At 64.2% G+C, this 230,686-nt stretch carries 196 protein-coding genes, 2 pseudogenes and 2 riboswitches (2 of these 200 running past the window's edge); of the genes and pseudogenes, 84 read left to right on the top strand and 114 right to left on the bottom strand.

Annotation, left to right across the window (positions count from 1 at the left end):
• From vnfK to AC1PQG_RS11290, 11 genes are all read right to left on the bottom strand, one after another.
• Positions 1-843 carry the 5' portion of a V-containing nitrogenase subunit beta gene (gene vnfK / locus AC1PQG_RS11340; RefSeq protein WP_481122671.1) on the bottom strand. Its footprint begins 582 nt before the window's first position, so only the first 843 of its 1,425 coding nucleotides appear in the window; the start codon lies at positions 841-843; its stop codon lies off the left edge, out of view.
• Between the two features lie 51 nt (positions 844-894).
• On the bottom strand, positions 895-1,236 hold the full coding sequence (gene vnfG, locus AC1PQG_RS11335) for a V-containing nitrogenase subunit delta (protein ID WP_481122670.1): 342 nt from the start codon (positions 1,234-1,236) through the stop codon (positions 895-897).
• Entirely contained in the window at positions 1,236-2,660 is a 1,425-nt protein-coding gene (gene vnfD / locus AC1PQG_RS11330; protein ID WP_481122669.1) for a nitrogenase vanadium-iron protein, alpha chain, read from the bottom strand. Before vnfD ends, vnfG begins: the two co-directional genes overlap by 1 nt.
• A gap of 333 nt (positions 2,661-2,993) precedes the next feature.
• Positions 2,994-3,704 (bottom strand): dinitrogenase iron-molybdenum cofactor N-terminal domain-containing protein, encoded by a 711-nt coding sequence (locus AC1PQG_RS11325; protein ID WP_481122668.1) that lies wholly within the window; start codon positions 3,702-3,704, stop codon positions 2,994-2,996.
• A 10-nt stretch (positions 3,705-3,714) separates the two neighbouring features.
• Positions 3,715-3,897, bottom strand: a complete 183-nt coding sequence (locus AC1PQG_RS11320; protein WP_481122667.1) for a 4Fe-4S dicluster domain-containing protein — start codon at positions 3,895-3,897, stop codon at positions 3,715-3,717.
• An 82-nt stretch (positions 3,898-3,979) separates the two neighbouring features.
• Positions 3,980-4,867: a nitrogenase iron protein gene (nifH, locus tag AC1PQG_RS11315; protein ID WP_481122666.1), complete on the bottom strand. Its 888-nt coding sequence runs from the start codon at positions 4,865-4,867 to the stop codon at positions 3,980-3,982.
• 314 nt (positions 4,868-5,181) lie between these two features.
• Complete coding sequence (locus tag AC1PQG_RS11310; protein ID WP_481122665.1) at positions 5,182-5,772, bottom strand: NifB/NifX family molybdenum-iron cluster-binding protein; 591 nt, start codon at positions 5,770-5,772, stop codon at positions 5,182-5,184.
• 10 nt (positions 5,773-5,782) lie between these two features.
• Positions 5,783-7,186 (bottom strand): nitrogenase iron-molybdenum cofactor biosynthesis protein NifN, encoded by a 1,404-nt coding sequence (gene nifN / locus AC1PQG_RS11305; RefSeq protein ID WP_481122664.1) that lies wholly within the window; start codon positions 7,184-7,186, stop codon positions 5,783-5,785.
• 11 nt (positions 7,187-7,197) lie between these two features.
• Positions 7,198-8,595, bottom strand: a complete 1,398-nt coding sequence (nifE, locus tag AC1PQG_RS11300) for a nitrogenase iron-molybdenum cofactor biosynthesis protein NifE (protein ID WP_481122663.1) — start codon at positions 8,593-8,595, stop codon at positions 7,198-7,200.
• A 40-nt stretch (positions 8,596-8,635) separates the two neighbouring features.
• The gene (locus AC1PQG_RS11295; RefSeq protein ID WP_481122662.1) at positions 8,636-9,013 is read right to left on the bottom strand and encodes a hypothetical protein; all 378 of its coding nucleotides are present in this window, start codon (positions 9,011-9,013) and stop codon (positions 8,636-8,638) included.
• Positions 9,014-9,271: 258 nt separating this feature from the next.
• On the bottom strand, positions 9,272-10,480 hold the full coding sequence (locus AC1PQG_RS11290; protein ID WP_481122661.1) for a tyrosine-type recombinase/integrase: 1,209 nt from the start codon (positions 10,478-10,480) through the stop codon (positions 9,272-9,274).
• 195 nt (positions 10,481-10,675) lie between these two features.
• On the opposite strand from AC1PQG_RS11290, the gene AC1PQG_RS11285 reads away from it, so the two are divergent.
• A complete protein-coding gene (locus tag AC1PQG_RS11285) occupies positions 10,676-10,870 on the top strand; it encodes a hypothetical protein (RefSeq protein ID WP_481122660.1) in 195 nt (64 codons plus the stop codon).
• On the opposite strand, the gene AC1PQG_RS11280 is transcribed toward AC1PQG_RS11285, so the two are convergent.
• Genes AC1PQG_RS11280 through mltG form a run of 6 tightly spaced genes read right to left on the bottom strand, consistent with a single transcriptional unit; the run spans position 10,863 to position 15,388 of the window.
• On the bottom strand, positions 10,863-11,549 hold the full coding sequence (locus tag AC1PQG_RS11280; RefSeq protein WP_481122659.1) for an ankyrin repeat domain-containing protein: 687 nt from the start codon (positions 11,547-11,549) through the stop codon (positions 10,863-10,865). The genes AC1PQG_RS11285 and AC1PQG_RS11280 overlap by 8 nt on opposite strands.
• Complete coding sequence (locus AC1PQG_RS11275; RefSeq protein WP_481122658.1) at positions 11,546-12,319, bottom strand: TatD family hydrolase; 774 nt, start codon at positions 12,317-12,319, stop codon at positions 11,546-11,548. The genes AC1PQG_RS11280 and AC1PQG_RS11275 overlap by 4 nt, the downstream gene beginning before the upstream one ends.
• A gap of 30 nt (positions 12,320-12,349) precedes the next feature.
• On the bottom strand, positions 12,350-12,718 hold the full coding sequence (locus AC1PQG_RS11270; RefSeq protein ID WP_481122657.1) for a PilZ domain-containing protein: 369 nt from the start codon (positions 12,716-12,718) through the stop codon (positions 12,350-12,352).
• The gene (holB, locus tag AC1PQG_RS11265; RefSeq protein WP_481122656.1) at positions 12,715-13,776 is read right to left on the bottom strand and encodes a DNA polymerase III subunit delta'; all 1,062 of its coding nucleotides are present in this window, start codon (positions 13,774-13,776) and stop codon (positions 12,715-12,717) included. The genes AC1PQG_RS11270 and holB overlap by 4 nt, the downstream gene beginning before the upstream one ends.
• Positions 13,773-14,390, bottom strand: coding sequence for a dTMP kinase (tmk, locus tag AC1PQG_RS11260; protein WP_481122655.1), 618 nt, complete (start codon positions 14,388-14,390; stop codon positions 13,773-13,775). The genes holB and tmk overlap by 4 nt, the downstream gene beginning before the upstream one ends.
• Positions 14,387-15,388 carry an endolytic transglycosylase MltG gene (mltG, locus tag AC1PQG_RS11255; RefSeq protein ID WP_481122654.1) on the bottom strand — a complete coding sequence of 334 codons (1,002 nt, stop codon included), beginning with the start codon at positions 15,386-15,388 and terminating at the stop codon, positions 14,387-14,389. Before mltG ends, tmk begins: the two co-directional genes overlap by 4 nt.
• 170 nt (positions 15,389-15,558) lie before the next feature.
• Between mltG and ygfZ the strand changes: the two genes are divergently transcribed.
• Genes ygfZ through mfd form a run of 4 tightly spaced genes read left to right on the top strand, consistent with a single transcriptional unit; the run spans position 15,559 to position 21,141 of the window.
• A complete protein-coding gene (ygfZ, locus tag AC1PQG_RS11250) occupies positions 15,559-16,590 on the top strand; it encodes a CAF17-like 4Fe-4S cluster assembly/insertion protein YgfZ (protein WP_481122653.1) in 1,032 nt (343 codons plus the stop codon).
• 9 nt (positions 16,591-16,599) lie between these two features.
• Positions 16,600-16,890, top strand: coding sequence for a DUF4936 family protein (locus AC1PQG_RS11245; RefSeq protein ID WP_481122652.1), 291 nt, complete (start codon positions 16,600-16,602; stop codon positions 16,888-16,890).
• Complete coding sequence (locus AC1PQG_RS11240) at positions 16,881-17,648, top strand: NRDE family protein (RefSeq protein WP_481122651.1); 768 nt, start codon at positions 16,881-16,883, stop codon at positions 17,646-17,648. The genes AC1PQG_RS11245 and AC1PQG_RS11240 overlap by 10 nt, the downstream gene beginning before the upstream one ends.
• A 49-nt stretch (positions 17,649-17,697) precedes the next feature.
• A complete protein-coding gene (gene mfd / locus AC1PQG_RS11235) occupies positions 17,698-21,141 on the top strand; it encodes a transcription-repair coupling factor (protein ID WP_481122650.1) in 3,444 nt (1,147 codons plus the stop codon).
• 12 nt (positions 21,142-21,153) lie between these two features.
• Here the strand turns inward: mfd and AC1PQG_RS11230 are convergent, their stop codons facing one another.
• The 6 genes from AC1PQG_RS11230 to AC1PQG_RS11205 all read right to left on the bottom strand — a co-directional run bounded on the left by AC1PQG_RS11230 (position 21,154) and on the right by AC1PQG_RS11205 (position 27,437).
• Positions 21,154-21,966, bottom strand: coding sequence for a response regulator (locus tag AC1PQG_RS11230; protein ID WP_481122649.1), 813 nt, complete (start codon positions 21,964-21,966; stop codon positions 21,154-21,156).
• A 310-nt stretch (positions 21,967-22,276) separates the two neighbouring features.
• Positions 22,277-22,849 carry a hypothetical protein gene (locus tag AC1PQG_RS11225; protein ID WP_481122648.1) on the bottom strand — a complete coding sequence of 191 codons (573 nt, stop codon included), beginning with the start codon at positions 22,847-22,849 and terminating at the stop codon, positions 22,277-22,279.
• Positions 22,842-23,633 (bottom strand): methyl-accepting chemotaxis protein, encoded by a 792-nt coding sequence (locus tag AC1PQG_RS11220; RefSeq protein WP_481122647.1) that lies wholly within the window; start codon positions 23,631-23,633, stop codon positions 22,842-22,844. The genes AC1PQG_RS11225 and AC1PQG_RS11220 overlap by 8 nt, the downstream gene beginning before the upstream one ends.
• A 25-nt stretch (positions 23,634-23,658) precedes the next feature.
• Positions 23,659-24,024, bottom strand: coding sequence for a response regulator (locus tag AC1PQG_RS11215; protein ID WP_481122646.1), 366 nt, complete (start codon positions 24,022-24,024; stop codon positions 23,659-23,661).
• Between the two features lie 34 nt (positions 24,025-24,058).
• A complete protein-coding gene (locus AC1PQG_RS11210; RefSeq protein ID WP_481122645.1) occupies positions 24,059-25,030 on the bottom strand; it encodes a chemotaxis protein CheX in 972 nt (323 codons plus the stop codon).
• Positions 25,031-25,046: 16 nt separating this feature from the next.
• Positions 25,047-27,437, bottom strand: coding sequence for a HAMP domain-containing protein (locus AC1PQG_RS11205; RefSeq protein ID WP_481122644.1), 2,391 nt, complete (start codon positions 27,435-27,437; stop codon positions 25,047-25,049).
• Between the two features lie 281 nt (positions 27,438-27,718).
• On the opposite strand from AC1PQG_RS11205, the gene AC1PQG_RS11200 reads away from it, so the two are divergent.
• Genes AC1PQG_RS11200 through fdhF form a run of 3 tightly spaced genes read left to right on the top strand, consistent with a single transcriptional unit; the run spans position 27,719 to position 32,632 of the window.
• The gene (locus AC1PQG_RS11200; RefSeq protein ID WP_481122643.1) at positions 27,719-28,222 is read left to right on the top strand and encodes a formate dehydrogenase subunit gamma; all 504 of its coding nucleotides are present in this window, start codon (positions 27,719-27,721) and stop codon (positions 28,220-28,222) included.
• Positions 28,219-29,769 (top strand): formate dehydrogenase beta subunit, encoded by a 1,551-nt coding sequence (locus AC1PQG_RS11195; protein WP_481122642.1) that lies wholly within the window; start codon positions 28,219-28,221, stop codon positions 29,767-29,769. The genes AC1PQG_RS11200 and AC1PQG_RS11195 overlap by 4 nt, the downstream gene beginning before the upstream one ends.
• Before the next feature lie 10 nt (positions 29,770-29,779).
• Complete coding sequence (fdhF, locus tag AC1PQG_RS11190; protein WP_481122641.1) at positions 29,780-32,632, top strand: formate dehydrogenase subunit alpha; 2,853 nt, start codon at positions 29,780-29,782, stop codon at positions 32,630-32,632.
• Positions 32,633-32,779: 147 nt separating this feature from the next.
• On the opposite strand, the gene pal is transcribed toward fdhF, so the two are convergent.
• On the bottom strand, positions 32,780-33,310 hold the full coding sequence (gene pal / locus AC1PQG_RS11185; RefSeq protein ID WP_481122640.1) for a peptidoglycan-associated lipoprotein Pal: 531 nt from the start codon (positions 33,308-33,310) through the stop codon (positions 32,780-32,782).
• A gap of 195 nt (positions 33,311-33,505) precedes the next feature.
• On the opposite strand from pal, the gene AC1PQG_RS11180 reads away from it, so the two are divergent.
• A complete protein-coding gene (locus tag AC1PQG_RS11180) occupies positions 33,506-34,090 on the top strand; it encodes a hypothetical protein (RefSeq protein WP_481122639.1) in 585 nt (194 codons plus the stop codon).
• Here the strand turns inward: AC1PQG_RS11180 and AC1PQG_RS11175 are convergent.
• Positions 34,062-35,369 carry an NAD(P)/FAD-dependent oxidoreductase gene (locus AC1PQG_RS11175; RefSeq protein WP_481122638.1) on the bottom strand — a complete coding sequence of 436 codons (1,308 nt, stop codon included), beginning with the start codon at positions 35,367-35,369 and terminating at the stop codon, positions 34,062-34,064. The two genes, AC1PQG_RS11180 and AC1PQG_RS11175, sit on opposite strands and share 29 nt — an antisense overlap.
• Before the next feature lie 134 nt (positions 35,370-35,503).
• Between AC1PQG_RS11175 and AC1PQG_RS11170 the strand changes: the two genes are divergently transcribed.
• Positions 35,504-35,884 (top strand): rhodanese-like domain-containing protein, encoded by a 381-nt coding sequence (locus AC1PQG_RS11170; RefSeq protein WP_079437020.1) that lies wholly within the window; start codon positions 35,504-35,506, stop codon positions 35,882-35,884.
• Positions 35,885-35,919: 35 nt separating this feature from the next.
• Here AC1PQG_RS11170 and AC1PQG_RS11165 read toward each other — a convergent pair whose 3' ends face one another.
• From AC1PQG_RS11165 to AC1PQG_RS11140, 6 genes are all read right to left on the bottom strand, one after another.
• Positions 35,920-36,831, bottom strand: a complete 912-nt coding sequence (locus AC1PQG_RS11165; protein WP_481122637.1) for a hydroxymethylglutaryl-CoA lyase — start codon at positions 36,829-36,831, stop codon at positions 35,920-35,922.
• Between the two features lie 15 nt (positions 36,832-36,846).
• Positions 36,847-38,535, bottom strand: a complete 1,689-nt coding sequence (locus AC1PQG_RS11160; RefSeq protein WP_481122636.1) for an AMP-binding protein — start codon at positions 38,533-38,535, stop codon at positions 36,847-36,849.
• Between the two features lie 151 nt (positions 38,536-38,686).
• Entirely contained in the window at positions 38,687-40,690 is a 2,004-nt protein-coding gene (locus tag AC1PQG_RS11155) for an acetyl/propionyl/methylcrotonyl-CoA carboxylase subunit alpha (protein WP_481122635.1), read from the bottom strand.
• A 13-nt stretch (positions 40,691-40,703) separates the two neighbouring features.
• The gene (locus AC1PQG_RS11150; RefSeq protein ID WP_481122634.1) at positions 40,704-41,495 is read right to left on the bottom strand and encodes an enoyl-CoA hydratase/isomerase family protein; all 792 of its coding nucleotides are present in this window, start codon (positions 41,493-41,495) and stop codon (positions 40,704-40,706) included.
• Between the two features lie 9 nt (positions 41,496-41,504).
• On the bottom strand, positions 41,505-43,112 hold the full coding sequence (locus tag AC1PQG_RS11145) for a carboxyl transferase domain-containing protein (RefSeq protein WP_481122633.1): 1,608 nt from the start codon (positions 43,110-43,112) through the stop codon (positions 41,505-41,507).
• A 14-nt stretch (positions 43,113-43,126) separates the two neighbouring features.
• Complete coding sequence (locus tag AC1PQG_RS11140; protein ID WP_481122632.1) at positions 43,127-44,299, bottom strand: isovaleryl-CoA dehydrogenase; 1,173 nt, start codon at positions 44,297-44,299, stop codon at positions 43,127-43,129.
• 148 nt (positions 44,300-44,447) lie between these two features.
• Here AC1PQG_RS11140 and AC1PQG_RS11135 point away from each other — a divergent pair, with 148 nt between their 5' ends.
• On the top strand, positions 44,448-45,524 hold the full coding sequence (locus AC1PQG_RS11135) for an AraC family transcriptional regulator (protein WP_481122631.1): 1,077 nt from the start codon (positions 44,448-44,450) through the stop codon (positions 45,522-45,524).
• A gap of 309 nt (positions 45,525-45,833) precedes the next feature.
• Here AC1PQG_RS11135 and AC1PQG_RS11130 read toward each other — a convergent pair.
• Positions 45,834-46,654 (bottom strand): IS5 family transposase gene (locus tag AC1PQG_RS11130; protein ID WP_481122630.1). Its coding sequence is split into 2 segments (ribosomal slippage): positions 45,834-46,306 and positions 46,306-46,654, totalling 822 coding nucleotides; the frame shifts between segments, so codons are not numbered across the junction.
• Positions 46,655-47,205: 551 nt separating this feature from the next.
• Here AC1PQG_RS11130 and AC1PQG_RS11125 point away from each other — a divergent pair.
• Positions 47,206-49,392, top strand: a complete 2,187-nt coding sequence (locus tag AC1PQG_RS11125) for a DUF4214 domain-containing protein (protein ID WP_481122629.1) — start codon at positions 47,206-47,208, stop codon at positions 49,390-49,392.
• Positions 49,393-49,747: 355 nt separating this feature from the next.
• Here the strand turns inward: AC1PQG_RS11125 and AC1PQG_RS11120 are convergent.
• Positions 49,748-49,995: pseudogene (locus tag AC1PQG_RS11120) on the bottom strand (transposase); the annotation flags it as partial.
• Positions 49,996-50,390: 395 nt separating this feature from the next.
• Here AC1PQG_RS11120 and AC1PQG_RS11115 point away from each other — a divergent pair.
• Positions 50,391-53,291: a response regulator gene (locus AC1PQG_RS11115; protein ID WP_481122628.1), complete on the top strand. Its 2,901-nt coding sequence runs from the start codon at positions 50,391-50,393 to the stop codon at positions 53,289-53,291.
• Positions 53,292-53,562: 271 nt separating this feature from the next.
• Entirely contained in the window at positions 53,563-54,360 is a 798-nt protein-coding gene (locus AC1PQG_RS11110) for a hypothetical protein (RefSeq protein ID WP_481122627.1), read from the top strand.
• Here AC1PQG_RS11110 and AC1PQG_RS11105 read toward each other — a convergent pair.
• From AC1PQG_RS11105 to AC1PQG_RS11080, 6 genes are all read right to left on the bottom strand, one after another.
• Positions 54,326-54,817 carry an RES family NAD+ phosphorylase gene (locus tag AC1PQG_RS11105; RefSeq protein WP_481122626.1) on the bottom strand — a complete coding sequence of 164 codons (492 nt, stop codon included), beginning with the start codon at positions 54,815-54,817 and terminating at the stop codon, positions 54,326-54,328. The genes AC1PQG_RS11110 and AC1PQG_RS11105 overlap by 35 nt on opposite strands.
• Entirely contained in the window at positions 54,814-55,245 is a 432-nt protein-coding gene (locus tag AC1PQG_RS11100) for an antitoxin Xre/MbcA/ParS toxin-binding domain-containing protein (RefSeq protein WP_481122625.1), read from the bottom strand. Before AC1PQG_RS11100 ends, AC1PQG_RS11105 begins: the two co-directional genes overlap by 4 nt.
• Before the next feature lie 140 nt (positions 55,246-55,385).
• Entirely contained in the window at positions 55,386-56,222 is an 837-nt protein-coding gene (locus AC1PQG_RS11095) for a MetQ/NlpA family ABC transporter substrate-binding protein (protein WP_481122624.1), read from the bottom strand.
• 41 nt (positions 56,223-56,263) lie between these two features.
• The gene (locus AC1PQG_RS11090) at positions 56,264-56,929 is read right to left on the bottom strand and encodes a methionine ABC transporter permease (RefSeq protein ID WP_079437004.1); all 666 of its coding nucleotides are present in this window, start codon (positions 56,927-56,929) and stop codon (positions 56,264-56,266) included.
• Positions 56,922-57,767 carry a methionine ABC transporter ATP-binding protein gene (locus tag AC1PQG_RS11085; protein WP_481122623.1) on the bottom strand — a complete coding sequence of 282 codons (846 nt, stop codon included), beginning with the start codon at positions 57,765-57,767 and terminating at the stop codon, positions 56,922-56,924. The genes AC1PQG_RS11090 and AC1PQG_RS11085 overlap by 8 nt, the downstream gene beginning before the upstream one ends.
• A gap of 124 nt (positions 57,768-57,891) precedes the next feature.
• Complete coding sequence (locus AC1PQG_RS11080; RefSeq protein WP_481122622.1) at positions 57,892-58,209, bottom strand: DUF2325 domain-containing protein; 318 nt, start codon at positions 58,207-58,209, stop codon at positions 57,892-57,894.
• 377 nt (positions 58,210-58,586) lie between these two features.
• Here AC1PQG_RS11080 and AC1PQG_RS11075 point away from each other — a divergent pair, with 377 nt between their 5' ends.
• Together AC1PQG_RS11075 and groL are read left to right on the top strand one after the other, a co-directional pair.
• Complete coding sequence (locus tag AC1PQG_RS11075) at positions 58,587-58,877, top strand: co-chaperone GroES (RefSeq protein WP_481122621.1); 291 nt, start codon at positions 58,587-58,589, stop codon at positions 58,875-58,877.
• 59 nt (positions 58,878-58,936) lie between these two features.
• The gene (gene groL, locus AC1PQG_RS11070; protein WP_481122620.1) at positions 58,937-60,571 is read left to right on the top strand and encodes a chaperonin GroEL; all 1,635 of its coding nucleotides are present in this window, start codon (positions 58,937-58,939) and stop codon (positions 60,569-60,571) included.
• 87 nt (positions 60,572-60,658) lie between these two features.
• Here groL and AC1PQG_RS11065 read toward each other — a convergent pair whose 3' ends face one another.
• From AC1PQG_RS11065 to AC1PQG_RS11055, 3 genes are all read right to left on the bottom strand, one after another.
• Entirely contained in the window at positions 60,659-61,858 is a 1,200-nt protein-coding gene (locus AC1PQG_RS11065; protein ID WP_481122619.1) for an MFS transporter, read from the bottom strand.
• A gap of 14 nt (positions 61,859-61,872) precedes the next feature.
• The gene (locus AC1PQG_RS11060; protein ID WP_481122618.1) at positions 61,873-63,144 is read right to left on the bottom strand and encodes a hypothetical protein; all 1,272 of its coding nucleotides are present in this window, start codon (positions 63,142-63,144) and stop codon (positions 61,873-61,875) included.
• A 118-nt stretch (positions 63,145-63,262) separates the two neighbouring features.
• Positions 63,263-65,173 carry a glucokinase gene (locus tag AC1PQG_RS11055; RefSeq protein ID WP_481122617.1) on the bottom strand — a complete coding sequence of 637 codons (1,911 nt, stop codon included), beginning with the start codon at positions 65,171-65,173 and terminating at the stop codon, positions 63,263-63,265.
• Between the two features lie 167 nt (positions 65,174-65,340).
• Between AC1PQG_RS11055 and AC1PQG_RS11050 the strand changes: the two genes are divergently transcribed.
• Genes AC1PQG_RS11050 through AC1PQG_RS11040 form a run of 3 tightly spaced genes read left to right on the top strand, consistent with a single transcriptional unit; the run spans position 65,341 to position 67,657 of the window.
• Entirely contained in the window at positions 65,341-66,111 is a 771-nt protein-coding gene (locus AC1PQG_RS11050) for a DeoR/GlpR family DNA-binding transcription regulator (protein ID WP_481122616.1), read from the top strand.
• On the top strand, positions 66,108-67,178 hold the full coding sequence (locus AC1PQG_RS11045; RefSeq protein ID WP_481122615.1) for an oxidoreductase: 1,071 nt from the start codon (positions 66,108-66,110) through the stop codon (positions 67,176-67,178). Before AC1PQG_RS11050 ends, AC1PQG_RS11045 begins: the two co-directional genes overlap by 4 nt.
• Entirely contained in the window at positions 67,169-67,657 is a 489-nt protein-coding gene (locus AC1PQG_RS11040) for a heme-degrading domain-containing protein (protein ID WP_481122614.1), read from the top strand. The genes AC1PQG_RS11045 and AC1PQG_RS11040 overlap by 10 nt, the downstream gene beginning before the upstream one ends.
• Positions 67,658-67,680: 23 nt before the next feature.
• Here AC1PQG_RS11040 and AC1PQG_RS11035 read toward each other — a convergent pair whose 3' ends face one another.
• The 5 genes from AC1PQG_RS11035 to AC1PQG_RS11015 all read right to left on the bottom strand — a co-directional run bounded on the left by AC1PQG_RS11035 (position 67,681) and on the right by AC1PQG_RS11015 (position 73,495).
• Positions 67,681-68,793, bottom strand: coding sequence for an ABC transporter ATP-binding protein (locus AC1PQG_RS11035; RefSeq protein WP_374486430.1), 1,113 nt, complete (start codon positions 68,791-68,793; stop codon positions 67,681-67,683).
• Positions 68,794-68,820: 27 nt separating this feature from the next.
• Positions 68,821-69,702: a carbohydrate ABC transporter permease gene (locus AC1PQG_RS11030; protein WP_481122613.1), complete on the bottom strand. Its 882-nt coding sequence runs from the start codon at positions 69,700-69,702 to the stop codon at positions 68,821-68,823.
• Positions 69,695-70,633 (bottom strand): carbohydrate ABC transporter permease, encoded by a 939-nt coding sequence (locus tag AC1PQG_RS11025; RefSeq protein ID WP_481122612.1) that lies wholly within the window; start codon positions 70,631-70,633, stop codon positions 69,695-69,697. Before AC1PQG_RS11025 ends, AC1PQG_RS11030 begins: the two co-directional genes overlap by 8 nt.
• Before the next feature lie 93 nt (positions 70,634-70,726).
• Entirely contained in the window at positions 70,727-71,983 is a 1,257-nt protein-coding gene (locus tag AC1PQG_RS11020; protein WP_481122611.1) for an ABC transporter substrate-binding protein, read from the bottom strand.
• Between the two features lie 195 nt (positions 71,984-72,178).
• On the bottom strand, positions 72,179-73,495 hold the full coding sequence (locus tag AC1PQG_RS11015; RefSeq protein ID WP_481122610.1) for a carbohydrate porin: 1,317 nt from the start codon (positions 73,493-73,495) through the stop codon (positions 72,179-72,181).
• Between the two features lie 407 nt (positions 73,496-73,902).
• Between AC1PQG_RS11015 and zwf the strand changes: the two genes are divergently transcribed.
• The 7 genes from zwf (at position 73,903) to AC1PQG_RS10980 (ending at position 82,428) form a co-directional block, all read left to right on the top strand.
• Entirely contained in the window at positions 73,903-75,363 is a 1,461-nt protein-coding gene (zwf, locus tag AC1PQG_RS11010; protein WP_481122609.1) for a glucose-6-phosphate dehydrogenase, read from the top strand.
• 18 nt (positions 75,364-75,381) lie between these two features.
• Positions 75,382-76,368 (top strand): glucokinase, encoded by a 987-nt coding sequence (locus AC1PQG_RS11005; RefSeq protein WP_481122608.1) that lies wholly within the window; start codon positions 75,382-75,384, stop codon positions 76,366-76,368.
• A gap of 121 nt (positions 76,369-76,489) precedes the next feature.
• Positions 76,490-77,737, top strand: a complete 1,248-nt coding sequence (locus AC1PQG_RS11000; protein WP_481122607.1) for an ROK family transcriptional regulator — start codon at positions 76,490-76,492, stop codon at positions 77,735-77,737.
• On the top strand, positions 77,727-79,265 hold the full coding sequence (locus tag AC1PQG_RS10995) for a sugar ABC transporter ATP-binding protein (protein WP_481122606.1): 1,539 nt from the start codon (positions 77,727-77,729) through the stop codon (positions 79,263-79,265). The genes AC1PQG_RS11000 and AC1PQG_RS10995 overlap by 11 nt, the downstream gene beginning before the upstream one ends.
• Positions 79,266-79,320: 55 nt before the next feature.
• On the top strand, positions 79,321-80,325 hold the full coding sequence (locus AC1PQG_RS10990) for an ABC transporter permease subunit (RefSeq protein WP_481122605.1): 1,005 nt from the start codon (positions 79,321-79,323) through the stop codon (positions 80,323-80,325).
• A gap of 145 nt (positions 80,326-80,470) precedes the next feature.
• Positions 80,471-81,403, top strand: a complete 933-nt coding sequence (locus AC1PQG_RS10985; protein ID WP_481122604.1) for an ABC transporter substrate-binding protein — start codon at positions 80,471-80,473, stop codon at positions 81,401-81,403.
• Between the two features lie 71 nt (positions 81,404-81,474).
• The gene (locus AC1PQG_RS10980) at positions 81,475-82,428 is read left to right on the top strand and encodes a carbohydrate kinase family protein (RefSeq protein WP_481122603.1); all 954 of its coding nucleotides are present in this window, start codon (positions 81,475-81,477) and stop codon (positions 82,426-82,428) included.
• 59 nt (positions 82,429-82,487) lie between these two features.
• Here the strand turns inward: AC1PQG_RS10980 and AC1PQG_RS10975 are convergent, their stop codons facing one another.
• The 4 genes and pseudogenes from AC1PQG_RS10975 to AC1PQG_RS10960 form a co-directional block, all read right to left on the bottom strand.
• Positions 82,488-83,057, bottom strand: coding sequence for a c-type cytochrome (locus AC1PQG_RS10975; protein ID WP_481122602.1), 570 nt, complete (start codon positions 83,055-83,057; stop codon positions 82,488-82,490).
• Positions 83,058-83,088: 31 nt separating this feature from the next.
• On the bottom strand, positions 83,089-84,057 hold the full coding sequence (locus tag AC1PQG_RS10970) for an alpha-ketoacid dehydrogenase subunit beta (RefSeq protein ID WP_481122601.1): 969 nt from the start codon (positions 84,055-84,057) through the stop codon (positions 83,089-83,091).
• 9 nt (positions 84,058-84,066) lie between these two features.
• Complete coding sequence (locus AC1PQG_RS10965) at positions 84,067-84,477, bottom strand: thiamine pyrophosphate-dependent enzyme (RefSeq protein WP_481122600.1); 411 nt, start codon at positions 84,475-84,477, stop codon at positions 84,067-84,069.
• Positions 84,478-84,499: 22 nt separating this feature from the next.
• Positions 84,500-84,979: pseudogene (locus tag AC1PQG_RS10960) on the bottom strand (thiamine pyrophosphate-dependent dehydrogenase E1 component subunit alpha); the annotation flags it as partial.
• 384 nt (positions 84,980-85,363) lie between these two features.
• On the opposite strand from AC1PQG_RS10960, the gene AC1PQG_RS10955 reads away from it, so the two are divergent.
• The 4 genes from AC1PQG_RS10955 to AC1PQG_RS10940 all read left to right on the top strand — a co-directional run bounded on the left by AC1PQG_RS10955 (position 85,364) and on the right by AC1PQG_RS10940 (position 90,580).
• Complete coding sequence (locus AC1PQG_RS10955; protein WP_481122599.1) at positions 85,364-86,980, top strand: methyl-accepting chemotaxis protein; 1,617 nt, start codon at positions 85,364-85,366, stop codon at positions 86,978-86,980.
• A 108-nt stretch (positions 86,981-87,088) separates the two neighbouring features.
• Positions 87,089-87,356: riboswitch (cobalamin riboswitch) on the top strand.
• Positions 87,357-87,741: 385 nt separating this feature from the next.
• Entirely contained in the window at positions 87,742-88,158 is a 417-nt protein-coding gene (locus AC1PQG_RS10950) for an ExbD/TolR family protein (protein ID WP_481122598.1), read from the top strand.
• 17 nt (positions 88,159-88,175) lie between these two features.
• Entirely contained in the window at positions 88,176-90,275 is a 2,100-nt protein-coding gene (locus AC1PQG_RS10945; protein WP_481122597.1) for a TonB-dependent receptor, read from the top strand.
• 107 nt (positions 90,276-90,382) lie between these two features.
• Entirely contained in the window at positions 90,383-90,580 is a 198-nt protein-coding gene (locus AC1PQG_RS10940) for a LysR family transcriptional regulator (RefSeq protein WP_481122596.1), read from the top strand.
• A 341-nt stretch (positions 90,581-90,921) separates the two neighbouring features.
• On the opposite strand, the gene AC1PQG_RS10935 is transcribed toward AC1PQG_RS10940, so the two are convergent.
• The 5 genes from AC1PQG_RS10935 to AC1PQG_RS10915 are packed head-to-tail and all read right to left on the bottom strand — an operon-like array spanning position 90,922 to position 97,252.
• Positions 90,922-91,782: an isocitrate lyase/PEP mutase family protein gene (locus AC1PQG_RS10935; protein WP_481122595.1), complete on the bottom strand. Its 861-nt coding sequence runs from the start codon at positions 91,780-91,782 to the stop codon at positions 90,922-90,924.
• Positions 91,783-91,796: 14 nt separating this feature from the next.
• On the bottom strand, positions 91,797-92,984 hold the full coding sequence (prpF, locus tag AC1PQG_RS10930) for a 2-methylaconitate cis-trans isomerase PrpF (protein WP_481122594.1): 1,188 nt from the start codon (positions 92,982-92,984) through the stop codon (positions 91,797-91,799).
• Positions 92,981-95,617 (bottom strand): Fe/S-dependent 2-methylisocitrate dehydratase AcnD, encoded by a 2,637-nt coding sequence (gene acnD / locus AC1PQG_RS10925; protein ID WP_481122593.1) that lies wholly within the window; start codon positions 95,615-95,617, stop codon positions 92,981-92,983. The genes prpF and acnD overlap by 4 nt, the downstream gene beginning before the upstream one ends.
• A gap of 13 nt (positions 95,618-95,630) precedes the next feature.
• Positions 95,631-96,785, bottom strand: a complete 1,155-nt coding sequence (prpC, locus tag AC1PQG_RS10920) for a bifunctional 2-methylcitrate synthase/citrate synthase (protein ID WP_481122592.1) — start codon at positions 96,783-96,785, stop codon at positions 95,631-95,633.
• A 23-nt stretch (positions 96,786-96,808) separates the two neighbouring features.
• Entirely contained in the window at positions 96,809-97,252 is a 444-nt protein-coding gene (locus AC1PQG_RS10915) for an acyl-CoA thioesterase (RefSeq protein WP_481122591.1), read from the bottom strand.
• 136 nt (positions 97,253-97,388) lie between these two features.
• Between AC1PQG_RS10915 and AC1PQG_RS10910 the strand changes: the two genes are divergently transcribed.
• Positions 97,389-98,831, top strand: a complete 1,443-nt coding sequence (locus AC1PQG_RS10910; RefSeq protein WP_481122590.1) for a short-chain fatty acyl-CoA regulator family protein — start codon at positions 97,389-97,391, stop codon at positions 98,829-98,831.
• Between the two features lie 3 nt (positions 98,832-98,834).
• On the opposite strand, the gene AC1PQG_RS10905 is transcribed toward AC1PQG_RS10910, so the two are convergent.
• From AC1PQG_RS10905 to pgl, 5 genes are all read right to left on the bottom strand, one after another.
• Positions 98,835-100,172 (bottom strand): GAF domain-containing protein, encoded by a 1,338-nt coding sequence (locus tag AC1PQG_RS10905; protein WP_481122589.1) that lies wholly within the window; start codon positions 100,170-100,172, stop codon positions 98,835-98,837.
• Complete coding sequence (locus AC1PQG_RS10900; protein WP_481122588.1) at positions 100,169-100,651, bottom strand: hypothetical protein; 483 nt, start codon at positions 100,649-100,651, stop codon at positions 100,169-100,171. The genes AC1PQG_RS10905 and AC1PQG_RS10900 overlap by 4 nt, the downstream gene beginning before the upstream one ends.
• A 164-nt stretch (positions 100,652-100,815) precedes the next feature.
• Entirely contained in the window at positions 100,816-102,459 is a 1,644-nt protein-coding gene (pgi, locus tag AC1PQG_RS10895) for a glucose-6-phosphate isomerase (protein WP_481122587.1), read from the bottom strand.
• Between the two features lie 7 nt (positions 102,460-102,466).
• Positions 102,467-103,366 carry a transcriptional regulator HexR gene (hexR, locus tag AC1PQG_RS10890; protein ID WP_481122586.1) on the bottom strand — a complete coding sequence of 300 codons (900 nt, stop codon included), beginning with the start codon at positions 103,364-103,366 and terminating at the stop codon, positions 102,467-102,469.
• Positions 103,367-103,405: 39 nt separating this feature from the next.
• Positions 103,406-104,137 carry a 6-phosphogluconolactonase gene (pgl, locus tag AC1PQG_RS10885; protein WP_481122585.1) on the bottom strand — a complete coding sequence of 244 codons (732 nt, stop codon included), beginning with the start codon at positions 104,135-104,137 and terminating at the stop codon, positions 103,406-103,408.
• Positions 104,138-104,422: 285 nt separating this feature from the next.
• Between pgl and edd the strand changes: the two genes are divergently transcribed.
• From edd to AC1PQG_RS10845, 8 genes are read left to right on the top strand one after another with little or no spacing between them, the layout of a single operon-like run.
• Positions 104,423-106,258: a phosphogluconate dehydratase gene (gene edd / locus AC1PQG_RS10880; protein WP_481122584.1), complete on the top strand. Its 1,836-nt coding sequence runs from the start codon at positions 104,423-104,425 to the stop codon at positions 106,256-106,258.
• A gap of 24 nt (positions 106,259-106,282) precedes the next feature.
• Entirely contained in the window at positions 106,283-106,921 is a 639-nt protein-coding gene (gene eda, locus AC1PQG_RS10875; RefSeq protein WP_481122583.1) for a bifunctional 4-hydroxy-2-oxoglutarate aldolase/2-dehydro-3-deoxy-phosphogluconate aldolase, read from the top strand.
• Between the two features lie 10 nt (positions 106,922-106,931).
• On the top strand, positions 106,932-107,936 hold the full coding sequence (locus AC1PQG_RS10870) for an aldose epimerase family protein (RefSeq protein WP_481122582.1): 1,005 nt from the start codon (positions 106,932-106,934) through the stop codon (positions 107,934-107,936).
• Positions 107,937-107,972: 36 nt separating this feature from the next.
• Positions 107,973-109,424, top strand: coding sequence for a pyruvate kinase (gene pyk, locus AC1PQG_RS10865; protein WP_481122581.1), 1,452 nt, complete (start codon positions 107,973-107,975; stop codon positions 109,422-109,424).
• Between the two features lie 27 nt (positions 109,425-109,451).
• A complete protein-coding gene (locus AC1PQG_RS10860; RefSeq protein ID WP_481122580.1) occupies positions 109,452-111,101 on the top strand; it encodes an NADP-dependent glyceraldehyde-3-phosphate dehydrogenase in 1,650 nt (549 codons plus the stop codon).
• 19 nt (positions 111,102-111,120) lie between these two features.
• Positions 111,121-112,407: a phosphopyruvate hydratase gene (gene eno, locus AC1PQG_RS10855; protein WP_481122579.1), complete on the top strand. Its 1,287-nt coding sequence runs from the start codon at positions 111,121-111,123 to the stop codon at positions 112,405-112,407.
• 12 nt (positions 112,408-112,419) lie between these two features.
• Complete coding sequence (gene ppc / locus AC1PQG_RS10850; protein ID WP_481122578.1) at positions 112,420-115,185, top strand: phosphoenolpyruvate carboxylase; 2,766 nt, start codon at positions 112,420-112,422, stop codon at positions 115,183-115,185.
• Positions 115,186-115,188: 3 nt separating this feature from the next.
• Complete coding sequence (locus tag AC1PQG_RS10845) at positions 115,189-115,473, top strand: SemiSWEET transporter (RefSeq protein WP_481122577.1); 285 nt, start codon at positions 115,189-115,191, stop codon at positions 115,471-115,473.
• 68 nt (positions 115,474-115,541) lie between these two features.
• Here AC1PQG_RS10845 and AC1PQG_RS10840 read toward each other — a convergent pair whose 3' ends face one another.
• Positions 115,542-117,491: a response regulator gene (locus AC1PQG_RS10840; protein ID WP_481122576.1), complete on the bottom strand. Its 1,950-nt coding sequence runs from the start codon at positions 117,489-117,491 to the stop codon at positions 115,542-115,544.
• 145 nt (positions 117,492-117,636) lie between these two features.
• Between AC1PQG_RS10840 and sugE the strand changes: the two genes are divergently transcribed.
• The 6 genes from sugE to AC1PQG_RS10810 all read left to right on the top strand — a co-directional run bounded on the left by sugE (position 117,637) and on the right by AC1PQG_RS10810 (position 122,740).
• Entirely contained in the window at positions 117,637-117,957 is a 321-nt protein-coding gene (gene sugE / locus AC1PQG_RS10835; protein WP_481114280.1) for a quaternary ammonium compound efflux SMR transporter SugE, read from the top strand.
• 160 nt (positions 117,958-118,117) lie between these two features.
• Complete coding sequence (gene pedF, locus AC1PQG_RS10830) at positions 118,118-118,600, top strand: cytochrome c-550 PedF (RefSeq protein ID WP_481122575.1); 483 nt, start codon at positions 118,118-118,120, stop codon at positions 118,598-118,600.
• A 710-nt stretch (positions 118,601-119,310) separates the two neighbouring features.
• A complete protein-coding gene (locus AC1PQG_RS10825; protein WP_481122574.1) occupies positions 119,311-119,634 on the top strand; it encodes a hypothetical protein in 324 nt (107 codons plus the stop codon).
• Positions 119,631-120,620 carry a hypothetical protein gene (locus AC1PQG_RS10820; RefSeq protein ID WP_481122573.1) on the top strand — a complete coding sequence of 330 codons (990 nt, stop codon included), beginning with the start codon at positions 119,631-119,633 and terminating at the stop codon, positions 120,618-120,620. Before AC1PQG_RS10825 ends, AC1PQG_RS10820 begins: the two co-directional genes overlap by 4 nt.
• A gap of 311 nt (positions 120,621-120,931) precedes the next feature.
• Positions 120,932-122,002: a CBS domain-containing protein gene (locus AC1PQG_RS10815; RefSeq protein ID WP_481122572.1), complete on the top strand. Its 1,071-nt coding sequence runs from the start codon at positions 120,932-120,934 to the stop codon at positions 122,000-122,002.
• A gap of 573 nt (positions 122,003-122,575) precedes the next feature.
• Entirely contained in the window at positions 122,576-122,740 is a 165-nt protein-coding gene (locus tag AC1PQG_RS10810) for a hypothetical protein (protein WP_481122571.1), read from the top strand.
• A gap of 207 nt (positions 122,741-122,947) precedes the next feature.
• On the opposite strand, the gene AC1PQG_RS10805 is transcribed toward AC1PQG_RS10810, so the two are convergent.
• Positions 122,948-123,469, bottom strand: a complete 522-nt coding sequence (locus AC1PQG_RS10805) for a hypothetical protein (RefSeq protein WP_481122570.1) — start codon at positions 123,467-123,469, stop codon at positions 122,948-122,950.
• A gap of 118 nt (positions 123,470-123,587) precedes the next feature.
• Entirely contained in the window at positions 123,588-124,148 is a 561-nt protein-coding gene (locus tag AC1PQG_RS10800) for a hypothetical protein (RefSeq protein ID WP_481122569.1), read from the bottom strand.
• Positions 124,149-124,357: 209 nt separating this feature from the next.
• Between AC1PQG_RS10800 and AC1PQG_RS10795 the strand changes: the two genes are divergently transcribed.
• Complete coding sequence (locus AC1PQG_RS10795; protein WP_481122568.1) at positions 124,358-124,570, top strand: hypothetical protein; 213 nt, start codon at positions 124,358-124,360, stop codon at positions 124,568-124,570.
• A gap of 98 nt (positions 124,571-124,668) precedes the next feature.
• On the opposite strand, the gene AC1PQG_RS10790 is transcribed toward AC1PQG_RS10795, so the two are convergent.
• From AC1PQG_RS10790 to AC1PQG_RS10775, 4 genes are read right to left on the bottom strand one after another with little or no spacing between them, the layout of a single operon-like run.
• Positions 124,669-126,258 (bottom strand): MFS transporter, encoded by a 1,590-nt coding sequence (locus AC1PQG_RS10790; protein ID WP_481122567.1) that lies wholly within the window; start codon positions 126,256-126,258, stop codon positions 124,669-124,671.
• Between the two features lie 24 nt (positions 126,259-126,282).
• Complete coding sequence (locus AC1PQG_RS10785; protein ID WP_481122566.1) at positions 126,283-128,172, bottom strand: amidohydrolase; 1,890 nt, start codon at positions 128,170-128,172, stop codon at positions 126,283-126,285.
• Positions 128,169-128,447 (bottom strand): XapX domain-containing protein, encoded by a 279-nt coding sequence (locus AC1PQG_RS10780; protein ID WP_481114300.1) that lies wholly within the window; start codon positions 128,445-128,447, stop codon positions 128,169-128,171. Before AC1PQG_RS10780 ends, AC1PQG_RS10785 begins: the two co-directional genes overlap by 4 nt.
• Before the next feature lie 14 nt (positions 128,448-128,461).
• Positions 128,462-129,115, bottom strand: coding sequence for a hydrolase (locus tag AC1PQG_RS10775; RefSeq protein ID WP_481122565.1), 654 nt, complete (start codon positions 129,113-129,115; stop codon positions 128,462-128,464).
• 183 nt (positions 129,116-129,298) lie between these two features.
• On the opposite strand from AC1PQG_RS10775, the gene AC1PQG_RS10770 reads away from it, so the two are divergent.
• Positions 129,299-130,231, top strand: a complete 933-nt coding sequence (locus AC1PQG_RS10770) for a LysR family transcriptional regulator (protein ID WP_481122564.1) — start codon at positions 129,299-129,301, stop codon at positions 130,229-130,231.
• 122 nt (positions 130,232-130,353) lie between these two features.
• On the opposite strand, the gene glyA is transcribed toward AC1PQG_RS10770, so the two are convergent.
• The 4 genes from glyA to AC1PQG_RS10750 all read right to left on the bottom strand — a co-directional run bounded on the left by glyA (position 130,354) and on the right by AC1PQG_RS10750 (position 134,918).
• Complete coding sequence (glyA, locus tag AC1PQG_RS10765) at positions 130,354-131,625, bottom strand: serine hydroxymethyltransferase (protein ID WP_481122563.1); 1,272 nt, start codon at positions 131,623-131,625, stop codon at positions 130,354-130,356.
• Positions 131,626-131,697: 72 nt separating this feature from the next.
• A complete protein-coding gene (locus tag AC1PQG_RS10760) occupies positions 131,698-132,930 on the bottom strand; it encodes an acetylornithine/succinylornithine family transaminase (RefSeq protein ID WP_481122562.1) in 1,233 nt (410 codons plus the stop codon).
• Positions 132,931-133,734, bottom strand: coding sequence for a YggS family pyridoxal phosphate-dependent enzyme (locus AC1PQG_RS10755; protein ID WP_481122561.1), 804 nt, complete (start codon positions 133,732-133,734; stop codon positions 132,931-132,933).
• Positions 133,734-134,918: a benzoate/H(+) symporter BenE family transporter gene (locus AC1PQG_RS10750; protein ID WP_481122560.1), complete on the bottom strand. Its 1,185-nt coding sequence runs from the start codon at positions 134,916-134,918 to the stop codon at positions 133,734-133,736. The genes AC1PQG_RS10755 and AC1PQG_RS10750 overlap by 1 nt, the downstream gene beginning before the upstream one ends.
• A 163-nt stretch (positions 134,919-135,081) precedes the next feature.
• Here AC1PQG_RS10750 and pdxR (AC1PQG_RS10745) point away from each other — a divergent pair, with 163 nt between their 5' ends.
• Positions 135,082-136,578: a MocR-like pyridoxine biosynthesis transcription factor PdxR gene (gene pdxR / locus AC1PQG_RS10745; RefSeq protein WP_481122559.1), complete on the top strand. Its 1,497-nt coding sequence runs from the start codon at positions 135,082-135,084 to the stop codon at positions 136,576-136,578.
• Here the strand turns inward: pdxR (AC1PQG_RS10745) and AC1PQG_RS10740 are convergent, their stop codons facing one another.
• Both AC1PQG_RS10740 and AC1PQG_RS10735 read right to left on the bottom strand, forming a co-directional pair.
• Positions 136,579-137,265: a M24 family metallopeptidase gene (locus tag AC1PQG_RS10740; protein WP_481122558.1), complete on the bottom strand. Its 687-nt coding sequence runs from the start codon at positions 137,263-137,265 to the stop codon at positions 136,579-136,581.
• Between the two features lie 37 nt (positions 137,266-137,302).
• Positions 137,303-138,361 carry an FAD-binding oxidoreductase gene (locus tag AC1PQG_RS10735; RefSeq protein ID WP_481122557.1) on the bottom strand — a complete coding sequence of 353 codons (1,059 nt, stop codon included), beginning with the start codon at positions 138,359-138,361 and terminating at the stop codon, positions 137,303-137,305.
• 132 nt (positions 138,362-138,493) lie between these two features.
• Here AC1PQG_RS10735 and pdxR (AC1PQG_RS10730) point away from each other — a divergent pair, with 132 nt between their 5' ends.
• Positions 138,494-139,966 carry a MocR-like pyridoxine biosynthesis transcription factor PdxR gene (gene pdxR / locus AC1PQG_RS10730; protein ID WP_481122556.1) on the top strand — a complete coding sequence of 491 codons (1,473 nt, stop codon included), beginning with the start codon at positions 138,494-138,496 and terminating at the stop codon, positions 139,964-139,966.
• Between the two features lie 31 nt (positions 139,967-139,997).
• Here pdxR (AC1PQG_RS10730) and AC1PQG_RS10725 read toward each other — a convergent pair whose 3' ends face one another.
• The 3 genes from AC1PQG_RS10725 to AC1PQG_RS10715 all read right to left on the bottom strand — a co-directional run bounded on the left by AC1PQG_RS10725 (position 139,998) and on the right by AC1PQG_RS10715 (position 141,499).
• A complete protein-coding gene (locus AC1PQG_RS10725) occupies positions 139,998-140,210 on the bottom strand; it encodes a hypothetical protein (RefSeq protein ID WP_481122555.1) in 213 nt (70 codons plus the stop codon).
• A 30-nt stretch (positions 140,211-140,240) separates the two neighbouring features.
• Positions 140,241-140,576: a FlxA-like family protein gene (locus AC1PQG_RS10720; protein ID WP_481122554.1), complete on the bottom strand. Its 336-nt coding sequence runs from the start codon at positions 140,574-140,576 to the stop codon at positions 140,241-140,243.
• 161 nt (positions 140,577-140,737) lie between these two features.
• Complete coding sequence (locus AC1PQG_RS10715) at positions 140,738-141,499, bottom strand: slipin family protein (RefSeq protein WP_481122553.1); 762 nt, start codon at positions 141,497-141,499, stop codon at positions 140,738-140,740.
• 400 nt (positions 141,500-141,899) lie between these two features.
• Between AC1PQG_RS10715 and AC1PQG_RS10710 the strand changes: the two genes are divergently transcribed.
• Positions 141,900-145,244 carry an EAL domain-containing protein gene (locus AC1PQG_RS10710; protein ID WP_481122552.1) on the top strand — a complete coding sequence of 1,115 codons (3,345 nt, stop codon included), beginning with the start codon at positions 141,900-141,902 and terminating at the stop codon, positions 145,242-145,244.
• A gap of 12 nt (positions 145,245-145,256) precedes the next feature.
• Here AC1PQG_RS10710 and AC1PQG_RS10705 read toward each other — a convergent pair whose 3' ends face one another.
• Complete coding sequence (locus AC1PQG_RS10705) at positions 145,257-146,258, bottom strand: helix-turn-helix domain-containing protein (protein WP_481122551.1); 1,002 nt, start codon at positions 146,256-146,258, stop codon at positions 145,257-145,259.
• Between the two features lie 289 nt (positions 146,259-146,547).
• On the opposite strand from AC1PQG_RS10705, the gene AC1PQG_RS10700 reads away from it, so the two are divergent.
• The 6 genes from AC1PQG_RS10700 (at position 146,548) to AC1PQG_RS10675 (ending at position 153,088) form a co-directional block, all read left to right on the top strand.
• A complete protein-coding gene (locus AC1PQG_RS10700; protein ID WP_481122550.1) occupies positions 146,548-147,429 on the top strand; it encodes a TorF family putative porin in 882 nt (293 codons plus the stop codon).
• Between the two features lie 20 nt (positions 147,430-147,449).
• The gene (eat, locus tag AC1PQG_RS10695; RefSeq protein WP_481122549.1) at positions 147,450-148,901 is read left to right on the top strand and encodes an ethanolamine permease; all 1,452 of its coding nucleotides are present in this window, start codon (positions 147,450-147,452) and stop codon (positions 148,899-148,901) included.
• Positions 148,902-148,958: 57 nt separating this feature from the next.
• A complete protein-coding gene (locus AC1PQG_RS10690) occupies positions 148,959-150,350 on the top strand; it encodes an ethanolamine ammonia-lyase subunit EutB (RefSeq protein WP_481122548.1) in 1,392 nt (463 codons plus the stop codon).
• 1 nt (position 150,351) lies between these two features.
• Entirely contained in the window at positions 150,352-151,146 is a 795-nt protein-coding gene (gene eutC, locus AC1PQG_RS10685; RefSeq protein ID WP_481122547.1) for an ethanolamine ammonia-lyase subunit EutC, read from the top strand.
• A gap of 194 nt (positions 151,147-151,340) precedes the next feature.
• A complete protein-coding gene (locus AC1PQG_RS10680; RefSeq protein WP_481122546.1) occupies positions 151,341-151,973 on the top strand; it encodes a TetR/AcrR family transcriptional regulator in 633 nt (210 codons plus the stop codon).
• A complete protein-coding gene (locus tag AC1PQG_RS10675) occupies positions 151,970-153,088 on the top strand; it encodes a methyltransferase (RefSeq protein ID WP_481122545.1) in 1,119 nt (372 codons plus the stop codon). The genes AC1PQG_RS10680 and AC1PQG_RS10675 overlap by 4 nt, the downstream gene beginning before the upstream one ends.
• Here the strand turns inward: AC1PQG_RS10675 and dkgB are convergent, their stop codons facing one another.
• The gene (dkgB, locus tag AC1PQG_RS10670) at positions 153,089-153,895 is read right to left on the bottom strand and encodes a 2,5-didehydrogluconate reductase DkgB (RefSeq protein ID WP_481122544.1); all 807 of its coding nucleotides are present in this window, start codon (positions 153,893-153,895) and stop codon (positions 153,089-153,091) included.
• 39 nt (positions 153,896-153,934) lie between these two features.
• Positions 153,935-155,119, bottom strand: coding sequence for an MFS transporter (locus AC1PQG_RS10665; RefSeq protein WP_481122543.1), 1,185 nt, complete (start codon positions 155,117-155,119; stop codon positions 153,935-153,937).
• Between the two features lie 106 nt (positions 155,120-155,225).
• On the opposite strand from AC1PQG_RS10665, the gene AC1PQG_RS10660 reads away from it, so the two are divergent.
• On the top strand, positions 155,226-156,119 hold the full coding sequence (locus AC1PQG_RS10660) for a LysR substrate-binding domain-containing protein (protein WP_481122542.1): 894 nt from the start codon (positions 155,226-155,228) through the stop codon (positions 156,117-156,119).
• 34 nt (positions 156,120-156,153) lie between these two features.
• Here AC1PQG_RS10660 and AC1PQG_RS10655 read toward each other — a convergent pair whose 3' ends face one another.
• Entirely contained in the window at positions 156,154-157,065 is a 912-nt protein-coding gene (locus AC1PQG_RS10655; protein WP_481122541.1) for a SphA family protein, read from the bottom strand.
• A 98-nt stretch (positions 157,066-157,163) separates the two neighbouring features.
• The gene (locus tag AC1PQG_RS10650) at positions 157,164-158,111 is read right to left on the bottom strand and encodes an alpha/beta hydrolase (RefSeq protein WP_481122540.1); all 948 of its coding nucleotides are present in this window, start codon (positions 158,109-158,111) and stop codon (positions 157,164-157,166) included.
• 226 nt (positions 158,112-158,337) lie between these two features.
• Here AC1PQG_RS10650 and AC1PQG_RS10645 point away from each other — a divergent pair, with 226 nt between their 5' ends.
• Together AC1PQG_RS10645 and AC1PQG_RS10640 are read left to right on the top strand one after the other, a co-directional pair.
• Positions 158,338-160,047: a sigma 54-interacting transcriptional regulator gene (locus AC1PQG_RS10645; protein ID WP_481122539.1), complete on the top strand. Its 1,710-nt coding sequence runs from the start codon at positions 158,338-158,340 to the stop codon at positions 160,045-160,047.
• A 395-nt stretch (positions 160,048-160,442) separates the two neighbouring features.
• Positions 160,443-162,080: a flavin-containing monooxygenase gene (locus tag AC1PQG_RS10640; RefSeq protein ID WP_481122538.1), complete on the top strand. Its 1,638-nt coding sequence runs from the start codon at positions 160,443-160,445 to the stop codon at positions 162,078-162,080.
• Between the two features lie 127 nt (positions 162,081-162,207).
• Here AC1PQG_RS10640 and AC1PQG_RS10635 read toward each other — a convergent pair whose 3' ends face one another.
• The gene (locus tag AC1PQG_RS10635) at positions 162,208-162,789 is read right to left on the bottom strand and encodes an antibiotic biosynthesis monooxygenase (RefSeq protein ID WP_481122537.1); all 582 of its coding nucleotides are present in this window, start codon (positions 162,787-162,789) and stop codon (positions 162,208-162,210) included.
• A 117-nt stretch (positions 162,790-162,906) separates the two neighbouring features.
• On the opposite strand from AC1PQG_RS10635, the gene AC1PQG_RS10630 reads away from it, so the two are divergent.
• Positions 162,907-163,848, top strand: coding sequence for a LysR family transcriptional regulator (locus AC1PQG_RS10630; protein WP_481122536.1), 942 nt, complete (start codon positions 162,907-162,909; stop codon positions 163,846-163,848).
• Between the two features lie 12 nt (positions 163,849-163,860).
• Here the strand turns inward: AC1PQG_RS10630 and AC1PQG_RS10625 are convergent, their stop codons facing one another.
• Positions 163,861-164,772, bottom strand: a complete 912-nt coding sequence (locus tag AC1PQG_RS10625; protein ID WP_481122535.1) for a MerR family transcriptional regulator — start codon at positions 164,770-164,772, stop codon at positions 163,861-163,863.
• A gap of 192 nt (positions 164,773-164,964) precedes the next feature.
• On the opposite strand from AC1PQG_RS10625, the gene AC1PQG_RS10620 reads away from it, so the two are divergent.
• From AC1PQG_RS10620 to AC1PQG_RS10595, 6 genes are read left to right on the top strand one after another with little or no spacing between them, the layout of a single operon-like run.
• A complete protein-coding gene (locus AC1PQG_RS10620) occupies positions 164,965-166,293 on the top strand; it encodes an NAD(P)/FAD-dependent oxidoreductase (RefSeq protein WP_481122534.1) in 1,329 nt (442 codons plus the stop codon).
• A 23-nt stretch (positions 166,294-166,316) separates the two neighbouring features.
• Positions 166,317-167,072 carry a DUF1365 domain-containing protein gene (locus AC1PQG_RS10615; protein ID WP_481122533.1) on the top strand — a complete coding sequence of 252 codons (756 nt, stop codon included), beginning with the start codon at positions 166,317-166,319 and terminating at the stop codon, positions 167,070-167,072.
• A gap of 5 nt (positions 167,073-167,077) precedes the next feature.
• On the top strand, positions 167,078-168,274 hold the full coding sequence (locus tag AC1PQG_RS10610; RefSeq protein WP_481122532.1) for a class I SAM-dependent methyltransferase: 1,197 nt from the start codon (positions 167,078-167,080) through the stop codon (positions 168,272-168,274).
• A gap of 58 nt (positions 168,275-168,332) precedes the next feature.
• Positions 168,333-168,857 carry a DUF3833 domain-containing protein gene (locus AC1PQG_RS10605; RefSeq protein ID WP_481122995.1) on the top strand — a complete coding sequence of 175 codons (525 nt, stop codon included), beginning with the start codon at positions 168,333-168,335 and terminating at the stop codon, positions 168,855-168,857.
• A gap of 22 nt (positions 168,858-168,879) precedes the next feature.
• On the top strand, positions 168,880-169,635 hold the full coding sequence (locus AC1PQG_RS10600; protein WP_481122531.1) for an SDR family NAD(P)-dependent oxidoreductase: 756 nt from the start codon (positions 168,880-168,882) through the stop codon (positions 169,633-169,635).
• A gap of 1 nt (position 169,636) precedes the next feature.
• Complete coding sequence (locus AC1PQG_RS10595) at positions 169,637-170,062, top strand: nuclear transport factor 2 family protein (protein WP_481122530.1); 426 nt, start codon at positions 169,637-169,639, stop codon at positions 170,060-170,062.
• Between the two features lie 45 nt (positions 170,063-170,107).
• Here the strand turns inward: AC1PQG_RS10595 and AC1PQG_RS10590 are convergent, their stop codons facing one another.
• Positions 170,108-170,680, bottom strand: a complete 573-nt coding sequence (locus AC1PQG_RS10590) for an NADPH-dependent FMN reductase (RefSeq protein WP_481122529.1) — start codon at positions 170,678-170,680, stop codon at positions 170,108-170,110.
• Positions 170,681-171,098: 418 nt separating this feature from the next.
• On the opposite strand from AC1PQG_RS10590, the gene acuR reads away from it, so the two are divergent.
• Complete coding sequence (acuR, locus tag AC1PQG_RS10585; protein ID WP_481122528.1) at positions 171,099-171,746, top strand: acrylate utilization transcriptional regulator AcuR; 648 nt, start codon at positions 171,099-171,101, stop codon at positions 171,744-171,746.
• Between the two features lie 50 nt (positions 171,747-171,796).
• Positions 171,797-172,780: an acrylyl-CoA reductase (NADPH) gene (acuI, locus tag AC1PQG_RS10580; protein WP_481122527.1), complete on the top strand. Its 984-nt coding sequence runs from the start codon at positions 171,797-171,799 to the stop codon at positions 172,778-172,780.
• 75 nt (positions 172,781-172,855) lie between these two features.
• On the opposite strand, the gene AC1PQG_RS10575 is transcribed toward acuI, so the two are convergent.
• From AC1PQG_RS10575 to AC1PQG_RS10535, 9 genes are all read right to left on the bottom strand, one after another.
• Complete coding sequence (locus tag AC1PQG_RS10575; protein ID WP_481122526.1) at positions 172,856-174,652, bottom strand: acyl-CoA dehydrogenase; 1,797 nt, start codon at positions 174,650-174,652, stop codon at positions 172,856-172,858.
• A 166-nt stretch (positions 174,653-174,818) separates the two neighbouring features.
• Positions 174,819-175,766, bottom strand: a complete 948-nt coding sequence (locus tag AC1PQG_RS10570; protein WP_481122525.1) for an NAD(P)H-dependent flavin oxidoreductase — start codon at positions 175,764-175,766, stop codon at positions 174,819-174,821.
• Entirely contained in the window at positions 175,767-177,431 is a 1,665-nt protein-coding gene (locus AC1PQG_RS10565; RefSeq protein WP_481122524.1) for a long-chain-fatty-acid--CoA ligase, read from the bottom strand. It abuts the gene before it with no gap.
• A 22-nt stretch (positions 177,432-177,453) separates the two neighbouring features.
• A complete protein-coding gene (locus AC1PQG_RS10560; protein ID WP_481122523.1) occupies positions 177,454-178,029 on the bottom strand; it encodes a chalcone isomerase family protein in 576 nt (191 codons plus the stop codon).
• A complete protein-coding gene (locus AC1PQG_RS10555; RefSeq protein ID WP_481122522.1) occupies positions 178,026-178,538 on the bottom strand; it encodes a DUF4442 domain-containing protein in 513 nt (170 codons plus the stop codon). Before AC1PQG_RS10555 ends, AC1PQG_RS10560 begins: the two co-directional genes overlap by 4 nt.
• A gap of 78 nt (positions 178,539-178,616) precedes the next feature.
• The gene (locus AC1PQG_RS10550) at positions 178,617-179,816 is read right to left on the bottom strand and encodes an acetyl-CoA C-acyltransferase (protein WP_481122521.1); all 1,200 of its coding nucleotides are present in this window, start codon (positions 179,814-179,816) and stop codon (positions 178,617-178,619) included.
• A gap of 21 nt (positions 179,817-179,837) precedes the next feature.
• Positions 179,838-182,237 (bottom strand): 3-hydroxyacyl-CoA dehydrogenase/enoyl-CoA hydratase family protein, encoded by a 2,400-nt coding sequence (locus AC1PQG_RS10545; protein WP_481122520.1) that lies wholly within the window; start codon positions 182,235-182,237, stop codon positions 179,838-179,840.
• Between the two features lie 62 nt (positions 182,238-182,299).
• Positions 182,300-183,595 carry an OmpP1/FadL family transporter gene (locus AC1PQG_RS10540; RefSeq protein WP_481122519.1) on the bottom strand — a complete coding sequence of 432 codons (1,296 nt, stop codon included), beginning with the start codon at positions 183,593-183,595 and terminating at the stop codon, positions 182,300-182,302.
• A gap of 288 nt (positions 183,596-183,883) precedes the next feature.
• Positions 183,884-184,576, bottom strand: coding sequence for a TetR/AcrR family transcriptional regulator (locus AC1PQG_RS10535; protein WP_481122518.1), 693 nt, complete (start codon positions 184,574-184,576; stop codon positions 183,884-183,886).
• Between the two features lie 257 nt (positions 184,577-184,833).
• Positions 184,834-185,033, top strand: a riboswitch (cobalamin riboswitch).
• Between the two features lie 132 nt (positions 185,034-185,165).
• On the opposite strand from AC1PQG_RS10535, the gene AC1PQG_RS10530 reads away from it, so the two are divergent.
• The 3 genes from AC1PQG_RS10530 to AC1PQG_RS10520 all read left to right on the top strand — a co-directional run bounded on the left by AC1PQG_RS10530 (position 185,166) and on the right by AC1PQG_RS10520 (position 190,271).
• Positions 185,166-187,952 (top strand): ribonucleoside-diphosphate reductase subunit alpha, encoded by a 2,787-nt coding sequence (locus AC1PQG_RS10530; protein WP_481122517.1) that lies wholly within the window; start codon positions 185,166-185,168, stop codon positions 187,950-187,952.
• The gene (locus AC1PQG_RS10525) at positions 187,949-189,019 is read left to right on the top strand and encodes a ribonucleotide-diphosphate reductase subunit beta (RefSeq protein WP_481122516.1); all 1,071 of its coding nucleotides are present in this window, start codon (positions 187,949-187,951) and stop codon (positions 189,017-189,019) included. Before AC1PQG_RS10530 ends, AC1PQG_RS10525 begins: the two co-directional genes overlap by 4 nt.
• Before the next feature lie 328 nt (positions 189,020-189,347).
• Positions 189,348-190,271, top strand: coding sequence for an STM4504/CBY_0614 family protein (locus AC1PQG_RS10520; protein WP_481122515.1), 924 nt, complete (start codon positions 189,348-189,350; stop codon positions 190,269-190,271).
• Between the two features lie 438 nt (positions 190,272-190,709).
• On the opposite strand, the gene AC1PQG_RS10515 is transcribed toward AC1PQG_RS10520, so the two are convergent.
• Entirely contained in the window at positions 190,710-192,443 is a 1,734-nt protein-coding gene (locus AC1PQG_RS10515; protein WP_481122514.1) for a hypothetical protein, read from the bottom strand.
• A 51-nt stretch (positions 192,444-192,494) separates the two neighbouring features.
• Positions 192,495-193,577, bottom strand: a complete 1,083-nt coding sequence (locus AC1PQG_RS10510) for a DUF4297 domain-containing protein (protein WP_481122513.1) — start codon at positions 193,575-193,577, stop codon at positions 192,495-192,497.
• Positions 193,578-194,133: 556 nt separating this feature from the next.
• On the opposite strand from AC1PQG_RS10510, the gene AC1PQG_RS10505 reads away from it, so the two are divergent.
• The 6 genes from AC1PQG_RS10505 (at position 194,134) to AC1PQG_RS10480 (ending at position 201,087) form a co-directional block, all read left to right on the top strand.
• Entirely contained in the window at positions 194,134-194,358 is a 225-nt protein-coding gene (locus AC1PQG_RS10505; protein ID WP_481122512.1) for a DNA-binding protein, read from the top strand.
• Positions 194,359-194,595: 237 nt separating this feature from the next.
• The gene (locus tag AC1PQG_RS10500; RefSeq protein ID WP_481122511.1) at positions 194,596-195,324 is read left to right on the top strand and encodes a hypothetical protein; all 729 of its coding nucleotides are present in this window, start codon (positions 194,596-194,598) and stop codon (positions 195,322-195,324) included.
• Complete coding sequence (locus AC1PQG_RS10495) at positions 195,321-197,246, top strand: hypothetical protein (RefSeq protein ID WP_481122510.1); 1,926 nt, start codon at positions 195,321-195,323, stop codon at positions 197,244-197,246. Before AC1PQG_RS10500 ends, AC1PQG_RS10495 begins: the two co-directional genes overlap by 4 nt.
• 2 nt (positions 197,247-197,248) lie before the next feature.
• Entirely contained in the window at positions 197,249-198,199 is a 951-nt protein-coding gene (locus AC1PQG_RS10490) for a TniB family NTP-binding protein (RefSeq protein ID WP_481122509.1), read from the top strand.
• Positions 198,196-200,376, top strand: coding sequence for a TniQ family protein (locus AC1PQG_RS10485; protein WP_481122508.1), 2,181 nt, complete (start codon positions 198,196-198,198; stop codon positions 200,374-200,376). Before AC1PQG_RS10490 ends, AC1PQG_RS10485 begins: the two co-directional genes overlap by 4 nt.
• A 207-nt stretch (positions 200,377-200,583) precedes the next feature.
• On the top strand, positions 200,584-201,087 hold the full coding sequence (locus tag AC1PQG_RS10480) for an HAD domain-containing protein (RefSeq protein WP_481122507.1): 504 nt from the start codon (positions 200,584-200,586) through the stop codon (positions 201,085-201,087).
• 1,430 nt (positions 201,088-202,517) lie between these two features.
• Here the strand turns inward: AC1PQG_RS10480 and AC1PQG_RS10475 are convergent.
• The 18 genes from AC1PQG_RS10475 to AC1PQG_RS10390 all read right to left on the bottom strand — a co-directional run bounded on the left by AC1PQG_RS10475 (position 202,518) and on the right by AC1PQG_RS10390 (position 223,037).
• Positions 202,518-203,909 (bottom strand): LLM class flavin-dependent oxidoreductase, encoded by a 1,392-nt coding sequence (locus AC1PQG_RS10475; RefSeq protein WP_481122506.1) that lies wholly within the window; start codon positions 203,907-203,909, stop codon positions 202,518-202,520.
• 201 nt (positions 203,910-204,110) lie between these two features.
• Positions 204,111-204,875 carry an ABC transporter ATP-binding protein gene (locus AC1PQG_RS10470; protein WP_481122505.1) on the bottom strand — a complete coding sequence of 255 codons (765 nt, stop codon included), beginning with the start codon at positions 204,873-204,875 and terminating at the stop codon, positions 204,111-204,113.
• Positions 204,876-204,928: 53 nt separating this feature from the next.
• Positions 204,929-206,263 (bottom strand): ABC transporter substrate-binding protein, encoded by a 1,335-nt coding sequence (locus tag AC1PQG_RS10465; RefSeq protein WP_481122504.1) that lies wholly within the window; start codon positions 206,261-206,263, stop codon positions 204,929-204,931.
• A 56-nt stretch (positions 206,264-206,319) separates the two neighbouring features.
• Positions 206,320-207,648 carry an ABC transporter substrate-binding protein gene (locus tag AC1PQG_RS10460; protein ID WP_481122503.1) on the bottom strand — a complete coding sequence of 443 codons (1,329 nt, stop codon included), beginning with the start codon at positions 207,646-207,648 and terminating at the stop codon, positions 206,320-206,322.
• A gap of 50 nt (positions 207,649-207,698) precedes the next feature.
• Positions 207,699-208,763, bottom strand: coding sequence for a branched-chain amino acid ABC transporter permease (locus tag AC1PQG_RS10455; protein WP_481122502.1), 1,065 nt, complete (start codon positions 208,761-208,763; stop codon positions 207,699-207,701).
• A gap of 4 nt (positions 208,764-208,767) precedes the next feature.
• Positions 208,768-209,649 (bottom strand): branched-chain amino acid ABC transporter permease, encoded by an 882-nt coding sequence (locus AC1PQG_RS10450; RefSeq protein WP_481122501.1) that lies wholly within the window; start codon positions 209,647-209,649, stop codon positions 208,768-208,770.
• 13 nt (positions 209,650-209,662) lie between these two features.
• Positions 209,663-210,448, bottom strand: a complete 786-nt coding sequence (locus AC1PQG_RS10445) for an ABC transporter ATP-binding protein (RefSeq protein WP_481122500.1) — start codon at positions 210,446-210,448, stop codon at positions 209,663-209,665.
• A complete protein-coding gene (locus AC1PQG_RS10440; protein WP_481122499.1) occupies positions 210,445-211,392 on the bottom strand; it encodes an AMP-binding protein in 948 nt (315 codons plus the stop codon). The genes AC1PQG_RS10445 and AC1PQG_RS10440 overlap by 4 nt, the downstream gene beginning before the upstream one ends.
• A 19-nt stretch (positions 211,393-211,411) precedes the next feature.
• A complete protein-coding gene (locus AC1PQG_RS10435) occupies positions 211,412-212,539 on the bottom strand; it encodes a porin (protein WP_481122498.1) in 1,128 nt (375 codons plus the stop codon).
• A gap of 275 nt (positions 212,540-212,814) precedes the next feature.
• Entirely contained in the window at positions 212,815-213,627 is an 813-nt protein-coding gene (locus AC1PQG_RS10430; protein ID WP_481122497.1) for an ABC transporter ATP-binding protein, read from the bottom strand.
• 60 nt (positions 213,628-213,687) lie between these two features.
• A complete protein-coding gene (locus AC1PQG_RS10425) occupies positions 213,688-215,025 on the bottom strand; it encodes an ABC transporter substrate-binding protein (protein ID WP_481122496.1) in 1,338 nt (445 codons plus the stop codon).
• A gap of 118 nt (positions 215,026-215,143) precedes the next feature.
• Positions 215,144-216,211, bottom strand: coding sequence for a branched-chain amino acid ABC transporter permease (locus AC1PQG_RS10420; RefSeq protein ID WP_481122495.1), 1,068 nt, complete (start codon positions 216,209-216,211; stop codon positions 215,144-215,146).
• Between the two features lie 2 nt (positions 216,212-216,213).
• A complete protein-coding gene (locus tag AC1PQG_RS10415) occupies positions 216,214-217,095 on the bottom strand; it encodes a branched-chain amino acid ABC transporter permease (protein WP_481122494.1) in 882 nt (293 codons plus the stop codon).
• A gap of 18 nt (positions 217,096-217,113) precedes the next feature.
• Positions 217,114-217,917, bottom strand: coding sequence for an ABC transporter ATP-binding protein (locus tag AC1PQG_RS10410; protein ID WP_481122493.1), 804 nt, complete (start codon positions 217,915-217,917; stop codon positions 217,114-217,116).
• The gene (locus AC1PQG_RS10405; protein ID WP_481122492.1) at positions 217,914-219,074 is read right to left on the bottom strand and encodes an AMP-binding protein; all 1,161 of its coding nucleotides are present in this window, start codon (positions 219,072-219,074) and stop codon (positions 217,914-217,916) included. Before AC1PQG_RS10405 ends, AC1PQG_RS10410 begins: the two co-directional genes overlap by 4 nt.
• A 314-nt stretch (positions 219,075-219,388) precedes the next feature.
• Entirely contained in the window at positions 219,389-220,585 is a 1,197-nt protein-coding gene (gene ribA, locus AC1PQG_RS10400) for a GTP cyclohydrolase II (protein ID WP_481122491.1), read from the bottom strand.
• Between the two features lie 95 nt (positions 220,586-220,680).
• Positions 220,681-221,835 carry a sigma-54 interaction domain-containing protein gene (locus AC1PQG_RS10395; protein ID WP_481122490.1) on the bottom strand — a complete coding sequence of 385 codons (1,155 nt, stop codon included), beginning with the start codon at positions 221,833-221,835 and terminating at the stop codon, positions 220,681-220,683.
• Positions 221,832-223,037 (bottom strand): acyl-CoA dehydrogenase family protein, encoded by a 1,206-nt coding sequence (locus tag AC1PQG_RS10390; RefSeq protein ID WP_481122994.1) that lies wholly within the window; start codon positions 223,035-223,037, stop codon positions 221,832-221,834. The genes AC1PQG_RS10395 and AC1PQG_RS10390 overlap by 4 nt, the downstream gene beginning before the upstream one ends.
• 403 nt (positions 223,038-223,440) lie before the next feature.
• Here AC1PQG_RS10390 and AC1PQG_RS10385 point away from each other — a divergent pair, with 403 nt between their 5' ends.
• The 7 genes from AC1PQG_RS10385 to AC1PQG_RS10355 form a co-directional block, all read left to right on the top strand.
• A complete protein-coding gene (locus AC1PQG_RS10385; RefSeq protein WP_481122489.1) occupies positions 223,441-224,649 on the top strand; it encodes an acyl-CoA dehydrogenase family protein in 1,209 nt (402 codons plus the stop codon).
• A 19-nt stretch (positions 224,650-224,668) separates the two neighbouring features.
• Positions 224,669-225,361: a 3,4-dihydroxy-2-butanone-4-phosphate synthase gene (ribB, locus tag AC1PQG_RS10380; RefSeq protein ID WP_481122488.1), complete on the top strand. Its 693-nt coding sequence runs from the start codon at positions 224,669-224,671 to the stop codon at positions 225,359-225,361.
• 435 nt (positions 225,362-225,796) lie between these two features.
• The gene (msuE, locus tag AC1PQG_RS10375) at positions 225,797-226,366 is read left to right on the top strand and encodes an FMN reductase (protein ID WP_481122487.1); all 570 of its coding nucleotides are present in this window, start codon (positions 225,797-225,799) and stop codon (positions 226,364-226,366) included.
• A 41-nt stretch (positions 226,367-226,407) separates the two neighbouring features.
• A complete protein-coding gene (sfnG, locus tag AC1PQG_RS10370; protein ID WP_481122486.1) occupies positions 226,408-227,508 on the top strand; it encodes a dimethylsulfone monooxygenase SfnG in 1,101 nt (366 codons plus the stop codon).
• Between the two features lie 31 nt (positions 227,509-227,539).
• A complete protein-coding gene (locus tag AC1PQG_RS10365; RefSeq protein ID WP_481122485.1) occupies positions 227,540-228,769 on the top strand; it encodes an acyl-CoA dehydrogenase family protein in 1,230 nt (409 codons plus the stop codon).
• Between the two features lie 60 nt (positions 228,770-228,829).
• Complete coding sequence (locus AC1PQG_RS10360; protein ID WP_481122484.1) at positions 228,830-230,089, top strand: SfnB family sulfur acquisition oxidoreductase; 1,260 nt, start codon at positions 228,830-228,832, stop codon at positions 230,087-230,089.
• 64 nt (positions 230,090-230,153) lie between these two features.
• Positions 230,154-230,686, top strand: the 5' end (the start) of a protein-coding gene (locus AC1PQG_RS10355) for a trans-sulfuration enzyme family protein (RefSeq protein WP_481122483.1). 634 nt of this gene lie beyond the right edge of the window; only the first 533 of its 1,167 coding nucleotides appear in the window; it begins with the start codon at positions 230,154-230,156; its stop codon lies off the right edge, out of view.

The following is a 230,686-nucleotide window of genomic DNA, read 5'->3' as shown; positions in this document are numbered from 1 at the left end:
GATGCCGTAGGGCGTGTTCACCAGGTTGTGCGGGACCTCGAAGGCATCCTTCAGGTATTCGCCGGTGGTCGCACCTTCGTAGCGAGCCAGGGACACCGTCGCAACGGCATTGGCGCTTTCCTGGATGTCCTCGACGGTGGTGCGGCCGTGGGTGTCGATGACCTTGTTGGGCATCATCGGCGAATCGAAGTCTTCGGTATCCACCAGCATGTTGGCGTCGACGCCCATCTCCTTCATGTAGTACTTGAGGAGCGTGATGTCGCCCGGATTGACCCAGCCGGGGATCAGATTGAGCTTGCCGTTCGGCGTGCCCTTGGTCTTGGCGATGGTCTTCACCATCGACTTCAGGCACTCCGCGTAGCCGCTCACGTGGCTACCCTTGAAGCTGGGCGTATGCACCGGCGCCAGGTAGATGTGGCGATCCGGGAACTCGGCCTTGAGGGCCCGGTTGCAGTTGTTGATGGTGCCTTCGATGTCGTCGCCGATCACTTCCGTCGAGCAGGTGGTGATGATCGGGATGACGCGCAGGTTCGGGTAGCGTTTGGCCAGCACCATCACGCCCTCCTCCACCCGCTTGGTGCCGCCGAACACTGCCGACTCTTCGTGCAGCGAGGTGGAAGCGATGTCGAAGTTCTCCTTGAAATGCTGGGCGAACAGCAGGCGCACGAACATCGTGCAGCCCTGGCCACCATGGACCAGCGGGATGCAGTCCTTGACGCCGATTCCGGCGAACTGGGCGCCGGCCGGCTGGCAGTCGTACATCGGGTTGATGATGCCGCCCCGGTCCTTCGGGACGAGTTTCACTTCGGCCGGCTTCACGGCGGCCGTATCACATGCACTCATGAGAATTCCCCTTGGCTGCGGGCAGGTGCCGAGGCCCCCGCCCGGTGATGCTCAATAAAGGTGGTGATTGAGTTCGCGGTTGGTGGAACGGGCGATCGTGGTGTCGAGCAGGCGGGCCTTGAGGCTCTCCATCACCTGGGTGATCTCGGCCTCGCCGGCTTCGCGCACCCACGGATAGCGCTCCCGCAGGTCGTCGGCCATGATCCGGCCGTCGGCGTAGTGCAGGCGCTCCATCGGCGTGTCGCGCTTGGGCGGCTTGCCGGTGAGCAAGGCCGTGGCCTGATCGACGACGCCGTGGATGTTTTCGGTGCGGTCCCAGGTACGGGAGAAGAACTGCCACAGGCAGCGCTCTTCCGTGTAGCTGAAGACGTCCTCGAGCTTGTCGTCCAACATCACGCAGCCTCCCGCAGGATCACCGGCGTGCTCTGGGCCTTGTCGCGGATATCGACGCCAGCCAGGTGACGCAGGGGGTTGTAGACCGCGTTGTAGGTGTCGCGGGCCAGATTCACGAAGCCCTCGAAACCCATGTACGGGCCGTTGTGGTAGCCGTGGCCATTCACGTACGGGATGTGCAGTTTCTTGACCAGCTCGCCAACCCGCGGGCCGGTGAAGATCACGTCCGGCTTGACCAAGTCGATGATCTCGAAGAATTCCAGCTCGTTGCCATCGTCGATGTAATAGGTGCCTTCGCGGCCGCGGGCGATGACCTTCTCGAAATCCTCCTCATGGCCGAACTTGGACGACATGGCCACCACCTGGATGCCTAGATCGTCCTCCACCGACTTGGTCCAGTGCCACAGGCGCGGCCCGCCGGTCCAGATCGCCATCTTCTTGCCCTGCAGGCGTTCCTTGTACCAGTCGAGCTTGGGCTTCCACTTGGCTTCCTCCTCGGCGATCAGCGCCTCGCCGCGTTCCTCGATGCCGAAGAAGGCGCAGATCTTGCGGATGCCCTCGGCCATGTAGCTGAAGCCCCAGGAGTCGATGTCGAGGCGCGGAATGCCGTAGCGCTTCTTCAGCTCGTTGGCGATGTAGCCGGACGAGCGGGCGCAGTTCACCACGTTGAGCTTGGCCTGGTGCATGCAGCGCAGGTCGTCGTAGGTGCCGTTGCCGGTGAAGTGGGCGACCACCTGGATGCCGAGCTTGTCCCAGTAGGTCTGCAGCAGCTGGGTGTCGCCCTGGATGTTGAAGTCGCCGATGAAGTTCATCGTGTATTCGCTGGTGATCTCCTTCTCCAGCGTCTCGACCTTCTCGTTGATCCAGCCGATATTGAGCACATGGTGGCCCTTGGACTGGGACACGCCGGAGAAGCCCGGACATTCAACGGTGAAGATGTCCACGTCCGGCCGCTCCTTCATGACCTTCTTGGCCACCGCCTTGATGTCGTCGCCGATCAGCGCCGTCGGGCAGGTGGTGTAGACGATCATCCGCTTGATGTCCGGCATCTCGTCGAAGGCCTCGTTCATGCTCTGCTCGAGGCGCTTTTCGCCGCCGAACACGATGTGGCTTTCCTTCATGTCGGTGGACCACACGTACTTCATGTTGAAGTGGCCGTTGTCTGTCGGGTAGCGCTTGGTGTGCCAGGTGTCGTAGGCGCAGCCGAGCGGGCCGTGGATCATCTGGATGGTGTCCTTCAGCACACCGCCGATCACCAGCTTGGCGCCGCAGAAGGCGCAACCGCGCTCGGACAGGGTGCCGGGAATCGTCGCCGCGTTGGCAATCGGCAGGTATTCACGGGTGTCCTCATCGGGCGCCTTGAGGTAGATGTGTTTCTGGCGCTCGGGAATGTCCTTGTCGCATTCGAGCAGGACCATGGGCATGGCATTTCTCCTTGCAATTGATTCCGGGCTGGCCGGAGTGGAAACGAAAAAGCATTTCGATCGGGAAGGCAATTCCATTTAGCATCGAGCGTGCCATGCACGCCTTAATCAATTTCATGAAATTGGATTTGCAATAAAATCAATGCATTGGGTGGTTATATAGTGAGTCTTCATTTCCAATTCCGCCTTTTGTGACCTCAAATCCGTTCGCCCGCGTACCATGCGCAATTCGATGTTCGCGATTGTGCGTGGGCGCCTCTGGCCCTGAATAAGAAAGACCCGTCGCGCCAATTCCGGCGGGACGGGTCTTCGATATGAGCTATAGGGAAATCGCTATTGCAGGCTCGATCCGCAATGGAGGACCAGCGGTCTTGGCCTTTCAAGCCTTCCGGCTTTGACGAGCCAGGGCGGCGGCGTGCCCTGCAGAACTTCCTGGATCCGATCCAAGGCCCAGCGCGCGGCCATCGGGCTTCCGTAACCCAGTGGATGAACACCGAGGCGCATGAGGCGCGCCACATTGGATGTACCCACGCCGACGGTCAGCAGCAGGTGGCAATCGGCAATGCACTCCGCCCGCCATCGATTGCCGTCGTCGGTTGCCTTCGCGGCCGCTGTGCCGCGCACGTCGATCAGCCGCGTTTCCGTCGCGCTCAGCTGGAAGACAAGAAAGCGCAGACAAGTGTTGAAGAAGCCGTCCAGTTGCAGCCCCGAATCGGACGCAACGGCGATGCGGACGGAGCCCGGCATGTCGCCGTCCTCATAACGCTGGATCGGCGGGATCGTGGTGTCGATGATGTTCACGGACGCCCGGTCCGTCAGGAATGCGAGGGCTTCCCGCAACTGCGGGCGCGGCACCTGCAGCAGTACGCCGCCGGGTGCGGCCCGCAATTGCGCCACCGTCAGCGAGCGGAGCTTGCGGTCGGTCAGCGGAAACCCCAGCAGCGCAATCAGTGCCTGCACCACGTCGGCCACCGCCACGCCGGGTAGCACCCTTGCAGCCAGGCCGATACGCAGCGCGAGGTCCGCCGAGAGTCTGGACGTCATGCTGCGGTCCCTACACCGGAGTGATGGCGCCGGACGCGCATTCGGCAAGACAGGCTGGATCGCCATCGCATTCGGTACAGGTTTCGGGGTTGATGGAATAGATGCCGCTCTTCTTCAGTACCGAGCGGGTCGGGCAGACCGGCTTGCAGTCGCCGCACAGGCTGCACGCATCCGGATCGATCATCATGGCCATGGCGAACTCCAGGCGGAGGTCCGGCAGGTGTCGGGGCCGAGAGGCCGCGCACCTGCCGGACCCGGTGAATGAAACGTCGTCGTCAGGCGACGGCCAGTTCTGCGGCGGTCTTGCCAACGATGGACTCGTCCTCCTGCTCCATGATGCCGAACTCCATCAGCAGCTCTTCGAGGCCGTCCATTTCCAACGGCGTCGGGATCACCAGCTTGGTGTTGTCGATCACCTTGCGGGCCAGCGCGCGATACTCGTCGGCCTGCTTCGCGCTCGGGTCGTACTCGATGACGGTCATGCGGCGGATTTCGGCGTGCTGCACGACGTTGTCGCGCGGCACGAAGTGGATCATCTGGGTGCCCAGGCGCTCGGCCAGGGCCATGATCAGCTCGTCTTCGCGGTCGGTCTTGCGGCTGTTGCAGATCAGGCCGCCCAGGCGAACGCTGCCGGAATTGGCGTATTTCACGATGCCCTTGGCGATGTTGTTGGCGGCGTACATGGCCATCATTTCGCCGGAGCAGACGATGTAGATTTCCTGGGCCTTGTTCTCGCGGATGGGCATGGCAAAGCCGCCACACACCACGTCGCCGAGCACGTCGTAGAACACGAAGTCCAGGTCTTCGTCGTAAGCGCCCTCTTCTTCCAGGAAGTTGATGGCGGTGATGACGCCACGGCCAGCGCAGCCGACGCCAGGTTCCGGGCCACCGGATTCGACGCACTTCACATCACCGAAACCGGTCTGCAGCACGTCGTCGAGCTCCAGGTCCTCCACCGAGCCGGCTTCGGCGGCCAGGTGCATGACCGTTGTCTGGGCCTTGGAGTGCAGAATCAGGCGGGTCGAGTCAGCCTTGGGATCGCAGCCGACGATCAGCACCCGCTTGCCGGCTTCGGCGAGCGCCGCAACCAGATTCTGGGTGGTGGTGGATTTGCCGATGCCACCCTTGCCGTAGATGGCGCATTGACGCAGTTTCTTGCTCATTTCTATTACCCCGTTTGATTGAATGAAGACTGGCGGCAATTGATCAGCAAGGGGCATGCCATTATTCTTTGATGGCGAATTTCCTTTTGTTTTCACGTCATTCGGAATTGGAAAGTCAATTTCCGTAAATAAAGCCGTTCGTTTGAGTACGAAGCCATCCGGCCGCGTTCGCCTCCGTGCGAGCCGCGCGCAACATACCAGACCCTGAAATGCAAAAAGGCCGGATAAATGGACAACCCAAGAGTCCATTTATCCGGCAAGGCTCCGAGCACTCCCCGCTGCGGTGGATGGCACGCCCCCCGCGGGAAGATCGGTCAGGCTAAATCGTCCACCGAGGTAATCAGTTGATGGATCACGGTGGGATTCAGGGCGGTCGATTCCGCGTCCCAATCCTCTTCCGCAAGAGTGTCGAAACGGCCGGGCGATTTCTCCAGCCTCGCCACGGCGCGGTCCACCCAGGCCAGTCCGCCGTAGTGCAGCGCAAAGCTGACCTCATTCAGCAAGTCCATGATCTCGTGGCCGTTATCCACGATGATCGGTTGCACGTCGAGAGCCATCAGGCGGCGGATCGACGATGCGCCGATGGACGCGGCATAGACCGCCGCACAGCCCTTCAGAAAGTCCAGCTTGGCGATCACCTTGTCCTCCGGCGGTTTGTCCGGCGGAGGCAACACGTCTTCTGGTGCGGGGGCGTAGGGCTGCGACGGCAGATGGGCCACGCCCTGCAATTCCCGCGGCAGACCCTTGTCCTTGTTGCTACCCTTCATTTCCACCTTGATGAACTCTCCGATGCCGACGAGGCTGGCCCGCCCGGGCTCCACGTCGAACAGGACCAGGCGATCGGCCGCACCGAAATGCAGGTCGACCTTTTGCTGGTCCGTTGAGGCAAATGCAATGCGTAACATGGGATTTCCTTCAGCCGAGAAGTGTTGATGCGCCGGACACGGCGGGTACGCTCCCGTCCATTTCCGGAGGGCGCTCCTTTCCATAGAAGGAGTGATACGGCGCGATTTCCGGGCGGGCCGTGCTGGCGAGATTGGCCAGATCGAATAGCGCCTGGCGGCTCCCGGCGTAGCCGACCCATTTGCGGGCTGCGCCGCCGAAGATGTCGTACAGCGGAAAGCCGGCTCGCAGCAGCGGAATGCGCAGCCTCTCCGCGATGTCCGCGCCATGGGAGTTGGCGATCAGCACCTGGGCCTTGCCCGCCTGGGCCTGCGCCTCCAGGTCTTCCAGATCACCGACGACGACCGCCTCGATCGGCAGATCGACCAGCCCTTCCGCGCGGCTCGACGCCACCGCGGCGACCACCTGGATGCCGACGCCGGTCAGGAAGTGCGCCAGCATGCCCAGGTGGTCAGGGTCGGCAGCCACACCAAGGCGCAAGGCACCCAGCACGAAATGGGTATCGACCATCGCGTCAAGCAGTTGCTCGCGTAGCCTGTCGATCCCGTCGGGTACGGAGCGCCCGGAAAGCCCGGCCAGCACCTCGGTGAAGGCATCGCATGCCGCCAGCCCCATCAGCCCGTCGAAGCGGTGATCCGGCACACCGGTGCGGGCTTTCAGCCGATCCGCAGCGGTGAAGACGGACGGACCGACGGCCAGCGTGGCGATGGATTTGCCCATCGTCGCCACGTCGATGCGCGACACGCCGCCGCGCGACAGGGTCGAGAAGCCCGCCGGGTCGAAATGCCCATCCAGGCTGCCACCCAGGTCCGGCAGCATCACCGGGCGCAGGCCGAAAGCCTCGATCCAGGCCCGCACGGCTTCGGCGTCGCCCGGCGTCAGCATCGACGACAGCAGCACGTTCACCTGCCGGGGCCGGTAGCCAGCCACCCGGCCCTCCGGCACCAGGTGCTCGATGACGGCTTCCAGCGCGCGCGCATAGCCGCTCTCCAGGCTGCCGAGCGTATCCGGTGTGTTGATCGGAATCACGCTGATGTCCATGAATTCCGGACTGCTGCGCTGGAACTCCTTGACCGTCCGCGCGATGTCGGCACCCTGGGTCTCGGTCAGGCCGGTGGTCATCAGGCCGATGACCTCCGGGTTGTTGAGTTCGGCCACCGTCCGCAGGGCTTCGATCACGCTGTTGTCGGCGCCCATCACCGTCACCACCTGGTCCATCGCGGTGGTCTGCAGCGGCACGGGTTCGCGGAAGTGGCGGGTGAAGAAGACCTTGCTGAAGGCTGTGCAGCCCTGGGCGCCGTGCTGCAGCGGCACCGCCTGGTCCAGCCCCAGCACGGCCAGGGTGGCGCCCATCGGCTGGCTGACCTTGAGCGGATTGACGGTCAGCGGCTTGTTCGAGATATGCACCATTGCCATGTCGGCCTCCGTCAGGCGCAGGCCAGGGCCATGGCGCGCCGCTGGTGCCACGCCGGCTTGAGAACGAGCTGCGCCCAGATCGGGTTGTCGATCACGTCGGCGATGTGCTGCGCCAGTTCGACGAGGCCGTCGTAGCCGGCGTAACCGAAGTCCCGCTCGTGGTTGATGTCGAGGAAGGGGATGCCGGATTTGAGCGCCGGATACAGGTAGCGCCCGCCGGCAAACAGGATGTCGACACCGTAGTCGCGACAGGTCTCCATCAGTGCGCTCTGGTCGTTGTTGCCGATCATGCGGGCTTCGGGGCCCATCAGTGCGCGGATGCGGGCACGGTCCTCCTCGGTGGACTTCTCGGTGCCGGTCGCCACGACGTCCATGCCCAGGTCCTGCAAGGCCGATACGATGGACCAGGATTTGACGCCGCCCGAGAAGATCAGCGCCCGCCGTCCGGCCAGACGCTCGCGGAACGGCGCGAGACGCTGGGCCACCCGGCCCTCCTCCCGGCCGATCACGACCTCGGTACGCACACGGAAGTCCGCGTCGCCGACAAGCCCGGCGAGATCCCGCAGGGCCTGGGAGGTGTCCTCCACACCGTAAAAGCTGCCTTCGAAGAACGGGGTGCCGTAGTCCTCCTGCAGCTTGCGCGCCACGTTGAGCATCGCCTTGGAACAGACCACCATGTTGGCTTTCGCCCGGTGCATGGTCTGCACTTCATGGAAGCGCGCATCGCCGGACAGCGTGCACAGGATGCGCAGGCCCAGTTCGTCGAACAGGGGCGCGACGCGCCAGAACTCGCCGGCGATGTTGTATTCACCGATCAGGTTGATGTCGTGGGTCGGCAGACCATCCGGGCGCGGCCGGGCCGGCTCGGGCTCACGGGTGCCGATCACGTGGCGGTACAGCGTTTCGCCGGCGATCCGGTTTCCGAGGCTTTTGCTGCCATAGAAGCCGGCGCAGTCCACCGGAACCACCGGAATCTGCCAACGCTCGGCCGCAACCTTTGCCACGGCAGCCACGTCGTCGCCGTGCAGCGCCGGCACGCAGGTCGTGTAGACGAAGACCGCCGCGGGACGGTAGCGGGAAGCCGCCTGGCCGATGGCATGGAACAGCTTTTTCTCGCCGCGCCCCATCACCACGTCAATATCCGAGAGGTCGGTGGTCATCCCCAGCCGATAGGTGTCGGGCCCCGACGAGCGCGTTCCCCGCGCATCCCAGGAACTACCGGCACAGCCGATGGGGCCGTGGACAATGTGGGCCGCATCGGCGATCGGCAGCAGCGCGATCTGCGCGCCGTCGAAGGCACAGCCGCCCTGGGTCGCACCTGGTTTCGATTTGGCACAGCCGGTTTTACCCTTGTTGTTGTGGGCGCAGGCGGGCTCGTCGAGCAGGGCCTGGATTTCATCTGCGTTCATGGTCGTATCCCTTCAGCCATTCAGAGCCGGTTGGTCGATATCAGTTGAAATCGGGGTCCGCCGCCCGCTGGGCAAGCTGGCGGGCGTGCTCCTTTTCCTGCTCCGTCAGCAAGGAATCCCGCACCCGATTGAAAAAGGGGTTCAAATAGGCATCCAGCCAATTGAACAGCGCGGAGCGTTCCTTTATGGCGTTCTTCCTGAATCGCAGGCAGCGGTAGCACATCGGGGAGCGTGCCGGATGATCCTCGGCACGGATCGCGTAGGCGTAGGCAAATAGCCGGATGCCGGTGGCCAGTACTTCCCGAAATGCGCGAAACCACCAGGCGCGCCGATAACACAATTGCTCGAGGCGAATTGTGCAAATACGGCACGACACGCTGCTTTGCGCCTGAAATACGGGCAGTGCATCGGATGGCATTTTGAACTCCCGGATGAATCGGCCTATTGCGATGAATGCAATTCAGCAAGCTCCGGGCCACCCGAGGACAATCAGGGGAAATGAATCTGAAATTGAAAAGCAGGACGCCGCAAATCCGCGCCAATAGGCGGATTGCGGCGTAAGGCGGGATGACTCTCGAAGCTGCGCAGCAGAAAGCGCGCTATGAATCCAGGTACATTCCGGAACGCTTCAAAGGGCGGACGCACATCCGCGTTCCGCCCGGAACAACCCCCCGGTCTATTTCTTCCCGGCCCAGGGCAGGCGCTGCTTCTGCGCCTCGTCGTGCCAACGCTCTTCTTCCTCGTGGATATAGCGCTGTGTCGTGCGGGCATCGGTATGGCGGGCATCCTTCTGCACGAAGCGCTCGTTGATGCCACTGTCGAGCTTGGCGGTGATGCCGGTGTGGCGCCCCCAGTGGGCCGACGCGGCGCGCAGCTTTTCCTTCTTGTGCTCGGCGTCGGGTGGCAGCCGTTCCGCCGCGGCACTGAAGATCTGCTTGAGAATCTGGTTCAGGCGGCGGGCGGTGATCGGGCTGCCGTCCTTCACCGATACCAGCAGCGGCGTGGTGTCGTCTCGGCGCGGCACGGCGGTGAGTCCCAGGTGCTTGCGGTAGCGGATCAGCGCCTGCAGCATGTCGTCGGCCACCGGCACCTTGGCTTTCTTGCCGCCCTTTCCCACCACATGCCACCACCACAGCCCACGTTCCTCGCGAAAGCTGTTCATTCGGTGGGATTCCAGTTCGCCGGCACGGGGCGCCAGCATGTACAGAATGGCAGCGATGAAACGGGCCCGCTCGTATTCGTCGCGGCCCCGTTCGGCGTCCCGCGGCATCGCCTCGATGGCCGACGTCACCGCATCCCACATCTGCTGGTCGAGAAAGCGCTCGACCTTCTCCATCTCCTCGGTCTGCGCCACGGCCCGCAGCGGACCGGTGACCTCGCCGGACATCTTGCGGCGACGCTGGCGGATCAGGCCCAGCGGATTGCCCTGCAGGTAGCCGGCATCTACGAGATAGGTCATCAATGAATTGATGGCTGCCATCGCCGTGAGCACGGCGCTCTCGCTGAGCGGGCCGACAAAGGGGCGCCATTTCTCCGAGGTCCGGTTGACCTTGGCGCCGCACCACAGCGCGGACGGTTGTGGATCGGCGAGGAAGTTGAGGTAGCCCTCGAAATCCTGCCGGTTGAGGCTGGACAAAGGCCGGCCGCAGTCCACCAGCGACCACAGCAGCAGCCGCTCGCACTCCCGCTGGTAAATCCGGTAGGTGCCCGGCGAACGGTCGTACTCGGACAGGAAGCAGCGGATCGCATCCGCATCCGTCTCGGCCTGAATCTGCAGGCGTGCCGGGTCGGCGCGGTTGGCGCCATCGCGGCCATCGAGGTCAGCAGGAACGGTGATCTCGTCCAGCGGACGCAGTGGCACCACGGTGGTATGGGTGATGGACATGGACAGTGATGTATCCGGCTGGATGCGAACCAGCTCGACAGGACGGACGAAATCAGACCACTGAACTTGCGTACAGCAGTTTACTGTATATAATTACAGCTATCGAGAACGCGGGGCCATCGAGCAGCTGATCAGCTTCACGTGCATCCGCTCATTCGCCCAGCCGGGCTTCAATATCGTGTTGAGGAGTCGATGATGGAAACCTTGATTTGCCGCATTCTGATGGTCACGGGTGTTCTTGTTGGTGTGCTTCTGGCCGGGGGCTACGGCATGCAGGCCGCCGTTCCTGCGCTGCTGGCGCTGGTTGGGGTCGGTGTGCTGCGCCAGGTGGCACCGTCCCTCCCCTGGCGCCTGGGCCACGGCCGGCGTTACCGTTACCGTGTCAATTGATCTCGAGCTGCAGCTTGCCAGCCCGGGCCTTCCGTTCGGCCTGAATCAGTTCGACGATGTCCGTGTTGCGGTTTTTGCCGGCCCAGCTTTCGGCGTTTTCGTTCTGGTCGTTCTTCCAGTCGATGTTTGCGTCGGCCTTCAACAACGCGCGCACGACGTCCTCGTGTCCGTTGCGGGCGGCAAACATCAGCGGCGTCGATTGATTCGGTGCCAGAACATTGGGGTTGGCACCCTTTTCGAGCAGCAGATTGACGACTGCCAGACGACCTTCGAAGGCGGCATATAGCAAGGGATTCCAGCCCGGATGGTCGAAAGCGGCGCCGGCCTCCAGCAGTTGCTGCGCGATTTCGGTGAAGCCTCGCAGGCTGGCCAGCATCAACGCGCTATCGCCGGCGCTGTTGCGCGCATCCAGCTTGACGCCGCGCTGCTTGAGCAGTTCAGCAACGACCTTGGGTTGTTCTTCACGGGTGGCGAGGATCAGCAGGGTGTTGCCACTGGGATCGCTCGAATTCACGTCCATGCCCTTCTTCACCAGCTGCGCCACTTCGGCTGCATCGCCGAGTTTGGCGGCGTTGAAGAGGTCGTCCAGAGAGGCCGCGGCGGCCGGGGCGCACAGTTGAACGCTGATCAGGCAGGCGCCCAGCAGGCGCAAGGCGCGAAGCTTGAAAACGGATTTCATGACAGTCGTGCGTCCTTGAAGAGCCTGAAGAAATTCCGGGTTGTCAGTTCCGCGATCTGCTCCAGGCTTTCGCCGCGGGCCTTGGCAACAGCTTCAGCAACGTGCCGGACATAGGCTGGCTGGTTGGTCTTGCCGCGGTACGGCATCGGCGCTAGGTAGGGTGAGTCGGTTTCCACCAGCAGCCGGTCGGCCGGCACGTAGCGGGCCACGTCCCGCAGGGCTTCGGCATTCTTGAAGCTGACGATGCCGGAAAAGGAAATATGGAAGCCCAGGTCGAGGGCCTGCTCGGCGACTTCGCGGGTTTCCGTGAAGCAGTGCATCACGCCACCGGCAGCACCTGCATCCTCCTCGCGCATCAGGCGGATCGTATCGGCCGCCGAATCGCGGGTATGGATGATCAGCGGTTTGGCGCTGCGGCGGGCGGCGCGAATGTGGGTACGGAAACGCACCCGCTGCCATTCGGGCGCGTCCTTGTGCCAGTAGTAGTCGAGGCCGGTCTCGCCGATCGCCACCACCTTCGGGTGGGCGGCCAGGGCCAGCAGGCGCTCTTCGTCCGGCTCCTCGCAGTCGGCGTTGTCCGGATGCACGCCAACGGACGCAAACACGTTGGCGTGGCGCTCCGCCAGGGCAAGGATGCCCGGCAGGGTTTCCAGCTTCACGCTGACGCACAGGGCGTGGGTGACACCGTTGTCGGCCATGCGGGCCAGCACCCCGGCTTCGTCTTCGATCAGATCGGGGAAATCGATATGGCAGTGGGAATCAACAAGCATTGCAGCACAATCGGAAATAAGGCGATCGGATCAGATCGTATGGGTGGGACGCGACGAACCCAGGTGCCCGGCCAGGATCTGCTCGATCCGGTTGCGCAGCACCTGTCCGGCCTCATCCTCACTGAACTTGACCCCGATGCCCTGGGTCTTGTTCCCCTGGGCGCCTGCCGGGGTCTGCCAGACCACCGTGCCGGCCACCGGATGCTTGGTCGGGTCGTCCATGATCTGCAGCAGCATGAAGATCTCGTCGCCGAGCTTGTATTCACGGGCCGTGGGCACAAAGATCCCGCCGTTCTTGATGAAAGGCATGTAGGCGGCGTAGAGCGCCGACTTGGAGCTGATGTTAAGGGACAGGACGCTGGGCCGGGCCTGGGCCGGCCGCCTAACGGGTTCATTCATCGGCGCACCGTCGTCGCGGTTGCCTGGATACTCCGGGCGTACCGCAGAAGCATGTCTTCGAGAAAGAGCCGCGCGTTGAGCGGATGCTGGGCCACGCGGCGCGACTGGGTGATGTCATTGTAACAGCCGAGGGCCGTATCCACGGACAGCCTGTCCGCGATGGCCTGCAGCGCGCTCAACCGGGTCGGGAAGAAACGCACCGGACCACCAAGGCGGAGGCTGACCAGATCGGCGATCCAGCGCTGCAGCCAGCTGGTGAGGGTCGCCATGTCGAGTCCGCTGGCCTGGGCATCCTTGCTCTTCAGCCAGCTGTCCCACTCCCCGGCCAGGCGCAGCGGCGCCTTGGCCGGCACTGCGCTCACATCGGAGATGAAACGCCGCAGTGCCGCCGCACCACCGCCCTCTGCCAGCTCCGACGCGGCCAGTGGCATGCCGCCGGCAAAGGCGAGCAAGGCTTCGGCGTCGGCAACCCGACGCTCGGCCAGCCAGCGGGTGGCCGTGTCGGCCGGCGGGCGGGAGAAGGCCCAGGTCTGGCAGCGGCTACGGATGGTCGGCAGCAGGCGCTTGGGCGACGACGAGATGAGCAGGAACTGCACGTTGGTGGTCGGCTCTTCCAGCAGCTTGAGCAGCGCGTTGGCGGTGAAGATATTCATCGCCTCGGCCGGATCGACGATGACGACCCGCTGGCTGCCCCGGTGCCCGCCGGTGGTCAGCGACTGCTGCAGATCGCGGATCTGCTCGATGACGATCTGACGGCTGGCCGCCTTGCCACCCTCAGGCTTCTCGGCGGCGCCTTCGCCGCGCTCTTCCTGGTCGGCCTCCGGCACCACGCGCAGCAGGTCGGGGTGATTGCCGGCCTGACGCCACAGACAGTCCTCGCAGACGCCGCAGGCGTGGCCGTCGGGCCCGGGACTGGCGCACAGCACGCGGGCCGCCAGCGCCTCGGCAAAGACGCGTTTGCCGCCGCCGGCCGGGCCGGCAAACAGCAGCGCATGGGGCATGCGCTCAGCCCGATCCAATGCCCGCTGCCATAGAGGCGCCTGCCATTCGAAAATCATTGGAAGCAGTTCCGCAGGAGGATGTCGGCCACCTCAGTCCGGATGGCTTCCGGATCATTGCCGGCGTCCACCACCTTGACGCGCTGCGGCGCCGCCGCGGCGCGCTTGAGATAGGCATTGCGCACGCGGGCAAAGAAATCGGCCTGTTCCCGCTCGAAACGGTCGGGTGCATTGCCGGTGCCCGCGAGGCGCTGGGCGGCCACTTTCGGGTCGAGGTCGAAGATCAGCGTGAGGTCCGGCTGCAGGTGGGGATGCACCCATTGTTCCAGTGCTGCAAAGCGGCCCTCGTCCAGCCCGCGCCCGCCAACCTGGTAGGCGTAGGTTGCATCGGTGAAACGGTCCGACACCACCCACTTGCCTTCCGCCAGGGCCGGCTCGATGCGCTGTGCCAGGTGTTCCCGGCGCGATGCGAACATCAGCAGGGCTTCCGTCTCCAGATGCATCGGCTCGTGCAGCACGATCTCGCGCAGCTTCTCGCCGAGCGGGGTGCCGCCCGGCTCGCGGGTCTGTACGACCTCGATGCCGCGGGACTCGATCAACGCGACAGCCGCGGCGATCTGGCTGCTCTTGCCGGCACCGTCGATGCCTTCGAAAGTAATGAAGCGGGATTTCACGGGTTGCGTTTCCGGATGTACTGGGCCACGGCCCGGTTGTGTTCGTCGAGGGTGCGCGAGAAGGCGCTCGATCCGTCGCCACGGGCGACAAAATACAGGTATTGGGTGTGTGGCGGGTGGAGCGCGGCCTGCAGCGCAGCCACGCCGGGCATCGCGATCGGCGTCGGCGGCAGCCCGGGCCGCGTGTAGGTGTTGTAGGGGGTGTCGTTCTGCAGGTGTTGCTTGCGCAGGTTGCCGTCAAAGTCCGTCCCGAGGCCGTAGATCACCGTCGGGTCGGTCTGCAGCAGCATGCCGGCCTGCAGGCGATTGAGGAAGACCGAGGCCACCAGCGGACGGTCCTTGGCCTGCCCGGTTTCCTTCTCGACGAGGGAGGCCATGATCAGCGCCTGGTAGGGATTCCTGTAGGGCAGCCCACCGTCCCGCTGCGCCCACTCCCGCAGCAAGACCTTCTGCTGCTGCCGGTAGGCGCGGCGCAGAATGTCCAGGTCGCTGCTGTGCTTGGAGAACAGGTAGGTGTCGGGAAAGAACAGGCCTTCCGGATGTGTCGCGGTGGCGCCGATGCGGCGTAGGATCTCCGCGTCGGCGAGGCCCGCGCTGTCGTGGCGCAGGTCGGGATGGCGATCCAGCGCGGCCCGGAACTGGCGGAAATTCCAGCCTTCGATCAGCGGCAGCTCGGCCTGCGTGACGTCCCCACGGGTCAGCTTGTCGAGCAACCCCAGCGGTGTGACGCCCGTCTCGACCTCGTAGCTTCCGGCCTTGATCCCGTTGGCCTGGCGGGTCATTCTGGAAAGGAGGACAAGGGCGAAGGGCTCCACATCGACGCCCGCATCGACGACCTGGCGGGCCACCTGCTTCATCGGCGAGCCGGGTTCGATGGTGAAATCAAGGGGGCTTTGGTGCAAATGCACCGGCGTGTGTGCGAACCATGCCAATAGTCCGACGGCGCCGGCAGCGCACAGCAGGACCAGGGTCAGCAAGCGAAAAAACAGGCGCTTCATCAGGGAACTTGGCGCGTCGGGAACGAACGAATGCAGTGAAGAAAGGAGGATGTCCTGGCAGATTCACGAGGGCTTGATTATTGCTTCAAAAGCGCTGGCAACCCCCGTGCGGCAGCGCCCATAATAGCGCAAACCGCTTTGAGACTCGTTTTTGCGACAGGACAAGACTGATGAACGCAACTTGGCAAAATTATCTGGGCGCGAAAGGCGCAAGCTTTTCCGACTTCTCCGTCAAGTTCCATGAAGACGAACGGCAGGATGTGATCCTGGCTGCGCAGGGTACCGTGGTGGTGCCGCTACAGCACCTCGGCGCGATCCGCGCCAGTGGTGAAGACGCCAGCGTGCTGCTCCACAACCTCTTCTCCAACGACGTGAAGAAGCTCGGCTCCAACGAGGCCCAATTCACCAGCTTCAACAGTCCGAAGGGCCGCATCCTCGCCAACCTCCTGCTGTGGCGGGAAGGCAGCGACTACCTGCTGACCCTGTCGGCGGACATCCACGCCGCGATCCTGAAGAAGCTGTCCATGTACATCTTGCGTTCCAAGGTGCGCCTGATGGACGACAGCGGCGACAGCGTACTGATCGGCCTGGCCGGCCCGCAGGCGGGTGCAGCGCTCGAGGCCGCCGGGCTGCACATCCCCGGCGCACCACGGGCCACCGCGTCCGGCATCGCGACCGTCGTGCGCCTCGATGGGGCACGCTTCATCGTTTCTGCACCGTTGTCCGAAGCCGCTGGGCTGTGGGAAAAATTCGTCGCCTCCGGCGCCATGCCGGCGGGGTCGGCCGCCTGGCAGTGGATCGACATCTCCGAAGGCCTGCCGGTCGTCACCCAGCCCATCCAGGAAGAGTTCGTCGCCCAGATGCTCAACTACGAGCTGATCGGTGGCGTGAGCTTCAACAAGGGCTGCTACCCGGGCCAGGAAATCGTCGCCCGCACCCATTACCTGGGCAAGCTCAAGAAGCGCATGTTCCGCGTGCATGCGGACATCGAAGCCGCGCCGCTGGCCGGTACGGACGTGTACTCCCCCGAGTTCGGCGAACAGTCCGCCGGCAAGGTGGTCAGCGCAGCGCCGGCACCCGAGGGTGGTTTCGACGTGCTGGTGGTGCTGCAGACGTCCAGTGCCGAATCGACCGAGGTCCATCTGGGTTCGCCGGCTGGCCCGACCGTCCAGTTCCTCCCCCTGCCCTACGCCCTGCCCTGAGTCTGCCCCTTGGCCCCGTCCCATTACTACATCTACTACCCGGTACGGATCGGCGTTGAAGCCGATCTGGCCCGGGTACTCCATCTGTTGCAGGCCGACATCCAGCGGGAAACCGGTGTTGCCGGACGCTTCCTGCGCAAGGCCGACGATCCCTGGACGTGGATGGAGATCTACGAGAACGTCGGCACCCCTTCCGAGTTCGAGCGCAGCCTCGAGCAGGCGGTCGAGCGCCAAGGGCTGGCCCGCTTCATCGCCGACGACGGCCGCCGCCACGTCGAACGCTTTGTCCCATGTGCCTGATCCTGCTGGCCTGGCAGGCACATCCGGACTTTCCATTGGTGGTGGCTGCGAATCGCGACGAATTCTTCACCCGCCCGGCGGCTGCGGCCGCCTGGTGGTCTGAACACCCATCGATCTTTGCTGGGCGCGATCTCGAAGCGGGCGGTACCTGGCTCGGCGTTTCCCGCAGCGGGCGTTTCGCCGGCCTGACGAACTTCCGCGATCCGCAGCGCCAGCGGGATGGCCGACCGTCCCGCGGCCAGCTGGTCACGGACTTTCTCGCCAGCGACGAAAGCACCGCATCCGCCCTCGAACGGCTGCGCCACGAAGGCCCGCGCTACAACGCCTTCAACCTGCTGGTGTCCGACGGTAAATCCCTCGGCATCTACGAGAGCGAGAGCGGCGCGGCGCACATTCTGCCGCCCGGCCTGTACGCACTGTCCAATCATCTGCTCGACACGCCCTGGCCGAAGGCCGTGGCCGGCAAGTCCCGTCTCGCCAAGGCGCTGGGCGCGCTGCCGGACACGGCGCCGCTGGAAGCGCTATTGCGCGACGACCGCCCCGCCGCCGATGCCAGCCTGCCCCGTACCGGCGTCAGCCTGGCCTGGGAGCGCATGCTGTCGAGCGCCTTCATCCGCGCGCCGGGCTACGGCACCCGCTGCTCGACGCTGATCCGCCAGGATCGTCACGATGCCGTACAGGTCGTCGAGATCACCTGGAACGACGTGGGCATCGAGACAGGTCGGCTTGCCGAGACCTTCCGGATCGCACGGGCCTGAGCCCCGCGCCTATAATTCGGCCCTTGTTTCCGCTGCAGCACCATTCCGCATGACTGCCTCACCCTCCTTCCGCGACCTCCTGCCCGCTTTCGATGCCCATGCCAAGGCCAAGCCCGGCCAGCGCCTGGACCTGCCGGCCTGTACCGGCTCTTCCGACGCACTGGCGATCGCCCGTCTGGCGGGCGGTGGGCGGATGCTGGTGGTGGTGACGGCCAATCCGCTGGATGCCCAGCGCCTGTCCGACGAGATCGCCTGGCTGGCGCCTGGCCTGCGTACCCACCTGCTGCCGGACTGGGAAACCCTGCCCTACGACAGCTTCTCGCCGCACCAGGACCTCATCTCCGAACGCCTATCCACGCTCTACGCGATCAGCCGCGGCGAGGCCGACATCGCGCTGGTGCCGGCCTCCACCGCCCTCTACCGGCTGGCACCGCCGGCCTTCCTGGCCGCCTATACCTTCTTCCTGAAGCAGGGCGAGAAGCTCGACGTGGAGCGCCTGCGCATGCAGATGACGGTGGCCGGCTACGCCCACGTCACCCAGGTCATGTCGCCCGGCGAATACAGCGTGCGCGGCGGCCTGGTGGACCTCTACCCGATGGGCGCGGCCCTGCCCTATCGCATCGACCTGTTCGACGAGGAAGTGGAGAGCATCAAAACCTTCGATCCGGACACCCAGCGCACGGTGTTCCCGGTGAAGGAAGTCCGCCTGCTGCCGGCTCGCGAGTTCCCGATGGACGAGACCGGCCGCACGCGCTTCCGCGGCCGCTTCCGCGAAGCCTTCGAGGGCGACCCGTCGCGCAGCCCGATCTACAAGGACGTCTCCCACGGCATCGCGCCGGCGGGCATCGAGTACTACCTGCCGCTGTTCTTCGACGAGACGGCGACGCTCTTCGACTACCTGCCCGACAACGCACCGGTGCTGCTCCACCGCAACGTGCCGGGTGCGATCGAGGCCTTCTGGAAGGACGCCCGCAGCCGCCACCAGCTGCTCGGCGGCGACAAGACCCGGCCGATCCTGCCGCCGGACCAGCTGTTCCTGTCGGAAGAAGCCTTTTTCGTCGCGCTCAAGGAGCGCACCCGCCTGGCCCTGCCGGAATCCGGCGGCGATGGGCCGACCCAGGCGTTGCCGGACGTGTCCGTGGAGCGCAAGGCCACCGATCCGCTGCATCGCCTGAAGGCATTCACCGACGGTTTCCCCGGCCGCGTGCTGATCCTCGCCGAATCGGCCGGCCGCCAGCAGACCATTGCCGAGTTCTTTACCGAGTACGGCCTGAAGCCGGCAGCGACGGCGGATTTCGACGCCTTCCTCGGCGGCGACGCCGGCCTTGCCCTCGGCACCGGGCCGCTGGCGTCCGGCTTCATCCTGCCGGACGCGAAGCTGGCAGTCGTCACCGAATCGGAGCTCTACGCCGCCACCGCCCGCACCCGGACCCGCCGCGACAGCCGCAAGGCGGCCACCGTCGAAGGCTGGCTGCGCGACCTGTCCGAGCTGAAGGAGGGCGACCCGGTCGTCCATTCCAGCCATGGCATCGGTCGTTACATGGGGCTGATACACATGGACCTCGGTGAAGGCCAGACCGAGTTCCTGCACCTGGAATACGCCAACGGCGACAAGCTCTACGTACCGGTGTCCCAGCTGCACGTGATCACCCGCTATGCCGGCGCCGATCCCGAGGCAGTCAGCCTGCACACCCTCGGCTCCGGCCAATGGGAAAAGGCCAAGAAGAAGGCCGCCCAGCAGGTCCGCGACACGGCGGCCGAACTGCTCGCGCTGTACGCCCAGCGGGCGGCGCGCAAGGGCCACAAGTTCGACTTCAAGCAGCACGATCTGGAAGCCTTTTCCGAAGGCTTCGGCTTCGAGGAAACGCCGGACCAGCTGGCCGCCATCGAAGCCGTCATCGCCGACATGAAGTCCGGCAAGCCGATGGATCGCCTCGTGTGCGGCGACGTGGGCTTCGGCAAGACCGAAGTTGCGCTGCGTGCCGCCTTCATCGCGGTGGCCGATGGCAAACAGGTCGTTGTGCTGTGCCCAACAACCCTGCTGGCCGAGCAACACTACCAGACCTTCGCCGACCGCTTCGCCGACTGGCCGATCCGGGTTGCCGAGCTGTCCCGTTTCAAGAGCGCCAAAGAACAGGCCGAAGCCATCAAGCAACTCGGCGAGGGCAAGGTGGACATCCTCATCGGCACCCACCGGCTGCTGCAGAAGGACGTCACCTTCAAGCGCCTGGGCCTCGTCATCATCGACGAGGAACACCGGTTCGGCGTGCGCCAGAAAGAAGGCCTCAAGGCCCTGCGCAGCGAGGTGGACATCCTGACCCTCACCGCCACGCCGATCCCGCGTACGCTGGGCCTGGCGCTGGAAGGACTGCGGGAGTTCTCGGTGATTGCCACCGCGCCGCAGAAGCGCCTCGCCATCAAGACCTTCGTGCAACGCCACAGCAAGGGCATCGTCCGCGAGGCGGTGATCCGCGAGTTCAAGCGCGGCGGGCAGGTGTACTTCCTGCACAACGAGGTCGAGACCATCGAGAACATGCGCGAATCCCTCGAGGAGCTGCTGCCCGAGGCGCGCATCGTGATCGGCCACGGCCAGTTACCTGAGCGCGAACTGGAGCGCGTGATGCGCGACTTCACGACGCAGAAGGCCAACCTGCTGCTGTGTACGACCATCATCGAGACCGGCATCAACATCCCGACCGCCAACACCATCATCATCAACCGGGCCGACCGCTTCGGCCTGGCCCAGCTGCACCAGCTGCGCGGCCGCGTCGGCCGTTCGCACCACCAGGCCTACGCCTACCTGCTCACCGACGCCCATGCCAAGCCGACTGCCCAGGCCCAGAAGCGCCTGGAGGCGATCACGATGATGGAAGAACTGGGTTCCGGCTTCTATCTGGCGATGCAGGATCTGGAGATCCGCGGCGCCGGCGAGGTGCTCGGCGAGAACCAGTCCGGCGAGATGCAGCAGGTCGGTGTCAGCCTGTACACCGAAATGCTCAAGCGCGCGGTGCGCGACCTGCAGCAGGGCAAGGAGCCGGACCTCAGCCAGCCGCTGGAAGTGGTGTCGGAGATCAACCTGCACGCCCCCGCCCTGCTGCCCAACGACTACTGCAGCGACGTGCAGGAGCGCCTGACCCTCTACAAGCGTCTCGCCAACTGCGAGGCGGAAGACGACCTGCAGGCCCTGCAGGAAGAGCTTATCGACCGCTTCGGCGAGATGCCGCCACAGGCCCGTGCGCTGCTCGAAACCCACCGCCTGCGCATGCTGGTCAAGCCTTTCGGCGTGGCCAAGCTCGACGCGTCCGAATCCCAGCTGTCGGTGCAGTTCGACGCCACCGCGCCGATCGACCCGACCAAGGTCATCCTGCTCATGCAGAAGGACCGCAGCGTCCGTATGTCCGGACCCGATAAGCTGCTGCGCAAGCTGTCGATGCCGGACATCAAGGCGCGGGTCAAGGCTGCGCGCGACCTGTTGGAGGCCGTGAAAGCCTGATTCGTCTCCGGATCAGTTTTGATCGCGCTGGAGCATGGTAGTGAGCAGGTCGAGCAGCATGTCCGTCTCCAGCGGCTTGTCGCAGATGCCGGACACGCCGGCCTGCTCCACGGCGGCCAGACGGCTGGCATCCGACTCACTGGTCACCATCAGGATCGGTACCGCCTGCTGCCAGCTGCGGGTCCGCACGTATTCGACGAGTTCCCGCCCATCCATCTCCGGCATGTTGTAGTCGGTGACGATCAGGTCGACCATCGTGTCACCGAGCAGCACCACGGCCTCCCGCCCGTTGTCCGCCTCGATGAAGTGCTGCAGGCCCAGGTTGGACAGGATGCGCCGGACGAATTTGCGCGCATTGGGGCTGTCGTCCACCAGCAGCACGCGCACCTCCTCCAGGTCGACCTCGTTCTCCAGATCGCGTCGAGTGCCGAGCAGATCCATCGTGCGGCTGATCGCCCTGGCCAGCTGGGAGGCATCGAAGGGCTTGGGCAGGATGCCGCACAGGCCGGCTTGCCGTACGGGGTCGAGGGCCTGCGGACGGGTTTCGCTGGAAATCAGGATGAAGGCCACGTCCTCAAGACGCGGATCGGTGCGCATCGCCGCCACCAGCTCGGTGCCGGGCAGATCCGGCAGATAGAGAGCGCTGAGCACCACATCCGGCCGCTCCACGCGCATGGCCTCCAGCGCTTCCGCGGAGCTGCCGACAGTGCGGACGCGAGTCAGACCGATTTCCTCGCATTCCCGCTGGATGATCTTGGCCTGCAGGGCCGACGGCTCGACGAGAAGGAGCCGGGTGTTTTCGAATCGGGAAGCGGTGTTCGTCATTGTTCTTGTGCCTAACCAGTTTGGACGGCACTGTTAGCGAACAAAAATGAAAAAAATTGAGGTCGATCCGCTAAAAAATGGTGAAAACGGCACTCACGGATCGATCGCCCCCCGGAGCGCGGACGGCACGAAGAGCAAGGGCAGAAGGCAAAAAAAAGCCGGCCAGGGGGGTGGCCGGACTAAAGCTGGGAGTCATCTACAGAACGACACCCGGATGGAGATGACTCATCAAGATGTCGTGCGGTGAATTCTAGCCATTCCGCATTTATATGCAAGTAAGATAGTCACTGAAACGGGCAGCGCCAGGCCGCTAGAAGAACTCCAGCTCGCCACTCGACTCCACTTGCTGCTCCTCATGCCGGTCGAGGCGGAAATCCAGCGTCTCGTTGCTCGCCACCTGCACGCACAGGGTCAGCCTGAAGCGGGCGGTGTCGTTGATTGTGGCCGTCAGCGCGATGATCCCGGTCGGCTGCAGGATCGCCACATGATCCACGCAGGCGCTCTCCAGGAAGAAGGGCGTCGACATGCCGGCATGAAAACGCGCGGAGAGCCCGCGATTGACCGCGCCGCACACCATGTTCACAAATTCCGCGTAGGCATCGAACAGTACCGTTTCGTCCAGCGTCCGTTCATCGAGACCCGCGAGTCCGGCCAGGTGGCTCCTCATCCCGCCCTCCCGCTCGAACTCGAACAGTGCGACGATCCGGAACAGGTAGGACGAAATGTTGAGCACCACCAGATCGGCGGTGGAGCCGCTTCCCGCTTCATCCCGGCTCGCTTGCGGATGGATCTCGCACCTGTCCGACGCAGCATTCACGCTGTGCTCGCGGATGGCCTTGTTGAACAGCCATTCGATGGACTCCCGCGCATCCCGGCTAATCATGCGATCCGTCCTGCCCGGCGACGATCTGGGCGATGCGCTCCGTCGTCGCACCGAGCCCGAACAGCGCAGTGCGGATCATGTTGCCGCTGGCCTGCATGTCCTGGAAGGTGGTCGTGGTGATCAGGTCGTTCTTGTCCAGGTTGGTCTTGTAGTCCTGGGCCAGGCGCGTGGACGTCAGGGCCAGATCGCGCACGCCATCGGCAACGACCGAGAAGCCCCGCCCTTGCTCACCGGCCCGCGCTGCCTCGATGGACGCGTTGAGGGCGAGCATCACCACGCTCTTGTTGATGTTCTGGAACTGCTCGTTCTGCTTCTTGAGCTCCTGATTGTTGCGCAGGATGGCCTGCATCTCGCCATGCCAGCGCTCCAGGCTGCGGATCATGCCCTGCAGGGACGCCACGTTCCCCTGCCAGGCACCCTGCTCCGTGGCCAGCGCGCTGCGTTGCTCGGCCAGCTTCTGCCGGTGCGCCGCATCCAGCGCCGCGAGGGAGGCCGCGTTTGCGGCCTCGGCCTCCTCGCGGCCACGGGCAAGCGCCGCCTGGTGGCTGCTCTGCTGGGCCGCAAGGCACTGCTCCAGCGCATCGATGCGCGCCTGCAGCGAGGCCCGCGTCGCCTCCGCCTCGGCCGGCGGGATGCGCGGCCCGAGCTCGTCGATGAGCCGGTCCCGCTCGGCCAGCGCCGAACGATGGCTCTTGCGGACCCGCGTCCATTTCGACCACCACACGGAGGTGGCGAGGCTGCCGCCGAGCAGCGCGACCAGGAAGGCGTTCAATCCCGTTTCCATCGATGTTTCCGCGTGCCCGCGCTCCTCAGCCGACCAGTTTCTTCAGCGAGCCGACCACCGCCGGGCCGTTGAAGGGCTTGACGATCCAGCCCTTCACGCCGGCCGCCTTGCCGCGCTCCTTCATCGCCGGGCTGTTCTCGGTGGTCAGCATGATGATGTTGACGCTGGCGTTGCGCTGCTCGCCGCGGATCTTCTCGGCCATCGTCAGGCCATCCATGTTGGGCATGTTCACGTCGCTGACAACCAGCTTGATGCCCGGGTCCGCCTTCAGCTTGTCCAGCCCGTCGCGGCCATCCACCGCCGCGCTGACCGTCAGGCCGTTGGCCTTCAGAAAATCGCAGACTTCGTTGCGGACCGTGCTGGAATCATCGACGACCAAAACCTGTGCCATGGGAAATACTCCTCAAAAATTGAAAAACGGATGTTCAGAACAGTTCGAGCTCGCCGGATTCGACCAGCGCCTCGACCGACGGATTTTCGTGAAAGGCTTCCGGCGACCAGCTCAGGTTGAACACGAAGCGCTGGTAAACCGGCACCGCCACGTCCTCCCGCCCCTGCGGACGCAGCGTGTACTTGAAGCACAGCTGCGGATCCTCCGAGCCGAAGGAGATGTAGTTGCGGTGATGGTTGATGATGATCGGCACCTGGGTCTGGCCGTGGAGCCCTTTGTCGGTCGTCCCGACATAGCGGTTCTTGAACGAACCCCAGATCAGGTTGGTGGCCTCGCCGAGCACGTTGTTCAGCTCGCGGAAGCCCATCGGCTCGCGCGCTTCGCAGTCCTCGCCCAGCAGGCGCAGCAAGGCGCTCTCCGAGGCCTGCAGCATCATGTAGCCGCGGCACCAGTTGCTCTCGATGGCGATCATCGTGAACACCTCGCCGTGGATGATCCGGTCTTTCACCAGGTAGGGCGTCTCCATGTCCACCTCGCAGCCGCGGAACAGGCTTTCCAGCGAAGTCCGCGTCATCTCCGCGATGCCGCGCACCAACTCGTTGGGATAGACCCTGCTGAAGATCGAGGCGTCGAGGGAGGCGCGCAGGTGCTGCAGGTCCTGCAGCGTGTAGGCGCAGCGGAACATCGCCGCGTCCCGCTCGGCCAGACCGGCCACACTGGCAACCGCGTCGCGGCGCAGGAAGATCGGCAACTCGGGGCGCAGCGCGTGGATCTCCCGGGCGAGGGCCAGCCCTTCGCCGGCCGGACCGCCGTAGTTCTCGTAAAGCATGATGCCGCCCAGGTCCACGTTGGACCGCAGGATGCCCATCACGCTGCCGGCATCGCCCTGCTGAGGACGGATGCCGAGCAGGCCGGCATCACCGCAGAAGGCCTTCAGCCCATCGAAATGCCCGACCGCGTCGTCGAGGATCAGCACCTTGCTGACGACCAGTTTGTTGCTGTTCATGTCCATGCTCGTCCCCTCAAACCGCTGCCTGCCGGGCCTTTTCGGCTACCGGAAGGTCCGCGTCGCGGGCGTCCGGCCCGATGTCCACACGTACCGCAAAGCTGTCGGGCAGGCAGACGACGATCTGGAACTGGCGGAAGTCAGCGCCTTCGGCATCGTCCAGGAACATGATCTCGATGCGCCCGTGCTCGCGCTTCACGAAGTCGAGCACCGCATCCATGCCAACGCCGCGGCCGGACACCTCGGTCACGTGGCTGGCCGTCGAGAAACCTGCCTGGAAGATCAACCTGGCCGTCGTCACGTCGTCGAGCTGCGCATCCTCGCCGATCAGACCCTTGTTGACCGCGATGCGGCGGATGCGCGCCAGCGCCAGGCCGCGCCCGTCATCGCGCAGCGCCAACTGGAACTGCCCGTCACGCACGTTGGCATCCAGGGAGATGAGCCCGGCCAGCGGCTTGCCGGCGGCCATCCGCTCGTCCACCGTTTCCAGACCGTGATCCACCGCGTTGCGGATCAGGTGCATGAAAACGTTCTTCAGCAGGCTGCCGGCCTGGCTGCGCACCACGTAGCCGTTGTCGTCGATGGTGACCATCGGCGCCACCTTGCCCAGCTCCCGGGCCAGCGACGGCAGGGAATCGAAGATGCCGGACAGCACGTGGCTGATGGATTCGGTGCCGAGCAGGCGCAGCACGCGATGTACCTCGTCGCGGGCGGCGACCAGTTCCCGCATGTTGCCGGTGTTCACCGTTTCCAGGCGCTGCAGGGTGTGCTGGATCTGCTCCCGGTCCACCATCAGGTAGCGCTCGACGCCACCGCGGCGGCCGGGCCCCTTGCGGCCCAGGCTGACCTCGTTGATGCGGGCGTAACGCTCCACCTCGGCGCGCACGCCGTTGAGTTCCCCGAGCAGTTGTTCCTGATCCCAGGCGATGTCGGGACGCGGGCGGCGCAGGGCCTCGTAGGTCTGCTCCGCCTCGTGCACCAGGTTGGTCAGGTGCAGCAGACCGTAGGTGCGGGCGTTGCCCTTGATGGTGTGCATGTTGCGGAACAGGCGATCAATGGTCCCGGTCTGCAATTCGTCGCGCTGGCGGATCAGGGCTTCGTTCTCGTCCACGAACTTGAGGGCGCCGGCGATGAACTCATGGAACTTCTCCTGGCTGACCGCCAGGATCTCGCCGATGATCTCCAGCTCGCGCTTCTGCTCGTTGGCCTCGGCGGCCAGCTTGCGCAGCTCGGTCACGTCACGCACGCACAGCAGCAGGCGCACCGTGTTGCCGTCCGCATCGGTGATCGGCGACCAGTTGAGGTCGAGGATCTTCACGCGGCCGTCGGCCAGGGTCTTCTCGATCTCACCGGGCAGAAGGTGGGCGTTGAACTCGAAGTTCATCGCGTCCTCGCCGATGCAGGCGCCACCAACGGCTCCGATCTGCGACAGCAGGTCGGAGCCCAGATTGGTGCCGGAGAACACCAGCTCCATCATGTCGCGCCCGGCGATGGCCTGCGTCTCGAAGATGCTCTCGAGGAACACCGAATACTCCGGATGCACACGGTTGCCGTCGGCGATGGTCAGGATGCCCTGGGGCATGTTCTGCAGCATGGTCTGGATGTCGGCAGTCTTCTGGCGCAGCTGGGCCGAGCTTTCCTCGATCTTGGCGAGCATCGTGTTGAAGGCGACGATGGAGCGGCCGATCTCGTCCTCCCGCTCGACCGGCAGGCGGCGGCTGAAGTCCTGGTTCGACGCGATCTCGGTCATCATCGACTGCATGCGGCCGATGGGACGTACCACCTGGCGGTACAGCATGCCGCCGACTGCCGCGAGGATGGCCAGCGCGGTCAGCGCCGCCGCCGAGATGCCGGTCACGGTCTGTGCCAGGCTGTCGTTGAGGGCGGTGATGGCGCCGTCCTTGCTGCGGTTCTTCTCGATGCGCAGCGTCTCGACGACGGACTGAATCTCGCGCTGGTACTCGCCCACCGCGCCGAACAGGGCGGCCTCGGCCATCTCCTTCTGGCCGGACAGCTTGAAGCGGGTCGCGTCATCGATGGCCGCGAAGTAGTTGTCGAGACTCTCCTTTGCCTGTACCACGAGGCCACGCTGGGTGTCGCTGGTAGCCTGCGACGCCTGCTGTTCGATGGCCGCCTTCAGGGCCGCCTTGTCGGTCTTCAGCTTGTCTTCGGTCTGCAGCGCCAGCTTGGCGTCCGGTGCCGAAACCAGTTCCATCGTCGTCAGCTGGACGTCCTTCAGGTGGGCGACCAGGTCGGCCGATGCCAGCGCGCTGGGCACGATGCCCTCGGTGACGATGCGCACTTCGGAAGCGTTCCAGCGGGACTGCAGGACCGCATAGCCGCCAATGGACAGCATCGCCGTCAGGCTCAGGACGACCAGCAGGATGATGCGATGTCGGATATTCATGCTCGGTATCGATAGGAATGGACAAAGCCGCGTCGCGCCTTCGTTTCCAACCGAAACCAGACCACCGGCACGGCGAAACAGAAAGCAACAATCTGCGGGAGGCCGGAGTATGTATATCTTTAGTTATATTCTTGTGACGGTCGCTGCATTCAGTAGGCAGGGCCCTTCGGAGGCACCGAACAGCCGTTCGACTTTTCTCGATGCCGATTCACGGCAAGCCCGGCTACCATTCCTCGCAAATTGAATACGGCGCCCCGCCGCATCACACCTTGAGGAATGCCATGTCCGTGACACCCGCTTCGGTCGCACCGCCCGAACACCGCCTCGCAGCGATCCATGCCGCGGTGGACACCCATCGTCCCCGGCCCGGCGCCCTGCTGCCGATGCTGCACGCGATACAGGACGCCCTCGGCTGGGTGCCGCCCGAGGCGATTCCCGTCATCGCCGCCGCACTCAACCAGAGCCGCGCCGAGATCCACGGAGTCGTCAGCTTCTATCACCACTTCCGCACGACGCCGCCCGGACGCCATGTAATCCAGGTGTGCCGCGCCGAGTCCTGCCAAGCGAAGGGCGGCGTGGCGCTGGAAGAGCACGCCAAGCGCAGCCTCGGCATCGACTGGCACCAGACCACGCAGGACGGCGCAGTGAGCCTCGAGCCGGTCTATTGCCTCGGCAACTGCGCCTGTTCGCCGGCCATCCGCGTCGGCGACGAGATCCTCGGCCGGGTCAGCTGCGCCCGCTTCGACCGAGTCATCGAGGGGCTGCGCGAGGAGGTCCTGGCATGAGCATCCGCATCTTCGTTCCCATCGATTCCGGTGCCCTGTCGGTCGGCGCCGAGGACGTGGCCCAGGCCATCGCCGCCGAGGCTGCAGCCCGCGGCCTCGACATCGAAGTCGTGCGCAACGGCTCCCGTGGCATGTACTGGCTGGAACCCCTCGTCGAGGTGGATAGCCACGCCGGGCGGCTGGCCTTCGGCCCGGTGGTGCCTGAGGACGTGCCGGCCCTGTTCGATGCCGGTTTTCACGAAGGCGGCATGCATCGCCTGGGCCACGGGCTGACCGAGCACATTCCCTTCCTCGCCGGGCAGGAACGCCTGACTTTCCGCCGCGTCGGCATCACCGATCCGCTGTCCCTTGCCGACTACGAAGCCCACGGCGGCTTCGAGGGCCTGCTGAAGGCGGTCGGCCTGGACGGCGCCACGATCGTCAAGGAAGTCACCGACTCCGGCCTGCGCGGGCGCGGTGGTGCGGCCTTCCCGACCGGCATCAAGTGGAACACCGTGCTGCATGCAGCCGGCCCGGACAAATACGTGGTATGCAACGCCGACGAAGGCGATTCAGGCACCTTCTCCGACCGCATGCTGATGGAAGGCGATCCCTACTGCCTTATCGAGGGCATGACCATCGCCGGCCTGGCGGTGGGCGCCCGCCACGGCTACATCTACCTGCGCTCCGAATACCCGCACGCCTTCCACACCCTGCAGCAGGCCATCGCCAAGGCCCGCGAGGCCGGCTGGCTGGGCAGCGACGTGGCCGGCTCCGGCCGCAGCTTCGAGCTGGAAGTGCGCCTCGGCGCTGGCGCCTACGTATGCGGCGAGGAAACCGCGATGCTCGAGAGCCTGGAGGGCAAGCGCGGCATCGTGCGCTTCAAGCCGCCACTGCCGGCCATCCAGGGCCTGTTCGGCAAGCCGACGGTGATCAACAACGTGATGAGCCTCGCCGCGGTGCCGCTGATCCTCGCCCGTGGCGCCGCCTTCTATCGGGATTACGGCATGGGCCGCTCCCACGGCACGCTGCCCTTCCAGCTGGCCGGCAACCTGCGCCATCCCGGCCTCGTCGAAAAGGCCTTCGGGATCACATTGCGCGAACTGCTGCTCGACTACGGCGGCGGCTCGGCCAGCGGCCGACCCATCCGCGCCGTGCAGGTCGGCGGCCCGCTGGGCGCCTACGTGCCGGAATCCCAGTTCGACGTGCCCCTCGACTACGAGGCTTATGCGGCGATGGGGGCGATGATCGGCCACGGCGGGCTGGTCGCCTTCGACGACACGGCCGACATGGCAAAGCTGGCCCGTTATGCGATGGAGTTCTGCGCCACGGAATCCTGCGGCAAATGCACGCCGTGCCGCATCGGCTCGACGCGCGGCGTGGAGGTCATCGACCGCATCATCGCCGACGAGAACAGGGACGCCAACCTGGCCCTCCTCGACAGCCTGTGCGACACCATGCTCAACGGCTCCCTGTGCGCGCTGGGCGGCATGGCCCCCTACCCCGTCAAATCCGCCCTCACCCATTTCCCGCAGGATTTCGGCATCGCGCCGGTCACTGCCGAGTAAGGAACGCCCCATGTCCCTGCCCCGCGAAACCGACTTCGGCACGCCAGCCCGCGAATCCGACACCCCGGTCAGCCTGCTCATCGACGGCCAGCCGGTCTGCGTGCCCGCCGGCACCAGCATCATGCGCGCCGCCGGCCAGTCCGGCTGCTCCATCCCCAAGCTGTGCGCCACCGACAGCCTGGAACCCTTCGGCTCCTGCCGCCTGTGCCTGGTGGAGGTCGAGGGCCGCAAGGGCTTCCCAGCCTCGTGCACCACCCCCGTCGAAGCGGGCATGGTCGTCCGCACCCAGACGCCCAAGCTTGCCGAGCTGCGCCGCAACGTGATGGAGCTCTACATCTCCGACCACCCTCTGGACTGCCTGACCTGCTCCGCCAACGGCAACTGCGAGCTGCAGGACATGGCCGGCGTCGTCGGCCTGCGCGAGGTGCGCTACGGCTTCAAGGGCGAGAACCACTTCAGCGAGCCCTGCAAGGACGAGTCCAACCCCTACTTCAGCTACGACCCGGCCAAGTGCATCGTCTGCAACCGCTGCGTGCGGGCCTGCGAGGAAACCCAGGGGACCTTCGCGCTGACCATCTCCGGCCGCGGCTTCGACTCCCGCGTGTCGCCGGGCCAGGACCAAGCCTTCATGGACTCCGAATGCGTGTCCTGCGGCGCCTGCGTGAATGCCTGCCCGACCGCCACGCTGATGGAGAAATCGGTGATCGAACTCGGCCAGGCCGAGCGCAGCGTCACCACCACTTGCGCCTATTGCGGCGTCGGCTGCGCCTTCAAGGCTGAGGTCAAGGGCAATCAGGTGGTGCGCATGGTGCCGGCCAAGGACGGCGGTGCCAACCAGGGCCACGCCTGCGTGAAGGGCCGCTTCGCCTGGGGCTACGCGACCCACACCGACCGCATCACCACGCCGATGATCCGGCCCAGCATCGACGCACCGTGGCAGAAGGTCAGCTGGGACGAGGCGCTGACCTACGCCGCCGGCGAGTTCAAGCGCATCCAGGCCAAGTATGGCCGCGGTGCGGTGGGCGGCATCACGTCCAGCCGCTGCACCAACGAAGAGACCTACCTGGTCCAGAAGCTGGTCCGTACCGCCTTCGGCAACAACAACGTGGACACCTGCGCCCGCGTCTGCCATTCGCCGACCGGTTACGGCCTCAAGCAGACCTTGGGCGAATCCGCCGGCACCCAGGACTTCGCGTCGGTGCTGAAGGCCGACGTGGTGATGGTGATCGGCGCCAACCCCACCGACGGCCACCCGGTATTCGGTTCCCTGCTCAAGAAGCGCATCCGCCAGGGCGCCCAGCTGATCGTCGTCGATCCGCGCGCCATCGACCTGGTGCGCACGCCCCACGTGGCCGCCGCCCATCACCTCAAGCTGCGCCCCGGCACCAACGTGGCGATGGTGAACGCGCTGGCCCACACCATCGTCACCGAAGGCCTGGTGGACAACGCCTACGTGGCCGAGCGCTGCGAACAGGAAGCCTTCGAGGCCTGGCGCGAGTTCGTATCCCAGCCGGAGAACTCCCCCGAAGCGGCGGAGCCCGTCACCGGCGTGCCGGCGGCCGACGTCCGCGCCGCCGCCCGCCTGTACGCCCAGGCTGGCAACGGGGCGATCTACTACGGCCTCGGCGTCACCGAACACAGCCAGGGCTCGACGACCGTGATGGGTATCGCCAACCTGGCGATGGCCACCGGCAACGTCGGCCGGCCCGGCGTCGGCGTCAATCCGCTGCGCGGCCAGAACAACGTGCAGGGCAGCTGCGACATGGGCTCTTTCCCACATGAGCTGCCCGGCTACCGCCACGTGTCGGATGCCACCACCCGCGCCCTCTTCGAGGACGCCTGGCAGGTCAGCATCGATCCGGAACCGGGCCTGCGCATTCCCAACATGTTCAACGCGGCGCTGGATGGCAGCTTCAAGGGCATGTACATCCAGGGCGAGGACATCGTGCAGTCCGACCCCAACACCCAGCACGTGGAAGCCGCCATGGCGCAGATGGAGTGCGTGGTGGTGCAGGACCTGTTCCTCAACGAAACCGCCAAGTGGGCCCACGTCTTCCTGCCCGGCTCCAGCTTCCTCGAAAAGGACGGTACCTTCACCAATGCCGAGCGGCGCATCTCCCGCGTGCGCAAGGTGATGCCGCCGCTGGCCGGCAAGGCGGACTGGGAGGCCACGCTGGCGCTCGCCGCGGCACTGGGCTACCCGATGCACTACGCCCACCCGTCCGAGATCATGGACGAGATCGCCCGCCTGACGCCCAGCTTCCACGGCGTCAGCTACGACCTGCTGGAACGCAAGGGCAGCATCCAGTGGCCGTGCAACGAGGCTGCGCCTGACGGCACGCCGACGATGCACGTGGGCGGTTTCATCCGCGGCAAGGGGCGCTTCATGCTGACCGCCTTCGTGCCGACCACCGAGAAGGTCACTCGGCGCTTCCCGCTGATCCTCACCACCGGCCGCATCCTCAGCCAGTACAACGTCGGCGCCCAGACCCGGCGCACCGCCAACGTGGCCTGGCACGACGAGGACCGGCTGGAGATCCATCCGGTGGACGCGGAAGACCGGGGCATCCGGGATGGCGACTGGGTCGGCATCGCCAGCCGGGCCGGCGAGACGGTGCTGCGTGCCACCATTACCGAGCGCATGCAGCCAGGCGTGGTCTACACCACCTTCCACTTCCCAGAGTCCGGCGCCAACGTGATCACCACCGACAACTCGGACTGGGCCACCAACTGCCCGGAGTACAAGGTCACCGCCGTGCAGGTCAGCCTGTGCGCGCAGCCTTCCGAGTGGCAGCAGCGCTTCGCCCGCCGCCGCGACGAGCAGCTCGAACTGCTGCGCCGCGCCACCTCCACGACCGGCTGACGCACGCAGCAACGCATCGCCGGCCTTAAAAACCACGAGGCCCGCAGACGCCCTCCTTTCGGAAGGGTTCTGCGGGCCTCGCCACGCCACCGGCCGGAACGCGAGGTCCGGCCGGTTCAGTTCAGGACTGAAGCGGCAGGACGCGGATTACTTGTCCTTGTGGTTGAAGTCCACGCGACGGTTCTCGGCGTAGCACTTCTCTTCGTGACAGTCGGCGCGGGGCTTCTCGGAACCGAAGCTGACGGCCTCCAGGCGGGCGTCGGAGACACCCATCGTGACCAGCGCCTTGCGCACGGCTTCGGCACGCTTCTGGCCCAGGGCCAGGTTGTACTCGCGGCTGCCGCGTTCGTCGGCGTTGCCTTCGATGCTGATCGCGTCGTTGGCGTGGGCATTGGTGAAGGCGGCCTGGTTCTTCAGCACGTCGGCGTACTTGGCTTCGATGTTGAACTTGTCGAAAGCAAAATAAACGCTCTGCTTGCCCAGCGCAGCGCGCTCTTCAGCAATCTTGCGGGCTTCGAGTTCAGCGGCGGACAGACCTTGCGCGGGGGCCGGAGCCGGAACAGCCTTGGACGCCTCAGCCACCGGTTGCTCGGTGGTAGCGGCGGTCTTCGGCGCGTTCGACGAGCAGGCGGCCAGCACGGCGGCGGCCAGTACGGTCAACAGGGCGGACTTTTTCATGAACTACAGGCTCCTCTGGGGTGGGTGGGTTTCAAGGTCGCTGAATATAGTGAGGCCGCGATGCTTGCGCAAGTTGGGGCGCCCACTTATAGGGATCAGCTGCAGCAAAAGTGATGTTTTTACGCACGATATGGACCATATTCAACAGATGCGGCAACATCGGCGCCCCGTCCATGGTCGCCCGACAATTCCTTCATGAGCCTGACAGTCTCGTCCGTTCTGCGTCTACGGTTGTTGTCCCTTCTCGCTACCGCCAGCCTGATCGGCTGCCAGGCCATTGCTGCAACGCCAGACGATGTCGTACCCGTGCCGCCGGAAAGCACCGACAAGCCTCATCCGCAGTCACGGCATTCCGGTTGGTCGAACATCGTGGCTACGCTCGGAGAGCGTGCGCGCGTCCTGAACATTCCATTCCGTACCAGCGAGAGTCCCGACAGCATCGACTTGTTCCTGGACACCCGGAGCACCTTCCTCGACGATGGACGGGAGCTCTCGCCGGAATTCACGGCCCTGCTGGTGGAGACCGTCAGCCTGCTGCAGACCATACCGGCGGCCCAGATCCGGATCGCCGGCTTCGGCGAATTTCCGGCCGTCCGCTACAACCCCGTCACACTTGGGCTGCGGGTTCGCCGCCTGCGAAGCGTACTGGCCAATGAAGGTTTTCCCGTCCGTCAGATCCGCGCCCTGGTCAAGGACCATCAGACCTTCACCGGCCCGGACTTTCTCGCTGGTCTGACACGGACCGGGCGCATCATCGAACTTCGGATTTCTCCCCGTTGAGCGGTTTGCCTTCCAGCCGCAGGATGCCCAGCGCCTTGAGGATGTACTTCTCGTAGATCGGCTCGGACGTACCGGCCTTCACCTTGTGCAGGAAGTACTTCTCGAAGGCGACCTTGGCCAGATGGACCCACTTGCCCTTGCGGAACCAGTTGACGTTGCGCGGCGGCAGCTGCGGCAAGGCGACGAAGGCCGCACCGCTGTCGCCCATGTCCGCAAGGCAGATCGCGTTCCACGTACCCTTGGCGGTCGCTTCCTTCCCTTCCAGATCGGCGGCGATGTTGTCCACGATCGCCGTGACCATCGTCTCGATCATGTAGCCGGTCTTCGGCGCACCGGTTGCCACTGGGGTCACCTCCACCGGCGGAATGGCCACGCACACGCCCGCCGCGAAGATGTTGCGGTACGCGCGGCTGCGCTGATGCTCGTCGATCAACACGAAGCCCCGCGGATTGCACAGCCCTTCCACGCCGGCCACCGCATCCACGCCCTTGAAGGCCGGCAACATCATCGCGTAGCGGAACGGCAGCTCATGATCCCGCAGCGGGTTGCCCAGACCGTCGAGCTCCGTCGTATGCAACAGGCCCGGCTCCACGCGGCTCGTCTTCGCGTTCGTCACCCACTTGATGTCATGGTTACGGAACTCGCTTTCCAGCATGGACTTGGAATCGCCGACGCCGCCCAGGCCCAGGTGACCGATGTAGGGCTCGCTGGTCACGAAGGTGATCGGCACCTTGTGGCGCAGCTTGCGGCGGCGCAGGTCGGCGTCGAGGATGAAGGCGAACTCGTAGGCCGGCCCGAAGCAGCTGGCGCCAGGCATCGCACCGACGATCACCGGGCCGGGGTTGTGCAGGAAGTCCTGGTAGGCCACGTGGGCCCGCTCGGCGTGGTCGGTCGTACAGATCGAGTGGGTGTGTCCGTCGACCGGCCCGGCACCAGGCACCTCCTCGAAGGCCAGCCTGGGGCCGGTCGTCAGCACGAGGTAGTCGTATTCGAGCGTGCTGCCATCGACGAGTTGCAGTGTATTTTGCGCGGGCAACACGGTGGCGGCGGCTTGCGCCACGAAAGCAACCCCCTTCTTCTCGAGATGGGGACGCAGCGGCACGGTGATCGCGTCCCGCGTGCGTGTGCCCACCGCGACCCACGGGTTGGAGGGAACGAACTGGAAGTAGTCGCTCGCATTGACGAGCGTGACTTCATGCCCCTTGCCCAGCCGGGCTTTCAGTTCATAAGCCGCGGGTACTCCACCGATGCCCGCACCGACGACAACGATCCTGGCCATGTGTCTCCTCCTCGTGGGATGGGTTACAATTAAAATATTAGTATTTTCTAATATTAAACCCAAACCAAAAGCGAAAACCACGTTCACGCACTTCAGGCGCGAACGTCAGTCACGCAAGCCTTTGCGAGGAAACCATGAAATCAGCCCACGACCTGGTTGCTGCCGCCAAGCAGCGGATCACGGAAATCGAGATGAGCAAGGCCGACGCGGCCATCCGCGACGCCAACATCCTGCTGGATGTGCGCGAGCCCGACGAATACGCCGGCGGGCACATTCCCGGCGCCATCAACATCCCGCGCGGCATGCTGGAATTCCGCATGAGCGCAGCGCCGGAGCTCACCGCCCGCGACCTGCAGATCATGCTGTACTGCAAGACCGGCGGACGCGCCGCGTTGGCCGCCGCCACGCTGCTCGACATGGGCTACCTGAAGGTCGAATCGCTCGCCGGGGGCTTCGATTCCTGGGCCGCCGCCGGCCACCCGGTGGCGCGGCCCCAATTGCCGGATTTCGAATAGGCGACGCAGTGGCCCGGCTGTCCGGGCCACTTCCATCAGGCAGCCGCCGCGCAGCCGCGCCGGGCCAATGACACCTTTGAGCCGCAGGCCCGGCCGATTTCGCTGCAGATCCACCAGGCGGTGTCCACCAGCGCATCGAGCTGGATGCCGGTCTCGATACCGAGGCCGTCGAGCATGTACACCACGTCCTCGGTCGCCACGTTGCCGGACGCGCCCACTGCGTACGGACAGCCGCCGAGGCCGGCAATCGAGGTGTCGAAGGTCGCCACGCCCGCTTCCAGCGACGCGTAGATGTTGGCCAGCGCCTGCCCGTAGGTGTCGTGGTAGTGGCCGGCGAGCTTGTCCATCGGCACCCGGCGGGCCACCGCGTCAAGCATGCGGCGCGTCTTGCCCGGCGTACCGGTGCCGATGGTGTCGCCGAGGCTGACCTCGTAGCAGCCCATTTCATAGAGCCGCACCGCCACGTCGGCCACCGCCTCCGGCGCCACCTCGCCCTCGTAGGGGCAGCCCAGCACGCAGGACACGTAGCCGCGCACCCGAACCTCGGCGGCGCGGGCTTCTTCCAGCACCGGCACGAAGCGCTCCAGCGACTCGTCCACCGAGCAGTTGATGTTCTTGCGGCTGAAGGACTCCGACGCCGCGGCGAACACCGCGACCTCCTTCACCCCCGCCACCAGCGCCGCCTCGAAACCCTTCAGGTTGGGCGTCAGCACCGGGTAATCGACGCCAGGCAGGCGCACGATGCGCGCCATCACCTCGGCGTTGTCGCCCATCTGCGGCACCCACTTGGGCGACACGAAGGCCGTCGCCTCGATGGCCTTCAGTCCGGCGGCGCCAAGGCGAGCGATCAGCTCGACCTTGGTGTCGGTACTGACGAGCTTCTTCTCGTTCTGCAGGCCGTCGCGGGGGCCGACTTCGACGATGCGTACGCGCTGGGGCAGGTTCATGGCTTCCTTTCTTCTTCAGGCTGTCGCGGCCTCATCGAGGCCGAGGGTCTGCTTCATTTTCTCGCGGATCTGGAATTTCTGGATCTTTCCGGTCACCGTCATCGGAAAACTGTCCACGAAGCAGATATAGCGCGGGATCTTGTAATGAGCGATCTGCCCCTGACAGAAGGCGCGCACGTCCTCTTCCGTCAGGCGCTCCCCTTCCCGCACGATGATCCACGCGCACAGCTCCTCGCCGTACTTCTTGTCCGGCACGCCGACCACCTGCACATCCAGCACCTTCGGGTGGCGGTACAGAAACTCCTCGATCTCCCGCGGGTAGATGTTCTCGCCGCCGCGGATCACCATGTCCTTGCTGCGGCCGACGATGTTGCAGAAGCCCTCGTCGTCCAGCGTCGCGATGTCGCCGGTGTGCATCCAGCCGGCCGTGTCGATGGCTTCGGCGGTCTTCGCGTCGTCGCCCCAGTAACCGAGCATCACCGAATAGCCGCGGGTGCACAGCTCGCCCGGCGTGCCGCTGGGCACGATGCGGCCGTCGCTGTCGACGATCTTCACCTCGCAATGAGGCTGTACGCGGCCCACCGTAGAAACGCGCCGCTCGATGCTGTCGTCGGTGGCGCTCTGGAAGCTGACCGGCGAGGTCTCGGTCATGCCGTAGGCGATAGTCACCTGGCTCATGTTCATGCGCTCGATGACCCGCTTCATCACCTCGATCGGGCACGGGCTGCCGGCCATGATGCCGGTGCGCAGGCTGGACAGGTCGAAGCGCGCGAACTCCGGGTGGTCGAGCTGGGCGATGAACATCGTCGGCACGCCGTAGCTGGCGGTGCATTTCTCTTCCGCCACCGCCTGCAGCACCGCCAGCGGCTCGAAAGCCTCGGCCGGATAGACCATCGTCGCGCCGTGGGTCAGGCAGCCCAGGTTGCCCATCACCATGCCGAAGCAGTGGTACAGCGGCACCGGGATACACACCCGGTCGCCCGGCACCAGGCGGATCGCCTCGCCGACGAAATAGCCGTTGTTGAGGATGTTGTGATGGGACAGCGTGGCGCCCTTGGGATTGCCGGTCGTCCCCGACGTGAACTGGATGTTGATCGGATCGTCGAACTGCAGGCGCTCGCCCAGTTCTTCCAGTTCCGCCAGTTCGTCGCGGCTCGGCGTCGCGCACAGGCTGTCGAAGTTGAGCATGCCCGGCGTGTGCTCGGCGCCCAGGCGGACGACGATCTCCAGGCTCGGCAGCTTGTGGGCGCGCAGCAGGCCAGGTTCGCAATGGCCCAGCTCCGGCGCCAGATCGGCCAGCATTTCCAGGTAGCTGCTGCTCTTGAAGGACGGCGACAGGATCAGCGCCCGGCAGCCGACCTTGTTCAGCGCGTACTCCAACTCGCTGCGCCGGTAGGCCGGGTTGATGTTCACCAGCACCAGGCCGGCCTTGGCAGTGGCGAACTGGGTCAGCGTCCATTCCAGCCGGTTCTGGGACCAGATACCGATCCGCTCCCCAGGTTGCAGGCCCAGGCGATGCAGGCCGCAGGCCAGCGCATCGACCTTCAGGCGCAGCTCCGCATAACTGAGGCGTACGTTCTGGTGGCGTACCACCAGTGCCTCCCGCTCCGCGTGCAGGGCGCAGGCCAGGTCGAAATGGTGGCCAATCGTCTGGCCGATCAGGGCTTTGTTCGATGCTCCGTGGACGTAGCTCAGCGCGTTCATGGGTCTCCTCACATCTTGGTTGTGGATTGCTGCGTTCCGCTCCCGTCTGCGCGGGCTGGCGGATTGGATCTGTCGGGGGCGCAGGAACGCGCCCCGGGGGAATGATGCCCAGCGGGCGGGGGCGATCTATGTCGCCCCTCGCCGTGTTGCCTTACTCCGTAGCCGCCTCAAACTCCACCAGCTCGGCGCCGTCACCCACCTGGTCGCCGACGGCGAAGCGGAAGGCCTTGACGAGGCCGGCGGACGGCGCGGTGATGGTGTGCTCCATCTTCATCGCCTCGAGGATCAGCAGCGGTGCGCCCTTGGCCACCGTGGTGCCGGCCTCGGCCAGTAGCGCGATGACCTTGCCGGGCATCGGCGCCAGCAGGCCGCCTTCGGCACCGCCGCCTTCGCCGCTGTGATGCAGCGGGTCCACCGCGGCAAACTGCCAGGTGTGGCCGTGCCCGAAGACGTGGCGACGCTCGCCAGCCACCACCACCGTCGCGGTGGTGCGCAGGCCGTCGAATTCGGCCCGCAGCAGGCCGCGCGGGTTGAGGCTGCCGCTCACCGTGCTCGTCACGCCGTCCTGCGTAATGTCGAAGCGCTCGCCATGGGCCGCCACGCGCAGGGTCTTCTGCACGTCGCCGAAGCGGAACATCAGGTTGCGGGCCGCCGGGGCGTTCATGCGCCAGCCGTCGCGCTGGTGCCACGGCGAGGCCGGCTCGGGATGCCGCGCCGCCATCGCCGCAGCACGCTGGCGTTCGCGCAGCAACTCGGCCAGCGCCACGGCCAGCCAGGCTTCGCGGGTCGGCTGCTGCTGGGCCGGGAAGAGATAGTCCTTCTCGCGCTCGATCAGGCCGGTGTCCAGGTCCGCGTTGGCGAAGGCCGGGCAGGCCGTCAGGCGGGACAGGAACTCGATGTTGTTGGCCACGCCGACGACGCGATACTCGGCCAGCGCCTGCAGCATGCGCGCCAGCGCCCGGTCGCGGTTCACGTCCCAGACGATCAGCTTGGCGATCATCGGATCGTAGAAGGGCGAGATCTCGTCGCCCTCCTCCACGCCGGTATCCACGCGCACATGCATGCCCTCTTCCGGCGGCGCCAGATGCAGCAGCTTGCCGGTGGAGGGCAGGAAGCCCTTGGCCGGATCTTCCGCGTAGATGCGCGCCTCCAGCGCATGGCCGTTGATCGCCAGCTGCTCCTGGGCCAGCGGCAAGGGCTCGCCGGACGCCACGCGGAGCTGCCACTCGATCAGGTCCAGGCCGGTGATCATCTCGGTCACCGGATGCTCCACCTGCAGGCGGGTGTTCATCTCCATGAAGTAGAAGGTGCCGTCCTGGTTGGCGATGAATTCCACCGTGCCGGCGCCCACGTAGCCCACCGCCCGCGCCGCATCGACGGCAGCCTTGCCCATCGCCGCGCGGCGCTCCGCCGGCATGCCCGGCGCCGGCGCTTCTTCGAGCACCTTCTGGTGGCGGCGCTGCACGGAGCAGTCGCGCTCGAACAGATAGACGTAGTTGCCCAGCGTGTCCCCGAAAACCTGGATCTCGATGTGGCGCGGCCGGGTCAGGTATTTCTCGACCAGCACATGGTCGCTGCCGAAGCTGGACGCCGCCTCGCGCTTGCAGGACGCCAGCGCGTCGAGGAAGTCCTCGCTGCGCTCCACCAGCCGCATGCCCTTGCCGCCGCCGCCGGCTGCCGCCTTGATCAGCACCGGGTAGCCGATGGCGTCCGCCTGCACATTGAGGAAACCCGGCTCCTGGTTGTCGCCGTGGTAGCCGGGGGTCAGCGGCACCTGGGCCTTTTCCATCAGCTTCTTGGCTTCCGACTTGGAGCCCATCGCGCGGATCGCCGACACCGGTGGCCCGATGAAGACGATGCCGGCCTGCTCGCAGGCATGGCAGAAGTCCTCGTTCTCCGACAGGAAACCATAGCCCGGATGGATCGCCTGGGCGCCGGTCTGCTTGGCGGCGTCGATGATCCGCTCGATCACCAGATAGCTCTCCCGCGCAGCCGCCGGCCCGATCAGCACCGCCTCGTCGGCCAGGCGCACATGGCGCGCGCCGGCATCCGCCTCGGAATACACCGCCACCGTCTTGATACCGAGCCGCCGCGCCGTCTTGATGACGCGACAGGCGATTTCCCCGCGGTTGGCGATGAGGATCTTGTTGAACATGCTGTCTCCCTTCTTATTGTTTATCCGCGATCCACGCCGCCGGGCGCTTGTCGAGGAAGGCGGCGAGGCCTTCGTGGGCTTCCGGCGTGGCGCGCAGGCTGGCGATGCGGCGGGCGGTGTCTTCGACCAAGGCGTCATCGACGGGCTGGTCGGCCACCGCACGGATCAGATCCTTGGCGGCGCCCTGGGACAGCGGCCCGCCCTGCAGCAGCGCGGTGACGATCTCACCGACTTTGGCGTCCAGCCCATCGGCCGGCACTGCCTCGTGGGCGAGGCCCAGTTCATAAGCCCGTGTCGCGGAGATCCGCTCGGCGCTCTGGAAATAGCGGTAAGCCTGGCGCGCACCGATGGCGCGCAGCACATAGGGGCTGATGGCCGACGGGATGATCCCGAACTTCACTTCAGACGTGGCGAACACCGCCCCCTCGCCAGCCACGCAGATGTCGCAGGCGGCAGCCAGCCCCATGCCGCCGCCGAGGGCCGCGCCATGCACGCGGGCCAGCGTGGGTTTGCGCAGCTCGGCAAGCACCCGCAGCATGCCGGCCAGGCGCCGCGCGTCGGCGAGGTTCTCGTCGACCGTGGCCGCGCCGGCGCGCTTCATCCAGTTGAGGTCGGCGCCCGCCGAGAAGCTCTTGCCACGCCCGGCGAGCATCACCACGCGCACGCTGGCGTCCGCGTCGAGGGCCTGGCAGGCGGCGGTGAGTTCAGCAATGAGCTGCTCGTTGAAGGCGTTATGCACCTCCGGGCGGTTCATCCAGATCGTCGCGACGGGGCCGTCACGGAGGATTTCCAGCGTCTCGTACATGGCGGCCCCTTACATCCGGAACACGCCGAAGCGGGTCGGCTGGATCGGCGCGTTGAGGCTGGCCGACAGGGACAGGCCGAGCACGCGGCGGGTCTGGGCCGGATCGACGACGCCGTCGTCCCACAGGCGGGCGGTGGCGTAGTACGGATGGCCCTGGTCCTCATACTGCTGGCGGATCGGCGACTTGAAGGCTTCCTCCTCGTCGCGGCTCCAGCTGCCGCCCTTGGCCTCGATGCCCTCGCGGCGCACGGTGGACAGCACGCTGGCGGCCTGCTCGCCGCCCATCACCGAGATGCGGCTGTTCGGCCACATCCACAGGAAGCGCGGGCTGTAGGCGCGGCCGCACATGCCGTAGTTGCCGGCGCCGAAGCTGCCGCCGATCAGCACCGTCAGCTTGGGCACCTGCGCCGTGGCGACCGCGGTGACCATCTTGGCGCCGTCCTTGGCGATGCCGCCGTTTTCGTATTTGCGGCCGACCATGAAGCCGGTGATGTTCTGCAGGAAGACCAGCGGCACGCCGCGCTGGGCGCACAGCTCGATGAAGTGGGCGCCCTTCTGGGCCGACTCGCCGAACAGGATGCCGTTGTTGGCGACAATACCCACCGGCATGCCGTAGAGGTGCGCGAAGCCGGTGACCAGCGTGGTGCCGTAGCGCGCCTTGAACTCGTCGAAGCGCGAGCCATCGACGATGCGGGCGATCACCTCGCGCACGTCGTAGGGCTTGCGGGTGTCGGTGGGGATGATTCCGTAGATCTCGGCCGGGTCGTACAGCGGCTCTTCCGCGTCGGCGAGCTTGAGGTCGGTCGGCTTGGTGCGGTTCAGCGTGCCGACGATGCGCCGCGCGATGTGCAGCGCATGGGTGTCGTTCTCGGCCAGGTGGTCGGCCACGCCGGAGATGCGCGTATGCACGTCGCCGCCACCCAGATCCTCGGCCGTCACCACCTCGCCGGTGGCCGCCTTCACCAGCGGCGGACCGCCGAGGAAGATGGTGCCCTGGTTCTTGACGATGATGGTCTCGTCGCTCATCGCCGGCACATAGGCGCCGCCGGCGGTGCATGAGCCCATCACCACCGCGATCTGCGGAATGCCCTCGGCGGACATGTTGGCCTGGTTGAAGAAGATCCGCCCGAAGTGGTCCCGGTCCGGAAACACCTCGTCCTGCTTGGGCAGGAAGGCGCCGCCGGAATCCACCAGGTAGAGGCACGGCAGCTTGTTCTGCTGGGCGATCTCCTGGGCCCGCAGGTGCTTCTTCACCGTCATCGGGTAATAGGTGCCACCCTTCACGGTGGCGTCGTTGGCGACGATCATGCACTCCACGCCGCTGACCCGGCCGATGCCGGCAATCACCCCGGCCGACGGCGCGTCGCCGCCGTACATGCCGTAGGCGGCCAGCTGGCCGATTTCGAGGAAGGCCGTGCCCGGATCGAGGAGGTGGTCCACCCGGTCGCGGGGCAGCAGCTTGCCGCGGGCCACATGCTTGGCGCGGGCCGCTTCGCCGCCGCCGAGGGACACCTGGCCGGCCTTGTCGCGCAAGTCGGCGACGATGCGCCCCATGGCTTCCGCGTTGGCCTGGAATTCCGGCGAGCGGGGATTGATGCTGGATTTGATGACGGTCATCGCTGCGGCTCCGCTCAGGCCGTTTCGGAGAACAGTTCGCGACCGATCAGCATGCGGCGGATCTCGCTGGTACCGGCGCCGATCTCGTACAGCTTGGCGTCGCGCCACAGGCGGCCGGTGGCGTAGTCGTTGGTGTAGCCGACACCGCCGAGGGTCTGGATCGCCTCGCCGGCCATCCAGGTGGCCTTCTCTGCCGAGTACAGGATCGCCCCGGCCGCGTCCTTGCGCAGCGTGCGCGCGTGGTCGGCCTTGTCGCAGGCCTGGCCCACCGCATACACGTAGGCGCGGGTCGCCATCCAGGTGGAGTACATGTCGGCCAGCTTGCCCTGCATCAGCTGGAACTCGCCGATGCTCTGGCCGAACTGCTTGCGCTCGTGCAGATAGGGCACCACTTCGTCCATACAAGCCGCCATGATCCCCAGCGGGCCGCCGCACAGCACCGCGCGCTCGTAGTCGAGGCCGCTCATCAGCACCTTGGTGCCGTTGCCCACGCCGCCGAGCACGTTTTCTGCCGGCACTTCCACGTCGTCGAAGAACAGCGGGAAGGTGTTGGAGCCGCGCATGCCCAGCTTGTCCAGGTGGGTGCCGTGGCTGAAGCCCTGCATGCCCTTCTCGATGATGAAGGCAGTCATGCCCCTGGCGCCGGCCTCGATGTCGGTCTTGGCATACACCACCAGCGTGTCGGCGTCGCCGCCGTTGGTGATCCACATCTTGGAACCGTTGAGGACGTAGCGGTCGCCCTTCTTGTCGGCGCGCAGCTTCATGCTCACCACGTCGGAGCCGGCGTTCGGCTCGCTCATCGCCAGTGCGCCCACGTGGTCGCCGGAGATCAGCTTGGGCAGGTATTTCTGCTTCTGTGCTTCGCTGCCGTTGCGGCGGATCTGGTTGATGCACAGGTTGGAATGCGCGCCGTAGGACAGACCCACCGAGGCCGACGCGCGGGACACCTCTTCCAGCGCGATGATGTGGGCCAGGTAGCCCATGTTGGTGCCACCGTATTCCTCCGGCGCGGTCATGCCGTGCAGGCCCAGGTCGCCGAGCTTCTTCCACAGGTCGGCCGGAAAGAGGTTGTCCCGGTCCACGTCCGCGGCGCGCGGGGCGATCTCCTTGGCCGCAAAGGCCTGCACGGTGTCGCGCAGGGCTTCGATGGTTTCGCCGAGATGGAAGTTGAGGCTGGGGATGTTCATGGGCGGGTCTCCTCCACTGATCGTTGTCTGGCAGCACGGCGCGCGCTTGCAGCGCCGATGCCGAATGCTCGCCAGCGTACGCCGGAACGCGGTGCCGCAGGCGCCATCGAGGTTGCAAATCGTGCCACCGGCGTCGAGAATCCGCGCCATGCCCGCCAAGATCGCCCTGCCCGCTTCCCTCAGCGGTGGCCGCGCCGCCACGCCGATTGCCTTCATCCGCGCCATCGTGCTCGCCTACCACCGTTATGGACGAGATCCGGCCAATGCGCTGGCCCGCGCCGAGATCGACCCACGCCTCCTCGACGACCCAACGGCGCGCGTCACCGCCGCCCAGATGGAGGTCATTTCCGGCCACGCGATGCAGGAACTCGACGATGAAGCCCTGGGCTGGTTTTTGCGCCGCCTGCCGTGGGGCAGCTACGGCATGCTGTGCCGCGCGTCGATCACCTCGCCGGACCTGGGCGTCGCCCTCAAGCGCTGGTGCCGCCACCACCGCCTGCTCACCGACGACATCGCGCTGGAACTGGAAATAACACCCACCTCGGCCCGCCTGAGCATCACGCCCCAGCGCGACCTCGGCCCCATGCACGAGTTCTGCCTCGTCACCCTGCTGCGCTACGTGCTCGGCTACGCCTGCTGGGCCATCGACTCGCGCATCCCGCTGCAGGAAAGCAGCTTCCCCTTCCCCGCCCCGCCCCACGCCGACGCCTACGAACTCCTCTTCCCCGGCCCGGTACGCTTCGACGCCCCGCAAGCCGCCATCCGCTTCGAACCCCGCTACCTGGATCTGCCCATCCGCCGCGACGAACACGCCCTGCGCGCCATGCTCCAGCGCGCCCTGCCGCTGACCGTGCTGCAATACCGCCGCGACCGCCTCCTCGTCCAGGGCGTCCGCCAGTTCCTGCAAAGCGCCGGCAACCGCAGCGCCACCGCCGAACAAGTCGCCGGGCACCTGCACATCTCCGTGCGCACCCTGCACCGCCAACTGCAAGACGAAGGCGCCTCCCTGCAACAACTCAAAGACGAAACCCGCCGCGACCAAGCCATCGAGCTCCTCGACCGCAGCTCCCGCTCCATCAAGCAGATCTCGGCATTGGTGGGGTTCAGCAACGAGAAGAGCTTTTCCCGCGCATTCAGGGGGTGGACGGGGCTTTCACCGCAGGCGTTTCGCGGGCGGGGGGAGCGGGGTCAAGGTTCAGCTGAGCCGGGTGGGCTTTCGGCTTGATGAGCTTCCCTCCGAGGGGAGCTGGCTTAACTCGGAGGTGAACTTTTGATGCTCTGAGGGAGGTGGGTTCAAGTTTTAGTTGAACTGGCTCAGCGTGGACTTGAACTGGCTTCCCTCTGAGGGGAACTTCCGATGCTCGGAGGGAAGTGGGCTCAAGTTTTAGTTGAACTTGTTCAGCTTGGATTTGAACTGGCTTCGCTCCGGGGGAAGCTGGCTTAAGTCGCGGCTTCGATGGTTCAAGTCTGAGCGAAGTGAGTTCAAGTCGGCGGAGAAAAAGTTCAGGTCCGAGGGACGAGCGGTTAAGAAGCTCTAACAAAATGAGTTTTCCGCGCAGTTCAGCTTTCGCCAGCAAATGAGGCTGCAGGCGATCTTGATAAAGGCTTCGTGAATGACGGCCAATCGCTCGAATCGAACCCGCAGGCGTCGGTAATTGTGGAGCCAGCCAATGGTTCGCTCGACCACCCAGCGGGTTTTGCCCAAGCCGCTGCCGTGCGGCGTGTTGCGCCGGGCGATCTCGGTTTTGATGCCTTGAGCGTGAAGGGGCCGGCGGTACTTGTCGTGATCGTAGCCACGGTCGGCCTGGATGATGCGGGGCTTGGAGAGTGGGCGCCCCCGCTTGCCACGAATAGGTGGAATGGCTTCGACCAAGGGCAAAAGTTGGGTTACGTCGTTGCGATTGGCGCCGGTCAGGATGACTGCCAACGGAATGCCCTGCGCTTCGGTGATCAGGTGGTGCTTGGAGCCGGGGCGTGCGCGATCGGTGGGATTGGGTCCTGTTTTTGACCCGCACCCACAGCACGAATGGAGGAAGAATCGACGATGCAACGGGACCAATCGATCCTGTCGGCCGTGCGTAAGCGAGCCAGCAGCACCTCATGCAGCCGGTCCCAGACACCGGCCTCTTGCCAGGCACGCAGGCGCCGCCAGCAACTCATGCCCGAGCCGCAGCCCATTTCCTGGGGCAGCATCTCCCAAGGGATGCCGCTTTGCAGGACGAACAGGATGCCGGTCAGAACCGCTCGATCATCGAGCGGCTTGCGCCCTGGATACTTGCTCCGACGGGGCTTGGCGGGAGGGAGCAACGGTTCGATCAAGGCCCACAGATCGTCGTCGAGAAGTGCTTTGGCCATGTCCTCTATTCAAAGAAACAAGGCTGAGGTTAACGAAATTCGACCATCGTGAACAGGGGGAAATGGGTCTTTTTGTTAGGGCTTCTAAGTCGGAGGTGAACGAGTTCAAGTTTGGGCGGTGAATGTTCAAGTCGGAGGGGCGTGGGCTGGGTCTAGCACGCGGAAAGATGACGAAAACGCCGAACTCTGATCTTGTCTGCAAAATCTGAGAAATGTGAACTGTTCCGTATCGGCCCCACTGGTTGCTGTGCGATATCTCTGTCCATCGCCATGCCATAACCAGATGCAATGAAGAACCAGCTGTTCGTGCTTGCTCTACCGCCTCTAGCCGCACCGCGTTCGAATGTACTGCCACTGCAGGCCCATAGCCAAACCTCTGAACGGTTGGTAGCTCAGGATCGTTGGGCGCAGTTGCTTGACGATGGTTTGACAAGGGGGAGCAGGATGTCCGTCAAGTGGCGTTGGTCACAACCCATCAATCACACGAGTGCAGATGCACTTTCTTGTTTTTCAGTAGAAGTATTTTAAGTTCTAATTTCACAGGAGGAGTTATGGCCAACAATACAATAATAACCACCGATACTGTCTGGCATGCAGGTCAAACAATAGATTTGACAGCGAATGTTCAAATTGCGCATGGCGTGACGTTGACAATTGAGTCCGGCGCGGTGGTAAATGGAAATGGCTATCAGATACAGACTTTCGGAGCTTTAAAGGCTATTGGTACGACAAGCCAGACCATCAACTTTAATAACACTAGTTTTACTTTTAGCTCTGATAACTCTCAGCCTGGCAACATTGACATCGAGCATGCCCACATCAACGGTGGGGCTTTTTTGCCTGCCACAGGGAATGCTAGTTATGGCAGCTTTGATGTAACCGACTCTTTGTTTACGTCGGTAACGGGTTTCTATATTTGGTATCCGGTTTCCGAAAGCCACTTTGAGCGCAACGTCTTCTTGCGCTCAAGCGGCTTGAGCATTGGCACCAGTGGAGTCAAGGTTTACGTTACCAATAACGTATTTTCCGGACAAACTGTTAACGTTGATTATAGCCTAGGAAATCCGGCGATCGAGAATTGGGCCAGTTATGGCGGCGTTAATTTGATTGTTCAATATAACAGCTTTCTGAGCACCGACAAGTTGGCGCTGATGTTGCCGGACGGCTATAGCAGTGCCGCCATGTTTGCCGAAAACAATTATTTCGGAACGACAAACACGGCCAATATTGCCGACCGGATTTATGATAAATCCGATTCATTGTCCTCCGCCTCAATCATAGATTACCAACCCTTCCTGACCCAGCCGGATAAGAACACCCCGATACTGCCCAACTCACCGCCCAGTGGCACAATTGAAATTCTTGGCGCAGCCCAAACGGGGGGAACATTGATAGCGTTCAGCACGCTGTCAGATGTCAACGGAATGGGTCCCCTCTCGTATCAATGGCTGGCCGATGGCAAAGCCATCAGTGATGCCACAAGTAATAACCTGCTCCTTACCAAGGCACTTATCGGAAAGATCATCACCGTCAAGGCCAGCTACACCGACGGTTTTGGTACGGTGGAGAGCGTGGTCAGCGCGGCTACCACCGCCGTGTCAAATGTCAACAGCGCTCCAACAGGCAGCGTCAGCATCGCAGGCACAGCCCAGCAGGACCAAGTGCTGAGTGCCAGCAACACCTTGGCCGACGCCGACGGCCTGGGCGCCATCGCTTACCAGTGGCTGGCTGATGGTAAGGCCATTACTGGTGCGACCGGCAGCAGCCTGCCCCTCAGCCATGCCCTGGTCGGCAAGGCCATCAGCGTAGTGGCCAGCTACATCGATGGCGGCGGTGCCGCCGAGAGCGTAAGCAGCGCGGCCACAGCCACCGTGCTCGACCATGTCCAGACCCTCACCGGGAGTGGCGGCAACGATCACCTGACCGTCAATCCGGGCAGTGCCATGGTAGACGCCGGCGCGGGTAACGACAGCGTCTACCTGCCGCTGTTCCCAAATACCTATCAACTGAGCAGCACAGCCGAGGGTGCGGCCGGCAGCTATGGCGGCGGCTACAGCCTGGAGTTGTATGGCGTGGAGTCGGTCGAGTTCGGCAGCCAGTTTAAGACCAGCATTGCGCTGGTCGATCTGGTGTCGGGCAAGGCGCAGGATCAACTCAGCAAGTTGACCGACCTGTATCTGGCCTTCTTCGGCCGGGCGCCGGACGTGGGCGGGCTGGAATACTGGCAGCAGCAGAGCTTGCAAGGCGGCCAGGATTTCACCGTCATCGCCCAACAATTCGCCAAGAGCACCGAGGCGCAAGCGCTGTTCCCTGCAGGCAGTTCCAACCGCGATTTTGTGAAGCTGATCTACGAGAACTGTTTCAACCGCGAGCCCGATGCCGCCGGCTGGGACTACTGGACTCAAGATCTGGACAGCCGCGGTTCGACCGATCTGAGCGGGCGCGGCGTGTTCATCGCTAATGTGATTCTGGGCGCCTACTCCAGCGGCAGCGGCCCGGAAGACCGCGGCCTGCTCGGCAACAAGCACGATGTGGCGATGTATTACGCCAATCAACTGTCGCAGCAACCCTCGGAAGGCTTCGATGCCGCAGTCAACGATCTATTGGGCAAGGTGAATGGTGACGCCACCACCGCCAAGAAGGCCGAGGCGGTCATCGATTACGCCTTCCTGCACCCGGTAACGCTGTCCGGCGTGATGGGTGACGCGGCACTGCTGGATTCGATCTGGAACGGCTGATGACGCCTTCCCCCTGCGGGTCGTGGGAAGGCTGAAACGCAATTCACTCAATTAAGCCCCCCGCCTGAAGGCGGGAGAGGGGTGGGGGTGCAGATTCTGGCGGATATGATCACTCGTTCTACTGACTCGTGATCACCTCGCTACTGATTCATGAGCAGTCTACTGATTACCTGATCAGCAAAATTAGTCTGCTGTTCGGCCTTGGACCAAACCGCGCACGGGCAAGGAAGGCGCCCGCAACCTGCTCTTGCCGGAGGGCTATTGCGTGGATCTCAATGGGATGGCCTCAACGAGGTCGGGGCGGTCCTGGCTCAGGGTTCATCAGGCGTCTGAGGAAGCTTTTCTCCACAGCACAAAGTTGAGTTGCGTCGTTGCGATTGGCGCCCGTCAGGATAACGGCCAGCGGAATGCCCTGCGCTTCGGTGATAAGGTGGTGCTTGGAGCCGGGGCGTGCGCAATCTGTTGGATTGGGTCCTGTTTTTGACCTGCACCCACTGCGCGAATGGAGGAAGAATCGGCGCTGTAACGGGACCAATCGAGCTTGTCAACCGTGCGCAAGCGAGCCAATAGCACCTCATGCAGCCTGTCCCAGAAATCCGCCTCCTACTAGGCGACGCACGTCAAGATAGCTGTCGCCTGAGTCATGCAACCATGTGCTGTTTATTCCCGATGGCAACGACAGCCTCTCGTTCGGGATTGAGGGTCACGGTAGTGACGGGTGACCAGTCCCGAGTATTTCCTCTCCAGCGGGCCGGATGGCGCTCTCGGGCGTTGGCATAGATTGCATGGCGAGCAGCCAAAATCTCCCCGTCCCGGATGATCGATGGGGACAGGACTCAATTTTTCACATAAATGCCGGCCTTCCGTGGAGATTGCATCACGCCTGCCCAAGCTTGTCGTGGTAGAACGTCCGCTACAAAGAGAATCCTTACACCTACCAATGAGCTTGGTTTCCGCAAGCCAAGAGCACAGGCTGCCATCGAAGCATTTTGGATGTCATGAATCGACTCGTGAAGATGCTGGCAGTTGTTCTTGCCCAGTGTGGAACATCACTACTGGCGATAGCCGCTGACGTTAGCACGCCGGCTAAAACCATATCCGTCGTCAGTGACGACAACTATCCGCCCTATATTTTTCTTGACGCTGACGGTCACCCCGAAGGTTACCTCGTCGACTTCTGGAAGCTGTGGGAGAAAAAGACGGGCATACACGTCAGATTTGTCGCGACCAACTGGAGCGACGCCCAGCGGTTGATGCGTGCTGGCGAGTTCGACGTCATCGATGCGATTTTCAAAATACCCGAACGCGAGGCTATTTACAGTTTCTCCAAACCGTACGCAACGCTGCCTGTTGCAATTTATGCGCATCGGTCCATCAGCGGAATTCACAACCCGAATTCGCTGCGCGGCTTTCAGATTGGCGTCGAGACAGGAGACGCCTGCGTCGACGAGTTACAGAGAAGGGGCATCACCTCGCTGGTAACTCGACGGAGCTACATGGCCCTGATTGAAGAAGCGAGCAAAAGCGACATCAAGCTCTTCTGTATGGATGAAGGTCCTGCGAATTATTACCTGTACCGGGCAGGCATCCACAATGAGTTCGTCAAGGCGTTCGAACTCTATAAGGGCCAGTTTCACCGTGCCGTCAGAAAGGGCGATGAAGCCATCCTGGAGCAGATTGAACGGGGTACTGCAGCGATCGGCGAGGACGAACTCCAGGCACTAAACAAGAAATGGATGGGCACCCCCATTCGTTGGGAGCCATACTCGAAAATAGTCGGCATTGCCTTTGCCTCCCTGCTTCTATTGGGCGCAGCCATGGCATTCTGGGTCCGCCTGCTCAAAGTTGCCGTTGCCCGAAAGACACGGGAGCTGGAGGCCAAGACCGTCCATCTGGAAGAAAGCGAAGAGCGTTTCCGTGCCCTTTTTGAAAATACCGTTCAGCCGATAGCGCTGACCGATGAGGCACGCTTCATCGCAGCCAATGAGGCAACCTTGACCATGCTTCGCATGGAGAGGCCTGAAGAGTTGATCGGACGCGTCCCATGGGAAATTTCACCGCCAACCCAGCCAGACGGTCGGCCCTCTGTCGAAAAAGCAACGGAGCTGATTGAAGAGACGTTCGCCAAGGGCTCGAACTGCTTTGAATGGACGCATCAACGCGCTGACGGAACGACTTTCGAAGCACGGATTTTGCTGACCACCATTTATCGTGACAATCGGCGGCTCCTGCACGTCATCTGGAACGACATCTCAAAGCAGAAAAGCGATGAGCGGGAACTGGCCGCTTACCGCTCAGAGCTCGAAGCGCGCGTTGCCGAGCGCACCGCAGCGCTTGCGGCAACCGCGGAATCGCTACGCGTTGCGAATGTCGAGCAGCAAGCCATCTTCGAGGCGACAACCGTCGGCATCGTATTCGTTCAGGACCGGAAAATCCTGCGCTGCAATCGCGCCGTGGAAGAACTTTTCGGCTATGGGCGTGGCGAACTGGAACACCAATCCACGCGCCTTCTCTACAGCACTGAGTCGGATTTCGACTCCATGGGAGCACACGTCGATGCTCACGTCGATGACGACGAGACGTTCAGCGTGGATATCGAAATGATGCGCAAGAATGGGAGCCGTTTCTGGGCGCATCTATCGATAAAGGCCATCGAGCCCGGCAATCCGAAGGGGGGGCTTGTCAGCATCATCGAGGACATCACGCCGGAGCGGGAAGCGTTCAATGCCCTCGCACACGCAAAAGCGCTGGCGGAGGAAGCGGCACAGACCAAAGCGGACTTCGTGGCAAACATGAGCCATGAAATACGTACACCCATGACCGCCATACTGGGCTTTACCCATCGTCTTCAACAAAGTGAGCTCAATCTTCGGCAGCGCGATTACCTCCGGAAGGTGCGGGTTGCCGCCGAGCATCTGCTGACCATCATCAACGACGTCCTGGACTTTTCCAAGATTGAAGCGGGGAAAATGCGCCTCGAACATGTGCGCTTCGAACTGCCCACGGTATTGAGTAATGTGTCGTCCATGGTGCAGGAGCGCTGTGCGGAAAAAGGCCTGGGCCTCCTCGTCGACATTGCTCCCGATGTGCCCACTCACCTGATCGGCGATCCCGCTCGTCTCACCCAAGTGCTCGCCAACTATGTCAGCAATGCGGTGAAGTTTTCGGAGTGCGGCAACATCGTCATCCGTGTCGAGAAATTGGGCCACGAAGACCCGGAGGCACTGCTCCGCTTTTCGGTTAGTGACTCCGGGATTGGCTTGAGCGAAGACCAAAAGCAGCGACTCTTCGAGAGTTTCCAGCAGGCTGATGGGTCCATCTCGCGCAAATACGGCGGTACGGGGCTGGGGCTGGTCATCTCCAAACGCATTGCAACGCTGCTGGGGGGAGAGGTCGGCGTGGAGAGTACCCCGGGACAGGGCTCGACGTTCTGGTTTACGGCGCGACTCAGGGTTCTGGATACCGAGGCATTGCCACTTGCCTCGATATCAACAGCACCGGCAGACCTTTCAAGCATCGCAGGGGTTCGTGTCCTTTTAGCTGAAGACAATGAAGTCAATCAGGAGGTCACCAAAGAGTTCCTTCATGATGTCGGCGTAAGCGTGACGATTGTGGAGAATGGCGCTCAAGCCCTTGATATCGTCAGGAGCGCGCCCTTTGACCTGGTGTTGATGGACATGCAGATGCCCGTCATGGACGGCCTGACCGCAACGCGCGAAATCCGGAAGCTGCCAGGGCTCACTGACCTTCCCATCATTGCGATAACGGCCAATGCGATGGTTGAAGATCAGATACGTTGTCTCGAAGCGGGGATGAATGACCACCTCGGCAAACCTTATCAGCCAGAGGATCTCTACGCGATACTCCGGAAATGGCGGCCTCATCCGAAAACGGAGTAAGCGCCGCTTCCGATCAGACCGCTCAGCAGATCTTCAGCAGCGCATCCAATCAGGGCACTGATCGCCCCATCGACTGATTGCACTCGAAGTTGCCATCCGGGGTCGATATACAGGCGGGCTTCGAGCATACCGAGTTCCCCTAGCTGTAGCGTGATGTTTCTCGGAATGCAGGTACGCTTTCTGCATGAATGTCGCTGTATTCCTCCTGCACTTCAGGAAGCCGGCAGGCGATTCCGCCAACCGGCAATTCTTACCGATACCGAGGCAGAAAATGGACATTCGGGCCGTAGGTCAGCCAATCACCGCGTCTCAGCGCCACAGCTACGCCGAGACGCCCGACAGCAGTTTCTACCAGACCTTCCAGTCGGCCTTTGCGGCGGCCAAGGTTGGTGCCGACGGGGGCACGACCGGGCCGCAGGCGGCTGGCCAGGCGGGCCCCACGTCGTCCGAGGCCCTGGAGGCTATTCTCGGGCGGACCCACGCGGAGCTGTCCGCGCTGCGGGGCGTGGGCGCCGATAGCCAGGCCGTGTATGCGGGGGTGCTGAACAAGGCTTACGGCAGCGGCGCGATGGGCAACGCCCGCCAGTTCCTGGGAAGCCTGTCGGCCGAGGAGCTGGAGGCCGTCCGCAGGAACCACTGCCTGGCCGAGCCGATCAACGTGGCGGCGATCAGCGAGGAAGGCGCCCGCAACCTGCTGTTGCCGGAGGGCTTCAGCGTGGATCTCAATGGCGATGGCTTCGAGGAGGTCGGGGCGGCCCTCACCGCCCATTTCCCGCCCGACGACGCGCCTGCTTCGGTTCGGGAGGCGTGGTTCCAAGCCACCGCAGCCATGCCCGATGGCGATGCGATGACCTATGGCCTGATGATGCACGACGCCGTGTATGGCCTGCGCATCGACGGCCAGAACACGCCTTCGCCCTACAAGGCCGACGACATGGACAGCTACCGCCAGATCGTCAGCAACTTCCTGGCGGCGCTGGAGAACCAGCGAGGGCTGATCTCCAGCGAGCAGTACGCGCGGGACAAGGATTTCTTCACTCGGCTGGGGGCGCTGCTGGCGCAGGCTTAGCCAGCAGCCGCTCGTCAAAAGGATAACGGGCGGCCGAGACAATCCGGCAGCCCGCTATCTCTGGATGGAGGGGGTTGAGCAGGAGATTGTGGGTACGTCCGACCACGGCCGAAGGAACACGCAGCAGCAGGGATGCACCCTTGGCCAGCCAGGCGTCTCCGCAGCGACGCGTTGTGATGAGATCCGCCTGCCAGCCTTCGGCAAGCGGAGCACCGTCCGGCAGGGCCACGTTGGTGATCGACACGCCGTCCGGGACGGCGATTTCAAGCAGCTGGTACTGGGCCGGGAGTTCGCCGGGATGGGCGGCTTCCACGTGGACCAGCACTTCCAGCAGCGCCGCTGCCGCACTTTCAGCAAGATAGATGACCGGTCGCCCCCGGTTGTGCCAGCGGCCGTGATGGGCGAGCCCTCCGGCGCCGGAGAGGTCGGCGTAATTGCTGATCCGCCACAGGATCAAGCGAAATACCCCTGGTCGATCTCGTGAAGCCAGTTCTCGACGGCTTCGAAGCCCAGGACGTCGCTTGCAAAATCCATCGGCGCCATGCCGTCGAGGCGTTTCTTGGGGGTATGAAGCCAGTCGTGAGCACGTTGGGCATCCCCAAAAACCAGCTCGGCCAGCAATTGCAGGCGGAGCATCCGGTACAGGCCATCGAACTCGCTATTGGTGAGCAAGCCTTCGGTTTTGCGCCGGATCCAGGTTCGGCGCGGGACGATCCGATAAACGTCGGTCGGCGCCAGGAGGTGTTCGCCCACCAGCGTGCGCAACAACATTCCGCCGAGCTGCTTGCGATCCGTCCGGGCGAGGCTCATCTCATCGATGGCCGTGGGCATGCCGAGGGCGCCTCCCAAGCGGCTCGCCAGACGGTCCTGCAAGGATGAACTCATGTCACTTTCCGGTGAGCCACAATGAGAGTGATGGTGCGCCAAGTGGCGCAAAGATTCAACGATTGCGGCCGAGGGCGGCACTGGAGGGGCCGGGCATCGCACCCGACGCCCTCAGCGCCCTGCTTCTGTGTGTCCCCGCGTTACTGCAGGAATGCCGGCCGCGCATACCCCTGGAAGTGCTTGTCCAGCGCCGCCCGGTATTCCGGCGTGCGGAAGGCTGCGGCCAGGTCCTTGGCCCACGGCTTGTCCTTGTCTTCGGTCTTCACCGCGACCACGTTGAGGTAGTGGTCCGGGGTCTTTTCAAGCACCACCGCTTCGGTGAGCTTGAGGCCGGAGGAGATGGCGAAGTTGCCGTTGATCACCACGAAGTCGGCGTCGTCCAGCGTGCGCGGCAGCTGGGCGGCTTCGATGGGGGTCAGCACGAGTTTGTGGGGGTTCTCGGCGACGTCCTTCTCGGTGGCTTTCAGCGGGTCGACGCCCTGCTTCACCTTGATGAGCTTGTTCTGCTCCAGGAAAACCAGCGCGCGGGCTAGGTTGCTGGGGTCGTTGGGCAGCGTGATGCGGTCGCCGCTCTTCAGCTCGGCCAGGCTCTTGCGCTTCTTGGAGTACAGCCCGAGGGGCGCGATGGGGGCCTTGGTGATGTCCGTCAGGTTGAGGCCTTTGTCCGCCGAGAATTTCTTGAGGTAGATGATGTGCTGGAACAGGTTGGCGTCGAGGGAGCCCTGGGCCAGTGCGAGGTTGGGCTGCACGTAGTCGTTGAATTCGACGAGCTTGACGGTGTAGCCCTTCTTTTCGAGCACGGGCTTGATGCCGAGTTTGAGCTGGTCGAAGTTGGAGCCGGCGGTGGCGCCGAGGGTCAGGGTCTTCTTTTCCTGGGCGTAAGCCGCGCTGTGGCCGAGGCCCAGGCTGGCGGCCACGCCGAGGACGGCGGCAATGTGCAGCGCCCGCAGGCCGAACTGACGTCGAGAGGTATTCATGCTGTGTTCTCCTGTTTTGTCTGGATCGAATTCTTGAGGGGTCAGCGCTTGTCCACGCGCCGGGCCAGCCACTGGCCGAGAAACTGGATGCTCTGCACGAGGACCACGAGCAGGACGATGGTGATCAGCATCACGTCGGTCTGGAAGCGGTAGTAGCCGTAGCGGATGGCCAGGTCGCCGATACCGCCGCCGCCCACCACGCCGGCCACCGCCGAGTAGGACAGGAAGCTCACCGCGAGCACGGTGACGGCCAGCACCAGGCCGGAACGGGCTTCCACCAGCAGCACGTGGCGCACGATCTGCAGCGGCGAGGCGCCCATCGCTTCGGCCGCTTCGATGACGCCCCGCGGCACATCACGCAGGGTCTGCTCGATGAGGCGCGCGAAATAGAAGATCGCGGCTATGGACAGCGGCACGCTGGCGGCCAGCGGCCCGATGGAGGTGCCCGCGACGACCCGCGTGAAGGGCGAGATCGCCACCAGCAGGATGATGAAGGGGAAGGAACGCACGACGTTGATGACGCCGTTGGCCAGCAGGTTGAAGGCCCGATAGCGCTCCAGCGCCTGGCCCCGGCTGGTGAGGAAGACCAGCAGCCCGAGGGCGCCGCCCAGCACGAGGGCCGCCGACAGGCAGATGCCCATCATCAGCAGGGTTTCGCCGGTGGCCTTGAGGATCTCCGGCAGCAGTTCTTCGAGGGTCTCAAGCATGGGCGCTCTCCTGGGCGAGGTGATGGGGCGCGGGCTCAATCGGCGCGGACGAAGCACCACCCGCCGCACCGCCGAACTCCGCCAGCCAGCCGCCCAGGCGCGAGCCTTCCGGGATGCGTCCGTCGGCGATGTCGAGCTGTTCGACGATCTGGCCGCCTTCCATCACCGAAACCCGGTGACACAGGCGGCGGATGACTTCCATCTCGTGGCTGACCAGCAGGATCGTCACGCCGAAGCGCCGATTGGCGTCGGCCAGCACGCCGAGCAAGTCCAGCGTGGTGCGTGGGTCGAGGGCGGAGGTCGGCTCATCGGCGAGCAGCACGTGGGGCTCGGGCGCCAGCGCGCGGGCGATTGCGACGCGCTGTTTCTGTCCCCCCGAGAGGCGGCCTGGATGCACGTCGGCCTTGGCGGCGAGGCCGACGAAGTCGAGGCAGGCCGCCACGCGTTCGCGGATGCGCGCCGCCGGCTCGCCGGACAGGCGCATCGGCAGTGCGACGTTCTCGGCCACCGTGAGGTTATGCAGCAGGTTGAAGTGCTGGAAGATCATGCCGATGCGGTGGCGCGCTTGGCGCAACGCCGGCGCGGACAGGCGGGTGAGGTCCTGGCCGTGCACGATCACCTCGCCGGCATCGGGCCGTTCGAGCAGATTGACCAGGCGCAGCAGCGTGGACTTGCCGGCGCCCGAGAAGCCGATGATGCCGTGGATCTCGCCGGCGGGCACCGCCAGACTGGTCGGCTGGACGCCGACGCTCTGCCCGCCCGGATCGGTGAAGCGGCGGGAGACGCCGCGCAATTCGATGGCCGGTGAGGCTGGCAAAGGCTCGCTGGTTCGGGACATGGCTGTATGCAAAATGAAGCGATGGGGCGACTCTAGCGCCGCCCCGCCCGCCCCCGAACCAAGTAATCCTGCTGAGCTTTACAGCGCCACTGTGGATAGCTTTCCACGCCCGGCGGGCATTTGCTTACTGTTTGCGATGCGTGCAACGAGCACAGCTCAGGTCGTCGAGCCTTTCGCGCACTTCGGTGGCCGAGTGCCGGCAGAACACCATGGGAATGCCCAGGTCTTCAGCCTGCTTGCGCACATTGCGCATCAGCATGTGATTGGCGCGGTCGCACATGAAAACCACCAGCCCGGTACGGCGCGACAGCTGGCGCCGGTTCTCGGAAGCCTTGCGGCCGGTCCAATGGTCGATCTGCTTGATGCCGAACTGGTCGGCCACCCGCAGGATTTCACTGCGGATACCTTCGATGCGGTCCGCTCCCACGATCACTGCCTGCATATCGGCGACTCCTTCAAAGCGTGCCGCAGCACGAATGACGTGAGTGTGTCGTGGCCCCGCAGCGCACCAAACCAAATTCTTTCGATATGCATTGCAGCCGGACAGGGCATAAGCGCTATTCCAGCCGCACAGCTAAGCTATTGAATATTTTGAATTCATGCTTGTTCATGAAGGCGCAAAAGTGCTGCCATCGGGGCACTCTGGGAGCATTGTTGCTGGAATTTCAACAGCCCTGAATGTAGCCTCCGGGAGATTTTTGTTAGCAATCAAAGGCGTCGAGTGCTGGCATTGCCCTTGCGATAGGCAATCCAAGGCCGCAGCCCTGCCATCGCAGGCCGGCCGGATTGTTCAAATCACGCAACGGAGAACTCAGAAAAATGGCCATTCGTCCGCTCTACGACCGCGTCATCGTCAAGCGCCTCGATCCGGAGCGCACCACCGCCAGCGGCATCGTCATCCCCGATAGCGCCGGTGAAAAGCCCGATCAGGGTGAAGTGCTGGCTGTCGGCAACGGCAAGCTGCTTAACAGCGGCGAGCTGCGTCCGCTGGCCGTCAAGGTCGGCGACCGCGTGCTGTTCGGCAAATATGCCGGCCAGGCCGTCAAGATCGACGGCAGCGACGCCCTCGTGCTGCGCGAGGAAGACGTCATCGCGATCATCGAAGGCTGATTCTTCAGCCTCGCACCCGACAACACCACAAGACATCAAGAATCAGGAGCTCTCCACTCATGGCATCCAAGAAAGTCCTCTTCGGCGACGACGCCCGTGCCCGCATCGTCGTCGGCGTCAACATCCTGGCCGATGCGGTCAAGGTCACCCTCGGCCCCAAGGGCCGCAATGTGGTCCTGGAGCGCGCCTTCGGTGCCCCGACCGTGACCAAGGACGGCGTGTCCGTCGCCAAGGAAATCGAGCTGAAGGACAAGTACGAGAACATCGGCGCCCAGCTGGTGAAGGAAGTCGCGTCCAAGACCTCCGACAACGCCGGCGACGGCACCACCACCGCCACCGTGCTGGCCCAGGCCATCGTACGTGAAGGCTTCAAATACGTGGCCGCCGGCTACAACCCCACCGACCTCAAGCGCGGCATCGACAAGGCCGTCGTCGCCATCGTCGAAGAGATCAAGAACATCGCCCGCCCGACCACCACCAGCAAGGAAATCGCCCAGGTCGGCGCCATCTCCGCCAACTCCGACGCCGACATCGGCCAGATCATCGCCGACGCCATCGACCGCGTCGGCAAGTCCGGCGTGATCACCGTGGAAGACGGCAAGTCCCTGGCCAACGAGCTGGACGTGGTGGAAGGCCTGCAGTTCGACCGCGGCTACCTGTCGCCCTACTTCATCAACAATCCGGACAAGCAGATCGCCGCGCTGGACGAGCCGTTCATCCTGCTGTTCGACAAGAAGATCTCCAACATCCGCGACCTGCTGCCGGTGCTGGAGCAAGTAGCCAAGGCCGGCCGGCCGCTGCTGATCATCGCCGAGGACGTGGAAGGCGAAGCCCTGGCAACGCTGGTGGTCAACACCATCCGCGGCATCCTGAAGGTTGTCGCCGTCAAGGCGCCGGGCTTCGGCGACCGCCGCAAGGCCATCCTCGAAGACATCGCCATCCTGACCGGCGGCCGCGTGATCGCCGAGGAAGTCGGCCTGACGCTGGACAAGGCCACGCTGGACGACCTCGGCCAGGCCAAGCGCATCGAAGTGGGCAAGGAAAACACCACCGTGGTGGACGGCCTCGGCAGCGCCGACGCCATCAAGGCCCGCGTGGGCATCATCGACGCGCAGATCGCCGAAGCCACCTCCGACTACGACAAGGAGAAGCTGCAAGAGCGCAAGGCCAAGCTGGCCGGCGGCGTGGCGGTGATCAAGGTCGGCGCGGCCACTGAAGTCGAGCTGAAGGAAAAGAAGGCCCGCGTGGAAGACGCGCTGCACGCCACCCGTGCGGCAGTGGAAGAAGGCGTGGTGCCCGGCGGCGGCGTTGCGCTTCTGCGCGCCCGCAAGGCCATCTCCGAACTCAAGGGCGACAACCACGACCAGGATGCGGGCATCAAGATCGTGCTGCGCGCCGTCGAGGAACCCCTGCGCCAGATCGTTGCCAACGCCGGCGACGAAGCTTCGGTGGTGGTCAACAAGGTCATCGAGGGCGACGGCAACTTCGGCTACAACGCCGGCAACGGCACCTACGGCGACCTGGTCGAGCAAGGCGTGCTCGATCCGGCCAAGGTGACCCGCTCTGCGCTGCAGAACGCCGCGTCCGTGGCGGCGCTGATCCTCACCACCGACGCCATCGTCGCCGAACTGCCGGACGACAAGGCGGCCGTACCTCCCGGCCACCATCCGGAAGGCTTCGGCGGCGGCTTCTGATCCACTGATCACCTCACGGCAGCCCCCCTGCTCGTGACGGCCGGCCCTTCGGGGCCGGCTTTTTTGTGGCCATCAGCCGCGGGGCAATCAAGCCGTGCGCCGGTGGTGCCGCCGGAGCAGCACGGCGAAGACGGCCCCCAGCGGCACCATCACGCTGGCCGCCAGGCCAAAGACCATTAGCGCACCGCGGGTTTCGTAGAGCAGCCCGCCTGCTGAGACGCCGAGCGCCTGGCCGAGGAAGAAGCAGGATGCGAACAGGGACACCGCGGTGCCCCGCACCTGCGGCGCCATCTGGGTTGCGTGGGTCTGCAGGGTGTTGTGGAACATGTAGTAACCCAACCCCAGCAGCGCGCAGGCCGGCACGGCCCAGCCCCACGCCGGACCGCTGGCGATCAGCAGCCAGGCCAGCGCGATCAGGGCCGCACCGCCAATGGCCAGGCCCAATTCCCCCAGCCACTTCACCAGGCGCCGGGCAAACAGGATGTAGGACAGCCCGCCCAACCCGAACATGCCCATAAGCAAGCCCGCCTGCGACATGCTCAGCGCAAAGCGGTCATGCAGGTAGAGCGGCACGAAGGCCAGGCCGCCGAACACGAGCATGCCCTCGACGAAGACCACCGCCAGAATCACCCGTGCCCACGGCACGCCGAACAAACTCCCCATCTGGGCCACCAACCCGCCCTGCCCGCCCGTGGCGCCAGGCTGCGGGTAGGTCAGCGGATTGCGCCGCGACTCCGTCAGGACGCGCAGGCCAATCACCAGATAGAGCAGACAGACGAAGCCGAAGGCCCAGCGCCAGCCCACCGTATCGGTGAGCACCCCGCCGATCAGCTGGCCGGCAATCACTCCGGCGATCTGTCCGCCGATGAAGCGGGCCAGGGTGTGCTGGCGCTCCGCATAGGAGACCTTGTCGCCAATCCAGGCCATCGAGAGCGGAATGATGCCCGCCGCAGCCACCCCGGTGAATACGCGCGCCAGGATCAGCAGGTCGAGGGACGCGGCCAGCGCTGCGCCGAGGGTACCGAGGGTGCACAGCAGGGTGGTCAGCGCGATCAAACGGTACTTGCCGAGGCGGTCGCCCAGGGGCCCGAAGAAAGCCTGCACCAGCCCGTAGGCCACCGCGAAGCCCGACACCACGTGGGCCACCTCGGCCGGCGAGGCGGCGAACTGCCGCGCCAGATCGGGCAACATCGGGTCGCACAGGCGCGCGGAAACAGCGCTGGCGAAAGCCGCCGCAGAGAGCAGCAAGATGGGCCGGCGGAGCTCACGGTCGGGGGGAGCGGTCATGATGGGGGTCTTTCTTATCTGGAAGCGAGCGCCAGCCACACGACGGCGAGACAGTAGGCTTGCAGGCAATAGCGCATGTTGCCGCGCGCCAAGGTGCCGGCCGGGACGCCGAAGCGCCCCTGGATGGCGATGTGGATGCCGGACATCGACCCTGCGGCAAGTCCAATGGCCCACGACTCGACGAAGACCAGGGCAAGCAGGTCGGGTTCCGGGTGAAGCGGCGCCAGCCAGGACGCCATGATGGTGATCGAGATCACCACGTGGATACCGAGAATGGACAGCAGGATCATCAAGGCGAGGATGATCGCCGCCTCGAAGGTGCCGAATGCACTGAAAGGCATCCACACGCCGCCGAGGCTGATCAGCGACTGCAAGCCGCTGGCAAAGACCCCGGCCGCCAGAAACAGGATGAGCTCGCCGGACATGCCGGGCAGGCGATCCCTGGCATGGCGGTAGATCGACCGTGCGGCGGCCCTGGGGCCCCGCTCAACGGAGGTCACCGCGCAGACGATCGCCAGCGCAGACAGGCTGACGATGGACAGCGCCGCCCACTGCGGAAGCAGCCAATGCCCGGCCGCAACCAGCACGGAGAGCAAGGCCGGCACACGCAGCGCCCGCAGATGCATGGGGTAGCCGACAAAGGTCGCGCTGCTGTTGCCCAGCGCTCTTTTTTCGATATCGCGCACTGCCAGCACCAGCAGCACGGCAGCGAGCGCCGCGCCGATGCCGGCCAGCCGGATTGGATTGGCGCCCGGCGCATTGGTCAGCGCAACCGCGGTGGCCGCAAAGAAGGGCGACCACAGGGCCGCCGCCAAAAAGGCCCGCCCGAGAATCATCGCCTGCTCGGGACGGAGCTTGCCCGTCGCCCTGATCCGCTCGGCCATGATGAAGACCGCGGACAGGTTGATGACCGCCCCCAGCAGATGCACGCCAAGGGCCGTGCGCCACAAGGCCTTTCGCCCCTGCGGCAGCGTCTCGCGGGCGTCTTCCGCCGTATTGAGCAACTGCAGGAAGCTGACCGCCCCGAGCATGCCCAGCAGCGCCGTATTCTGCGTCAGCACACTGAGCCACGCCGGACGCTGGCCATTGAACAGGCTCACCCCGAAGGCCAGCAGCCCGCAACCCGCCAGCAACACGGCCTGGCGTTTCTGCGCAGCCGGCAGGCGCGGCCACAGGAGCGCTGCGGCCAGCCAGGCGCTGGCGCCGGCCCACCCGCTTGGCGGCCCGTGTCCAGTCCCTGTCAATGCAGCCAGCACGATCATCACGGCCAGCAAGGCCGAGGCCAAGGGCTGGCGCCTGAGCAACGTGTGCCGTGTATCCGATTCACGCATCGTCTTGAATTAATACCGACAAGCCTTCCACCCGCGGGAGCCAGGCTGCCGCGGGTGGACCACTCTGCATGCCTTAACTGGCGTGGGAGATCAAATTGCCGAGTCCGCCCGGAGCGGGTGTGCCGACCGAGCCGATCAGGCCCTTGCCCAGCTCCCGGTCGGCGGCGGCCGGATCGAGCAGGCGCACGGCCACACCGACGGCCAGGATGTCGATCATCAGCAGGTGCAGGATGCGCGACACCATCGAGATGTAGCTGGTGCCGTCTTCCGCGTGGTCCACCGCCAGCGCCACGGTGGCCTTGGCGGCCAGCGGCGAATTGCTGGTGGTGATGGCGATGACGCTGGCGCCGGCGGCCAGCGCCAGGTCCACCGCCTGCAGGATGTCGGCCATCGCGCCGGAGCGGGACACCGCCACCACCACGTCGTCCTTGCCGAGCAGCTCCGCCGCCATCATCTGCAGGCGCGAGTCGGAATAGGCCACCGTCGGGATGCGGAAGCGGAAGAACTTGTGCTGGCCATCGATGGCCACCACCGCCGAGTTGCCCATGCCGTAGAACTCGATGCGCCGCGCCTTCTGCAGCAGCGCGATGGCCTTCTCGACGGCTTCCGGGTCGAGGCTGTCGCGGAAGCGCAGGATCGCCGACACCGTGTTGTCGAGGACCTTCACCGACAGATCCGGCGCCGAATCGCCGAGCCGCACCTGGCTGTGGCGCACCGGCACCGTGCCGCTGATTCCCGACGCCAGCTTGCGCTTGAACTCGGCCAAGCCCTGGAAGCCCAGCGAACGGCAGAAGCGGATCACCGTCGGCTGGCTGACCTCCGAATGGCGGGCGATCTCGACGATCGGCTCGTTGAGGAACATGCGCGGCTGATTGAGCAGGAACTGGGCGACGCGCTGCTCCGCCGGGCTCAGGCTGGCCTTGGCGCGGCGGATGTTGCCGAGCATCGGACTCTCCGACTCGCCGCGCTGCAGGTGGGCACCGAGGATCGCCGCCACGCCGAGGAAGGCCGGGTTGGCAGCGGTGATCACATAGGTCGGGATCTGCGCCAGGTAGTCGGCAAAACGGCCCTTGCTCTCGAAGCGCTGGCGGAAGGCCGAACGGTCGAATACCTCGCCGAGGCGCGGCACGATGCCCGCACCGATATAGATGCCGCCCACCGCGCCGAGCGTCACCGCCACGTCGGCGGCCACCGTGCCGAGCATCGCGCAGAAGCACTCCACGGTCTCGGCGCACAGGCCGGTGTCGCCGGACAGCACCGCCTGCACGATGTCCGGCGCGCTGCGGCTGCGGGCCTCGACTCCATTGCGGGCTGCCAGCGCCCGGTAGATCAGTTCCAGGCCCGGGCCGGACACCAGGCGCTCGGCGGACACGTGGGGCAGCTCTTTCCACGCGTACTGCAGGATGAACACCTCCCGCTCGTCGGCCGGCGCAAAGCTGACGTGACCACCTTCGGAGCCCAGCGTGATCCAGCGATCCTCGGCGGGAATCAGGCCGGAGACGCCCAGGCCAGTGCCGGGGCCGATCAGGCCGATCACCGCGTTCTGGCGCGCCTCGCCACCGCCGACCTGGCGCCGCTGCGGGTTGCCCAGATACGGCAGGGACATGGCCAGCGCGGTGAAATCGTTGACGACCAGCAAAGTGTCCAGCTCCAGGCCGCGGCGCGCCTCCTCGATGGAGAACTGCCAGTCCCGGTTGGTCATCTTCACAAAGTCGCCGTCGATGGGGTTGGCGATGGCCACCGCCGCATGGCGCGGCCGCGGCCCGCGCAGGCCGGCAAAGTAAGCCTGCACCACCGCAACGAAGCCGGGATAGTCCGCACAGGTCAGCACCGCCAGCTGCTCCAGCCGGCCCGGTGCGGTCTCCAGCGCGAAGCGCGCATTGGTTGCCCCCACGTCGGCCAGCAGGCGCGGGCCGCTGTCATACAGCACCCCACCCGCGTCGTTGCCCTGCATGTCCCAGCCGGCGGCCATTGCTCCTCCCACGTGCTTCTCCTGTTCGCTGATGCTTTTCAGATCTGGCCCCAAGCATAACGCAAGCGGGCGCCAATACCGTCCGGGCGGGCCATTGCGGTGAGTTTTTCACAAAACCGTATACATATGCACAAAACCGCAAATAAAATTGCTGAAATTCCAGCCTTTCTTCGGACTCCATGCTGCCTGCCGCCCGTCACCGCGCCCTCCTCCAGCACCTGGCCAACAGCGGCCAGGCCGGCATCCTCGAACTCGCCGCCGCTCTCGGCGTGTCCGACGACACTGTCCGCCGCGACCTGAAACACCTGGAAGCCCAGGGCCTGCTGACCCGCAGCCACGGCGGCGCGGTGCTGGCCGACATGCACGCGCTGCCCCGCACGGCCCGCGACGCAGTGCTGCCGGAAGTGAAGGACGCCCTCGGCCGCGCCGTCGCCGACGCGATTCCGCCCGGCGCATCCCTGATGCTCGACGCCGGCTCCACGCTGCTGGCCGTCGCGCGGGCGCTGCGTGGGCCGCACCGGGTCGTCACCCACTCGCTGGATGTCGCGCAGGCGCTGAGCGCCCGGCCCGAGATCACGCTGGTGCTGGCCGGCGGCGAGTGGGACGCGCGCCAGCGCCTGTTCCGCGGCCCCGCTACGGTGGACACCGTGCGCCGCTACCGCGTCGACCTGGCCATTCTCGGCGCCTGCGCGCTGCACCCGCGCCACGGGCTGACCGCCACCGAAGCCGGCGACGCCGAGGTCAAGCGCGCCATGCTGGCCTGCAGCGACGTCCACTGGCTGGCGACCGACCACCTCAAGTTCGACACCCTCGCCCCCCACGCGGTCGCCCCGCTGGACGACTTCACACGGCTGTTCTGCGACCAGCCCTTCAAAGCCGACTCATCTGCCAACTTGCCTGCCAGCCTCACGCAAACCGCCCTCGACAGCACCGGAGAGCCGACCCAATGACGACACCCGCCCAAGCCATCCCGGTCGCGCTGATCGGCTACGGCAATGCCGGCAAGACCTTCCACGCCCCGCTGATCGCCACCACGCCCGGCCTGCGCCTCGCCTGCATCGCCTCCAGCCAGGGCCAGGCCGTCGCCGCCAACTGGCCGGACACCTGCGTCGTGGCCGATCCACTGGCCGCCATCCACGCGCCGGACATCGAGCTGGTGGTCATCGCCAGCCCCAACGACACCCACGCACCGCTTGCGGCCGCGGCACTGGCCGCCGGCAAGCACGTGGTCGTGGACAAGCCCTTCACCGTCGAGCTGGCCGAAGCCCGCGAGCTGATCCGCCTCGCCGAACAGCATGGTCGCCTGTTGTCGGTATTCCATAACCGCCGCTGGGATGCGGATTTCCTGGCCCTGCGCGGGCTGCTCGCCGATGGCCGTCTCGGCCGGCCGACGCAGCTGGAATCCCGCTTCGAGCGCTTCCGCCCGGAAGTCCGCGCCCGCTGGCGCGAGCAGGCGGTGGCCGGTGGCGGCGTGTGGTACGACCTCGGGCCGCACCTGGTGGATCAGGGGTTGCAGCTCTTCGGCCTGCCCGACAGCGTGTCGGCGCGCTTTGCCATCCAGCGGGACGGCGCCGAGACGGACGACTGGGCCCAGGTGGACCTGGACTACGGGCGCCTGCAGGTCACGCTGCGCGCGTCGATGCTGGTGGCCGGCGGCATGCCGCGCTTTGCGGCCCACGGCACAGCGGGCAGCTGGGTCAAATACGGGCTGGACTGCCAGGAGGATCAGCTCAAGGCCGGCCTGCGCCCCGGCGCGCCCGACTGGGGGCTCGACCCACAAGCGCCCACGCTGTACGCCGCCGACGGTTCGACCACCACACCGCCGTTGCCGCGCGGCGACTACGCGGCCTACTACACCGCCATCCATGCGGCACTACGGGAAGGCGCGCCCAACCCGGTGCCGGCCCACGAAGCCCTGGCCGTGATGGCCGTCATCGACGCCGCCCGGCGCAGCGCCTCCAGCGGCCAGTGCACCGGCCTGGAACTGACCGAACAGGAGCGCGCCGCATGGAACTGAACGAAGAGCTTGCCCGCGTCGCTGCCCAGGAAGCCGCCCTGCGCCTGACCCGCTTCGACGAGGACATTGCGTGGCGTCTCGGCACCCGCCTGCGCAGCATGGCCGTGGAGCGCGGGCTGGCCATCGCCATCGAGATCCGCCGCTGCGGCCAGCTGCTGTTTTACGCCGCACAGCCCGGCACGACGCCGGACAACGCCGACTGGATCCGCCGCAAGGGCAACGTGGTGACACGCTTCCTGCGCAGCTCCTACGCCGTCGGCCTGAGCCTGCAGCAGAAAGGCGGTGACCTGACGAGCCGTTACGGCCTGCCGGCCGCCGACTATGCAAGCCACGGCGGCGCCTTTCCACTCTGCGTGGAAGGCGCCGGCATCATTGGTTTCGTGGCGGTATCAGGCCTGGCCCAGCGCCTCGACCACGAACTGGTGGTCGAGGCGCTGAGTGCCGAGCTGGGTTTGAGTTATTCACCGCCGCCTGCCTGAGTCCAAGCAAGGCCGGCGGGAGCTCAGGCGATGCGCTGCTCGCTGGCCGGGTCGAAGAACACCGACTTGGACAGATCGAACATCAGCTCCATCGACTCGCCCGGCTGGCCAGCGTGGGCCGGATGCACGCGGCACACCACGTCCTTGCCGTTGATCGGCACCAGCACCATGGTGTCCGGGCCGGTCGGCTCGGTCAGGCGGATCGGCATCTCGGCGGTCTGGAACTGGGGCAGGCCGAGGCGGGATTCGCTCTTGTGGGTGATCTGCTCCGGGCGGATGCCGAACAGCACTTCCCTGCCCTCCCAGGCCTTCAGCTTGCCGTCGCCACCCGGCACCGGGAAAACGTGGGTGCGCTGGCCACTTTCCAGCTTCACGCCGTAACCACCGCCCACCGCCTCCACCTTGGCCGGAATAAAGTTCATCGACGGCGAACCCATGAAGCCGGCCACGAAAAGATTGGCCGGGTTGTCGTAGATCTCCTGCGGCGTGCCGAACTGCTGCACCTCGCCGGCCTTCATCACGGCGATCTTGTCGCCGAGGGTCATCGCCTCGATCTGGTCGTGGGTCACGTAAACGATGCTGGTGCCCATGCGCTGGTGCAGCAGCTTGATCTCGGTACGCATCTCGACGCGCAGCTTGGCGTCCAGGTTCGACAGCGGCTCGTCGAACAGGAACAGGGACGGCTCGCGGGAGATCGCCCGGCCCATCGCCACCCGCTGGCGCTGGCCGCCGGACAGCTGGGACGGCTTGCGGTCGAGCAGATGGCCGATCTGCAGCGTGTTGGCGACGCGCTCGACGATGCGCGCCTGCTCGGCGGCCGGCACCTTGCGGATCTGCAGGCCGAAGGAGATGTTCTCGCGCACCGTCATGTTGGGATATAGCGCGTAGGACTGGAAGACCATCGCGATGTCCCGGTCCTTCGGGCTGAGGTCGTTGACGACCCGGTCGCCGATGCGGATCTCGCCGGAGGTCACGCTGTCCAGGCCGGCGATCATCGACAGCAGCGTCGACTTGCCGCAGCCGGACGGGCCGACCAGGATCAGGAACTCGCCCTTGTCGATCTCGAGGTCGATGCCCTTCAGGATCTCGTTGCCGTGATAGGACTTGCGCACGTTGCGGATGGATAAAGCGCCCATTTTCGTCTCACTCCTGTATTTGTCTTGTCAGCCCTTGACCGCACCGGCGGTCAGGCCACGTACGAAGTACTTGCCGGCAACGATGTACACCAGCAGGGTCGGCAGCGCCGCGATGATGGCGGCAGCCATGTCCACGTTGTATTCCTTGACCCCGGTGGAGGTATTCACCAGGTTGTTCAGCGCCACGGTGATCGGCTGGCGGTCGCCGGACGAGAACACCACGCCGAACAGGAAGTCGTTCCACACCTGGGTGAATTGCCAGATCACGCTGACCACGATGATCGGCACCGACAGCGGCAGGATGATGCTGAAGAAGATGCGCAGGAAACCGGCGCCGTCGATTTTGGCCGCCTTCACCAGTTCGTCCGGAATCGTCACGTAGTAGTTGCGGAAGAACAGCGTCGTGAAGGCCGCGCCATACACCACATGCACGAAGACCAGGCCGAGGGTCGAGTTGGCGATGCCCAGCGCGCCGAGGGTCTGGGCCATCGGCAGCAGCACCACCTGGAAGGGGATGAAGCAGCCGATCATCAGCATGCCGAACACCAGGTCGCTGCCACGGAAGCGATACATCGTCAGCGCGTAGCCGTTGAAGGCGCCGATCATCGTCGAGATCACCACCGCCGGCACCACGAAGGACACCGAGTTCCAGAAAAAGCCCTTGAGGCCCTCGCACTGCACGCCGGTACAGGCCGAATCCCAGGCCTTCACCCAGGCGTCGGTGCGCAACTCACCGGGCAGCGACAGCAGGTTGCCGGCACGGATCTCGTCGAGGCTCTTCAGCGAGGTGGACACCATCACGAACAGCGGCATCAGGTAGTACAGGCACACCAGCGCCAGCAGCCCGTAGATGATGAAGCGGCCAAGCTTCGAGGCGCCCGCGGTGTGAGCAACAGACATGTCAGCCATGGCGGGACCTCCGCATTTCCGAGTACATGAAGGGGACGATGACGGCCACGACGATCATCAGCATCATCATCGCGCTGGCGGCGCCGAGGCCGATCTGGTTGCGCGTGAAGGCGAAGGAGTACATGAAAGTCGCCGGCAGGTCGCTGGAGAAGCCCGGGCCGCCGTTGGTCAGGGCCATCACCAGGTCGAAGCTCTTGACCGCGATGTGGGCCAGGATCATGAAGCTGGAGAAGAACACCGGGCGCAGGCTCGGGATGATGATGCGGCGGTAGATCGTCGGCATCGAGGCGCCATCCACCTGGGCCGCCTTGATGATCGAGTCGTCGATGCCGCGCAGGCCGGCCAGGAACAGCGCCATCACGAAGCCCGACGACTGCCACACGGCGGCGACGATCACGGTGTAGATGGACCATTCCGGATCGATCAGCCAGTCGAAGGTGAAGTTCGTGAAGCCCCAGTCGTGCACCAGCTTCTCGATGCCGAACTCCGGGTTGAGGATCCACTTCCAGGCCGTGCCGGTGACGATGAAGGACAGCGCCATCGGGTACAGGTAGATCGAGCGGATGAAGCCCTCGGCGCGGATCTTCTGGTCCAGCAGCACGGCCAGCAGCAGGCCGACGGCCAGGCAGATGACGATGAAGCCGCCGCCGAAGACGGCCAGGTTGGACAGGGCCTGCCACCAGCGCTCGTTGTCGAACAGGGCCTCGTACTGGGCCAGGCCGGCGAACTCGTAGTTCGGCAGCAGGCGCGAGGGGGTCAGGGAGAGCACCGCGGTCCACAGGATGTAGCCATATACGAAGACCAGGGAGCACACGAAGGTAGGCGCCACCACCAGCTTCGGCAGCCACGCATCCAGGGTGTCGCACCATCGGCAGCGCCGGACAGGCCGGGCCGCCGGAGCGGTGGTTGAAGAAAGCACCGTCGCGTTCATTTGTCGTCCTCCACCCCGTCCGCGGCGCTGCCGCGGCGGGATCTGTTATCACGGGCCCGGCTCGTTCGTGGCCGGGCCGTTCTTGCTGCGCTGTTACCGGACCTTCGCGGCCAGGGCCAGCTTGTCGGCGGCGGCCTTGGGCGTCATCGTGTGGCTGTTGAAGAACTGGGTTACCACGTCCTGGATCGCCCCGGCGGTCGCTGCCGGCACCGCCATCTGGTGGGCGATGCTGGGCACCAGCCCGCCGCTCTTGGCGCTGGCGGTGAAGTCGGCGGCGGACTGCTTGGCACAATCGTCGAACTTGGCGAGGTCCATGCCCTGGCGGGCCGGGATCGAACCCTTGTTGAGGTTGAAGACTTCCTGGAACTCGGGGCTCATCACCGCGGTGGCGAGGTCCTGCTGACCCTTCTTCGCGTCGGCCGACTTCTGCGTGAACATCACCAGGCTGTCGATGTTGAAGGTGAAGGCGTTGGCGGTGCCCGGCGCCGGCAGGCACACGTAGTCCTTGCCGGGCTTCTTACCGGCGGCGCTGAATTCGCCCTTGGCCCAGTCACCCATGAACTGCATCGCCGCCTTGCCGTTGATGACCATCGCGGTGGCCAGGTTCCAGTCCCGGTTGGCGGCGTCCTTGTCGATGTACTTGCGCACCATCTGCAGGGTTTCCAGCGCCTTGATCATCGTCGGGCCCTTCAGCGAGGCCTGGTCCAGGTCCACCAGCGCCTTCTTGTAGAAGGCCGGGCCGCCGACGCCCATCACCACCGATTCGAACACCGTGAAGTCCTGCCAGGGCTGGCCGCCGTGGGCCACCGGGATGAAGCCGGCCTTCTGCAGCTTTTCGGCGGCAGCGGGGAATTCGTCCCAGGTCTTGGGAATCGCCACGCCGGCCTTCTTGAAGACTTCCGGGTTGGCCCACATCCAGTTCACCCGGTGCACATTCACCGGCACCGCCACGTAGTTGCCCTTGTACTTCATCACATTGGCCACGACGGGCGGCAGCAGGCCGTCCCAGTTGCCGGCCTTGGCCACGTCGTTCATGTTGGCCAGCACGCCTTCGGCGCCCCACTCCTGGATGCTCGGCCCCTTGATCTGCGCGGCGGTCGGCGGATTGCCGGACACCACGCGGGACTTCAGCACGGTCATGGCGTTCTCGCCGCCGCCGCCGGCCACCGCGAAGTCCTTCCACTTGTGGCCCTTGGCCTCGAGCATCTTCTTCAGCTCGGCCACCGAGCGGGCCTCGCCGCCGGCGGTCCACCAGTGCAGCACTTCCACGTCGGCGGCCTGGGCGCCGGCCGCGGCCAGCAGGGAGGTGGACAACAGCGCGGCGTGCAGGGTCTTGGTCAGGGTCTTCATCGCTCTTCCTCCTGAGGAAGCAGATTCATTCTTGAGTATGGCCCGGCGGGCAGTGGCGACAAGCTGCGCCACACCGGCCGGGATTTTCGCGATCACATCACAAAACGGTGTCCGGATCTGCCGGGGATAACACGGAGGGCGCACTAGGGAGAGGGGAAGACACCCTCCGCGCCATCCCCGGCGAGCCGGACCCGATCACCACCAGGCTTCGGCCTGGATGCCGAAGGTGCTGCCGTTGGTGGAAGAACCGAACACACCCGTCGCCGACAGCGTATCCCCGGCCGGCGCAGCGGCCTGGGCGGCGTCGTTCCACTTGGCGTAGGTGTAAAAAGCCCGCAACGCAGGGCGGGAGAAAAACTGGCGCCCCGCCGAGATCTGCGGTGCGATGGTGATCTTGTTCAGCGTACGGCGGTCGCCGCCGTCCGGTTTCACTTCGTCGTGGCCGAAATCCACCGCCAGGCTCCACTTGTCGTTGAAGTGATACTGGGGACGGGCGCCGTAGGAAATCCACTTCTGCTTGCCGATCTGGTCTTCGTAGACAAAGGTGCCCATGCCGGTCCAGTTGGTGCCTTCCGGCTGCACCATCAGCTGCTCGACGACGCGCCAGGCCTTGTCGCTGCTGCTCGCGCCGAAGGCCGGCGCGCCCGGCGACAGGTTGGCCACCACGCCACGGCCGTACTGCAGTGCGATCCGGTTGAAGCCGCCGAGCACGTTGTTCTGGGTGTGCATCAGGTTGTACAGCTGGCCGTTGCTGTTACTGATGCCGGCGGCCTTGGCGGCGTCGGAGTTGTCGGCGAAGCGGAAGTCGACGCCGATGGTCAGCTCGCCGCCCGGATTGACCTGAATGCCGCCAAGCCGGAAATCGTGGCCGCTGATCGCCGAGGTGCTGTTCACATCCACCAGACGGGTCTTGGTGAGGCCGTCGTTCGGGTCCAGGTAGAACTCGGTCTTCGAACCGGTCTTCACGGCGCCGCTGTTGCGGCGGTAGGCGTAGCTCAGCTTGCCGACGCCCACATCGACGTTCTCGATGCCGCCGCCGTTGCCGCTGTTGTTCCAGAAATAGAAGTCGGTGATGTGTACATCGTTACGCTGGTAGAAGCGCTTGCCGGCCCACAGGCGGGCGTTGGCGAAGGCGCCGCTGCCGATCTTGTCGGCCTCGGCCCAGGCTTCCGCCCAGCTGGTGGTCGTGCTGCCCGAGTCCAGGTCCTGCGGCGCATTGATCGCCAGGCGGGTATGCACGCGGAAGGTGGTGTCGCTGTCCGGCATCTTGTAGAGCTGGGCACCCAGTGCCAGCTCGCCGTAGGTCTCGCATTCGTTGCCGAGACGGTATTTGGATGCGGCGCCGGCCAGCTTGAAGCAGGTCTGCTGCCCGCCCTTCGACGTTCCACCCGTGCCGGCGCGGAAGTAGCCGTTGAAATCAATCGGTACCGAACCGTCTGCCAGCGCGCTGCCGCTGAGGGCCGCCAGCACGCTGGCTGCCAGCAGGGACGGGTTGATCATTTTCTGCTTCATGTCTCCTCCAGTTTTCTCACTTGGTTTTCAAGGCCATCAATTACATCCACCGCGGGCCGCCCCGACTTCAGGCCACCGGCCGGAACCCCTCTTTTCCGACCACCCGTGAAACGAATGTAGTTTTGTTTAACTGGATTCGAGTGTAGTTAAGCTACAAATAAAACACAAGCGTGATTCCGGAAAATCTTTTCACAGCACAGGCCAGTCTTATTTAAATCCCGCCAAACAAAGGGACAAAGGCCCATTCCATATAGGCCACAGCACTCGTTCGCTTGTATCCAGATCTGCAGATTCACAGCTACAAATTTATCTACAAATAAAATTATCTTGCCTTTTAGTACTTTTACTACATACTAGATAAAACAACGCGACGCTCTCATGCATCGCACGCACATGAAGGAACGGAGATGCGGGATATCAAGGAACTCGACCTGGTGCTGTTTGGCGGCACCGGCGACCTGGTGATGCGCAAGCTGCTGCCGGCGCTCTATCACCTGCAGAAAGACGGCCTGCTGCCCGCCGGCGCACGGCTCATCGCGGTGGCGCGGGAAACGCTCGACACGCCGGCCTACCTGGAGATCGCCACGCGCAACTGTGAGCAGTATCTGGGCACGGATTTCGACACGACGGAATGGACCCGCTTCTGCGAGCGGATCGACTACCTGGCCATCGACGCCCTCGAGCCGGCCAGCTACGCCGCCCTTGCCGAGCGCCTCGGCGAAGCGGCGTCCCGCGAGCGGGTGTACTACCTGTCCACCGCGCCGAGCTTGTTTTCCGCCACCTGCCGCAACCTGGCCGGCGCCGGGCTGATCCACGGGCGCAGCCGCGTGGTGCTCGAAAAGCCCCTCGGCCACGACCTCGCCTCGTCCCGCCAGATCAACGACGAGGTGGGCCGCTATTTCGGCGAAGACCAGATCTACCGCATCGACCACTACCTGGGTAAGGAGCCGGTGCAGAATCTGCTGGCCCTGCGTTTCGGCAACGCGCTGTTCGAGCCCCTGTGGCGGCGCGAGTGGGTGCGCGACGTGCAGATCACCGTCGCCGAGCAGCTTGGCGTGGAATCCCGCGGCGATTTTTACGACAAGGCCGGCGCGATGCGCGACATGGTGCAGAACCACCTGCTGCAGCTGTTGTGCATCGTCGCCATGGAACCGCCCGCCTCCATCGCCGCCGACGCGGTGCGCGACGAGAAGCTGAAAATCCTGCGCGCGCTGCGCCCGATCAGCGGCCCGGCGGTGTCCACCCGCACCGTGCGCGGCCAGTACCGCGCCGGCGCCAGCGGCGGCCAGCCGGTGCCCGGCTACCTGCAGGAAGCTGGCATTCCATCCGACAGCCGTACCGAAACCTTCGTCGCCATCAAGGCCGAGGTGGACACCTGGCGCTGGGCCGGCGTGCCCTTCTACCTGCGCACCGGCAAGCGCATGCAGGAGAAGGTCGCCGAGATCGTCATCAACTTCCGCGCGGTGCCCCACTCGATCTTCGGCGCACCGGCCGACACCGCCCACACCAACCGGATGGTGATCCAGATGCAGCCCGAGGAGACCGTGCAGTTGCACCTCTTCGCCAAGCAGCCCGGCGACGTGATCCAGCTGCGTCCGGTGCACCTCAACCTGGATTTCGCCGAAACCTTCCGCACGCGCCGGCTGGAGGCCTACGAGCGCCTGCTGATGGACGTGATGCGCGGCAACCTGACCCTGTTCGTGCGCCGCGACGAGCAGGAAGCCGCCTGGTCGTGGGTAGAGCCGATCATGGACGCCTGGCGCGACGGCGGCGAAGCGCCCAAGCCTTATACCGCCGGCACCTGGGGCCCGGCGGCGGCGAGCGCCCTGCTCGGCCGCGACGGCTTCAACTGGCACGAAGAACTGTAAGCCCCGGAGCCCGACACCATGACGACTCCCGCTCCCGACCTGATCGGCGACATCGGCGGCACCAACGCCCGCTTCGCGCTGGTGCGCACGCCCGGCGCCCCGTTCAGCGACGTGCTGACCCTGCCCTGCGCCGATCACGACACGCCCGCCGCGGCGATCCGCCACTACATGGCGCAGGTCGGCGTGGCCCGCCTGCGGCGCGCCGCCATCGGCATCGCCAACCCGGTGACCGGTGACGAAGTGAGCATGACCAACCATCACTGGTCCTTCTCCATCGAAGCCCTGCGCGCCGCGCTCGACCTGCAGCAGCTGCGCGTGCTCAACGACTTCACGGTACTGGCCCTGGCCCTGCCGACGCTGGCGGCGGACGAGCTGGAGCAGATCGGCGAAGGTACACCGGACCTCCATGCCCCGCGCGCCTTGATCGGTGCCGGCACCGGCCTGGGCATCTCAGGCCTGGTGCCCTGTGGCGACGACTTCATCCCGCTCAACGGCGAGGGTGGCCACGTCACGCTGGCCGCCAGCGACAGCCGCGAGGCCGAGATCGTGGCCCTGCTTGGGCAGCGTTTCCCGCATGTGTCGGCCGAGCGCGTGCTGTCCGGCCCCGGTCTGGAGGCGCTGTACGAGGCGGTGACGCGCCGCCACGGCGCAGCAACCGAGGCGCTCACGGCAGCAGAGATCAGCACCCGCGGCCTCGACGGCAGCTGCGCCTACTGCGCCGAGAGCCTGGAAATCTTCTGCGCGATGCTCGGCACCGTCGCCGCCAACCTGGCCCTGGTGCTCGGCGCCCGCGGCGGGGTGTACATCGGCGGCGGCATCGTGCCCAAGCTCGGCAGCTACTTCGCCCATTCGCCCTTCCGCGCCCGCTTCGAGCAGAAGGGACGCTTCAGCGACTACCTGGCGCGGATTCCCACCTATGTGATCCGCGCACCCTACCCCGGCCTCGCCGGCGCCGCCCGTGCGCTGGAGCGCGACGCACCGGGCTTCGTCGCCACGGCGCCCTGATCCAGCCGCCGCGCAGCCCGACGGGGGCTGCGCGGCCTTGAAGCCCACGGGGCCCTACGCCACCTCCGGCCGATTAATTAAACCAGCCTGATTTAACAAACAGCGGGACGAGGAGACCACCATGCACAACCCCCGCGCCGGCCGCGGCCGCAACTCGATCCGCCTGCGGCGCTATAACGAACGCCTGCTGCTGCAGGCCCTGCGCCGCGGCGGCCAGGCCTCCAAGGCCGACCTGGCCCGTGCCACCGGCCTCACCAGCACGGCCGTCGGCACCATCATCCAGGCCCTCGAGGAAGCCGGCCTGATCGAATTCACCGGGCGCCGGGCGGAAGGCCAGCGCGGCCAGCCGGCTTCGCTGATCCGCCTCAACCCGAAGGGCGCCTTCGCCATCGGCGTGCGCCTCGATCGGGACAGCATCGAGACCGCCCTGCTCGACTTCGGCGGCCACATCCTGGCCCGCCGCGTCCATCACCGGGTGCTGCCGCCGCCGCAGGAAGCGCTGGCCATCGTCGCCGCCGACGTGGACGCCGTGCTCGCCACCCTCGGTGACAGCGAACGGCGCCGCCTCACCGGCATCGGTGTCGCCCAGCCCTACAACCTGGGTGCCTGGCTGCGCGAGCTGGACATGGCAGAAGCGCACTTCCATGACTGGGACGACTACGACTTCGCCTACGAACTCGGCGAAACCAGCGGCCTGCCGGTCTTCAGCGAGAACGACGGCAACGCCGCCGCCATCGCCGAGCTGTTCCACGGCTGCGGCCAGGATCACGACGACTTCCTGTACGTCTTCCTCGGCCCGGTCATCGGCTGCGGCATCGCGCTGGACGGCGACTGTCTGCGTGGCACCCAGGGCAACGCCGGCGACATCGCGGTGATGCCCGTGCCCCCCGGCCGCCTGGCCTCCAGCCCGCGCCCGGCCGGCGCCTGGGACCTGCTGCTGTCCCGCGCCTCGCTGCATGCGCTGGCCCGCCACCTGCGCCACTGGGGCGCCGCCGCCGAATCCCTCGACGATCTGGCCGAATGCGTGCGCCAGCGGCACCCGGCCGTCGAGGAATGGCTGGACGACTGTGTCGATGCACTGGCGCCGGTGCTGCGCGCCAGCCTGTGCCTGCTCGACCTGCCTGCCGTGGTGGTGGATGCCGACATCGACGCCGGCCTGGTGGACGCGCTGATCCAGCGCCTGCACCGCGCCCTCGCCGCCAACGCGCCGGAAGCCCGCGGCGTGCCCGAGCTGGTGCGCGGCAGCTTCGGCTCCGACGCCGGCGCCATCGGCGCCGCCAGCCTGCCCCTGTTCTTCAACTTCTCCCCGCGCACCGAAATCCTGCGCCGGGACGCCCACCGTTCGGAGGAGATGCACCATGAGCAATGACCCCTGCCCCATCCTCGAGATGCGGCATATCTCGAAGACCTTCCCCGGGGTCAAGGCCCTCAAGGACGTGCAGTTGTCGATCCGCGCCGGCGAAATCCACTCGCTGATGGGCGAGAACGGCGCCGGCAAGTCCACGCTGATGAAGATTCTGTCCGGCGCCTACGTGCCCGACGCGGGCGCCGAGATCCGGGTCGACGGCAAGGCCGTAACCATCGAAGGCCCGCTCTCCGCCAAGGCTCTCGGCATCGCGGTGATCTACCAGGAACTGAGCCTGTGCCCCAACCTCAGCGTTGCCGAGAACATCTACCTGGGCCGTGAGCTGCGCCGCCACGGGCTGGTGGACCGCAAGGCGATGCAGGCCGCCTGCGCCGGCATCCTGCGTCGCCTCGGCGCCAGCTTCGGGCCCGCCACCGAAGTGGCCAGCCTGTCCATCGCCGAGCGCCAGCTGGTGGAGATCGCCCGCGCGCTGCACGCCGAGGCACGCATCCTGGTCATGGACGAGCCGACCACGCCGCTGTCCTCGCGGGAGACCGACCGCCTGTTCGCGCTGATCCGCCAGCTTCGCGCCGACGGCCTGGCGATCATCTACATCAGCCACCGCATGTCGGAAATCTACGACCTGTCCGACCGGGTCTCGGTGCTGCGCGACGGCACCTACGTCGGCACGCTGGAACGCGCGGCCCTCTCCGCCGAGAGCCTGGTGCAGATGATGGTCGGCCGCGACCTGTCCGGCTTCTACACCAAGGAGCACGCCGCCTACGACCCGGGCCGCGTGGTGCTGGCCGCCCGCCACATCGGCGACGGCAAGCGCGTGCGCGACTGCAGCTTCGACGTGCACGCCGGCGAGGTGCTCGGCATCGCCGGGCTGGTGGGCGCCGGCCGCACCGAGCTGGCCCGCATGGTGTTCGGCGCCGATCCGCGTAGCAGCGGCGAGATCCACATCGACGGCCTGCCGGTGGACGTCCGCACGCCCCTCGACGCGATCCGCGCCGGGCTGGTGTACCTCACCGAGGACCGCAAGGCCCAGGGGCTGTTCCTCGACATGAGCGTGCGCGACAACATCAACGTGTGCGCCTGCAGCCTCGACGCCCACCCCGGCGGCCTGCTCGACCGGGCCCGCGGCAAGGCCCGCGCCACAGCGGCCATCGCTTCGCTGGGCATCCGCGTCGGCGATGCGCGGCGCAATGTGGGCGCCCTGTCCGGCGGCAACCAGCAGAAGGTGCTGCTGTCGCGCCTGCTGGAGATCAAGCCCCGCGTGCTGATCCTCGACGAGCCGACCCGCGGCGTGGACATCGGCGCCAAGTCGGAGATCTACCGGATCATCAACGAGCTTGCCCGGAGCGGCGTGGCCATCGTCGTCATCTCCAGCGAACTGCCCGAGATCGTCGGCACCGCCGACCGGGTGCTGGTGATGCGCGAAGGCGAGCTGGTCGCCGAACTGGGCGGCCACTCCGGCGAACCCATCGAGCAGGCCACCATCATCGAATACGCCACCGGCGCCCGCCAGACCCTGCTGGCCGCCGCCTGAGCCCAAAAAAACACCACAACACCACAACAGATCCACCTCGACCGAGGAGACATCCATGAGCACCCAAGTCAGCGGCGTTGTCGCCAACCTCCCGCAAACCCCGGCCCCGTCCGCCACGGAACGCCTGCGCCAGCTGATGCGCAGCGTCGGCATGCTGCCTGTGCTGATCCTGCTGTGCATCGGCTTCGGCACCCTGGCCGACGGCTTCTTCAGCCTGCAGAACGCCTCCATCGTGGCCCAGCAGGCGTCCATCAATGTGGTCCTCGCCGCCGGCATGACCTTCGTGATCCTCACTGGCGGCATCGACCTGTCGGTCGGCTCCATCCTCGCCGCCGCCGCGGTGGTCACCATGCTGGCCTCCAACATCCCCGGCGCCGGTATGCTCGGCGTGGCGGCGGGCCTGCTGGCCGGCCTCGCCTGCGGTCTGGTGAATGGCAGCCTGATCGCCTTCGTGCGGCTGCCGCCCTTCATCGTCACCCTCGGCGCGCTGACTGCCATGCGCGGCGTGGCCCGTCTGCTCGGCGACGACAAGACCATCTTCAACCCCGACCTGCCCTTCGCCTTCATCGGCAACGGCGCGGTGCTCGGTGTGCCCTGGCTGGTCATCATCGCCGCCGCGGTGGTGGTGCTGTCCTGGTTCATCCTGCGCCGCACCGTGCTGGGCGTGCAGATCTACTCGGTCGGCGGCAATCCGGAAGCGGCGCGCCTGTCCGGCATCAAGGTGTGGAAGGTGCTGCTCTTCGTGTATGCGATGTCCGGCCTGCTCTCCGGCCTCGGCGCGGTGATGACCTCGGCCCGCCTGTTCGCCGCCAACGGCCTGCAGCTCGGCCAGTCCTACGAGCTCGACGCCATCGCCGCGGTGATCCTCGGCGGCACCAGCTTCGTCGGCGGCGTCGGCTCCATCGTCGGCACGCTGATCGGCGCGCTGATCATCGCGGTCCTCTCCAACGGCCTGGTGCTGCTCGGCGTGTCCGACATCTGGCAGTACATCGTGAAGGGCCTGGTGATCATCGGCGCCGTCGCCCTCGATCGCTACCGCCAGTCCGGCGCCCGCACTTGATCATCGGGCTGCAGGCCTACTGCGCGTCCCGATCTCGCGACGGCCTTCACCCAAACGATCCCTCCAATACACATCACGTTTCGCCCCGCCGGGATGCCGGCACCGCGCGGGGATTTTCGACAAAGCCGGCACGGAGACACGCATCATGTTCAAGTCCAAGACCCTCGCTACCGCGCTGATCCTCGCCCTCGCCGCCGGCAGCGCCGCCGCCAAGGAGATCAAGTCGGTGGGGATCACCCTCGGCTCCCTCGGCAACCCCTTCTTCGTGACCATCGCGAAGGGCGCCGAAGCCCGCGCCAAGCAGCTCAACCCCAACGCCAAGGTCACCACCCTGTCGGCCGACTACGACCTCAACAAGCAATTCACGCAGATCGACAACTTCATCGCCGCCGGTGTGGACATGATCCTGCTCAACGCCGCCGATCCGAAGGCCATCGAGCCGGCGGTGAAGAAGGCCCAGAAGGCCGGCATCGTGGTGGTGGCGGTGGATGTGGCCGCAGTCGGCGCCGACGCGACGGTGCAGACCGACAACGTACAGGCCGGCCGCATCGCCTGCGAGTACATCGTCCAGAAGCTCGGCGGCAAGGGCAACGTGATCATCCAGAACGGCCCGCAGGTGTCCGCGGTGGTGGACCGGGTGAACGGCTGCAAGGGCGTGCTGACCAAGACGGCCGGCATCAAGCTGCTGTCCGACGACCAGGACGGCAAGGGTTCCCGCGAGGGCGGCATGAACGTGATGCAGGGCCACCTGACCCGCTTCCCGAAGATCGACGCGGTGTTCACCATCAACGATCCGCAGGCCATCGGCACCGACCTGGCGGCCCGCCAGTTCAAGCGCAACAACCTGGTGATCACCTCGGTGGACGGCGCGCCCGACATTGAAGGCGCCCTCAAGGGCAACACCCAGGTGGAAGCCTCCGCCAGCCAGGACCCGTGGGCCATGGCCCAGAAGGCGGTGGACATCGCCCAGGACATCGTCAACGGCAAGCGTCCGGCCAGCCCGATGGTGCTGATGCCGTCCACGCTGGTGACCCGCGCCAACATCGCCGCCTACAAGGGCTGGTCGTCCCCGCGCTGAGCCCCGTCCGTCCCGTCCAACGCCGGCGCGGTGCCCTTTTGGAGCCGCGCCGCCCAGTCCGGAGTGCCACCATGTTCCTCGTCTGCGGCGAAGCCCTCTTCGACGTCTTCATCAACGGCAATGCTGCCGCCGGCTCCGATGTGCTCAAGCTGGAAGCCCACCCCGGCGGCTCGCCCTTCAACGTGGCCATCGGTCTGGCCCGCCTCGGCCAGCCGGTGTCCTTCCTGGCCGGCATCTCCCGCGACATGCTCGGCGAGCGCCTCGTCGCCAAGCTGCGCTCGGAAGGCGTCGACACCGCCACCGTGCAGCGTCTGGCGGCGCCCACCACCCTCGGTCTGGTCGGCCTCGACGACCAGGGCGTGCCGGCCTACGCCTTCTACGGCGATGGCGCGGCCGATCGGCGCCTCGACATCGCCGCCTTGCCCAGCCTTGATCCGGCGATCCGCGCGATCCACCTGGGCTCCTATGCGACGGTCGTCGAGCCCACCGCCGGCGCGCTGGAAACCCTGGTCCAGCGCGAATGCGGCCAGCGCCTGATCGCCTACGACCCCAACGTGCGCCTCAACGTGGAGCCGTCCCTGGCCCGCTGGCACGCCCGTGTGGACACCCTGTCCACCCTCGCTCACCTGATCAAGATCAGCGACGAGGACGTGCGCCTGCTCTACGACGATCTGCCGCCCGAGGATTTCGCCCGCCGCATGCTGGCCCGCGGTGCCCGGCTGGTGGTGGTGACCCGCGGTGCCGACGGCGCCGTGGCGTGGACCGCCCGCGCCGACGCCCAGGTGCCCGGCGTGCCGGTGGACCTGCAGGACACCGTCGGCGCCGGCGACACCTTCCAGGCCGCGATGCTGACCTGGCTGGCCGACGGCGGACGCCTGTCGCCGGATGCGCTGGAAACGCTCCGCACCGACGAGCTCGCGGCGATGCTCGGCTACGCGGCGCGGGCCGCGGCGCTGACCTGCTCGCGCCGGGGGGCCGACCTGCCCCGCAAAGCGGAAGTCGGCCCGGCCTGCGTCGCCGCCTGAAAGCGTGAAAGGCCGCCCGGATCCAGGCGGCCTTTCACGTCGAAGCGAGACTGTACGGCTCAGTCGGCCTTGGTCAGCGTCCCCGTCGGCGGCTGGTAGTCCGGCACCTTGTTGCGGATGGCCGGCTGGGCCTTCAGGTACGCGAACACCGCGCGCAGGTCCTGGTCGGAAAGCTTGGCCAGCGCCGGCCACGGCATCGGCGGCATGATCGGCCGCGCCCCGCTAACGTGCTTGCCGCTGCGCATGTTCTGGATGAACTGCTTTTCGGTCCAGACGCCGATGCCGGTCTCCTTGTCCGGCGTCAGATTGGCCGAATAGCTGGTGCCCCATGGGCCGACAAAGGCCGTCATGGTCGCTGCACCAGCCCAGTTCCAGGCGGCGGCCAGTTGCGGCGGCGGCGGCAGGAGCACCTCCTCAGGATGGCCCGACAAGCCGCGGGAAAGATCCTTCTCTGGGCCCTTGGGGCCCATCTTGAAGGGCGTGTGGCAGTCCATGCAGCCGCCAATGCTGACGAGGGCGGCACCGCGTTTGACCTGGCTGCTGTCTCCCGCGAAGCTCGGGGACGCCAGCATGCCGCAGGCAATGGCGAGAATGGCAAGGGTGGCTTTGTTCTTGGTATCGGGGCACATGATGGAAACTCCTGTCCTGGGTTGAAAGTGATCAGACGCGCTGTCGGCCACACAGGCGGACCGCAGCCGCGGCAATGGCATCCGCCTGGGGCACAAAGGCCTGTTCGAGCGGATAGCTGGACGCCACCGGGGCGTCGGGGCCGCCGAGGCGCACGATGGGCGCCTTCAACGCGGTAAAGGCTTGCTCGGCAACCAGCGCGGCAATCTCCGCTCCGACGCCGCACCGCTTGTTGGCTTCATGCACCACGACGAGCCGGCCGGTCTTGCGGACCGACGCCAGGATCGCGTCCTCGTCCAGCGGCTTGAGGCTGCGCAGGTCGACGACCTCCGCCGAGATGCCCTGCCCCGCCAGCGTCTCGGCGGCCTGCAGGCAGTGATGCACCGTCTTGCCGTAGGACACCAGGCTCACGTCCGCGCCCGCGCGGGCCACCGCGGCCTTGCCAAGCGGAACGAGTACGTCACCCGCCGGCACCTCGCCAGGCACGTAGAGCAGGCCGATATCCATGAAGAACATCACCGGGTTGTCGTCGCGGATGGCCGCTTTCAAGAGGCCCTTGGCGTCGGCCGGATTGCTCGGCATCACCACCTTGAGGCCGGGGCTGTGCACGAACCACGCCTCCACGTTGTGGTTGTGCTGGGCGCCCACGCCCCAGCCGGCGCCGGTCTGCGCCAGCGTGACAAGGGGAAAAGAGAACTGCCCGCCGGACATGAAGCGCAGCTTGCCGGCGCTGTTCACGATCTCGTCCATCGCGTAGCACATGAAGGGCGCGAACAGCAGGTCGATGACCGGGCGCAGGCCAGTGCCGGCGGCACCCACGGCCGTGCCGGCGATGATGCCCTCGGCCAGCGGCGTGTTGCGCACCCGCAGGGCACCGAACTCCTGCACCAGATCGTGGCGCTTGGTGGCGATGCCTTCGCCGAAGGCAATGACGGTCTGGTCGCGGCGCATTTCCTCGGTGAGGGCTGCGCCGACGGCGTCAAGCAAAGTCAGGGTGGTCATGGAAATTCCTCAGGCGTAGACGAAGCGGGTCAGCGCGTCGGTGGAAGGGAAAGGCGACGCATCGGCGAAAGCCTGGGCGGCGGCGATGCGGGTCGCCACCTTGTCGATGAGCCCGTCGGCCTGGGCGGCGCTGAGCTGGCCGTCGGCGATCAGCCGTTCACGGCACAGCTTGATCGGGTCGCGGGCCACCCACGCTTTCCGCTCGGCCGGGTCCACGTAGGCCTGGTCGTCCGGCTCGAAGTGGCCGCGGGTGCGGTAGGTATAGGTTTCCAGCAGGTAGGGCCGGCCGCTCTCGCGCACCTGGGCCGCCGCCTCCTGGGCCGCAGCCAGCACCGCCGCCACGTCGTTGCCGTCTGACTGTGCGGGACGGAATGCCGTAGGACGCGCCCCACTCCGACACGTGGTCCTTGCACATTGCATCGCGGCGGTGCACGAAGGCCTGCCAGTGGTTGTTCTCGCAGACGTAGAGCACCGGCAGGTTCCACAAGGCCGCCAGGTTGATGGATTCGTGGAAGCTACCTTCGCATGCGGCACCATCGCCGAAGAAACAGGTCACGATGCCGGGCCGGCCGAGCATCTTCTGGGACAGGGCCACGCCCGGCGCCAGGGACAGCTCCGCGCCGACGATGGTGGAGGTGAGCACCACGCCCAGCTCCTTCACCGAGATGTGCAGCGAGCCGCTGTGGCCACCGCAATAGCCGCCGCTGCGCCCCATCACCTCGGCCAGCATGCGGCCGGGGTCGGCGCCACGGGCCAGCAGATGGCCCGCGCTGCGGTGGTTGGTGAGGATCAGATCGTCCGGCGCCAGCGCATTGACGACGCCCACTGCGGCGGCCTCCTGGCCGACCGAGGTGCAGGTGCCCGGCACCTTGCCGGCCTGGCTGCCGGCGATGATTGCTTCTTCATAGGCGCGCACCAGCATCATCTGCTCGAGCAGCCGGCGCGCATCGGGGGTTTGGGTTGCCATGACGTCTCCCGTCGTTGATCGATGGAGTCAGTCTAGGTCGCCCGAAACCCCCTGCAAATCGGGTAAAAGCCGCTTACGGATCTTTTAAGAAACGCTGAGTGAATATTTAAGGAAACCCGTTCAAGGCGAGTCTGAGTCTGTTGCGGGCAGTGACCGCGTACCGCTCAATGCTCTTCCCGATGCCCGAGAGGCGGCTCCGTACCAAGCAAGCAGCTCCGGGGGCGAAAAAATCGTTTATGTAAAATTTATTAAATACGACAAATTTCACATAAACGATTTTTCTTTGTGAATAATATCTTTATATTGAACGCCCATCCCGGTCGTCCATCTGGAGTGATCATGAAGCTGACGCAACGCCTCATCCTGACCTTGGGCACAGCCCTGTTCGCGCTGGTTCTCGTTGGCATCCTGGGCATTTGGCAATTACAACAGGCCAACGCTCGCTTCAACTACGTGCAAATCAATACCTTTCCTAGCCTGCAAGTACTCCTCGAAGCACGCAACAGCCTCACAGCCAGCCGCTTTGGCACCTACCAGCTGGCTCTCGCAGTCGATGCCGCGCATCGCAACGAAATTGCCAAAGAAGTCCAGGCCGCCGACCAGCAGCTCGACGCCCAGTTGCAGAAGTACGGCCGCGAGCTGATATCCGACGAAACCGACAAGCAATTGCTGGACAAGGCCATTCAAGCCATCGCCGATTACCGGACGACCCGGGAGGAGTATTACCGCAAGCTCGACGCCAACGATGCGGGCGCGGTACGGGATTTTCTGCGTGGCACCTTGCGTCAGAAGGCCCGCGCCGCCGGAGATGCGCTCCAGAAAGACGTCGAACACAACTACGAACTCGCCAACAAGCTGAACAAAGAAAACGCCGCAGATGCAGCGACCGCGCGCTGGTTGACCTCCGGAGCCCTGATTGTTGCCTGCCTGATCGTCGGCGTCCTGGCCTATCTGTTGATCGGCTCGCTCCGCACGAGTCTCAACGGCATGCGCGACACCATCGTGCACGTCAACGACAGCCAGGATTTCACGATCCGTGCGCCTGTCCTGCGCAAGGATGAGATCGGGGAAACCGCAACGGCCTTCAATCAGATGTTGTCCAAACTTCAGGACAATTTCCGCAGCCTCGCGGAAGGTGCAAGGTCGGTCGCCGATGCAAGCCGTGAAATGGCCGTCGCATCCGATCAGGTCGCAAATGCGGCGGGCACCCAGAGCGAAGCCTCCTCCGCCATCGCCGCAACCGTCGAGGAAATGACGGTCAGCGTTAATCACGTAGGCGACCGCGCCAACGAGGCCCACTCCCTGGCCGATCAATCCGGCACCATGGCCAAGACCGGCTCAACGACCATCGATCGAACCATCGGTGATATCCGCAGCATTTCCGCCTCGGTCAGTGCCGCAGCCACGTCCCTTCGCGAACTGGGCTCACAAGGAGAACGGGTTGGCTCGGTCGTGCAGGTCATCAAGGACGTCGCCGACCAGACCAACCTGCTGGCCTTGAATGCAGCAATCGAAGCAGCCCGGGCAGGCGAACAGGGGCGCGGCTTCGCGGTGGTGGCTGACGAAGTGCGCAAACTGGCCGAACGTACGTCCAGTTCGACTCAGGAGATTTCCTCCACCATCGAGGCCATGCGCCGATACTCTGAACAGGCCGCACGAGAAATGGAAGCCGCGGAAACGCTCGTCGTGCAGAGCGTTTCCCGCGCCGACGACGCGGACAAGGCGATCAAGGAAATCGGTACGGCGGCCAACGGCACCGCCCACGTCGTATCCGAGATTTCGGATGCAATCCGCGAGCAAGGTGCGGCCAGCAACAACATCGCCGTGCAGATCGAGCGCATCGCACAGATGGCCGAAGAGGCCGCCGCCGCAGCGGAGCAATCGTCCGTCACCGCCCGCGGCCTCGACGAACAGGCCCAGCGTCAGATCGCCACACTGCAGTTGTACAAGGTCTGAAATCCCGGCAGCCCGGACGCCTTGGCCCAAACCATACGAATCTCATATCGACAGAGTTTTTCAACAAGGCATAGAATGCGCGGCGTTCGTTGAATTCACTTCGAAATTCAGCGACCCCATGCAGCAGGTGCCCGAAATGCCATGGCATTCCGGGTTAAACGGGAACAAGGTGCGTAGTTTTTCTGCAAAGCCTTGGCTGCCCCCGCAACGGTAAGCAAGTTCAGGTGTATCCCGGTCGTCCTCGCCGACGGCCAGCCACTGATCTCCTACGTGACGTCGAACGCGGCGTGCGCGAAGAGTTTGGGAAGGCGATGCACTCGACATCGGTCCGATGTCACTTGCGAGCCCGGAGACCGGCCTGTTGCTCGATGTCCCTGGATCAGACCAGGGGCGCTTGCAACAGACCGTCTGCGGGGTGCAGAGGGCGGCAAAAGCACACTGCCTCTGGCACTGCCTGTCGTCTTCGCTGTGCGGACGGTCCATCAGGACGTTCGACACCATGCCAGACGCGCAACGCAAGTTCCGCCCTCCCCCGCTTCGCCCCCTCTCCTGTAGCGCCGCCAACCCGCATTGCCGATACCGGGCTGCGACATGAGCCACGCCCGTACCGGCTTTCCCGTCTCCCGACGCGGCAGCCTGTTGGGCATCGTGCTCGGCGCGCATGCGTTCTTCACGCTCGGCAAGCGCATTGCATCGCCCGGGACCCAGGCCAACTCGACACTCTCCCGCGTCAAGCCCAACACCGCAAAGGCTGCGCAATCATGGCGATGGGAAGCTTCAACACGCAGGGCAGCCAGATGCCAACGGCGGAAATCAACATGACACCGCTGGTCGATGTCATGTTGGTCCTGCTGATAATCTTCATCATCACCACGCCGCTGATGACGCACGCGGTCAAGGTCGATCTGCCACGGGCGGCCAGCACCCCCACACCGCAGAAACCCATGACCTTGCAGGTCTCGATCACGGCCGAGAACCAGGTCTTTGTCGGCGCCAAGGTCGTTGACCGTGGCCAGCTCGAACAGAGTTTCCACGAAGCCGTTGCCCAGCACGCCAATGTGGAGATGCACCTCTCGGCAGACCGGGCCACCCGCTACGAAGTGGTTGCCGAAACCATGAGCGCAGCCCGGCGCGCCGGCCTGACCAAGATCGGCTTCGTCACTCAACCCAATCAATAATCCGAAGAACAAGACTCATGATGAACTTGCGCATGCGGCCCATTATGCTGGCCGTCCTCTCCACGTGCTCGGTCCCTGCTTTCTCAGCCGGTATTCCTACGCTGCAGGAAGTCACCGTTAGCAGCAGTAGCAGGGATTTGATCGGAGTCGCCGATTCCGCGAGCGAAGGAACCGTCACGGCGAAGCAGCTGGCCAACCGGCCGCTGCTTCGCCCTGCCGAAGTGATGGAAGTCGTGCCCGGGATGATCGTCACCCAGCACTCCGGCGACGGGAAGGCCAACCAGTATTTCCTGCGCGGCTTCAACCTCGACCACGGCAGTGACTTTTCCACCCACGTCATGGGCATGCCCATCAACATGGTCAGCCATGCCCACGGCCAGGGCTACATGGATCTGAATTTCCTGATCCCCGAGCTGGTCGGCACCGTGAAGTACAAGAAGGGCGTGTACGGTGCGGAGGACGGTGATTTCGCGACCAGCGGCAGCGCCCGCATCGACTATCAACGGAAACTGGCCGCTCCCTTCATCGATTTGACCGTCGGCGAACACAACTACCGCCGCTTGCTGACTGCCGGCAGCACTGAAATCAACGGTTTCAACCTGCTGGCTGGCATCGAGTTGGCCGGCAACGATGGCCCCTGGGTTCAACCGGAAAACCTGGAGAAGCAGAACGCCGTCTTCCGGCTGTCGTCAGGAACCGCCGCCAACGGCTTTGCCCTGACGGCCATGCTCTACAAGGCCGACTGGACCGCCTCCGAGCATGTACCCGCGAGGGCCATCAGCAGCGGAGAAATCGGCCGCTACGGCACTCTGGTTCCGAACGACGGCGGGCACACACATCGCTACAGCCTGTCCGGCGAGTGGGCGCTGACCGGCGAGAACAGTGTCACCCGTGCCAACGCCTATGTGATCGATTACGGGCTGAATCTGTTTTCCGCACCCTCCGGCTACATCGGCGGCCTCGCCGGCGACCAGCACGAGCAGGCGGACGCGCGCGTGGTATGGGGTGGCGATGTCCACCGCACCTGGCTCCTCGGCCCCGAACTGCGGGATACCGAGCTCACCGCCGGTGTACAACTGCGTCAGGATCGCATCAGCAAAGTCGGTCTCTACAACACGGTCAACCGCCAGCGGATCAATACCGTTCGCGAGGACAGGATCACAGAAACCGCGTCAGGACTCTTCATTGACGCCAGGACGCAATGGCTGCCCTGGTTCCGCACCAACGTCGGTGCGCGCTATGACGCCATCCGGGCCGAATCGACAGCACTGGGCGGCGCCAACAACATGACGAACGGCGGCAACGCCTCCGCCAGTCAGGCCAGCCCGAAACTGGGCGCCGTCTTCGGCCCCTTCAATCTGGTGGGCCCTACCGAGTTCTACGCCAACTGGGGCCACGGGTTCCACAGCAACGATGCGCGCGGAGCCAGCGCGAGGGTGAATCCGCAAGACGGCAGCGCTGTCGACGCGATCCCCCTGATCGTCAAGGCCAAAGGCAGCGAACTCGGGGTGCGCATGGTTCCGCTGCCCGGCTGGAACAGCAGCCTGTCGGTGTGGCAGATGGACCTGGCCTCCGAGCTCGTCTTCATCGGCGACGAAGGGGTCACCGAGCCCAAGGGCGCATCGAAGCGCAGCGGTATCGAATGGTCCAACTACTTCACCCCGTTCGCCGGCGTCATCGTCGATGCCGACCTGGCGCTTTCCAAAGCCCGGTTCCGGAATGAAATCAATGGCGGACGGCGTGTCCCGAACGCAATCCCCCTGGCCGCCTCGCTCGGCATCACCTACGACGACGGCGGCCCCTGGTTCGGCGGGGTCCGCATGCGCTACCTGGGCTCCTACGATCTGGAAGAAACCGGATCCGAGAAATCCGAGGCCTTCTGGATGACCAACCTCAAGCTCGGCTATCGCTTCAACAAGCAATGGCAGGCGACGTTCGATGTGCTGAACCTCTTTAACAAGAAGGCCAACGACATCGAATACTGGGGGGGCGCATGCACGCGCAGTGAAGCGCTCGCCGGCACCGGCGACTGCGGTACGGGGTCGGCCATCGACGGGCGCCTGGTGCACCCGCTGGAGCCGCGTACGGTTCGACTTGGCGTGCGCATCAGCTTCTGATTGGTGACACCAGAAGGGCCCAAGGCAAGTCGCTGGGCCCTTCCGTTCTGAAATGGAAGCCTGATCGCGCACGAAGGGCTAGTTGAGATTAGTTTTGTTCACGCTCAATGCTGGAGCGAATTCACCTGCCCATCGTGGCGGAAGTCGAGAGGCGCGGCTCGCTGACTGCAGCCGCCGAAGTGCTGTGCGTTACCCAGTCGGTCCTCAGCCACAGCATGAAGAAACTCGAACAGCAGCTCGGCACCGACATCTGGCTGCGGGAAGGCCGCAGCCAGCGCCTCACGCAGGCCGGCCAGAAGAGATAGCGCAGGAAATCCTCATCACCTATCCAGTCGCTCCAGAGCGGCTGGATATCTACACCCAGTTCCTGCAACCCGCGGGCGTGGCCCCCAAGCGCCATAAGACCATCGACATCATGTTGCAGATGGTCGCCAGCCAGCGCGGCGTGGCCGCGCAGCCCCGCTGGCCGGTGCAGGAATATGCCGCCAAGGTCAACGTCGTCCCGGTGCGCCTGGGACCGGACGGAATCGCCAATAAAAAAGCCGACCGGGCCCCAGTCCTGGAGAGACCGGCTAGGGAGAGAAGAGATGGCCCGGTGGCGAAAAAAGACTCAAATCATTGCGGCACAGCCTCCTGTGCCAAACCGTCAGGCGTAGCGCTTTTCGAGCGCATCCCACTCCGGCTTGCCGACCAGGCGCTGGCGCTCGGCGAAGGGCGTCACCAGCCCGCTGGACTCCTTCACCTCCTTCTCGTCGCGCAGCGCGGTCAGCGCCTTCTGCATACCCATCACCGCGCCCTGCAACGCCGCGTTGGCGTAGAGCACGATGCCGAAGCCCAACTGGCCCAGCTCGTCGGCATTGAAGATTGGCGTCTTGCCGCCGATGACCATGTTCATCAACTGCGGCGTGGCCAGGCGCTGCGGCAAGGCGCGGATTTCCTCGGCGGTGGTCACGGCCTCGACGAACAGGATGTCGGCGCCGGCCTCGGCGAACTTCTGCGCCCGCTCGACGGCCGCCTCGAAGCCCTGCACGGCAGCGGCGTCAGTGCGGGCCATGATCAGGAAGTCCGGATCACGACGTGCATCCACCGCGGCCTTGATCTTGCTCACAGCCTCTTCGGTGGAGATGACGTCCTTGCCAGCAAAATGGCCGCAGCGCTTGGGTGCCACCTGGTCTTCGAGCTGGATGCAGTCGGCGCCGGCACGTTCGAGCGTGCGTACCGTGTGATAAACGTTGAGGGCGTTGCCGAAGCCGGTGTCGGCATCGACCAGCAGTGGCACCTCGACGGCGTCACGGATGCGCGCGGTGTGCTCGGCGATCTCGGAGAGCCCCATGAAGCCCTGGTCAGGCATGCCGAACCACATGTTGGTGACACCGGCGCCGGTGACGTAGATGGCCTCGAAGCCGAGGTCGGCGATGACCCTGGCGGACAGCGCATTGAAGGCGCCAGGAACGATGACGCCGCGCTTGGCGGCCACCAGTTCCTTCAGTTTCTTGCGGGTAGACATGTCGGATTCCTTGCTCAGAATGCATCGCCGGGCACGCGGACCCAGCCTTCCATCAAAATGCGGGCGCTGCGGCTCATGAGGGCCTTGGTGACCGTCCATTGGCCATCGACCCGCCGGGCTTCGGCGCCGACGCGCAGCGTGCCGGACGGGTGCCCGAAGCGGACGGCACTGCGCTCTCCTCCGCCCGCAGCCAGATTGACCAGCGTGCCGGGCACCGCCGCCGCGGTACCGATGGCCACCGCCGCGGTGCCCATCATCGCGTGGTGCAGCTTGCCCATCGACAGCGCGCGCACCAGCAGGTCCACTTCGGAGGCGCCAATCGCCTTGCCGCTGGAAGAAATGTAGTCCTTGGGCGGCGCGACGAAGGCGATCTTCGGGGTGTGCTGGCGCGTGGCGGCTTCTTCGGGGCGCGCGATGAGGCCCATCCGCAAGGCACCAGCGATGCGGATGGCTTCGAAGCGGGCCAATGCCGCAGGGTCGGAATTGATCGCTTCGCGCAGTTCGGAGCCGGTGTAGCCGATGTCTGCGGCATTGACGAAGATGGTCGGGATGCCAGCCGAAATCATCGTCGCCTTGAGGATGCCGATGCCCGGTACGTCCAGATCGTCCACCAGATTGCCGGTGGGGAACATCGAGCTGCCCGCCTCGCCGTCGTCCGACGGATCGAGGAATTCCAGCACGATCTCGGCGGCCGGGAAGGTGACCCCGTCAAGCTCGAAATCGCCGGTCTCCTGCACCTGGCCGTTGCTGACCGGCACGTGAGCAATGATGGTCTTCTGGATGTTGGCCTGCCAGATGCGCACGGTGCAGATACCGCTCTGCGGCAGGCGCGAAGCATCCACGTAGCCCGCGTGGATCGCGAAGGCGCCGGCGGCGGTCGTCAGGTTGCCGCAGTTGCCGCTCCAGTCCACGAAGTCCTTGTCGATGGCGACCTGACCGTAGAGATAGTCCACGTCGTGGCCCGGCTGCGTGCTCCGGGAGAGGATCACGCACTTGCTGGTGCTGGAGGTGGCGCCCCCCATGCCGTCGATATGGGCGGCGTAAGGATCCGGGCTACCGATGACGCGCTGGAACAGCATGTTGCGCGCCGCGCCCGGCACCTGGCACGAGGCCGGCAGGTCTTCCAGACGGAAGAACACGCCCTTGCTGGTACCGCCACGCATGTAGGTGGCAGGGATACGGACTTGCGGGGCCGAGTTCATCGGCAGTTCTCCTTTTCCGAGGCCAGGAAGTCCTGGGCAAAACGTTGCAATACGCCGCCCGCTTCGTAGATCGACACATCCTCGGCGGTATCCAGGCGGCAGGTGACCGGCACTTCGAGGGTTTCGCCGTTCCGGCGATGGATCGCCAGCGTCAGCGTGCAACGGGGCGCACGGTCGCCGACCACGTCGTAAGTCTCGGTCCCGTCGAGGCCCAGCGTGAGGCGCGTAGTGCCCGGCTGGAACTCCAGCGGCAGCACGCCCATGCCGACCAGGTTGGTACGGTGGATGCGTTCGAAGCCTTCGGCGACGATGGCTTCCACACCGGCCAGGCGCACGCCCTTGGCGGCCCAGTCGCGGGACGAGCCCTGACCGTAGTCGGCGCCGGCGATGATGATCAGTGGCTGCAGGCGCAGCATATAGGTCTCGATGGCTTCCCACATGCGCATCACCTGCCCTTCCGGCTCGACGCGCGCCAGCGAACCCGGCCGCACGCTGCCGTCGGCATTGCGCACCATCTCGTTGCGCAGCGTCGGATTGGCGAAGGTGGCGCGCTGGGCCGTCACGTGATCCCCCCGATGAGTCGCGTAGGAGTTGAAGTCCTCCTCCGGCAAGCCCATCTTCGCGAGGTATTCCCCCGCCGCCGAGTCCGGCAGGATGGCATTCGACGGCGACAGGTGGTCGGTCGTGATGTTGTCCGGCAGCAAGGCCAGCGGACGCATGCCCTTCAGCGTGCGCTCATCGGCCAGCACCCCCTCCCAGTACGGCGGACGGCGGATGTAGGTGGACTTCGGGCGCCACTTGTAGAGCGAGCTGATTGCCTCCCCGTCGTCGCGCTGGATGGCGAACATCGGTTCGTAGATCTGGCGGAACTGCTCCGGCTTGACGCTGGCCGAGACGATGGCGTCGATCTCCTCGTCGGACGGCCACAGGTCCTTCAGACGGATCTCCCTGCCATCGACGACGGCCAGCACATCCTGCTCGATATCGAAGCGCACGGTACCTGCCAGCGCGTAGGCGACAACGAGTGGCGGCGAAGCCAGGAAGGCCTGCCTGGCGTAGGGATGGATGCGCCCATCGAAGTTGCGGTTGCCGGACAGCACGGCGGTGGCATACAGATCGCGGTCGATGATCTCCTGCTGGATCTGCGGATCGAGGGCGCCGGACATGCCATTGCAGGTGGTGCAGGCGTAGGCGACGATGCCGAAGCCGAGCTTTTCCAGTTCCGGCAGCAGGCCGGCCTCTTCCAGGTACAGCTTCGCAACTTTGGAGCCAGGCGCGAAGGAGGTCTTGACCCACGGCTTGCGGACCAGTCCCAGCGCGTTGGCCTTCCGGGCCAACAGGCCGGCGGCGACCACGTTGCGCGGATTGGAGGTGTTGGTGCAGCTGGTGATGGCGGCGATGATCACCGCGCCGTCGGGCAGCAGGCCTTGCGCCTCCTCGGCCTTCGCGGCTGCCAGCTTGTCCGCGTCGGCGATGCCGCGCTCGTGCAGCGCCGATGTCGGCAGGCGCTTGTGCGGGTTGGACGGGCCGGCCATGTTGCGCACGACGGCGGACAGATCGAACTCGAGGACCCGCTCGTACTCGGCGGTCGCCAGCGCCTCGGCCCACAGCCCAGTCGTCCGGGCGTAGTGCTCCACCAGCGCCACCTGTTCCGGCGTGCGGCCGGTGAGCTTCAGGTAATCGATGGTCTGCGGGTCAATATGGAACATCGCCGCCGTCGCACCGTATTCCGGGCACATGTTGGAGATGGTCGCCCGGTCGCCGATGGACAGGCTGTCCGCGCCTTCGCCGAAGAACTCCACCCAGGCGCCGACGACTCGCTCCTTACGCAGGAACTCGGTCAGCGCCAGCACGATGTCGGTGGCGGTGATGCCGGGCTGACGCTTGCCGGTGAGCCGGACGCCGACGATGTCGGGCAGGCGCATCATCGACGCGCGGCCGAGCATCACGGTCTCGGCCTCCAGGCCGCCGACGCCGATGGCGATGACGCCCAGCGCATCCACGTGCGGCGTGTGGCTGTCGGTGCCCACGCAGGTGTCGGGGAAGGCGACCCCGCGGCCGTTTTCGTCATTTCTGACCTGGATAACCGGTGACATCTTCTCCAGGTTGATCTGATGCATGATGCCGTTGCCGGCCGGGATCACATCCACATTCTCGAAGGCGCGTTTGGTCCATTCGATGAAGTGGAAGCGGTCCTCATTGCGCCGATCTTCAATAGCGCGATTCTTGGCGAAGGCGTCGGGGTCGAAGCCGCCGAATTCGACGGCCAGCGAATGGTCGACGATCAGCTGCGTCGGCACCACCGGGTTCACCTTGGCCGGGTCGCCGCCCTGATCGGCAATCGCGTCGCGCAGACCGGCCAGATCCACCAGCGCGGTCTGGCCGAGGATGTCGTGGCAGACCACGCGGGCCGGATACCACGGGAAGTCCAGGTCGCGCCTGCGCTCGACGATCTGCGTCAGCGCATCGCTCAGCAGCGCCGGATCGCAGCGGCGCACCAGTTGCTCGGCCAGCACGCGGGACACATAGGGCAGGCCGGCATAGGCGCCCGGCCGGATGGCATCGACCGCGGCCCGGGTGTCGAAGTAATCGACCTGCGTGCCGGGCAGCCGCTTGCGGAATTGGCTGTTCATGTTCATCAGCCCTTTACTGGCGCTGGTCGATGGGCAGGAACGTGCGGTCGTCCGGCCCGATGTAGTTGGCGCTCGGGCGGATGATCTTGTTGTCGATGCGCTGCTCGATGATGTGCGCGGCCCAACCGGAAGTACGGGCGATCACGAAGAGCGGCGTGAACATCGCGGTCGGCACGCCCATCATGTGGTAGCTGACAGCGCTGAACCAGTCCAGGTTGGGGAACATCTGCTTCACGTCCCACATCACGGCCTCCAGGCGGGCAGCGATGTCGAACATCTTGGTGGAGCCGGCATCGACGGAAAGCTGATGGGCCACGCCCTTGATCACCTGGTTGCGCGGGTCGGACACGGTATAGACCGGGTGGCCGAAGCCGATGACGACCTCCTTGGCCTCGACGCGGCGGCGGATGTCCGCCTCGGCCTCGTCCGGGTTGTCGTAGCGCTTCTGGATCTCGAAGGCCACTTCATTGGCGCCGCCGTGCTTGGGCCCGCGCAGCGCGCCGATGGCGCCGGTGATGGCCGAGTACATGTCCGAGCCCGTCCCGGCGATGACCCGGCCGGTGAAGGTCGAGGCGTTGAATTCATGCTCGGCGTAGAGGATCAGCGAAGTGTGCATCGCACGCTCCCACAGGGCCGACGGCTTGCGACCGTGCAGCAGATGCAGGAAGTGGGCGCCGATGGAGTCGTCGTCGGTGTCCACATCGATGCGCTTGCCGTTGGTGGACCAGTGGTACCAGTAGAGCAGCATCGAGCCGAGGGAAGCCATCAGGCGGTCGGCGATATCGCGGGCGCCGGGTATGTTGTGATCGTCCTTCTCCGGCAGCGCACAGCCGAGCGCCGACACGCCGGTCCGCATGACGTCCATCGGATGCGCCGAAGCCGGCAAGCATTCCAGCGCTTCCTTGACGTTGGTCGGCAGGCCGCGCATGGACTTCAGCCGGGCCTTGTAAGCCTTCAGCTCGGCGGTGGTCGGCAGTTTGCCGTGTACCAGCAGGTGGGCGACCTCTTCGAATTCGCAGCGTTCGGCGATATCGAGGATGTCGTAACCGCGGTAGTGCAGATCATTGCCGCTTTTGCCGACGGTACACAGGGCCGTATTGCCGGCCGTCACACCCGAAAGGGCAACCGACTTCTTGGGCTTGAAAGTGGATTCTTGCGTGGTGTTCATCCGAGTCTCCATTGCATTTGTGATCACTGAATTCCAGAAAGCGCGTCTGGCGCCTCCCTCTCCACCTGAATGGCTTGAGGACGCCCCATGTCGTCCACCGCCACCATTTCGAAGCGCCCGCGCAAAGCTGGAACCCGCTCGCCACCCGGCAGGGTTTCGGCCACGCCCTCCACCTCTACGCTCATGGAGCTTCTCCCCACACGCACAACCCGCCCAGTCAGTTCGAGCATCTGCCCCAGGCGAACCGGGGTATGAAACTCGACCCGTTCGGATGCAGCCATCACCACTGACCGCCGGGCAAAGCGCGTTGCAGTGACGAAGGCCACCTTGCCAAGAATCCCCAACGCATTGCCACCGTAGAGGGTGCCGTAGTGGTTGGCTTGGTCAGGAAAGACCATTTCCACGAAGGTGGTGACCCGACACCTGCCTTCAGGAATTTCACTGGATTTTTCGTTCAGGGGGTTCATTCTGGCTTGCGTTCGACATAAGGTATTCGCAATATACGCATCTCAGAAAACCTGTGAATCACTGAAAAAGCGAAGGAATGCGAATGAAAATTTGCACGTTTGTAAATCTTGCGAATTTTCGCCAAAGGCATCCAAGATGAAAAAGACCTTCATGGGCATCCGCCTGCGGCGCTTCCGGGAGGAGCGCGGCCTGACCCAGGTGGCGCTGGCGCGGGCGCTGGAGCTGTCCCCGAGTTACCTGAACCAGCTGGAGCAGAACCAGCGCCCCCTCAGCGTGCCGGTGCTGCTCAAGTTGAATGCGGTGTTCGGCGTCGATGTGCAGCAGTTCTCCGAGGACGACGAAGCCCGCCTCACCGCCGATCTGCGCGAGGTGTTCCTGTCCGCTCAGGGGGAGACGCCGGTGTCGACCGCCGAGATCCGCGAACTCGCTGCCAACATGCCGGCGGTGGCACGCACGTTGATCGCCCTGGACCGCAGCCTGCGCGACCAGCGGGAGCGTGCGGAGGTGCTGGCCGCCCGCCTGGGGGACGACCGTAGCGGCGTGGCAAGCCCGGCACCGATGCCCTACGAGGAAGTGCGGGACTTCTTCTACGCCCGCCACAACCACATCGACGAACTCGACCAACTGGCGGAGACGATCTTCGAATCCTGCGGCGACGGCATGGATCTGGCCGCCTCGCTCACCCGGCGCCTGGAGGACATCCACGGCGTTCGGGTCACGCTCGACCGGGAGGATACCGGCGTACAGCGCAGCTACGAACCAGCCGCGCGGCTGCTGCGTCTGTCCTCGCGCCTGGAGCGGGGTCAGCAGGCCTTCCAGCTCGCCACCCAGCTCGCCTTTCTGGAGGCCGGCGACATCATCGACGGGATGGCGGCCTCGGGGCGCTTTGCGCTGGACGAATCGCGGGCCCTCACGCGCATCGGGCTGGCCAGCTACTTCGCCGGCGCGCTGGTGCTGCCCTACGGCCGCTTCCTGGAGACGGCCGAAGCCCTGCGTTACGACATCGGCCTGCTCGAGCAGCGCTTCGGTGTCGGCTTCGAAACGGTCTGCCACCGGCTGTCCACGCTGCAGCGGCCGGCCGCCCGCGGCGTGCCTTTCTTCTTCATCCGCGTCGACCGGGCCGGCAACATCTCCAAACGGCAGTCGGCCACCGACTTCCATTTCTCGCGCATCGGTGGCACCTGTCCGTTGTGGAACGTCTATGAAGCCTTCACGGTGCCCGGCCGCATCCTGACCCAGCTGGCCGCCATGCCCGACGGGCGCCGCTATCTGTGGATCGCCCGCAGCGTGGCACGGGATTCCGGCGCCTACGGCGCACCGGGCAAGACCTTTTCCATCGGCCTCGGCTGCGACCTGCGCCACGCCGACCGCCTGGTCTATTCCCGCGGCCTGGACCTCGGCGACCCCGACGTGGCGACACCCATCGGCGCCGGCTGCAAGGTCTGTGATCGGCAGGACTGCCCGCAACGGGCCTTCCCACCGATCGGACGCAACCTTGCCATCGATGCCGACCGACGCTACTTCGAGCCCTACCGGCATGGTTCGCGGGAGCCTGCCGGTGCGGGCATGCCGGATTAGATATCAGTCCGTCGCCAGCTCCAGCGGCCGATCCACCGTCAGCGCATAGCGGCCGCGGCCGCTCTTGGCCAGGTGGATGCCGGCGCTTCTTTCTTCAAGGCGCCGCTGCAGCAGCACCAGGCGCGCCTCCAGGTTGTCGCTGACGCCGGGCAGGCGGATGCGCGGGTCCACCCGCAGCCCCTTGTTGGTGAACTCCGTGCGGCCACGCTCGGCGAAATCCTGCAGCAAGGCCCACAGGATGGCACCCGCCACACCCTTGATGAGGTAGTCATCGCCCAGAAACACGCTGTCGTTGGCCCCGTAGTGGCGGACCCGCAGCGGCGGGCCAGCCGGGACCGGCGGCGCGGTGTCGGACGACTGCGCCTCCTCTTCCACCTCGTCCACCTGCTGGTGATGCAGGATCGCCTGCCCCAACTGGGCGGCGAAGGCCACCAGCGCGTCCTCGTCGTCGTAGCCGAAGTGCAGGTCGGCCACGCTCTCCACGTACAGCACGCCGAGCACCCGCTCGCAGGCCAGGATGGGCACCGCCATCTGGCTGCACGCCTCGGGCAGGCCCGGCAGCGGGATCGCCGTCTCCAGCGTGTCCGCATAGCCTTCCGCGGCGATGCTGTCGCGCACCGTACACCCGTAGGTGTACTCACTGGTCATGAACCCGATGCGGATCGGCGAGCGTTCCCGCGCGCTGATGCCGATCAGCCCGACGCCCATCGGAATCTCGGAGCCCACGCCGGACTCGGGATAGCCGCGGCTGGCCAGCGTGTACAGCCGCCCGCGCCCCTCGTCGTGCATCAGCAACATCACGTGGCCGATGCCGAACTCCGACTGCAGGCTGTCGAGGGCGGTCTCCAGCAGGCATTCCAGGTTGGCGCAGCCGGCCAGCTTCTGGGCGGCCCGGCGCAGCGCGGTGAGGTAATTGACCGGCGGCGGTGGCGGCGCCACCGTCGGGCCGACAACCTGCTCGATGGACAGCACCCGGTAGATGTCCGAACCGAGCAGCTTGAACACTCCGCTCATGCCCGTGTGGGCGGCGATGCCGGCCAGCTTGGCCTTCATCTGCTCGAACAGCGGGCCGGCGGTCTCGGTGCGCAGGAACTGCAACTCCAACCGGTACTGGGCGCCGGTGAGATGGCTGGTGAGCAGCAGGCGCACCGGGGAGCCGGCCAGCACGTTCTGCCGCGTGCGGTTGAAGAACTGGTAGGACAGCGCGACATGCTCGTTGTCGATGAACTCCACCTGGGACAGGTAGGCCAGGTTCGGCATGCCCTCCGCGTCGCAGGTGCCGATGTGGCCGGGGATGATGCCCTCCAGGCACTCGCGGATGGTTTCGAGGCGCACATTCATGATGCCGATGCCCCGCTAACCGGCTCACCGGCCTTCGGGCCGGGCGTCTGGGAGAACACCGCGGACGGCGAATAGACCACCGTCACCAGGTCATCCGCCGTGCAGGCAAACACCGCGCGCACCACCTGCTCCGCCATGCCAAGGGGTACGACCTCCTGCACGAACTCGTCGATATGGTGATTCACGACCGCCATGTCCGCCGGATCGAAGGGCTGCACGACGGCATCCGCGCCCTTCAGCTGGAAAGTACGGTTGCTGCTCGGCAGGCTGAACACGCAGGCCACCTTGCCGGTGGCGGCAACGTTGTCGAGCAGCTCCAGCGACTGGGAGCGCTTGAGGAAGATCGCCATCCGTCGGCCGCCATCGAGCACCTTGCAGCCCATGCCGCGACTCATGCAGGCCAGCCGCGCTGCATTGCAGGCGGCCAGGCTGATGCTGACGCCGGTCTGCAGGAACGCCTGGGTATCACTGTCGAGCATCGGTCATCGTGGAGGAATAAATGTCACCGCCACTATAGGCAGGCATTACCCAAAATGACATGAAGGAATACCAGCACGGGTGAGGAGCGTGTCGCAGAAGCGCCCGCGAGTGATGTGCGGCGCACAAGACGCGGATCGCCGCCACGGCTCCGCCCCTCAGGCGTTCAATCCTTCAGCGACGCCCTCACCCGCCCGATCAGCTCCCGCGTGGATGCATCGTGGGTGCCGAGGCCGTCGCCGCGCAGCTCGGCGACGATGTCCACCGCCAGCCGCTTGCCCAGCTCCACGCCCCACTGGTCGAAGGAATTGATGTTCCAGATGATGCCCTGCACGAAGACCTTGTGCTCGTAGAGGGCGATCAGCGCGCCGAGGGAGTGCGGCGACAGGTCGGGCAGCAGCAGCGTGTTGCTCGGCCGGTTGCCGGGGAAGACCTTGTGGGGCACCAGTTCCTCCAGCTCGTCGCCGGCCATGCCGGCCGCGGTGAGTTCGGCGCGTACCTCGTCGGCGCTCTTGCCGCGCATCAACGCCTCGCTCTGGGCCAGGCAATTGGCGAGCAGCAGCAGCTGGTGGTCGTCGAGGGCTTGGTCGGCCTTCAACGGCGCGATGAAGTCCACCGGCACCACGTCCGTTCCCTGGTGCAGCAGCTGGAAGAAGGCGTGCTGGCCGTTGGTGCCCACCTCACCCCAGATCACCGGGCCGGTGGCGCCGGACACCGGCCGGCCGTCGCGGGTCACCGACTTGCCGTTACTCTCCATGTCCAGCTGCTGCAGGTAGGCCGGAAAGCGGTTGAGGCGGTGCGCATACGGTGCGATGCAATGGCTGCCGGCATTGAAGAACTGCCGGTACCACACCCCCAGCATGCCGAGGATCACCGGCATGCTGCGCTCCAGCGGCGCCGACGCGAAGTGCTCGTCCATCTCCCGTGCACCGTCGAGCAGCGCGGCAAAAGCCGGCATGCCGATGTACAGCGCGATCGACAGGCCCACCGCCGACCACAGGGAATAGCGCCCGCCGACCCAGTCCCAGAAGCCGAACATGTGCTCGGGGTCGATGCCGAACTCGGCCACCCGGCGGGCGTCGGTGGACACCGCCACGAAGTGCCGCGCGATGTCCTCCTGCTCGCCGCCGTTCTCCAGGAACCAACTCCGCGCGCTGGTCGCGTTGCGCAGGGTCTCCTGGGTCGTGAAGGTCTTGGACACCACGACGAACAGCGTCGTCTCCGGATTGACGCGGTTCAGCACGTCGGCCAGCGGCGCACCATCCACGTTGGACACGAAGTGCATCGACAGGCGTTGGTGGCCGATCGGCCGCAGGGCTTCGCAGACCATCTGCGGGCCGAGGTCGGAGCCGCCGATGCCGATGTTCACGATGTCGGTGATCGGCTGGCCGCGGTAGCCCTTCCAGCTGCCGCCGCGCACCCGGTCGGTGAAGCGGCGCATCTGGTCGAGCACGTTGCGCACGCCCGGCACCACGTTCTCGCCGCCAACCAGGATGGTCTCGTCGCTGCGCGCACGCAGCGCCCGGTGCAGCACCGCCCGGTGCTCGGTGATGTTCACCGGCGCGCCGGAGAACATCTCGTCGCGCGCCTCCTCCAGCCCGCGGGCGCGGGCCAGGGCCATCAGCGCGTCCATCGTGGCGGCGGTGACGCGGTTCTTCGAGTAGTCGAGGAACACCCCGGCGGCCTCGATGGAGAAGCGCGCGGCGCGCGCCGGATCATCGGCGAACAGGCGGCGCAGGTGGGCGGTCTGGAGTTCTTCCCGGTGGGCCTGCAGGGCAAGCCATTCCTGACTGGTGGTCAGCGTGTTCATGTCGGCCTCAATATCCTCGGATGCGTTTGTCGCGAAGGGTCTGCTTGGTTCTTTCCAGGCGCTTCACCAGCTCCGGCCCGGCCACCAGGGCCACGCCGACGGCGAGCACGTCGATGATCGCCAGGTGGGCGATGCGCGAAGTCATCGGTGAATAGACGTCCGGGTCTTCCGGCACGTCGGCGGCCAGCGTCACGCTGGCGGCGCGGGCCAGCGGCGACCCACTGGCGGTGATCGCCACCACCTCGGCGCCGGCATCGCGGGCCAGCTCCACGCTGCGGATCAGGTCCGTCGTGCGCCCGCTGGCGGAGATCGCCACCACTGCATCGCCGGCCCGCAGCAGCGTGGCCGCCATGCCCTGGATGTGCGGATCGCCGTAGGCCACGCTGGGCGTGCCGTAGCGGAAGAACTTGTGCTGCGCATCCTGGGCCACGATGCCCGAGTTGCCGATGCCGTAGAACTCGAGGCGCCGCGCTTCGGCCAGGATATCCACGGCCCGCGCCACACGCGCCGGGTCCAGGTGGTTACGCACGTTGAGCAAAGCGCCGATGCTGCGGTCGAAGACCTTGAGCACCGCCTGGTTGAGGCTGTCCTCGGGCCCCACGTCGCGATGCACGAAGGGCGTGCCGCTGGCCATGCTCTGGGCCAGGCGCAGCTTGAACTCCTTGAAGCCGGAGAAGCCCAGCGCGTTGGCGAAGCGCGCCACGGTCGGCTGGCTGACGCCGACCCGGTAGGCCAGCTCGGCGATGGAAATGTTGAGCACCTCGCTGGGTTGCTCCAGCACGAAGTCGGCCACCGCGCTCTCGGACTTGCGCAGCTCGCCCTTCATGGCGCCGATGCGCGTCAGCAGCGAGGCGCCACCCGCCGGCTCAGCAAGGGCTTCGCTGCGGTCGTTTTCGGGGGAATCCATGGTCGCCATGGTTGTTGTCACCTTGTCTTCACTCTTGGTTCAGGCGCAGAAGAACAGCTCCGGCACCACCTTGCGCTGCTGCAGCACCGCAGCGATGGGAAGCAGCAGCGGATCGCCCTGTATCGCCGCACGCTCCAGCACTTCACGCTTCTTAGCACCGCCAGCCTGCACGAACAGGCGCTGCGTCGCCAGCAGGCCCGACAGCGTCAGCGTGATGCGCGCATGGGGCGCCCGCGGCGGATGGATGCAGGCCAGTTCGGCGTCACCCTCCATATCGAGCGCGGCGGCCAGGCCGGCCGCGTCCGGGAACAGGCTGGCGGTGTGGCCGTCCTCGCCCATCCCCAGCACCACCGCATCGAAGGGCTGCGGCAATTCCGCGCGCAGGGCCAGCGCTGCGGCGACACCGGCCTCCGGCGATTCGGCCGGCGTTTTCAGCGGCACAAAGCGCGCCGCCGCCGCACGGCCCTGCAACAGATGGCGGCGCACCAGCGCCTCGTTGCTGTCGGCGCTGTCCGGCGCCACCCAGCGCTCGTCCACCAGCGTCACGGTCACCCGCGCCCAGTCCAGCGTCTCCGCCGAAAGCGCTTCGAGAAACGGAATCGGGCTGCGCCCGCCGGACACCGCCAGCGACGCGCATCCGCGCCCGGCCAGCCCGCTGCGCAGCGCATCAGCCACGGCGGCGGCCAGCGCGCAGGCCATCGCCACGTCGGCATCGAACAGGCGCTGGCGGACAAAGCCCGGCAGGGCCAGCGGGGAAATCGTCTCGTTCATTGCACGAATACTCCGGAGGAAGCGAATCACGTCTATAAATGTACTTTTGTTACACAACATTAAAGCGGTAGCTTTGTAGAAAGTCAACATGAAAAACTACACGCCGAAAAATTGCCGCTGCTTTAAATATTACTGTTTTTATTGTGTTTTATAGGCAATCACAACAGCGCATCCGATGTAAACAAACAAAAATTTCAAAACCTTTCTTGTATTTCTTTTTGGAGTAATGCTACATTTATTTCAACAAACTACACAGAACAGGCCTCAACAGGCCAAGGAGACATGATGAACATCCATCCCGTCCTCGCCCGCGTCACCGAGCGCATCCGCCAGCGCAGCGCCGCCACCCGCCAGGCTTACCTGGAACGCATCCGCAATGCCCGCCAGTCCGGCACGGTGCGCGGCCACGCCTCGTGTACCAACCTCGCCCACGCCTTTGCCGCCGCGCCCGGCAACGACAAGCTGGTGCTGCGCGAGATCCGCCAGCCCAACCTGGCGATCGTCTCCGCCTATAACGACATGCTGTCCGCCCACCAGCCGCTGGAGCGCTTTCCGGCGCTGATCAAGGAAGCGGCCCGCGCCGCCGGCGCGGTGGCCCAGTTCGCCGGCGGCGTGCCGGCCATGTGCGACGGCGTCACCCAGGGCCAGCCGGGCATGGAGCTGTCCCTGTTCTCCCGCGACGTGATCGCCATGGCCACGGCGGTGGCCCTGTCCCACAACGTCTTCGACGGCGGCCTGTACCTGGGCGTGTGCGACAAGATCGTGCCGGGCCTGGTCATCGGCGCGCTGCAGTTCGGCCACCTGCCTGCCGTCTTCGTGCCCGCCGGGCCGATGACCAGCGGCCTGTCCAACGACGAGAAGGCCAAGATCCGCCAGCTCCACGCCCAGGGCAAACTCGACCGCGAAGCGCTGCTGGAAGCGGAGATGAAGGCCTACCACGGCCCCGGCACCTGCACCTTCTACGGCACCGCCAACAGCAACCAGATGCTGATGGAAGTGCTCGGCCTGCACCTGCCCGGCGCCGCCTTCGTCACCCCCAACACGCCGCTGCGCGACGCGCTGACCCGCGCCGCCGCCGAGCGCGCCGCCTGCATCACCGCCGCCGGCCCCGAATACACGCCGATGGCCGAGGTCGTCGACGAGAAGGCCATCGCCAACGCCATCGTCGGCCTGCTCGCCACCGGCGGCTCCACCAACCACACCATCCACCTGGTGGCCATGGCCTGGGCGGCCGGCATCCTCATCGACTGGGACGACTTCAACGCCCTGTCCGACGTGGTGCCGCTGCTGGCGCGCATCTACCCGAACGGCAGCGCCGACGTGAACCACTTCCACGCCGCCGGCGGCATGGGCTTCCTGATCCGCGAGCTGCTCGGCCTCGGCCTGCTCCATGAAGACGTGAAGACCGTCGCCGGCCAGGGCCTGTCCCACTACACCCGCGAGCCCTTCCTCGACGGCGACACCCTCGTGTGGCGCGACGCCCCGGCAAACAGCCTCGACACCGACGTGCTGCGCAGCGGCGGCGAACCTTTCAGCGCCGACGGCGGCCTCAAGCTCCTCACCGGCAACCTGGGCCGCGCGGTCATCAAGGTGTCGGCCGTCAAGCCCGCCAACCGCGTGGTCGAGGCCCCGGCCATCATCTTCGACAGCCAGGACGACATGCTCGCCGCCTTCTCGCGCGGCGAACTGCACCGGGACTTCGTCGCCGTGGTGCGCTTCCAGGGCCCCAAGGCCAACGGCATGCCCGAGCTGCACAAGCTCACACCGGCCCTCGGCGTGCTGCAGGACGAAGGCTTCAAGGTCGCGCTGGTCACCGACGGCCGCATGTCCGGCGCGTCCGGCAAGGTGCCGGCGGCCATCCACGTCACGCCCGAATGCATTGCCGGCGGCCCCCTCGGCCGCGTGCGCGATGGCGATGTGCTCCGTCTCGACGCCGAAACCGGCGTGCTGGAAGCCCTGGTCAGCCCCGTCGAATGGGATGCCCGCGTGGGCGCCGTCGCCGACCTGTCCGCCCACCAGCATGGCATCGGCCGTGACCTGTTCGTGAATGCCCGTGCCCATGCCGCCGGCGCCGAACAGGGCGGCATCACCTTCGCCCCCTACCCCACCCCCGCCGCCTGAGCCGGCACCGCAGAGAGAGCCAACATGCAGACCCGAGAAATCCTCGCCGCCAGCCCCGTCATGCCGGTCATCGTCATCGACGAACTGGCCTCCGCCGTGCCCCTCGCCCGCGCCCTTGTCGCGGGCGGTATCCGGGTGCTGGAAGTCACCCTACGCACCGCCGCCGCGCTGGACAGCATCCGCGCCATCGTCGCCGAAGTGCCGGAAGCCCTGGTCGGCGTCGGCACCATCGTCAGCCCCGCCGATCTCGAAGCCGCCCGCGCCGCCGGTGCCCGCTTCGGCGTCAGCCCCGGCGCCAATGCCGAGCTGCTGGCCGCCGCGCGGGACAGCGGCCTGCCCTTCCTGCCCGGTGTGATGACACCCTCCGACGTCATCAACGCGCTCGCCGCCGGCTTCGACACCCTCAAGCTGTTCCCCGCCAAGCAGGCCGGCGGCGTCGGCATGCTCAAGGCCCTCGGCGGCCCCTTCCCGCAGCTGCGCTTCTGCCCCACCGGCGGCATCGACCTGGCCAGCGCGCCGGAATTCCTGGCCCTGCCCAACGTGGCCTGCGTCGGCGGCTCCTGGCTGACGCCCGCCGACAAGGTGCAGGCCGGCGACTGGGCCGCGATCACCCGCCTCGCCGCCGACGCCGCCGCGCTGCGCCGCCCGGCCCACGCCGCCTGAGCCCACGCCCATGCCGCGCTACCGCATCGTCCACGAGCACTTCGACGGCCTGCCCACGGTGGCCCTGGAGGACAGCCACGCCCGCGCCCGCGCCGTGCTGTGCACCACCGGCGCCACGCTGCTGAGCTGGCAGCAGGCCACCGCGGACGGCACGCTCGACCTGATCGACGGCTACGCCAGCGCCGCCGAGCTGCACAGCCAGGCCGGCGTACGCAGCGGCATCATGGCCCCCTTCAGCAACCGCGTGGCGGATGCCCGCTACCGCTTCGACGGCGCCCTCCACGACCTGCAACCGGGCGTGCCGGACGCCGAGCGGCTGATCTACCACGGCTTCCTGCGCAGCCTCGAACTGCCCATCGCCGAGGCCTGGGCCGACGACGAAGCGGCCAGCGTGGAGTTCGCCTGCACGGCCATCCGGCCCGGCGCGTTTGCCGGCTACCCCTTCGCCCTCGACCTGCGCATCCTGTTCTCCCTGTCCGACCAGGGCATCGCGCTGGAACTAGAAGCCCACAACGTCGGCGACGTGGCGGCCCCCTACAGCTGCGGCTGGCATCCCTACTTCCGCCTCGGCGACGAGGGCATCGAACACCTCAAGCTGCACCTGCCGGCTCGCCACGGCATCGCCACCGACGCCGAACTGATCCCGCTCGTCGACGGCGCCGCCTACCAGCCGCTGCACGCGCTGCCGGCCCTCGACTTCCGCCTGCCCTGGGCGATCGGCCACACGGTCATCGACGGCTGCGTCGCCGACCCGATCGCCGACGCCCACGGCATCGTGCTGACGCGCCTGCGCGACCCGCTCAACCGGCGCGCGCTGGAGGTCTGGCAGCACGGCGGGCTGGTGCATCTGTTCACCGGCGACACGCTGGCCCGCGACGGCCGCCGTGCGATGGCCATCGAGCCGGTCTCGGCGATGACCGACGCCTTCAACCGCCCCGACTGCGCCGCCGCGATCCGCCTGCCGCCGGGCGGCAGCCACCGCTTCCGCTGCGGCGCCCGCTTCGCGCAGGGCTGAGACGCAACCCACACCTATAAATACCAGGAGACAAGCGTGCCCCATCGCAACACCAAGATCATCGCCACCCTAGGGCCGGCCAGCGCCGACGAGGCGAGCATCCGCACCCTCGCCGAAGCCGGCGCCGACGTGTTCCGCCTCAACTTCAGCCACGGCAGCCACGACAACCACCGCGCCGTGCACGCCGCCATCCGTCGCGTCGAGGCCGCCCTCGGCCGCCCGCTCGGCATCCTCATGGATCTGCAGGGGCCCAAGCTGCGCCTCGGCACCTTCGCCAGCGGCAAGCCGCGCCTGGCCCGTGGCGACCTCATCCGCTTCGACCTGGACATCACGCCGGGCGACGCCCATCGCGTGTGCATTCCCCACCCGGAGATCATCGCCGCCGTGCGCCCCGGCGACACGCTGCTGATCGACGACGGCAAGATGCGCTTCCGCGTCGTCGACAAAACCGGCGACGTCGTCACCGCCGAAGCCCTCACCGACGGCCTGCTGTCCGACCGCAAGGGCGTCAACGTGCCGTCCGTGGCGCTGCCCCTGTCGGCGATGACCGCCAAGGACCAGGCCGACCTGGCCTTCGGCCTCGAACTGGGCGTCGACTGGGTGGCCCTGTCCTTCGTGCAGCGCCCCGAGGATCTCCATGAAGCCCGCGCCATCATCGGCAAGAGTGCCTGGCTGATGGCCAAGATCGAGAAACCCGCCGCGCTGGCCCATCTCGACGCCATCATCGCCGCCGCCGACGGGGTGATGGTGGCCCGCGGCGACCTCGGCGTCGAACTGCCGCCCGAGGAAGTGCCGGGCCTGCAGAAGCGCATCGTGCGGCGCTGCCGGGAAGCCGGCAAACCGGTGGTGGTAGCGACGCAGATGCTCGAATCGATGATCGAGGCCCCCGCGCCGACCCGCGCCGAAGCCTCCGACGTGGCCACCGCCGTGTATGACGGGGTGGACTGCGTGATGCTGTCCGCCGAATCGGCCTCCGGCAAATACCCGCGGGAAGCCGTCGAGATGATGACCCGCATCATCGCCTGCACCGAGTCCGACCCGCTGCAGCGCCAGCTGATGGACGCCGTGCATGGCCGACTGGAGCACAGCAGCACCGACGCCATCGGCGCTGCGATGCGCACCGTGGCCGGCGTGCTGCCGCTGGGCGCGACGGTGGCCTACACCTCCTCCGGCGCCACCACCCTGCGCCTCGCCAACCAACGCCCGCGCGCACCGATCCTTTCGCTGACGCCCGACGAGCGCGTCGCGCGCCGCCTGGCCCTGGTGTGGGGCGTGCGCTCGCGCCTGTCGCGCCGCGTCGCGCCGACCACCACCGACCACGACGCCGCCATGCTCGCCGAGGCGGCCGAAGCCTGCCGCGACGAAGGCCTCACCCAGCCCAGCGACGCCTTCGTGCTGGCCGCCGGCGTGCCCTTCGGTACCCCCGGCAGCACCAACTTGCTGCGCGTGGTGCTGCCCGGCAGCGCCACGCAAACCCAATCCCTATAAGACGACAGCCCACCAAAGGACACGACCATGACCCACACCGACGCCCGCGGCAATCTCAAGGAAAGCCTGCTCGCCCTCTTCCCCGAGGAACACCAGATCGCCGAGGACTGCCGCATCCTCTCCCCGCTGCACCAGCGCAGCATCCTGCTCGACGGCGAAATGCACGTGTGGAAGGGCGAGACCCGCCCGGTGCATTCCCCCATGTGCGTGCGCGGCGCCGATGGCAGCCTGGCCCACGTGGAGCTCGGCAGCTACCCGATGACCGGCACCGCCGAGGCCGACGCCGCACTGGCCGCCGCCGAGCGCGCCTATGACCACGGCCGCGGCCAGTGGCCGACCATGTCGGTGGCCGAGCGTATCGCCTGCGTACAGAACTTCACCAACCAGATCATCGCCCGCCGCCGCGAGATCGTTAACCTGATCATGTGGGAGATCGGCAAGAGCCTGGCCGATTCCGAGAAGGAGTTCGACCGCACCATCGACTACATCAAGGCCACCATCGCCGAGCTCAAGCAGCTCGACAACGGCAACTCGCGCTTCCAGATCGTGGACGGCACCATCGCCCAGATCCGCCGCTCGCCGCTGGGCATCGTGCTGTGCATGGGCCCCTACAACTACCCGATGAACGAGACCTTCACGACCCTGATCCCGGCGCTGATCATGGGCAACGTGGTGGTCTTCAAGCCGCCGCGCTTCGGCGTGCTGCTCTACTACCCGATGCTGGAAGCCTTCCGCAGCGCCTTCCCGCGCGGCGTCATCAACATTGTGTACGGCCAGGGCAACGTGGTGGTGCCGCACGTGATGGCCTCCGGCAAGGTCAACGTGCTGGCCCTGATCGGTACCAGCAAGGTCGCCGACCAGCTCAAGAAGGCCCACCCCAAGTCCAACCGCCTGCGCGCCGTGCTGGGCCTGGAGGCCAAGAACGCGGCCATCATCCTGCCCGACGCCGACGTGGAGCTGACCGTCAAGGAGTGCATCGCCGGCACCCTGTCCTTCAACGGCCAGCGCTGCACCGCGATCAAGATGATCCTGGTGCACCAGGCCATCGCCGAACGCTTCCTGCGCCGCTTCTGCGAGGAGATCGGCAAGCTCAAGATCGGCATGCCGTGGGAAAAGGGCGTCACCCTCACCCCGCTGCCCGAGATGAACAAGGTCGCCTACATGAACGACTGCATCGCCGACGCCGTCGGCCAGGGCGCCCGCGTGCTCAACGAAGGCGGCGGCACGTCGGTGGAGACCCTGTTCTACCCGGCCGTGGTGTACCCGGTGAAGGAAGGCATGAAGCTCTACCGCGAAGAGCAGTTCGGCCCGCTGATCCCGGTGGCACCCTTCGAGGACATCGAGACCGCGCTGGAATACGTGATCAGCTCCGACCACGGCCAGCAGGTGTCCATCTTCGGCACCGACCCGGACCAGATCGCCAGCCTCGTCGACCCGCTGGTGAACCAGGTGTGCCGCGTCAACATCAACTGCCAGTGCCAGCGCAGCCCGGACATCTTCCCCTTCACCGGCCGCAAGGACTCCGCCGAGGGCACCCTGTCGGTGCACGACGCGCTGCGCGCCTTCTCGATCCGCACCATGGTCGCCGCCAAGCAGACCGACGCCACCAAGACGCTGCTGGACGCCATCGTGCTCGGCCACAAGTCCAACTTCCTCAACACCCACTTCATCCTCTGAGCCGCAGGAGCCCATCACCGTGAGCAAGATCATCGACCTCATCGGCCGCGAAATCATCGACTCCCGCGGCAACCCCACCGTCGAATGCGACGTGATCCTCGACTGCGGCGCGGTCGGCCGCGCGGCGGTGCCCTCCGGCGCCTCCACCGGCAGCCGCGAGGCCATCGAGCTGCGCGACAAGGACCCGGCCCGCTACGGCGGCAAGGGCACCCGCCAGGCCGTCGCCCACCTGGACGGCGAGATCCGCCGCGCGCTGGTGGGCCTGCCGGCCAGCGAACAGGTACGCATCGACCAGACCCTGATCGCCCTCGACGGCACCGACAACAAGTCGCGCCTGGGTGCCAACGCGCTGCTCGCCGCGTCGATGGCCACCGCCCACGCAGCGGCGGCCGCCACCGGCCTGCCGCTGTACCGCTACCTGGGTGGGGCCGGCCCCATGCTGCTGCCGGTGCCGATGATCAACGTCATCAACGGCGGCGCCCACGCCAACAACAGCCTGGACCTGCAGGAGTTCATGATCGTCCCCACCGGCGCACCGACGTTCTCGGAAGCGGTGCGCTACGGCGCCGAGGTCTTCCACAGCCTCAAGCGGGTGATCGGCGAGCGCGGCATGAGCACCGCCGTCGGCGACGAAGGGGGCTTCGCCCCGTCGGTGGCCAGCAACGAGGCGGCGCTGGAGCTGATCCTCGAAGCCATCGACAAGGCCGGCTTCGTCGCCGGCAAGGACATCCACCTGGGCCTCGACTGCGCCGCTTCCGAGTTCCACCGGGACGGCCGCTACCAGCTGGCCGGCGAAGGCCGCAGCCTGAGCTCGGACGAGCTGGTGGACATGCTCGCCGGCTGGTGCGCCAAGTATCCGATCATCACCATCGAGGACGGCATGGCCGAGGACGACTGGGACGGCTGGGCCAGCCTCACCCGCGCCCTCGGCGACAAGGTGCAGCTGGTGGGCGACGACCTCTTCGTCACCAACACCAACATCCTGCGCGAAGGCATCCGCAAGGGCATCGCCAACTCGATCCTGATCAAGGTGAACCAGATCGGCACCCTCACCGAGACCATCGCCGCCATCGACCTGGCCCGCCGCCACGGCTACACCTCCATCGCCTCCCACCGCTCCGGCGAGACCGGCGACACCACCATCGCCGACCTGGCCGTGGGCCTGTCCACCGGGCAGATCAAGACCGGCTCCATGAGCCGCTCCGACCGCGTGGAGAAGTACAACCAACTGCTGCGCATCGAACAGCAGCTCGGCGCCGCCGCCCGCTACCCCGGCCGCGACGCCTTCCCCCTCGCCGACCACTGAGACGGGCCCGCCATGAACGCCATCGATCCCCTCAAGGCGGCGGAGGGTCGCCTGCGCCGCGACATCCGCCAGCTCGGCCAGCTCCTCGGCGACACCGTGCGCGCCCAGCACGGCGAGGCCGCCTTCGAACTCATCGAACGCATCCGCCGCCTGTCCACGGGTTTTCACCGGCTGGACGACGAGGCCCTGCGCCAGGAGCTGGCGGCCACGCTGGACGGCCTCAGCCCCGAGCAGACCACCCAGGTGGTGCGCGCCTTCAGCTACTTCTCGCAACTGGTGAACATCGCCGAGGACCAGGACCAGCTGCGCCGCCGCCGGGCCGCCCAGCTGGCCGGCGAGGCGCCCGCGCCGGGCAGCCTGGACGTCGCACTCCAGCGCGCCTTCGACTCGGGCCTCGGCACCGAGGCGCTGCGTGAGGTGTTCCACAGCGCCGAGATCTCGCCGGTGCTCACCGCCCACCCGACCGAAGTGCAGCGCAAGAGCATCCTCAACTGCCAGCAGGCCATCGCCCGCCTGCTCGACGAGCGGGACCGCATGCAGCTCACGCCGGACGAGCAGGAGGCCAACGCAGACGCCCTGCGCCGCGCCGTGCTGACCCTGTGGCAGACGCGCATGCTGCGCTTCAGCAAGCTGTCGGTGATGGACGAGGTCAGCAACGGCCTGTCCTACTTCGACGCCACCTTCCTGACGGAACTGCCGCGCGTCTACGCCCGCCTGGAAGACCGCCTGGCCCGCGCGGAAGGCAAGGACGATGACGCGGACACGCCCGAGCTGCCCAGCTTCCTGAAAGTGGGCAGCTGGATCGGCGGCGACCGGGACGGCAACCCCTTCGTCACCGCCGAGGTGCTCGAAGAAGCCCTCGCCACCCAGGCCCACCGCCTGTTCGCCTGGTATCGGGAGGAAGTCTCCACCCTCGCCTCGCAGCTGTCCGTCGCCGAGCTGCTGGCTGGCGCGTCCGACGCACTGCTGGCCCTCGCCGCCGCGTCACCGGACCGCTCGCCCCACCGCATGGACGAGCCCTACCGGCGCGCGCTGTCCGGCATCCTGGCGCGCCTCGCCGCCACCGAAGCGCATCTGCGCGACCAGCCGGTCGATGGAGAAGCCACGCCCTACGCCAGCCCCGCCGCGCTGGCCGCCGACCTGCGCACCGTCCGCGACTCCCTCTGCGCCCACGGCTGCGCACCGCTGGCCCGGGGCCGCCTGCGGCGCTTGCGCCGGGCGGTGGATGTGTTCGGCTTCCACCTCGCGCCCATCGACCTGCGCCAGAACTCGGACGTGCACGAACGCGTCGTCGCCGAGCTGCTGGAAGCCGCCCATCCGGGCACAGGCTACCTGCGCCTGCGCGAAGGCGCCCGCATCGAGCTGCTGCTCGCCGAGATCGCCTCGCCGCGCCCGCTGGCCTCGCCCTACCGGACCTTCTCCGCCGAAACGGAAGGCGAGCTGGCGATCTTCCGCGCCGCCCGCCACGCCCACCTGCGCTACGGCCCGGCGGCGGTGCCCAACTGCATCATCTCCAAGACCGACGGCGTGTCGGACCTGCTGGAAGTGGCCCTGCTGCTGAAGGAATGTGGCCTGCTGCACCCGGAGGACGGGCGGCTCGACGTGAACATCATCCCGCTGTTCGAGACCATCGCCGACCTGCAGCACAGCGGCCCGGTGATGGACCGCCTGCTGTCCCTGCATCCCTACCGGCGCCTGCTGGCGTCGCGCAACGACACCCAGGAGGTGATGCTCGGCTACTCCGACAGCAACAAGGACGGCGGCTTCCTCACCTCCGGCTGGGAGCTTTTCAAGGCCGAGACCGAGCTGGTTTCCATGTTCGCCCGCCGCAACGTGCGTCTGCGCCTGTTCCACGGCCGCGGCGGCTCCGTCGGGCGTGGCGGCGGCCCCAGCTACCAGGCCATCCTGGCGCAGCCCAAGGGCGCCGTGCAGGGGCAGATCCGCCTCACCGAACAGGGCGAGGTGATCGCCGCCAAGTACGGCCGCCCGGAAGCCGGCCTCGCCAACCTGGAGGTGCTGGTCGCCGCCACCTTGGAAGCGAGCCTGCCCGGCGGCGGTGGCGACGCCCCGCGCGCCGACTTCGTCGAAGCGATGGACGAACTCTCCACCGCCGCCTTCGCCGCCTACCGGGCGCTGGTGTACGAGACCGACGGCTTCGAGCGCTACTTCCGCGAATCCACCGTGCTGGCCGAGATCGCCGACCTCAACATCGGCAGCCGCCCGGCGTCGCGCAAACCCTCCACCGCCATCGAAGACCTGCGCGCCATCCCGTGGGTGTTCAGCTGGGCCCAGTGCCGCCTGATGCTGCCCGGCTGGTTCGGCTTCGGCAGCGCGGTGAGCGCCTACCTCGCTGCCCACGGCGACGCCGGCCTCACGCGCCTGCAAGCCATGCAGCGGGACTGGCCCTTCTTCGCCAGCCTGCTCGGCAACATGGAGATGGTCCTCGCCAAGAGCGACATCGCCATCGCCGGCCGCTACGCCGGGCTGGTGGAAGATGCGGCCCTCGCCGCCGCGATCTTCCCGCGCATCCAGGCCGAACACGCGGCCACCGTGGACGCCGTGCTGCGTATCACTGGCCAGGCCGAGCTTCTCGACGCCAGCCCGCAGCTCAAGGACGCGCTGCGCAACCGCTTCCCCTACCTGGACCCGCTCAACCACGTGCAGGTGGAACTCCTGCGGCGCTACCGCCAGGGCGAGGGAAATGGCGACGAACGCATCCGCCGCGCCATCCGGCTGTCCATCAACGGCATCGCCGCCGGCCTGCGCAACTCGGGGTGAGTCATGAACTTATATGACTACAAGGATTTCATCGGCTACATCGCCGCCGTCCTCACCACCGTCGCCTTCGTGCCCCAGGTGCTGCACACCTGGCGTACCCGCTCGGTGGATGACGTCTCCTTCGGCATGTACCTCGCCTTCACCACCGGCATCGGCCTGTGGCTGATCTACGGCATCCTAGAGAACTCCTGGCCGCTGATCCTCGCCAACACGCCGACCTTCGCGCTGGCGCTGAGCATCCTGGCGATGAAGGTCCGCTACGGCAACCAGCGCACGGACCCGAACTGACGCCGTAGTCCCTTTTTCCCTCCCTCGTTACCCCGGTCCGCGTCAGTGGATCGGGGATTTTTTTGGACTCAGGCGTTAGCCTGCGGGCGGGACAGCCAGCGCAGGATCGTCTCATAGAGGGCTTCGGGGACCACGGGCTTGGCGACGAAGTCGTTCATGCCCACATCGAAACAGCTTTGCCGGTCCTCCTCAAAGGCATTCGCCGTCATGGCCAGAATGGGTGTGTCGACGTTGAGCGAGTCGGCCCGAATCGCCAGGGTGGCATCGAGGCCGTTGAGGTTGGGCATCTGCATGTCCATCATGATCAGCGCGTAACGCTGCTGCCTGGCCATGGCCACCGCCACGTGGCCATCCTCCGCCAGATCGACGTCCAGTCCGGCGTCTTCGAGGAGGCTCCGCGACACCTCCTGATTGACTGGCTCGTCTTCCACAACCAACACCTTTGCACCGCCATGCACATCGAGCACCCGTTGCTCGGCAGGGGGCAGCGCGGCGAGGGCCGGCACCCCCAGTGCGTCAGTGCCGCTTTTCTTCAAGCTCACCGTAAACCAGAAATCGCAGCCCCTGCCCACCTCACTCTCGACGCCAATCTCCCCACCCATCATGTGCACGAGCCGCTTGCTGATCGCCAGCCCAAGGCCCGTCCCCCCGTACCGGCGGGTGATCGACGTGTCCGCCTGTTCAAAAGCGGTAAACAGCTTCTCCTGGTTCTCCGCCGCGATGCCGATCCCGGTGTCGATGACATCCCAGCGCAGGAGAAGGCTGTCGGGATCGTCCGCGACGACCTGACAGCGCAGGGTGACGGAGCCCTCGGCGGTAAACTTGACCGCATTACCGGCCAGGTTGAGGAGGATCTGCTCCAGGCGCATCGGATCGCCGATCACAGCGAGATTCGGCAGGCCGGCAGCGAAGTCGATGTTGAGCTGGAGCCCCTTCTCCGCCGCCTTCTGGCCGATCAGGCTCGCCACGTTCTCGACGGCCTCCCCCAGGCGGAAGCCGGCGTTTTCAAGCGTGAGGCAGCCGGCCTCGATCTTGGAGATGTCCAGGATGTCGTTGATGACGCTCAACAGGTGGCGGGAGGCCACATCCACCTTCCCGAGCTGCTCCTTCAGCGTCGGATCGGCGGTATTGCGCTGGGCCAGTCGGGTCATGCCCATGATGGCGCTCATCGGCGTGCGCAGCTCATGGGACATGTTCGCCAGGAAACTGCTCTTGGCCCGGCTGGCCTCCTCCGCCCGCTGCTTGGCCAACAGCAAGGTCGCCTCGGATCGCTTGCGCACCAGCAGGTTCTGAATCCGCGCCTTCAGTTCCAGCGGAAGAATCGGCTTGGCCACGTAATCATCGATACCGAGATGGAACAGTTCGATCCGCCGGGCTGCATTGTCGAATGCCGTTGTCGCCAGGATCAGGATGTTTCCCAGCGGTGCCGGTTGCCGCCTGATGCGGTTGATGAAGCGCGATCCCGTCATGTGCCCGCCGAGCACGATGTCGCAGATCAGGATGTCGTAGTTCTCCTGGCGGATGGCGTTCCAAGCGTCGTCGGCGGAATCGAAGGCGTCGATCTCCATCCCCCATTCCCGCATCTGGGCGCACAGATGCAGTTGCTGGTCGTGCGCATCCTCGACATAAAGCGCACGACACGGCATCTGGCCATGCACTTTCAGGAAACGACGCAGGAAGGTGACCAACTCCTCCACGTCCTGTTTTCTGAACAGCTCGGTGGCACCAGCTTGACTCGCAGCTTCGGCCAGCCCCGATGACGGGCTGGCGGTGAGGATCACGATGGGCTCGTAAGGCGCCACATGCGGATCGCGCAGCTTGCGCGACAGCTCGGTGCCTTCCCCGTCGGCCAGCTGCCACGCCACCACGTAGCAGTGGAAATACTCTTTCGCGGCCGCGTCCATGGCCTCGGCAATGCTCCTGACCAGCACGATCCGAACACTCTCGTCGGCCAGGGCGTTCTCGAGGATATCCCGGTACAAATGTCCACTGTCGGCCAACAGGATGTTGATTGCCATATATGCCGTGCGTAAGCGCAGTGCCCTAAATGGGTATCAAGGATATACTCTATTCCCCATCGCCGTGCAGGCGGTGGGCGGAAGCAGGGACGACCTTGCTTCTCGCACTTCATCGGGGACGGCCCCATTCCCTGGGGAAACTCTGATGAACTGGATCGCACTCTTCGTTGCCGGCCTGCTTGAAGTGATATGGGCCATCGGCCTCAAGTACACCGAAGGCTTCACCCGCCTGTGGCCGTCGGTCGGCACTGCGCTGGCCTTTCTCATGAGCCTCGGTCTGCTCGGCTGGGCGATGCGGGATCTCCCCGTCGGCACCGCCTACGCGGTATGGGTCGGCATCGGCGCCGTCGGCACCGCCATTGTCGGCATGGCCTTGCTGGGCGAACCGGCTTCCCTCCCGCGCATCCTGAGCCTCGGCCTCGTCGTTGCCGGCATCGTCGGCCTCAAGCTGTCGTCCCCGGCCTGACATCGGGCGCTGCCTGGGAGCACAAAGCCACCACTGAACTCTCTGGCAAAATAGTGATCAGTGTCCCGCAGGAAACACGTGGGTTGAGACCTCCCCTCAAGCCGACAGCTGTTTCCGCACGCTGCAGCTTGAAAACTGATCATAAATAGAGGAGTCCTGCATGTTGAAGTTGAAAGGCGCGTTCGGCCTGCTGGCCGCGAGCGTTCTCGTCTCGATGAGCCCGCTCGCCATGGCCCACGGCGACGTCACGCCCCACCCCATCGATACCTCGTCGCTCAAGCAGCTCGGCACCACCTGGGCCGACGCCAACCCGTACCGGGGTGACAAGCAGGCGGTGGCCGTTGGCGCCGAAGGCTATATGCACAACTGCGCCGGCTGCCACGGCCTCAATGTCATCACCGGCGGCGTCGCCCCCGACCTGCTCAAGCTCGACGCGGACTGTCTGGACATGGACTCCAAGGAACAACAGGAAGCCTGCCTGAAGGACACCGACGCCTACTTCAAGGAAGTCACCCTGTCCGGCAAGAAGAACAGCGAAGGCCGCTACACCATGCCCGGCTACAGCGCCGTCTTCACCCAGGAAGCCGTCTGGGCCCTCAAGGCCTACGTGGACGCCCGCACCCACGAGGAACTGCACAAGTAAACCCTCGGCAACACCGCTCGCCCCGGCACGGACACCCCGGCCGCGGCGAACCCTTGCGACGGACGGTGCACGAAGACCTCCCCACCCCGCAAGTGCTTCATGCAATCCCCAAGGCCTTGATCAGGCCAGCCTGATCAAGGCCTTTTCACATCCAAAGAAGACCTTGCACGCGTGCGAGATCAACGTGCACGCGTGCACGTTGAGATAACAGCCGTGCACGAAGACCTTGCAGCCGTGCACGTTGAACATTGGCGCGTGCACGTTGAGCGTGCACGGCTGTGAGGTCTTCGTGCACGCCGCGAAGTTGATGTATCGGCCGCTGAAGTTCTTCGTGCACGCGCTGAAGGTCTTCGTGCACCGGTGTGAGAAGAACTTTGGGGGGGTGGAGGTCTTCGTTGCGCCGATAGGGATGGGAGTGTCAGAAATTTTGTGTTTGAGGGATGCTGGCCTAGTGACGTAATTCATAGAATCTACCCATGTTGGGTGGGACTCTTCAAGAAATGCTATGGCGTTTAGGCAAGCCTGACTGACCGTTCTCGGCTATAGATTCAACCGGTCGATGCAACACACTATGGAAGCGCTGATTAAATCGACTTCTGCCGAATCGACTGCTTGTAACTTGTTGAGTTTCCGTGGCGCGCCCGAGCGGAGATGGATGGATACCTGCCTACTTTAGGGCGGGGTGATTTTTCTAGCAATGGAGTAATGACATGCCTTCGTACAACGATGTAAAGATAGCGACCATTAATCTATTGAGCACATACAGCTACGATCACGATATCAAAGCTGGATATGGAATCCCCGCTAGCAAACCAAAATACTCAGCGAGTACGACACTAGCATCTGTAGGCATCAATGCCTACGTTCGCAGGGCCATGATGAAACCGACAAACTCTTTTATGCGGGAAAAATTTGGCACTGCATGGCAGGCAGTCGGTGCAAACGACCTAAACGAGTCGGCGAGCATTGGTGACTTCATCAAGTTGATGTGTGCTTGCACAAGCATTGCCGTTCCAAATGGAGAGCCAACATGAATCGAAATAGATTGTTTAATTTGACTGTTATGGCCTATTGTTTCCCGACTTTGACGATAGCCCAAACGATAACGGATGCGGAAGAGTGCTTGAATCTAGATAAATCAGATACTCGTTTAGCGTGCTACGATAGGAGTCACAATTATCAGCCTAAACAACCTCCTAAGCCAGAAGAGCGCCCCCTAGTTAAGGTAAAGATTCGTGATTCTGGCACGATCAGCCCCGTAGGTGCCGCAGATGCAGGATCAAAACCCGCTCTATTTCAACTTGGGCGTACCGATGGGAAAGATTCCTCGACGGCAAAAATTGCGGTTATCGGGGTCGTTCGCGCCATTAACCAACCTGATGGTTTTTTTGATGGATGGGAACCATTCATAGGCGTATCTTGGGATAGAGACACCGCTGCAAAAACACCGAAAGATCTTCGACAGATATTGATCGGCATTACAGGTCAGATTGGCACACCAAGCCCAAATGGTATATCAGCGCTGCCAACATTGCGCTTAGGTTATAAAGATGAAATTAAGGGGAGCACACAAGGTGCTTTCGCAAACCTACACTTTGATGTGATCTATCTGCCTTGGGTAAATACTCCGGACGTTTCTGGTTCGAATTCATGGACATTGGTGCCTTACATCGGCCTCTATTCCACAGCCTCGCATGCTCAACCCTCAACGCCTCATGATGGGACCTATACGGGGCAATACGCTGGCGCAAAGCTAGAGCTAAAGCTTGGGGCTATCGCTGACCGGTTATCTTTAACTGGCCAGTACCAGTACTACGGCGATGCAAGTGTGCCAAGTGGTGCTGACAAGCGGACATTGCATTTTGAGAGTGCTGGATTTAAGTACGACTTAGTTGATCCAAAGGCCAAGAAAGGTTGGGTTCCGTCACTTAGCTTATCATGGCAGCACGGCTCTGAACCGGTGACAGGTGAAGGGCCGAGCCAGAAAACAGTCCTAGGGTTCGGGGTCAAATTTGACTAAAAGAACTCTCCAGAGAGACGATGCTGATCGGGTTGACACTCACACTTCATATGGCGCGGGTGGTGCACAGAGAACATTAAGCGTGATGACGACAACCTCATCAGAAAAGCAGGGCACAAGTGACATATCACATATCCATTTTTGGTGAAAAACTTCAAAGTGCATTACAGCTATGGCCTCACATCCCATTTGACGCTATAGCTAGAACGAAAGACTTATTCGACTTCGATAACTAAAAAGTCAAATCCAGGTCGCCGATGGTAACCGCTCACCTAGAATTTTAGGCATCACCAAATCATTTCATCTGCCACATGAATACACTCGAAGCAAAACACAGACTGAGCTCAATAGCAAAGCGTCTAAGCGCCGGCGAATCCGTTGAAACAGTTACTGTAAGAGAGTTTCTCTCATGGTTCGGAGTGAAACGACGAGGCATGTGGGTCGTTGAGGAGATTCGGTCCGTCTTAAAGGAGGAGAGACTGACCAGCGAACCGGATTTTGAGTCCACCTATATCGATGGGCCTATTCAAATTAAGGTGGATACGCCGCCACCTGCAGCGGAAGAAATCATCGAAGGAGAGTTGTCAGGTTCCGCGACCTCTAATGCTAACGCAACAGGCATTCTGACTCTTGCGACAGAACGTATCGACCCCACGCACCGCATAAGCAAACTAGCAGCAGCGAACAATGTTCCTGTCTACGTAAGTCCCGACTCGCCTATCCGTGAGGCACTGACAATCATGCTTGCACGCGGATTCTCCCAGTTACCCGTTATGACTTCCCCGCGAGAGGTAAAGGGAGTTGTAAGTTGGCAATCCATCGGCGCAAGACTCGGCATGGGACAGCCTGCTGAACGAGCGCGCGATATGATGGAGCTCCATCACGAAGTTAGATATGACTCATCGATTTTTCAAGTCATTCCCCTCATAGTCGCGAATGACTATGTCTTGGTTCGAGGCTCAACCAATACGATTACCGGCATAGTCACAGCGAGTGACCTGAGCCTTCAGTTTCTTCAACTGTCGGAACCTTTTCTGCTCCTCAGCGAGATCGAGAATCAGATCCGTGAGTTCATTGCAAACAGCTTCACACTTGACGATCTAGCTGCCACCAAAGACCCGCAGGATACTACGCGAAGTATTGAGCACGTGTCGGACCTGACTTTTGGTGAGTACATTAGATTGCTCGAGAACCCCGAAAACTGGACTAAAGCCGGTCTTCCTCTCGATCGGACAGTCTTTTGCACTCAACTTGGTAAGGTTCGGGACATTAGAAACGACGTGATGCACTTTGATCCAGACGGAATATCTCCTGCCGACCTGGAGACACTACGTGAGTTTGCTCGATTCCTTCAGAAACTATCATCCTTGGGCGTCGCTTAACTCGATAAACCGCGGACTCAAACACCCCAAATCCCCAGAGCTATTCGCGCACGTCACCTCTGTGCGCCGCGTGCTTCCCCCTTGACCCCACCAACCTCCCCCGCCCATACTCCCACCGTCGCCTAAACAGTGGCGACCGGGTTTGGAAGCCCGACCAATCCAGGCGGATATCCGGCCGCATTGCGGCCGTTTTTATTCGTCACGCCCTTGGTACGCCCTGATTTCACGATCAATGGCGGGCCGGGCGGGGAGGCTTCGGCCTGCCGGTTCCCTGGATTCCGGTCTTCCAACCCTGCTTTGGCCCGCCCCCCGTTTGGAAGCGGAGGGTGGAACAGTCCATCCAATCCAGGAGCATCCATCATGGCCGTTCAAGCCTTGGCGTGCGCGTTTCCGCGCGCGTCTGCTTCACTCCCTTGCCCTTCACCCACGTCGCGCTGCGCTTGCCACTCCGCATGGAGGGCTGCGCGATGAACACGCCGATGCAGTTTCCCTCGCCGTCCGACACGCTTTACGAGTTGACCGACAGCGCGAGCGCGATGGTCCTTACCGATCCGCCTTGCGCAGTTGCATGCGATGTTGTCGGCCACCCACGGCAACGCCGGCGACGCGTTCCGCCACCTCTGCCATGAGCATCAGGAGCACTACATGTGGGCCTGCTACATGCTGACCGGCGAGACGCGGGAGTTGATGACGGCGCGGGTGGAGAGGCAGCGGGTTGCGGCACTTCCGCTCCGCTAGCCCCTTCAGGAGTGAGCCGGATGTTCAGGCTGCCAAGCCTGCTACATCCGGTTTGCGGACGGAACGGTTATGGATACATTGCGCCGGCAGGCTGCGGCTCAGTTGATGGCCAGAAAACGCCGCACCACCGGCGCCTGCTCTCCCCGATGGAAGCGCAGCACGGAAAAAGGCGGGAAATTGATCCATCACTTCAGTGGCACAGTCAGATTAACGGCCCTCCCCGTTAACAAACAAGCTCAGCAAAGTTCCGTCCTCGCTGAATTCGACGATTACTTCCTGACGCAGCAGCGCATCCTCATGCATATACCTGATTCGGCTATTCCCCCGGGGATGGGTCGGGGTCTTAAATATCTTGCCGCTTGGTGGTGGAAAGTAGGGATGGTTCTCCCATCCGTCTCCAAGGGCGTCCACGACGTTGTCGAAAGATAGTTGCTCGTACGACTGCTGACAATTTAGGTCGGCCATGAATTGGCCGCGCCCGGTTGGATTGATGCGAATAAAGATGCTTACCTCGGCTACAGCTTGTTCCGCAACGTCAAAGAAATCTAAAACATCAATGGTCCTCCACGGTATCGAAGGGTCTGGAGGATACCGTGAGATCTTGCTGCCACCGAACCATGCTTTCAGCTGCTCGTCTGAAGCCGTATGCATTTCCAGAAGGGCGTCTTGGTCGACGGCAGCCTTGATGTTTCGTACTAGATCAAGCAGGGTTGTCGGCGCTTGAATCACAGTTATCTCCTTGCTGTGACCGGCTGAGGATCGACTTCGCCGTGCATCGGTGCTGTACCTGGGGTCCGAGGGATACGGCTGGGAAAGGGGGTGGCCGGATCGTTCTCTGGGTTCTGCATTAACCGTGATAACGGCCCTCTCCACGAACAGACAACAAGTACAAACTTCCGTCCTCGCTGAACTCTAGGATTATTTCCTGCCGCAGCAGCACATCCTCGTGCGTATACCTGATTCGGCTATTCCCCTGGAGATGGGTCGGGGTCTTAAATATCCTGCCGCTCGGTGGCGGAAAATAGGGATGGCTCTCCCACCGTTCTCCAAGGGCGGCCACGACGTTGTCGAAAGATAGTTGCTCGTAAGACTGCCGACACACTAGGTCGGCCATAAATTGGCCACGCCCGATTGGGTTAATACGAATATAAAAACTTGCATCAGCTACGGCTTTTTCCGTAGCGTCAAAGAAATCTAAAACATAAATGGTCTTCCACGGTATCGAAGGATCGGGAGGATCCCGTGATATCTTGCTGCCACCGAACCACTCCTTCAGCTGCTCGTCTGAAGCCGTATTCATTTCCGGAAGGGCGTCTTGGTCGACGGCCGCCTTGATGTTTCGTACTAGATCAAGCAGGGTTGTCGGCGCCTGAATCACAGTTATCTCCTTGCTGTGGCTGACTTTCATTTTGTCACTGCCGGGATGAAACGCTCGTTGTATAGAACATACACCCAGACACATTGCACATTATGCCGATTAGTTCATAGCAAATACCCATATCAGGTTAAATATTCCAAATAAGACACTTCGAAACTCGAACGGGTGGCCCGACAAACCCAGCAGTCTGTTTTTGTCGAGCGCCTGCACCGTGCTGCCGCAGAGGGGACATCCAAGGGATGCAGCGCCTGGTCGAATGCGACTATTCGTTAGAGTTCTTCGATGACCTTGGTCGAGCCCCACTCCACTACGCTGGCGACGCGTTCCGCCACCTCTGCCATGAGCATCAGGAGCACTACATGTGGGCCTGCTACATGCTGGCCGGCGAGACGCGGGAGTTGATGACGGCGCTGGCGGAGAGGCAGCGGGTTGCGGCACTTCCGCTTCGCTAGCCCCTTTAGGAGTGAGCCGGATGTTCAGGCTGCCAAGCCTGTTACATCCGGCTTGCGGACGGAACGGTTATGGAGACATTGCGCCGGCAGTCGGCGGCTCAGTTGACTGACAGAAAGTGCCGCACCACCGGCGCCTGCTCTCCCCGGTGGAAGCGCAGCACTCCTTCCTGCAGGTCTGCCGCGGCCTTGGATACCCGGCGGTGTTGCCGCAGGTGTTCCGCCCAGGATTCGACCATGAACCATTCGAGGATCAGGCTGGGATCGGCGGCGTCTTCGGTGATGCCCCAGTCGTAGGCGCCGTCGCGGCGGCGGTCGGCGGACAGGCCAATGAGTGCATCCAGGAAGGCCTGACGGTCGGTTGCGTCGATCCTGTATTCGATGAGGATCAGCACGGGGCCGCGGTCGTACTCCACGGGTGCGGCGGTGAGCGGTTCGGGCCAGTGGTTCGAGGGCACCAGATCCGCCTCGCCATTGGGGAGTTTGAGTCGGTGGAACGCGACGCCGACAATCGCCAGGCCGCCTGCGCCGGCGATCAGGGTCATGGGTACGCCGATCAGCGTGGCGATGCCGCCCCAGGCGAGGCTGCCGGCGGTCATTGCGCCGTTGAAGACGGTGAGATAGACAGCCAGCGAGCGGCCCCGCACCCAGTTGGGCAGGATGGCCTGGGCGATGCTGCTGAGGGTGGTGAGTGCGGCGATCCACGCGGCGCCGAGGGCGAGCAGCGCAAGCAGCGCTGCCCACTGCGCGGGCGCAAACGACAGGAAGACCATCACCGCGGCGGTGACGATGGCTGACATCAGCACGATGCCGTCCGTGCTGAGGCGTGCGCGCAGTTTCGGCATGAGCATGGCGCCGCCGATGGCGCCTAGGCCGACAGAGCCGAGCAGGACGCCATAGAAGCCGGCGCCACCGCCGAGCAGCTTCTTCGCCACCAGGGGCAGGAGCGCCCACACCGAACTCGCGAGCAGGAAGAAGACGAAGGCGCGGATCAGCACCACATGCAGCTCCCGATGGGCGCGGGCGTAGCGCAGACCGGCGCGAAATGCCCCCGGGAAGCGCTCGGACAGGACATCGTCGGCTTTTTCCGGGCGCCGCCACCACAGCAGTGCAGCAATCACGAAGACGTAGCTGATGACATCGGCCCCGTAGGTGACCGCGGCGCCCAGGTTGGCGAGGATCAAGCCGCCCAGCGCGGGGCCGACGGCCCGCGCGATGTTGATGCCGAGGGAGTTGAGGGCAACGGCGCTCTTGAGGTCTTTCTTGTCGACCAGCTCGGGGACGATGGCTTGCCAGGTGGGGCCCATCAACGCCGCGCCGATGCCGCCCAGAAAGGTGAGCCCGATCAGCGAAGCCACGGTTTGCTGGCCGAAGGCGGACAGCAGCATCAGGCAGATGCTGACCGTGGCGAGCAGCCCCTGGATGCCGATGAGGAATTTGCGCCGGTCGAGAATGTCCGACAGCACGCCGGCGGGGATGGCGAGCAGGAAGACGGGCAAGGTTGCCGCGGCCTGGACCATGGCCACGGCGGCCGGCGACACCGACAGGTCGGTCATCAGCCACGCGCTGGCAACATCACGGATGAAGCTGCCGGTGTTGCCGATCACCGTGGCCACCCACAGCACGGCGAAGAGTTGTTGCCGGAGCGGCGCAAAGCTGCCGGCCGGGGCTGTGGTGGTCTGTGCTGTCATGGAGCCTGTCTTTCCCTCATAGATTTACACCGCCCAGCAGGAACAGCCCAGGGCGCCGAAGAAGCCTTTCAGGTCGGCCACTGGCACCTTCGATCCCCAGGCCTTGGCGTGCGCGTGGCCATGCAGGCCGCAGGCGCTGCTGCATCCGCAGGCGGCGATGGCCTGGCGATGCAGCGAATGCCGCCCTGCCCCATCCGGCTCGCCCCAGGCTGCGTAGCCCTTGAAGCTACGCACCGGCGACCACTCGGGCATGGCCGGAGGCACCGGGTTGTCGTCCTCCGGGGCGAAGTCGCCCGCGCCATAGACGACGCGGCCGCCCACCATGGTGAGCTCGGAGGTGAGGAAGGAGATTTCATCCTCGGCGCAGCTGAAGAAATCCTTGTCCGGCACGATCAGGTCGGCAAACTGGCCTACCGCGATGCGGCCGCGCCGGCCCTCCTCGTTGGAGAACCAGGCGACCTTCTCGGTCCACATGCGCAGGGCCGTCTCGCGGTCCAGGCAGTTGCGGCGCGGATAGATCTGCAGGCCGCCGACGGTCTTGCCGGTGATCATCCAGGCCAGGGACACCCACGGGTTGTAGGAAGCGACGCGGGTGGCGTCGGTGCCGGCCGAGACGTTCACGCCCTTGGCCAGCATGCGGGCGATGGGGGGCGTGGCTTCGGCCGCGGCGGGGCCGTAGCGTTCGACGAAATACTCGCCCTGGTAGGCCATACGGTGCTGCACGGCGATGCCTCCGCCCAGCGCGGCGATACGGTCGATGGATTCGTCTGAGATGGTTTCGGCGTGGTCGAAGAACCAGTTGAGGCCCTTGAGGGGAATGTCCCGATCCACTTTCTCGAACACGTCGAGGGCGCGGGAGATCGTTTCGTCGTAGGTGGCGTGCAAGCGCCAGGGCCAGCGGTTGTGGGCGAGGATGCGCACCACCTCCTCCAGCTCCCCTTCCATTTCCTGCGGCATGTCCGGCCGGGGCTGGCGGAAGTCTTCGAAATCCGCTGCTGAAAACACCAGCATTTCGCCGGCGCCGTTGTGGCGGAAGTAGTCGTTGCCCTGCTTGTACTTGACGCTGGCCGTCCAGTTGAGGAAATCCTCCTTCTCCTGCTTGGGCTTCTGGGTGAACAGGTTGTAGGCCAGCCGAACCGTCATCTGCCCGTCGTCGGCCAGCTTCTGGATCACCGCATAGTCGTCCGGGTAGTTCTGGAAGCCGCCGCCGGCATCGATGACCCCGGTGACGCCCAGGCGGTTGAGCTCGCGCATGAAATGCCGCGTCGAGTTGAGCTGGTAGTCGAAGGGGAGCTTGGGGCCCTTGGCCAGGGTGGCGTAAAGAATCGCGGCGTTGGGCTTGGCGAGGAGCAGGCCCGTCGGGTTGCCGCTGGCGTCGCGGGTGATCTCGCCGCCAGGGGGCTCCGGCGTGTCCCTGGTGTAGCCGACGGCACGCAGCGCCGCCCCGTTGAGCAGCGCACGATCGTAGAGGTGCAGCAGGAAGACCGGCGTATCGGGCGCGATGGCGTTGATCTCGTCGATGCTGGGCAGCCGTTTCTCGATGAACTGGTGCTCGGTAAAGCCGCCCACCACCCGCACCCACTGCGGCGCGGGCGTGATCGCCACCTGCCGCCGCAGCATGTCCATGGCGTCGGCCAGCGAGCGCACGCCATCCCAGCGCAGCTCCATGTTGTAGTTGAGGCCACCGCGGACGACGTGGGTATGGTTGTCGACCAAGCCGGGCAGCACGCTGCGCCCCTTGAGGTCGATGACGCGCGTCCCCGACTCCGCAAAGGGCAGGATTTCCGCGTCGTCGCCCACCGCCAGGAACTTGCCGTCCTTGATGGCTACGGCACTGGCGGTGGGCTTGCTGGTGTCCAGCGTGGTGAACCGGCCGTTGCGCAGGATGACGTCGGCCGTCGTGGGTGCTGTCATGATCGCTTCTCCTCGGGCGCCTTGGTCTGCTGCATGGCCTGGCGGCCTGGTAACTGGCCGAACACATGGTCCGTGGCTTGCGATCTGTCGCAAGCGGCCGTGAAGGCCGAACCGCTCAACAGCTGTTTGCCGACCGGCACGAGTTGCTCTCCGATGAGCATCCCGAGCAGCCCGACGATGGCGACGACCGGCGGCGCTGGTGAGCGCACGTTCAACAGGCTGTAGATCACGCCCACCAGCACACCGACCGCCAATGAAATCAGATAGGGTTTCATTGGCGTAAGCTCTTTCAGCCCTCGTGGGCGCCGAACATCGTCTTGGCGTAGGTGATCCCCAGGCCATAGCCGCCACCGAGCTTTTTGGCGATGCCGGTGGTCAGCTCGTAGGTGTCCGTGCGGGCCCAGTCGCGCTGGAGTTCGAGCAGGTATTGCAACGCAGTCATCGGGCGGGCACCGGCTTGCACCATGCGTTGTACCGCACGTTCGTGCGCTTCGGTGGAGACGTCTCCGCAGACGTCGGTGATCACATAGACCTCGAAGCCTTGCGAGAGTGCCGACAAGGTCGGGCCGACGATACAGACGCTGGTCCACAAGCCGCCGAAGACGATGCGCCCCTTGCCGATCTTGTTGACCTGGGCGATCACGGCGGCGTCTTCCCAGGTGTTCATCGAGGTGCGATCCAGCAGGGCCTGGCCCGGGAACGGCGCGGTCACCTCCTCGAACATCGGCCCGGAAAAGCTCTTCTCGGCGACGGTCGTCAGGATGGTCGACACGCCAAAGCCGGCCGCCGCACTGGCTACCAGACCGGCGTTGTTGCGCAGCGAGGGGATGTCGATGGAGTGCGTGGCAAAGGCCATCTGCGACTGGTAGTCGATGAGGATCAGCGTATGGTCGGTCGGGGTCAGCAGCAGCGGGCTGGGCGTGGGGGTGGCGACGATGGTCATCTTGGGGCTCCTCTGATTTCGTACAACGAACGGGGTTGGGAAACTGGGGCAGACGAAGCGCTGCCTTGATGCAGGCACTATAGACAAGGCCTAACCCATTTAGAATGAGATGAACGGCATGGCATCCATTCCATTTTTGATGTCATGCAACGCCTCGTACGCCCAACGGAGGAGTAAGGTCGCATGAAAAAATTACCGGATCTCGAGGCTTGGGCGCTCTTCGCCAAGGTCGCGGAAACGGGGTCCTTCGCCCGCACCGCCGCCGAGTTCGATCTTTCCCAGGCCACGGTATCCAAAGCCATACTCCGCCTGGAAAAGCGCATGGGAACGGTCCTCTTCCATCGGAACTCCCGGCGCCTGTCCCTGACGGAAAGCGGCGATGCCGCGCTGGAACGGGCAACACGCATCCTGTCGGAGGGACAGGCGATCGAAGCCGAAGTCACGGAGCAATCGGTCAATCTGCGCGGGCCGATCCGCATCACGGTGCCGATGTCCTTCGGGATCTCCTACCTGGCGCCCCTCCTTCCGGATTTCATGGCGCGGCTTCCCGACGTCAGTCTGGATTTCCACTTCACCGACGAGATCGTCGATCTGGTCGCCAACCGCTTCGACCTCGGGCTGCGCATATCGACGCTGGCAGATTCGAGCCTGCTGGCCCGCCGCCTCTACGCGGTAAAGATCCTTCTGGTCGGTGCCCCCGCCTATTTCAAGCGCTACGGCAAACCGGATCACCCGCGCGATCTCGCGCAGCACCGCGGGCTGATGTACTCGAACTCACGCACTGGCGGATGCTGGCGCTTTCGCCACGACGAACAAGGCGAATTCACCCAGGCCATGCAGGCCCCCTTATGCGCCAACAACGCCGAAGCCATGATGCCCGCCCTCAAGGCGGGCCTCGGGCTGGCACTTCAGCCTGAATTCCTGGTGTGGAATGAATTGCAGTCGGGGCAACTGGAAACGGTCATGTGCGACTGGAAAGTCGATTCGATCGCGCTGCACATCGTCACCCCACCGGGCCGCAGCCGCCCTGCCCGGGTTCAGGCCTTCATCGATTTCCTGTCGGAGCGGCTGGCGGCAGCGCCCTGGCTACGGGAAATCGAGTGTAATGATGGTTAGCTTCAGTCCGTCGTGAAAGACATACGCAGGCTGGGCTGCAGCGCTTGTCGCGGCGGCCATGGTTGCCCACGGGCACGGGCGGCCCCTAACTAATTCGCGCTCCTTGACTATTCCTATGAGCACTATGGGTACACAGGATGGCGGCGACACAGCGCCAGCACCTGCTCCCTCACTGAGTGAAGCACCTTGGGCAATGCGCCGTCGCCATGTTCCAGCGCGTCCAGCACATCGCACAGCCAGCCCGCCACGTGTTGGCATTCGGCCACACCGAACCCGCGTGTGGTTACGGCGGGCGTGCCGATACGCAGCCCCGAGGTGACGAAGGGCGAGCGCCGGTCGTTGGGCACTGAGTTCTTGTTGGTCGTGATCCAGGCTTCGGCCAGCGCGGCGTCTGCGTCCTTGCCGGAATACGGTCTGGCGGAGAGGTCTATCAGCATCAAGTGGTTGTCGGTGCCGCCGGAAACGATCTTGTAGCCGCGCTGCTGGAGCACGACGGCCATCGCGCGGGCGTTGGTCACGACCTGGCGCTGGTAGGTTTTGAACTCGGGGCGCAGCGCTTCCTTGAAGGCCACGGCTTTGGCGGCGATCACGTGCATCAGAGGGCCGCCCTGGATACCAGGAAACACCGCTGAATCGAGCTTCTTGTAAAACGCATCATCCTGCCCTTTGGCAAGGATGATGCCGCCGCGCGGGCCGCGCAGGGTCTTGTGGGTGGTGCTCGTCACCACGTGGGCGTGGGGCAGCGGATCGGGGTATTCGCCCGCCGCGACCAGACCTGCAACGTGGGCCATGTCCACCCAGAACACGGCGCCCACCTTGTCGGCGATGGTGCGCATCCGCGCCCAGTCCTTGTGCCGCGAATAGGCGGAGAAGCCGCCGATCAGCATCTTCGGACGGGTCTCCAGCGCGATGCGCTCCATCTCGTCGTAGTCGATGAGCCCTGTCTCGGCATCGAGCCCATAAGGAACGATGTGGTAGTGGCGCCCGGAGAAATTGGATGGATTGCCGTGGGTCAGGTGACCGCCCTGGGCCAGGTTCATGCCCATCACGGTGTCGCCGGGGCGAGTCAGCGCCAGGAACACGGCGGCGTTGGCCTGCGCGCCGGCATGGGGCTGGACGTTGGCGTAGTTGCAGTCGAACAGCGTCTTGAGACGTTCGATGGCCAGGCGCTCGGCCACATCCACATTCTCACAGCCGCTGTAGTAGCGCTTGCCCGGGTAGCCCTCGGCATATTTGTTGGCGAAGACGGAGTTCTGGATGGCCATCACCTGCGGGCTGGCGTAGTTCTCGGAGGCGATGAGCTCGATGTGGTCTTCCTGGCGACATTCTTCGCGTCGGATGGCTTGGGCCAGTTCGGGATCGAAGTCGGTCAGGGTCATTGATGCGTCGTACATGGGTGTGTGTCCTTTGTGTCTGGAATTCAGGGTCTTGAGGGCGTGTTCGTTGATCGCGGGCCGGCGTGGGCGTCATGCCGCCGGTTCGGCCAGCGCGGCGGACTTCAATATGCCCGGGCCATTCCCCTCAGTCGTGGCCAGCAGGCGCGTAAGGCGACCGACGATGGCGTCGATCTGGGCTTCGTCACAGACCAGCGGCGGCAGCAATCTGATGACGTTGTCGCGGGTCACGGTGATGAGCAAACGCTGCTCGGCGAGCGCACGCCCAACCAGTTCCTTGCATGGCCTGTCCAGTTCGACACCCACCATCAAGCCCTGCCCGCGGATCGACACGACGTGCGGATGCGTGGCGAGCGCTTTCTGCAGCCCATCCCGCAAGCGCTCGCCCAGCACCGCAGCGCGCTCCGGCAGCCTGTCACGCGCCATGATGTCGAGGACGGTGCACGCCACCCGGCAGGCCAGTGGATTGCCGCCGAAAGTGGAGCCGTGCTGGCCGGGCGAGAACAGGTCGGCCGCCGCACCACGCGCCAGACAGGCACCGATGGGAAAACCGTTTCCCAGCGCCTTCGCCAGCGTCATCACATCGGGAGCGATGTCCGCGTGCTGGTGCCCGAACCAGGCTCCGGTGCGTCCCAGGCCCGTCTGGATCTCGTCGAGCATCAGCAACCAGCCGCGCTGGTCGCACAAGGCGCGCAGCGCACGCAGATAGTCGGCGCTGGCGACATGTATGCCGCCTTCGCCCTGCACCACCTCGACCAGCACCGCCACGATGTCGGGCGAATGCCCGGCCATTCGGTGCACCGCGTCCATGTCGTTATAAGGCACCCGCAAGAAGCCGGGCAGCAGCGGCTCGAAGCCTTGCTGCTTGGCCCGATTGCCCGAGGCAGAAAGCGTAGCGATGCTGCGGCCGTGAAAACCATTCTCCATGACGAGGATCTTGGGTTCCGCGATCTGTCTGCGCTGGCCATGCAGTCTTGCCAGCTTGAGCGCCGCTTCGTTGGCCTCGGCGCCCGAATTACAGAAGAAGGTTTTCTGCATCCCCGTCAGCGTGCACAAGCGCTCGCCCAGCCGTTCCTGCCAGTCGATGCGGAAGACGTTGGAGGTGTGCAACAGCAGCGCCGCCTGATCGGCAATCACGGCCGCGATCTCCGGGTGGGCGTGGCCCAGGCTGGTGACCGCGACACCGGCAATGGCATCGAGGTACTCAACGCCGCGCTCGTCCCAGAGCTGCACGCCGCGCCCGCGCACGAAGGAAACGGGTTGGCGGGCATAGGCTCGCATCAGGTGGGAGGGGGTAGCTTGCATCTAAGACTCCTCAAGTTTGGGTTCATTCGGCCAGTAATGGCTGTCCGGCATGGCGCGCGCGCCGAAGATGGCTTGTCCGACACGCACCACGGTGGCGCCTTCCTCGATGGCGATCTCGAAGTCGCCGGACATGCCCATCGACAGTTCATCCAGCTCAATTCCGGCAGGTGCGCATTGACGCAAGCGGTCGCGCAGGCCACGTAGTTGTACGAAGCACTGGCGCACCCGCTCGGCTTCGCTGGAGAACAGCGCCAGCGTCATCAGCCCACGCACGCGCAGCGCGCTGAATGCAGGCAGCGCCTGGAGAAAGGCCGGAACATCCGCGGGAACCAGGCCGTATTTGCTCGCCTCGCCAGAGGTGTTGACCTGCACGAACACGTCCAGCCCGCGCCCTTCAACCTGCAAGCGGCGATCCAGCGCTTCGGCGACACGCAGGCTGTCCAGTGCCTGGAACTCGGTGGCGAAACGCGCCACCAGCCTGGCCTTGTTGGTCTGCAGGTGACCGATGACCGACCAGCGCAGGTCGGTCAGATCTTGCATGGCTTCCCATTTGCGGCAGGCCTCCTGGGGCTTGTTTTCTCCCAACATCCTGCAACCCGCCGCGTAAGCGAGGCGCAGGCTGGGCTCGGGCTTGGTCTTGCTTACCGGCAGCAGACGCACGGATGCGGGATCGCGGCCGGCGCGGAGGCATGCGGCCTCGATCCGCATGCGCACGGCGGCCAGATTGCGTTGAAAGTCCTCGACCGAGCGGGCCTCGGGATAGCGACCATGCTGGTCGTGACGGGTTTGCGTTGTGGATGGCATCAGTTGGGCCCCGTGCCGGACGCGCCGAACGCAACGGCAGGTTTCGGAGCCCTCTGCGGCAGGCGACCGTTGAGCGTCGCGTAGGCCACGAGCCCGATCACCAATCCCCAGAAGGCGCCACCGATGCCCAGCAGGCTGATGTTGGCGGCGGCGGCCAGAAAGGTGATCAGCGAGGCTTCACGGGTCCGGGCCTCACTCAACGCGCTGGCGAGGCTGCCGCCGATGGTGCCCAGCAGCGCCAGACCGGCCAGCGTGGTGATGAAGGTGGTCGGGAACGCCATGAAGACTGCGGCCAGCGTGACTCCGAACACACCGACAAGGATGTAGAGCACGCCGGCAGCGATGCCGGCAATCCAGCGCTTGGACGGATCTTCGTGCGCTTCGCGGCCCGTGCAGATCGCCGCGGTGATGGCAGCGATATTGAAGGCATGCGAACCGAACGGTGCCATCAACAATGAGCCCAGCCCGGTGATGGTGACGATGGGGTTGGCACTGGTTCGGAATCCGTCGTTGCGTAGCACCAGCATGCCGGGCATGTATTGGCCGGTCAGCGTGATCAGGAACAAGGGCAGCGCCACACTCAGCAAGGCATTGAGTGAAAACACCGGCATGGTGAACAGCGGCGTGGCCAGTGTCAGGGTCAGTCTCGACAGATCGACGCGATCTTGCAGCAGCAGGAAGGCCAGCCCCAGCACCAGGATGCCCACCACCGCATAGCGCGCGCAGAGTCGTTTGAGCACCACATAGGTGGCGACCAACAACCCGGCCAGCAAAGGATCGACGCTCATGCCACCAAAAGCCTTGATGCCGAACTGAAGCAGGATGCCCGCCAGCAGCCCGGCCGCCACGCCCGGCGGAATCAGGCGGATGACCCGCTCGAACCAGCCCGACAGCCCCAGCACTACGAAGGCGGCAGCCGACATGAGATAGGCCCCGACCGCTTCTGCGTAGGGTGTGGTCGCCAGTGCCGTGACCAGAAACGCCGCGGCCGGCGTGGACCACGCGGTGATGACGGGCTCGCGGGTGGTCCAGCTCAGAATGATCCCGGTCACGCCCACGCCGATGGAAATCGACCACACCCACGAGGCCGTCAGTTCCGGGCCAAGCCCCGCGGCCTTGGCGGCGTGAAAGACCAGAATGAAGGTGCCGCCATAATTGACGATGACCGAGATCAGACCCGCCACGACGGGGTGAGCGAGATCGTTCCAACGAACGGATGAAGGCAATAGGACGGATGACATGGCCTGACGGACCCCCGATCAAAGGGTTAAGTGAGTTGTGAAACGTGTTTATAGATTTAAAATGGATGGATATTCCCCTCCAATTTCTTGAAGAGACACCGGCCAATTGTTCAGACACGCGCAACTCGAATCCGTCAAGGCCTGGATCGGCAATCCAGCCCACGGCACCCTGCCCTTGCATGTGCGCATTCAGCGCGCCATTCGTCAGCTCATCCTGGATGGCGCCCTCGATGTCGGCAAACCATTGCCCGCGTCGCGTACCTTGGCGAAGTCCCTGGGCGTTTCGCGCGATACGGTCGAGTTGTCCTACGGCCAGTTGCATGCGGAAGGCTTCATTGAGCGGCGCGTGGGAAGCGGTAGCTTCGTGTCGGAGCGGGCCCAGCGTTTGCCGGAACGCGGCACCCTTCTGCCGAAGGGTGAGGAGCGCAAGGCGGCACTGCGTCTCAGCTCGCGTGGCAAGGCCATGTTTCAGGGCGGCGGCGTGCGCGACTTTCTGGCGCCGCGACCGTTCGTACCCGGAGTGCCAGAGACGCGCAGCTTTCCGCTTCAGACCTGGGAGCGCCTGCAGCGGCAAGTACTGAAGGAATACGGCGCGCTGGCATTGCTGCACAGCCCTCCACAGGGTGTGGAACCCCTGCGGAGGGCCATCGCCGATTACATCAATCTTGAACGGGGAGCTCAGGCCACGGCCGAGCGCGTGCTGGTGCTGACCAGTTCGCAGCAAGCCCTGACCTTGTGCGCGAACGTGCTGCTTGATACGGGCGACCGGATCTTTATCGAAGACCCTGTTTATCACGGCGCCCGCAAGGCATTCGATGCCGCTGGATTGGAATGCGTGCCTATCCCACTGGATGCCGATGGCCTGCAGGTGGAACACCTGCATGACGCTTCGCAGGGATCTGACGAAATGGCAAGGGCGGTATTCCTCACCCCGTCGCACCAGTTTCCCACCGGAGCTGCGCTGGCTTTGAACCGGCGCTTGGCGATCATCGAATGGGCCAGGCAACACCAGAGCTGGATCATCGAAGACGACTATGACAGCGAGTTCCACTACGAAGGCAAACCCACCGCCTGTGTGCAGGGGCTAGATCCGTATGAGCGGACGATTTATATCGGCACCTTCACCAAATCGCTTTTTCCGGGCTTGCGCATCGGCTACATGGTGCTGCCGCCACCGTTGGTGGCGCCCATGACCGTGGCCCGTACGCTGCTGGACGGACACAGCGCACCGATTCCGCAACTGACGCTGGCGCGTTTCATCGAAGGCGGCCACTTCGGGGCCCATGTACGCACCATGCGCGCCGTCTATGCGGAACGCCGCAATGTACTGGCGCGGCTGGTTCGCCAGCATCTGGCTGACTTCGTGGAACCTCGGGTTCCTGCCGGCGGCATGCAAATGCCTTGCGTGTTCATCCGCGACATCCCTGAGCACGAAGCGGTGGAATCTGCACGCCGGGCAGGTATCGACCTGTTAGGACTGACGGCACTGCATGCTTCGAATCGGCACGATGCGGGCTTTCTGATGGGCTTCGCGGCGCATGCCCCTTACGAACTGGAAAGTGCCGTCGAGAAGCTGGCCGATGTGCTGCGGGCGCTATGTTAGTCAGCCGAAGCAGGCATCTTCGAGCAGCAGGTCTTCGAAGAAGGCGCCGTATCCTTCCGTCGGGTGACGGATATGAATTTCCAGTACCCACAGCAGTCGGGAGGGGGTGAAGTCCACCTCGGCCAGCGGGCCTTCGTGGATGGCCGCGTGAGGAAAGTCGGCCAGGCGGTGTCCCGACAGATCCATGTTCAGTACCCACCCACGGGCTTCCGCGCACGCCATGGCGTAAGCGTAGAGGGCCCGGCCGGTGGCGCCTTCGTCCCGCCACCTGCGACGTACTTCGTGGAAGATCGCGCGGGCGTCGTCAGCGCAGCGCTGTTTGTCGGGATCGATTCCCGTAACGAAGCTATCGCCGCCGTCGCCCTCCCAGTCTTTCCAGACCGGGCCGATGTCGATGAAGAAGATATCGTCCTCACCCAGCACAACGCCCGGATCGGAGGCCGCCCCGAAGGTCTTGGTGGTGTTGCTGCCAAAGCGGACGTAAACATCGTGCCAGCCGCGCACCATTCCCTCTGCCGCCAGAATGTCACGCGCCATCTCAACGGCGTCCTCTTCCACCATCCCGGGTTTGACAGCCGCCGCGATGGTCCGGATGGCCGCCCTGGTCTTGTCGCGGACTGCCAGCAGGCGTTCCGGGTCGTAGGCCGATCCAACGGCTTCCAGGCGGGATTGATCTTGGGTGCTCATGGAATTCCTTTCGTCAGAAAAGGTAGGAAAAAATGGATTAGTTACAGTCGAGCTGAATACCGTTGAGATCTGTGTTCATGGCGATCTGGCAGGCAAGGCGGTGCTCAGGCAGGCTATCCAGGGCACGGAGAAGGCGGGCCTCCTGGCGCCCCGGTGGCGCAAGTCGTTCAAGCCATGGAGGACGGACCCGTACGCGGCATGTGCCGCACGCGCCCTGCCCTCCACAGACACCGGCCAGCAAACCAGCTTGTGCCAACGCCGGCATCAGAGGGCTTCCTGCAGTGACCGCCAGCGGGCGCGCCTTTCCGTTGAGGTGTGCTCGGATCGTCAGCGCCAGAGGCTCGCAGGTAGGTGCAGCCGTCACGACCGCGGGTATGAAGGCATCAGCCAGGAAGCGGGATGGCGCCAACCCTAGTTCATCGACCAGTCGTGCGCGGGCACCGGCCACCATCAGCGGGGATCCGCAGGCGTACACCATGGCCTGGGCCAGGGATGGGCGCTCGGCGACAATGGCATCCTGAACAAACCCGCGCTGGCCCTGCCATGTCTCCGTGGGCTCAGCGAGCACGGGAACAAAACGGAAGTGAGCGTGCTGCCGAGCCAGGGCGTCGAAATGCGCGCGGAGGTACAGGTCGTCCAGCGTTCGACCACCCCAGTAAAGGGTGATCGGCTGCAGCCAGTCCGCCGACAGCGCTTTTTCCAGCAACGCCTTGAGGGGGGCGATACCCGTTCCGGTACCCAACATGAAAACAGGGGCCTGGGTCGGGATGGACGTCTGCCAGACGCACTCTCCATAAGGTCCGCTGAGCGTCACCAGGCTACCGGTACGATCGGCGCCACTGAGCCAGGCCGAGAAGTGTCCGCCACGGAGGAGACGGATATGCAATTCGATGCGCCCCTCGGCGCCACACGCATTGGCTGGGGAATAGCTACGCTGCACGCCGTCGGGCAGACGGACGCTGACGAACTGCCCTTCCCGATAGAAGAACGCAGCACCGTCAGCTGTATTCAGTACCACACGCCGTACGTCGGTCGAGAGCGAAGTGATTTCGGTCAGGCGGAAGACCCGTTCGCCAGGAGAAGGGACGACAGTCATTGCAGAGGCTCCAGATCAAATGATGTGGCGCATGCTAGGCTTACCCTGGACCCTTAAAAACATCCAGCTTTATAAACTTTACTGGTCCAGGTCACTCCTTTTCTCAGTTACGGCGAGACTCGTCCGACCATCATGCTGCGCCCCTGGAAACTCAATCTGTCCATCAGTCGCCAAGAGGGGCTGCCCGTACATGTGCAGATTGCCCAGTACTTCGTCGATGAGATCAGCCGGGGCCGCCTCACCCCTGGAACGCCCTTACCCGGCAGCCGAGCCTTGGCCGAGGAGCTCGGCATCAACCGCAAGACGGCGCTGCTGGCTTATGAGGAGCTGATTGCGCAAGGTTGGCTGCGCACCGAAGGACGCCAGGCCACTTTCGTGGCATCCGAGTTGCCGCACACTCCGGCCATGGACACATCGCGTCAGTCTGACGAGACGCCGGAACCCAACTATTCGCTGTACGGAGCGCCCTATGAAGACGCGCCACCGGCAAGCGGCTACGTGTCATTCTCCGATGGCGTACCGGATACTCGGCTGATTCCTTTCGAGGTCCTCGGCCGCGCTTACCGGAGAGCCTTGATTACAACCGCACGTGCCAATCGCCTGGCCTATGGGGATCCCCGCGGCGAGCCGGTATTGCGCCAGGAATTGGCGGCGATGCTGAGTGCCGAACGGGGATTGAGGGTTGGCCTGGATAACATTTGCGTCGTGCGCGGCAGCCAGATGGGAATCTACCTGGCGGCACGCCTGCTCGCCCGCAGCGGCGACCACGTGGCGGTGGATGACTTGAGCTACCCACCGGCTCGTGAGGCCTTTCGTGCGGCGGGCGCCCAGGTGCATGGGGTGGAGATGGATGCCTCCGGGATGCGACCCGAGGCCCTCGAACGCCTGTGCCGGCAGCACCGCATCCGGGCCATCTACATCACGCCCCATCACCAGTTTCCAACCACGGTGCTGATGCCGGCCGAGCGGCGCATGCATATCATGGCCCTGGCCGAACAGTTCGGCTTTGCGATCATCGAGGACGATTACGATCACGAGTTCCATTTCGCCCGACGTCCCATGTTTCCGATGGCCAGCGGCGATCGCACGGGGCGGATCATCTATGTCGGCTCCTTGTCCAAGGTGCTGGCGCCTGGTCTGCGGATAGGCTATGTCGTTGGCTCACGGGAGGTGGTGGACCGCTGCGCCAACGAAATTCAGTGGATCGACCGTCAAGGTAATGCGGTGACCGAGCTCGCCGTTGCAGATCTGATGCAGACCGGAGAACTACGCAGGCATATTCGCCGTGCACTCAAGATCTATCAGCAGCGCCGACTGGCGTTCGCTGCATACGTTTCCGGACTCAAGCCCTGGGCGGATTTCAGCCTGCCGGACGGAGGCCTGGCGCTCTGGCTGCAGCTGGATCCGCTCCTCAACGGAGACCAGCTCGTGAGCAAAGCCCATGAGGAAGGCGTCATGATTGCATCCAGCCGCTCTTTCGCCATCGACGGGCGAGCCGTGCCAGGGCTGCGTCTGGGCTTTGGCAACCTGACGCCCGAAGCAATGGAAACTGGCGTGCGCGGTCTTAAGCGCGCGTTGGCCGCCACGGCAAGTAATCGGCGCTAAAGCGCAAAGGGAGCCTCAGCCCTCTTCTGCTTCATTCAATCCGGATGTGTAAGCCTAGCTGGATACCCCTCCCACCCTGGCCCGCGCCGCATGCATCTTCTTGTAGCCGTCGATCAGGCGCTGGTGCCTGTCCCGGCATATTGGCGATGGTTTGTTCCAGCGGCAGATCCTGGCCCGCAATATAGGTGCTGGCTTGCGAATCCGGATTCAGGGTCAGCAAGGCATCGGCATCCAGGTTCTTCACTTCCTCGGCGACGAATCAAGCCCCCGTCGCCTAGACGAACTCGTTCACGTTGGTACCGAGTGTGCCGCTTGTCGCCTTCGCGGAAGACGGGGTAGCCGTCGCCTTGCTCGTGTCTTCCGACTCCTGCTTCTTCTGGGCCTGAAGCTGGGCGATACGCGCTTCGAGCTCGACAACTTGTTGTTGCAGCAGCTTGATCTTCTCCGCGCTCTTTCCCGAAGTATCCTTCTGTGCGTTCTCCAGCTTTTTCTGTACGGTCTGAAGTTGCTTTTGCAGTGCCGCGATCTGCGCGTCACCGCTCCCACTCGTGGCGGTGGAGCCGGATGCGGTCGATGTGCTGGGGATGGAGACGTTGGTAACGGATGCCATTTCAGGGCCTCATTCTTTATGATTTTCCTGTTTTGCTATCGGCATCAAGCCGGACAAGTTTAATAGGCGTAACGGGTAAAAGGATGTAAAGACCTGTATCGCGCGGCGGAAAGATCGCCGGCGACGCGGATCACGATAGTTCCAGTGACCCGGTTCGTGGCTCATCTCTTGATGAACGGAGCGATGACATCCATCGGGAGCGGGAAGACGATGGTGGTGTTCTTGTCGGCGCCGATCACGGTGAGCGTTTCGAGGTAGCGCAGCTGGATGGCCTGCGGTTCCTGGGCCAGGATCTTGGCTGCCTGGAAGAGCTTTTCGGAGGCCTGCAGTTCGCCTTCGGCGTGGATCACCTTTGCACGCCGCTCGCGTTCCGCCTCGGCCTGCCGGGCAATCGCACGGATCATGGATTCGGTGAGGTCCACCTGCTTGATCTCGACATTGGAGACCTTGATGCCCCAGGCGTCGGTTTGCGTGTCGAGTGCTTGCTGGATGTCCAGGTTAAGCCTTTCGCGCTCTGACAGCATGTCGTCGAGAAGATGCTTGCCCAGCACGGAGCGCAGCATGGTCTGCGCCAGCTGGCTGGTGGCGTTCATGAAATCGACGACCTGGATGATCGCCTTCTGCGGGTCCACCACACGGAAATAGACGACGGCGCTGACCTTGACCGATACGTTGTCCTTCGAGATCACGTCCTGCGTAGGCACTTCCAGCACGACGGTACGCAGATCGACCCGCACGACTTGTTGAATACCGGGGATGATGATCACCAGCCCCGGCCCTTTGACATTCTGGAATCGGCCGAGGATGAAGACGACACCCCGCTCGTACTCGCGGAAGATGCGGATGGCCGAGCCGAGGAAGAGAATGGCGGCCAGAATAAGAAGCGGCGTGAAAAGTCCGACGCCGAGTGCATCCCAGAGCATTTGGTGCCTCCTGTTCTTGAGGACGGTAAGCGTCGGATGCAGCTGCATCACATGACGTTACGTCAATTAACCGGACACTGATAAAAATGAAATCCCTTCTGCTCATTCAGACTAGGCCAGTCCGCACGTCAGCGATACGATCGTGAGGAAGGTCACGAATGGTCCATTCCAGAAGCTGCCAAATATTCAACGTTTCCCTTAGCTTGGATCAATGTACTGCTATTTGGTGCGTTATATTTTTTTGAATGGCAGAAATCCAAATGGAAAAAAGCGAAACGCTTGGACTCCATTCTTGGCCTCGAAAGCGAGCCCTCCGGAAGTCGGTGGACTTCAGCCGTGAAGTTGCCGCGTACTGAAAGAAAAGGGGACCAAAACGTTTCGGTCTAGTTTCGAATCCAAAGTGGCGCTCGCATTTGTTGCGGCAATCCTGGTCGTGATCGGATTGGCTACTGCTACGTGGAAGATCGCCGACGATGCCGAAAAAACGGCGGAAATGGTGGCACGCAGCCAGGCTGTCCTTCACGATCTGGCCCGTGTCAGAGGTTATTCGCTACAGATTGAGCTGACGACGCAGAGCTTCCGCTTGAGCGGGGATTCGGCAATTCTCACCGAACGGGACGATGCCATAGCGGCCCGGGAGGCGAGCCTCGCAAGCATCCGGCAATTGACGATCGATAACGTGGCGCAACAGCAGCGCTGGCTGGAGCTCCGGAAGATACTCGATCAACGGCTCGCCATCGCGCGGCAGGTGGAGTGGCTGCGCAAGGAGCACGGGCCGGAAGCGGCCAACGTCTTTGTGACCAACGCCCCGCTTCGCGCTACACGTGCCCTCACCTATCAGTTGTTGTCGGAGATGGATGCGAACGCGCGCCTTCACCTGACTCAGCGCGAAGCCGCCCATGCCCGGGCACGCGAGACATTGGTGGCAGCAGGGGCGCTGGTCTCGACGATGCTGGCGAGCCTCCTCGCCGCGACCTACCTGTTGATCCGTCGCCAGTTGCGCACCACTGAAGCCGGCCAGCAGGCCTTGGCCGACAGCGAGGAGAGCCTTCGCACGACCCTGCATTCGATCGGCGACGCCGTGCTGGCAACCGATGCCGATGGACGGATCACGCGCATGAACCCAGTGGCTGAACGACTTACCGGCTGGTCGCTGGAGGAAGCCAAGGGGCGCATGGTGGATGCGGTCTTCCGCATCATCAACGAGGAAACCCGTGAGCCGGCACCGATCCCGGTGGCGACGGTGCTTGCCACGGGCGAAATCGAGGGACTGGCCAACCACACCGCATTGATCGCTCTCGACGGCTCCGAATGCCCCATTGCCGACAGCGCAGCCCCGATCCGCGACACACACGGTCGGCTGTGCGGCGTCGTGTTGGTGTTTCGGGATGTCAGTGCGGAGCGCGAGGCGGAACGGATCATCCGCGAGCAAAATGCCCTGCTGGCCGCCGATGTGCGTCAACGCACCGAGCAATGGCGCGAGAGCGAGAGCCATCTACGCAGCGTGATCAGCGCAGTGCCCGCCCTCATCGCCTATGTGAGCACCGAACGGCGGTATGTCTATGTCAATGACCAGTATCGCCAGCGCTTCGCGCCGGATCGCGAGGACATCAGGGATTGCACGGTGCAGGAGATTCTCGGCGCAGATCGCTACGCCGTGGCCTGCCCCTTGATCGACAAGGTCCTGGCCGGGGAGCCCCAGTCCTACGACTGGCAACCTTTTGCAGGCGTGTGGCAAACCATCCAGTACGTCCCGCGGTTTCATGCCGACGGCAGCGTCGCCGGCTACTATGTGCTTGGAACAGACATCACCGAGCGCAAACGCTTTGAAGAGCGGATCCAGTCCCTCAACATCGAGCTCGAACTGCGCGTGCGGGAGCTGGAGCACGTCAGCCGCGCCCTGCGCACCTTGAGCGCCGGCAACCGCGCGATGTTGCGGGCCTCCGAAGAACAAGGGCTGCTCGACAGCATGTGCCGGGCCATCGTCACCGAGGGTGGCTACGGAATCGCCGTGGTCTGGTTCAAGGGAGAAGGCCCCGACCAGGCCCTACGCCCCATGGCGGAGTGCGGCTATCCGGGCGGGATGGCCGCACTCAATGCGCTCGGCCTCAATCTCTCGGATGCGGCGCAAGGACAGGGGGTTACGTCAACGGCCATCCGCAACGGCCTGGTGGGGCGCGTTCGCAACATGCAGACCGACCCGAACCATGCCGTCTGGCGGGACCGGCTTTTCGGTGCGACATCCGGGCTGGCCTGCCCCTTGCGGGTGGACGGCGAGATCATCGGTGCCCTCTCCATCTACGATCCGGAGCCCGATACCTTCGGCGAGGACGAGATCAAGCTGCTCACCGAGTCCGCCGACGATCTGGCCTTCGGTATTTCCACGCTGCGCGTGCGGACCGAACAGGAGGGTGTGCGGGCGGCGATGCATCATCTGATGCGCCACGACGCCCTCACCGGGCTCCCGAATGCCATCGAGTTCACGGAAGCCCTCGCGGCGGCGATCGACAGCGCCGCTTCGGCTGAACCCTTTGCCGTCCTCCAGCTCAATGTCGAGCGGCTCGGGGAAATCAATGACGTACTCGGCTCCAGTCGCGGGGATGAAATCCTGCAGGCCTTCGGACAGAGGCTGCGCGAAAGCGTGCCGCCTGCTGCGCTGGTGGCTCGCCTGCGTGGCGACGAGTTCGCCATTCTGACGCCCGCCAGGGACGGCACGGCCGCGATGACTCTGGCCGATGCGCTGGAGGCGAGCCTGTCCAGGCCCTTCCCCATCGCCGACATCGAACTGGACGTGTCGGCCAAGATCGGCATCGCCCTGTACCCGGAGCACGGAACGACGGCCCAGGATCTGCTGCGCCGAATGGGCAAGGCCCTTTATCAGGCGAAGGCCAGAGGGCTGGATCGGTGCATCTTCGAGGCGGCTCAACAGCAGGATCAAACGGGGCGGCTGCACATGGCCGGCGAACTTCGTCGAGCCATCGGCTGCGGGGAGTTGCGCCTGTTCCTGCAGCCCAAGGTGGTCTTCTCTTCCGGGCGCGTCTGTGGGGCCGAAGCGCTGGTGCGTTGGCAGCATCCCCGCCTTGGCTTGGTCCCGCCTGGCGTGTTCATCGGCCTGGCCGAGCAGACCGGGCTGATCAAGCCCCTGACGGAATGGGTGATCCTTGCGGCGCTCGACCTGCTGCGCGACTGGCAGGCGCAGGGATGTGCATTGCCGATTGCCATCAATCTTTCTGCACGTAACTTCCGCGACGACCAGTTGTTCAGCAAATGCCGCGGCTGGCTGGCGGAACGTGGCGTCGCACGCGGGTTGCTCGAAGCTGAGATCACCGAAAGCACCGTGATGGAAGATGCCGAGTATGCATTGCGTGTCTTGCACGACCTGCGTAACGAAGGCATCCCGCTTTATGTGGATGATTTCGGCACGGGCTACTCGTCGCTGAGCTACATGCAGAAGCTCCCGGTCGACTACATCAAGATCGACCAGTCCTTCGTGGCAAGCATGCCGGGCAATCGGGATTCCGCGGCAATCGTGCGCTCCACCATTGATCTGGTCCATGACCTCGGCTGCGAGACCGTTGCCGAAGGCGTGGAAACCCGGGAGCACTGGGACATGCTGGCAGCACTCGGCTGCGATATCGCCCAGGGCTATTTCATCGCCAAGCCCATGCCCGCGGAGGAGTTTCCCAAGTGGGTTGCGGAATATCGGGCACCGCCACCCGTTGTGCCAAATCGATCTGCCGAGTGAGCTGACGCGCCGTCAACGCAATTTCTGCAGCTGGCCGTGTTCGAGTGAAGGCAGCGTACCGAACAAGGCGCGGTAATCCCGCGCGAAGTTGCCGAAGTGCCAGAAGCCCCAGTGGGATGCGGCTTCCGAGACAGTGGCGCAATGGCGGAGCATGGCGCGGACGCCGTTGAGGCGGACGATCTTGATGAAATCCAGCGGTGTGCAGTTGAGGCCGACCTGAAAGCAGTTCTGCAGCGTGCGGCGGCTCACGTTCAGCGCGTCGCAGAGCTCCTGGATGCTCGGCGGCGTGTCGGGTGTGCCGACAACGATGTCGCGCACGTTCTTGATCAGCTTGAGGCGCTGGGCGTTGCTCATGCGCACCGTCTCGGTGTCGATGCGCGTCAGCATCGTGTCGATGAAGGCGTTGGCGACGGACTGTCCGAGGGAGTGCAGCAGATATTCACTCTCCAGCGTCTGGGGCGCGCGCTCGGCCATCAGCGAAATGCCGGTGATGAAGCTGCGCAGGGAGGCGATGCTCTTTTCGTCCACCTTGACCAGCTGCGGTCTTTCGAGCACCTGGGCGACTTTTTCTGCTTCGGTGCGGCTGAGTTGATCGAGCAGGTCGGAAGCCCGGATGACGATGCCCGACATGACCAGGCCTTCCGGCGACAAATATTCGAATCCGCCCTGCCCCGCAAAACAATGCAATGCCGCGGTGGACATGGATTCACCGCAGAAATGGCCGTCACCGTCATACGCCAATGGCAAGCCGATGGCGACGATATCCGGCGGCATTGCACCGGTCTGGAAAAGCGTGCTGCTGGTCGTCTCGAAAAACAATTGGAGACCGGGGAATTCAAGCTCCTTGAATTCCCCTTTGAAGGCCCCTGCGGAAAGCTGCGAGTAATGCTGCTGCCAGCCCTTCAACTGGGCGGCCTGCTCTTCCAGATCCGACGTGCGGACGGAGCGGATGTGGTTCTCACTTTCCGCCGATTTCTCTGAAAGGGGTAGCCGCGTAAGGGACGAATCGTTCATCTCGAATTCCTGGAAGCGGGAATACAGTATCACGATAAATAGCCGCTGCAAGAGGTGTCACCGTCGATCGCGCACTTGCCGATTTTGGACAGCACGCACTGCCTTGCGCTTGACGACGAACCGGAAGATGTACGCCCAACAACAAAGATACCCATTCAAATCAGCATCTTGAGTCTCACCTTCAGGTCTGCCGATTTGCGATAGCGGCGCTTTGGGCGCTGACTTAACGTTACGGAAGGGACGCAGAAAGCGGTACGCAGTCCCCTATATCCATAACGAGGAGACAATGGTGATCAAGTTTCAAGGCTGCGGCCTGCGCGTTGCGCGCTTTGCCGCATTAGGGGTGGCGTCCGGCTTCCTTCTGAGTGCTCCGTGTCAGGCTGCCGAGCAATCCATCAGTACATCGGAAGCGCCGCCCTATTCGATGACAGGTAATGTTTCCTTCAGCAACGATTACGTCTGGCGCGGCCTGAGCCAGACCTTCGGCGGGCCGGCACTGCAATTTGGCGTCGATCTCAAGCATGCCTCGGGCGTATATGCCGGCTTCTGGGCTTCCAATGTTTCGGAGAAATGGGTTCCGGGAGCCAATCTCGAAACGGACTATTACGTCGGCTACAAGACCGGGCTGGGCTCGCTGTTCACCGTCGACCTCAATATGCTCTACGTCTATTACCCGGGCGGCGATTATCGCAAGGCGCTGGACGGAAAGACCTTCACGCATTCGAAGCCGAATACGCTGGAGCCGTCGATTGGAATCAGCTACGACTGGCTGTCGGTGAAATACGGCCGCACGCTGACGCGCTTCTACGGCTGGAACGTCAACAATTCGGCGCCGGGCGTATTCTCGGCGGAAGACCCCCGCGCAGGCGTGACGGGTTCCACCCGCGGCTCCCAATACACCGAACTGGGCGCGTCCTACGATGTGATGGAGTCGGTCAATGTGTCGCTGCAACTCGGGCGGGAATGGATCGCCCACAGCACCGGCCTCAACTGGTCCTACGCGCGGATCGGCGTGAACAAGACGCTGGCCGACAACTGGAGCCTGGGGCTGTCCGTCTGGGCGACGACCCGGCCGGATGCGTTCAAGAATTACGCGGCGCTGACCGGCAGCGGTGACACCGACAGCGTCGCCCAGACCCGCGCGGTCGTCTCGATCGCCCGTGCGTTCTGACCCGAGGAGGAATGGCATCCATGGAACTTGAAAAGCACGGCAAGCACGTCGGCAGCGTGACGCACCATGAGCTCAGCAAGACCCTCGGCACCTGGCAGTTGTGGGGCATCGCGGTCGGGCTGGTGATCTCCGGCGAGTATTTCGGGTGGAGCTACGGCTGGGCTGCGGCCGGCACGCTGGGCTTCTTCGTGACGGCGATCTTCATCGCCGCCATGTACACTACCTTCATCTTCAGCTTTACCGAGCTGACCACCTCCATCCCCCACGCGGGCGGACCCTTTGCGTATGCGCGCCATGCCTTCGGGCCCTTCGGCGGCTACCTGGCCGGGACGGCGACCCTGGTCGAGTTCCTGTTCGCGCCGCCGGCCATCGCACTGGCGATCGGTGCCTACATGAACGTGCAGTTCCCAGGGCTCGATCCCAAGCATGTGGCGGTTGGCGCCTACCTGGTCTTCATGGGGCTCAACATCGTCGGCGTGCAGATCGCCGCCACCTTCGAGCTGGTCGTGACGCTGATGGCGATCTTCGAGCTGCTGGTGTTCATGGGCGTCGTCGCGCCGGGCTTCTCGATCAGCAACCTGATGAAGGGCGGCTGGGCCGGCCACGACAGCTTCAGCATGGACGCCGTTCCGGGCATCTTCGCGGCGGTGCCGTTCGCGATCTGGTTTTTCCTGGCCATCGAGGGCGTCGCCATGGCGGCGGAAGAGGCGAAGGACCCGAAGCGTTCGATCCCCATCGCCTACACCACCGGGATCCTCACCCTCCTCGTGCTGGCCATCGGTGTGATGATCTTTGCGGGCGCCGCCGGCGACTGGACCCAGCTGTCGAACATCAACGATCCGCTGCCGAAGGCCATGAAGTACATCGTCGGCGAGAACAGCGGCTGGACCCACATGCTGGTGTGGCTGGGCATGTTCGGCCTGATCGCGTCCTTCCACGGCATCATCCTCGGCTATTCGCGGCAGATCTTCGCGCTGGCCCGCGCCAGTTACCTGCCGCAATGGTTCGCCGAGGTGCATCCGCGCTTCAAGACGCCGCACCGGGCGATCCTGTCCGGCGGCGTGGTGGGCATCGCGGCGATCTACAGCGACGAGCTGATCCAGTTCGGCGGCCAGACGCTGACCGCCAACATCGTGACCATGTCGGTGTTCGGCGCGATCGTGATGTACATCGTCAGCATGCTGTCCCTGTTCAAGCTGCGCAAATCCGAGCCGGGCATGGAGCGGCCTTTCAAGGCGCCCTTCTACCCCTACTTCCCGCTGTTCGCGCTGCTCGGCGCAGTGGTCTGCCTCGCCACGATGATCTACTACAACGGCGCGGTGGCGGCGGTCTTCTTCGGCCTGCTGGTGGTCGGCTACGTCGTCTTCATCGCCGTCAAGGGACGGCGGGAGACCGCGCCGCTGGACGACATCCTCGAATCCGCAGAAGAGATGCAACTGGAGCAGCAGCTCACTTCGAAGGCCAAGGCCTAACCGTGCGGGGGCCGGGCATCGCCCCGGCCCCCGCGGCAGAGAAGCAAGGAACACCCCATGCCGATGTACTCCCATACTGTCGACCACAAGGTCTACCGGTTCCAGGACCTGCGGGATCTGCTGGCCAAGGCATCGCCGGCCCGCTCCGGCGACTACCTAGCCGGCGTCGCGGCGGCCGACTACGAGGAGCGGGTCGCCGCCCAGATGGCGCTCGCCGAAGTCCCTCTGGCGCAGTTTCTGTCGGAAACCGTCATTCCCTACGAGCAGGACGAGGTCACCCGCCTCATCATCGACCGCCATGACGCGGAGGCCTTCCAGCCGGTGGCCCACCTGACGGTCGGCGATTTCCGCAACTGGCTGCTGTCCGACCTGGCGACGGAAGCGACGCTGGCCCGCCTCGCGCCGGGCCTGACGCCCGAGATGGCAGCGGCGGTGTCGAAGATCATGCGCATCCAGGACCTGATCCTTGTAGCCAAGAAATGCCGCGTCGTCACCGCCTTCCGCACCACGGTCGGCCTGCCCGGCCGCCTGTCCACGCGCCTGCAGCCCAATCATCCCACGGATGACCCGGCGGGCGTGTCGGCGAGCGTCGTCGACGGGCTGATGTACGGCAACGGCGACGCGGTGATCGGCATCAACCCGGCCACCGACAACGTGAATGCGGTCATCACGCTGATCCAGATGCTCGACGCGGTGATCCGCCGCTACGAGATCCCGACCCAGTCCTGCGTGCTGACCCACGTGACGACCAGCATCGAGGCGATCAACCGCGGCGCGCCACTCGACCTGGTATTCCAGTCGATCGCCGGCACCGAGGCGGCGAACAGGAGCTTCGGCATCAACCTGGGGATTCTCCGCGAGGGCTACGAGGCGGCCCGTGCCCTCGGGCGCGGCACCGTCGGCCAGAACGTGATGTATTTCGAGACCGGCCAAGGCAGCGCGCTGTCAGCCAACGCCCACCACGGCGTCAACCAGCAGACCTGCGAAGCGCGCGCCTACGCGGTGGCGCGGGAATTCTCGCCCTTCCTCGTGAATACCGTGGTCGGCTTCATCGGGCCGGAGTATCTGTACGACGGCAAGCAGATCATCCGCGCAGGCCTCGAGGACCATTTCTGCGGCAAGCTGCTCGGCGTACCGATGGGCTGCGACGTGTGCTACACAAACCACGCCGAGGCCGACCAGAACGACATGGACATGCTGCTGACGCTGCTCGCCGTGGCGGGGATCAACTTCGTGATGGGCATCCCCGGCTCGGACGACGTGATGCTGAACTACCAGACCACGTCCTTCCACGACGCGCTCTACGTGCGGAAGGTGCTCGGCTCTCGGCCGGCGCCCGAGTTCGAGGCCTGGCTGCAGCGGGTCGGCATCTTCTCCGGCGACGCGAAGATCCTCGCCGACAAGACGCCAGGGATCTTCCTCGACAGCATCCGCAAGCTGGGAGTCTGACATGAGCGACATCCTCACCCCGAACCTCTGGCATGTGCTGACGCGCTTTACCCAGGCCCGCATCGGGCTCGGGCGGGCCGGCACCAGCCTGCCGACTCGCCCCCATCTCGAATTCCAGTTCGCCCACGCGCGGGCCCGCAATGCAGTACATCACCCGCTCGACGAGCAGGCGCTGCGCATGGCGCTGGACACGCGCGGTTGGCGCAGCTTCATGATGCACAGCGCGGCCCAGGACCGGGCGACCTATCTGCAGCGGCCGGACCTCGGGCGGATTCCGTCCGATGCGTCGAAGGCGCAACTGCAAGCCTTCTCCGATGCGCGAGCCGAATGCGACATCTCCATCGTGATCGTGGACGGACTGTCCGCCTTCGCCATCGAGCAGAACGCCCTGCCCTTCCTGGACCTGCTGATGCCCGAGCTCACGAAGCAGGCCTTCACGGTGGCGCCGATCAGCATCGTGCGTCAGGGCCGGGTCGCCATCGGAGACCCGATCGCCAAGGCACTCGGCGCCAGGCTGGCGGTCGTGCTGATCGGCGAACGGCCAGGGCTGAGCTCGCCCGACAGCATGGGCATCTACATCACCTGGGCCCCGCAGCCGGGAACGAACGACGCCCAGCGCAACTGCATCTCCAACGTGCGCAAGGACGGCCTGGAGTATGGCGAGGCGATCCACAAGCTGATGTACCTGATCACCGAAGCCTTCCGGCGGGAGCTCTCCGGCGTGATGCTGAAGGACGAAACCGCGGCCGCGCCCCAGCGCCTTGGCCGGGTTGGGCAGAACTTTCTTCTGGAGTAGTCCCTTTGTAGTTGATGTCACCTGTTTGGGTTGAGGACCTCCCCCTCAACCCATTTTTTGCGTCTACGGCATTGGCTGTCTTTGCATGGCCTGGCGCAATTCAATCATCCCCGCCAAATTGATTGACGAAAGTTGGCAGGGGCAGTTCATGACGGGTGATAGCCTTGCCGGCATCGAAATCCCCCGAGCCGATCATGGAAAATCCACAGGTTGTCGAATCCGTCCGGGACCGCTTGATCAAGGCGGCGCTGGCGTGCTTTCTCGCCGACGACTACCACCGCGTCAGCACCCGGCGCATTGCCGAGCAAGCGGGCGCCAACGTGTCGATGATCCGTTACTACTTCGGCAGCAAGGAGGGCCTCTACGAGGAGATGATCCGCGAGACCCTCAGCCCGCTGCTGGACGTGCTCGACGGGCCGATGCTCGCCTCGACCGATGGCTTCCGGGACTTCCTGAACCTGTATTACCAGACCATCTCGGCGCACCCCGAATTCCCGAAGCTGATCCTCAAGGTGCTGGCCCTTCACCAGGGGCCGGGCCGCCGCTTCATCCAGCAATTGCTCGAACGCGGACGCACCCGCGGCGCGCGCAAGGTGGAAGATCTCAAGAGCCACGGCCAGATCGCGCCGGGCATCGACCCGGACATCCTGCGCCTGTCCTTCGTCAGCCTGGCCATGACGCCGATGCTGCTCAAGGACATCTTCGAGGAGCAGATGGAGCGCCCCATGGACGCGGCCTTCCTGAGCCACCTCGCCGACTTCAACGGCCGCCTGTTCGCCGCCGGCCTGGCCCCGGCCGGGGCCGGCAGCACAGGAGAACAAGCATGAGCTTCCAGATGAACGCCGGCGCGGTGCGCCGCTTTGCCAAGGCCATGAAGTTCGGTGCCTGGCTCCAGGCCATCCCCAACAAGCTGACACCCGCCCCTTTCCGGCTGGTGCAGATGGGCAGCGCCTTCTGGCAATCTCGGGCCTTATACGTTGCAGCACAGCTGGATGTGGCCACCGTGCTGGGCACACAGGCCTTGAGCGCCGGCGGGATTGCCGACCAGGTCGGCGCCGACGGTGACGCCCTCGGGCGCCTGATGCGCCTGCTGGCGGCCATGGGCGTGTTCGAGGAGACCGCGCCCATGGTCTTCCGCAACAACGCGCTGTCCGACTGCCTGCGCCGTGACAGCGCCCGCAGCGTGCGCGCGATGATCCTGATGCACAACTCGGAGACCATGAGCCGCCCCTGGTTCGAGCAACTGGAAGCCGGCATTCGCAGCGGCACACCGCCGTTCCGGTTGAGCCACGGTGAGGATCTGTTCGACTACCTGGATCACCACGCGGACTTCGACCGCGGCTTCGCGGCCGCCATGGACAGCGTCGAAGCCCTGGCCGGCGATGGCTTCGCCACCGACATGGACTGGGACCGCTTCGAGCGCATCATCGATATCGGCGGTGCCCGCGGCAGCAAGGCCCTCGCGATCCTGAAACGCCATCCCAAGCTGTCGGCACTGGTCGTGGATCGCCGCCAGGTCGTTGAGGAAGCCCAGCGCTACTGGACGCAACATCGCACCGACGGCGTCGAACGCCTGCACTTCCAGGCCGGCGATCTCTTCGGCGCCCTGCCCACCGCCAACGGCCCGCAAGACATCTACCTGCTGTCCGCCGTCCTCCACGGTTTCGGCGATGAGGAGTGTATCCGGGCGCTGGGCCGCCTCCGCGAAGCCATCGGCAGCAGCGGCGCCCGTGTCGCCGTGCTGGAAATGATCGTGCCGGACAGCAAGGCCGACCTGGCCAGCGCAGCCTTCGACATGCAGATGTTCGTCGGCTCGCGCGGGCGGGAGCGCACTCTGGCGGAATGGAAAACCGTTGTTCGAGGTGCAGGAATGGCGCTCGAAGAGGTCGTCAGCCTTCGCTCACTCGGCAGCATCCTGCTCCTGAATTCCAGCGAACGCTGACTACGCATCCCAGACCGGTGCCAGGCCCTCCGGGTCGACCAGGCGGCCTCCCCGTTCAAGGGCGTCGATGGCCGCGAGCGCATCCTCCGGCAAGTGCAGCTGGATGGCCCGCAGGTTGCCGGCCAGATTCTCCCGCTTCGTCGATGAAGGGATGACGGAATAGCCCTTGGCCAGCGCCCAGGCCAGCACCACCTGGGCCGCCGTACTGCCGAGGCGTTCGGCAATCCCCTGCACCACCGGATCCTCCAGCACCTTGCCGTAGCCAAGGGTCATGTAGGAGGTGACGTGGATACCGGCCTCGGCGAGATATGCGGTCAGCCTGCGGTTCTGCAGATGCGGACTCAGCTCGATCTGGTTGGTGGCGATCTCGCCGGGGCCAAGGATCTCGATGGCTCGCCGGGTCAGCGCAATATTGAAATTGGAGACGCCGATCTGTCGGGTCAGCCCAAGCGCTTTCGCCTCGGCCAGCGCCGCCAGGTATTCCTCTGGCGGCACCGGATTGCCCGGCGCCGGCCAGTGGATCAGCGTCAGGTTGACGGCGTCGGTGCCCAGCTTGTCGAGGCTCTCGCGCAGGCTCGGCAGCAGCCTGTCGCGGGTGTAGTTCTCGGTCCAGATCTTGGTGGTCAGGAACAACGCATCGCGGGGCACGCCCGACTGCGCGATGGCCTGGCCGACCTCGGCTTCATTGGCGTAGATCTGCGCAGTGTCGATCGCACGGTAGCCGAGTTCGAGTGCCTGTGTGACGGAGTCGATGACGGTCTGGCCCTGCAGGCGGAAAGTGCCGAGGCCGAAGGCGGGAATGCGCATGGAAGTTCCTTTCATGGTGCGAACTGAGATTGGATTCGGTCAGACGGCGGCTTGCGGTGACACGCTGTCGAGCCGGTCGAGGGAGCCTGACCAGGTGGTCAGGCCGAGGGCAACGAGCACGATCAGCGCGCCGATCCACGGGGTCGCCATGAGCCCGAGCTGGGCGACGATGTGGCCGCCGGCCCAGGCGCCGAACGCGATGCCGACATTGAACGCGGCGATGTTCAACCCGGACGCCACATCGACTGCATGGGGCGTTGCGCGCTCCGCCTGCTGCACCACGTAGAGCTGCAGCCCGGCGACGTTGCCGAAGGCGACCGCGCCCCACAGCAGCACGGTGAGCACGACCAGCCACTTCGATGCGGCAGTGACGGCGAGCAGCAGCAGGACGGCGGCCAGCCCGGCGAAGATGATCTGCAGCGCGCGCACCGGGCCCTTGCGGTCGGCCAGCTTGCCGCCCCAGACGTTGCCGACCGCCACCGACAGGCCGTAGATGAGCATCAGCACGCCGGTCGCCGAGGCCTGGAAACCGCTGATCTGTTCGAGCATCGGCGCCAGGTAGGTGAAGGCGGTGAACGAGCCGCCGTAGCCGAGCGCGGTCATCGCATAGACGAGCAGCAGGCGCGGCTTGCCGAGTACGGCAAACTGGCTGAGCAGCGATGCGGGCGTCGAGCGCGCGATATCCGCCGGCACCAGCAGCAGGCTGCCGACGAAGGCGATCACCCCGAGTCCGGAGACGGCGAGGAAGGTCGCCTGCCAACCAAAGGTCTGGCCGATGAAGGTGCCGAGCGGCACGCCGGTAACGAGGGCGACAGTGAGGCCGGAGAACATCTGCGCAATCGCCGTGGCCGCCTTTTCCTTGGGGACCAGACCGGTGGCGATGGTCGAACCGATGGAGAAGAAGACGCCGTGCGCCAGCCCGGTCAGGACGCGGGCAATGATCAGCGCCTCGTAACCGGGCGCCCGCCAGGCCACCAGGTTGCCGATGGTGAACAGGGCCATCAGGCCGAGCAGCAGCATCTTGCGCGGCACGCGGCCGGTCAGAGCGGTCAGCACCGGTGCGCCGACGGCGACACCGAGCGCATACAGACTGACCAGCAGGCCGGCGGAGGGGAGCGATACGTCGAGGCTCGCGGCGATGGTCGGAATCAGGCCGACGATGACGAATTCGGTGGTGCCGATGGCGAAAGCGCTCAGCGTGAGCGCCCAGAGGGCAAGAGGCATGGCGGACTCCTGAAGCAGTTTCGGATTGGGGAGCCCGCATTGTCTTTGCTTGCAAAGCCGGGAAAAATGCGTCAAAAAAGCAATATCTTTTGACTTTAAATCAACAATGCTCACCACTGAAACCTTGCAAGCCTTCGTTGCCGTCATCGACGAAGGCTCCTTCTCCGCCGCCGCCGAGCGCCTGCAGCTGACGCCCTCCGGCATCAGCCGCAGCATCGGCAAGCTGGAAAAGCAGCTCGGCGTGCGCCTGATCACCCGCACAACGCGGCGTCTCGATCTCACCGACGAGGGCCGCTGGTTCCTCGACAACGCGCGTGACATCCTCGGCCGCCTGGAAGCCACGGTGCTGACGCTGCAATCGGCCGCCGAGCATCCTTCCGGGCTGTTGCGCGTCAATGCCGCCACGCCGGTGTTCAACCATGTGCTGGCGCCGTTGTTGCCCGAGTTCTGCCGCCGCTATCCGCGCATCCAGCTCGAGCTGACGTCCGGCGAAACCATCGTCGATCTGATCGAGCAGCGCGCCGATGTAGCGCTGCGCGTCGGCCAGTTGCAGGATTCGACACTCAACGCCCGCCTGCTGCTGGAGAGCCGCCTGCGCCTCGTGGCGGCGCCCGATTACCTGGCACGCCGCGGGCGACCGCAGAACGCAGACGAACTCGCGACACACACGCTGCTCGGCTTCACCCAGCCCTCGTCCCTGAACCTGTGGCCGCTGCAGCACGCCGGCGCCGACGGCTACCCGATCGAACCGACCATCGCCGCCTCCAACGGCGAGACGCTGGCCTTTCTGGCACGCACCGGCAACGGCATCGCCTGCCTGTCGGATTTCCTGGTCCGCGACGATCTCAGCGCGGGCAGCCTCGTCGAAGTCCTGCCCGACGTCGTGCTGCCCTGGAAGCAGCCCATGTGGGCGGTGTTCTACCGCCAGGGCTTCCTGGCGGCACGTGTCGCGCATTTCGTGGACTATCTGGCTACGCAGTTGCGCGGAGAAACCCGCTAGCCTGATACACGGGTTCCTCCGTTACCTGAGAGCCTCAGATCGGCGTGGAGAATTGCACCCAGAACGAATTGCCCTTGGGCCCGTTCTCCACGTCCACCTCATGCAAGGCCTTGAAGACGATGCCGCTCGCCTTGTCGAAGGCGTAGAAGACCTGCGGACCAAGCCCGAGCTTCTTCAAACGGTTGCCGCCGGCAACGGCACCGGCCTCGGCGCGGTCGTCGGAGAACTGGTAGGTGTGGTAGCCGGCCAGGGACAGCTGCAGTTGAGGCATGGATGCAGGCCGGTAGCCGACGCTGAAATCGGTGTTCAGCACATTGCCAGAGCGATAGCCGGTCGCCTTGTTGCGCTCGTTGAAGGACAACGTCGGCGACAGGGAAAGCTCCCACGCTGGCGTAATGAACCACGTGAGGCCGAACTCCTGCACATAGGATCGGTAATTGCTGGTGGTATTGGCCAGGCCATTGCGGTCGAAATTGCCGAGCGGGACAAATCCGCTGAAACCGGTGAGCAGATGCAGCGACGGCGACGGGGAATAGGTCAGGTACAGGGGCGTGAGATAAACCTGATTGAATCCGGTGGCGTCGTCCTGCATGCCGCCGATCCGCAATTTGGTGTAATCCGCCGAGGGAATCATGCCGCTGCTGAAACGCACGCCGCTTTCGGTCTGGTAATCCCAAGTATGGACGAAGCGGAAGGCTTGTGCGTATTGTGTCAGCTTGAAGCCGGGAATGATCGACTTTCCGCCGGCATCCACGAAACGGTTCGCGCTGTAACGCACCGTATAGCTGTAGAACTGCGTATTGCCGGGCGGCGGCAATAACGCGGGGAGAATGGTATTGACGCCGAGGGGCCAGTTCGTTGCGCCGTTTTCGGTGGCGGCCGCGTCGCGCGAACCGCTGCTCAATCCCAGCGCAAGTGCGGCGCTGCAAAGCACGAGCTTCTTCATTCTGTTGTCTCCGGTATTCTTTTGGGTCGTACGGGGCCACGGCAAACGCCCGAAGCTGGCGCGTGCCGCCCTGCCCTTCTCGATTGATGGGGCTACTCTTATGTGTGCGCCAGGGTGGTCGCGAGGACGCGGTCGATTTCGTCGGCGATCAGGCGGATGGCCTCGGCACTGGCCGGCAGCACGTTGATCATGGTGGCGAAGATGTGCATCTGGCCTTCAAAACGACAGTGGACCACCGGCACACCGGCCGCTTCCAGCTTGGCCGCATAGGCATCGGCATCGCTGTTCAGCACGTCCATTTCCGCACCGACGATCAGCGTGGGCGGCAGCCTGGAGACGTCCGCCTCGTGGAGCGGCGAGGCATCCGGCAGGTCGCGCCGGAGCGCGTCGGGCAAGTAATGGCTCCAGAACCAGGCCATGTCTTCCCGCGACAGCAGCAATTGAAAATCGGGATTGAGATAGCTGTCGGTATCGAACCGGGCCTGGGTTACCGGATACAGCAGAACCTGCATCGCGAGCTCGGGGCCCTGCCCCCGCGCAGCACGATTGGCGAGCACCGCGGCGAGATTGCCACCGGCACTGTCGCCGGACACGATGAGCGGCAGGGATGCCTGGCCAAACAGTCGGCCGCGGGAATCGGCAAGCCAGTTCAATGCGACCTGGCAATCATCCAGCGCGGCGGGAAATGGATGCTCCGGGGCAAGACGGTATTCGACGAGCACGACGGCACAACGCGAGTGGGCTGCCAGCGTTCGCCCGAAGGCATCGTAATCGTCGATGGACAACGTGACCCAGCCGCCGCCGTGGCAATGGAGAATCACACCGCAGATATCGTCCGACGGAATCAGCGCGCGCACGGCGCAATGGCCGCCCGGTATCGGCAGCATTTCCTCCACGACCCGGTTCATTGACGGCCCGCTGCCATAGGCGGGCCGGAATGCGGCCAGGAAGTGCCTGGCTTCGTCCGGGCTCATCTGGTGAAACGGCTTGGCGCCCATTTCTGTCAGTTGTTGCAGCATCTGTGTCGATGCCTGATCGAGTGGCATTGTTCTTGTCTCCTTTGGTGATGTGCAAAGCACCCACGCACATCAGCAACGGCCATGCCACTGGACCCAAATGAAAGCAAAAAGCTATATTGATCATGTAATAACGAAGTTTGATGCGGCGCATCGAGAAGGGCTTTCCCTTGCGCAGGCACGGTGGGGGTTTTGAGAATTTGATGAAGTCGATTCATGAATTGATGAAACGGGCCTCGGCAGAAAGGCGTGATCAGTGAGCAAGAGTTGTAGCCCCCAGTACCCGTCGGATGCTGACCTGTTGTCCCAGGTCCGCTTCGACCCGGCCCACGGCAAAGTGTGGCTCAACGAACAGCGCATGCTCCTGTTTCATGCCTCAGGCATGAGCCTGCTGCGCAAGGAGCTGATCGAAACGCTGGGCCTGGAGCGGGCCAGCGGGCTGTTGATGCGTTTCGGCTTTCATGCCGGCTTCAAGGATGCGGCGCTCGCCCGCAAGCTGCGGCCGGAGATCACGACGGCAGATGCCTTCCTGGTCGGCCCCCAGCTGGCCTGCATCAAGGGGCTGGTGCAGGTGGAGCCGCTGGAGCTGTCTTTCGACCTGTCCACCGGCGCCTTCATCGGCCGCTTCGAATGGACGGACTCCTACGAGGCCGAGGCCCATCAGCAGCAGTTCGGCCTGGCGGCAGAGCCGGTGTGCTGGACCTTGATCGGCTATTCCAGCGGCTTCACCAGCTATTACATGGGCCGCAAGATCCTGTTCAAGGAGGAGACCTGCGCGGGCTGTGGCGCCGCCCATTGCCGCATCATCGGCAAACCTGCGGAGGAATGGGACGACCGCGCGGAGCTGGAGAAATTCTACGAGCCCGATTCGGTGGCGGAGGAGTTGCTCGCCCTGCGCACCCAGGTCTCCGAGCTGCAGGAAACGGTCCGCGCGGCGCGCTCCTCGCCGACGGACTCGGTCAGCTTCATCGGGCGTTCAGCCGGCTTCCTGAAAGCAAAGAATCTCATCGAGCGGGGTGCGAAAAGCCGCGCGTCGGTCCTGTTGCTTGGCGAAACCGGCGTTGGCAAGGAAGTCTTTGCCCGCAGCCTGCACGCGCTGTCGGATCGGTCCGCCCAGCCCTTCGTGGCGGTGAACTGTGCGTCGATTCCGTCGGACCTGATCGCCTCGGAACTCTTCGGTGTGGAACGGGGGGCGTTCACCGGCGCCAACGTCAGCCGTGAGGGCAAGTTCGAACGCGCCGATGGCGGCACGATCTTCCTCGACGAAGTGGTCGAGCTGACGCCCGGCGCCCAGGCCGCCTTGTTGCGTGTGTTGCAGGAGGGGGAACTGGAACGAGTTGGCGGCACCTTCGTGCGCAAGATCGACGTGCGGGTCGTCGCAGCCACCAACGAAGACCTTCAGGAAGCAGTGAAGAAGGGGAAATTCCGCGCCGATCTGTTCTACCGGCTCAATGTCTATCCGGTGTCGATCCCGCCACTGCGGGAGCGCGCGGAGGATATCCCGCTCCTGGCCCGGCATTTCCTCGGCAAGTTCCATGCGTTGTACAAGAAGACCACGCTGGGCATTTCGGACCGGGCCCTGCGCGCGCTGAAGAACTACGGCTGGCCCGGCAACATCCGGGAACTCGAGAACATGATCGAGCGCGGCGTGATCCTGACCGATCATAACCGCAGCATCGACATCGACTCGCTGTTCGCCTCCCCGCCCGATGAAGACGCGGGCCATACCCTCGTTTCGCAGACCGGTGCCCTCAAACTGGACAGCGAACGCCCCCCTGCCCGCTCGCCCTACGACGAGCTGAGCGTCAGATTGCTGAACGAGGGCTTTTCCATCTCTGATTTCGAGTCCGCGATCACCCGCAACGCAATGGCCCTGGCCAACGACAATGTGACGCAAGCGGCCCGCCTGATCGGCATGACCCGGGCCCAGCTCGCCTATCGGCTGGAAAAAATCAAAGGGGAATAGGACGCGCCAGGGGCTCGCCCGTCCCACACACCAATCCGCCAACCATCGCGCCCCCGGAAACGCAGCATTTGCCCTGCGCGTCCGGGGGCGCGTCGCGTCCAGCTCCCACGATAAATTCCTCCCTGATTGGCGACTTCAGAATTTCATGAAATCGCTTGATGATTTTATGAATCGATACGCGGCCAGCCTGTTGATCCTTATTCGGCCATTTTGACTCAAGCCCCTGTTTTGTCTTGTCTATTTTTCTTTGGCACAGGCTTTGCTGATTAGCCCGTACGGGCGCCTGATGCCCCGAATGCAGGCAGCGGATCGAAACTCGGGCATTCCGCTCCATTTCGATCCGGCAATTCCGAGTGCCTGCATAAATACATATCGACAAGACAGGAGACAAAACCATGACGCAAGCCCTCCCTGAAAACCGGGCCCCTTCCTTTACCGACGCGGTTGTCGTGGGCGCCGGCTTCGCCGGGCTTTACATGCTGCATCTGCTCAGGGACACCCTGAAGCTGAAGGCGCGGGTATTCGAAAGTGCAGATGGTGTTGGAGGGACCTGGTATTGGAATCGTTATCCGGGCGCGCGTTGCGACATACCCAGCCACCACTATTCCTTCTCGTTCTCTCCGGAGCTCGAGCAGGAATGGACGTGGTCCGAGAAATACGCCGCACAGCCGGAAATTCTCGAGTATCTGGAATTCGTGGCACGGAAATTCGACCTCAATAAAGACATCACTTTCAACACCCGTGTCAAATCCGCTCATTTCGACGATGAAAAGCAGCGCTGGATCGTCACGACGGATAGCGGCGAAACCGTGATTGCACGCTTCTTCATCCCCGCCGTCGGGACTTTGTCGGACGCGAACATTCCCCAATTCAAGGGTCACGGCAGCTTCGAGGGACAGGTGCTGTTCACCGGCAAATGGCCCAGGGAGGGTGTCAATTTCGCAGGCAAGCGCGTCGGCATCATCGGGACCGGTGCCACCGCCATGCAAGCCATTCCGGTGATCGCCGAACAAGCCGCGCATCTGACCGTCTTTCAGCGGACGCCCAACTACGGCACGCCGCTGCGTAACGAGCCGATGAATCCTGCGGTGGACCGTGAAGTCAAACAGCGCTATCGCACACTCCGGCAGCAAGCGTGGGATTCCTTCGCCGGCGTACCCTTCGAGCGCCTGAAGCCCTCTGCCCTCGCCGACAGCCCCGAGGCGCGCCGACAGCAGTACGAGGCGTGCTGGGAAGACGGCGGCTTCAGCCTGTGGATCGGCTGCTACGGAGACACCCTGTTCGACCCGACGGCCAACAAATATGCGGCCGACTTCGTGCGTGAAAAGATCCGCTCTCGGGTCAAGGACCCGGCGGTGGCCGAGCTGCTCTGCCCGCCCGAAAGCCAGGCCTACGGCACCAAGCGCCAGCCTTGCGAAACCAATTACTTCGAGACCTACAACCGGGACAATGTGCAACTGGTCGACATCCGGAAGAACGCCATCGAGGAGATCCTCCCCACCGGGCTGCGGACCACTGGCGCCGAATACCAGTTCGACATCCTGATCTACGCCACCGGCTTCGATGCCTTCACCGGCGCGATGTTCAAGATGGATATCCGCGGCGAAGGCGGCAAGCCCCTGAAGGATTACTGGTCGGCCGGCCCGCGCACCTTGTATGGCCTGGGCGCCCACGGCTTCCCCAACATGTTCTTCATCACCGGGCCGCAAAGCCCATCAGTGCTGTTCAACATGCCGCTGGGCATCGAGATGCACTGCGAATGGATCGCCAACTGCATCACCTACATGGACAGGAACGGCTACGGCACCATCAGCGCCGACACGGCGGAGGAAGATCGCTGGATCCAGCACACCAAGGAGTTGGCGGACGCGACCCTGCTGCCCGAGGCCACCTCCTGGTACCTGGGCGCCAACATTCCCGGCAAACCGCGGGTCTTCATGGTGTATCTGGGTGGCGGCAAGCACTACAAAGAGGTCATCGGCCGCAGCGCGACCGAAGGCTATGCGGGCTTCACACTGACGCGCACCCGCTGATCGGCATCACCATCGAAGGCGCAGATGTCTTCCTCAACGTCGCGGGGTGATCTCCCGCGGTAACACGCGGCCCGCGACCATTTCGCCGTGGCACCTTGGGTGTCACGGCGTCCTTTTCACCGACACCTCAGCGTGAGCCCGGATTCAGGAAGCCACGCATCGCCCTGGTCAGCCGCGGCATCACCACCCAGGTCATCGTCACGACGATGAGCCCGGTGAGCAAGGCGACCTTGGGCAGGAAAGGTAGATAGGGTCGCAGCAGCGGTTCGATCAGCCACAGGACCAGCGACACTGTGGGGAAGATGCCCATCCACGTCACCAGCGCCATGCGCGCCCGTGGCGGATGCATCGTGGCGGGCACGACGGCCGGCGTGAACCAGGCCTCAAGCCCCGAGAGGCGCCGATACTCCGGGTCGGTGTCGGCCAGCTTGCGCATCCGCGCCAGCAGATCGGAGCGTGCCGCGCTGGCATCCCAACTGGCGAGCGCTTCTTCCGATGCAAAGCGGATGATGACCTGGTGCTCACCGTCCGGCTCGGCGGCCGGGATCAATTCCGCACCAAGGAAGCCCTGGCAGGCCTGCATCTGCTGGAACATCTCACCGACGAGGGCTTCATACGCGGCCTCATTTCCCGCGCGGATGTGGCGGCGGGCGACGCGGATAACGGGGTTCGCGGTACCTGGCGGGGTCTTGATGGCGCTGTTTTCCATGATCTTCCTCACAATGTTTGATGGCTTTGCGCTGCTTGATTGGAGTATGGCGATCATCGATATATAGTTGAAATCGATTGTTGATATTCGACCAATCCAGTAAACGGATACCCCATCGTGGATCTACGCCAGATCGACCTGAACCTACTCGTTTCCCTCGATGCACTTCTGGCCGAATGCAACGTAACCCGCGCCGCGCGGCGCCTGCATATCAGCCAGCCGGCGCTGTCAGCCCAACTGGCCCGCCTGCGCCATATCTTCGACGACCCGCTTTTGCTGCCTGCCGAGGCCGGCCGCGGCATGACGCCGACTGCCCGCGCCCTGGCACTGGGGCCAGTCCTGCATTCCGTGCTGAAGGACCTGGAAGCGGTCGTGCAATATCGGCCAAGCTTCGACCCGCTCACGGACGAACGCACCTTCCAGATCGCCGCCAACGATACCGCGATGGTCGTGCTGGGGTTGCCGCTGATCGAGAAGCTCGCGTCCTGCGCCGGGCCCGGCGTGCGTATTGCATTCCGAAATCCGGACGCCGGCCTGATCGCGGCGCAGATGGAAGGCGGGGAGGTTGACCTGCTCATCGCGTCCGAGCGGCTCTTGCCCGTATCGATGAAGGTCAGGCCGCTGCTTCACGGCTCCTTCGTGATGGCCCAGCGCAAGGGCCATCCGCGCGGCACGGCGCCTCTCGACATGGACGCTTACTGTGCTTTGCAACACGTACTGGTGACGGAGTTCGGCGGGCACTTCAGCGGCTACATCGACGAGACGCTGGCCGAAAGCGGACGCCACCGCCGAGTGGTGGTGTCCGTCGAGAAATTCATGCTGGTGCCGGAGATCCTGCGCAACTCGGATTACGTGTGCACACTGCCATCGATGCTGAGGAGCCGCTTCGCCAGCGTGCTCGACATGTTCGACCTTCCCTTCGACGACCGGGGCTTCGGCCTTCGATTGGCCTGGCACCCGCGCAATCACGCCGACCCTGCGGTGAGTTGGTTGCGCGACACTCTCGTCGGGCTGCTGGACAGCAGCGCCGCTCCAGAGCCGGACGTCACAGAGGAATAAAAGCGGCCTGTGCTATCCCGCGTGTTCGCTCCGCCATGCAGCCAGCGCCTCAACGCCCTGCTCCAGGGTCGAGAAACAGCGGATTCCAGCAGAAGGCGTAAAACGCAGGACACCGCTGCCGCCCACCCACAGCTCCACGTCGGTGGGGAGCGCGCGGCGCAATTGCTCAAGTATCTTCGGGAGTTGCCGCGACGGAAATGCGACGGAGAACGAAAGCGCCACGATATCCGCGCGATGGGCTGTTGCCGCCCGACTGATTTCCAGCAGCGGCATTTGCGTGCCGAGAGGAATGCACTCCGCGCCTTCCAGCGCCAGCAAGGCTTCGACCATCAACAGGCCGAGCATGTGTTGCTCATCCGGTACGCTGGTCAGCAGCACGCGCGGTGACCCGCTGCCTTGCGGCAGCGTGGCAATGGCCTGACGCAACACCCGCTTGGTCAGCTCGGTAAACAGGTGTTCTTCAAACACCTCAAGGCGCCCGTCCTCCCAGGCATCGCCAACCTGCCGTGTCAGCGGTGCGACGATGTCCTGAACAAAATGCTGCAAGCCCTGACGGGCCAGCGCCTGCTGGAGAGCGTGCACGAAGCCGTTCGCATCGTGCTGCCTGAGCAAGTCGAGCAATTCGGTGTATCCGGAATTGTCCGCTTCATTCCCCATCTCGGGAGCAAGCCGCCCACGACGCGGCGTCAGCAGGCTCAGATCCTCAACCGGTGTGGCAATCAGCTTTCCAGGCCTATACCCCTGATCCATCAGGCGTTTTATAACGCGCAAGCGCTCTACTTGCGCGACCGGGTAAACGCGCTCGCCGTGAGCATCCCGCTCTGGCACTGGGAAACCATAACGTCGCTCCCACATGCGGAGGACATCTTTGGAGAGCCCGGTGTCGCGTTCGACAGCCGCAATGGTGAAGCCCAGGGTATTCATAATTTGTCCTGAACAAATATTAGACAAACCGTTGACATAAGTTCGTTGGGTCACTACCTTACGAACAAAATGCATCTTTGTCTAGGACAAACAAAGTCCAGATGCCGACACCCGTGAGAAGCCGCCCTGCTGTCTTCCTTTGGGGAAGACACAGTCCAGACAACGACCAGCGCGGATCATCAGGAGAAAAGGATGAATGCCAGAATCAACCCGCGGCAGCGTATAGCGGTGGTCGGTGCCGGAGTTTCCGGTCTGGCTGCAGCCTGGTTGCTGTCGCGCAAATATGATGTGACCGTGTTCGAGGCCGGCGCCTATCTCGGCGGCCACACCAATACGGTCGATGTGACACTCGAGGGCAAGACCTATCCGGTCGACACGGGCTTTCTGGTCTTCAACGAAAAAACCTATCCCAACCTCATCGCATTGTTCGAGTTACTTGGCGTCGATAGCGTCGAGACCGAGATGTCCTTCTCGGTCAGCCTGGAGACACCCGATCTGGAATGGGCGGGCAGCAGCCTGGCGACCCTTTTCGCGCAGAAACGGAACCTGGTGCGGCGCCGGTTCTGGTCGATGCTTTACGACATACTCAGGTTCAACCACGAGAGCAGAGCCTGGCTGGCGAACCATCCGGACACCACGCAAAGCCTGCGCGGTTTCCTGCGCGACGGCCGGTATTCGGATGCCTTCTCCAATTGGTACCTGTTGCCCATGGCTGCGGCGATCTGGTCCTGCCCGACCGGGCAGATGCTCGACATGCCGCTCGCCACCTTCATCCGTTTCTGCCAGAACCACGGCCTGCTGCAGACTTTCGACCGACCGCTGTGGCGCACCGTGAAGGGCGGCGGGCGCGAGTACGTCAGGAAGATCGCCACCCAGTTGCACGACGTGCGCATCGCTTGCCCCGTCCACGCCGTTACGCGCACGACAGACGGTCTGCGCGTGGTGCATGCAGGGGGCAGCGAAGGGTTCGATCAGGTGGTGCTGGCCTGCCACAGCGACCAGGCGCTTTCCATCCTCGGCATGATGGCCAGCGATGGGCAGCGTGACGTGCTGTCCGCTATCGGCTACCAGCCGAACCGAGCAGTCCTGCACACCGACCCAGCCCTGCTGCCCCGCGACCATAGGCTGTGGTCGGCATGGAACTACTTCGGCGGCAAGACGGCGCCGGGCGCAGACGCACAGCCGGTGGGCGTGTCCTACTTGATCAACAAGCTGCAGCCACTCCCTTTCTCCACACCGGTGGTGGTGACACTGAACCCGGCACGCGAGCCTGACCCGACCAAGGTGATTGCCGAATTCGACTATGCCCACCCGATCTTCGATGGGCCTGCCATTGCAGCCCAGCGACGGCTGAGCAGGATTCAGGGCGAAGGCGGCATCTGGCTGGCCGGCGCCTGGGGCGGTTACGGCTTCCACGAAGACGGCCTGAGATCCGCACTGCGGGTCGCCAATGGCCTGGGCGTCAGGGCTCCCTGGCAGGACGCTTCGATATGCCCGCCGCGCGAGGCGGAAACCGCCTAGCAGAAGCCGTCGGAATCAATTCTATGAACGCACGCCCGCACATCTGTCTCGGTCACGTGATGCATCGCCGCCTGCGACCGGCGCGCAATGCCTTCGTATATCCGGTGTTCTACGTACAGTTGCCGGTACGTGACCTGGCTGCGGCAAAGTGCGGCATCTTCTCTGTGGACAGGCCCAACCTGCTGAGCTTCCACAGCAAGGACCACGGGCCCCGCGACGGCAGCCCCCTGCTGCCATGGATCGAAAGCGTGCTGGCTGAACATGGCTTGCCTAGCGATGGCGAGATCACGCTACAGACCTTCCCACGGGTGCTGGGCTATGTGTTCAACCCGGTCAGCTTCTGGTTTTGCCACGATCGCGGCGGCCTGCTGATCGCCGTCCTGGCCGAGGTCAATAACACCTTCGGCGGCACGCACAGCTATCTGCTGCATCGGGACGGCGCAGCACTGCGCGACGGCGAAGAATTGCACGCAATCAAGAGCTTCCATGTGTCGCCCTTCAATGGGATCGAGGGTGGCTATCGCTTCCGCTTCCTGCGACAACCCGCGATTCAAGTGGCGCGCATCGACTACGACGACACGGAGGGCGAACTGCTGCTCACCGCCCTTTCCGGCAAACCCGCCCCCTGGTCGGCCTGCGCACTCCTCAAGACCCTGCTGTGCATGCCTTTCCTGACCCTCGGCGTCATCGCGCGCATCCATTGGCAGGCGCTCAGGCTGTGGCTCAAGGGGGTGCCATTCCGCGGTGCGAATCCCGCTCCCCGATCCGTACAGGAATAATCCAAATGACCCAGACCCTCGACTACGCCCTCCCGCTGCGCGGCACCCGCCCCCTGGCCCGCGATACCCGCACTGTCTTCAAGCTGCTGGAAAAGCTGGCAGGCGGCTTCCTCGAAGTCCGCCTGCCGGACGGCTCCAGGGCCCTGTTCGGCGAGGGTGACAGCAGCCTGAGCCTGCAGGTGCACGACGAAGCGATGTTCGGGCGGGTTATCGCCCGTGGTGACATCGGGCTCGCGGAAGCCTACCTGGACGGACAGTGGGACTCGCCGGACGTCACTGCTCTGCTCACGCTGCTGGCGCGCAACCGGGGGGCACTCGCCAAGGCCATCTACGGATCCTGGCGGCAACTCCTGGCCGCACGCATGCGCCACTGGTTCAACCGCAATAGCCGCACCGGCAGCAAGCGCAACATCATGGCCCACTACGACCTGGGCAACGACTTCTACCGCCTGTGGCTCGATCCGAGCATGAGCTACTCCTCCGCCCTCTACCGGCCGGAAGACGATGGCTCCCTGCTGGCCGCCCAGCAGGCCAAGTACCGCCGCATTCTCGACCGCCTGCGGGCCAGGCCGGACGACAGCGTGCTGGAAATCGGCTGCGGCTGGGGTGGCTTCGCGGAGATGGCCATGGGTGGCGGTCTGCACGTCACCGGCCTGACCCTATCGCCGGCCCAGCTCGACTGGGCAAAAAAGCGCGTTCCCCGCGCCGATCTGCGTCTGCAGGACTATCGCGACACCCGGGAGCGTTTCGATCACATCGTCTCCATCGAGATGTTCGAAGCCGTCGGCGAACAATGGTGGCCGAGCTACTTCGCCACGGTCGCCCGCGCGCTCAAACCGGGTGGCCGCGCCATGATCCAGAGCATCACGATTCGCGACGACCTGTTCGCCACCTACAGGCGCGGCACCGACTTCATCCAGCAGTACATATTTCCCGGCGGCATGCTGCCCTCGCGCAGCGTCTTCCGGAAGTCCGCCGAAGGGCAGGGACTTCAGGTCACCGACGAGTTCGCCTTCGGCCTCGATTACGCCCGTACGCTGGCCGCCTGGCGTGCTGCCTTCGAAACAAACTGGACGCAGATCGCCACCCTCGGTTTCGACGAGGACTTCCGCCGGCTGTGGCGCTTCTACCTTCACTACTGCGAGGCCGGCTTCCTGGCGGGAAACATCGATGTCGTCCAGTTTGAACTCGCCCACCGTTGATCGCGACACGCAACGCCATCGGCTGCAGCTCACGCTGGCGCGATTCACTGGAGATTCGATGATGAAACTGCTGACTGGCGCCCTGCTCTCCGTCGGCCTGACCGCGTGCGCATCAAACGGTGTCGAGCAATATAAGGCAGAACAACCGGCGCTCGATTTGCAGCACTACCTGAACGGCACGCTGGACGCCTGGGGCATCTTCCAGGGACGCTCCGGTGAAGTGCAAAGACACTTCCACGCCGTCATCGAAGCCAGCTGGGAAGGCGAAACCGGCATTCTGGACGAACATTTCCAATGGTCCGACGGCACCACATCACGGCGGGTGTGGACGCTCAAGCGCCAGCCCGATGGCAGCTATCGCGGCACCGCCGACGACGTGATCGGCGAGGCGGTCGGCGAAGTGGCCGGCAACGCACTGCGCTGGCGCTACGTGCTGGCGCTGCCAGTAGACGGCAGGACCTACCACGTCGATTTCGACGACTGGATGTTCCTGATGGACGACAAGGTGATGCTCAACCGCTCCTACATGTCGAAGTGGGGCTTCAGGCTCGGCGAGGTTACGTTGAGCTTTGCCAAACGTTAAAGCCGAAGGAACGAGGATCACGATGAACCCGGCAATCTCGGACTGGCGGGGTCGGCGCGTGTGGCTGGTCGGAGCCTCGAGCGGCATCGGCGCTGCGATGGCCAGGGAACTCGCCCGTAGGGGCGCACGGCTGGCATTGTCGGCACGTTCGGCAGACGGACTACGGGCAGTCGGGATCGACGCGGCCCTGCTGCTGCCCTGCGACGCTACCGATACGACCAGTCTGGCCGCCACACATAGGACGCTGATGGCTGCCTGGGGAGGTATCGACCTGGTGGTCTATCTGGCTGGCGACTATGTACCGATGCGCGCAGACGATTTCGATCTGGCACTCGCCGAGCAAGTCGTCGCCGTCAATTTCAATGGGGCGATGCGCCTCGCCGCCTGCGTGCTTCCCACCCTGCAAGCCGGCCGCGGCATCGCCTTCGTGGCCAGCGTCGCGGGCTACCGCGGCCTGCCCAAGGCCTTGTGCTACGGTCCGGGCAAAGCGGCGCTGATCCACTTTGCCGAGTGCCTGCATCTCGACCTGACGCCGCGAGGTATTGGCGTCTGGCTCATCAATCCAGGCTTCGTGCAAACCCGCCTGACTGCGCGCAACGATTTCGCCATGCCGGCGCTCCTGACGCCAGAGCAAGCAGCTACTGCGGCAGTGGATGGTTTCAGCTCCGGAAACTTCGAAATCCATTTCCCCAAGCGCTTCACCCGCATGCTGAAGCTCCTGTCTTTGCTGCCGTATCGCTGGTACTTCCCGTTGATCCGCCGTCTCACCGGGGCCTGACATGGATCTCGAGCGCCTTATCGCCTTCTACCACGCGCTGACACCGGACAGTGTCGAGCGCTTTCCCGAGTTCTACAGCACCGATGCCTATTTCAAGGATCCGTTCAACGAAGTGCGTGGTACCAGGGCCATCCAGCGCATATTCACCCACATGTTCCAACAAGTGGATAAGCCACGCTTCGTCGTCACCGAACAGATACACGGCCCTCACGGCGCCACGCTGCTCTGGGAATTCTCCTACCGTACTCGCCTCTGGGGCCGAGGCGAAGTGCAGGTCATTCGCGGCGTCTCACATCTCAAGTTCGGCGGCGACGGCAAGATCAACTACCACCGGGACTACTGGGATGCGGCCGAGGAGTTGTACATGAAGCTGCCGCTCATCGGCCGCTTCATGAGGTGGCTTAAAAGTGCGCTGTCGGCCGGGTGAGCTTGGATCTAAGACACCCCGCGCCGCCCGACAACGCCACATGGATCAACTGCTTCGTGGCAGCACCGTCAGCACCCGCACGATGAAGGCGTGGAATTCCTTCATGTAGTTGCTCAGGAACTGCTCCGTAGACGGGTCCGTCACCTGCCCGTCTTCGGTGATGAGGCCAGGCTTGAACTGGATGTAGGCTTCGACGGTATTCATCAGCGGCGCATTGCAGAAGCACAGCACGCCGCGCAGGCTCTGCTGCGCCACCGCAGTGCCGATGGCGCCGGGCGAGGTGCCAATCACTGCAGCCGGCTTATGGGCGAAGGAGTTGTTGCCCCACGGACGGCTCGCCCAGTCGATGGCGTTCTTGAGACCGCCGGGAATGGAGCGGTTGAATTCCGGCGTCACGAAGAGGATGGCGTCGGAATCAGTGATGGCCTTTTTGAAACCGCAGGCCACCGGCGGAAAATCCGCGTCGTAGTCCTGGCTGTAAAGCGGTAGGTCGCGGATCGGGATTTCGGTCAACTCCAGTTCCGGCGGAGCCAGCCGCACCAGCGCCTTGGCCAGCAATCGATTGATCGAAGTGCTCGACAGACTGCCGACGAAATAGCCGACCTTGTACGTGCTCATGGGGATCTCCTTGCAGCGTAGAACAGGTTCATGTTCTGCCTGCAGCCGATGAGGCTGGGCGCGGGCGGGAGCGTCGGCAACGATACATGCTGTCCGACAAGATCACCATAGGTGCCACAGTCCGCGTTGGCAACGCTCAGCCCGGCAGGAGAAGAGGGCAAAAAAAACCCAGGCTCATTGGGGCCTGGGCTTAATTCCACACCAAAGGAGGAGGGGTGGAGGAGACGGGTTCAGAATACTGCGACTACGTTGCCGGGTGTTTTGATTGTTCTTATGTATCTATAAAATTTTATTCTTGCATGATGTTTTCATGCGACAAAACCCGCACTGGAAAATGGGGCGCCTCTGAGGTGGGCCGTCTTCCACTTATTTAAAAGCGGGGATTGATTTTTTGAGACGATCGGTCTAATTTATCTCCATGGACCTTCAGCCCACTGCCCCTGCCATCTCCCCGCGCCGCCGCGGCCGCCCGCCAAAGAGCGCCAACGGCTTCAGCGAAACCCGCGAGGCGCTGCTGCGCGCTGGCGTAGAGGTGCTCACCGAAAAAGGCTTTTCCGCCACCGGCATCGACCAGATCCTGTCCCGCGTGGGCGTGCCCAAAGGGTCCTTCTACCATTTCTTTCCCAGCAAGGAAGCCTTCGGCAGTGCGCTGATCGAGCGCTACGCTGGCTACTTCGCCCGCAAGCTCGACCGCTTCCTGCTCGACGAAAGCCAGCCGCCGCTGCAGCGCCTGCGCAATTTCGTCGCCGATGCCGCCGACGGCATGGCGCGCTTCGAATTCCGCCGTGGCTGTCTTGTCGGCAATCTGGGCCAGGAAACCGCCAGCCTGCCGAACGCCCTGCGTGTGCAACTCTCGGCGGTCTTCGCCGACTGGGAAGACCGTGTGGCCAGATGCCTGGAAGCGGCGCGGGCCAATGGCGCAATCTCCGCCGACGCCGATTGCCAACGCCTGGGGAACTGCTTCTGGATTGGTTGGGAGGGCGCAGTGCTACGCGCCAAGCTGGAAGCATCGAGCCGGCCGCTGGAAGTCTTCGCCGATTTTTTCTTCGCCGGGCTGCCCCGGTGAGTTTTTTTGTCTATTAATAGACGATCAGTCTAATTAAACGGAGGGGGAACATGTTCAAGGGAATCCTGATCGAGAAGGACGACACCGGTTACCGCGCCACGCTGCGCGACATCGACGAAGCCGGTCTGCCCGACGGCGACGTGACGGTGCGGGTCCAGTACTCCACGCTCAACTACAAGGACGCGCTGGCGATCACCGGCAAGAGCCCGGTGGTGCGGCGTTTTCCGATGGTGCCGGGCATCGACCTGGTCGGCACCGTCGAGGAAAGCCGCCATCCGGGTTACCGCACCGGTGACCTCGTGGTGCTGAATGGCTGGGGCGTCGGTGAAGTGCATTGGGGCGGCCTCGCCGAGAAGGCCCGCCTCAACGGCGACTGGCTGGTACCGCTGCCAGCCGCCTTCACACCCAGCCAGGCGATGGCCATCGGCACGGCCGGCTACACCGCGATGCTCTGCGTGATGGCCCTGGAGCGCCATGGCGTGACGCCGGACCAGGGCGACATCCTGGTCACCGGTGCGGGTGGCGGCGTCGGAAGCGTCGCGGTCGCCCTGCTGTCCAAACTGGGCTACCGGGTCGTCGCCGTCACCGGCCGCATGGAGGAAGAGCCTTACCTACGCCAGCTCGGCGCCAGCGAAGTGCTGTCCCGCGACGAATTCAGCGCCCCAGGCAAACCTCTCGCCAAGGAACGCTGGGCCGGTGCGGTGGATGTGGTCGGCTCCCATGTGCTGGCCAATGTCTGCGCCGGCATGAGATACGGCGGCACCGTCGCCGCCTGCGGCCTGGCCGGCGGCATGGATCTGCCGGCCAGCGTCGCGCCCTTCATCCTGCGCGGCGTGACCCTGGCCGGCGTGGACAGCGTGATGTGCCCTCGTCCGCGCCGCCTCGAAGCCTGGCAGCGCCTCGGCCGCGACCTGGACATCGACAAACTGGGCCTGATCGCCCACGAGATCGGCCTGAGCGAAGCCATCGAACAGGCTCCGGCGATCCTTGCCGGCAAGCTGCGCGGCCGCGTCATCGTCGATATCAGCCGCTGATTCCGCTCCGCAGCGCGCACCGCTCCGCTGAAGCAGGCTGTCTGCCATGGCGGACAGCCTGCCAAACCAGCCGGCCTACGCGAACAGCTCATCCCCCACGTCCGCAAGCGCAGCGTCGCCGTTCATCACGATCTCGGCGTAAGCAGCAGCCTGGGGCAGTAGTTGATTGGCGTAGAAGCGGGCCGTGGCGATCTTGTTGCGGTAGAAGACCAGATCGCCGTCGCCGCGGAACAGATGGCCGGCAGCGGCAAGCGCGGCCTTGCCCATCATCCACCCACCGCTGACAGTGACGGCCAGATGCAGGTAAGGCACGGCGGCGGTGAGCACGCCACCGAGGTTGTGTTTCGCACTACCGGCCAGCCATTCGCTGGCAACCGTCCATGCCTTCAACGCATTGCCGAGCTTGTGGCCGATGGCCTGCAGTTCCGGCTGGCCACTTGCGCCCAGTGCCTTGGCGGTGGCGTGGATCTCGCCGAACACAAGCCTGACCGTAGCGCCCTGATCGCGCATCAGCTTGCGGAACAGCAGGTCGTTGGCCTGAATGCCGGTGGTGCCCTCGTAGATCGTGGTGATGCGCGAGTCGCGCCAGTGCTGAGCAGCGCCTGTTTCCTCGATGAAGCCCATGCCACCATGGATCTGCACGCCGAGGGAGGTCACCTCGATACCCATTTCGGTGCCGCCGCCCTTGACGATGGGAATCATCAGCTCGGCCAGATAAAGCTTCTGCTTGCGCACCTCGGCGTCCGGGTGCTTGTGGGCCAGATCGAGCAGCCCGGCGGTGTAGTAGGTCAGGGCACGGCTGGCTTCGACGCGGGACTTCATCAGCATCAGCATGCGGCGGACGTCCGGGTGCCTGTCGATGCTCACCAGCGCCTCGCCGGTCAGCGCATCGCGGCCCTGCTTGCGGTCGCGGGCATAGGCCAGCGCCTGCTGGTAGGCGCGCTCGCCAAGGGCGATGCCCTGCAGGCCTACACCGAGCCGGGCCTGGTTCATCATGATGAACATGTACTCGAGGCCCCGATTGGCTTCGCCGAGCAGGTGGCCGACAGCACCCTCCTTGTCGCCGAAGGCCATCACGCAGGTCGGGCTGGCGTGGATACCGAGCTTGTGCTCGATCGACACGCAATGGGCGTCGTTGCGTGGGCCCAGCGACCCGTCGGCATTCACCAGGAACTTCGGCACCAGGAACATCGAGATCCCCTTCACGCCAGCCGGCGCATCCGGCAGGCGGGCGAGAACGAGATGCACGATGTTGTCGGTCATGTCGTGGTCGCCGTAGGTGATGAAGATCTTCTGGCCGAAGACCCGGTACGTGCCGTCTGCCTGCGGCTCGGCCCGCGAGCGGATCAGGGCCAGATCGGAACCGGCCTGGGGCTCGGTGAGATTCATCGTGCCGGTCCATTCGCCGGACACCATCTTCTCCAGATAGGTCGTCTTCAGTTCGTCGCTGGCACAGGTCAGCAGGGCTTCGACGGCGCCGGTGGTCAGCAGCGGGCCGAGGGAGAAGGCCATGTTCGCCGAGCAGATCATCTCCTTGACGGCGATGCCGAGCAGGTCGGGCAATCCCTGGCCGCCGAACTCGGTAGGCAGCGTAATGCCGTTCCAGCCGGCATCGCGATACTGCTGATAGGCCGCCTTCCAGCCTGTCGGCGTCGTCACACCGTTGGCGCCGAGGATGCAGCCCTGCCTATCGCCGACGCGGTTGAGCGGTGCCAGCACCTCGCCGGCAAACTTGGCGGCTTCGTCGAGAATGGCGTCGGCCAGATCCGGCGTCGCCTCTTCGCAACCGGGCAGGCAAGCTATCTCGTTGGAAGCGGCCAGTTCGTCCATGACGAAGCGCATGTCCTTGATCGGGGCGCGGTAATCACTCATTTCGTTCTCCTTGGTCAATCGTTCGTTTTAATTTGAAGGCGTAATCGGTTCAGCCCTGCGCCGCCATACGGCGGTCAGGAACAAGACATGAAGTGCGTGGGGCTTGCTGAATCCCGACCGCCACGCCGACCCGCTCCGGGGCCGGCTCAGCAAATCGGGCGATGGGTCAGAAGGATTTGGCCAACAGGTCAGCCTTGGCAGCCAGGTACTCGCGCTTCATCCGGGCAATGACGTCGGCGGCCGGCAGTACGTCGTCGATGGTGCCAACACCCTGCCCTGCGCCCCAGATGTCGCGCCAGGCCTTGGCGTCGTTGTCTTTGCCGAAGCTCATGGCGCTCTTGTCGCGAACCGGCAGATCTTCCGGGTTGAGCCCGGCGGCGAGGATGCTCTTCTTGAGATAGTTGCCATGCACGCCGGTGAAGTAAGGCGTGTAGACCACGTCCTGGGCCGTGGACTCGAGCAGCGCCTGTTTGTAGGCCTCGGCGGCGTTGGCCTCCTCCGTCGCGATGAAGCGCGAGCCGATATAGGCGAAGTCGGCCCCCAAGGCCTGTGCGGCCAGGATGCTGGGGCCGTTGGTGATAGCGCCGGACAGGGCGATCGGGCCGTCGTAGAACTTGCGGATCTCACCGACCAGTGCGAAGGGGCTGAGGGTGCCGGCGTGACCTCCCGCGCCGGCGCAGACCAGGATCAAGCCGTCCACACCAGCTTCCAGCGCCTTCTCCGCATGGCGGACGCTGATCACGTCATGAAAGACCAGGCCGCCGTAGGCATGCACCTGCGGCACGATGCGGGTCGGCGCCGACAGGCTGGTGATGACCAGCGGCACCTCGTGCTTCACGCACAAGGCCATGTCGTGCTCCAACCGCGTGTTCGAAGGATGGATGATCTGGTTCACCGCGAAGGGCGCAGCCGCCGGGCTCTCCGCCAGCGTGGCGCGGATGCGTGTCAGCCAGTCGTCGAGCAGTTCCTGCGGACGCGCGTTCAACGCCGGAAAGGAACCGATGACGCCGCTGCGGCACTGGGCGATGACCAGGTCAGGGTTGGAAACGATGAACATCGGCGCGCAGATCACCGGCAGCGCGAGGTTCTTGTTCAACGAAGCGGGAATCGACATTCAGGCAGCCTCCTTCAATGCGCGACGCAGGATCTTGCCGACGTTGGTGCGCGGCAGGTCATCGCGAAACTCTACGTGTTTGGGTACTTTGTAGCCGGTCAGCACGGTACGGCAGTGCTCAATCAGCGCTTTCTCGGTCAATGCCGGGTCCTTTCGGACAACGAAGATCTTCACCGCCTCGCCGGAATGCTCGTCGGTGATTCCAATTGCCGCCACGTCGCCAACGCCCGGATGCATCGCCACCGCCTCTTCGACCTCGTTGGGATACACGTTGAAGCCAGACACCAGGATCATGTCCTTCTTGCGGTCCACCAGGAAGACGAAACCCTGCTTGTCCACGTAGCCCATGTCGCCGGTGCGCAGGAAGCCGTCCGGATGAAAGGCGTTGGCGGTTTCCTCGGGGCGCTGCCAGTAGCCCTTCATCACCTGCGGGCCGCGAATGCAGATCTCGCCGACCTGGGTGATCGGCACCTCGGTCCCGATGTCGTCGCGGATCGAGATCTCGGTGGACGAAATCGGCAGGCCGATCGCCCCGTTGAAAGCATCCATGTCGAGGGGGTTGATGGTCGCCGCCGGCGAGGTCTCGGTCAGCCCGTAGGCCTGCAGCAGCGGCGTGCCGGCGACCTGGCTCCAGCGCTCCGCCACCGGGGCCTGGACGGCCATGCCGCCGCCAAGGGTGACGCGCATCGTCGAGAAATCCAGCTTGGCAAAATCCGGGTTGTTGAGCAGCGCGTTGAACAGCGTATTGACGCCGGTGAACACGCTCACCGGATATTTCGACCACTCCTTCACGAAACCCGGGATGTCGCGGGGATTGGCGATCAGCAGGTTCGTCGCGCCGATCATCAGGAAGGTCAGGCAGTTCGCCGTCAGCGCGAAGACGTGATACAGCGGCAAGGCAGTGACGATGATCTCCCGCCCTTCGCGCACCGCCGGGCGGATCCAGTTGTAGGCCTGGGTAACGTTCGACGCGATATTCGCGTGGGTCAGCATCGCGCCCTTGGAGACCCCGGTCGTACCGCCGGTGTATTGCAGGAAGGCCAGATCCTGCTGGCCGAGCGGCACCGGCTTGAAGCGCTGGCGCTGGCCCACGGCGAGGGCGGTGCCGAAGCTGATCGCCGTCGGAATGTTCCAAGCCGGCACCATCTTCTTCACGCGCCGGACGACCAGATTGACCAGCGCCCCTTTCACCGCGCCCAGCATCTCGCCCATCGGCGTGACGATGACGTGGCGCAGCGCAGTCGTTCTGGGCAGCACCTGCTCCAGCGTATGGGCGAAGTTCTCGACGATGACGATGGCCGCCGCGCCCGAGTCCTTGAGCTGATGCTCCAGTTCCCGCGGGGTGTACAGCGGGTTGCAATTGACCACCACGCAGCCGGCCCGCAAGGTGCCGAACAGAGCTACCGGGTATTGCAGCAGGTTCGGCATCATCAGCGCGACGCGGTCGCCCTTCTGCAGCCCCCGCGACTGCAGCCAGCCAGCAAAGGCAAGGGACGCCTCGTCGAGCTGGCGGTAAGTCATCTCCCTGCCCATGCTGATGTAGGCGACCTTGTCCGCGTAGGTCTTGCAGGCGTTCTCGAGCAGCGCGACCAGCGACGGGATGTGTTCGATGTCGATGTCCGCCGGGATACCCGCCGGATAGCTTTGCAGCCAGATTCTGTCCATGTCTGTCTCCTCGGCTGGCCGGTCAGTTGCCGAGCAGCGCTTTCTTGAGCCCGGCATCCGCCGGCTTGTCGCCGAGCCAGACCTTCAACAAGGCCTTGGCGAAGGCTCCGCCGGCAACCTTGCCGCGGGCTTCGCCGTTGACGCTCAGCGCCACGCCATCGCCGCTGAAATCGAGGGCCACGCTATCGCCCTCGTGCACCTTGCCGAGGCCGCGCATCAGGCTGCCGAACTGTTCGGACTGGGGCTTCACGGCTTCCAGCTCGGCAGGTGTGTTGTTGTGGGCCAGCCCCTCCTCCAGCGCCGAATGCAGCGTGTCGGCGCTGATGTCGCGCAGCAGGCGCAGACTCATCCGCCGCGGCGCGGCGGCGTCGATCAGTGCAGCGGCCGTGCCGCTCTTCTGCGGCACATACAGCGCACCGACATAGAGCTTGATGAACAGTTTGCTGCGCAGGCCAGCGCCGTTCAGCACCAGCTCGCTGTTGCCGACGCGGGCCCGCTCGTCGATCTTGACGCCGGCGACTTCCGCGGCGTGTAGCCCGGGCGAAGCCAGCAGGGCCGCCAGCAAGGCGGCCCCGGCGAAACGATGAAATTGACTCATTGCTCTCCTCCAGCGGATTTCTTCCGGTAGAAATTCTTCTCGGCGATATAAACGGTGCGCTCCACCACCGTATGCACAACGCCCTGCGCGTCCTTCAGCTCGACCTGGAAGGTCCGCTCCAGCTCCGGCTGCTGCGCCAGCGCGGCGCGGATGTCGGCCAGCTCTTCGGGGCTCAGCACGAAGTCGGCGTACAGCGTCGTGTAGCCCGGCTTGCGGTAGCGGATGCTCGCCGCCTTGTCCCACACGATGTAACCGTCGCCTAATGCCGCCATCAGCATCATCGGGTGCGCCCCGTCGGTGATCGCGAACAGCGAACCGCCGTACAGCGAACCGACGATGTTGCGGGTCTTCCACGACAGGGGCAGCGCTATACGGATGTGGCGCAGGTCACGCCCCACATGCACGACCCGCCCGCCCGTACCGCGGAAAGCCGGGTGCAGGTTGAAGCCCAGGCGCACCATGCGGGCACGCCACGCGGGCGGAAGTTTGGCGAGCCAGGCGGGCTTCATGGTCTGTTCTTCTTTTATGGTCGTGAATGGAGGTGGTAAAGCCCCGCGCCCCCAGATGCAGGCGCACGGGACGCATCGTCACACGCGCTCGAAGATGCCGGCGGCGCCCATGCCTGTGCCGATGCACATCGTCACCATGCCATAGCGGCCGCCGGTACGCTGCAGGCCGTGCACCACGGTGGCGGTGCGGATCGCACCAGTCGCGCCGAGAGGATGGCCGAGGGCGATGGCGCCACCGAGCGGATTGACCTTGTCCGGATCGAGGCCGAGTTCCTGCATCACCGCCAGCGACTGGGCGGCGAAAGCTTCGTTCAGTTCGATCCAGTCCAGCGCGTCCTGGCGGATGCCGGCCTGGGCCAGCGCCTTCGGAATCGCCGCCACCGGACCGATGCCCATGATGTCCGGCGCCACACCGGCCACCGCATAGCCGGCGAAGCGGGCCAGCGGCGTCAGATTGTGTTCCCGCAGGATCTTTTCCGACACCAGCATCACCGCCCCAGCGCCGTCCGACATCTGCGACGAGTTGCCAGCGGTAACCGAGCCGCGCACGTTGAACACCGGCTTCAATTTGCCGAGTTTCTCCAGAGAGGCATCCTGGCGCGGCCCTTCGTCCACCTCGACGGTGCGCTGACGGGCGCGGACCTGGCCGCTCGCCAGGTCGGGGATGTGCTCGGTGAAGCCGTAAGGCGTCGTCTCGGCGTTGAAATGGCCGGCCAGGATCGCCGCGCAGGCCTTCTGGTTGGAAGCCAGCGCGAACTGGTCCTGGGCCTCGCGGCCGATCTTCCATTGCTGGGCGACCTTTTCGGCGGTGAGGCCCATGCCGTAGGCGATGCCCAGATTCTCCTCGTGGGCGAAGATCGCCGGGTTCATCGACATCTTGTTGCCCATCATCTGCGGCATCACCGTCATCGACTCGGTGCCGGCGGCGAGCATCACATCGGCCAGGCCAAGGCGGATCTGGTTGGCCGCGTCGGCCACTGCCTGCACGCCGGACGAGCAGAAGCGGTTGATCGTCAGCCCTGGCACGCTGGTCGGTAGCCCAGCCAGCAGCAGGCCGATGCGGGCCACGTTCATGCCCTGCTCCGCCTCCGGCATCGCGCAGCCGACAATGACGTCGCCGATCAGGGCCGGGTCGACGCCCGGCACCTGGGCCACGACGGATCTGAGAACCGCCGCCAACATGTCGTCCGGGCGGACATTGCGGAATGCGCCGTTGCGCTTGGCCACCGGCAGACGGGTCGCGGCGACGATGTAGGCGTCTTGAATCTGTTTGCTCATGTTTTTGTCTCCTTGGCCCGATCAGTTGCGCAGCGGCTTGCCGGTTTCCAGCATGTGCTGGATGCGGGCCTGCGTGAGGGGATCTTTCAGCAGTTCGACGAACAGGCGGCGCTCGACGGTGAGCAGCCATTCCTCGTCCACCAGGCTGCCGGTTTCCACCTCGCCGCCGCACAGGGCGGTGGCAGCCGCCTTGGCCACCTTGTAATCGTGGGCGGAGATCATCCCGCCTTCCTTCATGTTCACCAGCATCATCTCGAAGGTGGCGATGCCGTTCTTGCCGGCGACCGGAATGCCTCGGGCCAGCTGCGGCGGGGTGTGGCCGGCATCGGCCATGGCGCGTGCTTCGCGGATGGCAACCCACAGCAGTTCGTGGGCATTGAAGAGGATGGTGTCTGACGGCCGGGCGAAGCCGTAGTCGATGGCCTCCTGCGCGCTTTTGGCGACCTTCGCCATCGCAATCGTCTGGAACACCGGCTGCAGGAAGTTGAACACCTCGGTCGGCGTTGCGGACTGGGCGGCCAGTTCAGCCGCACGCACCGCGAATTCCTTGCAGCCGCCACCCGCCGGGATCAGGCCGACACCGGCTTCCACCAGGCCCACGTAGCTCTCCAGCGCCAGCACGCGCTTGCCCGCATGCATGACGAACTCGCAACCGCCGCCGAGCGCCATGCCCTGCACCGCGGCAACGACCGGAACCTGCGCATACTTCAACGCCTGCGAGGCGCGCTGGAACTTCTCGACGGTCGCCTCCAGCACGTCGAAGCGGCCGGCGCTGATGGCTTCCGCCACCTGCTGCAGATTGGCCCCGACAGCGAACGGCGCCTCGTGCCAGACAACGAGACCGTCGAGCGTGCGCTCCACCTGGCGCACCGCGGCGATGACACCGTCGAGCACCTCGTTGCCGATGGTATGCATCTTCGACTTGATCGACACGATGCCGATGCCGGCATCGACCGCAGGCAGACGCCACAAGCGGACGCCGTCGTTCTCGTACAGGGTCTCGCCGGACTGTTCCGGTGACGCCACGTTCTCGCCGAGCACCCGCTCAGGGAAGAGCTGGCGGCGGTAAACCGGCAAGTCGGAACGCGGCACGTAGGTATTGCGGCGGGCCGACCAGGAGCCCTCTGGCGTATGCACGCCAGTGCGGCCGGCTTCCAGCGCCCAAGCCGGCAGCGGCACATCGCTCATGGCTTTACCGGCCGCAATGTCGGCGGCCACCGCATCGGCAATGGCGGACCAACCGGCAGCCTGCCAGGTTTCGAACGGCCCTTGCGCCCAGCCGAAGCCCCAGCGCATGGCCAGGTCGAGGTCGCGGGCGTTATCGGCCACGTTCTCGAGCTGCACCGCAGCGTAGTGGAAGATATCGCGGAAGATCGCCCACAGGAATTGCGCGTGGGGATGTTGCGAGGCCCGCAGTGCGGCGAATTTCTCTGCCGGGTTCCGGATCTTGAGGATTGCAGCGACCTCGTCGGCGATTTCAGCGGAGGATGGCCGATAACCCTGCTCGGCCAGGTCGAGCACCTGGATCTCCTTACCCTGCTTGCGGAAGATGCCGCAGCGGGTCTTTTGCCCGAGAGCGCCCTGCTCGATCAGCAACTTCAGCCAGGCTGGCGTCGTGAAGTGCGCATGCCAAGGGTCGTCGGGCAGGGTGTCCTGCATCGTCTTGATGACGTGAGCCAGCGTATCCAGGCCGACCACATCGGCGGTGCGGTAGGTGGCGCTCTTCGGCCGGCCGATCTTCGGGCCGGTCAGCGCATCGACCTCATCGAAACCGAGGCCGAAGGCCTGGGTATGGTGCATCACCGCCAGGATGGAGAAGACGCCGATGCGGTTAGCGACGAAGTTCGGTGTGTCCAGCGCGCGGATCACGCCTTTGCCGAGGCGGGACGTAAGCCAGGTTTCCAATGCGTCGAGCAGCGTGGCATCGGTGCGCTGCGTGGCAATGAGCTCCACCAGATGCATGTAGCGTGGCGGGTTGAAGAAGTGCACACCGCAGAAACGCGGGCGCAACACCTCCGGCAGGCCCTGCTCCAGCGCGTTCATCGACAGGCCGGAGGTGTTCGACGCGATCACCGCGTCCGGTGCCAGGAAGGGGCTGATCTTCGCGTAGAGATCGTGTTTCCAGTCCATGCGCTCGGCAATCGCCTCGATGATCAGGTCGCAGTCGGCGAGCAGCGGTAGGTGTACCTCATAGTTGGCGGCGTCGATGAAGCGCAGCGTGTCCTTGCTCGCCAGCGGCGCCGGGTCGAGCTTCTTGAGGCCGTCGAGGGCTTTCCTTACAACCGCGTTCTTGTCGCCGTCCTTGGAAGGCAGGTCGAACAGCACGACGGGCACGTCGGCATTGGCCAGGTGGGCGGCGATCTGCGCACCCATCACGCCGGCGCCGAGGACCGCGGCCTTTCTTACGATCAATTTGTTCAAGGGCTGTCTCCTTCAGCAATCAGGATTATGCATTAAGGGTATAGAAAAATCGTGGCGACGCATCAGAAGGCGTAGTTCAGCTGGACGGATAGCAGATCGACGCTGTTCTCGAACTTGCCTCGTACGGTCTGCAGGGTCACCGTCTCGGCGGTGTTCGTGACCGCCCGCGCTGTGTGGGTGTCCTTGAGGAACAGGTGGGCGTAGCCGAAATCCAGGCTGGTATTGGGCGCGACGGCCCACTTGGCGCCGAAGGCCAACCAGATGCGGTCCGCGTCGGGCACGGTCATCGTGCGACTGGCATCGTCGGGAATCGGGTTCTTGTCGAAGGCGGTACCGGCGCGCAGTTTCCAGTCCTGGTTGTACTGCCAGGTTGCGCCGACGCCCACGCGCCAGGTGTCCTTGAAGTTGTAGCGCAGCGGTGCCGTGGCAGCCGCACCGTTGGCAGCTACTTTGGGCGCCAACGTCTGTAGGCTGCTCCAGCCGGTCCAGGAGTAGTCGCCGAGCAGCGTCCAGCGCTCGTTGAGCTTGTGCTGGAGCGCGACGGACAAGGTGTCGGGCGTCTCGATGGAGGCGGTGATCGACCGATCGACCAGGCCCGGCACGGTCTGCGTGCCGTCGAGATCGACCTTCACCTTGGAGCGGTAGCTCACGCCCAGCCGGGTGGCCTCGTCCAGCTGATACATCAGGCCGGCGTTGTAGCCCCAGGCCCGACCATCGCCCTTGAGCCGCCCGACCGGTGCGCCGACGTAGGGCGTGGCCTGTGTGAATTCGATCTTGCTGACGACGTAGTCGACGCCGACGCCAAGCGACAGCCGCTCATTGACACGGTAGGCGACGGACGGATTGACGTTGATATGGCGGATGCGGGTTTTCTGGCCAGAGAAGCGTCCGACGAAGGTGCTGTCGTATTCCGTCTCGTCGGCGAAGGTCGGCCCTATTCCCAGGCCCAGCCGCCAGTCTGGCGCCAAGGCGTAGGCGTAGTAGATCGCCGGTACCGCATGCACGCCACCCCCATTGCCTCCCGAGTCACCGAGCGGATGGAATGCCCCGGTGGGCGCGCCGGTCAGCGGATTGATGACCGGCATGGGCGTGGTTCCTTGATCGGTGAAGCGGCTACTCCGACTGATCAGCGTGCCTACTGCGCTGATGTTGTGAGTACCGGACAGCAGCGTCATTCCGGCCGGATTGAAATAGATCGTGCTCGCGTCCTCGGCAACGGCAGCCTGGCCGGCATAGGCCGTTCCAAGCCCTGAACCGTTCTGCTCCATGAGCTGGAAGCCGGCGGCGCCTGCCGAGCCGGAAAATGCCAGCGCCGATATGAGCAACGGGATAACGCGGGGCTGCAGCATGTTTCGCATCAAGTCGTCTCCTTTTGTACTTTTGTAATAAGCAAGAACATCGAAACTGGAATGCACAAACGTTCGTTTTAACCGAGAGGCAAAAAAACAGCCCTGCTACTCCAAGGCCTCCTGGAATCACTATATTCAAACGTTCGTTTGATAATAAGGAGCTTGCAACGAGCCGGCAAGTCTTTTTTTGCGTGCCGGCGATGCGAATCGTCAGATACAGGTGGTGGAACGCACGTCCCGGCGCTCCAGATGCGGCCCCTGCTGCCCGAAGCCTCGGGCAGCCAGCCGGGCGGCGCGTCAGTCCGCGGCGCCCTCGAACTGCGGCAGCGGTGCCCGCAGGCCGCCGAGCAGGAAGGACATCAGCCGCGGCAGCAGGCGATCGAAGCGGTCCATCTCCGTTTCATCCTCGATCTGCCAGTCGGTCACCACACGCAGCGCGTCGATGCCGGCGATCGCGAACGAGGTGGCGCCGAGCATGAAGTGGAAGCGCCAGACGATCTCGGACTTGGGCACATCCGGCAGCGCCTTGAACAGTGCGTCCTTGTAGCGCTCGACGACGGCGCGGTATTCCCGGGCGAGAAAGGTGTGGATGAACTCTGTGGGCTCGGTGAGGGTCCGCCCGAGCAGGCGCAGAAAGGTCATGCCGCCGCGGGCCTCGTTGTCGGCCAGGCGCAGCAGCGTCCCGAAAAAGCCGTCCACGATCTGCGACGGCTTCAGCGGCTTGCCCGCCGACTCACGCTCCAGCGCGTCGAGGATGCGCATGCGCTCATCGTTCAGCCAGTCGAGCCGTCGGCGGAAGACCTCCTGCATCAGGGATTCCTTGGAGCCGAAGTGGTAGTTCACCGCCGCCAGGTTGACGCCTGCTCCGCTGGTGATCTGGCGCATAGACGTCCCGTCGTAGCCGTTGGCCATGAAGAGGCGCTCGGCCGCATCAAGAATTCGTTCGCGGGTATCCGCATTGGGGGTCTCGCCAGCTTTCGGTGCAGCCACTTCTGATACTCCGTCCTCGTACAGTCGTTTGAACATAAATTGATCCGTACGTGGATGCAAGCGCCGAGCCCAAGGCGGCAAACAGCCGCCGGGTATCCCCCACGCATCCATGGGCCATTGCACGCCCATCCCCGCGGCAGGCCGAATGCGCACGCATAACGATATGCTCCGCCCTCAGCCTACTATTGGTTGATCAATTGACAGCCTCAATCACTAAATAGCCGATCAACGCGTTGACAGCCCGCCCGGCCGCCGCCTAAACTCCGCCCCGTCATTGGTTCCCCGCCAGGGGATGAAAAGGGAAGCCGGTGCGAGACCAAGGTCTCAATGCCGGCACTGCCCCCGCAACTGTAATCGGCGAGTTTCGTGCCCCCACAGCCACTGGATGCGCTCCGGGAAGGCCGGCACGACACGCGGACCCGAGAGTCAGGAGACCTGCCATGGCCCAATCCTTTTGCGCTTTTGGGGCGGGGTGTCCCTGAAACGAGGAGTCTTGCCGCCGTCGTGCGGCGGGCCGCCCTGCCGGGTTCCCGCTGCCGCGCTCCAATCGCTCCCTCGGCTCTCCGCCCCCCGGACACGGAGAACCCGCTTGCAGACCGCCATCCTGAAATCCTCGCCGAGCCACGCCGGCAGCCATGAAACCGCCGTTGCCGCGTTGCAGGTCATCCGCCGCAACGGAGCCGTCGTCGCCTTCAACGCCGACAAGATCGCCGTGGCCATGACCAAGGCCTTCCTCGCCGTCGAGGGCAACGCCAGCGCCGCCTCGTCCCGCGTCCGCGAGATCGTCGGCCGCCTCACCGACACCGTGCTGCGCGCCCTCACCCGCCGCCTGCCCGACGGCGGCACGGTGTCCATCGAGGACATCCAGGACCAGGTCGAACTGGCCCTGATGCGCTCCGGCGAACACGACGTGGCCCGCGCCTACGTGCTGTACCGGGAACGCCGCTCGGCGGAACGGGCCGCCGTGCCGGTCGACGCCGCCACCGCGCCTATCCTCCACGTCCAGGACGGCGAGCGCCGGATCCCCCTCGACACCGTCCGCCTGCTCGCCAACTGCCGGACCGCCTGCGCCGGCCTGGGCGACGGCGTCAGCCCCCAGGCCATCCTCGACCACGCCCTCCGCAACCTCTACGACGGCGTTCCCCTCGCCGACGTGGACCAGGCGCTGATCCTCGCCGCCCGCGGGCTGATCGAGCGCGAACCCGGCTACAACCAGGCCAGCGCACGCCTGCTGCTGGTCAGCCTGGCGCGGGAAGTGCTGGGCCACGGCGTGCAGCTCGATGCGCTGGCCGGGCAGTACGCCGAGCAGCTGCCGGAATTCGTCGGCCGCGGGATTGCCGCCGGACTGCTCGACCCGCGCCTGGCCGACTTCGACCTGGCCCGCCTCGCCGCCGCCCTGCGCCCCGAACGCGACCTGCAGTTCGGCTACCTCGGCCTGCAAACCCTTTACGACCGCTACTTCCTGCACGTGGACGGGCGCCGCATCGAGCTGCCGCAGATCTTCTTCATGCGCGTCGCGATGGGCCTCGCCCTCAACGAGATCGACCGGGAAGCCCGCGCCATCGAGTTCTACGCGCTGATCTCGAGCTTCGACTTCATGTGCTCGACACCGACCCTGTTCAACAGCGGCACGCGCCACTCCCAGCTGTCCTCGTGCTACCTCACCACCGTCTCGGACGACCTGGAGGGTATCTACCAGGCCGTCAAGGAGAACGCGCTGCTGCAGAAATACGCCGGCGGCCTCGGCAACGACTGGACCCCGGTGCGCGCCCTCGGCAGCCGCATCAATGGCACCAACGGCCAGAGCCAGGGCGTGATCCCCTTCCTCAAGGTGGTCAACGACACCGCCGTCGCCGTGAACCAGGGCGGCAAGCGCAAGGGCGCGGTGTGCGCCTACCTGGAGACCTGGCACCTGGACATCGAGGAATTCCTCGACCTGCGCAAGAACACCGGCGACGAGCGGCGGCGCACCCACGACATGAACACCGCCAACTGGATTCCCGACCTGTTCATGAAGCGGGTGCATGAGAACGCCGAATGGACCCTGTTCTCCCCGTCGGACGTGCCCGACCTGCACGAGCGCTACGGCGCCGACTTCGAAGCCGCCTACGTGGCCTACGAGGCCCGCGCCGACGCCGGCGGGCTGCGCCTCTTCAAGCGCCTGCCGGCCGTCCAGCTGTGGCGCAAGATGCTCACCATGCTGTTCGAGACCGGCCACCCGTGGATCACCTTCAAGGACGCCTGCAACCTGCGCTCGCCGCAGCAGCACGTGGGCGTCGTGCACAGCTCCAACCTGTGCACCGAGATCACCCTCAACACTTCCGGCAGCGAAACCGCGGTGTGCAACCTGGGTTCGGTCAACCTGCCCGCCCACCTCAAGGACGGCCAGCTCGACACCGACAAGCTGGCCCGGACCATCCGCACCGCGCTGCGCATGCTCGACAACGTGGTGGACATCAACTTCTACGCCACCCCCAAGGCCCGCCGCGCCAACCTGCAGCACCGTCCGGTGGGGCTCGGCATCATGGGTTTTGCCGACTGCCTGTACGCCCTCGGCCTGCCCTACGCCTCCGCCGAAGCGGTGGAGTTTGCCGACCGCAGCATGGAGGCCGTGTGCTACCAGGCCTACTGGGCCTCCACCGAACTGGCCCGCGAGCGCGGCCGCTACGCCAGCTTCGACGGCAGCCTGTGGGACAAGGGCATCCTGCCGCTGGACAGCCTGGACCTGCTCGCCGCAGCGCGCGCCGGCCACCTGGACGTGAACCGGGACAGCCGCCTGGACTGGGCCGCGCTGCGCGAGCGCATCGCCCGCCACGGCATGCGTAACTCCAACTGCGTCGCCATCGCCCCGACCGCCACCATCTCCAACATCGTCGGCGTGTCGGCCAGCATCGAGCCGGCCTACCAGAACCTCTACGTCAAATCCAACCTGTCCGGCGAATTCACGGTGGTCAACGAAGCGCTGGTCCACGACCTGAAGGCGCTGGACCTGTGGGACGAAGTGATGGTCGCCGACCTCAAGTACTTCGACGGTTCGCTGGCCCGCATCGACCGGGTGCCGGACGAGCTCAAGGCCCGCTACGCCACCGCCTTCGAGATCGACCCCGCGTGGCTGATCGAAGCGGCGGCCCGCCGCCAGAAGTGGATCGACCAGGCCCAGTCCCTCAACCTCTACCTCGCCACGCCGTCCGGCCGCAAGCTGGACGAAACCTACAAGCTGGCCTGGCTGCGCGGCCTCAAGACCACCTATTACCTGCGCACGCTGGGCGCCAGCCAGATGGAAAAGGCCGGCGAACGGGAGCACACCGCCCCCGCCAGCGACGACGCCCCGCGCTTCTGCTCCATCGACAACCCGGAATGCGAGGCCTGCCAATGAACGCCCCGTTCAACGACTGGGACGCCCCCATGCGCCCGGCCGGCGCGCCGCAGTCCGCCGCGCTGGCCCCGGTGAATGCCGCCGACAAGCGCATCGTCGGCGGCCACACCGACATCAACCAGCTCGCGCCCTTCAAGTATCCGTGGGCCTGGGAGTTCTTCCTCAAGGCCAACCGCAACCACTGGACGCCGCTGGAAATCTCCATGGCCCAGGACGTGCACGACTACCACCACAAGCTTACGTCCGCCGAGCGCCACGTCTTCGAGAACGTGCTGGCCTACCTCACCACCTCCGACATCCTGGCCATGCGCAACATCGGCCTGGCGGTGATGGAGAAGATGAGCGCGCCCGAGCTGCAGATCTATCAGGCCCGCCAGGTGTACGAGGAAGCCCTGCACACCTGGACCTACCAGCACTGCATCGAATCCATCGGCCTCGACCAGCAGGAAATCTACAACCGCTACCGGGTCGTGCCAGCCATCCACGGCAAGATCGCCCTCGCCAACCGGCGCCTGGAGCGGGTGATGCGCCCGGACTTCGACCTGCGCGAGCGGGACAACCTGCACGAGTTCGCGCTGTCCTACTTCTTCTTCGCGGCGATCTTCGAGGGCTGCTGGTTCTACAACGGCTTCTCGCCGATCTTCGCGCTGCAGCGCCGCGGCCTCATGAAGGGCGCCGCCGAACAGCTCCAGTACATCATGCGCGACGAAGTCCTGCACTGCGCCTTCGGCATCCGCGTGGTGCGCGAACTGCTCAAGGAAGAACAACTCACCCTCGACCCCGCCGCCCTGCGCACCCTCTGGGACGAAGCCGAGGCCGCCGAGCGCGCCTACGCCGACTACATCCTGCGCGACCCGATCCTCGGCTACAACGCGGAGCTGCATACCACCCAGTTCCGCTTCATGGCCAACCGCCGCGCCCGCCAGGTCGGCCTCGCGGAGCCGTTCCCCGGCGCCGAGAGCGTGCTGCCGTGGCTCGACGAGCAAGCCAACCTGCGCAAGGAGAAGAACTTCTTCGAGACCCGTGTCACGGAGTACCAGACGGGCGGTGCGCTGAGCTGGGATTGAGCGCCTGCGTCGGGCGACAGATAATTTTTCATTTACGACACATAATTTTTCATTCTGCGACACATAATTTTTCATCGACCAGCGAACAGGGCCAGATTAACGCTTCCTTGCTCTGTCATCGACCTGGCAAGCTGGGCAAGCTTTTCTGGGCTTCCACCTGCATTCAGAACGCGGCCTTCAAAGAGGCTCCAAAGAAATGTGAAATAGGCAATCCCTTCGTGCTCTTCTCACGATAGCTTGGCGTGTGCTTGGTCAACCAGTCGTTGGCTTCTATGCATCACCTCTGGAATATAATCATCGGACTAACAAAAAAAGGGGGCGTTGGTCTATGGGTGTGCTCGATCTGTTTTCCAAGCGTCAGAAACGTGCACGCGGAGAAATACCTGATGTGTACCGCTACGACGATCTACCGAACACTCTTCGGGTGCAGATCATTCACATCGTTAGGGATGCTTTTGGGATTGACAACCACGGCTCTGACCACGCGCAGAAGGCGTATGAGGTTGTAAATGAAATCCTCTGCAGAGAACTTGGGGTGTTTGAACTGGTTAAGTACCCCAAGTCTGATCAAGAATCCGTCTTCAATTTCTTCCTGCAGGAAGAATCTGTCGAGCTGGCACTAGACGTTGTGGAACTGTGCTTCCAATTCATCCAGGGGCACATCGGACAAAACCAATCTTACCGATACTACACCAACAGGAAGATTGAGCCGGACGATGCCGTTGCTGAGTTGAACGAGCGCTTTAAGGAGCATGGTGTCGGCTACCAGTTCGAGTCCGGTGAAATCATCCGCGTCGATTCTGAGTTCCTTCATGTGGAGGCAGTTAAGCCAACGCTAGCGGTGCTGCGAGACAAGAGCTTCAAGGGTGCGAACGAAGAGTTCCTGAAAGCCCACGAGCACTATCGGCGCGGGCGCTACAAAGAAAGCCTTGTTGACGCGCTGAAGGCATTCGAGAGCACCATGAAGACCATTTGCAATCTGCGGGGTTGGCGGACGCAACCAACGGATACGGCAAAGAATCTTATCTCCACCTGCATGAGCAATGGTTTGTTTCCTGCGTACTTCGACTCGCAGTTCTCGTCCATTCGCTCGCTGCTCGAAAGCGGCGTCCCGACTGTACGAAACAAGAATGGTGGCCACGGGCAAGGTACCGACCCTTTTGCTGTGCCCGAATACTTGGCACGGTACACGTTGAACCTCACGGCGACGACCATCCTATTCATGGTAGAAGCGCATCAGGCGACCAAGTAAGCTGGCTGCGATGATAGTCGCTACAGCTTTCGCGCCACCTTAGTAAGTGTATTGCCTCGCTGGAGCTGCAGCTATCATGTTCATACCTGTTCCTTCTTATTCAAGGGACTGGCCACTCGCCCGGGAGTGCTCACAGCACTCCCGGGCGCAACTGTTTTTACGGGTCCAGAAGCTGTGGACGCGGTAGTGTAAGCTATGGCAACCATAGGCGGGCAACAGCAAATGTAGTTACATTTCCGTTCAAACCATTGATTTGTATAAATATAAATACTTGCACATAGGCAAGCAGAGAGGGGTAGATAGCCATTGCGACTAATTCATAATACGTCGCTGCCGAGTTCGACTCTCAGAGGGCCTACCAAAATTGAAAAAGCCGACCTTTCGGGGTTGGCTTTTTCGTTAGTGTCGCCAAGCTCATTGGCCGCGCTCGGCGCCCTCTTAAAACGACCCAATACGACTATTGGCGAGACGTTGGTCAAGGCCAGCGTCAACAGCAACAACTATGTCTCGCAACTCGTCGCAGGCTAGGTCGTATTGTTCGGCGTCGAGTACCCCGAAAGGAGTTTTCAGCTCAATTAGCTCTCCATCAAACGAGAATCCGCTGGGCATATCCTCAACGGCCAATATCAGCTGTTGATCCGACGGAGTTCTCTTTACTATAAAGCAGAGCATCTGACGGAGGTGATCAGCATCCTGGCCTTGCTGATTTGGGGAGTCTATAACGACGGGAAAGCGCTTTGCGTCGCCCTTCTCCCTTGCGGTGTGAAGTACAGCAAACTGGTAAGCGAGCAGTGACCTTGGCAACGCACTCCCGCTGGCTGATATGCCAGCGTCAGGACGCTTCTTTACATCCTCCCGCAAATCACGGACTCCGAGCTCACTTGCAAACAGCTCCATTCGCTCGGAGTAGAAATCGTTAATGGCTTTTGTTCTTTCGGGAAGATCAAATTGACCAACTTTGAATTTTGCCTCAGCGGCAGTTTTTTCCTGGTTGGTCAACTGGCGCTTTAAGGAGTCAATATCCTTGAAAAAAGCGGTTCGGATTACTTCAGAGCTTTGACTATCCACGACGTCTTGAAGGCGGAGCATTCCTTTTTTGGTTTGCAATGTCTTCTCGATATCCAGTGTCTTTCGCTTAATCCGATTGATCTTCCCATGAATATCTGCCAACTGTTCTTCGCTTTTACGATGCTCTACCCCAAGCTCAGATATAACCTTCCGTAGTGTGACTGCGTCATCAATCAGCTCCAAGCGAACGGGGAAGCCGCTTTCATGATTCGTCCCACAGGTTGGACAAGTGATTGCCAGTTCAGTCATGGATTCTGTGAGGTACTTCAGATCTCCTTCAAGCTCACGCAGAGCGTCACGCGCCATCGAAATTTGGCTGGATAAGGACTCCCTCTGAGCTGCGCAGTCAAAGGCCTTCTTTCGCAGCGATTCCTGCTCAGTTTTAAGAAGCGTGGAAGTGCGTAGCAGATCGTTAATTTCTTGCTTGAACGCTGCTGCATCGAGTCGGATCGCAGGACGTGGCAGGGTTTTGCGAACTCTTGAAAGTGCTGACTGAACAACCCCCAATTCCTGATTGAGTTGTGTCAGCGACGCCTTGGCCTTCGATTCCTCGAATTTTGCGAGGTAGTAACCGTTAGGGCGTTGCCCTGTAACGTAAGCAGCAAGCGGCTTTTTCCAACTCGCAAACTGTGTCAGCTTATCGAACGAATTCCATTGATGAAGCCAGCTCCCATCCTGATCCAGATAGTAAGGCAGGAAAAGATAGGGCGGAGTTGCTTGTGCCAGAGTCTCCTGATGGGTAGGAAGCATGAGCCGGAAATCAAATAGTCCTGCCATGATTTCGGTCCATTCGGGGTAACTTGTCGTCACGCGAACACGCAAACTCTCATCGTCGCGTAAAGCGTAAACGTTGGCTTTCCGGTATGCCGTGTATGGCTTACCGTCTAGCTCAAATTCCAAAACAGAAATTGCGAGACTATCCCATCGATCGCTAGTTCCCCTTGTCTGGCACCCCAAGGTTCGGAAGAGATGCTTGACCACAGTGGATTTGCCCGTGTGGTTCCTGCCTACTAACAGCGTCCTGTTCTGATGGAACTCGATGTTCCGTGCTGCTCGCGCTGTTTCGGATACGAGCCAGAGTTTTTTGAATCGCAAACGAGTCATGTTTGCCCTTCCTTAAATTTCTTACCAGTTGGATCGTCTTTGCCAGAGGTTTCATTGGTTCATCCAGTAGAGCGTCGCGGCAATCATGTAATCACGATCTAGGATTGAAAAATCAGTACCTGCTGCCTGAGCGCGCACTTGTTCAACAATCCAATTGGCAACCTCCCAAGAGGTAACCAAATCACTTGGAATTTCCCGAAGTAATTTCTCAACCTGGTTTTGCAGCAGGTGCAGCAGACTACTGCCTCTGCCTGCTTTTTCCACGATAAACTGGCGCGCTGCTCGTTTTATTGCCTCGCGCTGAACGTAGGGGACACGTTCCTGAGCTAGGCCTATCAAAAATCCATCGATTACATCGCTGTCGGACTTACGTGATAACGTGAGCGCAACCATCGCGGAAAACTGTTGCTTCGATATTCCTCGGATTCTTTTCAGTTCCCCAAAACTGGCAGCTTCTTCTGTTGAGGTAGCCTTTACCTTGATTTCGCTATAGATGGCTTTGCAGAGCACGTCAGCACGAGATGAGTGGTCAGGAAACTTGGTTGCAAGAAAGGTTGAAACCCTACCTGTTGAATGACTTTCTAAATCATCCATTGCTAGCGAGCTCCGGATGAACTTTAAGTTATCAAAGTCAATTTCGCTGACATCGCAGCCCAGTTCTTTTGCTACCAAAGATTTGAGATCAGTGAGTAACCCCGTATCAATCTGACTTGCTGAAAACTCAGATAGCCCTGTTGGATTGTCCCCACTACCCAGCTTTAGCTCCACAGGTGCGTTGCTTACAAAAGCAATGGCTACTGTTTCTTCTTTTGCGATTGATTTTGAGTCATGGAGTTTTGCAAGTATCGACTTCCCTTCCTTGGGAGGTTTGGCTAGGGTGGCCTTCGTCCATTTGCTAGAACTCCCTTCCTTCTTTTTTAACTGAAAGAGTTCCATTTGGTCGGGAGCGATTTCGCTGTTCATCACAGCGACGTCTTCGATAAATTCCAGAAGAAGTAGATAGTCGTCCTTTTCAAGATCAACTTGTAAGAGGTGGCAAAGCGCCCAGTAGCGCTGAAATTCGTGGCCCTTGCCGCCATGCCTTCCACCTCGCTCCTTGGTGAGTGAGTCGTTCAGTATGTCTAGAAAGGCCATAGATTTACCGCCGCGAAGTGTTACGGATATGGTGAGGCATTACGCAGCCCCCTCCTCAGTTGAGAACAGTTGAGAACCAATGACATAGCGGTACTTACCCCGCACGAGAACATCCCTGAGGCAGTCATCCGCGATTGACCAGATGAGGCTAACGATCTTGTTCTGTGCTGAGCGATCCATTTTTACTTCAGTTCTTTTCTGGGCAACCCCTGTCCTCACACGCTGTTCAGAATGAAAACCTCTATCACGGACGCGATAGAACAGCGCTCCCGTTGGCCACCGTTTGCTGACGATACGGAGGTACAGGTCAGCAGGTTTCGTCCATCGAACGGGAAATTATCAAGTTGTCATTTATTCTTACGGCAAATACACGGAGTTTTATCAAATTCATCGAATGATGGAAATCGATGATCACCGAATTTTCACAACTCATAACCTTTTTTGACTAACAGTCAGAAGTGCATGACAACAAAAAACTAACAACATCAACAACTTGAGATTGTTCTTACGTTCAGGTAGGTTTGTGTATGAATTTCGTAAATTGGAGGTCACGCACATGACTCGGACCGCAGTGGACGTGCTTCAAGAGTTCCATCTGCGCGGCATTTCGGTCGCGCAATGGGCGAAACACAACGGCTTCAATCCCACCTTGGTGTACCAGGTTCTACGGTCACGGCATGTCCCCACACGGGGGCAGAGCCACCGCATTGCCGTTGCCTTGGGAATGAAGAAGGGGTTTTTAGAACAGGACCTGAGCCTGATGAACCAGGTTGCTCAGTAGGGGGAAGCGACAAGACACAGATCAAACACTGAACTGAGCCCACAAACACAAACGGACCCTTTCGGGTCCGTCTGCGGTTGCGGTATCTGAAGACACCATCAACGGTTAGCACCTGAAGTGTCTTCCGAACGCAGCCCGTCGTCAAGTCACGCCCGTACTTTGGGCGGGGCGCGCCGATGCACGCACGCCAGAGGCCTTGTCTGGCCGTGCGTTGGTGCGCTTTCTTCGGGAGACACCATGCTTTTTCAGCGCGGTGCTGGCGCATATTGCCAGCAGCTACCTCACGCCTCGGATGAGGCGGCCCGGCCGATTCTGGCCCAAATTGATGCCGCATTCCGGCTTCCCCCTACCGTCGCCCATACCCTGCACGGGGTGCGGCGTATCCATCAAGGCGCGCGAGGGCGAAGCACCTCGCTGTTCCCCAGCCGCAAGTCCGGCGGTGCGATTCCGTTGGAGAGCAAGCTGGAGCTGGCCTACGCGGTCTTGCTGGAACGGTCTCCAGCTGTACTGCGGTATCGCACCCAGGCAGTTCGCATCCCATTGCCGGCAGGCCAATCGGCGTTTCCCGATTTTCTGGTTGAGTTGGTGGATCGGGGCTTCGAGCTGCACGAGGTGAAGCCGTCGATAGCCCACCTTTCCCGAGAGTATCTGGCCCGCTGCGAACTGATCAGCAACTTGCTGCACCCCATCCGGGTTCCTTTTCGCTTGGTAGATGCAAAGCAACTACCGAATCGGAGGCACCTCGACTGGCTGCAGCAGCGCTATGTACGCGGGCACGTGCAGGCATGGACGAGGGCCCAAGTTCAATTGGGCGCTGAAGTGCTGGCGGAATCTAAACCGACTTCGCTCGCGCAGGCTCATCTCCATCTGATCGAGGCCGGCTTCCCGGCACACTTGGCCGACTACTTGGCCTTCCACCGCCACTGGAATGCGCCTGAGGAAGTCGAGCTGGGGGAAGTTCTATGACCGAAACCGTCATTGCTCCTCAGGTCGGCATGCGATTCGCGCTACACGGTGTGGAGTTTGAAGTTGCGTTCGTGGCCCGAGGCGTGGTGCGTTACGCTGCCACGGCGGGTGGCCGCCAGCACAAGATGGCCTTGACTGACTTCGACGAGCTTATGCGCAGTAACAAGATGGAGGTGAAGAGCGATTCGGTGCGCCGTACCGTCCATTCGGGGAATGTCTCGGCGCTGACTCGCAAGCACAGCTATGTGGAAGCAGTAATACGCGAGCTACCTCACCCAACTGCGCGAAGAGCACTCAATGCTGTCATTCAGAAGGTTGCTGCAGCACTAAGCGACCCATCCCCACCGACCGACCGAGCAGTCATTTACTGGCTGTACTCCTATGAATTGAAGGGCGAGCAAGGCCTAGTCAGGAAAGACGGCTCGGGCAATAGAGCATTGCGGTTCGACCCGGAGGTTGAGCAACTTATCAATCAAGCCATACAGGAGATCTACCTCAAACCCGAACGCTCCTCCGCGGTGGACATTCGCAGCTATGTGGTCGGCAAACTGGCTGAGTCGGGTTTGTGTTCGGCATTTCACACCGACATTCACTTACCGACGTTGCGCACGATTCAACGCCGCCTCAAACGGCTCGACCCCTATCTCGTTGTTCGCGCCCAGCGTGGCGAGCTTTCCGCCAGCCGGGTTGCCCGTGCCGCAGGCCGAACAAGACGCGCCGACGCACTACTCTCAATGGTCGAGATGGATACGCACTATCTGGATATCCAGGTGGTTGACCCCGATACGGGAGAGGTTTTGGGGCGGCCATACCTGACGTGCCTGTTTGATGTCTGCACCCGCGCAGTGGTGGGAATGTACATTAGCTTGTATCCACCCAGCGCCGCCACTGCACTTGCAGCGCTGAGGGATATGCTAACTCGGCCGAATCGAGGGCTACCCGGCGGCGTCGCAGTAGTAATCGTCCCCGATAACGGTGTGGAGTTCAAAAACTCTGCTTTCAACCGAGTGTGTGAGGCGCTCACCACCGTCATTTCGCCTGCACAGGTCCGGGACCCAAACGGCAAAGCCCATATCGAGCGCTTCTTCTACACCCTGACGCGAGGGCTGGTTCAGAAACTGTCCGGTACGACGCTTTCCAACCCGCTAGCACGAGGTGACTACGACTCAGCCAAGCACGCCAGCCTTACTGTGAGTCAGCTGACTGGCCTGATCGAGCAATGGGTCAACGAGGTCTATCACCAGACCGTCCATAGCCGCACCGGCCGCGCGCCGATTCTGGCCTGGGAAGAGCAGGCCAAGGTGGTCGCGCCGCTGTCGCTTTCGGCTGAAGATGTCGATGCGCTAGCCCGTCAACCGGTGATGCGGACCATTCAGCATGGGCGGGTGCAGGTCGATGGCATCGAGTACTTTTCACATTCACTTGCGGCGTTGCAAGCTCAAGGTACGGACCGGGTGACGGTGCTAGTCAACGATCTGAACCTGCACTCGGTGTTGATTCAGCACCCCGCCGAAAAAGACACTTTCATCCTGGCTGAATCGACCGATCCCGAATACACGGTCGGGCTCGACTGCTACATGCACGCTGAGTCAATGCGAATCAAAAAGACATGGTCGCAGGCTGATCAGAGAAAGCTCGGGCAGAACGCAAATGCACTGGCCCGGGCCCAACTGCTGGACGACATCCGCAGCGCCAGCCAAATCGGCAAAAAACGCTTACGCAAGCTCACCAATGGTCAGGGACGTGAGACCCATGCGCTGCAACAGCAGGCCCGAATGGCGGAAGCAAAACCGCGCCATACAGCTGTGGCGGCACCCAGTCCAACCATGCTGATGCCCGAACAGCCCAGTCCCGAAGCCGCCCATGTCGGGGCAGCGGCGGCAACCAATGGGCCGTACACCGCGTTCGAGCTGGAGTGGTGAACATGCAAACGATCACCACACTGCAACGTGTTGCGCTGCTCGATAAAGTGGTCATCCCGCATCCTGCGTGGGCGCAGGCCATGCAGGGCATTCAGGACTGTGTCGCAAAATCTGAGGTCTATCGTGAGCCGGTCGGCAGCCTACTGCTGGCGGACGGCGGCATGGGCAAAACCACGGTCTGCAGGGCCCTTCTGGCACGGATGCCGCACACTACGAAAGTTGAGCAGCATGTCGAAAAAACCCTTATCCCGGCCTTTTACGCGGAGGTGCCATCCCCCGCGACGGTCAAGACCGTCGCAGCTAGTTTATTGGCCAAACTGAATGATCCGAGTCCATTGGCGGGGAATACGGCACAGATGACCCAGCGGCTCTGCAAGCTGCTGGCCGTGTGTGAAACCAAGTTGGTGCTCCTGGATGAATTTCACCATCTGTTCGATATCCGTAAAACTAGCACGCGGGTGAACAACAACGTCTGCAACTGGATTAAATCGCTGAGCAACGAGACCAAGGTCACTTTCTGCTTGGTCGGCCTTCCCCAGTTCGCGCCCATCCTCGCCGTCGACACCCAGCTTGCTCGACGTTTTCCGCTGGAATTTGCGTTGCCTCCCTTGCGGGTAGGGACTGCCACTGAGCCTGGGACACTGCTGCTATTCCTCGCCCAGATCAAGCAGACGCTGCTGCGCAAACTGCAATTCCGGGCCGTACCGCATCTGGATCGGTTCGATATTGCCCTACAAATCTATGCCGCAACCGGTGGTTCTCCGGCGTTCGTCATGGCGTTGATCAAGGAGGCAGCGCGCTTTGCGCTGGATGCCCAGTCCAACCAACTGACGCTGGAAGATTTTGCCCTGGCTTGGAATGTCGGCATTACAGCGAAGGCCAGCCTGAGCAGGGATAACCCGTTTAAGAGTTCGCCAGCTGCGCTTGCCGCCGTGCTGCGGGAGGGCCGATGAAAACCCATCCCCTTCCCGTCCGGCCCATTCCCTATGAAGATGAGTCCCCGGCCAGCCTGCTGATCCGCGCGGCCGAAGCCAACGGCCATGCTTCGGTCTTTCAACTGCTCTCGAAGGTACGTGCCATCAGCAGCGAGGAGTCGCTGATTGCGCATTGGACCCGTCCCGAACGATATCGGGAACTGACGCTGGCACTGGGGCTTGGCGAGGGCGCCGCCAATCTGGCGTGGTCCCGTGCTGGACCGACGTCACACAGCCCGCGCCTTTATGGGGGATTACCCGTGCCGGAGTCGCTGTTTACACCGGATGGCACACGATTCTGCCCACGGTGTTTGAGAGAAGAGCCGTATTGGCGGCGGCATTGGTCAATCTTGCCATTCGCCGGTTGTGTTGAGCATGACTGCCTGCTACTGGACCGCTGTAGCGCATGTGGCAGGATATTGACTCCCGGTCGTGGCTGTCTGGTGAGATGCAACCACTGCTATGCCGCTTTGACCACGATGAAGTCTCCCCAGATTAAGTCTGCCCCACTGTTCGTACTAGAGTCGCTCTTTGAACAGAAAAATGGCGTAGCAGTATCGGAAATGTTGAGCTTTTGGGAGGCCTTGGCCCGATTTGACGGCCTGGGCAACGCACCACAGGCGGCCTTCGACCGGCTCGCCCTTGCGACTTATTGGTTTGCGGGTAGTCCATTTGCCGTGGACCAGGTCGCAAATCAACTGGCACGACAAGAAATGACCTACCCACGAGTCTCACTGCTGCCATTTCTCACTGCGGAGCAACCTCTTGTTGATTTCGCCGAGCAGGTATTGGAAAAGGTTCCACCGTTGCCGGTCGGGAGATACGGCTATGGCAAATCGACGCCTGTTGCGCTGACCAAGCGCGAGACCTGCGTGGTACTGGGAATTTCTTCGGCTGAATTGTCGACGCTGATTCGAACTAAGCAACTGATCTGGCCAGACGGAGGTGGACGTCAGCCCAAGATCCCGTTCAGCCAGATCGAATCCTACTTGGCACGTCAGTCGTTGGAGTGTGATTCGCCGAGGTTCAATAGCGATGAGAATAAACAGGCCTCTAATGATAGCTGGCTAGATGTGAAGACAATCGCACTGCGTTTGCAGGTACATCCAGAGGTGGTCCGCTCTCTCATTGCAGCCGAGTGGCTGCCTGGGCGTAATCGCGCCGTGAATCAGTGCCGCAAGATGATGGTCTCACAGGATGAGATCCGCGCATTCGAGGGGCAGTTTGCGTTGATAGGCACGTTAGCGCGCGAATGGGGCGTCAATTCGACCAACTTGGGTGAGAAACTGAAAAGCCTGGGCATAAAAGCCATTGGTGGCCCTGGCATTGACCGCGTACTGACCTCTGTGTTCAAACGCGTGGATGTTGCATCCGTCGACACCGAGGTTCTACAGGCCATTGAGCACTACCCCACCCGCACAGGTCGGAAACGTAAAGGAGAACCTCAGAACACAGCCAATCGCGAGGGGATCGCAACATCGGAAGTCGCTGAGCTACTTGGGATCAGCACTCAGCAGGTTGCAGTGCTGCTGCGTCGGGGAGTGTTACAGCGTACCGCACAGCTGTATCGTCCTACGCGGGTTGATCGCCAATCCTACTGGGCGCTCTCGCGCACACTGCTGCGTGACGACTTGCTGTCCATTGAGGCTGCGGCCGAGCAGCTCGGAGTAAAAGTGCCGTTGTTTCGTTCGAACTGGGTCATCACGGGTATCGTCAAGGTGATCGACTTGGGAATATGGCGATTCGTCACCCGCGACGATATAGAGACAGTGAAGCAGCTGCGCGGCCAGTATTGCACGGCAACGGAGGCCGGGCGGATGCTGGGCATGCATCGCACGCACATGCCAAACTTAGAGAAGCAGGGTCTGGTGCAGCCGCTGCGGTTCGGCAAGAACAAACAGCTCCGGCTCTACGAGCGCGACGCGGTGCGGAACTTGGTGCGGCAACAGCGCATGGCTCCAGATGGCTGGACAGCCGAGGCCCCACAGGAAAAACCCACTGCACTCAGGCAAAACCGGCCCCCCTTGCAACGACCCGAAGCGGAAGCGGCAAACGGCGGACCACCGCGTTTGACGTGGGAATCATTCTGGGAGGGGAAGCTGGAGGGTTGGGACGAAGCCGAAGCTAAGCATGACACCAAGCCAACTGGGTCATGAGCGACATATTCAGCGCATACAGCCCGTCGGCCAGCTCAACCACGTCCAGACTGCGGTCGAGGCTCTCCCCACCTTGGCGACCTAAGACTGCGGCTTGCCGAGGAGTCGGTAAGCCGCAGCTATCGCATACTGCAGTCTCAACCTGGTTTTGCCTACATCCCCGACCCATCCCATGAATACCCCGCCGACGTACAAGATTGGATATCCATGATTCTTTTCCTTGATTACGACGGCGTACTTCACCCGGATGCCGTCTACCTCGTCCGTGGTCGCCCAGAGTTGCGTTCAGATGGGAAGCTATTCATGTGGGCCGGAAAGCTAGTTGAGGCACTGGCCTGCCATCCGGACATTCAGATTGTATTGAGCACCAGCTGGGTGCGAGAACTACGCTTTAATCGGGCTCGCAATTATCTACCTCTTGAACTGCGAGCGCGGGTCATTGGAGCTACGTGGCACAGCGCAATGGCGGTAGACGCTGAGCTCCGTCCTCTTGGCCGTGATAGCTGGTGGGACCGCGCAACACGCTATCAGCAAATCGCTCGCTATGTGCAGCGCGCTGACCTGAAAGACTGGATCGCATTGGACGATGACGATTTCGGTTGGGCAGATACCGATAACGCAAGACTGATCAAGACAGCGCCTGAACTCGGCCTTGGCAGTCCGGTTGCCTTCGCCCGCTTACGAGAAGTACTTAGCGGCCAAACGGAGTGAGCGAGCACTTCTACATTTGCGCCCCGATATCAGTCCTGTCTATTTGTTAATAGAGCGCGATATCTGTGAAGGGGCCATCATGCATGAGCCCCAAGTTCAGCATGAAAGCGTGAGCCTCCCGGGTACTCGCCGATCACGAACTTCGGTCGTCTGACGTCCAACCCTCTGATTGCCAGTGCCAACAGGGACAACCCTATCCAGCGCAGACTACCTGAGGATGCGATGGAAGCGGCTCAATCACACACACGATGAATCCTCAACCTAGGCGCTGATTGAGTGGGCACGCTGCCTCAAAGGGGCTCAGTTCTCCACCCCGGATCGACGCACACAACAGGCAAATGAAGACCTACGTCGAAAACCCGACCAGGGGTCTCAGCAGCTTCAAGTGGAAGTCTTAGCGCTTGAACTGGAGCACTTGCTGCATGTATGCCTGTTCAGTCGGGATCGAGGATCTCTCGGCCCACCGCGGGCATCACATCCCAGAGTGCCCAGTTTACCGGGAGAGGAGCCTCCAGATCGCATTGATGGATCAACTCGGCCATGACGTAGCGCGGTCTAGCAGCAGAAGCGAGAACCGCAGGCGCCGCGTCAGACGGCTCGGCAGCGGGTGATGTAGGCATTGCGAAATCTCATCAGAAACGCATGTATTGGAAGCGTAGCTTAAGCACGAATAGCAGGCAAACCACACCTATTTCGAGAAGTTCTCTTGATCGAAGCCTGCGGTAAGCCGGGCTCCTCGGTGGCTAGTGTCGCGATGAGCAATGGCGTCATGTCGAGATGAAACCGCTGCGTTACTGGATGCGCGATTGGGGCATGAGCAGCCTGAGTCTGCCCCCGTTCCAAAGAAGCGGTGAAAAATTATGCGTCGTATTCTGCCCAAAATGAAAGGTTATGCGTCGCAAGAGCATGTGGTTATGTGTCGTTTCTGATCGCAAGCTGTTGATTCTATTAAGGCGTAAATGAAAAATTATCTGTCGTCCGACGGCCTGCGTCGGGCCGGGCCACTCCGCCCAGGCAATCCGCTCGGCCAGACCGCTTCCGGAACCGTCGCGACTATCCGGATGCTCCTCGTGAGGAGCTCGGCGAATGTCGTGCCCTGTCCGCGCGCTCCTCGCGAGTACCTCCGGGACAGCCCCGTCTATCCCACCGACAGGCGGCCCCTGTCCGAAAGCTCCTCGCGAGGAGCCCGGAGCTACTCGCGAGAGACTCCGGGATAGGGGCCGCCTGTCCGGGAGCTCCTCGCGAGGCCCCCGAAGACAGACCCGCCCTATCCCCCGCACCCAATCGAGGCCCTCTGATACAGGACGGACCCCCTCGGCGGGGGGCGCGGGTACCTCCGGGGTACTCGCGACTATCCCGAAGGGGGTCATGACTATCCCGGAGGTACTCGCGAGCCCCTGTGCCGGGACGGCGAGCACCTCGGGGCACGCTCAGGCCGCTTCGCGGCTCGCGGCTTTCACTGCCTCGATATCCCGATAACGGGCCGCCGGGTGGCTGTCCGGCAGCCGGGGCCCCTCACCGAACAGCTTCTCGCGCAAGCTGCCTGGCTTGTACGCCGTGGGATAGACGCCGCGGCGCTGCAGTTCCGGCACGAGGTACTCGACGACGTCCTCGAAGGTCTCGTGGGACAGCGCATAGGCCAGGTTGAAACCGTCCACGTCGGTCTCCTCGACCCATTGCTGGAGGGTGTCCGCCACGGTGGACGGCGAGCCGACAAAAACCGGCCCCAGCCCGCCGATGCCGGCCCAGCGCGCCAGTTCGTCGATGGTCCATTCCTTGTCGCCCTTGGCCAGGTGTTCGACCACCGACACGATGGCGTTGGTCTCCACCGCACGCACCGGGTCCTGCGGCGCGTACTTGCCGAAATCGATGCCGCTCCAGCCCGACAGCAACACCAGCGCCCCGTCGTAGGACACGTGCTGCTTGTATTCCTCGAACTTGGCCCAGGCCTTCTCGTCGGTCTCGTCCACGATCACCGTCACCAGCGCATAGACCAGCACCTTGGACGGGTCGCGGCCGGCCGCGGCGGCCTGCTGACGGATGTCCGCCACGTATTGCTGCAGCGTGGACCGCGCCGGCGTGGACACGAACACGCACTCGGCGTGGTTCGCCGCAAAGGCCTTGCCGGCCCCCGATGCACCGGCCTGGAAGAGCACCGGGGTCCGCTGGGGCGACGGCTCGCACAGATGGTAGCCGGGCACGTCGAAATAGCGCCCCTTGTGGCCGATCTCATGGACCTTGTCCGGATCGATGAAGACGCGGCTGGCCTTGTCACGCCGCACCGCCCCGTCCTCCCAGCTGCCCTCGAGCAGCTTGTAGAGCACCTCGACATACTCCGCCGCCACCTCGTAGCGATTGTCGTGACGCCGCAGGCCGCCCTCACCCACGTTACGGGCGCCACTCTCCAGGTAGGACGTGACGATGTTCCAGCCGACCCGCCCCTTGGTGTGATGGTCCGCGGTGGCCAGGCGACGGGCGAACGTGTAAGGGTGTTCGAAGGAGGTGGACGCGGTGATGCCGATGCCCAGGTGCTCGGTGACCATCGCGATCGGCGCCGCCAGCTGCAGCGGATCGCTGACCGGGATCTGCACCCCCTGGTGGAGGGCATGGTAGTTGTCGCCCTTGTACACGTCGTAGTAACCCACCACGTCGGCGATGAACACCGCATCGAAAAAGCCGCGCTCGAGGATCTTGGCCAGGTCGGTCCAGTATTCCAGGTCCTTGTACTGCCAGGAGCGGTCGCGGGGATGCGTCCACAACCCCGGCGACTGATGGCCGACGCAGTTCATTTCAAAGGCGTTGAAGCGGATGGTCTTGCTCATTTGATGATATCCAAGTGGGTGTTCGGGAAGAGGCGGAGGCCTGGCGGCAGGTATGCATGCACCACGGAATACCGATGTTTCGCAGAAAACATGCCATCCGCCGCAACCTCCTGCCGCCGCGCTTTTCCGGGCGTGCGCGACGCTGCCCTGCTGAGGGGGCAGCGTGCTTGCTGCTCGGGCGCTGCCTCAGCAGCAAGCTGGCTAAGCGCCCAGGTAGTGGTGGTGGATGTCCTCCCGCGCGGCAAGGACAGCGGCGAGCCCTTCAGCGGCCACGCGTCCGTTCTCCAGCACGTAGCCGTAATGGGCATGGCGCAGGGCGACGTTGATGTTCTGCTCGGCGATCAGGAAGCCGATGCCTTCGCTGGTGTTCAGCTGGCTGACGATCTCGAAGATCTCCTCGACGACCATCGGCGCAAGCCCCATCGACGGTTCGTCGAGCAGCACCAAGCGTGGCTGCGTCATCAGCGCACGGCCCACCGCCAGCATCTGCTGCTCGCCGCCGGAGGTGAGCCCGGCAGTTGTGCTGCGCTTGGCCTTGAGGCGCGGGAACCACGCGTAGATGCGCTCCAGCGCGGCCTCCATCTCCCGCCGCCGCAGCCCGCGCAGGAAGCCACCGCTCCGCAGGTTTTCCTCGACGCTGAGTTGCGGGAAGACATGCCGCCCTTCAAGCACATGGACAATGCCCTCGCGGGCCAGCAGATGGGGCGCGACGCCGGCGACCGGCCGCCCCTGGAAGCGGATATGGCCGCGACTGACGCGGGCGCGGTCGGCCTGGACAAGGCCGGAGACGGCCTTCAAGGTCGTGCTCTTGCCGGCCCCGTTGGCGCCGAGCAGGGCGACCACCGTGCCGTAGCCGACGGTCAGCGACACGCCGGCCACGGCGAGAATGGCGCCGTCGTACACGACCTCGATGTCGTCGACCTCCAGCAAGGCCTGGGTCGGAGTGTCGGGGACTGGTTGACTCATGGAAAGGCTCCACGCTGGGGTGAAAGGCGGGGCCCCGCCGGGCCCCGGCGGAATCACGATTCCTTGCTGCAATCGCGTGGCTTGATGTTCTTTTCCTTGGCGTAAGCCGCCGCCTTGGCGTCGATCAGCGTGCGCAGCGTCTGGCGGTCGGCCTGCACCCAGTCAGTCACCAGCACCCACTTCTTGCCGTCCCATTGCTGGACGCGCGCGGCGCCACCGCCCTCGTGCTCGTTGCACGACAGCTTGAGTTTCTGCAGCAGGCCGACGAAACCGATCTCCTTCAGGCGCGCGTCGGTCACGTCGAGGTGCTCAAAGGCCCAGCGCCCTTCCTCGCCGTTGAGCGGACGGTTGCCGAATTTCTTGTGGCCGGCACGCAGCGCCTCGACGGCCATCGCAGCGTTGATGAGGCCGATGTTGTAGTACACGCTGCCGAAGAACTTGGGATCCTTCAGGTCGCTCTTGCCCGCGTCGAGGATGAATTTCTTAAGGCGCTTGTGGATCTCGAAGCCCGCCCCGCCGGGGAAGGGTGCGATAGCCTGGTAGCCCTTGGCCGCCGGCCCGGCCGGCAGTACGTCGGCCTCGGAACCGGCCCACACGTCGCCGATGAGACGGTCCACCGGAATGCCGAAGCGCGCCGCCGTCTTGATGCCCACCGGCGTCGACACCCCCCAGGTGCGCAGGAAGACCCAGTCCGGCTTGATCTGGCGAACCTGACGCCATTGGGCGGATTGCTCGTTGCCCGGATCGGCGACCGGGATCTGGATGTTCTCGAAACCGTACTTCTTGGCGAGCAGCGCCATCGGCGCCTGGGTTTCGCGGCCGTAGGCGGAATCGTGGAAGACAGTGACGATCTTCTTGCCCTTCAGCTTGTCGAATCCGCCCTCCTTCTGCGCGATGTAGTTGATGCCCACCGAGGCCTGGCTGTAGTAGTTGAGCAGCAGCGGAAAGGCGTACGGGAAGACGCTGCCGTCGGTGGATTCGGTGCGCCCGCCAGCCGGGTCCACCAACGGAATTCTGTCCGCCACGCCCTTGTCCATCAGGGCATATGAGGCCGGCGTGCTGTGGGTGAAGAAGAAAGCCGTGGGTGCGCCGTTGTCGCCCTTCTTGTAGCGCTCGTAGCACTCGACGATGCGATCGGTGCTCCATTCGGTCTCACACTCCTTCCAGACCAGTTTGACGCCGTCGACGCCGCCCTCGACTTCATTCACGTAGCGCAGGTAGTCGATCACCCCCGCCCACCAGGGAATGCCGCTCGATGCGTAGGGCCCGACCCGGTAGGTGGGCAGCGGGATGAACTGTTCGTTGGCGGCGGCACTGGCCGCATTGACGCCGAGGACGGAGGCCGCCAGCGTGGCGGCGATGAGGGTGCGCTTCAGGATGTTGGACATCGTCGTTTCTCTGTTGCTGGAAATGGATCGTTGGTATCGGAAGATGGACAGCCGGATCAGGACTCGCGGGCGCAATTGCGTGGCACGAGGCCCTTCTCCCTGGCATACGCCACGGACTTGGCGTCGATCAATGGACGCAGGGTCTTGCGGTCGGACGACACCCAGTCGGTGATGAGCTTCCAGCTCTTGCCATCCCACTGCTGGACGCGTACCGAACCGCCGCCCTCGTGGTCTGAGCACGACAGCTGCAGGCGCTGCATCAGGCCCAGGAAGCCGATCTCCTTCAGGCGCGCGTCATCGAGATTGAGGTGTTCGAGGCCCCAGCGGCCCTCGTCGCCGGTGAGTGGCCGGTTGCCGAACTTCTTCTGGCCGGCGCGGATTGCCTCCACGGCGATGGCCGCGTTCACAAGGCCGGAGTTGTAATAAACGCTGCCGAAGCTCTTCGGGTCCTTCAGGTCGCTCCTGCCCTTGTCGAGGATGTGGGTCTTGATGCGCTTGTGGATGTCGAAGTCGGCGCCGCCGGGGTAAGGCGTCAGTGCCAGGTAGCCCTTGCCGGCATCGCCGGCCGGCAGCACGTCCTCGTTGGAGCTGGCCCAGATGTCACCGATGATGTGGTCCGCCGGAAAGCCGAAGCGCGCCGCCGTCTTGATCGCCACCGGCGTCGACACGCCCCAGGTGCGCAGGAAGACCCAGTCCGGCTTGGCCTGGCGTACCTGGCGCCACTGGCTGGACTGCTCGTTGCCCGGATCGGCCACCGGAATCTGGATGTTCTCGAAGCCGTACTTCTCCGCCAGCAGCTTGAGCGGTCCCTGGGTCTCGCGACCGTAGGCGGAGTCGTGATAGACCGTGGCGATCTTCTTGCCCTTCAGCTTGGCGAAGCCGCCTTCGCGCTGGGCGATGTAGTTGATGACCGCCGAGGCCTCGCTGTAAAAAGTCAGCATCACCGGAAAGTTGTGCGGAAACACGGCACCGTCCGTGGCCTCGGTACGGCCATAACCGAGGGTGATGAGGGGAATCCGGTCGGCAGCAGCCTTGTCCGAAAGCGCGTAGGCGGCAGGCGCGCCGTTGGGGTGGTAGACCGCCACCGGGGCGCCGTTGAGGCCCTTCTTGAAGCGCTCGTAACACTCGATGCCCTTTTCGGCCGTCCATTCGGTCTCGCATTCCTGCCAGACCAGCTTGACGCCGTTGATACCGCCCTCCACCTCGTTGATGTAGCGCAGGTAGTCGATCATCCCGGCCCAGACCGGAATGCCGCTGGAGGCATAGGCGCCGACGCGATAGGTGGCGAGGGGGAAGAACTGCTCGCTGGGCGCAGCATCGGCGTGGCCGCAGAAAGCCGCGGCGAGCGCGGCCGCAACGGCCACGCGCCGGAGGAAAGTGGTCATGATGGGGTTCTCTCTATCGGGTTTGGAAGGTGTGCGGAGGCGGACCGCACTCAGAAGCGCAGCGGCCACACCGCGAGACGTTCACGCAGACTGGCCAGCAGACGCACCAGCCCTTCCGGCTCCTTGACCAGAAAGGTGATGATCAGGGCCCCGAAGATGATCTTCTGGAGATTCTGGATCTGGCCGGGATCGACGTTGCCGCCCAGCAAGGCCTGGCCGGCCTGGCTCAGGAAAATCGGCAACAGGCTGATGAAGGCCGCGCCGATGAAGTTGCCGGCGACACTGCCCATGCCGCCGATGATGATGATGAACAGGATCTGGAACGACCGGTTGATGTCGAAGCTGCTTGCGCTGGCCGTGCCCAGGTAGGCGAAAGCCCACAACGCACCGGCGATGCCCAGGTAGAAGGAACTCACGGCGAAGGCGAGGCGCTTGTGGTGGTCCACATCGATGCCGATCACCGCCGCAGCGGTATCCATGTCGCGGATCGCCATCCAGTTGCGGCCCAGGCGGCTGCCCACCAGGTTACGGGCGACCCACGTCAGCAGCGTCACCACCGACAAGGTCAGCAAGTAGCGTCCGACCGGGCCGGAGATGTCGTGGCCGAACAACGCCAGGCGCGGCGCCGCGATGGTGCCGGACGAGGCATGGTTGTAGAACCACGGGAACTTGGTGAATACCCACTCCAGGAAGAACTGCGCCGCCAGCGTCGTCGCCATCAGGTAGAAGCCCTTGATGCGGTTGCTCGGGATACCGAACACGAAGCCGACCGCTGCCGCGACCGCCCCGCCCGCCAGCAGGGCCACCGGCAGCGGCAGTACCGGCACGCGCAAGAGGAACGCATACGTCGCAAATGCCCCGACGGCCATGAAGCCGGCCGAGCCGACCGAGGTCTGGCCGGCATAGCCGGTCAGCAGGTTGAGACCCAGCCCGGCCAGGGACAGCACCAGGAAGGGGATCAGGATAGCGTTGAGCCAGTAGTCGCCGGCCAGCCACGGCACACCGGCGAACGCCACGATGAGAAGTGCCGCCGCTCCCCATGGGATGGCACGCGGGACCAGCGCCAGCGGCGCGTGCTCAAAGGGTGCGGGAAGCTGATGGGAGAGATTCGACATGTTCTCAGACTCGTTCGATGGCCCGCTCGCCGAACAGGCCGGCGGGACGGACATACAGGAAGGCCAGGGCCAGGAAGTAGGCGAACCACGACGTGATGCCGCCACCCACCAGGGGGCCGACATAAACCTCGGCAAGGTTTTCGGCGGCGCCGACGATGAGCCCGCCGACGATGGCCCCGCCGATCGACGTGAAGCCGCCGATGATCAGCACCGGCAGCGCCTTCAGGACCACCAGCGAAAGGGAGAACTGCACGCCCTGGCGGGCGCCCCACAGCAGGCCGGCGACCAGCCCGACCACGCCGGCCACGGCCCATACGATCTGCCAGATGCGGTTGAGGTTGATGCCGATCGACAAGGCCGCGCGGGTGTCGTCGGCCACCGCGCGCAGCGACACCCCGACCCGTGTCTTGTTGAAGAGCAGTGCCAGCACGAGGACCAGCACCGCGGCGGTCGCTGCCGCGAAGAGATCGAACTGGCTGAGCATCACATCGCCGACGAACACCGGCACATCGTCGATGCCCAGGTCGAGGGCGCGCACCTCGGCCCCCATCAGGCCCTGAGCGAGCCCCTCGATGATGAAGCTGAGGCCCAGCGTGGCCATGAACAGGGTGATCTGCGAGCGTGCGACCAGCGGACGCATCACCGCCCGTTCGATGGCAAGGGCCAGCAGACCCATCACCACCACGCTGGCCGCCACCGCGGCGGCGAACGGCAGGCCGGCCTCCTGCAGGCTGACGCAGGTCAGCGCGGCGAACAGCAACATGGCACCCTGGGCGAAATTGAAGACGCCGCTGGCCTTGTAGATCAGCACGAAACCGATCGCCACCAGCGAATACATGGTGCCGGCGAGCAGGCCGCCGAACAGGGTTTCCAGAAAGAAATTCATCGTCTGCGCCTCCTCATTGCACGGTGCCGAGATAGGCGGCAATCACCTCGGGATTGGCCCTGACTTCGGCTGGGGTGCCATCGCCGACCTTGCGCCCGTAGTCGAGCACCACCACATGGCTCGACAAGCTCATCACCACCCCGATGTCGTGCTCGATCAGCACCACCGTCGTGCCGAGGCCTCGGTTCACCTCGGTGACGAAACGGCTCATCTCGCGCTTCTCGTCCGCGTTCATCCCGGCCATCGGCTCGTCGAGCAGCAGCAGGCTCGGCCCGGCGATCAGCGCCCGCCCCAGTTCGACCCGCTTCTGCAGGCCGTAGGCCAGGTTGCCGACGGGGGTGTCGCGATGGGCCTGGAGCTCCAGAAACGCCAGCGTGCGCTCGGCCAGTTCGCGATGTTCACGAGCCTCCCGCCGAGCCGGGGGCAAGCCCAGCGCTTGCGCGAAGAAGCCTGCGCGGGCGTGCCGGGACAGCCCGCTCAAGATGTTGTCGATGACGCTCATGCGCTTGAACAGCGCATTGTTCTGGAAAGTACGGCCGATACCGCGGCGGGCGGCTTCCAACGGCGTGATGCGGCGATAGTGGATGTCCTCGAAGATCACCTCGCCGGCATCCGGCCGGTACACCCCGTTCAGCACATTGAGCAGCGAGCTCTTGCCGGCGCCATTGGGGCCGATCAACGCGCAGATTTCGCCGCGCTGCACGGAAAAAGACAGGCCCGAGATCGCCTTGACCCCCTTGAACGACAGGGAGATATCGCGCACGTCGAGGATCTGGCCGGAAGGCATGGGTACGCTCATCGGCCGCTCTCCCGCAACGGGCGCAACCATGCTGAATCGATCGCGGCCGGGGCCACAGCGCGCAGCCGGTGCAGGCCGACGATGCGTCGTACCCTTGAGTAAACATGGCGATGCAGGCCGGTCCGCCCGACGCCGCGCCGAGCCCAGTCCCATACCCGGCGGCGCAGGCTGCCGGGTGCCGCCACGCGATCCTCCAGTTCGGCATGCAGCGCGTGAGCGCGGGACGATGACAGCAGCAGCGTTGCCGGAGCGATGTCGCACCGATCCCGTGAGGCCGACGCCATCCCCTCCGGAAAAGCCAGGGATTCGCCGTGGATCACCAGCCGTTCGCACAGCAATTCAAGCCCTTCGGCCCACTCGGTCCCCTCCTCCGCCCACACCGGCGCAGCGGCGCGGAGGTGGTGCCAGGCACGCCGGCCTTGCACCGGCAACGGCTGCCCGGCGTAGAGCTCGGCGACACCTTCGGCCACGACATCGGCGCAGCGCCATGTCGGCCGATGCGCCAGATACAGGCGCTGCAATCGGACGCCCCCCTCGACAGCGGCCTGCAGGCGTGCGGCACTGTCGCGCTCGGCAATGAAAAGGTGTGCCTCCCCCGGGGCGCCCAGTGCCTCGACAAGCGCGGCCCCGGCCAGCGTCCGAGGTAGCGGAACCACCTGCCCGCCGGTCGCGCGGGCTGCCAGGGCCAGCACCAACAGCGTCGGCTCGTAGGCGCCCACCACGGCGAGGCGTGCGCCGGGACCGAAACCCCGATGCTGCAGGGCCTCGCGCAGCTGCGTCACCTCGCGGTGAACATCCGCCCAGCACCATCCTTTCCACTGGCCACAGCGCTTGTGTACCAATGCCAGCTCCCGGGGCCGCACCGCTGCCCAGCGGTGAAGATGGTCAAGCAATTCGACGGCCCGCGGCACCGGGGGGGCCACGGCGGACTCTCGCGCGTTCATGACGGTCCTCCCGGCTGGCTCAGAAGTTATGACGGATGCCGGCCGCAGCACTGCGCTGGTAGCCGTTGCCCGGGTTGTAGCCGGCGCCCACCGAGCTGATGAAGCCGGCGTCACGCCCGGCTGCGTTGTTATTGACGCTGGAATAGGTGGTGTACAGCGCGGTGCGCTTGGACAAGGCGTACTCGTACCCCACGGCCCACTGGTCGGCCTTGGCGTCGCCGGCGCCGTCCGCCAGTTCGGTGCTGCGTCGGACGTAGGACGTGAGCACGGTGCCATGGCTGCCGACCGGGAGCGTGGCGCCGACCAGCCACTGGCGGCTGTTCTTGCCGGCCAGCGCGCCCGTGTCGGGGCTGAAATCGGCGGTCCCGGCACGACGCACGCCATACAGCGCGGCCAGCTTGGCCACCCCCAGGTCGAGGGTCCCGCCGGCCTCATAGACGCGCACCTTCTTGCCGTCATACGAAACCGCCACCGGGGTGCCGCTCGCATCGAGCCCCGAGGTACGCGAGTTCAGTTCCTGCAGGTGCACGCCGAGGAGGAGCGGACCGTTCCGGTACTGGGGCACCACCGACAGCCCCCGCACGTCGCCGACCGCCCCGCTGCCGCGGTTGGCAATGGACTCCTGGCCGTAGCCGTTGGCCGTATAGGCCGCCGATACGGAGAAGCCCTGCCAGTCCGGCGAGAAATAGGTGGCCTGGTTGTCCCAGCGGTATTCGGTCAGGTACACGTTGTTGTACTGGCCGACCGTAACGCTGCTGAACGGATCGATCTCCGAAGTCAGCAGGTAGCCCGGCGTGTATTGGCGCCCAAGCGCGATGCGCCCGAACCGGCCTCCCAGGGCCACGAAGGCCTGGCGGCTGAAGCCGCCCCCGCCGGTCAATTCCCCCGTGCCCGCATCGACTGCGGCCTCCAGCACGAAACTCGCCTTGAGGCCGTTGCCGATGTCCTCGGAGCCCTGGAAGCCCAGACGGCTCGGCACGCTGGTGCCGGAGTCGATGCGCGACTGGCTGCCGACCGTCGGATCGATGTTCTTGCCACTCCATCGATAGCCCATATCGACGGTGCCGAAAATGGTGACATTGTCCAGGGCCAGCGCGGAGGTGCTGAAAACAGTGAGCAGCAGGGCAGCAATAGTGGTGTTTCTCATTTTTTTCCTATCGGGGTTTATTTATATTTCCTACGCCCCTCTATTAGCAGAAGGCATGCCAATAAAATTCCACGAAAAACCCTTGGAAATAACAGGCAAAATGGCAAACATGCTCCCCGAGAAACATCCACTGCTATTTCCATGCCTCCCCTCCAGCATTTATTTAATGCCGATATTGTTTTTCAGGGACAAGAGGCGAGTGCAAAATAAAACAAAAAGGCCGTGCACTTTCGATGCACGGCCTATTCAAAGTCTGACGCGTTCAATTCGAAGATCTATTCCCGGGCGCGCCTGCTGTGATAATGCTTGGCCTCACGGAAGCTGCGCCGGCCTTCCGTGTTCATGCCCAGGTAAAAGGAACGGATGTCATCCCGCGCGGCCAGATCGGCCGACGGCCCATCGCTGACCACACGCCCGCTCTCCATCACATAGGCGTGATCCGAATAGCGCAGCGCAATGGCGGCGTTCTGCTCGGCCAGCAGGAAGCTGACGCCCTCCTCCCGGTTGAGGCGCCGGACGATCTCGAAGATCTCGGTGACGATCTGCGGGGCCAGCCCCATCGAAGGTTCATCCAGCAACACCAGGCGGGGCCGGCCGATCAGCGCCCGCCCGATGGCCACCATCTGCTGCTCGCCGCCGGAGAGATAGCCGGCCTGGCTGCGCCGACGCTCCCTGAGCCGTGGAAAGTAACGGTAGATGCGCTCGATGCCTTCCTGCAGATCGGCGCGGGACGGTGCATGGGCAAAGGCTCCGACGCGGAGGTTTTCTTCCACGTCCAGATGGGGAAAGCAGTGGCGCCCTTCGAGCACCTGCACCAGCCCTCCTTCGACCAAAGCCTCCGGCACGGACCGCAGCACGTCGTGCCCGGCAAAGTCGATCCGCCCGCCGACCACCTCGCCCCGCTCCGCGCCGATCAGGCCCGAGATGGCCTTCAGCGTCGTGGTCTTGCCGGCGCCGTTGGCCCCCAGCAAGGCGACGACACCGCCTGCCGGCACGACCAGGCTCACGCCGCGGGCGCCGAGGATCACTTTGTCGTAGATCACGTGGATGTCCTCCACGCTGAGAATTGGAGCGTTTGTCATGGCCATGTCCAGTCAGTCAGCGCCCCGCTGCGAATGCCTCCCGGCGCTTGCAGCGGGGCGGCACGATCAGCTTTCCTTCGCGCAATTACGCGGCGTGATGCCCTTTTCCTTGGCGTAGGCGGCGGCCGATTTCTCGATGATCGGGCGCAGCAGCGCACGGTCGGCCTGCACCCAGTCGCTGATCACCTTCCAGCGGGTGCCATCCCATTGCTGGAAGCGCACCGCTCCGCCGCCTTCGTGATCGGCGCACGACAGCTTGAGGTTCTGCACCAGTCCGACCGCGCCGAGTTCCTGCAGGCGCTTGTTGTCGATGTTGAGGTGTTCGAAGCCCCAGCGCACTTCCTCGCCGCTGAGCGGACGCTTGCCGAACTTGGCCTGCGCGATGCGGACGGCCTCCACGTTGAGGATGCCGTTCACCACCCCGAGGTTGTAATACACGTTGCCGAAACGCTTCGGATCCTGCAGGTTGCCCTTGCCGGCCTTCACCACCTGCTTGTCGATGTCCTTGAGAACCGGAAAGTCGGTGCCGGCCGGATGGGTGGTGATGGAGATGAATCCCTTGGCGGCGTCGCCGGCCGGAGCCGCATCGTCCTCCGAATTGCTCCAGATGTTGCCGATCACGTGGTCCGCCGGAAAGCCGGTCTTCGCGGCGGTCTTCAGGGCCACCGGGTTCATCACCCCCCAACCGCGCAGGATCACCCACTCCGGCTTGATGCGGCGGATGTTGAGCCACTGGGACTGCTGCTCCGTGCCCGGATGGGGCACTTCGATGTGAGTCACGCTGAAGCCGTATTTCTTGGCCAAGATGTCGAGGATCGGGATGGTTTCCTTGCCATAGGGCGAGCCGTGGTAGAGCGTGACGATCTTCTTGCCCTTCAGCTTGTCGAGGCCGCCCGCCTTCTGGCCGATGTAGTTCACGATCGCCGACACCTCGCTGTAGGGGTTCAGCTGCAGCGGGAAGACGTAGGGGAACACGCTGCCATCGGTAGAATCGGTGCGCCCGTGGTTGATGGTGATCAGCGGAATCTTGTCGGCGGTGGAGCGCTCCAGCGTGGCATAGGCGATGCCGACACTGAGGGGATTGGTGGCCGCCGCAGGTGCACCGTTGAGGCCCTTCTTCAGGCGCTCGTAGCATTCGACCCCCTTCTCGACGACGTATTCCGTCTCGCATTCGGACCAGGTCAGCTTGACCCCATTGATGCCCCCGTCGCGGGCGTTGATCAGCTGCATGTAGTCGATGAAGCCGCCGAAAAAGCCGGTGCCACCGGCCGCGTAGGGCCCTACCCGATAGCTCTGCAAGGGGAAATACTGCTCGTTGGCAGCGAAGGCAGCGCCGCTGGCCAAGGCCAGGCCGAGGCTGAATGCGGCCGCCAGGCGGCGTGGGGAAAAACGTGATGCGGTCATAGATCGACTCCAGTGGAAAATGATGGGCGCGCCAGGCACACCCGTGACGCGTCCCGGGGCAGCTGGCCAGGCCGCTCCGTGATGCACGGTTTCAGGTGAAAGGGAAAAGGGGGTGCGTTCAGTCCCGCAAGGGCCACACCCGGGCTCGGGCGCACAGCCCTCGCCACAGGCTCGCCAGCCCTTCGGGCTCACGGATCAGGAACAGGATGATCAATACGCCGAACAGGATCTTCTGCAGGTTCTCGGTATCCCCGGGGTCGATGATGCCCCCGAGCAGGGAGCCTCCGAGGTTGCTCAGCAACAGCGGCAGCAACACGATGAACGCAGCCCCCAGGAAGTTGCCGAGGATGCTCCCCAGCCCGCCGATGATGACGATGAACAGGACCTGGAACGAGCGGTTGAGGTCGAACCCGTGGGGCTCCACCGTTCCCAGGTAGGCGAAGGCCCACAGGGAGCCCGCCACACCGCAATAGAAGGCGCCGATCGCGAAGGCCAGCAGCTTGGTGCGGGCCACCGGGATGCCGATCACCGCCGCCGCCGTATCCATGTCACGGACGGCCATCCAGCTGCGCCCGAGATCGGAACGCACGATGCGCACGGCCACGACGAACAGCACCGTGACCACCGCCAGCGTCAGCAGGTAGCGCCCCGCCGGAGAGGACAGATCCACGCCGAGGACGGACAGCGGCGGCGCGGTGATCACGCCGGATGGATTGAAGTTGGAGAACCAGCCGAACTTGGTCAGCGCCCACTCCACCAGGAACTGGGCCGCCAGCGTCGACACGATCAGGTAGAAGCCCTTGATGCGCAGGCTGGGCAGGCCGAAGACGACACCTGCGGCAGCCGCCACCAACCCGCCGAGCAGGAAGCTGGCGAGAAAGGGTAGCCCCTCGACGCGCAGTTGGAAGTTGTAGGCGGCGAACGCCCCCACCGCCATGAAGGCTGCAGTCCCCAGGGACAGTTGCCCCGCGTAGCCGGTGAGCAGGTTGAGCCCCAGCCCCGCGAGGGACAGCACCAGGAACGGGATCAGGATGGCGCTCAACCAGTAGTCGCTGGCCCACAGCGGGACTGCCAGATAGGCGAAAGCCAGCAGGGCGACGATTCCCAGGCGTGCTTGGCGCAGGCGGAATACCCGGCGGTCGTCCGCATAACGGGTGCTGAACTGGCCGGTTTCGGACAAGAACATGATCAGACCCTCTCGATGGCGCGTTCGCCGAACAAGCCCGCGGGGCGCACCAGCAGGAACAACAACGCAAGCACGTAGGGAAACCAGTTCTCCAGGCCGTCACCGATCAACGGCCCGATATACACCTCGGCCAGCTTCTCGCTCGCGCCGACGATCAGGCCACCGACGATGGCACCGCCGATCGACGAGAAGCCGCCGATGATGAGAACCGGCAAGGCTTTCAGCACCACCAGCGACAGGGAGAACTGGACGCCCAGACGTGCCCCCCACAGCAGCCCGGCGATCAGGCTGACGAAGCCCGCCACCGCCCACACCACACCCCAGATCCTTTGCAGGCGGACCCCCACCGCCAGCGCCGCCAGCGGGTCGTCGGCCACCGCGCGCAGCGACAGGCCGATGCGGGTCCGGCTGAACAGCAGCGACAAGGCCAGCACCAGGGCCGCCGCCGTGCCTGCCGCGAAGAGGTCGAAACTGCTGAGCAGGACGCCGCCGAACTCCAGCGGCTCATCCTTGATGCCGAGGTCGAGGCCGTGCACCTGGGCACCCCACAGGAGCTGGGCCAGCCCCTCGATGATGAAGCTGACCCCCAGGGTCGCCATGAACAACGTGATCGGCGGCCGGTTCACCAGATGCCGCAGGACGCCGCGCTCGATGGCCCAGGCCAGCACCAGCATGGATGCCAGCGTTGCCGCAAAGGCGCTCCAGAATGCGAACCCCCGCTCCAGCAGGCTGACGAAGGTCAGCGCCGCGAACAGCACCATCGAGCCCTGGGCGAAATTGAAGACGCCCGAGGCCTTGAAGATCAGCACGAAGCCGATCGCCACCATCGAATACATGACGCCGGCGAGGAGCCCGCCGATCAGCACTTCCAGAAAGAAATCCATCTCGCCTTTCCCTTCCGCCTAATGCGCGCTGCCGATGTAGGCGGCGATCACATCCGGGTTGTCGCGCACCTCGGCCGGAGCGCCGTCAGCGATCTTGCGGCCATAGTCGAGCACCACCACGTGGTCGGAAATGTCCATCACCACGCCCAGGTCATGCTCGATGAGCACCACCGTCGTCCCGAAGTCCCGATTGATGTCGAGGATGAAGCAGCTCATGTCCATCTTCTCCTCCAGGTTCATGCCCGCCATCGGCTCGTCGAGCAACAGCAGGCGCGGCTCCGCAGCCAGCGCCCGGGCCAGTTCGACGCGTTTCTGCAAGCCGTAGGGCAGCTTGCCGACCGGCGTGTCGCGATAGGCCTGGATGTGCAGGAAGGCCAAAATCTCCTCGGCCTTGCGGCGGTGGCCATCGGCCTCGTCACGGGCTGCGCGCAGCCCCAGCACCTGCCGGAACCAGCCGGCACGCACATGCAGGTTCCGGCCGGTGAGAACGTTGTCGAGCACGCTCATGCCCTTGAACAAGGCCACGTTCTGGAAGGTCCGCGCAATCCCGCTCCGCGCGGCCCGGCGCGGCGTGATGCGCGCCGCTGCCACTCCGTCGTACACCACCCGCCCTCGCTGGGGGCGGTACACCCCATTGATTACGTTGAGCAGCGAGCTCTTACCCGCTCCATTCGGCCCGATCAGCGAGCAGATCTCGCCGGAGCGGACCGCAAAGGAGATGTCGGTGACGGCCTTCACGCCACCGAAGGACAACGAGATGCCGTCAACCGCCAGCAACGGCACGTCGGCGCCCGGCGCCAGCGGGCGGGCCACCGTGCTCACGTGGCCCCCCAGACGGTCAGTTCGAAAGGAACCCGGGGCGACGGCGTGCCCGCCTCCCGCCCCTCCGGTGCGAGGTCGGGCCCGTGCTGGAGTTCGATGCCGAGGCGACGGAAGAAAGCGACGGTGGCCTCGTCCGGCTGCGGACCAACGACGATTGCCACTCGCACCCGTGCCAATCCGGCCACCTCGCGCAGGGGTGACAGGACGAGCAGGCGCACCAACCAGCCGCCACCGGCCGGGGTCAAGGCGCGCGCCAGCCAGTTGCCCCAGCGGCTTCCCACGGCCGGCAGCCGCGCCTCGATCCGGGCACGCAGCCTGGCGTAGGTGTGGGCGGCGCCGACCACCAGGGTCGGCCCGATCTCCCGCCGATCCCGGTCTCGACTTTCCAGACCTTCGGCCACGTTGATCGAAAGCCCGCCGATCAACCAGGGCGCGAGCAGATAGCGCACCAGGCCCGCCGGTGCAAAACGGCGGCCGGCGAAGGCTGCATCCCTCTCGCTCAGCCCGGTGGTACGTAGCAGGCCCACAGCACCTGCCACCAGGTCATCGTGGTGCAGCACGTCCGCATCGGCGCCATCCCAGGCGCTGGGGCCCGCGTAGCGGACGGCGACACCGGCTGCGCTTGCCGACACAGGTGGAACCCTCCGGCCCACCCCACCGGCCAACCAGGCCGGATAGGCGGCCAGCCCAGCCCCACCATATGTGTGCAGCCCGCGTGCATCCGCGAATACCAGCCGTGGGCCGTCAAAGCCCGCCGCGAGCAGGCGGTCGACCTGCTCCTGATCCTCACCGTGGGCCACCTTCGGCGCAAGGATTCGCAACATCTCCGCCAGCGCCTCTTCTTCCGCCTCGACCGGCAAGGGTGCTGCGACGCCACCCAGCCATTGGGCCGCCAGCATGAGGATCAGCGCCTCCGCGCAAGGATGTCCGAGCAAGGCCAGCACATCACCGGAGCCGAATCCATCCGCCTCGAGGGCCGCCGCAGCCTGGGCCACTTCGCCGGCCAACGCCGACCACGTACGTTCGTGCCAGATTCCGAGCCGTTTCTGGCGCAGCGCAACGGTACTTGCCCGACGCCGGGCCTGTTCGAGCAGCCATCCCGGCAAGGTCGCCGGGGCGTCCCCGAGCCTGTCCGCATCCGTCCTGGAGCTTTGCATTGCGACAATTCCTGGATCAATTCACTTTCGACACGAACTGCAATTCGTGCCACCGCCTGTTTCTATTTCGGCCACCCCCGAATTGATTCCGGGTTGCGCCGCTTTCCTAGTAAGCAGTTTCCGTTCCAGGAAAATAGCCCCTTTGAAGCCCGTAAATACCCTGCACATTTTCCGCCCTGCCATGAATCGAATCACGCATGCTGATGAGGTGCTTCCAGGAAAGCAGTCTGAATAGGGAAATGAGGGAAATGGATTGATGAGGGGAGAAAAGAAAAAAGCCCCTCGCGGGGCCGGAATTGACTTGAAACGCTCATTCACTCGAATGGCAGGTCATGTCCCATTCTGACTTTCTTCGTCCGCAGATAGCGGATATTGTCATTGGTGCTCGGCGGCACGACAGGGATGACCCGATGAACCGGAATGCCGGCGCGCACCAGTTCGTCCCGCTTCTTCGGATTATTGCTGAGCAGGTGCACCGAGCGCACCTGCAGATCCCGCAGGATATCGGCCGCACAGACAAAGCTGCGCGCATCCACCGGCAAGCCCAGCGCCACATTCGCATCGACGGTGTCGAGCCCCTCGTCCTGCAAGGCGTAGGCACGCACCTTGTGGCCGAGGCCGATGCCACGCCCCTCATGTCCGCGCAGATAGATCAACACTCCACGGCGCCCTGCGGCAATGCGGGCGAGGGACATGTCGAGCTGGGGGCCGCAATCGCAGCGCAGGGAGCCGAACGCATCGCCCGTCAGGCATTCCGAGTGCAGACGGACCGGAACTCCGTCCTGTTCCGCCACATCCCCCCAAACGAGGACCGCATGCTCCACCCCGTCGAGTGCGGAACGATAGGCATGCAGGATGAACTCGCCATGACGGGTCGGCAGCCGTGACGACGCCACATGGGTGACGCGCGGCCCGGCCTCCACCATCGAAGCGTCCAGATCCTCGGCATGAATCACCGGAACCCCGTGGGCAATGGCGAAGGCCTCCACCTCAGAGCCCTGGAGACAGCGCCCCCGATCGTCGAACAGGGAACAGATCAGCGCCGCATCGACGAGCCCACAGCGACCGGCCAGACAGGAGACGACCGGGTCGCTGTCCGGCCAGCTGAGCGTTCCCGCGCCGCTCATGGCGACGAACGGATCCCCGAAGTCCACCGCGATGCGCCCGGCGTCCTCAGGATTGCCGGCCAGTGCGTGAAGCACCGGCAGCAGTCCGGCTTGCGCGCGCCCCTGCTCCAGATCCTCGCCGGGCAGTCCCTTCAAACGCTCCACGAGCGCCGCGCCTTCGGGATCGTTGATGCTCGACAGGAACAGTCGGATACCGTGCTGCTGGCGATCGGGCAGCAACACACTGACCACACCCCGGGTGTGACGGCGCAGAAAGGACAGCGTGCTCTCCCCCACGCTCTCCAGGGCGGCGACCAGGCACGCCCCACCCTGCCGGGAGGACGGCGCGAGAATCACCACGCCCCCCCGCCGAAACGCTGCCAGCGCGACCGAGGGGTCGTGCATACCATGCCTTAGGGATTTCATCTTGCTATCCATCGGGAACCCCCCGTGTTGTTGGATCTCCCGGCTGCGGCGACCGCCCGGCCGCCGCTCCGGGCCTATTTCAGGGCCGAGATGGCCCCGATCTTGATCAGGCGCGCCCGGATGACATTGCGGCTGACCCCCAGCAGGCGTGCGGCCTGCACCTGATTGCAATGGCAATACTGGTAGGCCGTGCGCATCACCACTTCTTCGATCTTGTCGAACAAATCCTCATGGCACTCCTCGAAAAGCGCCAGCAAGGCTTTTTCCAGTTGATCGACGGCCTGCTCCGCCGCCGCCTCCACCACCGGCTCGACGTCCCGGTCGAGCTTGAGCGTGGACAGATACAGGTCTTCCGGCCGCAACACCGCGTTCTTGGCAATCAGCAAGCCGTGGTGAATGACGTTCTCGAGCTCACGGATATTGCCCGGCCAGTCGTGCTGACACAGCTTCTGCTCGGTGTCGGCACGGATCGTCACCTCACCGTAGCCGAGCCGGCGCCGGTATTTATTGACGAAGTGGCGGGCCAGCGGAAGGATGTCGCCAGGGCGCTCGCGTAGCGGATGCAATTCCAGATGAACGACGCGCAGGCGGTAGAACAGATCCTCCCGGAAATGCCCGGCCTTGACCGCCTCTTCCAGCCTGACGTTGGTTGCCGCAATGAGGCGCACATTGATCGGCACCGGCCTGCGCGCCCCCAGGCGGACAACCTCGCGCTCCTGCAGGACCCGCAGCAGCTTGACCTGGATGCTCAGGGGCAGGTCGCCGATCTCGTCAAGAAACAAGGTGCCTTCGTTGGCGGCCTCGAACCAGCCGGCCTTCGATGAGAAAGCCCCGGTGAAGGCCCCCTTCTCATGTCCGAACAACTCGCTTTCCACCAGGGTTTCGGAGAACGCGCCGCAATTGACGGCCACAAACGGACCATTGCGACGCGCACTCAGTGCATGAACGTGCCGCGCGATAAGCTCTTTGCCGGTTCCCGTGTCGCCGATGATCAGGACATTGGCCTCGCTGGGAGCGACGAGTTCGATACGTGCCAGCAGGGCCTTGGATTTCGGATCCTCGAAAACCTGGGCGGTGGCGCGGATCGACTTGGACAGAACCTCAGGATTCGGCATGGTCAACAGCCGGCTATCCACACGCCCCTCGCCCCCACCCGCGAACGACACCAGCTCGGGATGGTCGCCTGCCCGGGCCATCCGCTCGGAATAGGAAGGAATATCGTCGTTCACGAGTAAAACGTCGGCTTCGGGTATTGCTGCTTCAACGCCCATTCACCTAGCTCCAGGAGTTTGTAATCGATGGGATCGTGCATGGTGTGGGTGCGCAGATTGCGCCAGTAGCGATCCAGCCCCAGCCCGGCGTGGGTAGCCCGGGCACCGGTCACCTCGAACATGCGGGTGCATAGATCCAGCCCGGTACGCGTGGCCAGCACCTTGGCCGAGGCAATCGCCAGCGCGATCTCGCCCCGCTCCCCGTCCGTCAGACGGTCGCCCTTCTGCCAACCCGCATCCAGCATGTCCGCGGCCCGCTCGGCCATCACCCGCACGGCATCGAGGCTCGCCCAGAATTCACCGTAGTGATGCAAGACGTACGGGTCGTCCTCGAAGCGTTCCGCCGGCGAACGGTGCCACGGCCGGGCCTCGTTCAGGCTGTACTTGCGGGCGTCCGCATAGGCGCCTTCGGCGATGCCGGCATAGATATTGGTCAGGATCAGCTGGGCGATCAGCGGACGCAGGCACGCAAACGGCGTACTGAGCGGCCCCGGATCGGCGAGCACCTCCTTCTCCTCGATACGGACCCGTTCGAAATTGACGCTGCCGCTGTCGGTCTGGCGCTGACCGAAGTTGTCCCAGTCCTGGATCACGTTCACGCCGCTGCGCGCCGTGGGAATCGCCGCGATGATCAGCTTGCGTGCCTCTTCCTGCTCATACGCCGAGACGATCAGCATTTCGGAATCGAAGGCTCCCGAGCAAAAGCTCTTCTTGCCGGAAAACTCGTACCAGCCATCCAGGCGCCGGCTGGTCGTGCGCCGATCCAGCGGATTCAGCGCATTGCCCCAGAACCAGTTGTGGCGCGCAGTCTGCTCGAACCAGGCACCCCATTGGTCCGGCCTGGAGAACAGGCGGACCGTGGCCAGCATGAGGTGCTGAAACGCAAAGACATGGCCGATCGAACTGTCCGCCCGGGACAGCACCCGGATCACGTCCATGGTCTGGCGCCAGTTGGCACCGAGGCCGCCGTATTCGGTGGGAATCGACAATGCCAGCAGTCCGCTGGCGCGCAGCGCATCGCGTTCCGCCTTTGGCGTTCCACCCAGGGAATCCCGCTCGGGGGCCGTGATGGAGAATTGCGCGGCAAGCCGCTCGGCGATCCTGATGGGGGTATCCAGCGCAATGATCTCGCTGGCGTCGCCGCAGGGACCCGTCAACACAGAAGTCAAATCGGAAACTCCGGAATTCAGAAGACCGGGAAGGCTTCGCAGGAAACGTGCCACGAGGTTTTCCGCGAAACCCCGACGGAATTGCTGATCATCCAGCACCCGCACTGCACAACCGTCAGCAGATCAACGGCAGCAATGCCCCGAAATCAGCACCGCCGCTGCGAGCACCTCCGGATCCCGGCGGATCGTGCCGACTTCGCCCCCCATCTTCGTCAACTGCTTCTGTAGCAGCACAAGATCCGCACGAGTGCTCCCCTTCACGCATCCATGACACGAAAACCGGCCATTCCGCCGCCCGGATGAATGGCACGTTCCCTGCTGTTCTGCCTGCGCCAATCACTGGGGATTCCGTGTCCCCCGTCTTCCATCGATCATGAGAGAACAGAAAGAAACCATGCACACCCTGCTCGAAGCACCGGAGACGAAAGCCCTCCGGGCGTCCACCAGCGCCCCCCTGGCCGTTGCCCGCGCCCTGGCCGAGGAGTTCGCCCGTACCGCAGTCCACCGCGACCAGACGGGCGGCACGCCCAAGGAGGAACGGGATGCGCTCAGACGCAGCGGCTTGCTCGGCCTGATCGTTCCCGTCGAGTACGGTGGCCACGGCGCCACCTGGACCGAAACCCTGCAGATCGTCCGGGAGATTGCCCGTGTGGACAGCTCGGTCGCCCACGTCTTCGCCTTCCAGCACCTCCTGCTGGCCACTGTCCGCCTGTTCGGCAGCCCCGCTCAGTGGCGCCCCCTGTTCGAGAAGACCGTCAGCCACGACTGGTTCTGGGGCAATGCACTGAATCCCCTGGATACCCGTACGGTCTGTACGCCACGTGACGGCAGACTCGAGTTCAACGGGCAGAAGAGCTTCTGCTCCGGCGCACTCGATTCCGACATGCTGATCGCCTCGGCCATCGATGAGGGCAGCGGCAAGCTGCTGATCGCCGCGCTGCCGAGCGACCGCGAGGGCATCCACCTCTTCCCCGACTGGGACAACATGGGCCAGCGCCAGACCGACAGCGGCAGCGCCCGCTTCGACCGGGTCCGCATCGAGCACCACGAGGTGCTGGCTGTGCCGGGCCCGCTGAGCTCGCCGTTCGCCTGTCTGCGTCCGCTGATCGCCCAGTTGATCCTCTCCAACATCTACCTCGGTATCGCCGAAGGTGCCCTCGCAGAGGCCCGGCGCTACACCAGCGGACAAAGCCGCGCCTGGCCGGCGGCGCAGGTTGCCGCCGCTACCGAGGACCCCTATGTGCTGGGCACCTACGGCGAATTCTGGGTGGGTCTCGAAGGTGCCCGCCTGCTCACCGACCGGGCAGCCCATTCCCTGGACGCCGCCTGGGTCCGCGACCTCGACCTGAGCGAAACGGAACGCGGCGAGGTGGCGGTCAACGTGGCCACCGCCAAGGTTGCGACCACCCGTGCCGGACTGGATCTGACCAGCCGCATGTTCGAAGTGGCCGGCGCCCGCTCAACCACCGCGGCGCTGCGCTTCGACCGCTTCTGGCGCAATCTGCGCACCCACACCCTGCACGATCCGGTGGCCTACAAGATCCGCGAACTCGGCGACTGGAGCCTCAACGGCAGCTACCCCACGCCTTCCTTCTACTCCTGAGCCGTTCCTCCAGACCATCATGAATGCAACAACGACCACACCCGCCTTTGATTCTGTCGAAGATGCCGTCTCGGCGATCCGCAACGGCGAATTCGTCATCGTCGTGGACGACGCCGATCGCGAGAACGAAGGCGACCTGATCATCGCCGCCGAAAAGATCACGCCTAAAAAAATGGCGTTTCTGGTCCGCTACAGCAGCGGCGTCGTCTGTATCGCGCTCCCTGGCGCCCGCCTGGACCAGCTTGCCCTGCCCCTGATGGTGAGGGAAAACACCGACCCTCACCGCACGGCCTTCACCGTGACCGTCGATTACCGGCACGGCACCACCACCGGCATCTCGGCGAGCGATCGGGCGGCAACGCTACGCGCGCTCGCCGACCCGGACACGATGCCGGGCGACCTCGCCCGTCCGGGGCACATCTTTCCCCTCCGCGTGCGCGAAGGCGGCGTGCTCAGTCGCCCCGGACACACCGAAGCCGCCCATGATCTGGTCACGCTGGCCGGCCTGCGGCCGGGTGGCGTGCTGTGCGAGATCGTGCGGGACGACGGCCAGATGGCCCGCCGCCCGGATCTGCTGCGCTTTGCCCGCCAGCACGATCTGCGGATCATCTCAATTGCCCAGCTGATCGCATATCAACACCGCAACACGGGTCTCCAGCAGTTCAGACGCGATCATTCGCCAGCCCGCCTTCTACTTGAAGCCGCCGCCTGATCCCCGGCGTACCCGCCCCGCACCTCAACGGCCACCCTCATCAGGTGGCCGTTGCTGCTTTGGAGTCATCACCGCCTTTCCTCCCGGCCCAGGCTCAGCCGCCTCCGTCTCTACCTTGCTCTGCCACCGCCCCAACTTCAGAAATAGCGTCCCTGGCAGCACGGGGTGCTCATGAAGTGCTTCTCCAGCAGCATTTCCAAATCAGGAAATAAGCTTTTCTTGATTTCCTATTCCGGATGCCTGCAGAGAGCAAGAGTTTTCAAGGCCAAAAACTGAAAAAAGCACCAATCGACTCCATTTTCACAGCCTCATTCACCGCAGATTTCATTAATACCCAGCTTTATTTCATCTGGCATGGATGCTGCTATTTCCCTTCCACACCGCAAATAGCGGACGAACCATCCAATCACACGAATTTAATACTGGAGAAATTGCATGAGCACCAAGCCGAAGATCGTCGCCGTATCCGGCGGACTGTACAAGCCGTCACGGACGCGCGTCCTGGTGGACGAGATCGTCAATGGACTCGCCCGCCACCAACCGGCGGACATTCGCATCGTCGACCTGTCCGCGATCGCCGCAGAACTGGGCGCAGTCGTCACCCCCACCGATCTTCCGCGCCACATCCTGGATGACATCCACGCGATCGAACAGGCGGACCTGCTGGTCGTCGCCAGCCCCGTATACCGCGCTTCTTTCACCGGTCTTTTCAAGCACTTGTTCGACTTCATCCATCACGAGGCGCTGGTCGATGTACCGGTCCTGCTGGCAGCCACCGGCGGCAGCGAGCGCCATGCGCTGGTCATCGATCACCAACTGCGGCCGCTGTTCAGCTTCTTCCAGGCGCACACCCTGCCCATCGGCGTCTATGGCTCGGAAGCGGACTTCCACAATTACCGCGTCACCAGCGAAAGCCTTCAGGCACGCATCGATCTGGCCGTCACCCGCGCCCTGCCCTTCCTGAAAAAACGCCGCCAGCCCCAAGCGGACCTTGCGGCCGCCTGAATCCAGCCATTTCACCCTTTTGCCATCCAGGAGATAGTTTCATGAGCCAATCGAATACGCCGGTCAAGTTTGCCTACTGGGTTCCCAATGTCAGCGGCGGCCTCGTCGTCAGCAAGATCGAACAGCGCACCAGCTGGGATATCGATTACAACCGCCGCCTTGCACAAATCGCCGAAGACGCCGGTTTCGAATACGCCCTTTCGCAAATCCGCTTTACCGCCGGATATGGCGCCGAATACCAGCACGAATCGGTGGCCATTTCCCACGCCCTGCTGGCCGCAACCACGAAACTCCGGGTCATTGCCGCCATCCTGCCCGGCCCGTGGCACCCTGCCGTGCTGGCCAAGCAGATTGCGACCATCGACCACCTCACCAAGGGCCGTATCGCCGTCAATATCGTCAGCGGCTGGTTCAAGGGCGAATTCACCGCAATCGGCGAGCCGTGGCTGGAGCACGACGAGCGCTATCGCCGCTCCGAGGAGTTCATTCAGGCCCTCAAGGGCATCTGGACACAGGACGACTTCACCCTGAAGGGCGACTTCTATCGTTTCCACAACTACAGCCTCAAGCCGAAGCCCCTGCAGCAGCCCCACCCCGAGATCTTCCAGGGCGGCAGCTCCCGCGCCGCGCGTGACATGGCCGCCCGCGTTTCCGACTGGTACTTCACCAATGGCAATACGGTCGAGGGTATCAAGGCCCAGGTGGATGACATCCGCGCCAAGGCGGCGGCCAACAACCACAAGGTGAAGGTCGGCGTGAATGCCTTCGTCGTCGTCCGCGACACCGAGGAAGAGGCGCGCGCCGTCGTCCAGGAGATCATCGACAAGGCCGACCCGGTTGCCGTGCGCGCCTTCGGCGACGCCGTGACCCAGGCCGGCAAGGCCAGCCCCGAGGGCGAAGGCAACTGGGCCAAGTCCACGTTCGAAGACCTCGTCCAATACAACGACGGCTTCAAGACCAACCTCATCGGCACCCCGCGCCAGGTGGCCGAACGCATCGTCGCCCTCAAGGCGGTCGGCGTGGATCTCGTGCTGACCGGCTTCCTGCATTTCCAGGAAGAGGTGGAGTACTTCGGCAAGCACGTGCTGCCGCTGGTCCGCGAACTCGAAGCACAACGGGAAACCGAACTGGCCGCCGCCTGACGGCCGGCTCCGCAGAGCAAGGACAATCCACATGAGCGACACCCGAAACGACAATCCGCTGTCCACCGGTACGGACTACGAGGCCCTGGCGGCCCGTTTCCGCCCGATCTTCGCGCGCATCGCCGAAGGCGCGCTGGAGCGGGAGCGCCAGCGCCAGCTGCCCTACGAACCCATCGAATGGCTGAAGAAGGCAGGCTTCGGCGCGGTCCGCGTGCCGAAGGAATTCGGCGGCGGCGGTGCCTCCCTGCCCCAACTGGTCCGCCTGCTGATCGAGCTGGCCGAAGCGGACTCCAACCTGCCGCAAGCCCTGCGCGGCCACTTCGCCTTCGTCGAGGACCGTCTCAACGCCGCCCCCTCGCCCCAGCGCGCCCTGTGGTTCCAGCGTTTCGTCGAAGGCGACATCGTCGGCAACGCCTGGACCGAGGTCGGCACCGTCAAGCTCGGCGAAGTGATCACCCGGGTTTCTCCGGACGGCAGCAAATGGCGCCTCAACGGGGAGAAGTACTACAGCACCGGCAGCATCTTCGCCGACTGGATCGACGTGTACGCCAAGCGAACGGACAACGACGGCGACGTGATCGCCGCGGTCAGCACGCACCAGGCCGGCATCACCCAGAAAGACGACTGGGACGGGTTCGGCCAGCGCACCACCGGCAGCGGCACCTCCCGCTTCGACAACGCGCTGGTCGAGGCAGACAACGTCATCGACTTCGCAACCCGCTTCAAGTACCAGACTGCGCTTTATCAGCTCGTGCTGCTGGCGGTCCAGGCCGGCATCGGCCGTGCCGTCGAACGGGACGCGGCCCGCGCAGTCCGGGAGCGGCATCGCGTGTTCAGCACCGGCAACGCCCCGCAGGTTGCCCAGGACGTGCAGGTGCAGCAGGTGATCGGGCAGATCTCGGCGCTGGTCTATGCCGCCGAGGCCGCCGCAATCCGTTCCGCCGAGCCGGCCCAGCGGGCCTACGAGGCACGCTTCGGCGGTGATGAAGAGCGCGAGAAAGCCGCCAACATCGACGCGGAGATCGAGTCCGCCAAGGCCCAGATCATCGTCTCCGAGCTGATCATCCGGGCCTCCAGCGATCTCTTCAACGCGCTGGGCGCATCCGCGGCGAGCGAAAGCCGCGCCCTCGACCGCCACTGGCGCAACGCACGCACCGTCGCCACCCACAACCCGCTGATCTACAAGGCGCGCATCGTCGGCGACTGGAGCATCAACGGCACCGAGCCGCCGTACATCTGGCAGATCGGCAGCGGCAAGTAAGCCCCGGGGCGGGTGCCCTTGCCGGCCCCGCCCGTCCCGCATTCGACCACAGGATCCCCCATGAGCACTTCAAACACCGCCATCGCTGAACGCCCGCGCGTCAACTCGCCCCTTCCCTTCGCGCCCAGACCACGCCCGGCAAAACCTGCCCACGTGATCCGCGACGACGCGGAAGCCGTCGCTGTCGCCCATCAGCTGGCACGGGAATTCGCCCAGGAAGCAGCCCTGCGCGACCGTGAAGGCTTCCTGCCCATCAGCGAGATCGACACCTATTCCCAATCGGGCCTGTGGGGCATCACAGTCCCCAAGGCCTACGGCGGCGCCGGTGTCTCCTACGCCACCGTGGCCGAGGTCATCGAGATCATCGCCGCAGCCGATTCCAGCATCGCCCAGATCACCCAGAACCACCTGGTGCTGGTCGCCCACATTGGCCTGGACGCAACTGAAGAGCAGAAGCGCGAGCTTTTCGGGCTGGCGCTGCAAGGCTACCGCTTCGGCAACGCCTTCTCGGAGCTGAACAGCCGCAACGTGGCGACCTTCGAAACCAAGGTGCTCGACAAGGGCGATCACGTGATCGTCCATGGCCAGAAGTTCTATACCACTGGCGCGCTGCTCGCCCACGTCGTTCCCATCGTCGCCGTGGATGATGACGGCAAGGGCTACCTGGTCTTCGCCGACCGGGATGCGCCGGGCCTGACGGTGATCAACGACTGGTCCAGCTTCGGTCAGCGCACCACCGCCTCGGGCTCGGTGAAGATCGAGCAGGTGAGCGTGCCGAAAAGCCGCGTGGTGCCGATCCTGGCTTTCGACACCCCCACCGCGGCGGGCGCAATCTCGCAGATCATCCAGGCCGCCATCGACGCCGGCATCGCCCGCGGCACCCTGGACGACACCATCCGCTTCGTGCGCGAGAAGAGCCGTCCGTGGATCGACAGCGGGAAGGAGACCGCGGCCGAAGATCCGCTGACCATCTCGGCCGTCGGTCAGCTGGCAATCCGCCTGCACGCCGCCGAAGCCCTGCTCGAGCGGGCCGGACGTCGCATCGATGCAGCCCTGGCCACGCCGAGCGAAGAGAGCGTGAACGAGGCCACCCTCACCACCGCGGAATCCAAGGTGCTGACGACGGAGATCGCCCTCGAAGCGAGCAATCGCCTCTTCGAACTGGCCGGCACCCGCGCCACGCTGGCCGCCCACGGCTTCGATAGGCACTGGCGCAACGCCCGCGTCCATACCCTGCACGACCCGGTGCGCTGGAAGTACTTCCATATCGGCAACTACCACCTGAACGGCGTCAATCCTCCGCGCCATCCGTGGAACTGATCCGGTGCTCACGGGGAACGTGGGCGATAGCGCCACGTTCCCCCCATCCCATCGTCGACCTGCCATGAGCCCAACGCCCGTCCGTCCGCCCGCCGTCAGCCCCGAAACCGCCGCCGCCCAGGCACTCGGCCAGCTTGCCCCGCCCTTCCAGGAGGTGGTCGCCCCCATCCACATGGCGACCACCTACGCCCGGGATGCAAACGGCCAGTTGAGCGGCGGCCGGCTGTACGCCCGCGACGCATCGCCCGCTTACGATCCGGCCGAAGCCCTGTTGTGCCAGCTGGAAAACGGCCACGCCGCGCGGCTGTTCGCCTCCGGCATGGCCGCCAGCACCGCGGTGCTGCAGATCCTGAAGCCGGGCGACAAACTCGTCGTACCGCGCAACATGTACTGGGCGCTGCGCAACTGGGCCCGGCGTTTTGCGGCGCAATGGAACATTGTGCTGGCCGAATACGAGAACAGCAGCCTGAGCAGCCTGCAGGAGGCACTCTCCGGCCCGCCCCCGCGTCTGCTGTGGATCGAGTCGCCGGCCAACCCGACCTGGGAGGTCACCGACATCGAGGCCGCCAGCACGCTGGGGCGTGCCCACGGCGCGCG

The organism is Zoogloea sp. GDB6 (genome assembly GCF_056724105.1).
The sequence above is the reverse complement of the archived record's forward strand: the minus strand, read 5'-3'. Positions and strand labels throughout refer to the sequence as shown.

Bases quoted from the DNA above. Each gene is read 5' to 3' on its own strand.
- AC1PQG_RS11095 (WP_481122624.1), bottom strand. From the start codon at position 56,222: ATGAATACCTCTCGACGTCAGTTCGGCCTGCGGGCGCTGCACATTGCC.
- AC1PQG_RS11195 (WP_481122642.1), top strand. From the start codon at position 28,219: ATGAGCATCCGCATCTTCGTTCCCATCGATTCCGGTGCCCTGTCGGTC.
- AC1PQG_RS10610 (WP_481122532.1), top strand. From the start codon at position 167,078: ATGACCCAGACCCTCGACTACGCCCTCCCGCTGCGCGGCACCCGCCCC.
- AC1PQG_RS10860 (WP_481122580.1), top strand. From the start codon at position 109,452: ATGACCCACACCGACGCCCGCGGCAATCTCAAGGAAAGCCTGCTCGCC.
- nifE (WP_481122663.1), bottom strand. From the start codon at position 8,595: ATGAACGCAGATGAAATCCAGGCCCTGCTCGACGAGCCCGCCTGCGCC.
- AC1PQG_RS10450 (WP_481122501.1), bottom strand. From the start codon at position 209,649: ATGAATTTCTTTCTGGAAACCCTGTTCGGCGGCCTGCTCGCCGGCACC.
- AC1PQG_RS10600 (WP_481122531.1), top strand. From the start codon at position 168,880: ATGAACCCGGCAATCTCGGACTGGCGGGGTCGGCGCGTGTGGCTGGTC.
- AC1PQG_RS10940 (WP_481122596.1), top strand. From the start codon at position 90,383: ATGCTGGAGCGAATTCACCTGCCCATCGTGGCGGAAGTCGAGAGGCGC.
- AC1PQG_RS11160 (WP_481122636.1), bottom strand. From the start codon at position 38,535: ATGAACGCGCTGAGCTACGTCCACGGAGCATCGAACAAAGCCCTGATC.
- AC1PQG_RS10430 (WP_481122497.1), bottom strand. From the start codon at position 213,627: ATGGCCATGACAAACGCTCCAATTCTCAGCGTGGAGGACATCCACGTG.
- AC1PQG_RS11025 (WP_481122612.1), bottom strand. From the start codon at position 70,633: ATGAACGCGACGGTGCTTTCTTCAACCACCGCTCCGGCGGCCCGGCCT.
- AC1PQG_RS10760 (WP_481122562.1), bottom strand. From the start codon at position 132,930: ATGCAAGCTACCCCCTCCCACCTGATGCGAGCCTATGCCCGCCAACCC.
- hexR (WP_481122586.1), bottom strand. From the start codon at position 103,366: ATGGATTCCCCCGAAAACGACCGCAGCGAAGCCCTTGCTGAGCCGGCG.
- AC1PQG_RS11100 (WP_481122625.1), bottom strand. From the start codon at position 55,245: ATGAGTTCATCCTTGCAGGACCGTCTGGCGAGCCGCTTGGGAGGCGCC.
- AC1PQG_RS10525 (WP_481122516.1), top strand. From the start codon at position 187,949: ATGAACGCCCCGTTCAACGACTGGGACGCCCCCATGCGCCCGGCCGGC.
- AC1PQG_RS10795 (WP_481122568.1), top strand. From the start codon at position 124,358: ATGCAGCGCCTGGTCGAATGCGACTATTCGTTAGAGTTCTTCGATGAC.
- AC1PQG_RS11005 (WP_481122608.1), top strand. From the start codon at position 75,382: ATGACGACTCCCGCTCCCGACCTGATCGGCGACATCGGCGGCACCAAC.
- ygfZ (WP_481122653.1), top strand. From the start codon at position 15,559: ATGAACGCAACTTGGCAAAATTATCTGGGCGCGAAAGGCGCAAGCTTT.
- AC1PQG_RS11200 (WP_481122643.1), top strand. From the start codon at position 27,719: ATGTCCGTGACACCCGCTTCGGTCGCACCGCCCGAACACCGCCTCGCA.
- AC1PQG_RS11210 (WP_481122645.1), bottom strand. From the start codon at position 25,030: ATGAACAGCAACAAACTGGTCGTCAGCAAGGTGCTGATCCTCGACGAC.
- AC1PQG_RS10460 (WP_481122503.1), bottom strand. From the start codon at position 207,648: ATGACCACTTTCCTCCGGCGCGTGGCCGTTGCGGCCGCGCTCGCCGCG.
- prpC (WP_481122592.1), bottom strand. From the start codon at position 96,785: ATGAACACCACGCAAGAATCCACTTTCAAGCCCAAGAAGTCGGTTGCC.
- AC1PQG_RS10800 (WP_481122569.1), bottom strand. From the start codon at position 124,148: ATGAAAGTCAGCCACAGCAAGGAGATAACTGTGATTCAGGCGCCGACA.
- AC1PQG_RS11045 (WP_481122615.1), top strand. From the start codon at position 66,108: ATGACGACACCCGCCCAAGCCATCCCGGTCGCGCTGATCGGCTACGGC.
- AC1PQG_RS10365 (WP_481122485.1), top strand. From the start codon at position 227,540: ATGAGCGACACCCGAAACGACAATCCGCTGTCCACCGGTACGGACTAC.
- AC1PQG_RS10445 (WP_481122500.1), bottom strand. From the start codon at position 210,448: ATGAGCGTACCCATGCCTTCCGGCCAGATCCTCGACGTGCGCGATATC.
- AC1PQG_RS10635 (WP_481122537.1), bottom strand. From the start codon at position 162,789: ATGGAAAACAGCGCCATCAAGACCCCGCCAGGTACCGCGAACCCCGTT.
- AC1PQG_RS10510 (WP_481122513.1), bottom strand. From the start codon at position 193,577: ATGGCCTTTCTAGACATACTGAACGACTCACTCACCAAGGAGCGAGGT.
- AC1PQG_RS10975 (WP_481122602.1), bottom strand. From the start codon at position 83,057: ATGTGCCCCGATACCAAGAACAAAGCCACCCTTGCCATTCTCGCCATT.
- AC1PQG_RS10980 (WP_481122603.1), top strand. From the start codon at position 81,475: ATGTTCCTCGTCTGCGGCGAAGCCCTCTTCGACGTCTTCATCAACGGC.
- AC1PQG_RS11280 (WP_481122659.1), bottom strand. From the start codon at position 11,549: ATGAAATCCGTTTTCAAGCTTCGCGCCTTGCGCCTGCTGGGCGCCTGC.
- glyA (WP_481122563.1), bottom strand. From the start codon at position 131,625: ATGTACGACGCATCAATGACCCTGACCGACTTCGATCCCGAACTGGCC.
- AC1PQG_RS10470 (WP_481122505.1), bottom strand. From the start codon at position 204,875: ATGAGTCAACCAGTCCCCGACACTCCGACCCAGGCCTTGCTGGAGGTC.
- AC1PQG_RS10955 (WP_481122599.1), top strand. From the start codon at position 85,364: ATGAAGCTGACGCAACGCCTCATCCTGACCTTGGGCACAGCCCTGTTC.
- AC1PQG_RS11035 (WP_374486430.1), bottom strand. From the start codon at position 68,793: ATGGGCGCTTTATCCATCCGCAACGTGCGCAAGTCCTATCACGGCAAC.
- AC1PQG_RS11165 (WP_481122637.1), bottom strand. From the start codon at position 36,831: ATGAACCTGCCCCAGCGCGTACGCATCGTCGAAGTCGGCCCCCGCGAC.
- AC1PQG_RS11175 (WP_481122638.1), bottom strand. From the start codon at position 35,369: ATGGCCAGGATCGTTGTCGTCGGTGCGGGCATCGGTGGAGTACCCGCG.
- pal (WP_481122640.1), bottom strand. From the start codon at position 33,310: ATGAAAAAGTCCGCCCTGTTGACCGTACTGGCCGCCGCCGTGCTGGCC.
- AC1PQG_RS11215 (WP_481122646.1), bottom strand. From the start codon at position 24,024: ATGGCACAGGTTTTGGTCGTCGATGATTCCAGCACGGTCCGCAACGAA.
- AC1PQG_RS10965 (WP_481122600.1), bottom strand. From the start codon at position 84,477: ATGCAATGTGCAAGGACCACGTGTCGGAGTGGGGCGCGTCCTACGGCA.
- AC1PQG_RS11320 (WP_481122667.1), bottom strand. From the start codon at position 3,897: ATGGCCATGATGATCGATCCGGATGCGTGCAGCCTGTGCGGCGACTGC.
- mltG (WP_481122654.1), bottom strand. From the start codon at position 15,388: ATGAAGCGCCTGTTTTTTCGCTTGCTGACCCTGGTCCTGCTGTGCGCT.
- AC1PQG_RS11140 (WP_481122632.1), bottom strand. From the start codon at position 44,299: ATGAACATCCCCAGCCTCAACTTCCATCTCGGCGAAACCATCGAAGCC.
- AC1PQG_RS10985 (WP_481122604.1), top strand. From the start codon at position 80,471: ATGTTCAAGTCCAAGACCCTCGCTACCGCGCTGATCCTCGCCCTCGCC.
- AC1PQG_RS10620 (WP_481122534.1), top strand. From the start codon at position 164,965: ATGAATGCCAGAATCAACCCGCGGCAGCGTATAGCGGTGGTCGGTGCC.
- AC1PQG_RS11080 (WP_481122622.1), bottom strand. From the start codon at position 58,209: ATGCAGGCAGTGATCGTGGGAGCGGACCGCATCGAAGGTATCCGCAGT.
- ppc (WP_481122578.1), top strand. From the start codon at position 112,420: ATGAACGCCATCGATCCCCTCAAGGCGGCGGAGGGTCGCCTGCGCCGC.
- AC1PQG_RS10770 (WP_481122564.1), top strand. From the start codon at position 129,299: ATGAAAAAATTACCGGATCTCGAGGCTTGGGCGCTCTTCGCCAAGGTC.
- AC1PQG_RS10495 (WP_481122510.1), top strand. From the start codon at position 195,321: ATGACCGAAACCGTCATTGCTCCTCAGGTCGGCATGCGATTCGCGCTA.
- ribB (WP_481122488.1), top strand. From the start codon at position 224,669: ATGAATGCAACAACGACCACACCCGCCTTTGATTCTGTCGAAGATGCC.
- AC1PQG_RS11155 (WP_481122635.1), bottom strand. From the start codon at position 40,690: ATGTTCAACAAGATCCTCATCGCCAACCGCGGGGAAATCGCCTGTCGC.
- AC1PQG_RS10785 (WP_481122566.1), bottom strand. From the start codon at position 128,172: ATGACAGCACCCACGACGGCCGACGTCATCCTGCGCAACGGCCGGTTC.
- AC1PQG_RS10790 (WP_481122567.1), bottom strand. From the start codon at position 126,258: ATGACAGCACAGACCACCACAGCCCCGGCCGGCAGCTTTGCGCCGCTC.
- AC1PQG_RS10505 (WP_481122512.1), top strand. From the start codon at position 194,134: ATGACTCGGACCGCAGTGGACGTGCTTCAAGAGTTCCATCTGCGCGGC.
- AC1PQG_RS10455 (WP_481122502.1), bottom strand. From the start codon at position 208,763: ATGTCGAATCTCTCCCATCAGCTTCCCGCACCCTTTGAGCACGCGCCG.
- AC1PQG_RS11290 (WP_481122661.1), bottom strand. From the start codon at position 10,480: ATGTCCATCACCCATACCACCGTGGTGCCACTGCGTCCGCTGGACGAG.
- AC1PQG_RS10660 (WP_481122542.1), top strand. From the start codon at position 155,226: ATGCTCACCACTGAAACCTTGCAAGCCTTCGTTGCCGTCATCGACGAA.
- msuE (WP_481122487.1), top strand. From the start codon at position 225,797: ATGAGCACCAAGCCGAAGATCGTCGCCGTATCCGGCGGACTGTACAAG.
- AC1PQG_RS10825 (WP_481122574.1), top strand. From the start codon at position 119,311: ATGCCTTCGTACAACGATGTAAAGATAGCGACCATTAATCTATTGAGC.
- AC1PQG_RS11205 (WP_481122644.1), bottom strand. From the start codon at position 27,437: ATGAATATCCGACATCGCATCATCCTGCTGGTCGTCCTGAGCCTGACG.
- AC1PQG_RS11145 (WP_481122633.1), bottom strand. From the start codon at position 43,112: ATGACCGTCATCAAATCCAGCATCAATCCCCGCTCGCCGGAATTCCAG.
- AC1PQG_RS10500 (WP_481122511.1), top strand. From the start codon at position 194,596: ATGCTTTTTCAGCGCGGTGCTGGCGCATATTGCCAGCAGCTACCTCAC.
- AC1PQG_RS10720 (WP_481122554.1), bottom strand. From the start codon at position 140,576: ATGGCATCCGTTACCAACGTCTCCATCCCCAGCACATCGACCGCATCC.
- AC1PQG_RS10655 (WP_481122541.1), bottom strand. From the start codon at position 157,065: ATGAAGAAGCTCGTGCTTTGCAGCGCCGCACTTGCGCTGGGATTGAGC.
- AC1PQG_RS10705 (WP_481122551.1), bottom strand. From the start codon at position 146,258: ATGAACGATTCGTCCCTTACGCGGCTACCCCTTTCAGAGAAATCGGCG.
- AC1PQG_RS10870 (WP_481122582.1), top strand. From the start codon at position 106,932: ATGCCGCGCTACCGCATCGTCCACGAGCACTTCGACGGCCTGCCCACG.
- AC1PQG_RS10690 (WP_481122548.1), top strand. From the start codon at position 148,959: ATGCCGATGTACTCCCATACTGTCGACCACAAGGTCTACCGGTTCCAG.
- AC1PQG_RS11240 (WP_481122651.1), top strand. From the start codon at position 16,881: ATGTGCCTGATCCTGCTGGCCTGGCAGGCACATCCGGACTTTCCATTG.
- AC1PQG_RS10385 (WP_481122489.1), top strand. From the start codon at position 223,441: ATGCACACCCTGCTCGAAGCACCGGAGACGAAAGCCCTCCGGGCGTCC.
- AC1PQG_RS10640 (WP_481122538.1), top strand. From the start codon at position 160,443: ATGACGCAAGCCCTCCCTGAAAACCGGGCCCCTTCCTTTACCGACGCG.
- AC1PQG_RS11090 (WP_079437004.1), bottom strand. From the start codon at position 56,929: ATGCTTGAGACCCTCGAAGAACTGCTGCCGGAGATCCTCAAGGCCACC.
- prpF (WP_481122594.1), bottom strand. From the start codon at position 92,984: ATGAACTCGGCCCCGCAAGTCCGTATCCCTGCCACCTACATGCGTGGC.
- vnfG (WP_481122670.1), bottom strand. From the start codon at position 1,236: ATGTTGGACGACAAGCTCGAGGACGTCTTCAGCTACACGGAAGAGCGC.
- nifH (WP_481122666.1), bottom strand. From the start codon at position 4,867: ATGAGCAAGAAACTGCGTCAATGCGCCATCTACGGCAAGGGTGGCATC.
- AC1PQG_RS10360 (WP_481122484.1), top strand. From the start codon at position 228,830: ATGAGCACTTCAAACACCGCCATCGCTGAACGCCCGCGCGTCAACTCG.
- AC1PQG_RS10735 (WP_481122557.1), bottom strand. From the start codon at position 138,361: ATGACTGTCGTCCCTTCTCCTGGCGAACGGGTCTTCCGCCTGACCGAA.
- AC1PQG_RS10415 (WP_481122494.1), bottom strand. From the start codon at position 217,095: ATGGATTTCTTTCTGGAAGTGCTGATCGGCGGGCTCCTCGCCGGCGTC.
- AC1PQG_RS10575 (WP_481122526.1), bottom strand. From the start codon at position 174,652: ATGAGTGATTACCGCGCCCCGATCAAGGACATGCGCTTCGTCATGGAC.
- AC1PQG_RS10915 (WP_481122591.1), bottom strand. From the start codon at position 97,252: ATGAACCCCCTGAACGAAAAATCCAGTGAAATTCCTGAAGGCAGGTGT.
- AC1PQG_RS11150 (WP_481122634.1), bottom strand. From the start codon at position 41,495: ATGTACGAGACGCTGGAAATCCTCCGTGACGGCCCCGTCGCGACGATC.
- AC1PQG_RS10970 (WP_481122601.1), bottom strand. From the start codon at position 84,057: ATGACCACCCTGACTTTGCTTGACGCCGTCGGCGCAGCCCTCACCGAG.
- AC1PQG_RS11115 (WP_481122628.1), top strand. From the start codon at position 50,391: ATGAATCGACTCGTGAAGATGCTGGCAGTTGTTCTTGCCCAGTGTGGA.
- AC1PQG_RS11065 (WP_481122619.1), bottom strand. From the start codon at position 61,858: ATGACCGCTCCCCCCGACCGTGAGCTCCGCCGGCCCATCTTGCTGCTC.
- AC1PQG_RS11230 (WP_481122649.1), bottom strand. From the start codon at position 21,966: ATGACGAACACCGCTTCCCGATTCGAAAACACCCGGCTCCTTCTCGTC.
- AC1PQG_RS11170 (WP_079437020.1), top strand. From the start codon at position 35,504: ATGAAATCAGCCCACGACCTGGTTGCTGCCGCCAAGCAGCGGATCACG.
- AC1PQG_RS10910 (WP_481122590.1), top strand. From the start codon at position 97,389: ATGAAAAAGACCTTCATGGGCATCCGCCTGCGGCGCTTCCGGGAGGAG.
- edd (WP_481122584.1), top strand. From the start codon at position 104,423: ATGAACATCCATCCCGTCCTCGCCCGCGTCACCGAGCGCATCCGCCAG.
- AC1PQG_RS10420 (WP_481122495.1), bottom strand. From the start codon at position 216,211: ATGTTCTTGTCCGAAACCGGCCAGTTCAGCACCCGTTATGCGGACGAC.
- zwf (WP_481122609.1), top strand. From the start codon at position 73,903: ATGCGGGATATCAAGGAACTCGACCTGGTGCTGTTTGGCGGCACCGGC.
- AC1PQG_RS10405 (WP_481122492.1), bottom strand. From the start codon at position 219,074: ATGCAAAGCTCCAGGACGGATGCGGACAGGCTCGGGGACGCCCCGGCG.
- AC1PQG_RS10480 (WP_481122507.1), top strand. From the start codon at position 200,584: ATGATTCTTTTCCTTGATTACGACGGCGTACTTCACCCGGATGCCGTC.
- eutC (WP_481122547.1), top strand. From the start codon at position 150,352: ATGAGCGACATCCTCACCCCGAACCTCTGGCATGTGCTGACGCGCTTT.
- AC1PQG_RS10840 (WP_481122576.1), bottom strand. From the start codon at position 117,491: ATGGCAATCAACATCCTGTTGGCCGACAGTGGACATTTGTACCGGGAT.
- AC1PQG_RS11020 (WP_481122611.1), bottom strand. From the start codon at position 71,983: ATGAAGACCCTGACCAAGACCCTGCACGCCGCGCTGTTGTCCACCTCC.
- AC1PQG_RS11075 (WP_481122621.1), top strand. From the start codon at position 58,587: ATGGCCATTCGTCCGCTCTACGACCGCGTCATCGTCAAGCGCCTCGAT.
- pdxR (WP_481122556.1), top strand. From the start codon at position 138,494: ATGCTGCGCCCCTGGAAACTCAATCTGTCCATCAGTCGCCAAGAGGGG.
- AC1PQG_RS11275 (WP_481122658.1), bottom strand. From the start codon at position 12,319: ATGCTTGTTGATTCCCACTGCCATATCGATTTCCCCGATCTGATCGAA.
- AC1PQG_RS10935 (WP_481122595.1), bottom strand. From the start codon at position 91,782: ATGTCTACCCGCAAGAAACTGAAGGAACTGGTGGCCGCCAAGCGCGGC.
- AC1PQG_RS10515 (WP_481122514.1), bottom strand. From the start codon at position 192,443: ATGACTCGTTTGCGATTCAAAAAACTCTGGCTCGTATCCGAAACAGCG.
- AC1PQG_RS11325 (WP_481122668.1), bottom strand. From the start codon at position 3,704: ATGACGTCCAGACTCTCGGCGGACCTCGCGCTGCGTATCGGCCTGGCT.
- AC1PQG_RS10945 (WP_481122597.1), top strand. From the start codon at position 88,176: ATGATGAACTTGCGCATGCGGCCCATTATGCTGGCCGTCCTCTCCACG.
- AC1PQG_RS10520 (WP_481122515.1), top strand. From the start codon at position 189,348: ATGGGTGTGCTCGATCTGTTTTCCAAGCGTCAGAAACGTGCACGCGGA.
- AC1PQG_RS10810 (WP_481122571.1), top strand. From the start codon at position 122,576: ATGTTGTCGGCCACCCACGGCAACGCCGGCGACGCGTTCCGCCACCTC.
- AC1PQG_RS10425 (WP_481122496.1), bottom strand. From the start codon at position 215,025: ATGACCGCATCACGTTTTTCCCCACGCCGCCTGGCGGCCGCATTCAGC.
- pgi (WP_481122587.1), bottom strand. From the start codon at position 102,459: ATGAACACGCTGACCACCAGTCAGGAATGGCTTGCCCTGCAGGCCCAC.
- AC1PQG_RS10995 (WP_481122606.1), top strand. From the start codon at position 77,727: ATGAGCAATGACCCCTGCCCCATCCTCGAGATGCGGCATATCTCGAAG.
- AC1PQG_RS10990 (WP_481122605.1), top strand. From the start codon at position 79,321: ATGAGCACCCAAGTCAGCGGCGTTGTCGCCAACCTCCCGCAAACCCCG.
- pgl (WP_481122585.1), bottom strand. From the start codon at position 104,137: ATGAACGAGACGATTTCCCCGCTGGCCCTGCCGGGCTTTGTCCGCCAG.
- AC1PQG_RS11015 (WP_481122610.1), bottom strand. From the start codon at position 73,495: ATGAAGCAGAAAATGATCAACCCGTCCCTGCTGGCAGCCAGCGTGCTG.
- AC1PQG_RS11050 (WP_481122616.1), top strand. From the start codon at position 65,341: ATGCTGCCTGCCGCCCGTCACCGCGCCCTCCTCCAGCACCTGGCCAAC.
- AC1PQG_RS10440 (WP_481122499.1), bottom strand. From the start codon at position 211,392: ATGAACGCGCGAGAGTCCGCCGTGGCCCCCCCGGTGCCGCGGGCCGTC.
- AC1PQG_RS10815 (WP_481122572.1), top strand. From the start codon at position 120,932: ATGAATACACTCGAAGCAAAACACAGACTGAGCTCAATAGCAAAGCGT.
- nifN (WP_481122664.1), bottom strand. From the start codon at position 7,186: ATGGCAATGGTGCATATCTCGAACAAGCCGCTGACCGTCAATCCGCTC.
- AC1PQG_RS11125 (WP_481122629.1), top strand. From the start codon at position 47,206: ATGGCCAACAATACAATAATAACCACCGATACTGTCTGGCATGCAGGT.
- AC1PQG_RS11000 (WP_481122607.1), top strand. From the start codon at position 76,490: ATGCACAACCCCCGCGCCGGCCGCGGCCGCAACTCGATCCGCCTGCGG.
- AC1PQG_RS11270 (WP_481122657.1), bottom strand. From the start codon at position 12,718: ATGAATGAACCCGTTAGGCGGCCGGCCCAGGCCCGGCCCAGCGTCCTG.
- AC1PQG_RS11180 (WP_481122639.1), top strand. From the start codon at position 33,506: ATGAGCCTGACAGTCTCGTCCGTTCTGCGTCTACGGTTGTTGTCCCTT.
- AC1PQG_RS10565 (WP_481122524.1), bottom strand. From the start codon at position 177,431: ATGGACAGAATCTGGCTGCAAAGCTATCCGGCGGGTATCCCGGCGGAC.
- AC1PQG_RS10715 (WP_481122553.1), bottom strand. From the start codon at position 141,499: ATGCTCTGGGATGCACTCGGCGTCGGACTTTTCACGCCGCTTCTTATT.
- AC1PQG_RS10540 (WP_481122519.1), bottom strand. From the start codon at position 183,595: ATGCGAAACATGCTGCAGCCCCGCGTTATCCCGTTGCTCATATCGGCG.
- groL (WP_481122620.1), top strand. From the start codon at position 58,937: ATGGCATCCAAGAAAGTCCTCTTCGGCGACGACGCCCGTGCCCGCATC.
- AC1PQG_RS10560 (WP_481122523.1), bottom strand. From the start codon at position 178,029: ATGAGTCAATTTCATCGTTTCGCCGGGGCCGCCTTGCTGGCGGCCCTG.
- AC1PQG_RS10465 (WP_481122504.1), bottom strand. From the start codon at position 206,263: ATGTCCAACATCCTGAAGCGCACCCTCATCGCCGCCACGCTGGCGGCC.
- fdhF (WP_481122641.1), top strand. From the start codon at position 29,780: ATGTCCCTGCCCCGCGAAACCGACTTCGGCACGCCAGCCCGCGAATCC.
- AC1PQG_RS10485 (WP_481122508.1), top strand. From the start codon at position 198,196: ATGAAAACCCATCCCCTTCCCGTCCGGCCCATTCCCTATGAAGATGAG.
- AC1PQG_RS11110 (WP_481122627.1), top strand. From the start codon at position 53,563: ATGGACATTCGGGCCGTAGGTCAGCCAATCACCGCGTCTCAGCGCCAC.
- AC1PQG_RS11295 (WP_481122662.1), bottom strand. From the start codon at position 9,013: ATGCCATCCGATGCACTGCCCGTATTTCAGGCGCAAAGCAGCGTGTCG.
- vnfD (WP_481122669.1), bottom strand. From the start codon at position 2,660: ATGCCCATGGTCCTGCTCGAATGCGACAAGGACATTCCCGAGCGCCAG.
- AC1PQG_RS10475 (WP_481122506.1), bottom strand. From the start codon at position 203,909: ATGAGCAAGACCATCCGCTTCAACGCCTTTGAAATGAACTGCGTCGGC.
- AC1PQG_RS10615 (WP_481122533.1), top strand. From the start codon at position 166,317: ATGAACGCACGCCCGCACATCTGTCTCGGTCACGTGATGCATCGCCGC.
- eat (WP_481122549.1), top strand. From the start codon at position 147,450: ATGGAACTTGAAAAGCACGGCAAGCACGTCGGCAGCGTGACGCACCAT.
- sugE (WP_481114280.1), top strand. From the start codon at position 117,637: ATGAACTGGATCGCACTCTTCGTTGCCGGCCTGCTTGAAGTGATATGG.
- acnD (WP_481122593.1), bottom strand. From the start codon at position 95,617: ATGAACAGCCAATTCCGCAAGCGGCTGCCCGGCACGCAGGTCGATTAC.
- AC1PQG_RS11040 (WP_481122614.1), top strand. From the start codon at position 67,169: ATGGAACTGAACGAAGAGCTTGCCCGCGTCGCTGCCCAGGAAGCCGCC.
- AC1PQG_RS10780 (WP_481114300.1), bottom strand. From the start codon at position 128,447: ATGAAACCCTATCTGATTTCATTGGCGGTCGGTGTGCTGGTGGGCGTG.
- AC1PQG_RS10435 (WP_481122498.1), bottom strand. From the start codon at position 212,539: ATGAGAAACACCACTATTGCTGCCCTGCTGCTCACTGTTTTCAGCACC.
- holB (WP_481122656.1), bottom strand. From the start codon at position 13,776: ATGATTTTCGAATGGCAGGCGCCTCTATGGCAGCGGGCATTGGATCGG.
- AC1PQG_RS10905 (WP_481122589.1), bottom strand. From the start codon at position 100,172: ATGAATGTGCGCCTCGAAACCATCCGCGAGTGCCTGGAGGGCATCATC.
- AC1PQG_RS10950 (WP_481122598.1), top strand. From the start codon at position 87,742: ATGGCGATGGGAAGCTTCAACACGCAGGGCAGCCAGATGCCAACGGCG.
- AC1PQG_RS11030 (WP_481122613.1), bottom strand. From the start codon at position 69,702: ATGGCTGACATGTCTGTTGCTCACACCGCGGGCGCCTCGAAGCTTGGC.
- AC1PQG_RS10775 (WP_481122565.1), bottom strand. From the start codon at position 129,115: ATGACCATCGTCGCCACCCCCACGCCCAGCCCGCTGCTGCTGACCCCG.
- AC1PQG_RS10550 (WP_481122521.1), bottom strand. From the start codon at position 179,816: ATGAGCAAACAGATTCAAGACGCCTACATCGTCGCCGCGACCCGTCTG.
- AC1PQG_RS10590 (WP_481122529.1), bottom strand. From the start codon at position 170,680: ATGAGCACGTACAAGGTCGGCTATTTCGTCGGCAGTCTGTCGAGCACT.
- AC1PQG_RS10605 (WP_481122995.1), top strand. From the start codon at position 168,333: ATGATGAAACTGCTGACTGGCGCCCTGCTCTCCGTCGGCCTGACCGCG.
- AC1PQG_RS10680 (WP_481122546.1), top strand. From the start codon at position 151,341: ATGGAAAATCCACAGGTTGTCGAATCCGTCCGGGACCGCTTGATCAAG.
- sfnG (WP_481122486.1), top strand. From the start codon at position 226,408: ATGAGCCAATCGAATACGCCGGTCAAGTTTGCCTACTGGGTTCCCAAT.
- AC1PQG_RS10555 (WP_481122522.1), bottom strand. From the start codon at position 178,538: ATGAAGCCCGCCTGGCTCGCCAAACTTCCGCCCGCGTGGCGTGCCCGC.
- dkgB (WP_481122544.1), bottom strand. From the start codon at position 153,895: ATGCGCATTCCCGCCTTCGGCCTCGGCACTTTCCGCCTGCAGGGCCAG.
- AC1PQG_RS11225 (WP_481122648.1), bottom strand. From the start codon at position 22,849: ATGATTAGCCGGGATGCGCGGGAGTCCATCGAATGGCTGTTCAACAAG.
- AC1PQG_RS10665 (WP_481122543.1), bottom strand. From the start codon at position 155,119: ATGCCTCTTGCCCTCTGGGCGCTCACGCTGAGCGCTTTCGCCATCGGC.
- mfd (WP_481122650.1), top strand. From the start codon at position 17,698: ATGACTGCCTCACCCTCCTTCCGCGACCTCCTGCCCGCTTTCGATGCC.
- AC1PQG_RS10490 (WP_481122509.1), top strand. From the start codon at position 197,249: ATGCAAACGATCACCACACTGCAACGTGTTGCGCTGCTCGATAAAGTG.
- AC1PQG_RS10740 (WP_481122558.1), bottom strand. From the start codon at position 137,265: ATGAGCACCCAAGATCAATCCCGCCTGGAAGCCGTTGGATCGGCCTAC.
- eda (WP_481122583.1), top strand. From the start codon at position 106,283: ATGCAGACCCGAGAAATCCTCGCCGCCAGCCCCGTCATGCCGGTCATC.
- AC1PQG_RS10595 (WP_481122530.1), top strand. From the start codon at position 169,637: ATGGATCTCGAGCGCCTTATCGCCTTCTACCACGCGCTGACACCGGAC.
- AC1PQG_RS11135 (WP_481122631.1), top strand. From the start codon at position 44,448: ATGCCCGCCAAGATCGCCCTGCCCGCTTCCCTCAGCGGTGGCCGCGCC.
- AC1PQG_RS11085 (WP_481122623.1), bottom strand. From the start codon at position 57,767: ATGTCCCGAACCAGCGAGCCTTTGCCAGCCTCACCGGCCATCGAATTG.
- AC1PQG_RS10570 (WP_481122525.1), bottom strand. From the start codon at position 175,766: ATGTCGATTCCCGCTTCGTTGAACAAGAACCTCGCGCTGCCGGTGATC.
- AC1PQG_RS11310 (WP_481122665.1), bottom strand. From the start codon at position 5,772: ATGTTACGCATTGCATTTGCCTCAACGGACCAGCAAAAGGTCGACCTG.
- acuI (WP_481122527.1), top strand. From the start codon at position 171,797: ATGTTCAAGGGAATCCTGATCGAGAAGGACGACACCGGTTACCGCGCC.
- AC1PQG_RS10820 (WP_481122573.1), top strand. From the start codon at position 119,631: ATGAATCGAAATAGATTGTTTAATTTGACTGTTATGGCCTATTGTTTC.
- acuR (WP_481122528.1), top strand. From the start codon at position 171,099: ATGGACCTTCAGCCCACTGCCCCTGCCATCTCCCCGCGCCGCCGCGGC.
- AC1PQG_RS10845 (WP_481122577.1), top strand. From the start codon at position 115,189: ATGAACTTATATGACTACAAGGATTTCATCGGCTACATCGCCGCCGTC.
- AC1PQG_RS10900 (WP_481122588.1), bottom strand. From the start codon at position 100,651: ATGCTCGACAGTGATACCCAGGCGTTCCTGCAGACCGGCGTCAGCATC.
- AC1PQG_RS11220 (WP_481122647.1), bottom strand. From the start codon at position 23,633: ATGGAAACGGGATTGAACGCCTTCCTGGTCGCGCTGCTCGGCGGCAGC.
- AC1PQG_RS10625 (WP_481122535.1), bottom strand. From the start codon at position 164,772: ATGAATACCCTGGGCTTCACCATTGCGGCTGTCGAACGCGACACCGGG.
- AC1PQG_RS10755 (WP_481122561.1), bottom strand. From the start codon at position 133,734: ATGCCATCCACAACGCAAACCCGTCACGACCAGCATGGTCGCTATCCC.
- AC1PQG_RS10675 (WP_481122545.1), top strand. From the start codon at position 151,970: ATGAGCTTCCAGATGAACGCCGGCGCGGTGCGCCGCTTTGCCAAGGCC.
- pedF (WP_481122575.1), top strand. From the start codon at position 118,118: ATGTTGAAGTTGAAAGGCGCGTTCGGCCTGCTGGCCGCGAGCGTTCTC.
- AC1PQG_RS11285 (WP_481122660.1), top strand. From the start codon at position 10,676: ATGGAAACCTTGATTTGCCGCATTCTGATGGTCACGGGTGTTCTTGTT.
- AC1PQG_RS10650 (WP_481122540.1), bottom strand. From the start codon at position 158,111: ATGCCACTCGATCAGGCATCGACACAGATGCTGCAACAACTGACAGAA.
- ribA (WP_481122491.1), bottom strand. From the start codon at position 220,585: ATGCACGACCCCTCGGTCGCGCTGGCAGCGTTTCGGCGGGGGGGCGTG.